A 210588-nucleotide genomic window follows, 5' to 3' on the forward strand; every position below is an offset into this window, starting at 1 on the left:
AGCTCTCCCTCTCCGGCAAGTGCTTCGCCAGAGAGTTTGATCAGAATCCGTTTGTATTTCGGATTACTGCCCACCTACTTGGTACCTCGCAAAACGGCGAATGGTAATGTTTTCGCCAAATTTCGCAATTCCTTCTTTCAGGATGTCATCGATGGTTTTTGTATTGTCTCGGATTGATTTTTGGTGGAGCAAACAAATCTCTTCGAAGTATTTTTTCATTTTTCCAGGAAGGATCTTCTCGATTTGGTCAGGCTTTTTGCCTTCCTTCTCGAGAAGTGCTTTTTGAATGCTCATCTCATTGTCAATTTCTGCCTGAGGGATGCTCTCTTCACTGACGTAAAGAGGGCTCATCGCTGTGATTTGGAGAGCAATCTCTTTTCCGATCGCTTCGAAATCAGCATTATTGGCAACGAAATCGGTTTCGCAGTTTAGCTCAAGGATGACTCCTGTTTTGCCATTTCCGTGGATGTAAGAAATCACTTTGCCTTCACCCGTCTCACGACCTGCGCGTTTTGCCGCTTTTGCTAGACCTTTTTCACGAAGGTAGGTTACCGATTTTTCAATATCGCCACCATTTTCTTCGAGAGCTTTTTTGCAATCCATCATGCCCGCGCCTGTTCGTTCGCGGAGATCTTTGATTAGTTCAGAACTAACAGCCATTACTCAGCACCTTCTGCTTTCTTTTCTGTTTCCACTACCACAACTTTTTCTTCCGCTGGAACAACGATCACATCTTTAGCCGCTTCTGGATCTACTGGGATGTCTTTGGCAACTGGAGGGAGTTCATCGTCCATAATGAATTTACCGGACTCATCGTACTCACCTTGGTATTCAAGTGCAAGTTGTTCTGCGTCCATATCTTCACTGAAATTGGTTTGAATCACTTCACCACCTGTTCCTTCTAAAACGGCATTTGCCATAGTATCAAGGAAAAGAGAAATAGCGCGGATCGCATCATCGTTACCAGGAATCGGATAGTCAATCGGCTCTGGATCACAGTTTGTGTCGATCACGGCAAAAACTTTTAATCCAAGTTTTTTGGCTTCGCTCACTGCAATTTCTTCCTTTTTCGGATCGATCACAAATAGAATTTCAGGAACGCCTGCCATATCTTTAATCCCGCCGAGTGTTTGGCGGAGTTTTTCTAACTCACGTTTGAGTGATAATGCTTCTTTTTTAGTTCGTGCTTCTTGTTCGAAAGAGTTGTTCTCTTCCATTTGCTCAAGTCTTTTCAAACGAGCAATGGACTTCTTAACTGTATTCCAGTTTGTAAGCAGACCACCTAACCAACGGTTAGAAACATAATACATGCTACATGCTTGTGCTGCTCTTTCGATGGCGCCGCGTGCTTGTTTTTTGGTTCCAACAAATAGAACTTTTTTACCTTGGCCTGTGAGCTTTTTTAGAGCATCATAAGCTTCTTTGGTTTTTTGGACTGTTTTTTGTAAGTCGATGATGTGGATACCGTTACGAGCAGTATAAACATACGGGCTCATTTTTGGATTCCAACGACGTGTTTGGTGACCGAAGTGTACGCCTGCTTCAAGCAAGCTCTTCATGGAAATTACGGACATATGTTACCCCTTTTTTAGTGCGAGATAACCAGATGCTACAAGCCCAATTAGACTTGCAGGGGTTAGCTGGATCTCGACCTTAACTATGTAAAGCTCCAAAGAGGCAGGTGTGGTAAACAAGAACTTGGAGAGGTAAGTCATGCCAAGAAGTCGATCTAAAACGACTCCTGCCACAGCTCCCGCCATCAGTCCCAAAAAAAGCACCAAAAGAAGGTTCCCAATCTGGGTTTTGTTCATCAAACAAGCACCTTTGCTAAGCTTCCAGACCAGAATTTTGGTTTTGGGCGGCTTGTCAAGGGGAATGGGGGGCCTGTTCCGGCTCTACGCTCCAATCTTTCGCTAGGGCGAAAGGATTTCCGCTTCGATCCGGGGCGGACTGAATTCGATAAAGACCTATACCATCAAATCTTCCTTGCATCCTAAAGAGTCACTTGCGAATCGGGTTTGCCTTTTCTAAATTCAATCGGAGTCATTCCCATGGTCTTTTTGAATTCATGATTAAACGCAGACTTGGAGCCGAAACCTGTTGCGAAAGCAATCGAAAGGATCGACATCTGAGGATTGTTTTGTAAGAGTTCCTTTGCGTCTTGCAATCTATACGAATTTAAATAAGCGCGAAAACTGATTCCAATCTTTGAATTGATCAGCTCGGAAGTTTGCTGAAGATTTAGTCCAATGGCGAGGGAAGTTTTTTCCAGATCGAGCTTTTCATCCAAATAAGGTTTTGATTGGCGCATCCATTGTTCCAATCGGGTTAAAGATTCACCGGTGTCCACGAAACCCAGTTTTGATTTCGTATAACGGGAATCTTGCGGCCGGTTTACCGTCAGAAGTCGCTGTAGAATTTCGTTTCTTTCGCCTGCCAAGGTTTGGTATTTTTGAAGAAGGTTGAATAAAAGAAAGAATAGGTCTAACGGAAATATAAAGACGGATCCGTAGATTACTGGTAAAGAATAAGGAATGATTCCGAGATAATAAAAAATGGAACTATAACCTGCGCACATATAAGTGCCCCAACTAAGTAAAAAAAACTGAATTCGTTTCTCCCCTTTTAGATAAATCCGTATGCCAGTGATGAGAATCAACGGGATCGATACCATGTAGATGATACTTATAATTCGAGAAAAGATCGTATTTGATTCCGTAAATAAAATAAAAAAGGAAGAAACAATTCCCACAATTCCAAGAACCATTAGAATCTTATCCGTGAAAGGTGTTCTTGTTTTTGTTTCCAAAAACATTCTAACAAATTGAAATGATGCCGCAATCCCAATTGCGAGGAAAAACAAAATGGATCTGCTTTGCCACCAGATCGCGTCCGGCCAAAAACTATGGAATGAATTTCCAAACTGACCATTATACCATAAAGTCGTTGTTAGAACATAAACCGTGTAAAAGAAAAATTCATACAGTCGGAAAGCCATTAGATAGAACATGCTTACAATAAACATGACCGCGCAAAACCCGAGAATGAGCCAGGTGATGGATGTTTCTAAAATGATCTTGTGTAGGAAGGTCTTTTTATCCATGGATCGTATGGGAAAAGACATCATCGATTTGGATTTCAGACAGATGTAAAGGAAACCTTCCCCTTTTTCGGAAGGTATCTGGAAACTTGGGTCCAAAGCTTCTGGCAAAGCCCAAAGGGATTTAGGGAAAGTATCCCCCGTTTGAAAGGACTGGTAGAAATTTCCGTTTTGCGGATAATACAAAATACCGCTGTCCAGTGCTTTCCATTCCAAGGCGATGATTCTTCCCGACGAAAATGCTGCATCAGAAACGGGAGCCCGTAGCCAAATCACATCCTTTGTGAAATTGAAAGAGAGCGCATCCGCAGATATTTTTTTCCAATCCTTCTCGGTTTTGATTTTCGCCAAGGACAGGTTATGTGTGGAATCTCTAACATATTCGAATCTATTTGTGATATTCAGTTCATCCTTTTCTGTGTTCGAGCAGGCTAAAACGGCAGATAATATAAGAGCAAAGGATAAATATCGAACCGATTCCATTGTAAATCAAATTCCGATTTTCTTAAAAAGTTACAAGCTAAATTCCAAAAATGAGTGCCTAAATATAGATTAGGACGACGAGACTTTCCATATCGGTTATGCTTCTCCTGAATGGAGAAAATTCGAATATATCGTTTTTTGAGTGATTTGAAAAATACTAGCTTCGTATTTTTCGTTCTCCTATTTTTTGTTTCCTCCTGCCAACCTCTAAATTTTTCCAATTCTGGAGATTTTAATAGTCCAGAATTTTATAAAAGCCAATTGATGGGATGTTTGCTAAAAAGTGTTAGCTGCACTGACAATCAAAATGAAAGTCAAGGTCAAGGTCAAAGTCAAAATGAAAATCAAAATGAACCGACCGAGAATCAACCAAACAACACGACTGGATCTGCACCAAATATAAATTATTCCGAAGCATTATATCCGCTATTCAGAAATTTTTCAATTTCTACTATCACGCCTACTGTGACAGGAACTGTGACGTCCTGTAGCTCAAATCCTGCTTTGCCCTCGGGCCTTTCGCTTCATCCGACATCCTGCACGATCACGGGAACACCGACCACCGACCACCCTTCAGTCTGCCACTTCGTATGCCATCACAGCAACAAATCAGTTTGGCTTTGAGACAAAGAGCATAAGTATAGCTGTCACGAATTTGGTCGTATCTCAAGTGTATATGAGTCTACTTCCAGGAAACTATAATAGCAATCAAAATGTGACTCTTACCAGTGGAACATCAGGAGCGACAATTTATTATACTACTGACGGAACAACTCCAAAAACATCTGTTAGCGGTTCGACCTCTATGTATTCCTCGGCAATCAGTGTCACAGTAAGCCAAACCATTCACGCGATCGCAGTGAAGTCAGGTTATGCGAATTCTACCGTTGGCTCTGCTACCTACACCATCAATGGAACAGGAGCATATTCGGTAGGTGGGTGGGTGAGCGGGCTGCAAGGAATGCTGAGCTTACAAAATACCTATAATGATGACTCTCTCACTTTATCTGGCAATGGACCGTTTCATTTCGGTAAACCGCTCGCCAATGGCGTGTCGTTTACCGTGACCATCCCTACCACTTCCGGGCAATCTTGTCGGGTGGATGTGGACGATGGAGGGGTGAACAAAGGAGGTACCCTTTCTGGCAACTATTTGACTGTCTCTGTCGTCTGTGATGGGGATATCATTGCGGCATCCTCAAAAACAAATTATACATCTACAACGGTTTCGGGAGGTTATTTGGTAACAGACAATGATACTGGTTTGATCTGGAAAAAATGCGCTCAGGAAATGACCGATCCTAGCTGTACCTTCGTGGGCGGGGGATTGAGCTGGATCAGCCATGGCATTTCCTGTTACCAATTGAATAATGGAACAGGCTATGGAGGAAGAAAGGACTGGCGTTTACCGACCGTGAACGAACTCGCAAGTCTTATGACCTCAGGCAATCCGTCCATCAATACCACTTACTTTGGTACTCCTTATGGCGGAGCTTTTTTTAGAGCGGCAACTACAGACGGAGGGAACTCAGTAAATGCATACGGCTTTGCTACAAGTGGTGGATCCATGTATTCGAATTTGATAAAAAGTGGATTCAACAACCGCTGGACGGATTGTGTTGCCGGACCTTGATCGCAAAGCCTAGAGAGAGATTTTGATTCTCAGCCCGATTGTGCAACGAGGCTGAAACACTCGATACGAAATGCGAATCAGTTCTACCAGAGGTTTCTGATGCGGCAAGCCACGTAAGGAGCAATGACTAAAAAAGCCATGCCGAGTGCCAATAGCCTTCCTTTAAATAGATTAAAATCATTGAAGAGCCATTTCCAAGTGAACCCAAAAGCAAAGCGTCCTACAGAAAGCTCAAATACCATCATGCATACAAACCAAAGGAGGCCAATATAAAACGCATCACCTGCGTTTTGCGGTCCAATCCAAAGAATTGTAAAATACGAAATGATAAAAATCAAAAACGAACCTGTAAAAACCGCAATTTGGCGGGAGCGTAAATCCCCGACTCTAGGCGTGAGTAACTTCGCCCTTAAAATCCCATGAACCATCTCTACGAGTGCGATGCAAATCCAAACAGCGAAACCTCTCAGATACATTTCCATCTTCTACAAACCTCTGGTTAGAATTTATATCTTACGTTATGATCAAAAAGTACTACATGTCCTAAAATCACAGCAAATTCGATTTTTGAAACTCTTTTTTCAATTTAGATTGCTTAATTGCACATAACCTCTCGCAGACGATAGTGGCCAGATTTCCCTTTGAGCTTTGCCTGGAACGTCCGTCCATATTGAAACTGCCCGCTCAGATGTTCTTTGACTTCTTCTGAAATCAAAATATAGGCTTTGGCTTTTTTTGTAGCCGTTTCAATCCGACTCGCCTGATTTACGTTATCTCCAATCGCCGTGACCTGATGTTTTTCGGGGTGTCCTATCTCTCCAAGGATCACCTCTCCGAAATGAATGCCAATACCGATTTTAAATTCTTCTCCGAAAAATTGTTGTTTGAGATATTCGTTTAACGTGGACAATTCACGCTGCATAGCAATGGCAGTGGTGACTGCATCGTGACAGATTTTTTTCGGATCAGTTTCATTCAAACCGAAGAGACACATCATTCCATCGCCCATAAACTTATCAATGTACCCGTGATTCTTAAGAACGGTGTCTCCCACTTTTTTAAAATACCGATTCAAGATATGGACAACATCATAGGCAAGGTTTCTTTCTGAAAAGTTAGTAAAACCTCGAATATCGCTAAACAGAATGGCAACCTTTCGTTCGCTACCTCGTTCCACTCCTCTCTCACCATATGCCGTCTCAATATCATCACGATCGATCACCAAACGACGAATTTTGATATCTCCATAGACTTTTGTCTGACAGGCCAAACGAATCTCGCTTGGAAATCCTTTTGCTTCCGCAAGTGTTTTTTCCTCCGTTGTTCGCGGACCCAAATTTTCTTCCCCACTGAGGACAAGAACGCGGCAGGTCGAGCAACGAGCATGTCCCCCGCATTCATGGGTATGATTCTTACTTGAAGAAAGAGCAATCGCTAGAATCGTATCTCCGCTCTCGGAACTTTCGATCGTACATTCATTTAAATATTCAATTTTCATGGTATAGGGTTTCCCTTTAGACAAATTCCCAGATGCAAATGCATCGCTCCGTTCTGCTTTTTATCCTGACTCTCTTTGAGCTTCACGGTTTATGACGGAGAAACTTCCAGCAAATCCTTAGAAATTATCATTGATCTTTAGATATGGACAAGCCAAATCATTGGATTATGAAATCAGATGCCCAAAGTCCAGAGTCTTATGTAGATTCTCTCCCTGATGATAGAAAAGTTGCGATCAGTAAACTGCGTAAAATCATACTAAAAAATTTAAAACCTGGTTTTAGTGAGATGATGAATTATGGCATGATAGGATACGTTGTTCCCCATAAATTATATCCATCCGGTTATCATTGTGATCCTAAGCTTCCTTTACCATTCCTGAACATTGCCTCCCAAAAGAATTTCATCGCATTGTATCACATGGGTATTTACGCCGATGAAAAACTCATGGAATGGTTTGTCACAGAATATAAAAAGCTTGGTTTACCGAAACTGGACATGGGAAAGAGCTGTATCAGATTCAAAAAGCCAGACCAAATCCCTTACGAGTTGATAGGCTCTTTATGCAATAAAATGTCAGCGAAGGAATGGATTACATTGTATGAAAAAAAAATTAAGAAAGGTTGATTCGTCTTCACTTTACCAGGATTAATTTTTAAACTTGAACAGTATCCTTTATCAGATATAAATGAATCATTTTTTCAAAATCTGCTCTTACGGCTGGTTTACTAATATAGTCATTCATACCAGCAGCGATGCATCGATCTTTTTCACCTAACACGGTACCTGCCGTTACTGCAATGATCGGAATTTCTCTTGCTACAGGTAATTCGCGAATGCGTTTCACAGCCTCATATCCATTGACAATCGGCATTTGAATGTCCATGAATACCATATCTGCCTTTCCGGTTTGAAAGAATGCTATCGCCTCAGCTCCATTCACTGCCTCATGAAGACTTGCATTTGGTAAAACTTTTCTCAGAATCGCTTTTACGAGCTTCATATTTACGTTGTTATCTTCCGCGATCAATATTGAATAATTCGCTTCGTTTATAAGTGGCTTTTTCAAAAGCTTCTCGATATTTCCTTGTATGGGTTTAAAATCAAGAAGTGAAAAGTTAAATGTTTTCAAAACCAAATCGAAATAAAAATCAGAGCCTTTTCCTACCTCACTATTCAATTCGATTTTACTATTCATGTATCCGAGAATCCGATTTGAAATCGAAAGTCCAAGACCTGTTCCACCGTATTTACGGGTCGTCGAAAAATCCTCTTGCGTAAAGGCATCGAATATTTTTTTCTGATTTTCTTTTGCGATTCCAATCCCTGTGTCTTGGATCGAAATCCTAATTTTCTTTAGCTGATCATCTTGATCCTCGACAATGCTAATTGAAAATTCGATTTTACCTTTTTCTGTAAACTTGATCGCATTGCTTAGTAGATTGATGACGACTTGCTTAAAACGGATCGGGTCAATGAAAACATAATCGGGAAGTTCGGGTACAATATTCAATCTTAGTTTTATATGTTTTTGACTAGCCTGGAAACTTACGATATTGAGCACCTCATCAGCAAGGTCGCCAAGACTCGTATTTTCAGGTTCTAACTCTAATTTGCCGGCTTCAATTTTTGAAAAGTCTAGGATATCTGTAATTATATCTAATAGAGCATTGGCACTATATTGGATCGATCGCATATAGTCTCTCTGAGAATGGTCAAGACTCGTCTTTAATAAAAGATCGGTAAATCCAATGATGCCATTGATGGGCGTGCGAATCTCATGACTCATGTTTGCGAGAAAATCGGATTTAGCGACATTCGCCTGTTCAGCTAACTTCTTCGCACGAATTTGTTCTTCGTGCACAAATTTATACTCTTTATTGTTTCGTGCGATAAAACAAATTCCTTCAACGATTCCATGCGGATCAAAAATAGGAGTCATCGTAACGATCACATCAATCATTTCTCCATTCTTTGTTTGCTTGGAGGTTTCATATTTTCCTATACTATCTCCCCAAAAACATCTTTGTGTGACCAATGCTTCCTCGTGTCTTTTTTCCACGGGGATGAGTAGATTCGCAGATTGGCCTAAAATTTCATAATTCGCATAACCAAAGAGAGACTCAGCACTTTGATTCCATATGATGATTTTACTATTTTTATCCACTGCATAAACGGCATCGGTTGTACAATTCAATAGGGAGCTGAGTTTATGTTCGGTAATGTATGGGCGAACGAGGAATAGGAGGAAAGATTTTTCGAAATTGTCTGTAAAACGAATCCCCGTTGCTTCCATCTCGAGCATGCCACTTCCATGTACGCGAAAAAAGACGCGCTTCCAGCTCTCGTTCAAATTCATTCCTGCATAAAAGTCAAGTTGTGGCAAAACGATCTCAGTAAGCATTTCAGGGAGTTGTACTAAACTATCGTTTTGGAGGAGTCCAAGCGTATCCAATAACTGAGGTGCAACGTAGACTCCGGCTAATGAGTGAGCCTCTTGGATCCAAAAGCCCGCCTTGCCTTCTTTTAGAATCAACTCCAGGATTTCATCTGAAGAATTCGTTAATATATTGAGTAAGATGCGGTGTTTGCTGGAATTTAGCATTTAATCTAAGATCGGTTGAAAGTGATATCGATCCATAACACGTATCATAGTTTCTAACAGATTCCCAGGCAAGCAAATTTCCTTGCGGTCTTTGGGACCGAATCAGTCAAAAAAAATTACAAGATGAAATAAATCCAAACCTTCTTATTTAATCTAGAAGATCTCAAAATTTAACTCCTTCAGGCTTTCCATTAGGAGTCGAAGGTTGATCCAATATCACTAATAAAATTTATCACTTGTTTGTTTTTATTTCGAACAAATAAATTTCTTCAAATACCCTCGATAAAAAGGCAAACAAAAGCGAATTCTTTTCTATCAATTTTAGATTGCAATTTCCTCCGTTTTTTTTGAAACTCGAATCAATCTATGGAATCAACTGTTCAGAAACTTACGACATTCTCCAAAAAAAACATAATCCCTATACTTTATATCTTGATAACTTTCTCGTTAATTTTTTCTTATAATAAAAAATATTTAGGCCTATCGCAAGACCAAATATTTAAATTCATACAAGTCACTGACTTAATAAAGAACGAGTACCAATCGTTTGAAAGATTTATTCCGAATCCTGAAATTGATCCAAACTTTACGCATAAAATCTATGATCCTCCGTTTGAACATGTCATAAATAAAAAAGTCTTCTCGGTATTTCCTTGGCTTTGGACTTTAATCAACGCTCCCTTTTATCAATTTCTTCCATATCCTGGACTTCTGCTTTTATCGTTTTTGTTCGGGTTCCTATCCTTAATTTTCTTTCGGAAGCTACTGCTCGAATTCGATTTTTCACCGACAGTTGTGTATCATTCCCAGTTATTTTACCTTTTATCTACACCTTTGGTTGTTTATTCCTCTTGGTATTACGAGGCCACACTCTGCTCTTTTCTATTATACTTTACGATCTACCAAGCTCTCAAGGCTTTCAAACCAGCCACAAATGCCAAGACAACATGGTTGGTCGTCGGAATTTTCACTGGTTTGCATTTGTTTCTTAGGGTCGAAACTGGTTTTTTTAGCGGACTTATTATTTCTATGCTTCTACTTTTCCGATGGAGATCATTGCCCGTCAAACAAGTATTATACTTTTTGTCTGGAGTGATCTTTACTTTTGTTTTATTTTTTTATTCCAACAAATTGATTTATGGAATCTATGAACCTTTGATTGTTTATGATGTCATCGAGCATACATTTGGATTCCGCTTTGAAAATTTGATTGGGTATTTATTTTTGTATCGATATTCCTTGGCTGTGTACTTCCCTGCTTCTTTTTTGTCCCTATTCTATTTGAAAAATTTGTTTAAAAATTCTGAAGAACAAGGAGATCAGTTAGCACTTTTTTCTGCTGTATGGCTCTTTATTCTGACGATTCCCTTTGTTGCGGCCCAAGAACAAGGCATTGATCTGACTCCGAGATATCTTTTCCCTGCGATTCCACTTTTGGCTACTTTTGTCTTTCGACAATTACAGATTTGGAAGCAAATAAATTGGAAGTTCTATGTAGTAACAGGGTATTCAGGCATCTTCATTTTGTTATTTTCAATCCTTGCAATTTGGGGAAGTCGTGAATCCACAAAAATCATCACTCAAATTGCCCCACACTTGGCTTCCGAAAACATCACATCATCAAAATACATTAACAATTTTGCATATGGTATGCCCGACAAAACTTTTTACCTTTGTGAAACGAAAGAGGAAATTATAAACTTTTACAATTCACTTAAACAACACGGATCTCAAGCTAGAATGATCATCACAAAAATTGAAAACCCAGAAAAGTTTAGTGGAGATAAAAATCATTTTGGCTACCAAATCCTGATACAATCCTTCAAAAAGTTTCAAGAGATTGAAACGATCCCGAACAAACGGATCATTTTTGAAAACAAAAACTTTTACATATTTGAATTCACGAACCAACCATAGACCTGCCTTTTTGAACTTAATGGTTCGATGGCTCTGAAGAAGGAGAAAATGCGGGTAGGTAAACATAGAATGCAGTGCGTCCTGGTTTACTTTCAAATTCAATCCTACCTCTCAGGTTTAAGATGATCTTTTTACAGATATCTAAACCTAACCCAAGACCTGCAGCGTCAGTCTTTGAAGTAAAGAAAGGATCGAAAATTTTTGGTTGTATGGATTCTGGAATGCCAACGCCTGAATCAATAAATGTTACTTTTATAAAATCTGCCTCATCTTCTACTTTAATTTCTATCGAACCTTCATTGGACATGGCATGTAAACTATTGTTTATTAAGTTTACCCACACTTGATTCAAACTGTCGCGATTGCCGAGACATTTTCGAGACGTTGTAAAATTTTTGGAAATCGTCACTTGATTATGTATATTATAATAATATAGATATAATATGTTTTCAATCTCATGAACGACATCAATCTGTGATTCACCACTCTTTGAATCCTGATCAGATACCAAATAATTCTTTAATGCTTTTACAACGTGTGTCGCTTTTTCAGTTGCGACCGAGATAATGGAACACGATCTGTTTGCATTCGCGATAAACTTGGCAAGTTGCAAGAGTTCGATAGATTTTTTACTTTCTAAAATGGAGCGAACTTTTTCTTCTTCGAGGCGATAAGCTCCAGATTCTATAACGAGCGCTATATGTTCGCCAGAAATATTCATTTTTAATGCGTCTGAAAATTTGGACGCAAGCTCTTTCTTTAAGGCTCGCTCTTGTTTCCCATCGATAAAATGACTTTCATCTCGCAGACTTTCTTTCAGTAAAACTTCTAGCAGTCGAAAATCATTCTCTTCAAATTTAGAAAGTGATTCAATCATCACTCTTAAATCGGCTTTAAGAAAGGTTGCGATCGAATGATTAGAAGAAACGATCGCTCCTAATGGAGTGTTTAATTCGTGCGCCATTCCTGCAGCGAGCTTTCCGATCGTGGCAAGTTTTTCTGAGTTGATTAACCTGCCTTGTGCTTCTGTTAAATCATTCAAAGTAGTCTTTAAAGATTGATTGATCTCTCTTAACTCGTCTGTTCGCTGTGCCACCTCTTTTTCTAAGTTTTCAGAATATCGTCGATTCCAGCGCTGTCTCAGTAGTATCCAAACCAGTACTACTAAGATACAGAGGGCAGCTACCGACCTAATGATGATGGTATAGTTTGGCTGTGGATTGGGATTATAAATAAAGCTGTCTAAGTCAAGATTCTTCGGAAGCATACCAAATTCAGAATAGATATCTGCAATATGTTTCCATCTTCCTGGATTCATATACCCGATTTCGACAAGGATCGGTTGGATCAAGGGAACCATTTGTTCTGCTTCGTACAATAGTCTTTCTTTAGATAAACTACCGTTATATTTAGAGAGTATGAGGTCGGCAATTTCCTCTTTATGATTCATCGCATACTGCCATCCGCGTAAACTTGCCTCCCGAAAGTTCTTTACTCTTTCAGGGTTCGATTCTAACTCAAATTGGCTCGTGAATAGATTATCTCCGTAAAAATCTATACCTGCCATACGCGGAGAAAAGGTTAAAAAGGGAACCTTCGCTTTCTCCAAATCATACGTCTGTGATGTTGAATATCCATCGAGTGCATCGACTTTTCCATTACCCAATTCCTCAAACTTAAAGCTATGTTCAAGCTGAATAAAGTCTGATGATTTGATGCCTTCTTTTTTCAAGTAAGCAAGGATTTCATAGACTCTGGGCGAGAGCATGACTTTTTTTCCCGCAATGTCATGAATGCTCTGTGTGGAGCTGATTTTGCGAAGATACAAAACAGACGGTGAATGTTGAAAGATAACGGCAATGACAACGATCGGCGTGCCTGCATGCCACTGCAAGAGAACTTCATTTGTTCCCACGCCATACCTTCCCGCTTCAGCGGTGACTTGCTGATGCAACCCCTCGACTCCTTTCCGACTTTCAATGATGTCTACATCCAATCCAACGTCTTTATAGTAACCCTTTTCCAAGGCCGCATAATATCCCGCAAATTGGAATTGATGGGTCCACTTTAAGTATAGCTCAATTTTATCTGTCGCAAAGAGATCACCTCCAGAACATAAGAAAAGGGTAACTGAGTAGGCAACCAGACTGGAAAAGAATTTAGAACGCAAAGTATATGAAACTTTTAGCATCTTTTACACCAAAACAAAGTAGTAATATAAAGTTAACCAAGATAAAAATGGAAAAACTTTTATAATTCGATAGCATCTTTTTGATTTTATATTTTTCAAATATTTGGGCAGTAATAAATAATAAAAGGATCAGTTTCGAATAATTTCCGAATAGAATTGGAAGCCCGTTTGGCTCGGAAACTAATAGCATTTTCTTAATCATGAGAAAGGCATTAGCCATCGAATCCCCTCGGAAGAAAGGGATACTTATGGCAATACAAAAGAGTGTGAAAATGCGGCAAATTGCCAGGTAAATAACACCTCCTTTCCTATTTAAATAATCTCTAAGACCTGTTTTTGCATACTGTCTTTCAGAGATCAGCATCACTGAATGCCAAATCCCCCACACAAGGAAATGGATGCCTGCGCCATGCCATATCCCACCAAACAAGAAGGTGATGAAAATATTTCTACAGACAAGCCATTCAGAACCTCGCGATCCACCAAGAGGTATGAAAATATAATCACGGATCCAGGATGTAAAAGAAATATGCCACCTAGACCAATGTTCGCTGATGCTTGTGACATTAAATGGAAAATAAAAATTTGGATCAAATTGAAATCCAAAAAGACGCGCGACACCAATGGCAATGTCTGTGTAGCCAGAGAAATCGAAATAGATCTGCCACATGAACGCAAATATTGCGATCCAAGTATCAATGGCACTTGCGCCCGCAGAATTTTGGAAAACAGCATCTACGCAGACCGCGAGGTTATCAGCAAAAACTACTTTTTTTGTAAAACCTATAAGAATTTGTGCAAAGGATTCCCGCATAACGGCAAGATCCACGGGCAGACGATTCTCTAAATCTCGAAAGAAGGTCGTGGCACGCACAATGGGTCCCGCAACGAGTTGAGGGAAAAAGGAAACATATAAGGAAAATTCTAAGAATGATTTCCTAGCAGGAAGGATACCACGGTATACATCAATCGTATAACTCATTGACTGGAAGGTATAAAAGGAAATCCCCACAGGCAAAATGATATTATACACCGGAAACCTAAAGTCCGTGATCCCTATGTCATTCCAAATACCTAAAAAGAAGTTTGTATATTTAAAGTAAGCCAGAAATCCAATATTTACCACGAGAGAAAGCGTAAGAAATAATTTACGTTTCGGATCCTCTATTTCCAATTTGGAAATTGAAATCGCTGCATAATAATCGATTACGATTGAAAACAAAAGCAGGCCAAGAAAATAATAATTCCAAGCCATATAGAAGTAAAAACTGGCAAATAGAAGAAGGATCGATTGCCTTTTCCCCGCGTATTGGTAGACCACCCAAACGACGGGAAAGAAAAAAAGAAAATGTATTGAATTAAATAGCATGCTTTAGTAGGGAATCAGCAAGGGCATCCGTGAAAATTTCCATCCCCTTTTCATTTAAATGAATCAAATCATAATAATATGCTTCATTATTTATAGAGGGGATCACATTCGATAAATCAAATTTCTGATTGATCATAGAGGCACTAAATTCCTTTTCCCAAAATTCGCGCCGAAGGTCGTTATCCTTTAGATCCAAATGATGGTTCACTGGAGGGTATACATTAATGATTTTAATCTTTTGGTCAGCGATGAATTTATAAAAATTGGAAAGCCGAAGCTTAAATAAGTCAGTTAGTTCATTGGCTTCGAGAGTAAACTTTGTTTCGTCCACCAATTTACAAGTTTTATGAAGAGCGTCCAGATGATGTCTGTCAGATCCTTCAGGTATGGAAGTTCCTGGTATTGTTTTCACCAAACACTCAGTAACGGAACTAAATTGATAAGGCGAGAGAGATTGTTTATATTCATTTGTATATATATAATGGTTACCTTTATCTCTTTTAATCTCTTTACAAAACTCTTTCCATCTTTTCTCGGGTTTTAAGATTAAATCAGCAATGTCATGGCGGTATGCAACCCACCTAACAAAAAGATAAATATAATCTTTCCACGAGACAACGTATCTGTCCTCATCCAATTTGGAAAGCGTTTCCCATCTATTTAATTCCGTGACCATTGCTAGACTCGAATCAATTAAGGTTCGCCTATCGACCCAGGGTAGGTGCATCTCGTTCACATGGATGATGTATTTAAGATCAGGGTTCGCTTTTAAAAATTTTCGTAACGCTAATTCTTGTACAATCAGTTCGGAACCTGGAATGGCAATGGATTGGGCGATGAGTCCTTTTGATTTGATTTTTTCATTCAATCGTTTGGCCGAGATGCCTTCGTAGGCAATGGAGGTTCCAATGATAAGAATGTTTGGTTTAAGTATCGGGATGGATTTCACTGCCGAGTCTGTGATGCGATTTACACTCTGGGCATAGGAAGTTTTCTTCTGGAAAGGCTTATAGCAACCGATCTGCATGAAAATTTCCGTTAGCAAGATAAATGAAAGAGCGAAAAGGAAGGATTTATCCTTTAGAAAATCTTTAAGTGCATCCATTGGTCAGGCGTAAAGAATCCAAATCGGGGACAAGTTGTAAAGGAATTTATAATATCGAACTCTAGAAAAAGAAGTTGTGGATTTAGTACAAACTGAAGACTTTCAACTATCTCAATGTATTTATGAAGGAGTATTGAAACATGAAAATTATAGGAAGCTTAATCGGAATCCTTGTTGTCGTATTGCTTTTATTAGCTGGATATACTTGGGGAGTTCTTAATTGGAGTTATTCTGTCGGAGATCGCGCAGGGTATGTCCAAAAGCTTTCCAAAAAAGGATGGGTCTGCAAAACCTGGGAAGGAGAAATCGCTCTTGTCACGATGCCTGGCACTGTGGCCGAAAAGTTTTATTTTACAGTAAGGGACGAATCCATTGCCAAACAAATTAATGATTCCATCGGTAATCGCATTGTGCTTGAATACGAAGAGCATGTTGGCCTCCCTACGACCTGTTTTGGCGAGACTGGATACTTCATTACGGGCATCAAAGCCATCAATATAGAATCAGGAAATCCGTAAGAAATTTTGGAGCGACTCGGATTTTCTCGCAGGGAGGAGTCTTTGTGGTAAAACCGATCGCATCCCACTCTCCCCTGATTGAATAAATTACTTGATAAAAATCGGAAGTTCATAGCAATTTAGCCTACAAGAAGAACCGAAGTGCAATTAGAAGCCGAAATTTATATACAAGAGAGTCTTTACAAAACGGTCCCACTCGGGGACAAATTATCTTCTGGTTCTAGCTACACTCTAGAAATCCCCACAAGCGATATCTTAGCTAACAGAAAACTAGTCTCGCCTGAGATCCTTTCCATAGAATCCATTATTAAGGAAAATCTCCACAGCATACGTAAAAACACTAGCGACGATTCCGTGTTAACTGATGTGATTGAGTCTGGAGATATTTCGATCCATTTAAAAGACGAGACAGGAAGGATTTACAAAATGATCCAAATCCTAGATATGAATTCGGGTGTCTATCCTCCGAGTGTGGACTTTTTTGAGTGTGACATAGACATTGATATCTTTGGGTTTTTTCTTTTGTGTACGCTAGAGTCGGAAGCTCGACAATCATCCATCCTGCTTTCCTTTAAAATGATCATAGATAAATTATTAATAGAAAAAGTGAACGAATACCGACGAACGCGTGATTTGCGGATTCTTGATGTCGGTTCGGGTATTTGTCTGAATGTAAAGAGTCTGTCTCCTGACATAGATGCAGAAGAAGATAATTTTGAGATCGGACAACTCATTCTATTAGAGAGGCTCTTGTCTAAAATCCAAAGAAATCGAATTTCTAAAAAAAATCGACGCCGATATTATATGTTAGGTGAAAAAATCTTTAGAGAACTGCAAAAAGTTTCTAGATAATTTTTAAACTTCTACAGCGGCTTGGGAAAGGAATTCTTTCAACTCATCCATCTCTTTTGTGAAGTAGACTGGTCTTGGAACTCGTGTATCTTTTAGTAAAAAGGCTATACCTTGGTCATAAAATACGACTTGGTCTAATTCATACGATTGGTATGTATAACTGGCATTTCCAGAATAAAAAACAAATTTACCATCTTCCTCTTTCAACTTTGCGGGTCCTACGCGTTTGAAGTTTCGAAGTGTTTCCTCTGAGGATTCTGTTTCTGACAGGTCCTTTTCACCAAACGGAATTTTACCAGAATGATCGAGATATAAAATGCCTTCCATATGAAAGGAGGTGATCTTTGGTTCCACCTCTAAGGGGACTTCCTCAAATCCTTCTTCAGAATCTTTCAAAATTGTTGTTTTTTCCACGATGGAGGGCGGAGGTACCGCCTGCTTCGTATAATTAATGCTAGGTTCCTGCCAGTGGGGCTTGGAGTCGGCAATCTCCCGATCCCTACGAATCCGTTCATCGAGTTGAGGGGAAACACTGGAAAGGGGTTGGTGGCGAAAATTGGCACTGTATCCTGGGCCTGCTTGGCCTCTTTCCGAAACAGTCCGCTTTGTACCTGCGCTTACATTTGCAGAATTCGGATTTAGGGATACATATAGGAAACAAAGTACCCCAACGATGATCATTGCAATTGCCGCGTATAACATACCCCTCCTATTATCTTATGTTTTACCAATTCCCTTGATTACATTTTTTCTTTACAAGCCTGGTTCCTTGGAAACCCTTCTCATATGTTCGAAGAAGAAGCAACAACCTGGAAAGAAAAACTCACTAGAGCCGTTGTAGGTTTGTTTTTATTTATACTTGTATCCATGCTCGTCGTAACCTTTCTCCCTGGAGATGCGGAGCAGAGCTTTATCGGAGCCCTCACGGGTAGTTCCTCCACCAAAGCTGGCTCTATCGCCGGAAGATCCGTTCCCATGGATTATTTCAATGCAGCTCGCAGAGATTGCTATTACCGCTACCAACAGTATTCCAAAGAAATGGCAGGGAACAACGAACTCATCCAATCCTGTGCATTTTCGACAACGAAAGAACTTTTTATTGCCAATGATATCGCTAGTGCAGTCGGTTTTCGCGTTTCGGAAACGAGCATCAAACGGGACCTCTCGCTTCAGGCACGTCAAATTCACAAAGAGACTGCCTCCCAAGCCGGCTATGGAGAAGAGGATACACGCACCGTAGACCAGATCTACCAACAGATCCTGCGCTCCACTCCTATGGCCTACCGACTCGATTCAGCCACGGGCTATTCACTTTTCCAAGGTTTCCTAGACCAAAAGATGACCCCATCACCAGCAGAATCAGAAATCGAAGCAGAAGCAAAATCTGCCAAGGTAAGCTTTCGTCTAGTTGCTTTTACCGAAGTCAACCTTCTAAACCAACTAGAATCTAAAATCCAAATCAGTGACGCAGACCTCCTTTCCGAATACGAAAAGGAAAAGAAAGAGGGCAATCTAAACAAAGACGGAAACGGTAAGATTCCAACCTTCGAAGAAAGAAAACAAGTTCTCACCTCTAAATTAAAATTTGATCGCAAGCGGAAAGATTTGGAGGTTTGGAAGAAAAAGATTCAATCTCTTGTTTTGGCTGATAATGCCCTTGAAGCCATTTCCAAAGAGACATCCCAAAGTATCGAATCCATTGCCGCGACACCCTTATCTAATTTGAAGCTTTTGCAATCTCCCAAAGGAACCAGTTTTCGATTGGCCTCGGACCCAAAATTCTGGGAAGAGCTCTCCGCCAATCCTTTCGGGAAAAAGAAAGTCCTCGGACCGTTTACAGACAATGACAAACAGATCTATGTGGAATTTGGAGACCTCTCGTTCTCCCCTTCAGGCCCAGCACCAAAAAAAGCTGAGAACACTGCCGAAGAAATGATGAAACAAAACAAACTTCTTGGCTTTTTTATTGAAATAAACAAGTCCTTATCAGGAGAATACAACATCGACAAGCAAAAGGCTCTGTCTTTAGAATAATGCAAATCAAAGCCGACTTTATCAATCCCTTCCTCGAGGCAGCAACGATCGTTTTTCGTGACGTTCTCGGTCAAGATCTCATACGAGGAAAGATCGGGATTAAGGATTCACCAACTCCGTCTCATGAACTTGCCATCATCATTGGTGTGGTGGGTTCATTCAGCGGCGAGGTAGTCTATAGTATGAACTTGGATGCGGCCTATAAAATCTCTCGTAAGCTTGTGCCAGGGCTTTCTGATGACGATGTTAAAAATGAATATAAGGACATCCTAGGCGAGATCGCAAACATGACTACGGGCAATGCGATGAATATCTTTACGTCTTCAGGTCAGTCAGTTGAGATCACGACACCTAACATCCAAGAGTCTAAAAGTACATCCGTCCGTTTTAACAAAAAGCCCACACTCTCCATCAACTTATACTCCAAATACGGACGAGTCGAAGTTAACGTAGCTATCGCTTAAATGCCTAAGGGCGATTCTATGAGTCGCCTTCTCTCTCCTGCATCCTTCTTAAAATCATTTCCTGGAGTTTCTTCCCGGCCTTCTGTTACTTTCAGATAATTATCATAGTATTTTTTTGCTCTTTCTAAGTCTCGATCAGGCCATGCGCTTTCATAAATCCTACCAGCATAATAATGAGCTGTCGTAAATTCTTTGGCAGTCTTAAACTCTTTCATGAGCCGAACCAAATGGTGTAAGGCAGGTCGATACTCTTGCCTACGGAAGAGAAGAACGGCAATTGCCAAATGTGTCCTTGGTGTGATTTCTGGGTGAACGGGAAATCCCGTTACCAATTTTAGATATTCTTTATATGCCTTTTCCTCAGATTCGCTGTTCCCCATACGATCAAGAGATCTAGCGAGTTCAAACTGTGCTTTGATCTTGGCATCGGGGTCTTCGATCTTTTCTACAAGCCCAGAACCTTCCATGTCCTTTGCATCTAATCCGAATAAGTTGGCGTTTTCGGTTCGAGAAACATTTGCGAGTGTCCCCTCCTTCGAATAGGAATCAGCAAATTCAGTTTCTGCGGATTGTTTTTTGTTTCGGGTTAGGAGCGCCTTACCTCGCTTCAACGGAGGTTCTGTAGGATCTACAACTTCCCCTTTGCCTTTCTTTTTCTTTTTTGGTTTAGGAGAGTCCGTATTTGCACTTACGGTATTTGCACTGGCTTCTGAGTTTTTTCCCAAGGTTCCATTGCTTTTTTCAGATTTTCCATCATTCGGAGCAGAAATATCACTTTTTTTCAGATTGCTTGGTTCGCTCAACGGACTGTTTGGGTCTCGATCCTGATTTTCGCGTAGTAAGTCCGTTTCTGATTTGGTATCAGTAGTAGCAGGCTCGACGGGAAAGGGCAGAAAAATTTCAGTCGCGTTTGGGACTTGGTCAGAAGCCTCTAGTGTCAGCGCAAAAGGCACAGACAAAGATAGAAGAAATGCGAGTCGCAAAATACGAATGAATGGATAAAAGGCTAACATCAGTTTACTTACGAAGTGGCTCTAAAGCGCGCATTTTTCTCTGGTTAGGGGAAGTCTCACCAGAATCGGTCTCTTTTAAGGCCGCCTCTTTTCTCTTCTTTTCAGCAGATAGCTTTTCAAGTTTCTCGAGTCGGTCCAGAGTCTTTTTAAAACGAATGTCCTCTTCTGACTCACCATCTAGAGCACTTGAACTTGCATCAGGTATCGCATTTTTTGGTTTCGAGGAAAGGCTAGGATTTTTTCTTTCTAGCTCTTTTGGGTCGCCAATTTCCTTTAGGGCATCTGTATTTTCCCAGACACCTATGGATTCTACATTTAGAGGTGAGGAAATGAGTCCATCGCCAGAGGGAGTCGCAAGTGGAGGAACGTTTGTTTGTTGGTTTTTACGGTTCCGAAAATCATATTCTTTTCCTAGAAAATCATCTGTTTCTGGAGCCGGTTTCTCTTCGAGATTGCCCCTTTCGCGTTCACTCACAAATTCAAACTGCATCCTATGATTTGCTTCGTATTTAACATCCTCTGGATTTGACATACGTACATCTTTACGAGATCGATTGTATTCTTTTTCGATTTCCATTGAAAACAAAGACCGAGTATCGGATGCTAGTTGCAAACCTTCAGGGGTGGCATTTTCCCAGCCTTTTTTCGCTCCCGTGTAGATGCCCATAAGGAGAAAGAAAACCAGAAGAGAAAGGGCTATTTTTTTAAGTAGTGAGGCAACTTGTGGAGGGATTTTGTCGACAAGTCCGTCGACCGCTCCCATCATTTTTTTAGTATCTACATTTACTTTTGGGATACTGGGAATATTGATCTTCTTTAGATCTACCATTGTCTAGTCTTCCAATATTTTAAAAACGACACGACGGTTGAGTGACCTGCCTTCTTCGGTTTTATTGTCTGCAACAGGCGTTAACTGTCCAAATCCTTTGGTTGTAATGCGCGTATCTTCTAATTTATGTTTTGTTCTAAGATAATTGGCAACGGACACCGCTCTCTCCATGGACAACTTTTTGTTTGCAGCGTCTCCTCCCACATTATCTGTGTACCCTTCGATTACTATCTTCAATCTCGGGTTCTTTTTCAAAAGGCTCGCCAAACGATCTAGTTCTGATTCTGATTCTTTCGCAATTTCAACAGAACGGAAAGCAAAAAATAGATTGTTTAAAACCATTTCGTTGCCTTTTTTTATTTTTGGCAGAACGAGAAGGACCGTTTTTTCTTCTTCTGTCTTTTCTTTGCCCACCAAATTTAAATTTTGTGAAGAAGGTAGATATCCGTCTTTTTCTCCATAGAATCCATAATTCTCCTCATAAGGGAGCACGAGTGAAAACTCACCTGTATTTGGATCGGAGATCGTCGAACCCAAACTTTTCTTTTTAGTATGAGATTCGTATAAGACTGAAGCAGAAAGAGGATTGCCCTCCTCATCGACCACCTTGCCTTTGATCATCACTACGGGTTCTGGCAAAAATGTCTTCGGTATGGAAGCCATAAAGAGTTCCCCTTCCCGGGAAACATAAGCCCAATTGCCACTCGCGGGTATCGAAAAGAAATTAACACCTCTCAGGTTCGGTGAAAGTTCCTGAGGCTCGGACCAAGAAGTCCATTGGTCATTTAACCTTCTACTCACATAAATGGAAATTCCTTCCTTCCGCCCAGAGGAAGAAAAGTATAAAGTCTTATCATCCGGTGCGAGAAACGGAGCCATTTCTTCCTCTCCCGTATTTAATGAAGAACTTAGATTGATCCCTTCCTCAAACATACCGTTTTCTGACTGGAAGGTTACATATAAATCAAGCTTACCAACATTTTTCTTTTGCTGGGCTGAATAAATAATGGTACGTCCAGTAGACGAAAGCGCAGATCCACCAAAGACTTGTTGGTAAGGATTATCTGATTTTCTATACCAATTATAAAACGAAGGGAAATTGATGGGAACGGGACTCGAAAAGCCAACTTCCTTACGATAAGATTTGTATAAAGGTGCCCTGTTTTGAATCTTCTCAGTACGTTCGCGATACTCATTTTCTAATTTTGTTAAACGCAAGTGAAACTCTTTCGGATTTGAAGCTTCGCGAGATGCCTCTTGAGAACGATACATCATTTCCTTTTTTAAGGTATCCAACATCTCCTCTTCTCCGAAATTACCAAAGACAAACAGCTCGTTTCCGCCGGGTAAAGCTGAGATCACGGCTGACGGTAGTTTGTTGTTAAGCGGAGCAGCAAGTTGTTCTCCGGGCATCCAGAATCCATACTGGTCCTTTTTTGATGCCCAAATCTTCTGGGTAGACCTGCTACCTTCTTTGATAAGAGCCGTCCAAAATAGCATTTTGCCATCGGGTGTTACTTGAGGATTGAATGAAAAATGTCCAGCGGTCACATATCTTGGGATACGAATTAAAGTCCAGTCAGGCGTTTTTCCGATATCAGGCAAAGAAATTTCATAACGAATCGGAGAACAGGCATCTCCATTGACATCACATAACAAACGAATGTGTTTACCTGTAATGAGTGCCAGTTCCTCCTGGAAGGGGGTTGGCGAGAGGCGCAGGATCTGCTTTTCGGTTTTCAGCATATGACCCGTATTGATGAGTTCGCCAAATAAGATTTGAACACCATTGTGCGTACTTTGGGAGCTTAAGAGACCTCCCCCTAAAACCATGAGTAGAATGATGAGAATCCGTGCCATATCATACGAAATGTCGGTTGAAAAGAGAGTTTCCCTTAGAAAATTGACTGTATGATCTCTGCAACTGGCATAACCGTCTCTTTCGGCAAAAAACCCCTCTTTGAAAACGTATCCATCAAATTCAAACCTGGGTGCCGCTATGGCCTCATCGGAGCCAATGGTTCAGGAAAATCGACCTTTATGAAGGTTTTAGCCGGAATCATACAGCCTACGGCTGGAGCCGTGGCGATTGACAAGGACATTAAGGTCGGATACCTCAAGCAGGACCATTACGAATTCGAAAATGAGACGGTTCTCGGCACCGTCCTCCGCGGAAACCCAGAACTATGGGCACTGATGCAAGAAAGAGACGCCATCTACGCAAAAGAGGAAATGACTGACGAGGAAGGCATCCGCATTTCTGAAATCGAAGAAAGATTTGCCGACCTAGGTGGTTACGAAGCGGAATCTATCGCAGGCGAGCTACTAGAAGGACTTGCCATCCCGACAAACATCCACTCCCGTCCCCTTAATTTTCTTACTGGTGGCTTCAAATTGCGAGTGTTACTCGCCCAAGTTTTATTTCTAAAACCAGATGTATTACTTTTGGATGAACCGACAAACCACTTGGATATCAAAACAATCCATTGGTTAGAAGAACTGCTCCTTGATTACGATGGAGTGGTCATTGTGATCTCACACGACCGTCACTTCATCAACTCTGTTTCCACTCATATCGCTGACTTAGACTACAATACAATTCGTATTTTTTCGGGCAATTATGATGACTTCATGATCGCCGCAGAACAAACTCAAACCCAACTCCAAAATGAAAACAAACGCGCAAAAGAAAAAATCAACGATTTACAAGAATTCGTTTCTAGATTTTCAGCTAACGCCAGCAAATCGAAACAAGCCACTTCTCGTGCAAAAATGATCGATAAGATCAAAGCGGAGATGGTAGACGTTAAACCTTCTTCGCGGGTAGCTCCTTACATTCGGTTTAAACCGAAAAGAGTTCTCGGGAAAGATGTATTCGAAGCAGTAAATATTAGCAAATCATATGATAATGTTTCCGTAATCAAAGACTTTACGGTAGCCATTTCAAAAGGCGAAAAGGTTGGTATTGTAGGAACAAATGGTGTAGGTAAGACCACTCTTTTAAAGATGCTCATGAAAAAACTTGAGCCAGATAAGGGAGAAGTGAAATGGGGCGACTCGGTAGAACCATCCTATTTTCCACAGGACCAGAGAGAGGCCATCGAACCAGATGCAGACACTCTGATCGAATGGTTACTCCGCAATTCCCCGCAAGGAACGGAAGTTCAAGAAATTCGTGCCATTCTTGGTAGGATGTTATTTTCGGGAGATATGGCGAACAAGTCCACTAAGGTATTGTCAGGTGGTGAGAAATCAAGAATCATCATTGGGAAAATGATCCTTGCGGGCGATAACGTTATAGTTTTGGATGAACCAACAAACCATTTGGATTTGGAAACCATTGAAGCTTTAAATTTTGCTTTATCTTTATTTGAAGGAACCATCCTCCTAGTATCTCATGATAGAGAGTTCATCTCTTCGCTTTGTACTCGAATCATCGAAGTGACGCCAGAAGGTATCAACGACTTCAAGGGAACTTACGAAGAATTTCTCGAACGAGAAGGAGCAGATTTTTACAAACGCCTTACGGGTGGTCCTGTCGTTTCGGCATAAGAATACTTGCGGTTTTTTTTAAGTATGTTGACCACAAAATCGAGATAGGTGGGAAATTTCCGATTGCAAAAACTAAAATTAGGAAATTTTCTGCTTAAGGATAAGTTGGTGCACGTGATTGACCAACCAATTTCCTAGGGGAAAATAAAATCCAAAAAACAAGGTCATCGCTAAAGAGAAATTTCTAATTCCAAATATCTTATCTATCAGATTATTTTCAAATGCAATAGAGGTTCCCAAAGAATAACCTCCAAACTCAAGTATCCCCATACAGAACAATCCGTACGCATATTGGTCATACCATTGAAAGTTTCGCATCCATATGGAAAGCGGCACCATATAAAGCAAGTAAACCGTAATGACCTGCCACCAATAGGTAAAACATGCGATTTCCATAAATTTTCCAAATTCATTCATGGAAATACCCCAAATAAAATAAACGAGGAAATACACGATGTAATTTGAAATTGGAATCTTGAATGCTGACTTAATCCTTTCCATCATAAGCAATGATCCATGCGACATGCAAATAATAGCAACGAAAGAATCCTTTAAAACCGATCTATTTTTGGGATGCTGATTGCTTCTTACAGGCTTTCTTCTGTTTAATTTTGAGCACCTACTTATATTTCACCAAGGAGTAAATAGGTTGCCATCTCTCCTTTTCCTTTGATTTCAATGGTTCTTCTTTCGCTAAAGATAAATTTCTCTTTTAGTAATTGATAACTTGATTCTGAAACCTGAATTTCACCCGGTAGACAGTGAGATTCCATGCGACTGGCAATGTTAACCGTATCTCCCCAAACATCATACGAAAATTTCGAAAGCCCTATCACGCCTGCAACTACAGGACCAGAATGAATTCCTATTCTTATCATTAAGCTTTGATGATTTTCTAGATTGATTTTATCTAAACTTTTTCTAACTTCCAGTGCAAATTTTGCCACTTGAAAGGCGTGCGTATTGGAGGGTATGGGTAAGCCTCCTGCGACCATAAAAGCATCACCAATCGTTTTGATTTTTTCGAGGCGGTTTTCCTCGACGAGCACATCGAAATCAGAAAAAATTCTGTTCAGTAATGAAACTAAATCTTCAGGTTTCATTTTACCAGAGAGAGGCGTAAAGCCTACAATATCTGCAAACAAAATGCTAACAAAATCAAATCCATCTGCGATTGCTAAACGGCTTTTCTTGAGTCGTTCTGCAATAGGAACAGGCAAAATGTTATGTAGAAGCGATTCACTTTTTTGTCTTTCATCTTCTAAAGCAATCTGTGCCTTTTTGTAATTGGAGGAAATGTAGTACAAGAAACCGACGACTAGAAATAATAATCCAAGATTATTATTAATACCAGCAAAGAACAAAAAGTCTTTTGGAAAAGGAAGCAGGCCCGGATGAATTGAAAACCATATTTCTAAACCTATGAATACAAGAGTGACCAAGGAAACTATGAAATATTGTACGCGCAGTTCACGTTCCTCAAAGATGAAAAAAGCAACGGCTATAATTGCTATTAAATAGAAATGAAAATTTTGTTCTCTACCGAGTAATATAGAGGTTAGCGATAAATTAAAACATGCGATTAATAATAGATATGTTTTTGCAGAGGTATGAAGTTGAAAGAAATTGAAACCGAAGACTAAAAGATACAAACATAATGTGCCACTGAGTAGAATCACAAGTAAAAAGGTATCAGGCAGAAAATAGATGAGATTCGGGTAAAAATTGAATCCCATTAAGATCGTAAGTAGCGTAATTCCATTCGTTAGCCGAATCGTCTTCGCTTCAATATGATTCGGATTTTTTTCCAAACCAATATTGATAACCGAATCCCAAATCTTTCGTAACATATTTAATTTTCCTTTGCGGCGATTATTTAAAATGACATAAGCTCGATTGGAGAAATCTTAATTTGAATTTAGTTTACGTCAAATCGATTTTTAGCTGTCTAATTTTTCTAGAAAATGTTTAGCTCGCGTTAAATGAGTTTGCTTTTTTGTCTCTTCCAACTTATCAAACGTTCGCACGAGCATTCCCAGTCTCGGGTTGGTTAGAAAAAAATCACGATGGACATGCAGAAAACGCCAGAAAAGACCATCCCAGGTCGCTTGCCAATCTCCCTTTGGGTAATCACTCATCTTCATCAAGTAATTGCTTCCACTAATGTAGGGTTTTGTGGCCATAAGACCTGAATCAGCAAATTGACTCATCCCGTAAACATTGGGAACCATCACCCAGTCGTAAGCATCTATAAAAAGTTCCATAAACCACCGGTAAACATCATCTGGATCAAATTCACATAATAGCATAAAGTTTCCAATCACCATCAATCGTTCAATATGATGACAGTATCCGGTCTTTAAAATTTTTTTTATGGTCACATCAACGGGAAGAATTCCTGTGTCACCTCTCCAAAAAGATGCCGGAATCTTACGATTAAAATTCCAAAAATTCTTTTTCCTCTGAACTGTGCCTTTATGAAGGTAGACACCTCGGATGAATTCACGCCAGCCCAAAATTTGTCGCAAAAATCCTTCTCGAGAATTGATGGGAATTTGATGCTTTATCGAAAAGGACTCCACCTCTTTTATGATTTCATCTGCCGTTAATAATCCCACATTCATCAATGGGGAAAGAAGGCTATGGTGCAAAAGATTTTCCTTAAATACAATCGCATCCTCATACGCACCAAACTCTAAAAAACGATTCTTTAAAAATTGTAGCAACCAATCTCTACTCTCTTGAAAGGTACTCGGAAAAATAAAAGAACGATTGATCTCACCTGGGTGATCTGAAAACTTCAGATCCACATAGCGAATCGCCTCGTCTAACTCTTTGCTTCGTCCTGGGAAATGGAGCGCGGGAGGTATTTTCCCCTTGGGATATTTCAATCTATTTTCAGTATCAAAGGTCCATTTACCACCAATCGGTTGTAACTTTGTATCTGTCAAAATTCGAAAATTTTTCCGCTGCTCTTTGTAAAAGTCTGTTTGGTGCAGTTTCTCCCTGGAAGAAAAGTAAACATCCACTTGTTTGTTGGAAAGTAAGAATAAGGGGGATTCATAACGGATTAATTTTAATTGATACTTTTTTGCCTGTGAGGCCAGTCTCCTCTCGAGCCAATCATCAACCGTATCACAATAATGTAATTCATCGACACCCCTTTCACTCAGATTAACTATGAGTTGGCGAACATCGGCAGATCTCTCCCCGGACTCAACATAGATTACTTCATATCCTTGATTTACCAGATCCTTCTGGTATGCTTTCATACTCGATCGGTGAAAAACTAATTTCTGTTTATGAAACTTATATTGGCAAAAAAATAGGTTTTCCTCGACCAAATAAATGGATCTTTTAATGGCAATAGCTGGATTTGATGCAAAGAGTTGGTGCGGGAAAACGATAGAGACTGCAGACATTTAGACTTCTTTAAAATCTAAAAGAATTTTTTCCCCAAACAACACTTCCGAACCTTCCCTGATCATACTTCAAAAAATCTCGTGCTACGAATTCGAAACCAAACCAGAGGATGCAATGACCATCATTTTTTCTACATGTAAATCTGATATCGTATAGGGAATCCCACCCGTTCCCAAACCCGAGTGTTCCTGGCCACCAAACGGCATCCAATCGACACGGAAAGCAGTATGCTCATTGATCATGACAGCTCGCGCTTTTAACCTACGATAGGCACGCATGGCGATATCAATATCTTTCGTAAATACAGCTGCTTGGAAACTGTAAGGCACTGCATTTGCTCGATCGAATGCTTCCTCAATATTTTTATAGGAGTATATATTTATCACGGGACCAAATATTTCTAACTGGCTCACTTTAGAAGAATCACTCGGATTAAAAAGTAGAGTGGGCTCATAACACGTTTCACCTATTTTATTTCCACCTGTTAAAAGTATTGCTCCCTCGGCAACGGCTTCCCTGATCCATCCATCGATTCTCTCCACTTCTTTTCTGCGAATGAGAGGACCCACTTCTGTCGTGCCATCCAAAGGATCGCCTACTTTTAGTAAGATGGCCTTTTCTTTGATGCGTTTTGCTACCTCTTCCGCAATGGATTCATGCACATAGACTCTCTGAACAGAAACACAGACCTGACCTGCATGGTAATATCCCCCTTTCACAAGCTTAGGAATTGCCAAATCCAAATCAGCTGAAGCATCAATAATCACTGGCGCGGCTCCGCCATGTTCGAGCGCACAATGGACTCCAGGAGCCAATTGCGATTTAAGATGCCAACCTACTTTGCCACTCCCGATAAAAGAAAAATAAGAAATCCTGGAGTCCGTAACTAACTTGGTCGCATTTTCTAGATTCGAAACGACGAATGCTTGGCACCATTCTTCCGGAAGTCCACTTTCATGTAAAATCTGGACAAAACGCATACAAGAGAGTGGTGTATCACCAGCAGGTTTGATGATGACAGGACATCCCACCGCTACTGCTGGCGCTACTTGGTGCACGATCAGATTTAAGGGATGATTAAAGGCACTTATAGCTGCAACAACACCGATCGGTTCTTTGGAAGTGAATGCCAATTTCCCATTCGATGCCGCATTCAAGTTCATGGGAATTTCCCTGCCAATGCTACCTTTGATCGTCTCAATACAACATTCAATACCTTCGATCCCTCTTTGAACTTCCACCAAGGAATCTATAAGCGGTTTTCCACCTTCACTCGCAGCAAGGCGAGCCAACTCCTCTTTTTCCTTGATCATTGTCTCAGCAACTTTTCTCAAAATCGAAATTCTTTTTTCCGTCGGTAGCCACCGCCTTCGATCTTTAAATAGGTCGGACGCTGTTTGCAATGCTTTTTCAACGGCAATGGCATCGGCGGCAATCACACGACCGATTTCTTTCTCATCAAACGCACTATAGACGATGAGTTCTCCATCACTAGTAATAGCATCTTTAATTAATACATTAAATTTTTTCATATAACCTCAGATAAGCTGGCTACGATCGGCAATTTCGTGATTCAAAATTCTATCGTTCTCAGAATAATCAATTTCAAGATCTATAAGCTGTACACCTTTGCTATTTAGACAGTTTTCAAATGTCGAAATGAACTCAACAACAGATTTTGGACGATATCCCTGGGCACCATAACTCTCAGCATACTTAACAAAATCCGGATTTCCATAATCGAGACCAAAATTTTCAAAACCCATATTGGACTGTTTCCATTTGATCATTCCATATGCGTTATCTCTTAGAATGACAATTACCAAATCAATTCCTAACCGAACAGCTGTTTCCATTTCTTGAGAATTCATCATAAACCCCCCATCTCCGCAAATGGCGACTACCTTTTTGTTAGGAAAAACAATCTTCGAACCGATGGCAGAGGGAAGGCCTGCTCCCATGGTAGCGAGCGCATTGTCTAGGAGCACCGTATTTGACTGGTAAGCTGGATAATTTCTGGCAAACCAAATTTTATACACGCCATTATCCAATGCAATGATTCCATCTTCTGGAACTAATTTTCGAATTTCAGAAACCAATCGTTGTGGGTATATGGGAAATCTGTTATCGTCTGACCCCTCATTGATGTGGCCATCCACATAACTCTTTACTTTTAAGAAGTATGAAAAATCCCAAGTCTTTTGGGGTATGATCTTTTGATTGATTTGCCAAATGCTATTGGCGATATCCCCAACAATTTCAGCCTGAGGAAAGTAGACAGGATCTACAGATGCCGCAAAAAAATTGATATGTAAGACGGTTCTACCGTTTGGCCTCATAAAGAAGGGAGGCTTTTCTACAACATCATGACCAACATTGATGATTAAATCAGCATTATCAATGGCACGATGTACAAAATCTTTTGACGATAAGGCGGCACAGCCCAAACACAGGGGATTTCTTTCATCAATCACACCCTTCCCCATTTGCGTACTAAAAAATGGTATTCCCGTTTTTGTAACAAATTCGAGAAGCATTTTACTCGTCATTTTTCGATTTGATCCAGCTCCAATGAGTAAGAGCGGGGATTTTGCTTTTTCAATCAGATCAACGGCTACATTTATTGCCTTCTCCTCGGCGATAGGCCGCCTAACAGAACTTTTTGTAATCAACGGAACTTCTGTTTTTTCATCAGCAATATCCTCTGGAAGTTCTAGATGAACTGCACCTGGTTTTTCTTCTAAGGCCAAACGAAATGCTTCTCTTACCCTAGATGGAATCGTATCCCCAGATACGATTTGTCTTGTATACTTTGTGAGCGGTTTCATCATATCGACAATATCTACAATCTGAAATTGGCCTTGTTTGCTAGATTTTATAGGTTTCTGGCCCGTAATCATCAGCATCGGCATGCCACCTAATTGAGCATATGCGGCGGCAGTTACAAAATTTGTCGCACCTGGGCCAAGCGTTGAGAGACACACTCCAACTTTACCTGTCAGCCGACCAATAGTTGCCGCCATAAAGCCCGCACCCTGTTCGTGTCTTGTTAGTATTAGTTTAATTTTTTTGGACTCTCTAAGGGAGTTTAGAAAATCTAAATTCTCTTCGCCGGGGATTCCGAAAATGTATTCTACGCCTTCTTCTTCTAATGCCTTAATGAACAAATCTGATGCCTTCATTGATCCCCTTCCCTCTTATCCAAGGAAAATAACAATCTCTGTTTGATAAAGCAATGATAATTAATTGATTTCTAGTACTACTAAATACTTTCGCACGAATGAGGATTGCCTCTCAAAAATAATAATGGACCCCTACATTTAAGGATTCTGTTTTAATATTCTTTAAGTATTCAATGCCAATCCCAAATGTTTCCCAATGATACTGCGCGCCAAAGATACCGTAAAAATTAGCTTCCCGTATTTTCAATTCTTTGGTTACATTGAGGGCGATCCCACTCGGATTGGTTAGAAAATCATCTGGGCTAAGATAAGAGGAGATGATTGCGACCCTCTCTGCTTTTATGCTCGTCATTCCATGGTTGTACATCATTCCCAAACCAGTATAGAGAGTCATTTTAGCGATTTCAAAAGAATACCGAAGATCCGCGGTTGAAGATAGAATTTTTGATTCATAGTCTAGGGAGTTCGTTCCCAACCACTTGCGTTTATCTCCGTCCAATCGTATTTGAGTGGGTCGACGATCGTAGGCGTGCAGAGAGACTTCCTGGTTTGTATGATAAAGTCCGAATCCGAAAGAAACTCCTTTGGTATTCCCAGATTGGTCTAAGAAAGGGAAATATCTCAAATTCAAACTTAAATTTGCGACTCGTCCATCGACCTCGGTGTTTCTGACTTTAAGAAAAGGGATATTTTTTTCAGATAAGTAATATGGAAAGAATTGCGAATGTAGATTCCATTTTCTCCACTCGCCTGCTTTTTCAAAGGCATTTCCTAAATTGACTGCGTACGATAACGAGGGAGAGGCGGCGATACCTTGCGTAGGCAATTCATGCAATTCAGTAAATTGGAAATAAAAATCACGAGGCTTAATTTGATTTCGTCCTCCTCCGTAACCCAAACTCATCCGATTTTTTTCTATAATCTTTCCTCCTAGCATCGAGGAATTTATATTTTGTAAAACCGCACTCTCTGCCATTGAGGAAAGGAAATCTTTTGTGTAGATCTCCGAAAGTAAAGGATCTGCAAGATTTCCGGCTATGATTGTTTCAGTTGATAAAAATGAACATTCATAGCCTGCGCAAACGGCCACCGGTAAAAGCGAAGTTATTGGTAATATAAAGGCAGCAAAAAAAAGAACGGATCTTATTTTTTCAACCATTGTAAAAATTGATTCATTGCAAGGGCACGATGCGAGACCTTATTTTTTTCTGCTTCAGAGACTTCAGAAAATCTTTTATTTAAAGGAGGATAGTAAAATATAGGATCATACCCAAATCCAAACTTTCCTTTATCATCATATTCAAATGAAATTTCGCCGAAAACGTTTCCTTCAAAGGATTTTTCGATCATTCCATCGACATAAGTGATCACACAGGTATAATTGGCAATACGGTTCGGATTTTGACCAAGCTCTTGCAATAAAAACAAGGCTCTATCTTTATCTGAAAATTCTAAACTGCCATATCGTGCTGAATACACACCAGGTCTGCCGTTTAATGCTTCTACACAAATTCCTGAATCATCTGCAACAGAAGGAAGTCCTGATAAACGAAATAATTCTCTAGATTTAATGAATGAATTGCCAACAAATGTAGTTTCAGTTTCCTCTGGATTAAAAGAAACGCCCAGCTCTTTTGGAGAAAGAACCTTTATGCCAAGAGGGGAAAGAATCGCTCTTACTTCTTTTAACTTATGTTCGCTGCCAGATGCGAAAGCAATGATTTTTCCCATTTCGGAGAATATTAATCCTCTGCATCTAACTGAAAACCTTCAATCGCAGAGGATAAATCTGGAAAAATTTCGAATACTTTATCAAGCATAGTGATTTCAAATAACTGTATCAAGTCTTCATCCACCACGATAACTTTAATATCCCCATTCATAGGCTTTAACTTTCGTTTAGTGGCAACAAAAATACCTAGTGCAGTTGAGCAAATATGATGAACTTTTGTTAAATCGAGAATGATTTTTTTGGCGGAAGTTTGTGTGAGTTTAGATAACTCTTTTTCGATTTCATCGGAATCCACTTTTAAAATCGCGCCAGAAAACTTCACGATTCTAATATCATTTTTTACTTGAACTTCCATTGAACTTTAGTCACCCTCATTACTTAATAATACCATACATGATACGGTCTTCGCTCCTGACAAAAGAAGAAGACGAGCTACTTCGTTTAAAGTAGCTCCCGTTGTAAAGATATCATCTATGATCAAGATATCAAGTCCCTCCCAACTTCTATCCTTTTTTATAATTTCAAATGCCTTTTTTGCGTGAGAAAAACGCTCAAAGTAACTTTTTCCAGACTGCTTTTCTTTCGATTTTTTTCTAATCTGCTCAGTTTTGCTTATGTTCCATTTTCTAGCCAACCGCGTCGCAAGAACCTCTGCTGGATGGTAGTCTCTTCCACTCGCACGATCTTTCGAGGGAACAAGTAAAATTGTATCGGGGAGTATGGCCAACGATTTGATTTTGGCCTGGAAGTCTAAAGCGAAGAAGTTTGCCAAAACCCGATCATTCTCAAATTTACATTTCTGGAAGACTTTACGCTCCCAACTCAATCGGAATCTAAGCGAAACCACTTGCGAAAAGAATAAGAACCGTGAGTTGCAATACTCGCATTCCTCACTTGACTCTTTCTTCTCCGTCTGTCCGCATACCTGACACCGCTCTTTTTGATCGGCTAACTTTTGGGCATGGTTCCTTTCTCGAGCGCAAGTCCTACAAATGCCGAATTTTTCCGAAAGCGTATCTTTTGTATCACAAACGAGACATAAGGTGGGATAAAAAAAAGAAAGGATTCGGGAAAACATAGGTTCTCCCGAAAGAGGTCCGAAACCAGCAGAACTGGTTCCGAACAAAAACTGTGATGTTAATTATTGTGCAGGTGCTGGAGTCGTTTCTTCAGGTTTCACTGCAGCTGGCTCTGCTACTTTGTCAGATTTCTGAATGACAGACGATGGAGGAGTCAAATCAACATTGAACTTGAGTTCCACGGCATCAGACTGGTTTCCTACATTGTCAATCGCTATGGCGCGAATGGTATGTTCGCCTTGCATTTCTACTGTGATCGCTTCTAAGTAAGGTCTGAATTCTGTTTCAGCATCCAATTTGATGAGGATTTTTTTAACGCCTGATTCTTTATCATAAGCGTTTACATGGAATACGTTTCCGCGTTTTGCAAAAGCCTTTCCTGAAATATCAACGAGTGGAAGGGAAGGAACGATCTCAACAGTTGGTTTCATATCATCCACTGTAATGATCAAAGATGACTCTGGAGAAGAGTTTCCTGATTTGTCCGCCGCCGCATATTTTATTACATTTGCTCCGCCTTTTTCAAGTTTAATCGGCTCAGCATAGGTTTTGTTAGCTTCTGTATTGATGCTGTAAGAAATTTTATCTACGCCATTTTTATCTTCGGCAACGATTGTGTAACTGTTGTTTTTTGAAGTATAAGGCACTCCGTCTAATACGAAAAATTGTTCAGCAGGTAAAAGGTTCACACGAGGTGCTGTGTTGTCCACTACCACTACCAGAACTTTTGGGATCTCTGCGTTTCCGGCTTTATCTACAGAACGGTAATGAATTTCAGTTGCGCCTTCTTCGGAAATACGGATCGGTTGTGTGAATCTTCTATAATCTCCGCTTTTTGGCTTCCATTCGATATAATCAATAGAGGACGAGTCGTCTTTTGCTTCTAAAGTAAATGCAGTTTTGCTAGTGATGAAAAGAGTCTCTTTGCTTGCGGTAACAACATCGCCAGACTTGTCTTTCTTCCCAAGAAGTTCATCAACGACCTCTTCTGCTTTCTCTACTGCTTTCGTTTCTGTAGTAGTATTTGCTTTTGGTTCAGCTGCTTGTGCTGAAAGTTGGCCTACTAAAAATAGTGTTAAAATGGCCAATGTATATTTGTGCGCCTGCATTATTAAGATTCTCCTTTTTACCGATAAAACATATATATCCCCTCTCCAAGGTATTATTGTCAACTTGATTGCATTAAGAAACATAACTTTCCTGAGCATTTTTCTACTTTATGCACCTAATTCTACTGCAGAAGTCATCGTCTGGAAGGAAGTTGCGTTAGAAAATTTTGAGGAGCAAACCTACTCACAAAAGAATCTTAGGACAAAATTAGAAAAAGACACAAAGCTCCCCGAGCTCTCTCTTTCGCAAAATTTCACGGCTCCCATCCCGGGATCCAAGCAGGCGCTCGTCCTTCGCATTCCCAAAAAGGCCAATTTCCCCTTTGGTGTCTATTTTCCCGAACCCATTTTGCTGAAAGGATTCGTAAAAGAAATCAGGATCCCTGTGTATTCTTCCCAATCGATCGGAAACCTAACATTAATTGTCCAAAATCAAGATTTTGAGACCCGTCAACTCTCTGTGACTTCTCTCAATTACCGTGGCTGGAAAACCTGCACGGTTCCGTTTGGAAGGGCTTTTGATCAGAATGACCGGATCTTTTTACAGGGATCGGATATTAGACTTGTAGGCTTTTTTTATCTTCCGAACGAAAATAATGCAAGCAGCCAAGAAGTTTTGCTAGCCCTCGACGATATAACGGCAATCGTGCGAGACAAATACAGGCCACTCCGCGAGAAAGAAATTTTGCTCGAGGATTGACCTTTCTGCCAAAAATCTCTTTTCTTTAGAGGTGAACCTCCGAACCTGATCTTTAAATGAATCTTGAACTCTCCCTCGAGCAATATGAAACTTTGTTAAAACTCGTTTATATGGGAGATTGGGTGATTTCGACGCTGCAAGCAAAGGAGCGTGTCGAGGAAGATACAGACAATGACACCCGTTATGCCGAGGTTGTACGGCATGTGTTCAACCACGCAGAAGTGGCTGGACTTGGAAACATTGTTCAGATAGACCAAAACAATGGAGAGCCCTATCTGACCCGAGAATTCGAAGAAGAGAGCGGTCTTGTTGATATTTTAGAGGATTATGAGGATGAGGTGTTTTGGCAGTCCCTCATTGAAAGACTCGCACACCGAGATTTTATCAGACATTTTGGGGAATCAGCGATCTCCGAGATGGCCATCGAGGAACGTATCGAAAAAGAGACTCCGTTTCATGACACATGGGCGACCGAGTTTCATGACAATGGGATTGAGAATCTCAAAACATAGTCTTTCGTTCGTATCTGCTCTTGTTGGAAGGGAATCATAGTGACTTTCTCCCATTCTCGGGGAGGAAAACCTTGTAACGCAACATATTTTCTATCCAAAATTTGTTCTCAAAAAACGTTTCTAGGGGATTATTTTCCAACTTCCTTTTTGGGTTTAGGCCAAAGCAAACGGTCTTCTCGCATTTTCTTCTTTTCCAGTACTTCCGTTAATCGATAACGGACTGCCATATCGATCCTTTCCCTTGAAAGTGCTGAAATCTTTCCATCAAAATCTCGTAACTCCCCACTCTTCATGGAGAACGAAATCGAATCATAAGCTTTACTCGCCAGAAAATCGCCTTCTTCATTTTTCGTGACTTTGATTTTTGACCAAGTAGTTATCGCTTCATTTAATAAGCTTTCCTCATTTCTAAGAATACCAGATTCCCATAAGATACGACCTTTTTCAAAATAGGCATCATTCAATCGGTATCCATTTGGAGTATTCTCAATTAGTGTTTCAATCACCTGTATTCGTTTATTGAAATACGCCAGTTCTACATCTTTTGCATTTCGAATTTTCTTATCGCGAAGTATGGGTTTGTATTTCTCAACAACTCGTCGGATTGTTTCGAATCGTATGGTTTTCTTCTGCTCATCTGTAGCTGCATTCAAAATCGCTAAACTCTTAAAGTATTCGTTGAGAGCCCGGCCTTGGATTTCATATATATTTTCTAAAGTAAATAAAATCTCGGTTCCAACCTTGGTTCCCAAATTTTGAGAAAGCAGAGACATCATCTGTTTAAGGAAGTCTTCTTTGTTTAAATTTTCTTGGTAGTAATCAATAACAAAATAGCTAGGGTCTCCACTGAATGTATAGGCAAGTCGCTGCAAATTCTCATAATACAAATCGCGAACAAAAGAGGAGAGATCCCCCTTATTAGGATCATAGCCAGCGAATCTCGAAATAAACTCATCTAACTGTCTTTCTTTTTTTTGTTTGATAGTGGTGTCAAGGTATTGGCTGCGATCGGGCTTTGGCATCTGCAAGGGTATTTTTGGTGGTTTATCACCATCTAACGAAAGTTTCATTGTAATCGGCGGAGATGCTTCATTTCCTTTCCGAAACTCTTCAATGATACGATTTCTTTCTTTGTGAATTGCTAAATTATCTTCTGCCTGTTCTAGATCAACTTTGAATGGATCATGTATCGAGTATAGTGTTGGAAACACTTCTTTCACTATGATGTCTTCATATTCCCTATTCCTTCTCATATACGAGTCAGCGACACCGGAATTAGGTAAAATATGATCGAAGTCATTTTTAAAGTTTTTTCGAAGCTCGGAGGTGGATTCTAAATCTTTTACTAGTTTGTCCCAAGCTCCACCTTCATATTTTCCTTTTGTAAAACCTTCGGTTTTACCGCTTTCCCCATCACCATCCTTCTCTCCCTCTTCTCCTTCGCCTTTTTCTTTAAAAATATCACCGTCTTCTCCAGGTTTTCCGAATTCTAAACTAACTTCGGAGTAACCCTCTTCCTCCTGTTCATAAATCCATGGAGGTCCACAGTAATAGGTAAAATACATCGAATCAGAAGAATTGAATGTATAGATAGCAAGGAATGTATGCATCACAATGGACATGTACAACGCAAAGTACAATCGGTAGCGATACAATAATCTAGCGAGATTTCCTAACATAGTATCCGAATACCAACGCTGAAAGGAATAAAAAGAACCAAGGTAAGACATTTCCATAAGCTCGGTAAAATGTCATCGAACCTGGAATGATTGACACAGTTCCTTTCAGGAAAGCAGAACTATCGATGGGTGTAAATTCATCATTCAAATTACGTCCCAAATGATCCGTGATCACAGATGTCCCTGAGTTTGTCGACCTGACTAGCCACTTCCTAAATTCTATGGCGCGCATCCTTCCAAGCGTATGATGCTGAAACGATTCGACAGTATTTCCATACCACTTATCGTTTGTTACGTTAACTATAAAATCGGGATCACCTTTAAATTTTCGTACGTATTCTGAGATGATCACCTCATAACAGATCAAAGGCAAAAAGGAACCACTGATAGTTTCATCTACCCGATTTTCTTTATAATACTCACTTACCATACTTGGAGTAAAAAAATTCATGTCCTTCCACTCTAAATCACGAACGGGAGCGTGTTTGTTATGATCCGTCCCATAATAAGGAATGAGATCCATGGATTTTCCTTCAGCGAATTTTCCAGTCTGTCCGCTGAGTGCATACATCCAATCAAAAGGCATATATTCACCAAATATAAGTAAAAAAACTTTTTGGTAACTACCCCTTCTTTCCCCATTCGGATTGTAGAGTGCGGAGGAATTATAAGTCACTAACGCATCACGGGTTTTAATATCATTTTCAAAACCCACATCCAATTCATTAAAGAATACATTGGCTTTATGACGGAGAGCCAATGTCTTCATAAAGGATTCAAATTTTTCCCAATAGATGCCTGCGAGACGAGTCGCCTCAGTATCGTTTGTCGAAAAAAAAGGAACACCTGACTCAGGCAATACGATCAAATCAACTTTTTGATCTTTTGCACCCTCAAAGCTAAGATCATCAATCCGTTTCATGAGCGAGTTGATTGTTTCAACAATACTTCGGCCATCCCGAAATTCTAAGGGGGCATTTGGTTGTACGATTAAAACTTCTCTCGTTCCGATTGGACTCACTGCTTCCCACTTACGGAATAGATAGTAGCCGTTTACCCAGTAACAAAGAAAAACAAAGAGTACACTCGCAAAACCAATCCACATCTTCCCTGTGCGCTTTATAGGTAATTTCCTATCAGCATTGGGTTTCGAATTACGCACCCTTTTGATCAAAATCAAAATCCGTTTCGGATTTCGGAACTGGAACAAAAGGTAAGAAAAAAGAAATAAAAGAACGGTTAAGCCATATGAGCTCGCATACTCTGCATTTTGTGAAAGAATATGATTTTCGGCGACGACACTTCCGAAATACCAAGGAAACACTTGTGGTGTAAAAAATTCCGCAAACAACATGGAAAAACTAGCAAGCCAAGGGAAAAATTTCCCTACCCGCTTTACAAGAAAGGAAAACGTCAAAAGAAAAAGTGGAAATTTTAGATTTAAAAAGACGGCAGATAAAACAAAAATAGGCGTGGCGATAAACCAAGGGAAACCACCAAACACTGTGACCATGTGGTAGATCCAATAAAAAGAGACTGCATAAAAGGCGATGGCAAATCCAAAACCATGCCATAAGAGTTTTTTCCACTCACCGCGGTATTTTTTTTCGATATAAAAAAGCCCCAAAGGAGCAATCCAAATAAAATAAGAGTAGGATAACGGCGCAAAAGCGAGATGAGAAAATACGGCAGTGAAAAGATAACAAAGTATTGCGATGAAACCCTCTTTGGAAGTAAAATATCGAAAGATAGATTTCATACGCACATACTTAAGACAGACAACGCTTACGATTTGTTGTAGTTGTTGTTTCCGTTTTGGACTTTTGTGAAAATCATTTTACCCGCTGCTGTTTGGATGATAGAAGTGACTACGACTCGTACTTCTTTACTCACCAAATGACCACCGTTTTCTATGACAACCATGGTACCATCTTCCAAATAGCCGATCCCTTGGTTTTCATCTTTTCCTTCTTTTATGACGGAAATCGGGAATTCTTCACCAGGTAAAACGACAGGTTTTAAAGCATTGGCAAGGTTGTTCAAGTTTAGCACTCGCACGCCTTGTAACTCGGCTACCTTGTTCAAGTTGAAGTCATTGGTGACAACTGCGGCACCTGTATCCCGGGCTAGCTTCACAAGCTTGGCATCGACCTCACGGGTATCAGAATAATCCGTATAAGTGATTTTGACTTCGATAGAGCCTTTTCTTTGCAGCTTGTTTAGCATTTCGAGTCCACGACGGCCACGCGCCCGTTTGATCGGGTCAGAGGAGTCGGAAATCAACTGGATTTCTCGAAGCACAAAATTAGGCAAAATGAGCGGACCATCTAGGAAATGAGTGTCCGCAATGTCCAAAATGCGACCATCGATAACGACAGACGTATCTAAGATTTTTTCGCGAATGTTGCTATTGGGGGTTTCGATTCCGGGTAAGCTGAAAGCAGAACCAGGAGCACCTGTTCCACCACCAAAAATCGCAAGACCAGGCCTTCTTGAAAAACTAACTCCGGTTTTGACGCCAGTGATGAAGAACAAGAAAATGAGCGTGATCCCGAACGCACGGAATCCGTATTCGGAAAGAAGACTAGCAGGGTAACCCGCGATTGCAATTCCCAAGAAACCAAAAAGTGCCCCTAATAGGACAACATCTGCTTTGATTTCAGGAAAAAGTTTTTTTTCTCCAAATGCGATCGTGACCGCATAGAGAAGTACCAATCCCGACAGCGAAAGCGCAAGAATTAGATTCTGTGATTCCGAGTAGAGAAAGAAAAATGACGCCAGACCGACTGCGAGCGAGCCGATAGCTGCAAGGAGGTGTTTCATGACTCAAACCTTTTTAGCCAAAAATTTGAGGATATACGGAAGACTATTCTAGATCGAGATCATCAACTTCTTTTGGCGGAGGCGGAGGTGCAAGGCCCTGAACCGAAGCAGCCAAAACATCCGAAACGATATTTCCAGCTTCTTCTTGCGGAACGCCTTTGCTCAGTGCAATTTCCATCTTTACCAAATTATATGCGCTCTCATAGAGCTTTCTCTCCATAATGGAGAGTTCTTTGCCATAGGCACGTTTGTAAAGATTTCGGCAGACATCTGCTACCTCAAAAATAGAACCAGATTTAATCTTGTTCATATTGTTTTGGTAACGAACCTTCCAATCTTCTTCCGTATCGATTTCATCCTTTTTGAGGAGAGTGAGAACTTTTTTGATCTCTTTTTTATCAATAATCGACCGGATGCCAACATCAATCGCACGTCCTACTGGGATAGAAACTTTCATCTTGGAACCTTGAATCTCCATGATGTAACAGTCCATCTTCTTCCCCAGAATCAACTTTTTGCCGACTTCTGTGACTTCGCCTACTCCGTGGATAGGATAGACTACATAGTCTCCTACCTTGAATTTAGGCCCTGTACCTTTTTCAGTTAATTTTTTTATAGCCAAGTAAGTATAATAACTTCCGTAAATACTCTTGCCTTTAGTATACCTCAGAAAATTGCCAATGTCAAGGCAATAGGTAAAAATAGTTTAAAATCGAATCGTTTTTACCATCGCATCGGCTGCATTCGGGATTTTAGCGCTGATCTTATCCAAAGCGTCCCTCGCATCTTCCATACGGTAGAAATAACCTGCATAGAGCTTACCTGTGGAGGTCCGGAAAATCCTTCCCTGCAAGCTTGGTTCAGAAGTCATGAGATGCTTGCCGATTTGGACGGCTTCTTCTGGAGAAAAATTTCCGATTTGGACCATGTAATTGATCTGATCATTTTTCGGTGGGAATTTTAAAGTCGTTGGGAAGGGAGAAGATGAGCTCTGGGTAGCTTGTGCCTCGGCGTTAGTTTCAGGGGCTTGGATGCGTGAGGTTTTTCCTAAGTTTGAAAACGACTTTTCCTGGTTAGACTCGAACCCTTTTTCTTTTTGGTTCAACTGGATACCGACGACCATACCGGAAGTAAATAAAAGGATGGCGCCAATGAGCAAAACAAATGCCGATCTGGGTTTTGTGGATTCTTTCTGATTTGTATGGGGGTGGTAAGATCCGAATTCTAAAGGTTCTTGGCCTGGTTGGTGGCTGTAAGAACCTCGGAGCCTACGTGAATAATCTATATTTTGCATGGACTTTCAGAATCTCTTTTCTTTAAAGATCGGTTCAGAAAGTCCAAAAAACGAATCGTTTTTTTATTATTTGCCCGGAATGACCTCAGTTTGTCCTTCTGGTAGGATATAATAACTGTCTCCATTCTCTGAAGTCACTGTCCGTTCTGGTTTTGCGTATCGTGTCGGTTGTTCTGCGGTCGAGAGGTTCATTATCTTTGCAAATCCCATCCTCTGGCCTTGTTCTAAGCGAGAAAGATTCGCACCCAGATTGAAATTGCCGGAAGTACGAGCGATCAGGGCGATAGTAACTTGTTTTGTTTCTCCTGCTACAAAATTTCCCAAAGAAACGTCCCTTGCCCCTCGTGTCAATGCGAGCTCTTGCGGGAGCGAAAGATTCAAAACGAGATCTTCAGAAGTGTCTCCTGAAGTGATGCTCAAGATAACAACTGTTTCTCTGCCTACATGTATTTCTTCCTCAACATCCCAAACTACCGTTAGTGGCAGATAGGATTTTGATTTTAGATTTTGTGCTTCCCGAATGATCTTTCTTTTACCAAGAGCGATTTCGGACTGGTTTGGTTTAGAAGATTCACAATGGATTAGAAATCCGATGAGAAAAAGGGAGGTAATGGTATGTATCAGTTTCATATATAATTTCCTAATTTAAGGGAGGTTGATGTTGACCGCATATTCGCCTATGCCCGAATTCGTGTAACAGCCTGAAGATTGTAAACCTTGGATGCATCGGTTATAAGTCCTAATTTCTAGAATATAAATATTACCAGAAGTTACCGAAAAGGTTCTCGTGATGGTGCCTACGCTCGCTGATGGAATCGAAATATCCGAGCCTGAAACGGTAACGCCTCGGCGGGTTAAAAAAACAACAATTGACTCTTGGTCTGTCTGTGTATCCGTCACAGCAACGGACAGTGTGCCGCTACTTGCAGGAGTGATTTTGTAAAAGCGACTCCCAAATAGTTTGTTGTTAGCGTAAGATGTTAAACCGCAAAACTGACTTGAGTTAAGGCCCGTTAGATCTCCTGTGTCGGCTGTCACACTTTGGATTAAAGGGGTGTAGGCATAACCTGAAGAACCACCTGTGCAAGTATGGGAGGCCGCACCACCTGCAGAAGCAACCGAAGAAACGTTCGTTTCACTGGCCTCATCTGTGGCGATGCTTTCCATGGCCATGATGGCTGTGATGTCTGCTACCGAACCGGAATTGGCGGCTTTTAATGATTTTGCAAATTCATGGAAATGGGTGATGCTATCCACGGTTTTCAGTGAGGTCACGGCAGCCCAAATTTGTGCAAACGTCATACTCAAGCTGTCTGTCTGGCTATTTTTGCTATCGGAAGAGGAGTCATACAAATCCCAAATCACCGATTGGACAGAAGATTCGGAGTAAAATCCCTTGGTTGTATGCGTTCCTGTTTCTAAATCAAAAGAAAAACCACCGGAACTAGTCGAATCTCGGTAGTCTTTAGAGTCATTGATGATTCCGCCCATGGCATTCCCCAGACCTTCCCCATACGCCACTCTTGGCTCCAAGTGATCATTGGTAGAATGTGCCCCACCTATGGAATCGCTTCGTGATAAAGCTCCTTCTAAGTAATGTGTGAATTCATGGGCAATGACCGCTTTGTCGAAATGATCTGGGTCTGAAAACTCATCTCCTAACAATACGATACAATTGGGGACACCTGTTCCGCAGGTGGATGAGGATTGCGTAAAGTAAGAACCATCCGTGCTACTATTGGTTTTGATTGAAAGTGTAGGAAATGTGGTCGAACCATCGACAGTTAAAACCTTATCCACTCCCCGTTTCACAACATCCAAAATGGCAAACGGACCACTGGCGTTTGATGCATTCGTAGCAGATGAAGGGTGTGTGGCAGTAACATTCACTGTGCAAGAGGAAGTGCAAGTGGAAGCGGTGACAGAGCTTGAACTGACAGTATAGATACTACCCACGGTTGATCCTGCTGTGGCATTTCTAACAGTGATGTCCATGATGGGAGCAGACGTTGATTTTAACTCTGCCACCATACGTATCTTAAACGTGCCGGAAACGGAAACAGAGGAAAAGGAATAGGCACCGGAGTTGTTTGTTTTTGTTGAGGAAAGTACAGTATCTAAAGAATCTAACAGCTGAACGGTGATGCCGCGAGCCGGGAGAACACTTCCACTCGTATAGTCAATACGGTTGTTGGTGCCGATCGGAAAGTATTGGTAACTCAATGTCCCCGATGGGGAGACATTCACGGGAGGTGTGTTCGTATAACTGAAGGTATTTCCTGACATCACGGAATTTCCCGTTTGGTTGATGTAAAGGGCGACTTTGGCGGATGTAGGGGCGACCAAACTGGAATCCGAAGGAATGGTAACTGAAAAACTTTGTGTCGATGGCGAAGTCTGGATCGTGACCGAGCCTGCCTTTTTATACGTATAGGTATAGGCACTCGAAGTATAAGAATTTTGGATGTAAACATCGGCCGTAACGGAGTTTTTACCGCTCGACACGGAGGCATTAAAATTTACTGTCCCACCGACACCGGCGGTTGTCGTTGTAAGTGTCGTCGTAAAGGCCACATAGTCGCAAGATGTGGATGTCGCAGCGTAGATCGTTGCTGAGTTCGAGGCATTCTTTTTCTTCAAGCCAATGTAGCCATAAGAATAGGAAGAAGTAGAAGTACCGCACGGAATGGTCACACTAAAACTTTGTTCTCCCGTTTTGCTCCCATCAATGGTGATTTTTTGGAGGAAGGTGTCCTGGTCGGAAATCGTATAGTCAGTTGAGAGATACACATCCTCTTCTACATTTTGCCCCGTCGTGTAGACATTGACCTTAATGGTGAATGATGTTCCCACAGTCACAGAATTATAATTATAAACAAGATTGTACTGAGCCTGAGACGTAGAGGCAGAACTGCTCGAGGTGCTCACACCACCTAATGCCAAAATCAACCCCAAGCTAGACGAATCCCCACCGGAACCTCCGCCGCCACACGTTAAGCTAAAAAACATAAATCCAACGAGCGTAATATACTTTGCCATTTTCATTTTCCCATTTTCAAATCGATACCGAATCCAAGTTAGCAGGTACCGCGTAACATGATTGCCTCAGCTAACCGAAAGGAAAGTACCCAATCAAGTAAAAATGCGAACTTTGCGTAAAAAATGTGCTAAAAAAAAGATAAAAAATTAGAAAAGTAAAAGATTTGTGCAATAAAAAACCCGTAGCTTTTTTGACTACGGGTTTTGGGGGTTCTTTTGAATTTGTTTGCTAAGGCTTAAAAATACTTTTCTGCGGTAAATCCGATCTCAGGAAGGATGCGAGAGAGGATGTCTAGCATCGTAAAACCTAAAAGAAGTGCCAAAAAACCAAAGGCAGACAAAAAGATGACTCGGTTTAGCATATTATCATACTTTAAATGCATGAAGTAAGCGAGGACAAAAAATGCTTTCACTGAGGCAACTGCCATCGCGATCACCATGTTTAGTTTTCCTAAATCTACCTGAGCGACGGCAACCGTGATGAGTGTGCCTACAAACAAGATACCAAGGATCACGGCATAGGTTCCGATAGAAATCACATGGTGGTCATGCTCTTCTTCTTCATCACCTTCTCCATCTTCCACCCACATCGAAGCAGACGCATGGTCTTCTTTATGCTCTTCATCACCTAAAACAAATTTCAAGAGTTTCCTGTCTTTGTTTTCTTCTTTGAATTTTGCAAACCTGTCCGTTTGGAAAAACTGGGAAATCCAGTTCCAGATAAAACCACCGATGGTCGCTGTCGCAATCCCGGGAGCAAAAATGCCAAAACCAAGAACTGGAGTAAAAACAGCGACAAGCGCGATGAAATAAAGACCGTAATTGATAACGTATTCCATAAAACTTTCCTTCTAACCGACCAAATAGAGCAAAGGGAAGAGGTAAATCCAAACAAGATCCACCACGTGCCAGAAAAGACCAACACCTTCTACGACAGTATAATACTCTGGACCGACTTTCCTTCTCATATTCTTAATGAGAATCCAGAAAATCAAGATCATACCTGCGAGAACGTGCACACCATGTAAGCCAGTCATTACAAAGTAGAAACCGTAGAACATTTCCCATTTCGGTTGGGAGATGATCGCTTTGAGTTTCGTTACTTCTTCTGCATGCACATGGTTTGCTTCCAAGGCCTTTGGATCCTTGAGAAGTGCAGAAATCTTGGTTTCGCAGGTTGCTCGTTTGCCACCAGCTGCACAGGAAGGATCCACAAGAGAAAACTTGCCTGGGATGGTACCAACATGGAATTTGTGCGTATATTCGAAATACTTGATGACCATGAAGATTCCAGCACAGGCGATTGTGAGGATGAGCATGATGGAGGCTAACTTATGTATGCCCCTTTGGACATAGCTAATGGCCGCAGCCATCGTAAACGAGCTAATTAGCAGCACCACTGTGTTTACAGCTCCCAATTTCCAATCGAGCGAGTGGGAACCGTTTTTGAAAACCGTCGGGTAAATCGAATGGTAAATGAGATAGCCTACGAAAAGGCCACCAAACATAAGTATTTCCGTGCAGAGAAACAACCAGATCCCTTGTTTGGCAGATGCATACTGGTGCTCAGCACTCTTAAAATGGTGCTCGTGGTGAAATTCACTTGTAGAACTAACGGAAGTCATATGGGCCTGCAGTTACTTTTGGAGTTTCGAGAAAATTTTCGTGTGGAGGAGGAGAGGCGGTTTGCCATTCGAGTGTTTTAGCACCCCAAGGATTCGCAGGCGCTTTTTCACCAGCAACCATTCCATGAATGATCGTGATGAGACCCACGATAAAACCTAAGGCAATGAGCCATGAGCCCACTGTCGATATTTGGTTTAAGTTTGTGTATTCTGGAAGGTAATCGAAATACCTTCTAGGCATTCCCATTGCTCCGAGAATGAACTGAGGGAAAAAAGTAACATTAAATCCGGTGAAGATGAATACCCAAGAGATACGTCCGCCTAAATCGGAAGTCATACGACCAAACATCTTAGGAAACCAATAGTAGATACCACCCATAAGGGCCATCAGCGTTCCACCGACCATCACATAATGAAAGTGAGCCACAACGAAATACGTGTCATGAAAGTGAACGTCCATTCCCGTAGAGGCGAGCATCACACCCGTCAAACCACCTATGGTAAAGAGGAACATAAAGCCGATCGCAAAGAGCATGGGAGCCTCAAACGAAACCGTTCCGCGATACATCGTTGAAATCCAGTTGAAGAGTTTGATCGCTGTTGGCACACCCACGAGCATGGTGATCACAGAAAAAACAACACCTGCAAAGGTAGATTGTCCCGAGACAAACATGTGGTGACCCCAAACCAGAAACGATACCGCCGCAATTGCAACAGATGAATACGCAATGGCTCGGTATCCAAAGATCGTTTTTTTAGAGAATGCAGTGATGAGTTCGGAGATCACACCCATCGCTGGTAGGATCATGATATAAACCGCAGGGTGGGAATAGAACCAGAAGAAATGTTGGAAGAGAACGGGATCCCCGCCAAGATCTGGATCAAAAATTCCCACGCCAAGAGTCTTTTCCATCGCAAGAAGGAGGAGAGTGATCGCGAGGATCGGTGTTGCTAAAATTTGAATGATAGATGTGGAGTAAAGGGCCCAAATCATAAGGGGAATTCTGTCCATGGTCATCCCAGGAGCACGAAGCTTATGAGTCGTGACGATAAAGTTAAGTCCAGTCAAGATGGAGGAAAATCCCATCGTAAAGGCGCCCATAACCAAAAGGATCACACCATTTCCGGTTTTCGCAGTCGAGTAAGGAGTGTAAAAAGTCCATCCTGTGTCCACTTGGTTGAAATACATGGAAGAAGCAGCAAGTAGTGCTCCTGCAACAAAGATGTAATAAGATGCTAAATTGAGCCGAGGAAAGGCAACATCCTTAGCACCCAACTGGATCGGAAGCACAAAGTTTCCAAGGAAAGCAGGGATACCGGGAATGATGACCATGAAAACCATGATCGCACCGTGGAAAGTCATGAACTTATTGTAAGTGTCTGGATCAAGGAGAGGAGTATTTCCAAATTTCGCAAGGTGCAAGCGGATCCCCATGGCAAAAAAACCACCAATGAGGAAGAGTGTTGCTACAGTTGCGAAATACATGATACCAATGCGTTTATGGTCTTTTGTTGTGAGCCAAGACCAAATACCTGGACTATGATTCAGATAGTTGTCGCCGTGCGTTGCATGGCCGTGAGCTGTTTTTGTTTGCGCTGAACTCATCTTTTCTCCTTTATTTGATTGTTTTGATGTATTCGATTAGATTTTCGACTTCTTCGTCGGTCAATTGACCTTGGAAGAGAGGCATCGCTGGTGGGTAAGATTCTACAATTTTTGCCGTGGAAACTAGAATCGACTCTCTGAGATAATTATCATCCGCAGAAGCAGCAGAACCGTCTGCAAACTTACGATTGCTACCGAAAAGACCTTTCATGGTCGGTCCTACAATTCTTGATCCATCGATAGAATGGCAGCTGGCACATGCTCTTTGCGCAAATATCACCTTACCCTTGTCAGCAGGGGTATCAGCACCTTTTTTCTCAGCGTGATACCATGCAGCATACTCTTCCGAAGGTACTGCCTTGATTTTAATCATCATGCCTGAGTGTTTGGTTCCACAGTATTCTGTGCAGAAAACAATGTATTCACCAGGTTGGGTGGGTTCAAACCACATTTGTGTATATCTTCCCGGAACCGCGTCTTGTTTAGCACGGAAGGTCGGTACGAAAAAGCTATGAATCACGTCTTTTGAAGTGAGGATCAGCTTAGTTGCTTTTCCTGCAGGAACGATGAGTGGATCATTTGCAGAGCTATAAAACTCTTTACCGTTTGCATATTTGTAAGTCCATGCCCACTGTTCCGCTGTTACATGGATCTCCGCAGCGATATCTGTTGGTGGCACACGAAGTTTTTCAAAGATCACCATCCCCCAATAAAAAATCACCATCATGATGACAAGAGGAATGAAGGACCATAAAAATTCCGCAAAGTTGTTGTGAGTGATATAAGCAGATTTTTGGTCTGCTGTGGTTCGTTTGAATTTAATCAGGAACCAAGTCATCCCGCCTATTAAAATGACAAACGAGATCAAGCTCGAAATGATTAGAAAAGCGTAGAGAAGGTCTACCTCTTTTGCGATTTCAGTCGCTTGAATCGGCATGAACGTGGTCGCTGGGTAGCTGGTAATCCAAGACATCTACAAGACTCCTTGACGGTTATTGTTTGATATTTTTCGCCAGTTAATAAATAAAAACGAAGCCAAAACAAGGAGTGTTACTCCTGCGCCCATTTGCATTATTCTGTATGCGTATATCGTATATTTATTTTTTCGTGGGTCAAATTGAAAGCAAAATAAAGCAAATTTGTCTACAAAACTTCCAATCTTACCTTCACTCGCTTCCATGAAAGCAAGTCTCAAGTCCCTTTCCCCAAATTGTATCCCTTGAAAGATTCTGGAGACTTCTGCATTAGGGGTTAATACATAAATGCCACTGGCATGTACGTATTGTTTCGCTTCTTCATCCCACCTGTATTTAAATTCTAGCTGGCTTAGCAAAGCATTGATGGATTCAATGCTTCCTGTCAGTAAATGAAAACCATTCTCAACTCCGACTCGACCATATGCTTTTAGATAGGCGGCTTTTTTTGGTGCAGAGACTTCCTGATTTTCCGCAGGATTGATGGAGACAGCTATGTATTGAAATTCTTTACCCGCAGTCCAATCGAGTTTCTTCAGGGCATTCATCACTCCATTCATATGGTAATTACAAAGCGTGGGGCATTTGAAATAAACAGGTGAAAGAAGAATGGGTTTTCCGGCTTGGATGAAATCTTTAAGATTTACATCCTTTCCCGTTTCATCTTGGAAGATGAGATTTACGTTTAATTTTTTCCCCGTAACATCAGTAAATCCAATGTTTTCGAGATCTTTCGGGAGTTTGTTTTCCTTTGTTAAATTCGCGTGCGGATCATAGGAATGCAGTGCAAGCGGGAAGTAAGTTAAGAATAAAAAGCAAATCAGCTTTTTGGAAAGAGAATTCACGTAATCGATTTCGCTTTCTTACTTACTTCGTTTGTGACGTGCCTTCGCCAAAACCAGGGTTCTCAGGAGTGCCTGGGTGGACGAAAGAGATGTATACAAAGAACATGAGGTTCAATGCGAGAGTGATTAAAAATGTTAAGTAGCCACTTTTATTATAAAGATCTTGGTTCGACATGTAGTTCCTTCCTCTTTTATAGTCTATCTTATGAGCCAAGGAAAATCTCCAACAATTTTTAGGTTTCTCTGGATTTAATTTATTTTCCCTAGGGTTCCTCTGAGAAATATTGTGGAAACACACAGAAGATGAAAATCCAACGACTTTATTTTATTCTCACGGGTCTCATTTTATTCAATATGATCTTCGGTCCCCTCGTGCGGGCCACAGATTCAGGTCTCGCCTGCCCCGATTGGCCGCTATGCCATGGTAAATTTGTCCCTGAGTGGACGTTTCACATATTTATGGAAGTAGGACATCGCTTCTACTCAGGATTTCTGGGCCTGATCGTACTATTTGGGTTTATTAACATCCTAAGAGACGCAGATTTACGTGCTCAGTTTTTGCTTCCTGCAACCTTAAGCATGATTTTTTTAATCAGCCAAGTGATCTTAGGTGCCTTAACTGTCACCAAACTTCTTCACCCAACAACGGTTAACCTCCATTTATTAAATGCGATCTTACTGCTACTCACTTGCCTACTGATCGGGCTTTTAGCTAAAGAAAAGAAAGCAACAGAATTTATCTTTCAGGTGAAAGCAAATTACCTTTTTATCCTGCTACTAGTGGGCATCATCTACCAAATCTTCCTTGGCGGTAAGGTCAGTTCCAACTACGCTGGACTTGCTTGTCCTGATTTTCCTACGTGTTATGGAACTTTTTTTCCGGAGCTGAGTGGCACGATTCGTTACCAGATGGAACACAGGTGGTTTGGCTACATTGTTGCCCTGCTTGTGTATGGAACAGCTAGTTATGCAATTTTTGAAATCGAAAACAAACAAGTAAAAAAATATTTGAAGATCGCTTGTTATCTAATCACCATTCAAATCCTACTTGGTGCTTTTAATGTCATCTACCAATTGCCGAAATTATTAACAGGTGTGCATACTTTAAACGCAGTCGCCACCTTACTGGTTTGTTTTATCGCCTCCTTTTATCATTTCAGAACCCCTAGGATACAGAAGTAAAACATTCATGTTTAAAATTTGGAACCAACTAACAAAGCCTAGGGTTTCCGTTTTGGTACTGGCGACTGTTTTCCCAGGATTGTATCTCGGGATGACTGAATCGCCGCCTCTCTCACTCATAGCCATTACACTTTTCGGCACATATTTAATGAGCAGTGCTTCTTTCATTCTCAACCAATACATCGAGTGGGAGAAAGATGCCGTTATGTATCGGACAAAACAGAGACCGATCCCTTCGGGGGTCGTTTCGCCGAAACAAGCGCTTGGACTTGGCATCATCACGATGTTAGTTGCCTTTTGGATTTTATATTATTATGTAAATTTGCTCACGGCTCTCGCTGCTTGGAGTGCTTTACTTTTGTATGTCTTTCTATATACGATTTGGCTCAAACCTCGTACCGAACAAAATATCGTGGTGGGTGGGATTTCGGGATGTATTGGTCCACTCATTGGCTATGCTGCGGCAGCAAATGCCCTCCCCTTACCTGCTTGGGTTTTGTTTTTAATCATCTTTCTCTGGACACCAGCTCATTTTTGGGCACTCGCCATTTTCCTGAAAGAGGATTATGAATTCGCAGGGATCCCTATGATGCCGGTCGTTTCTGGAATCGATAAAACCGTTCGACAAATCTTCTTCTATTCCATCGCCTATTCAGCGGCGGTCCTTGGTTTTTATTTCTGTGACGACCGAATGGGATTTATCTATCTTTCTTGCGCCATCCTCCTAACGATTCTTTTTGTTAGCTTCGCGTTCAAATTGATGAAGGTGAAAGAGCCACTCCTTGCAAAAAAGTTTTTTTTCTTTAGCATCTTACATCTATTTATTATCAGCTTTGCCATCGTCGTGGATTCAAGAGTCTGATTTTTTTTAGTTGCCTTTCCCTTCTGTAGGAGCTAGCCTTTGCCCCATGGGCATACTCTCTAGATACTTTTCTACGAATGATCTATCCGATATTAAAAATGCAGTCAAAGAAGCCGAAAGCAAAACCTCCGGAGAAATCGTTCCGTTCTTTGCCGAAGCTTCGCATCATTATAAAGAATGGATTTGGCTTGGTTCTTTTATCGGTGGTGCACTGGGTGGATTTATACTCCTTGGTATGGATATAGGTGAGTATCGATCCTGGGATTATTCATCGCTAGAATCTATCACCTTTGTCTGGTCAGGTGCCTTTCTTGGTTTAGTGCTTAGCTTTTTTATTTCCAAGTTGCGATTGTTCCTAGTTCCTTATCGGTCCAAGGCTTTTTTCGTCAATTTAAAAGCCAAAGAAGCATTTTTAGATGAAGAAATATTTCGAACAGGAAACAGGACTGGCATTCTCATCTACATATCGTTATACGAGAAGATTGTTCGCATCCTTCCTGACACCGGCATTGCTAACATCGTTCCTAAGTCCGATTGGGATGCAGCTGTGAATTTGATTGTCCAGGGTATGAAATCTGGCAAAAAGAAAGAGGGAATCGTTGCTTCGATTCTTTTTTGCGGTGAGCTCCTTGTAAAATATGGAATCAAAATTCAGAAAGACGATAAAAACGAAATTTCTGACGAGATCCGTGACGGTGGGACTCAGCTTTAGCTGCTCAAATCTTGCACATGATAAAATTTTCAAAGCTTCTCTCGCTTTTATACTTTTTGATTCTTACGAATCTAACGGCCATACCGATTCCAGAGCTCTCGCGCCGAGTTACAGATGCCGCAAATATACTTTCGCCAGAAACTGTTTCTCGCATTGAATCCCAATTAAAAGCACATGAAGATGCGACTTCCAATCAGATTGCTGTCTTAACCATTCCCTCTCTGGAGGGTGAGTCCATTGAGGAAGCGGCTGTTGCTGTTTTTGAAAAATGGAAGCTTGGTCAGAAATCTAAATCAAATGGTGTTTTACTCATCGTCGCACCAAACGACAGGAAAATGAGGATTGAAGTTGGATACGGGTTAGAAGGAGCGCTGACCGATCTCCAAGCCTCGCATATCATTAAAAAGGTGATTAGGCCAAAATTCAAGGCAGGGGATATGGATGGGGGGATCGAGGAAGGTGTCCAAGCTATCATTGATACCATCAAAGGTGAATACAAACCTGAGCTAACAGACGTTGATACGACTACCACGTCATCTGGGGAAAAAGGAAGTCTTTTCTATTTCCTTCCAGCCTTACTGTTTGCCGTTGGGGGATTATTTCTTTCTGGCTTTGTGGGCATGATCTTACTAGCGATGTCTTTTAATTTTTTTAAGGCAGGTTTTCTTGCCCTTCTCCCCTTTCTTTTTGTTAATTTTGCAACCTTCGCCGTTGTCATAGGACTTTTTATTTTGAAATTTACGCTCCTTCGTTCCACGTTCGAGGGTGGCAGCAGTGGTGGGGGCGGCGGTTTTTTTGGTGGTTTTGGTGGAGGGTCTTCCTCTGATTCTTGGTCTTCTTCTGATTCGAGTGACAGTTGGGGTGGAGGGGGTGGAGATTCTGGCGGTGGTGGATCTTCAGGGGACTGGTAACTCTTATTTTAGATAGGAGCCCACTTCCAGAACTATCAAAGTTGCATCATCCTTCCAGGTAGATTTTTGTAAGACTTCGATCAACTTTGCACGGATGTGGATGGTCACATCTTCGAAGTCCAGAGAACGCGTGCTAACGATGATATCTGTTAGTTGACCAAGAGCTGCGACACCATCATTTTCATTGAGCTCCTCAAACACCCCATCCGTAAAAAGAAAAATACGATCCCCGGCAGCTACTTTTTCCTCTTGGAAACCAAATCTATATTGCTCTAGAATGCCGATAATGGGTCCCGTGTTTTCAAGTAAGACGAGCTCTCCATTTGCTTTATGAAGCAATTGGTTTTGCATCCCTGCGGCCGCGAATCGAAGGACGGATTGTGAAAAGTCAAAATCAATCGTGACTGCTGGGAAGTAGATCTGCAGGTCCGAATTTTTGTCGTAAAAGTGCTGATTCAAATAATATAATAAATCATTTGGCTTGGTGGCAACCATATTGAGTCGTTCAAATTCGGACTGGATCATCATTGTATACAATGCAGCCTGTAGACCATGACCCGTAGCATCTCCAAGAAAGATTCTAACATAGCCGTCTTGGATTTTCTTAACAAAAAATATATCACCGCCAACGTCTGCTATTGGCTGATAAATGGTATCTATCTCCAAAAAAGGGGACAGATCGGGAACTATAGTTAATCCAGTAACGATACTTTTTGCAAGTTTCATATCTTTATTGATCTGATCTAACTTTGCCTGCAATTCTATAGTTTTTTCATTGGCTTTCAATTCTAGGCTTTCATTTAAATGCGTAAGTTGGGATCTAACTTCTTCTAAATCCTTATTTCTGATTGATAGCTGCTTAGCAAAAGTTTCTGCTTCCACAAATCCGCGCGAAAAGTTTCGAGCTATGGAAATAGACTGAAAGATAAACATCATAAAAATTCCGTAGTGCGAAAGCAAGGGATTGTATATGACCAGATTGGTAACTAAAAAATCATTGATCATCGTTACAAGAAAGAGAACGAAGCTTAACATGAATAATCTGGAGCCAGTCTGTTTTGCTTTTATCGCACGAAGTACAACTACAACCCCAATCGTTGCACCAGTTAAAGTAAATATCTGATATGGGATCATTAAATAGGTGTAAAACGAAGATTGAGTCAATAGGATCAGCATACAAACGGCAAGACCAATGTTAAAGAAAACCTTATAAAGGGTTTTGGGAAAATACGCCGTGAAGGTAAGAAAGATGTATCGGCAAAAGACGGGAGGTATCAAAAAGAATGAGAGATAACTTAGCTTTAAATGCAACTCCCAGGGAATGCTTGGTATCAGTGCAATCAGATATTTATTCCCTGTTATGAACACTCTCAAACTGATCAGTATGCATGTTAAAGCAAACCAATATGTATAAGGATCCTTTTTTCTATTTAGGTAAAGGAAGAGATGGTAGATTCCCATGAAAAAAATACTACCAACTAGTAACATATCCTTCAGTATCTCTTTTTCATATTTAGCATGGATGGCTTGCGTTCGGCCGAGGGATATGACTTGGCCGGGTCCGCCTTTTTTGTGATGGTAATTTGATATGAGCAATATGAATTCTGATTCGTCATTTTCTGGAATAAAATCGACGACAAACGGACGATATTGGGGACGAGAATTTATTTCTATAGGCGAGACGATTCCGTTTTTGGAAACAAGTTTTCCTTCCACAAACAAAAGGTAGGCGGTCTCCATTTCAGGAACTCGCAAAGATAGTGATTGGTTCTTTAAATTGTGTTTTACAAGAAGGCGAAACGATCCAAATCCATCGCCAGCTAAAAATCCACGCTCAAGAAAAGATCCAGTCCATGTTCCTGGGACGGTGAAATATTGGGTCGGACCGAGAGAATCGATGAGTGAGACATCTTTCGGAAAAACCAACAATTCAGGGTAATATTGCCATTCCCCTTTTAAAGGGACAGTGGCCTGATTTTTTTCAAATGCCTTTACAACATCTAGACTTCCCTTTGTTGCTTCCGGAACGATGTAGTCTGAATGACAGGCAAACAGAAATCCAACCAAAGACATACTGAGCAATGATACTAATTTTTTGACAAATACCATGCTCAGGAATTTAGGAGATTACAAACGGCTCTGTAGAGGGACGTACTTACGTTGGTTTTCACCAACATAAACTTGTTTAGGTCTTACTTTGCTAAAATCTCCTTTTTTTCGTTGCTCCTTCCAATGGGCAAGCCAACCAGGTAGACGGCCTATTACTTGTAAAACTGAGAACATTGTTTTTGGTATCCCTAGAGTATGAAACGCAAGCCCTGAATAGTATTCTAAGTTTGGATAGAGTAAATGATCAATAAAATATTGATCATTCCAAACCAATTCATCAATTTTCAGTGCCGTTTCTTCGATGGCATCTAATTTACGATTTCGATAAAAATCATGAATGATCCCTCGCGCGACTTTCGCACGCGGACTTACCACATCGTATGCTTTTTGCCCAAATCCATTTGAATGGAGCTTAACTTCCCCAGACTTAAATCTTTCAAAATAAACTTTAACATCTGTTTTCGATTTAATGATATCTTCCATTAGCTCAATAGCTGCCATAGGTCTTCCGCCTTCACGAGCTCCCCATTGGGCCATCATTCCAGCTGATATACAGGCAAATAAATTTGCTTTTGTAGAACCTACAACTTGAACAGCGGTGTTGGAAACATTTTGCTCGTGGTCAGCGTGCAAAATCCAAAATTGATTTAGGAGTTTATCAAATTCCTCTGGTACTTCATATTGTTTTGCAGGCACAGAGTGCATCATATGAAGAAAATTTGTGCAATATGGATTTTTATCTTGAGGATAGATAAAAGGGTGTCCCACCGAATGCTTGTAAGTAAATGCCGAAATCGTCCGAATCTTTGCCAGAAGCCTAGCAATGAGATCGACACCCATGTCCAGTTTCTCTTCATAATCTTGCTGATAATAGCTAGAGAGTGAAGTGACCATAACCGATAGTACGGCCAAGGGATTCGCAACTCCTGGGAATCCATCAAATAGATTTAACATATCTTCATGAATCATGGAATGTTTTGAGAGACGACTAGAAAAGTCACCTAACTCTTTTTTGTTGGGTAGGTCGCCATAAATTAATAAATAAGAGGTCTCAACAAAAGTGGATTGGTGGGCAAGTTCGCTAACGTCATACCCGCGGTAGGTGAGTTCCCCTTTTTCTGGATCTCTTCTCGAAACCTTTGATAGCCCGAGTGCTGTGTTGAAAAGACCAGGATCAATTGTCACAAGTCCTGTTTTTCGATAAAAATCCGTGAGATCAATTCCCTCTTTACCATCAGTTCCGACGATAATAGGAAATTCGTATGTCTTACCCTTGATGTGGACTTCCACTTGGTTCATTCAGAAAACCTCTCTACCTCCTATACTTAGGATTGTAAGTTAGGAATCTAGAAGAATTTAACCTTGGGAAATGGCTGTGTCTAAAGAATCGTGAATCAAGACGAAGTCGGTCAGGCCTACGATATCCATTACCTTTCGGAAATGTGTATTTAAACCTGCAAATTCGATTTTCCCTTGGGATTCCGAAGATTTTGTGATGAGACTGATGAGAGTCGCTATGCCTGCAGAATTGATGTAGGAAGTATCAGTAAAATTTAAAATGACGCGGATTTTTTTATCATTCGGGATGGAATCATAAGACTGGACAATTTCGTCCTCAGCCTCGGAGGTAATCTCACCTGAAATATGAATGACAGGCAAAGACCCACCTTTTTCAAATCCAAGTCGAATTTTAAATTCCTCGATCATATGATTCAAGGGAACTGACCAAGGGAGCGTGGTCAATCAAAATTAACGAAGGCTTTTGCGTTCTTCCTTAGAAAGTCTTCCAAAAGGTTGTTTGCATATCTTACATACATAATAAATGTCAATGGGGCTTGCTGAAATTCCGACAAGACCCATGGCAATCATGCCCCAGGTAGAATATTTTACTACTTTTCTAGCATTTTCAGATGTAGGTAAGGTGCCACAGTCACAAGTTTTGCGATCAGATTTTTGAGGTTGGGAAGTCATGAGGTCAGTGTCCGATCCTACTCGAAAAAAACGAGTAAGATCGGCAGAGTAAAATTAATTTTTACCGAGATATTCTACGTACTTCGCAACGGTGGCAATGTTGTCATTTCCTAGGTGTTTGTAAGCTACCATAGGTGAACCCTTAATCCCTTCGTTCAATGTCTTTGTGATCGCAGCAACCGTATTTCCGTTTTTCCACTCAGAAACGGGAGCTTTGAAATTTCTTGGTTTCGGGTTGAGTGCAGCAGCAGCTGCTCCATCACCAGCGCCTTTTTCGCCGTGGCAAGAAGCGCAGTTTTGTAAAAAGATTTCTTCCCCTTTTGCGATTTCAGGGTCAACTGCAGCAGGCGCAACTGTCTCGGTTGCAGCAGTTTCTTTTGGTTTGTCACCACATGCAATCATCGTTAATGCAAAAGTAGCAACAGAAGCCATCAGTAAGAATTTATTCATTTTCATAGTTCTCTCCAAGAGTTGGTACCTCCAGTAAATTGTCACAGAAGTGTTTTGGCGAGTAGAATTCAGTTTTTGTTTAAAAGATTTCTCAGAGCATCCCCCAGATTTTGAAATTGAAACTCATATCCTTCTTCGATAAGTCGTTTCGGCATTACAAATTGGCCCTCGGTAATTACTTGGGCGCCCTCTCCATATAGTGCCTGTATGGCGAGAGATGGGATTTTAAAAAGACATGGCCTGAAAAGAGCTTTCGCAAGTTCTTTTGAAAACTCTTCATTGCTACAAGGATTGGGAGAAACTATGTTATATGGACCGTCAGAAGATTTTTTATTTAGAAGATAAAAAGTTGAAGAAACAAAATCCCAGATATGGATCCAACTCATCCCTTGCTCTCCACTCGAAATCGGTCCTCCTACGCCAAATTGAAAAGGTGGGATCATTTTTTCTAATGCCCCACCTTTCGGAGAAAGGACGATCCCCGTTCTTAAAATGATGGTGCGAATCCCTTTCTCAATAAGAGACAAGGTTTCCCTCTCCCAATCCACGCAAATCGTTGATAAGAAATCATCTCCTGGTAGATGAGCCTCGTCAAAGGCAGGGTGTTTTGAAGCAGACATGCCGTAGTAACCAATGGCAGAACCTTGGAGGAATACTTTTGGTGGATGTTTACAATCACGAATTCTCGCGACGAGTCCTCGGGTAAAATCAACTCGTGAGGTCCGAATCAAATTTTTCCGCTCCGCTGTCCAGCGAACGCCCGCTATTGGCTCTCCAACAAGATTGATGATCGCATCGAGACCATCTAACTGAGCGGAACTAGGTATAGTGGTCGTTACAAGTTCGAGCCCGCTTAAAGAAGCCAGGTCTGCAGGTAATTCCGTGCGCCTAGTAAAAATACGAAAATGATGTCCCAGCTTGTTACCATAAGGTATCAATTCACTTCCGATGAGTCCCGTGCCGCCAAGGATACCAATTTTCATACATGCCTAGTTTCCCATGGCTCGGAAAAAAGAAGTAGAACTTTTTGCAAGGATTGAAATAAATTTAGAATTCATGAACGCAAGAATTCTAATTCCCGTATGCATTTGGGCCATACTTATCGCGGTTGGTAACTATCAGATCATCTCCTCTACGAATAAAAAAATAGAGCAGTATCATAACGCACCTCCCTTTCGCATTGATTCTGTTCATCACGCAAAAAATCTAAATCACCTTGTTGATTCGCGACCAGAAACGGAATGGGAAAGAGCAGTCTTTCGAAAGGGAGAACCGGACTTTACGATCGAAATGAAACTGACGCATTTTTATGACGGGGTATCCTTTGTTCCCTTCCGGATCAAAGGTATAGAATGGAGGGCCTGCCAGGGAAAAACGCTACCTCCCTTTACGGCGAAACTGTTTTTAAGAGAAAGTATCAACGTTGATAAGGAATTACGACTCCCTATCGACAAATTGGAAGACTCCTTTTCTTTTGATGGAGCAGGTAAAAAAATTCATTCTCAAGCAATTAATATAAAAACTAAATTCATAAGCCAGACTGATTATCCAACCGGCATCTATATTTACACTCTAGAAGTTACTTTGCCAAACCCTTTATCACCAAACGACTGCTTTGCTGAAATAAAATTAACGGAATAATTTATGAATCAAATATTTTCAGCTAAAAAAGTATCTCAGTCACCAACTTTACCAATCAAGAAAGAAGGGAAGAAGAAGTTTGATATCGAAAGTTTGGTGGAAGAAGGTCCACTCCCAGTTCACGTTTCCGAGGCAAGTGAACTGGGGCTAGATGAAAAACTAAGGAAAGCATATTTCTGGCTTACAAATTATGCGATCATCACACCGTTTTATGATATTGAATATAATAAGAAACCGCCCGCGCAATTCATAATTGGAGACCTCAAATCCAAACTCGTTTTACCATCTAACCAAAGCTATTCAAGTTTTATACTCCTGCCATTACTCACTCTCGTTGTCAGAGGCAAATGTTTATTCGTTGGCGGTCCCGGTCGAGGGAAAACGGCATCGGCAATTCTTATGGGGGTTCTTGCCGGATACACACTCGCCGAAATCAAAAGAGCGATCCAGCACGGACAACCTCAAATGACCATCACAGATCTATTGGGGAATCCTTTGCCATCGGATTTGATGAATGCAAAATCCATGGATGAAATTAAAATTTCATGGCGTAAGTGGCTAGGTATGAGAGTAAAAATCATTGATGAATACAATCGTATCCCTACTCGCACCCAATCCGCACTTTTAACCATCCTTGGTGATAATTATGCAGAGTTATACGATCAGGTTTTCGAATGTCCCGACGCTGCTTGGTACCTAACGGCTAATGATGATGCGGGCGGCGGGACATACCAAGTCATCGAGGCATTGAAGGATAGAATTGATATCGTTGTTAAGGCATTGCACTTCAATACTAGGTTCATTAAAGATTTAATCCAAAGGGTGGAAGAAAATTTCAAACCAGAGGCCATGGTACCGAAAGAAATTATTTTTACTGAGGCAGAAATTGCTAAAATGAATGAGGACATTCGTTCCGTTACGTTCTCTGAGCCAATCAGACGAAGAATGGAATTTTTTGCTTCACAGTTTGAATTTTTTGAGTCGGGTGGAGAACAGATCGAATATAAAACAAAGGATACAGTCAAATTATCTGCCGTCGACCTGTCTGTATTTGCAACATCGGAACAAGGCAAAGACAAGAAAAAGGATCTCGGGTCACAAACAAAAAATGGACTTTCCGTAAGGGCCATCTTTACCTGCATCAATTATGCAAAAGCACTCAGCTATTTCAGAGGCCTTGATTCGGTCACACTCGAAGACCTTTCTCAAATTTTGCCTTTTGTTCTCCATGACAAATTGGTTCAAAATTCGGACTCTCCATTTTTTGAAGATGCAGGCAATGCCGTCTACCGCAGTGACAGAGTCAGTTGGATTCGAAAACTTTTTGAGTTCTCCTGTGCAGAATACGATCGGCTCGGTCTGGATAAAAATGATAGCATCGCAAAACTGAGTCACCTATTCGAAGAAGGCCTTGAGGGACTTACTCTTGCTCAAACAAAAGAAAGAATCGTCTCCGTCGAACGAGAAATAGAAACAATCAGCAAACAAAGAAAAATATATGGTCATGTCTTTGATGATCTTTTGAAATTGAAATACCTACACCAGCGTTATTCAAATTATGAACGCTGGTTAGAGGAAAATGGATGATTTCTGAATCCTGGAAGATGCTTCTTCTCAAAAATAAATCAATTTTTAATCAATTGGTATTTATGCAGAAGCAAACCCATTCTAATTTCAATGAAGGGTTGATCGCATCATTCTTCCAAGCCTATTATGGCGCACTTGCTTCTAGCATTCCCCAACCATCTCTTGAAATTGCGATCACATCTTTTGAGATCTTGTTAACCTTTTTGCAAAAAGGTTATTTCAGAGTCATTGAAGGAAATAGAGAAAAAAGTTTACTAAATCTCATTTCAAAACTGAAATCACCTATAAACGAAAATTTATCCCTCACCATACCTTACATCATCAATACCGTTTCGAAATCCAAAGAATCAGTCGAAGATATTTTATTGCATCGTTTGGAACAGGTGTCTAGCTTCATAACATCCATATATGATCTAAAAATCACTTTGGTCGTACTATCTTGGTTATGTGGAAACGCCGAATATAGAAACGAGGCGCTTGAAAATTTCAATAAATTGCCTGTTGAGATTCAGAAAATCATTTGCAATGACTTAAAAATCGAATTAGGTCAAATGAAAAATTATTTTGAGAAAACTCCTTTTGGAAATTTTAAGATAGATCGTACAAACGAAATTCGTTATAAAATCATCTCTGGTTACCCACTACTTGACGGAAATTTTTTTACGCTTCCTGTTTTAAAAATGGGTTCAAAGAATCTCCTAGTATCCGCCGACGAAAAGTATCATGAGCTCCACTTTGATTTGTTTGGAGAATCCCTTTTCCACGGCATTGATGCCGCCTCTGATTTACCTAAACAAACCATGAGTCCCTTTTGGAAAACGATTATAACAAAATTTTTTGCTGATTCTTCGATTACTTCTTATTTTCAAACTGATCATTATTGTGCGCTCACATCAAATCAATCCTATTCGGTTTTTATTTTCTACCTAGTACCCAAAGTATGAATTTTGTAGAAGGATGGAAATCTCAATGGAACGATGCTCTTAGCTTATGGAGTGATTATGTGAAACTTTCACAGCCTAAATTTGTGAACGATAAAGACAGTGGAAGTTTTGCTTCCATTCGCCTAACAGATCACCAGGTAATCTTATCTATACCAGAGATTCAAAAATACAAACTAGAAGATTATGGTTTGGAAATTATGGGACATGAGATTGGCCATCATGTTTATTGCCCAGGCGATCTAACAGACCAAGGAAGGTTGGTCTACATCATTCAAACAGCTATGCCAAGATACGAGCATTTAGCTTCTATGATTGTCAATATCTATGAAGATTTGTTCATCAATGACAGACTGAAGCGCCAACATAACCTAAGAATGGAAGAAGTGTACCAAAAGATAGGAGGCCAGGAGGAGAAATTTTGGAACTTCTACATGAGAACATATGAAATACTCTGGGCCTTGCCGAGTGACACTCTAACAAAAGGAAATATTGAAAATTTTATTCACTCTGACGCCATGCTCGTGAATCGAATTGTCCGAAATTTTTCAAATGATTGGCTGAGAGGGGCCTTTGATTTTGGTACGATTTGTTATCCTTACTTTATTAACAACGCCAATGAATCTTATCTAAGTAAACTCACAATTTTTCACGATACCAAAGATATAGGCGAAGGAGCTGAGGTTCCGAGTGGCATTACCTATATTGAAATCGAATCTGAATTAGGTGACCTAACGGGTTCAACCAAAGGAAAAAAATCAGAAATAGGACCATCTGGTGAGATAAAACCAAAACCTTCTCTAAGCCCGAGTCAGTACTCAGCCATATGTGAAGCACTAGGGATCAAGGCAAGTTTATCCGAACTTGCCTATAAGTATTACAAAGAAAAGGCATTACCATTTCTTGTCTCATTTCCAAGCCTTATCACTCCGGGTGCACCAGAACCCTTACTGGAAGGGACAGATTTGTGGGATACGGGTTCTCCGATTGAAAATATCAATTGGATCGAATCTTTAATGAAAAGTCCGGTCGTGATACCAGGATATACAACTGTTGAAAGTATCTATGGCGAGATGCTCTCTTACGAAGTGGAATCCAATCCTATCGATTTAGATTTATTTGTCGACTGCTCAGGATCGATGCCGAATCCTCAGACGGAAATTTCTTATCTCACTTTGGCGGGAGCTATCATCGCCTTATCTGCATTAAGAGTCGGTTCAAAGGTGAGAGCCACTTTATGGTCAGGAGAGAATGAATATTTCACGACTGAGCATTTCACGAAAAACGAGAAATCTATCATGGAAATTCTCACTGGTTTTATCGGGGGCGGTACTTGTTTCCCTTTAGTTTTGTTAAAAAGTGAATACGAGAACAGGCCGCCATCAAAACGCAAAACGCATATCTTAATCATTTCCGATGAAGGAATCGATACCATGTACTCGCAATCATTTGAAAAGGATACCAGGGAATTCGTTAAATCTATGTTAAATGCAGCAGGTGGCGGTGGTTCCATGGTATTAAATTTATATTCGGAAAAATTGAATGCAGAAATTCAGCATATGAAAGATTCAGGCTGGTCAATCTATCGTATTTCGAACTGGGAAGAACTTATAGATTTTAGTAAAAATTTTGTGAAAAGGACTTATGAAAGAAATCAGACATTATATAAAAAGACTCAGTGATTTTCCTCGATCTCTCGTACATTTAGAGACTTTGAATCCGGAAGCCCTCTGGAATGATGCTCTCATTTACCAAACGAAAAATATACGAATTCATAAAGAATTTTCCGAAATTCCGTGGACAAAGATCAAATCCGATCCTGATTTGCTTGGGCTCCATTCGGTGTTATGTTATTTTTTTCATGAACCTTCATGGCATGGAGTTCCATTTCAAGTAAAAGATCTAATTCATTTTCTAACTGATCGGTTACCTAAACTTTCTGAATCAGTGAAACCTTACACAGAATGGACGAGTGATGGAGAACGTGCGGAAGAATTGGTAAGAATTTTGATGTTCTATTTAAAATTAACCCCAGAAGGTGAAACAGAAAAGTATTTTAATGATCGCTTAAAATCCATAGATACTCTTGAGCGAATTCAAATTTTAGAAGAATCAAAAAAATCCCAAGAGCGTGCTCAAGAAATTTTAAGAAAAATAAGGCAAGCCGAGGAAGAAGAAGCAGCATCGAAATACAATCGAGAGTGAAATTGGACAGAGCCAGTCATTACAAAAATACTCCTCTAATGAAGAAGGAATGGTATCATTCACTAACAAAAATGATAGAGAGTCAGTATGCTCCTCGTTGGAATACCATCATTGGCGACCGCATTACGGAAGCAGACTATGAAAACGTAAAATCCTTTGAAACAGAATTGTATACAAAACGTGAATTTTTGGATTCAAAGCCAAAAGAGTCGATTCTCGATTACGTAGGTAATTTGAGATTTTATTCAAATTTTTTTTATGAACGCTTAAAAGGCCTCTCAATCAGGCACGACTTTGAGCGCATTCCACGGATGACACGAGATGATTTGCAGAATAAGATGACACAAATTTTACCTCCCACACATCCTCTTGATCGGATCATCGTCAATCCCACATCCGGAACCACGGGGAAGCCCATACTTGCACCAAATCATCCTTTTGCGATAGGGTGTTATGTTCCTATGATCGAATATTCTTTGTTAAAATATAATGTAAAAGTTTCACATGACTTTCAAACGACAGCCGCCATTCAGCTATGCCATCAAAATAAAACCATCGTTTATGCAACCACACATAGTTTAGCTGGTGGGGCAAAATTTGCCAAAATCAATTGGAAGGACCAAGATTGGAGGGAATTAGATCATAAAGAAAAATTCCTCTACGAGCAAGCACCGACTTTTCTATCTGGCGATCCATATGCATTTGAGGAGGCGATGAAGTCTGGTTTAAATTACAAACCCAAGGCATTACATTCTACAGCACTGGAACTTGAAGAATCTTTACGTATTTCCCTAGCTACTCACTTTCAATGTCCCGTGATCAACTTTTATTCCTTAAATGAAACAGGTCCCATCGCATATGCTTGTCCTCTGAATCCGGAATGGCTCCATATCTTGCCACATGACATCTTTGTCGAAACGTTAGATGAATACGAACAACCGAGTTCTTTCGGTGAAATCGTCATTACAGGTGGAAGAAATCCTTTTTTGCCCTTGCTTCGTTATGCGACAGGCGACTTCGGAGAATTGAATTTTTCTCTTTGCACATGTGGAGAAAAAACACCACGACTTAAACTCTTGAAAGGTAGAAAGCCAATCTATTTCACAGACGTTAGCGGCAAAAAAATCAATCCAGTTGATATTTCACGTATCCTTAGGATGGATCCAAATGTTTTACGTCATCAGTTCATTCAAAAGAAAAACGGCACTTATGAAATGAACTTATCTTTCTTAAACTCTCCATCTCAAATTGAGGTTGAGAATTTGGAAACTCAGTTCCAGGAACTGCTAGGTAAAACGGCAGAAGTAAAAATCAAAGATAACTTACCGAATGATCAAAGAAAAATTTCAATTTTTATCAACGAGAATTTAGAGAAATGAAATATAGACATGGACTAGTCCTGGGAAAGTTTTATCCTCCTCACCTGGGTCACCTTCACCTCATTAAGGAAAGTAAAAAAAGATGCGAGCACCTGACGGTTATTATCTCCTCCATCTCAAAAGAGCTTATACCAGGATCTCTTCGCTTTGAATGGCTAAAAAAACTAAACAAGGATGAACAGGTTGAAATCATTTGGATCCAAGATGAAAATCCTCAATATCCTGAGGAACATCCTGATTTTTGGCAAATCTGGAATCGATCTATCCAGCGTGTTTTAAACTCGCCTATTGATGTTGTTTTCACATCTGAGAATTACGGAGAACCACTTGCAGAAACACTAAATACTCAACATGAATGTATTGATTTATTGCGGCACCAATTTCCGATATCGGCAACTCAAATACGAAAGGCCCCACTTGCGTATTGGGACTTCCTACCTGATCTGATTAAACCTTTTTTTCTAAAAAGAATCGTGATCACAGGTCCGGAATCTGTCGGGAAATCAACTCTCGTAAAAAATCTGGCAGACTATTTTCATACCAGCTATGTTTCAGAATTTGCAAGAGAGTATTTAGATAAACAAGGTAGATATGTCATTGCATCGGATATCATCGAAATTGGACGAGGACACTTACTATCAGAAAAGGAAGGATCGATAAGGGCAGATAAGTTTCTCTTTATTGATACAGACCATCTAACAACGAAAATATATTCAGAACATTATTTTAGTTACTGCCCGGAATGGATCAAAACCAGAGCACAAATTTTAAAATATGATCATTCGCTTATGTTAGATATTGATGTCCCTTGGATAGAGGATCCTCAAAGAGATCTTGGGGCATTTCGTGAGGAAATGAAAGAGACCTTTATAAAAGAAATGAATTGGGCAAATCGAAGCTTTACCATGATTTCTGGTAGTTTTGAAGAACGGTTGGACAAAGCCAAAAGAATCATTCAGGAAATCGCGGAGTTACCTATGAATCCTGTCTACTTTTCTCAGGAACAAATCCATCTTCGTAATGTTTAATGAGCGCCTTCGGGACAGGCTCATGGCGGATTAAATCGTACATGTGAATCAAAGTTGATCCCTTTGAGAAGTTATCTAACTTTTTAGGACCGACTCTACTTTCTAAATGTGACCTTAAAACAAAACGTACTTCCAATGTAAAACGAGCCAATCCCGAACGATTTGGTGAAGTTCCATGCAAATGATGGGATGCAAAACAGATCATCTCTCCTGCCCTTGAATGAATATCAACAGTATCTACTTCATCCAAATTATATAAGGGCGCGGGAAAAATTTGTTTTCTATCAGAAAAAACCTTATTTGATTGAAAGCCGCCTAACTCTAACCATTCCTGATAATCAAATAAATCGGAATTATTCGGTATTGCTTTTTTAAAGTAAGGAGGATAAATCGAAAATCCAGCTCCTTTTTCAACATCGTAAATAGGGATCCAAAAGTTCAATTGGCATTGGGGATTGGCATACCAAGGATCCCTATGAATATAACTTACCGATTTAGCCTCCACATTTTCATGAAATTTATCTGGCACGCAGCGAATGCGAATCGCATCTAAAAAGGTCTCATTTAAATCAAAACCTAGTTCCGACCATACGGGGCAAAATGAGTGGAGCAAAGGTTCACTGAAGATGATCTCGTCTCTTAACAATTTCATCCGCGTTAGCAATTGAGGAGAAGACAAGCAGGCAACTACCTGCCTTGGATCTCCTTCTGGGAAATAGGACTGAAGTCGGTTTTGTATCTGAAGAAGAAAGGGATTTAAACTAGCAGGCGAAAGACGATTGAATATCTTTCCTAGAAGGAGTGCGTTTATATCCATCGATCATCAAATTATTTTTTTGATTCAGCGAGATTGATCGCTTCCTGTAACTCGGAGGCGCTGATATAGAGGTTTGCAAAAGTATTCACTTGATTGAGAGCATCTTGCAAACCTGCTTTAAAGAGAAGCCCGCTTTCCATATGTTCACGAAAAATGGTAAGCGGGTTTTCGGATTCCATCTCGTGGATCGTCTTTTCAAAGGAAGCCTTCATTTCCTTCATCTCGGCAATATCTGTAGGTATTTTCCAACCGTTACTCAATCGACTCAAAGGGAAGTCCGTCCGTTTCCTATCGACCTTCTACATCCAATATCTTTGTCGTTTTAACAATGAGACGAGTGGTAATATAAAACATTGCACCAAATCCAAAGAAAACGCTGTGAAATAATTTCCAAATACCAGTAATTTCGCTTACATGAAGGAAGGGTTCTTGGAAATAAACTTGGATCAAATCAAAAAGCGTGAAAACTACGATCATGCCAAAGAGACTTGGATATTCGCGTTTCAGAATATTCTTAAAAGAGAAGGACAAAGTTGGTTTAACATATCCAGAAATCTTAGGAATGAATGCAGGAGTTTTATCAGCCCACGCTAGGTATTCCTTCTCAAATTTTCCTCTGAGGAAATATTCTTCCGCAAAGATAATCCGTTCATAATAAAGATAAAAGAACATGATATAGACGAGAGTAAATGGAACGTCTCGAAGGATGAGCACAGGACCTAAATACATTAAAAAATTTCCGACATACAATGGATGCCTGACGAGTGAATAAATACCCGTCTGATTGACTAAATCAGCTATCTGTTGTTTCGTGTTCCGTCCTGATGTCCTCGCAGGAGCGTAACCAATGGTGAAACATCTTACCGCCAGTCCGAGCAAGCTTACGGAAAATGCAAGTCCTAGCCAGTATAGGTTTTTGGTATAAACCCCGCCAAAAAATGGGACGGATGGAAGGTACGCAAGCGAAAATGCCAGAACTAGTCCAGGGATATAGGACCTCCAGCGGAAAAGGAAATTGCCTTGTTGGTTGAGTTCTTCTATGAATGCCATATGAAATCTTACTTGATTCCTTTCTAGAAACTACTAGCTTTCGTTCTATGTCAATCAAATCCTTCATCCCTGCAAAATTCAATTTGCCTGTCCTTTGGTTTACGGACCTAACCTTACCCCTTTTATTGAAGGCAGTTCACAACATCGATTCCATTGAAGTTTCAAAAGAAGATAAAAAAATCTTATCCTCCCTTCAAAATGAACGTTTGATTTACATCTCCAATCACCCTACCACAAAAGAACCTCCTATCGCTTACAATTCGGCAAACATCATGAATTCTCGGTTTTATTATATGGCCGCGAGGGAGGTTTTTTCCTGGGGGGCAGGTTTTGTCGGAGACTTCATTCAATCCATTGGCGCTTTTTCTGTGTTAGCTGGGGCGCCCGACAGAGAATCCCTTAAGGCTGCTCGAGAGATTTTAGCGAGCAAATCAGGAAAACTCGTACTTTTTCCTGAAGGCGAACCAACGAGCGGTATGAATGATACCTTGCTCCCCTTTCAGCCAGGAGTCTCTCAGCTTGGATTTTGGGGTCTTGAGGATGCTCTAAAGGCAGATCCGAATGCAAAAATCCACCTAGTGCTAACATTTGTTAAGTATCGAATCAATGCTTCCATTGACTGGATGCAGAAGGATATCGATCAAAGTTTAACTCGTATGGAGGAGAGATTAGGCATTTCTAAAACGGGAAAAGACATTGTCCATAGATTTCTATCTGTGGGGAAACGAATGATCGAACGTGAAGAGAGAGAATACGGTTTACATATAGAAGCAGATAAACTTGAAGACTTTGATTATCGTCTCGGAAGGATGAGGCATGCAATATTAGATAATATCGCTGATAAGGCAAAAATTCCAAAATGGGAAAAAGAAGCAAATGCCATAGAAAAATTAAGGAAAATCCTCAGCACACTTGAGTTAGTTGTGATAGGAACACCAGATCCGAAAGGAGAGCTTCCTTCCTTAGAGATGGCAACTTGGGCCAGAAAAGCTGCGATCAAAGCATATGATTTCATTTCGATTCAAACAAATTATATCAAAGAGCTTCCTTCAGCAGAACGATTGTACGAGTTTCTTTCAAGATATGAAAATGAAATTTTTGGCGAAACCAGAAATAGACCACAGAAAGCCTACGTCCGCTTAACACAGCCATTTCTCATTAATGATTATTACGATCGCTACAAGACAGACAAGAAAAAGACTGTTGAGGAATTGACAAATAGACTAAAAGCAGAAATGGAAACGTTAATGAATGAAGAAATACAAAAATCGACGCCATTATTTCCTTCTAATTATATTTTTTGATGCCTTCTCTTAGCAAAACGGAGATTCTCGAGAAAATAAATACGGGAGAGAATTTTAAATTTCGTAGGTTCGGTCCATCACAAGACTTTGATGAAGAATTGATTCTTTTATTAAATTTATTGTCCGAACATTACAAGAGACCTGACTTTGGCTCTGTTTTTTATACAATTGTCAAGGATTTGATCTTGAATGGCTATAAAGCCAACTTCAAAAGAGTTTTTTTCTTAGAAAACAATCTCGATATCAATTCGCCGGGAGACTATGAGTTAGGTGTAAGAATGTATAAAAGTTTTATTTTGGCGGGGAAAAGTAAATCTTATACTGAAATCGCAGAAAGGAAAAATTTTTATGTCGAGATTGAAATCTCATATAATTCAGATGAAATCACTGTAATCGTAGTAAATAACAATCGTTTAACAACAAACGAAATGCAGAAAATTAAAAATTCATTGCTGCACGCTCAAAACTATAACGATATCATGGAATATTATATCGAACGGGGAGACAGTTCAGAAGGAGAGGGCATCGGGATCGCACTTTGTGTTATCTTATTAAAGGGAGAAGGAATCCCCACTCAGAACTTTAAAATATCTAGCAATCAGCTTGAGACTCGTGCCACTGTCAGAATACCGATAAAGAAAAACTAGCCAAACCTTCTAACTTTAAAATTCTGGAAATGGTATGTTGCAAACAGAATCACCAAAACGCATAAATGATGAAAAACTCAATTCCTTTCTTAGATTTGTGATCCGAGATAAGGATCGCCATGCATTATGGCTAAATACACTTTCTTTACTCGAGCATATAGGATCACGAAAGATACTGTTGACTCAGTCAAACGATGATACTTCTGAGATGATCCTCAGGCATGCCACAGAAGAAGCAAGACATGCCCTATTTTTTAAAAAAGCAGCACGTAACATTAAAGCTGATTTTAAATCAGGATATCATACCAATGAACTTTTGAAAGGGAATTCTGCAAAAATCTACTTTGCAAAACTCGATTCCCTTGTTAGATCGAATTTAAAGAAATCTGAATTGGATCCATTTAAATTCACGTATTTAGCATATCTATATACAACAACGGTGATTGAAAAACGGGCGATGATCGTATACGAAAATTATAATCAATTACTTGAATCGCAAAACATAGAGATTAATTTACAAAACTTAATCTTGGAAGAGGAAGGTCACCTGGATGAGATGTCAGCGGAGATTACCAAGCTTGATCCTCATTGGGAAGCTCGGTTAGAAATTTTAATGGAAAAGGAAAATAAAATCTTCGAACGTTTTCTCAATCAGCTGAATTTAATAGTTGCTTGATGTCATAAAAATGCCAGTATTCCCAATTAAATGCTGGCATGGAAATATATTGACCAAATGGGTTAACTTCAATTATTTTTTTACCAGGCGATATACTGCCAATATCATCTACGGAAATTCTTTCCTTATTACCAGATTCATTTATGTATTCCACTGCTAAACTCTGAAGCGGCGAAACACTCAATTTATTTCTAGATTTAAGATCGATTTCGATGGCATCATCCCCGGACCAATTTCGTAATCTGGTTACTAAATCGATTATGTTCTTCTTTTCGACCTCGCCTGGCAAATCGGGAACTGTCTTCCAAATTTCACCATCCTTATAAACGGAATAGGTTTCCACGCCTTTTAGAGTATAAGAAATTTTCACTATTTTAGAAAAGGAAAGTCCAGCAAAGGGACTCCGTGTTTGAAAATGAGTCAGTTTCAAATCTGGTAGTAAAGAAGAAAAGGAATAGGGTAACGTATAAGCAATATGAGAATTTTTCTCTCTCACCAAACATTCAGAAACTACCTGAATACAATTTCCAAATTCGATTTCCATGAGCTTCCCGTCTCCGTTACCAAGAACAATAGATAGACGTCGATCACCCCAAAATTCTGAATCTAATATCGTCCTTTTCTCTTTCTCAAATTTATGGAGATTTTTCAAACCGTTAAAAATTTTATCCAGAGAATCAAAATTTGCAATTTTGAAACCTTCTCCCTCGCGTGAGGAAAGATACCAAATACTCTCCATTCGCTTAAAATTATACTTCATTTTTTCGTTCGGAGTTTCTAATATTAATTGTAGCGACTTGATTTGCTCAATATCATATTCGAGCAGTAATGGAGAATCTTCGTAAGTCTTCGGAAAAAAAGAAAATGGATCATATAAAAAAAAGAGTAAGCAGAGTAAGAAAGCGTTCATTATAAAAAGAATTAAATTAATTTTTTTCATGAATTCCTTCTCGAATAGCGTAGCTGAATCCGCCGAACAGAAAAAATAACTAACAATAAAGGTAAAAAAAGAGTATTGAAAAATGAATAAGCATTTCTCTCGTTGACTGTGAAAGATTTTAAAGGTATGACTGCTAACTTCTTTTCCCTCGAAACAATAAACTCTTTATCATCTAACATAAAATCAACTATATTTAATATAAAGCCTACATTTGCATCACGGAATGTTGATCTAAATTCTGGGAGAGAAAGCACATCGGAAACAAAATAGGAAGTCGATAGAAGAAAAATCTTGGTAGGAAGTTGCGATTGTTTACCGTCTCTCGTTGATCTATAGACTCCTTCCGCAAGAACCCCAACGGGAATTCGATTCCTTTCAATTTCCGAATCTGAAAAATTTTGACCGATGTTCATCGGAAAGACATTCTCCTTCTTCCACACTTGTTTATTTGTAGAAAGAATGATTTCATAGGTAAAATCCGTCTGAATACTTCTATCGATCTTAATCGTCGATATCCAGGGGAGAATCAACAAATTAACATTATTCGTAAGCTCGTGATTTTGGTGCAAATTACCTTCTGATTTAAAAAAGTAATGCCAAAATGGATACTCATGTTTTTGAAAATTGTCGCCTTTGGACAAAGAAACTGGATGCTCAAAATCAAATAATAGATTTGTGCCTACTTCAAAGCCGAAGGATTTTAATTGATCGTTCCAAAAAGCATAACCAGAACTCGGAAATGCAAACTTTTCACCTTCAAAATGAAGGCCTTCTTGGTTTCGTATCGGACTAACACGAAATTGCATAGAATTAACTAAAAAAATGATTCGACCGCCTCTCAGTACATAATCATTTAATCTTTGTTTTGCGTAATCATTCCATTCTGGTGATCCCACGATGAGCAAAACTTTTATTTGATTTGGAACAGCTTCCTCATTCAAAGCTACCTGAATAGGGTTACCGTATTCTTCCAAAAATGCTTGGTGGTAAAAAACTCCCCAAGTATTGATTCCAGATCCATTTCCAGGGAGCGGCGTTCCAAATATTCCGGTATCTGTGGCAATGGCAATCGTCTGATTTTTTTGTTTTTGCTGTATCCGTCGAAGAGACCTGACGAGTTGAGCCTCTGCTTCCTCTACGAAAAAAAAATCGGGGATTACTTCTATCTCAGAATCATACTTTAAAACAATTCCCATAAATGCTTCTTGGAAGGACTTGGAAGTTTCCGAAGCCCTCTGTATCTCGTTAGGGTAAATTCTGGCATCAATGGCTCTTTTGCGAATTTCGGGTGAGACATTCGGCGCATAAAAGATAACGGAAATTAGTTCTTCATTCTGCTTTTCAATTTCTATGAGGAATTCGCGAACCAGCTCTAATCGAACTTGGTATTCTATCGGTAAATCTGAAGAATAGTAAGCCTCGATCAGAATTGGCTTTTTTAAATTTTTTAGACGCTCTATTGTTGGTATGGATAGGGTGAGTCTTTCTGAGCTAGAAATGTCCTTTCGACAGGATAGCTCATGCATTGCCAGATTGGAAAATAAAAAGAAAATAATAATCTGAAAAATAAATATTTTAGTCTGAGAAAATTTCATCTATTCTCTCTTAATTGAAATGAGGCAAGAGTTAGAAACAAAAAGTTAACTGAGATATAAAAATAAATATCCCTGGGGTCTAATATTCCCAGTCGAAAAGATTCAAAGTGGCTTTGTAATGAAAATATACTTAACCATTCATAAATATTTTTACCAAGAAAGTCAGCTAGCTTTTGAATTCCAAAAGAATAAAATATAGAAAGAATAAAAAACCCAAACAGAAAGGTGCCAATTTGTGTATTAAAAAAAAGAGTGAAAAATAAAATAATACTAACAAAGGTTATCCCTACAAAAAAAACCCCGAGATATCCTGAGATCAAAATGCCAATGTCTGGCGCACCAAAAATCATTGTGGTTAGTGGAATGAAAAGGGTACTTAATAATGCCAAAAACACAATCACGCAACAGGCGATATACTTTCCTAAAACAACTTCCCATTCCTTAAATGGCAGGGTAAACAGAACTTCCCAAGTACCTGATTCTTTTTCCTCTGCCCAAATTTTCATTCCGATTGCCGAGACAAATAGCAATAATAAGTAAGGAGTCAGCAAAAAGAAGAATCCTAAATCGGAACTTTTCCTATCCCAAAATGAATTTCCACCGATTCCAAAGAAAAAAAGCAAACTTTCAACAAACATGAATAATAGGATAAATGTATAGCCAAGTGCTGTATTGAATGCCAACATGATCTCTTTCTTGACAACGGCAAAGATTCGATTTGTAGATTCCATCAATTTCCCGTAATTGAATTGAATATCGTTTTTAACGACTCTTCCAACTTTCTCATCTCGCGAATGGTAATTTGATTTTTGCTCAAAAGTAAAAATATATCTTCTGGTTTAGCATCTCCAAGTGAGACCTCGTACTCTGCAAACCCATCTTCCAAATCCTTCAATTTAAAAACATTTGCCCAACCATTATGCCTCATGAAGGATATAAAATCAGATTTACCTTGGTTTAAAACTAAGAACAGTTTGTCCTGTTTCCGTAGGTCTTGCACCGAGCTATTTGCGACCACCCTTCCATTGGATAGTATAATGACATGCTCGCAAATTTCCTCCACTTCGTCTAGACTGTGAGTTGAAATGAGAACTGTACGATCCTTACTTAGATCTCGGATGAGTAGTCGAATCTGGGTCATCTGGTTGGGATCAAGACCGTAACTTGGTTCATCTAAAATTAAATATTTTGGGTCCCCGAGAAGAGTACTCGCGAGAGCCACACGCTGTCTGAATCCTTTCGAAAGAGTTCCGATGACTAGATGCCTAACTTCGCCTAAGTTCAATTCTTCGATCACACGAAAAATGGCACGACTCCGCTGCGTTTTGGGAATGCAGCGTGTTTTGGCAAAAAAATCTAGATTTTCCGATACGGTTAGATCTCGATAGACTGGCCCACTTTCTGGCAGGTAGCCAATCTGTTTTTGGAATTCGGCACGAAATTCGGAGAGGTCCCTTCCCTGGATTTCTACCATCCCTGAAGTTGGCTCTGTAAATCCAGTGAGAAGACGCATCGTTGTTGTCTTCCCCGCGCCATTTGGTCCGAGAAGAGCCGTCAGTCTTCCAGGTCTGAGGGTAAAATTTAGGTTGGATACGGCCAATTTACCCGGAAATTCTTTGGTGAGCTGGACCGCCTGCATGGATTTAGAAACATTTTGAACCTCTTAATTTCCAACAATAAAAAATGGCTTGCGAAAAAACTCATGCGAGCCATTTTTCCTCCATAATTCATGAGACATAATTCCATGATTGGAACATACCCAGAATGGGCTTAGAGATCATATTACTCCCCTTTTTAGCAAGCATTGCAGTGACCATTGGCCTTCGGCGTTTGGACAAATCGAATGCTAAGCTCTCCCAATTGAAACGTTATGCGTCAAAATTGACCGATGAAATTCATAATTCAGCCCTCCAAAAAATCCAGTCTGTAAAAGATGCAGGGATAGATTTAGACATCCTAGTCAAACAATCTCGAAAGGTGGCAGAAGAGATTCAGTCGCTCAGCGGAGAGTCTCGAGAACTGTTTGAAAAAATTAGATCTAGCAAGGAATACCTATCCTCTCTTTCTGGAGAATTAGAACAAGTATCATACCTAGCAACAGAGGTTAGACGAGAAACTTCGGCAATGGAATCTGGCTTAAATCAAATTCAATCCCACAAACGGGAATTAGAATTGGTATCTGATGACATGGAACGACTACATGAAGAGAGTACGACCCTACTCGAATCTTTCCAGATCAGGCTGAACCAAAGATCCGATGAAATTTTACAATCTGTTGCTCATAAAATGGTCGAATTGGAAGGATTGCTGGATACAAAATCAGATTCTTTAGACCAATCGATCGAACACATTGCACGCCAAGCGAAAGAAAAATTATTATCTCATGCTGACGTTATGGTCTCTGAGACCACAGGTCGTCTTGACCAAGCCAGGAAAGAAATGGATTCCCTTTTTGATTCCATGCGTTCGGCGCAAGGGGAGATTGATCTAAAACTAACCAAATTTGAAGATACCTCTTCATTACTCTCGGATAAGGTTGATAAATTTGATGAAAAAATTGAGGACAAATACCTTCGTACCTCACAAAAGTTAGACGAAAAAGTAGCTGTTCTGGAACGCAAAATCCAAGAAAGATTTGATAGCATTTTCGAGCAAGTCAGCCATACAAAAGATTCCTTTATGAAAGGCTTGAACCAAGAAACAGAATCTATCAAACGCGAAATCGAAGATATGTCTCTTGAAACATTAACGAAACGTGATGAGATTATAAATGAAACAAGAAGACAAGCAGATCAAATCAACCAAACCATCATCAATTTCCAAGAAAAATATCTAGAAGCAGAGAACAAACTTCTCAGGCAAGCTGACACCCGTAAGCAAGAATTAATTCGCGAAATAGAAGCATTTAGCGATGAATTTCATAGAATTTCTGAAGAACTTAGAGAAGAAGCATCCACCCTAAAGAAGAGTGCCTTACAAGAGTTAAAGGATTATGATAAAGATTTAGATGAAGTGCGTACGAGCCAAGAAACACAAATCAAATCGTCTTTGCTCCATTTAAAAGCTGAATTAGAAGAAAAAATTAGAAGTAGTTTCAAAGATACCGAACAAGAATTAAAATCGGAAATCCAGTCCTTAGAAACACAGATCGAGTCCCTCGGTGAAAGCGTTTCAAGCCATACGAAAGATGTTGATGAATATGTAGATGAACTAAAAGGGGCACTCAGAGAAACAGCGGCTGAAATCTTTGAAACTGCAGAACAAAAAGCAAAATCCTCCGAAGAGATCATCTCAGAAAAGATTCGTATCGCCAATACGAACTTAGAACAATTCGTTTTAAAATGGGAAGATCAGCTCAGCCATCTCAGAGAAGACCAGACCGATTCTATCGAGCAGCTGCAGGACAGGCTAAAAGAAATTCATATTGAAGGGAAAGATTTACTTTCTCAGTTCCAAGTGGAATCGAAAAAGGCGGTCGAATCCTTGGAAGAAAAGGCAAATCACAAGGCCAAAGAAATTATCGCCAAGATTGAAGAAGAATCTAGATTTGCGCATAGCGAAGTGGAACGCATTCTTAGGACATTAGAGGATTCCGGAAATGCATTCTTTACTTCACAAGAAGAGAAAATGGATCGCCTCAATGAAACCATTGACTCAAAAATTTCCCACCAACTAACGAAACTCTTAGATAAAGGGAACATCCAACTAGGACAGCTTGAGGAAAAGATTACGACTCATTTGCACTCAGTCCGTAAAAATTTAGAAGAGAGCATTAAGCGTTCCAAAGAAGATTCAAAACGACAAATTGAAACATACCAAAAAGATTATGAAAAATCTTTTAAAGAAATCGCAAAAGACAGCCAGGATTTTCTAAAGGATACGCAATCACAGTTCCTAGAAATCAAATCAGACATTGAAACTACTCTCTCAGAACTAAAGGAAGTTCGAGAAGAGACCGTTACAGAATTCCGCTCTGAAATTGAGTCTATGAGTGAAGTGATCACTGACTTAAAAGAAGATCTAGATGAAGTGAAAGAACACACCGATCTCTTTGTTAGCGCAAAATTGATTGCCGAACAATCTGAACGTGCCGTTTCCGAAATCAAAAAAGCACTCGAAGAACTGGACCAAGAGAAACCGACTTTAGATATTTATAAAGAGGCAATTGCAACTTTCTTAAATCTCCAGTTGCAGATTGAATCGGAACTCAGAAAACTTGAAGAGACGGAATTTAAATCAGGTGATATTGACAAACAAGTAGAGATCTTAGCATCAAATCTAAACTATGTAACCGAAAAGATTTCCTTCTTCCAGGAAGTTTTACCAGAGATCGATGGCATCGAAAAAAGAATGCAGGTCATTTCTACAGAACAATCTAAAATCGAAACGTTCCTATCCTCTTTGGATGAGTCGCAGGAATCTGTGCTGCAATTAGCAGACAACTTAGAAAACCAAAAGCAAAATACACGGGAAGTCCAAGCTCGTCTGGATGTGATGGACCGGGAAATCGGAGTGGTCGAATCCCGCGAGCGTGAGCTGGCGGAAACCATTCGGATTGCGGAAAACAAAACCGCGTTTCTAGTGGAAAGGTCTTCGCAGATGGATTCGGTCGAAAGGAAATTCGACAAAATCGAAGAGCTTATGGGTGACCTTTCCGATAGGCACAAACAGATACTAACGCTCCAGAAGCGTCTGGAAGAACTAAAAGAAACATCTACAGAAACCAGAGACGATTTAGAATCCTTACTAGGGGAAGCAGACGAAACCTTTGAGAAACTTTCCCAGTTTCTAGACATCGTCCAAGGTTCGATGACGGCTCCTGCAGTTTCTGGCAAGAATGGGACTGGATCAGGCCAAAAATCGTCGCAAAATCCGCTGATTGAACGAAAAAAGGCGACGATTTTGAGTCTTTTTGACAATTACCAGTGGAGTGCCGAGGCAATTAGCGAAAAATTAAATATTGAAAAATCCCTAGTGGATACGATCCTCGGAGCAAGAAAGAAATAAAACCCTCCGAGGAAACCATGTCAGAAGACCAAAACGAATCTACGTCGAAAGAAACACTCATTGTTGCATCAAAAGTAAAGGCTTACATCAAATCGAAAGGATTTATGACAGCTGGTGATGCGATTGAAGGCTTAAATGAAGAAGTATACCGCCTCATTGACAAAGCTCTCGAAAGAACAGCTTCCAATAAAAGAACTACAGCAAGATCGACAGACTTTTAGTCCTTCGTGATTTACATTAAGAACAAAACAGAAATCGATAAGATGAGAAAGGCGGGTGCCTTTGCAGCCAAACTTCTCAATTACCTGGCTCCTTACGTAAAAGTGGGAGCGAGTACCTTAGAGCTCAACGATATAGCTGAAGATTTCACAAAGAAAAACGGGCATCGTTCGGCGCCCTTAGGCTATAAAGGCTTTCCGAAATCCATTTGTTCCTCCATCAACCAAGTAGTCTGCCACGGCATCCCAAAACTCGAGGATGTTCTCAAAGAAGGTGATATCATCAACTTAGATGTATCACCCATCGTGGACGGCTACATTGGAGATACATCTCGTACTTTCCTTGTCGGGGAAACGGATCCGCTGGTAAAAAAACTTGTGGATGATACAGAAAAATCCATGTGGATCGGTATCGAGCAGGTAAAACCAGGGAACCGTGTGGATGAAATTGGAAATGCCATTGATGATTTTTTAACACCCAAAGGATATGGGATTGTTCGAGACCTGATGGGACATGGGGTCGGTCGAAACTTCCATGAAGAGCCGCAAATCCCTCACTTTCGAATGAATCGAAAGCTCGCAAAAATGGAAGCGGGCATGATCTTTACTGTCGAACCCATGGTCAATTTAGGAACTTGGGAAGTTCTTTTTGACAAACAGGACAAATGGACGGTTCGCACCAAAGATGGAAAGTGGTCTGCCCAATTTGAGCACACCATCCTTGTGACAGACAAAGGTTACGAAATCCTCACCCAAGAAAATTAAGAATGTTCTTTTTCTAAACTAATTTCCTGCTAATTCATCCGTCTAATAAAATAGCAAAAGTGAGGCTCCTATGAACCGTATCTATCTTTCTCTCTTCGTTTTGTCTTTCTCCACAGCAAGTTACGCCACTGCCCTATGTCCAGGCAAAGAAAAGCGTGCCGAGTTTTGTCCTGGCAAGGAAAAACGCTCCCTAAGCTGTCCCAACGACGGAAAGTAATTTAGAAATTTCGATTTCCTATGTCCAAGGTAATCCTCTTCGTAGATGATGAACAAATCATCCTCATGAGTCTGAAATCTCAGCTCAAAAAACATTTCGGAAACGAATACCGTTACGAAACTGCTCAGAATACGGAAGAGGCTTGGTCCATCATAGAAGAGTTAGCTGATGAAAACTCGAATATTGTGATAATCGTCTGCGACTGGTTGATGCCTAACCAGCGAGGAGATGAGTTTTTGAGAGATGTTCATAGAAACCATCCTAGTATCAAAAAAATCATCATTTCCGGACACATTGATGAAAATTCACTGAACCAGCTGAAAGGGGAAGTGAATCTTCACGGTTTTTTAAATAAACCATGGTCTGAGGCTGATTTAATTAAAAAAATAGAAGACGCTATTACTAAAATTGCCTAAGTTCCAAATTGGAAGTTTAGGAAATGTCTACACATACTGATATCGTCATTGAAGATCTCTCACTCGTAAGAAACAAATCACCTCTCGTTCATAATATTACAAATTACGTTGTCATGAACAATACAGCGAACGCCTTGTTAGCTGTAGGTGCATCACCAATCATGGCACACGCACCAGAAGAAGTCGAAGAAATGATCCAAATCTCCGGCGTTCTTGTAATCAACATTGGAACTCTCTCTGCACCTTGGGTAGCTTCTATGGAAAAAGCGATGCGCAAAGCCAAGGCACTTGGTAAACCTATCGTCCTCGATCCCGTGGGCGCTGGTGCCAGTGCTTTTAGAAATGAAACCCTCAAAAGGTTGCTAGATGCGTCCGCTCCCTCAATCGTCCGCGGAAATGCCTCTGAAATCCTTGCGACACTCTCATCCTCAGGAAAGACAAAAGGTGTTGATGCGACCGATTCTTCCGAATCGGCAGTAGATACTGGTAAAAAGTTAGCAGCATATACTGGTGGCACGGTCGTAATCTCAGGACCTACTGATTTTATCCTCAGTCACAACAAAACATACAAAGTAATGAATGGTGATCCCATGATGACGAAAGTCACAGGGCTTGGTTGCACAGCCACTGCACTTAACGGAGCGTTTGCGGCAGTGCAGAGTGATTATGCAAGAGCTGCATTTTCCTCAATGGTCGTAATGGGTATTGCAGGAGAGATGGCCAAAAAAAAATCTCCTGGTCCAGGAAGCTTTCAATTGCATTTTTTAGACGCTCTCTATGCGATGAATGAAGATGACATCAAGAGCCATATCAAAACCGAATAAGAATTTTTCACCGTCTGGTCTGTACCTTGTGACAGACCGTGACCTGTGCACCCACCATTCCTTAAAATCTGTAATCGAAGCCTCTGTCCGCGGGGGAGTGAGCATAGTCCAACTCCGTGAAAAATCTTGTTCAACGAAAGAGTTTATCGAACTTGCTCTCGAAGTTAAAAATTTATTAAAATATACGAATGTACCTCTTCTTATCAATGATCGCATTGATGTTGCCTTGGCTGTCGAAGCAGATGGAGTCCATCTAGGTCAAAACGATATGCCCTCTGAGCTTGCCAGAAAAATTCTTGGAGAAAACGCCATCATTGGTCTTTCAATTGAAAATTTTGATCAAGTAAACAAGATTCAAATGGCAGCTAATCTTAACTATATTGGTGTTTCGCCTATCTTCGAAACGACGACAAAAACAGACACTAAAGGTGCATTCGGAATTCAAGGTCTTAGTAAAATTCGAAAGATGACAAGCCTTCCATTGGTTGCCATCGGCGGCATCAATGAAGCCAATGCTCAGAGTGTCATTGCGGCTGGCGCTGATTCACTGGCAGTCGTCTCTTACCTCTGCTCCTCCAAAAATCCTGAAGAGAGTGCGAAACATTTACTTAGCTTCTTTTATTGATTGGTCTCCCCTTTTTTCTCTTAATTTTTTAACATTTCGATTCCAAGCATCTACCCCAATCCTGTAAATACTAGTTTGTTTAAAATGATGCCGAAAATCTTCCTCACTCATTTCCAGATCTAACGACCCTGACACTTTGGCAAAAATTCCTTTCGGAAGTAATTCTTGACTTTTGGTCTCAATTTGATTCCGTTTCGCCTTAGTTTGGTTCCATGGACATACCTCCTGGCAAATATCGCATCCGTATTGCCAACCGAAGAGTTCCACGCCAGTCTCAAAAATGGGGTCCCGGTCTTCAATGGTATGGTGCGAGATACACAAGCTGGCATCCAATTGGTATGGGGCTGTTAATGCACCTGTCGGACAGGCATCGAGGCAAGAAGTGCACGAACCACAATGGTCCGTCGGCACCGGTTCCACAACCAACCAGGGACAATCTGTAAGAATTGTGGATATAAAAAAATAGGAACCTAACTCGGAATGAATGACATTTGTATTTTTTCCCATCCAGCCGATGCCGGCTTTGACAGCAAAAACCTTCTCCATAATCGGAAGCGTATCCACTGATTGACGAAAGTAATTTTTGGGAAATGCTTGGCGTAAATACCTTAGAATGGGTTCGGCTTTTTTTCTAAGGACTTCATGGTAGTCCTCACCTAAGGCATAACGGGACACTTTGGAATCCAGAGTTTCTAAGGTGGATTCCCCCCATTCCGAGCGATAGACCATGCCTAAGCAAATCATGGAGGCTGGTTTGAAACCTAGATGTCGAAAATCAGTTCGAATTTCCATGCTTTGTTCTTTTGGGAACCAAGTCATCTTTCCAAATTTTTGATCCCTCACCCAACTGAGGAGGTACTCTCGATGGAAGTCAGGTAGGATTGGTTTTGCAAAGCCAACTAGGTCAAAACCTGAGTCAATACAAAGCTGTTTAATGATTTCAGGCTGAAATGCATCCACTAGGTTTACCTAAATGAATGAGAAATCAGAAGAGTTAGTTTTCAACGACAATTTTCTAATTTTGACTGAAGGCAAGAACGTTGAGAAAATACAAAATATATATCAAAAGGCGCGTCTTAACATTTCCTCCCAATCAGGTCTTCCAACGAATTTAAGAATCGGTATCCAAGTCGCTCTTTTAAAATCCATCATCACACTTCTCGACCTAGGTTTAAATCCACTTGGTTCGGAAATCGTTCCAGAATACCAAACTCTGATGACTGAAATCATAGAAGTCTATGTAAAACTTCAACCACCAAACGAATCCAATTGGTTAATGGAATGCGTGCAATACGGGGATAAAAAAGCTTACCATTGGGACTGGAAACATTTTGGTTCAAAGGAGCTATTCTAAAGGGTTAGGTGACAATAAACAGCGGATAGGAGAAGAAATACGAACATTTTGTCCTTTTAATCACCTCTCCAAATTTTATTTCTTGAATCTTCTTCGCATATCTTATGATAGCTAGTCATATGAAAACCAATATCGCTTATTTGAATTTAATATCTGGTCAGAATCCTCTAAGACTTACTACCTTTTCGATCGCAAAGCGGAACTCACTGCAACTTTATGCAAAAATTGAAAAATATGGAGATATTTCTGCTTACCTCGACTATCTAATTGAAAAATATTCTTATCGTATCTATCATGAATTTAAAAATGTTCCGCTCGGAGTCAACCCTCCCTTCAATCATTTTCAGGGGGAAAAACTGGTCTTCAAATGTAAAGTTTACGAATCTACCTTATCTGAACTCATGGAACTAGCAGCCTACGCTGCGTTAAGTAAAGGAAGTCTATTTCAGTTATTGATTGCCTGGGACATAACACCGCCAAAACCGTGTCAGAGAATGGCAGCCTAACTAAGAACGCGATTCCGCGTTTAAATACTCTCGGAATTGTATTGGTATCTCCTTTTTTTTGCCCTGTCTATAATCAAAGTAGACCTGCACTGTCTTTGCTCGGGCATGCGAAATTTTTCTGGCTTCATTCCAGATATCATAGCCAAAATCCCATGAGGTAGTTCCGATTCTAGAAACCCAAATCAAAACTTCAATTTCATCTCCCGGAACTATCGAGCTGATCAAATCCATTTCCACTCTTGCCAAAACAAAAGGAATATCCTCTAAAGTTTCGATCTTTAAATATTTCCTACAAAATTCTAATCTTGCGATTTCTAAATATGCAGAATAACTTGCATTATTAACCCGTTTCATCGGGTCCATATCATTGAAGCGAATCTGAATCGGAACTTGAATCATATTTAGTTAATTTGTCTCAAGATTCTCTTCCTTCAACTCAATATCCCTTCGGATGAGTGCGATTCGTATCCGATTGGCAAAAACATCCCAAAGTCCAAAAATGGATTGGGACCTAACTTGTATGATTTTTTCTTCTGGCTCAAAATAAAATTCTACTTTATCTGGAAAACGAAAGACTTTTGTAAAGTAAACTAGGCGAATGTATTCGTTTTCTTTTTTTTCAGAAACATATACGTTTTCCATCCCATCGAATTTGTTTGCTAAAAAATGATACGTCGCTTCTTTAGAATCTTTATAAACAATCGGTTCCACTTTGTGGATATAATTGAACCTCCAACTTTCACTGGAAATGCAATTGGGTGTTGGTGGACAGCCATGCAATTCACCATCATCCACACCTGTTCCCGGCCCTAAAAAGCTACCACAACATAAAAGAAAGACACCTAGTAAATATTCTGTTCCCACATATGTTTGACTCGTATCATATCATCATTCATAACATTTTACTTTCGTTTTGATTTAGAACGAAGTGGCTTCTTGTTCGGAGTTTGCCGCTTTGCTCTGCTTTGCACCGTTCCTTTCAAAGTTTTCTGACTTCCTAAAAAAAAGTCTTTGAGGAAGGCTGCCGCCTCCTCTCCTTTTTGTGTTCCTAATTGTACGGTTTCAAACAATCGATTTCGTACAGTCGTCGTTAGACTCACTGGCAACGGAACATCAGGTGCTATGGTATGTATATGGATTCCATTCGGCGGCTTTTTGGCGATGATACGCGCATGATTGAAATTATGATGGTGCCATCTTCTCATCATCTTTGCAATTTTCCAATTTCTAGGAAAGGCAAAGAGACCAGTGACGAGGCTGAGTGGCTTCGAAATGTGGGCAACTGGCGAGTTCATAACTACGATGATTTCTTTATAACCAGCTTCAATCAAATCTTGGATTGGCAATGGATTCAAAAGAGCGGCATCCGAGTATAATCTACCAGCTAACCATTGCTTGCCCCGTGTAGCAATAGGCAAGGAAGTAGCCGCCTTCAGAAGCTCAAAAATATTTGTCGAGGTTGCTTTGACGTATTCTATACTATGCGAGTGCAGATTGCTCACAGCGATTCTAAATTCGGGAAACCCTTTTTTACCTAAAAACTCAGATTCCAATCTAACTTTCTTTCGAAAAATGAAATCGATGAGGTACTCTTGGTCTAAAAAGGTTTTACCTCGAAACGGATGAAGCAGTGATATGAGTTGTCTACCCGACAATTCCTTGTACCATACGCTCAGAGCCCTTTCACTTTTGATTGGTTCCGGATTTTTCATGGTTACATAATATGCGGCTGAACAAGCGCCAGAGGAAACTCCGACTACTAGGTCAAAATTTTGTGGACCTAAATACTGGTTTAAACTGTGGAGCACCCCTCCAGAGAAAGCTCCTTTCATCCCTCCGCCCTCAACCAGTAGGGCTCTTTTGGTTCCTTTCGCTAACGGTAATTTCAATACTCCACACCTCTTATACTGTATGAATCAAATTTAATGCATAAGTTGCAAAATCACTTAATTTTTAAGAATAAATTTCTAACCTAAAAAATCCAAACTCTTACCCTTTCGGCGGAAGTATTTTTTGGTCTCTTCAAAAATAAGTAATAAAAACGTACCATGAAAAGCAAATACATAGACATCCCAGGGTACGGGTTTAAAGAAATACAAATTACTTAAATCGGTATAAATGAATAAAAATACCAACACCAACTCAAACAAAATACCAGCTAACACTAGCTTATTTGAAAACATATTCGCAAAAAATGGAATTTTCTGGGAAATATACTGCATTGGTTTCCATTTAATTGAATCAAGCATTGCCATTCGAACCTGATTCGGTAAAAAACTTTTTGAAAATATGGATTCTCGCCAGGATCTTTTAGAGATCACATTTGCAATTTGCACGGTAACCGTAGGAAAGAAAAAAGCAGTCAGAGATTGTAAATAGATAGAATCTGCTTGGAACATATTTAATCCCGCTGGCGATTGGGGAATGACGCCGCCTGCAACCGTGACAACGAAATAATACCAAGTGGCAAAACAGGAAATGCAAAGAATGGAACCTTGTACAAGATAAGACCTGAGTATAAAACCAATGGATAACAACTTTTCCCCTTTCTTTCGAGGAGGTCGTAACATGATGCCTCGTTCTGGAGATTCGACGCCTAGTCCCATGGCAGGAACTAAATCAGTTCCTACATCAACAGCCAGGACACCCATAACAGTCATTAGCAAAGGGAAACCTGGGAATAAAACCCATAATAAAAAGGGAATTAATTCTTGCGGATTGGAATTGAGAACATAGGCCGAGAACCTTCGAATATTTTCAAATACAGCCCTACCCTCTTCGATGGCAGAAACGATTGAAGAAAAATTATCGTCGGTAAGAATCATGCGGGATGCTTCCTTGGCAACATCTGTTCCGCGAAGTCCCATCGCAATTCCAATGTCAGCTTTTTTTAAAGCAGGGCCATCATTGACACCATCACCTGTTACAGCAACGACTTCACCTAACTCTTTTAACGCAGATACGATACGTAATTTTTGTTCGGGAGAAACCCTTGCAAAAATAGGCTCTCCACTTTTTACTATTTCTTTTAGTTCACTATCGGACAATAATTCAATTTCATTCCCTGTAAAAACTTTTGACTCTAATTTATCTTTTCCGATTCCGATTTGATTTGCGATACTTTTTGCGGTTAGCGGGTGATCACCTGTAACCATCAAGATACGAATGCCTGCGGTATGGCAATCATGTATCGCCTTCGGAACGGTAGGACGAATGGGATCCGCCATTGCCGTAAATCCAAGGTATATTAAATTTGATTCCGTATTTTCAGGTGTAAAATTTCCGTTTGTTTTTAATATCGGATCGATCTCTCCGTAAGCAAATCCCAAAATTCGATAGCCCTTGTTTGCATACGTATTGGCCTCGGAGATAATTTGTGCCCTAATTTGCGCATCAATGAGTTTCGATACTCCTGATTCTAAGTAATGTGTACAGGTAGATAATAATTCATCATGGGCACCCTTCGCATAACAGAACAATCTTTCCTTTTCCTCTTTTACGATCACACTCATTCGTTTTCTAACAGATTCAAAAGGATTTAAATGTACTCGAGATTTTTCAATGGTGAGGTTTGCTCGTTTTCCAAGAACGAGTAATGCTGCCTCCGTAGGATCTCCAATCACATTTAAACCGGACGGAGTTTGTTCAAGCTTTGCATTATTGCATAATAGGGCGCAAGATAACAATCTAGCACGAGCCTCATCTTTGAATAATTCTTGAGGGTCGATTTCTCTGTTTTGTTTTAAGAATTTTCCCTCAGCTGTGTATCCAACTCCCTGACAATCAATCCATTCACTGGAAGAAAAAATGCCTACGACCATCATCAGGTTTTGGGTTAAGGTGCCAGTTTTATCTGAGCAAATTACAGTGGTGCAACCTAAAGTTTCCACGCTGGAAAGATCTTTCACGATCGCATTTCGTTTCGCCATACGAGAAACACCCATGGCGAGTGAAAGGGTGACGGTTGGCAACAGTCCTTCGGGAACATTCGCAACAAAAATACCAATGCAAAAGATAAAGGCTTGGACAAAGGTTAAACCAGCTCCCATCCAACCTAAAAAAAGAAAAGTCACGGCAATTCCGAGAGCGAGCATAGAAATCGCAAATACAGTCGATTTTAATTGTTTTTGAAGCGGACTAGGTTCCGATTGAATTTCTGAAGTCAGGAGTGCAATCTGTCCGATTTCCGTATTCATTCCCGTTCCAAAAACGGCTGCGGTAGATTGGCCTTTGATGAGGGAGGTTCCTGCAAATAAAATATTCGGCATCTCAAGCCATATAAATTTGCCTTCTAAAAGGATTTCCTTATCCGATTTATAGCGTTTAGACGAAGTGGATTCACCTGTTAGTGAGGAATTGTCAATTTCAACTTCGGAAGAATCTACCAAACGACAGTCAGCTGGAACTATATCGCCTTCTTGCAAGACGATTAGATCTCCAGCAACGAGTTCTGTTGCTAAAATCTCTCGCTCTTTTCCTGAGCGGATCACTCGACATTTGTGTGCCATGAGACGTCTCAGTGCTTCAACTGCCTTGTCGGATCTAGATTCCTGTAAAAAAGAAAAAAAGCCATTCAGTAAAACAACAATAAGAATCGCATAACCTAACTGAGGCATGTCGACACCTGGTATAAAACACAATAATGCGGCAACCCAAAGTAAGATGGCAAAAAAGCTGAAAAAGTTTTTCAAAAGCTTATAGTAAAATGGTGTAGATTTGTGACTTTCTATCTGATTTGGGCCAAATTGTCTAAATCTTCTTTTTGCCTCCTCTTCGGAGAGCCCCGCAGCTAAATCCGTCTGTAATTCAAAAGCAAATTGATTGGCCGTTAAATTTTTATAACTTGGTTTCGCTCTCTCCTCACCAGACTTTATGATGAAGATCATCTCATCAATCGATTTGCATAACAAAAGTTCAGATTGAACCTGTGGTAGAAGGGAAGAAATACCCTGCAGTAATCTAAGTTGCAAAGAAGGATTGTTATCTGGTATCACAAGCAAAAGTAGGATATGGATTTTTTCTTTTTCATCCTTGATACCATTCGGAATCACAAAAAGAATTAACTCTGGAGACTTTATCCCATTTACTTTTACATGCGGGATTAAAATTCCATCCTCAAGAGATCCGAAGGGAAGAGAACGATCATGAGCGAGGACTGAACTTACAAAAGTTTGAACTTGCTCTCCTTCTAATTTCGCAATTGCTTTTTGAAATAGAGAGCTACGTGTTTCCTCACTTGTGATGATTTCAAGATTGGACCGCTTTAAATGTTCAAAAATCATAAATCACTTAAATTTTATATGGAAGCTCTCCGAGATAATCTTTTTTTCCAATTTCAAAACCATTTGACCTTAGGATCGCATAAGCGGTCGTTATGTGAAAATAAATATTTGGGATGGCGTGGTTTAGGAGATACTCTTCTCCTGTAAGATATTTTCCTTCCCAACGTGGTTGTGTGATTTTTCGATCAGCAGCTGCGTCAAAATCGATTTGCGAATAAGATTTTAGATATGTAACTACGGATGCAATGCGTTCCTGGATTTCCGAGATCGATGCTTCATTATCTTCGTGTACGGGAGCTTCTTTACCAGCTAACCTAGCAGCGGCAAGTTTTGCCGTATCGCATGCAATTTGAACCTGTCTCAAAAGAGAGAACTGATCGGCTATCAGACGTGTATTTAATAACACCGTAAAATCGACTTTTTTAGCTTCTGCTTGTTTTGCCGTTTTTTCAAGAATTTGTGAGAGATTTGTAAGCGATTTTGAAAATTGTTCAATGACGATTTTGTAAAACATGAGTGACCTTTTTGCTTACATTTTCTCAAAAGATTTTTTATACATCTACAAAATTGAAATGAACCGACAGGAATGGTTCTAAAAGAATGTTATTTACTCTCCTCCTGGAAGGCAGGCTATGAAAAATAAACAAAAATTTCTTTTGATTCTCTTTTTGAGTTTCTTTCTTCTACTCCCTCTTCTGAGCTCAGATAAAGATCTAATCATCCAAGACATCAAAGTTGGGAATGGACAGGTGGCGTATTCTGGATCCAACGTGACCGTACATTATGTCGGAAGATTAAAAAATGGCACAAAATTTGATAGTTCAAGGGATCGGAAGAGGCCCTTTGAATTCAATTTAGGAGCACGGGAAGTGATCCGCGGATGGGATAAGGGGATTGTCGGTATGAAAGAGGGTGGCATCAGAAAACTGACCATCCCTCCCGATATGGCCTATGGTGACAAGGCTACAGGATCCATTCCTGCCAATTCTACACTCATTTTTGAGGTAGAACTCATCAAAGTTTACTGAGGATAGGACCTCGGAGGTACTTTTTACAAAAAAAGATTTAAAAAATACCTCCACTTGCAATAATTCAGAAATGGCATTTTTCAAAATGCCTGAACGCAAAATAAATTTGAAAAAGTTGAAAGTTAAAAATGAAAATTATCGTCAATGAATCCGACCTCACCTATGAGGGCCTATCGGACTTCCACCGCAAAATTACTGAATTGATCGATAAAACCGAAATCGATCTTTTGCTCGATTTTCACAAAATCAGTATGACTCTGGACAGTTCAACGATCGGCGAATTGATGAAATTCCACTCCCTGATGAAGGCAAAGCACCTGACTCTACGACTCATCAACGTTAACAAATTGACCCGCACCGTCTTTCGGCTCAATAAACTTGATTCCATCCTTGCCTTCGAAGATTCGATACCCAGTTGATCGCAGCATTTAGATATAAATTCAGCGAATCTGATAAATTTCTCTTGACGTGAAGTAGTTCAATATTAAACCACTTCATATAGGAGCTTTTATGAAATACACAAACTTATTGCTTTCCGGCATTCTCTCGGGTGCCTTCTTACTTTCGAACTGTAGCCCAAAACCAGCAGAACTTGCTGGCGATGCGTATCCAGTTGCCAAGGCTGAAGGAACTACATATGCCATCAATGCCGAAGGGTCATCTCTCAAGTGGATTGGTGCCAAAGTGAGCATGAAACATACGGGAGCTGTAAAAATCAAGGGCGGAGAGTTTACTGCGAAAGGTGGAAACATCACTTCTGGTAAATTCGTCGTAGATATGCCATCTCTTGAAAATCTAGATTTAGATGGCGCTTGGAAGGCTAAATTAGAAGGCCACTTAAAAAGTGCTGATTTTTTTGACATTGAAAAGTACCCAGAAGCTACCTTCGAAATCGCTTCTGTGACAAAAACGGACAAAGCTTTTGATGTTCGTGGCAACCTTACCATCAAGGGAATTTCAAAAGGGATTTCTTTCCCAGCTGAAATTGCTTTCGAAGGAGAGACTCCCGTATCTGCAAAAGGAACGATTACCATCAACAGACAAAATTGGGGAATCGTTTATCCAGGAATGGCAGACGATTTGATCGCGGACAATGTCCAATTTGATGTAAACTTAGTGACTAAAAAATAAACATTACATTGACAAAGAGAACCTCACCACCATGAATTTGGTTAGGTGAGGTTTTTTTATTCCTTAAAGACCGCAGGATTTGCGTTATTATAACGCTTCCCAATCCCTTCCCACCAGACATCTGAACTAAATGCATTTGCTTCAACGATTGTCCACTTCCCTGCCTGTTTTTGAAAAAGACTTTCTACATGACAACAGTCATAGCCTTCTTCTTCAGAAAGTTCTATCTTTTTACCATCTAGTCGCTTTACATCTCCTTTAAACCAAGCATAATCACCGCTTACTTTAAAATGGTTAACGACAAATTGAACTTCTAGTTTGAATTCATTCTTTAATTTAGCCCGAAGCAAATCTAACATTTCGCCTCGTTCTTTCTGATTGGATTGGTTCTTGCTCTTTAGATTCTGAACGGGAGTCTCTGCAAGGAGACCAACACTTAAAAAGAAGATGACAAATGTGATCGAAAATATTTTGAACTTCATGATATTCTAAATCTATACCGTTGTTTTCTTTTTTGGTTCTGGGGGTGGGAATTTATAAGGCATATTGGTGAGCCTAGCAATCTCTAACATACTCTCATGTAAAAAAGTCTCAGCATCATCTTTTTTGGAGTAAGGTCGCAAATTTCCAAAACGAATCGTCAGTTTCCGTCTCAATAATCCCTTTGTATACTCAAGTCCGACACAAATCGTGTTGATGGGTTCGACTGGCTTACCCGCAATGAACCGAAAACCAGGTGACTTGCCCCTTCCCACTTTGTTTGGATGGCGAGATTGTTCAGGGAAGATAACTAGAAGATTACCGTCATATAACGTTTTCCTGGCAAATAACAACTGTTCTTTACTTTTTTCGGGATTATTTCTATTAACAGGTATTCCCCCTATCTTCAGAAAAAAGCCAAAAAAATATGGCTTTGTTAGGCTGTCCTTTATGATGCACCAGGCGTCCTCCCTGCCCAAATAATCTGCCATAGCAGGGAGGCCGAGTACCATATCGTGGTTACTGCAATGCTTAGAAAGAACGAGAAGTGGCCCAACGGACTTTACATTGTCGGGAACCTCCACGACAATTTTAAACCTGATCGCATATAGATATTTACCGACCAAGTAGAGAATCTTAGAGATAATCTTTGATTTTCCTGGGTGAAGGAGAGTCTCATTTTTCATATTTACTGCAAACTTTTAGCATAGGGAACAAAAGGCGAGTGCGAAAAAGAGGGAAGGAGGGTAACTTTCAACGGAGATTAAGAATCGATCAGCCACCAGTCTTCGGGTTTGTCTCTCTTTCGAGTATCTTTATGTCTTCAATTAAAGTCTTCACAGAGTCACTTTTATTTCCATTATAGACACCTCGAAATGTTAGATCTGGACCAATCAAAAAAATCTGTTCCGAATGCACAAAATCTTGAGTTGGATTTTTTTTGATCGTATTCGTGTCTGCTTGAAAGGTATTTCGAGCTATTTTGAAAATCTCTTCCCGATCGCCAGTTAGGAGGTTCCATTTTGAGGCGAAGATCCCTTTTTGTTCTGCGAATTTGCTCAGCTCCTCGGGGGTGTCAAGATCTGGAGTCACGGAATAGGAAACGATCTGCACGAGGTTGTCTTTGAGATAAGCACTCTGCACGAATTTCAAATTACGGACGATATTGGGGCAAATCCCATGACACCTAGCGAAAAAAAACGAAACGATGGAGATCCTATTTTGAAAATGGCTTTGGTTGATATTTTGTCCTAGCTGGTTCTTAAAGAGAAAAGGATCTACCTTTCGAGCGGCCGTTCTCTCTGAAACCCCTTCTGGCCAATAGGCCTCCAAGTCTTTGCCTCGAAAAAAAGGTAACGTATCATTTCTAGGAGTAGCAAAGAAAGTCAGGGAAGCATCCCGATTGCCCTCGTCTTTGAAATACAATTTGAAAGCAATGAAGGTGGTTCCTAAAACCATAAGAATTAAAATGACGAAGGCAATTTTTAGCAATAATTTCATGGATTGATCACTGTCTTTTTGTTGGTCTCATCACCCTTCAATTTAAAACAAAGTTTCGAACCAACAACACCATACAAGCGTTCTGGAGTGTACGTGTAATTGGCATAAATTTTTCCATCTTTCCTCCAGATTTTCGTTCCAACTGTGATACCTTGGTCGTATCGAGTGTAACGATAAACGTTCCCCTCATCATGCCATTCCCAATGATCACCATGGGCTTGACCCGCGTCATTGTATTCATAGCGGAATCTCGCTTTGCCTGATTCATACCAAGCTCTGTGAATCCCAACATACTTCCCTTGATCGTAAAAATATTCAGCGGCAAGATTGCCGTTGGGGAAAGTATCAAAGGTACGACCATGTTCCAAGCCGTCTTTAAAGTTCGTTAAGCGCACGATTCCATTAGGGTGTATGGCCTTCAAAATTCCGGAAAACTTTTGACCTTTGAAAAAGTAAACGCTTTCGAGGCCGATCGTAAGATTTGGATCATTGTCCATGATGATCTCTTCTGCACAGGACAGAAGGTGAATCATCATGAAAGCCAAGACCATGAGATTTTTGAATCTCATACAGTTCATTCCCAGGCTAGGATAACTAAAGTGATGTTCCTGCCGTTCCTATGTATTTTCCTGAAATCAAAATGCCATTCACTTCGCTACCATTATTTATATGGTAATGACGTGCAGTTCCTGCTGTTTTGTTCGCATTGTAATTACTCGCTTGAGCCCAAGTTGTAGGTACACTTGTTTCGCTGCCAGAGATGATACATTTTGTTGAACTTGATGAGCCGCCTAACGTAAACCCAGTCGTAGGATTTGCTGTTGTGTCATGTTTTTTACCGAATACTAAATATCCGTCCAAGGCAATTCCGACCAATTTGGAATCATTGTTTGTAAGAACGGGTGTCTCTACATGATAATGATAAGCACCCGTATTCGTAGGATGTCCTTGAGAATCATCAAACGTATAGTATTCTGTAGAAAGTGAATCGCCAGGTGCTGCAGCGTCATTATATAGAACGATGCCATTCGTAGCAATGCCCGCAGCTCCGCCAGCAACCGATCCCGCCGTAGTAGTCGTGTTATCTTTTGGAATCGTTAATGTAATGTTTTGAGACTTGATTAAATTTGGGTTAACCGCATTGGTTCCAGAAGTGTTCACATAAAGATTTGATTCATAAAGTGAACTAGTTGATCCCCAGTACGGGCTCTTGTATGTAGGCAGTGAACTTGTTTTAAACACATAATTTGATCCACTCACTGTGACGGTAACACAAGTGAATGTGTTCTTAATCCAATCTGGAACACCTTCTCCAAACGTGGTAGTACATGTTGAAGATGCTGACGAGGAGGAATTCACCAAAGCGAGAAGGGCAATGGCTGAAGTACTATCATCTTTTTTCTCAGACTTACAAAAAATAAGCTGAGTTACCATCAAAAGGGCCAGGAGCAGTGAAAATTTTTTCATACGCTTATAGACGAATTTTTACGAGTTCAGTAAATATTTTTTCTAATAAATCAAAAAAAAATAGAATGATTAAAAAAGAGACAAACTGTATCTTAAATCGTTTCATCCCTGCATGCTTTTGGGAAAATCACTTCCCTTTTGGACTTCAATTTTAGGGGAGATACGAGTATCCTTGGCTCGGTCCTCAAAAATGTTTTTTATCTGAAAAGAACACAACAACCTTGCGTTCCTATAAACATTCGTAGCTCGTAAGACAAAAAAAAACCCCTGCCTTAGCAGAGGTCTTTCATTCGAAATCGCTTGGTTAAAAAAGAATTAATCTTTTTTAGAAGCCGCTTCCTTGATCACATAAGCCGCGATCTCATTTTTTTGGATTTGAGTCGTTCCTTCAAAAATGGTGAGGATTTTTGCGTCTCTCATCAACTTCTCAACAGGATATTCTTTCGTGTATCCGTAGCCACCAAAAATTTGAACGGCATCTGTTGCACACTGCACGGCACATTCAGAAGCGTATGCTTTCGCAATCGCAGAATACTTTGGAAGGTTAGGGTCATTGGCATCAGAAAGACGAGCTGCTTTATAGGTGATCTCTCTAGAGGTTTCTACTTTGATCGCCATGTCAGCTAACATATGCTGTACGGCTTGGAAAGTAGAGATCTTCACACCAAATTGTTCTCTCTCACGTGCATACCTGCCAGCATGGTCAAGAGCTGCTTGCGCTACACCCACTCCCATCACAGCTACGAAAGGTCTAGAAGCATTTAATGTTTGTAGGGCGTAAACAAAACCTAAGTTTTCTTTACCTACCAAGTTTTCTTCCGGTACTTCACAATCTTCAAAAATAACTTGGTGTGTTGAAGAGGCACGGATACCCAGCTTGTCTTCTTTTTTACCAACTGTTAAACCCTTCGTGTCACGAGGGACATAGAAACAAGAAACACCACGTGTTCCTCGGTTTCTATCCGTGTATGCAAAAACAGTAAACGCTTGCGCATCGCCAGCACCAGTGATCCACTGTTTTGCGCCGTTAATGACCCATTTGTTTCCTTTTTTCTCTGCACGAGTCGTCATACCAGGAACATCAGAACCAGCACCTGGCTCAGATAAACAAAACGAAACTCCAAGTTTTCCGTCAGCAACTGGCGGAAGCCATTTCAATTTCTGTTCGTGAGTGGCACCTTTTAACAAAGGTAATATGCCTAGCCCCGTGTAAGCGAATCCGAGAGCGATACCTAGACAGCCTCGCGATAATTCTTCTATGGCAAGGCACTGTTCAATAGCTCCAAGTCCCCATCCACCATATTCTTCTGGAATCACGAGGCCATTTATGCCGAGTTCGGAACGCATTTTATTGATGAGTTCGGTAGGATGTTGGTTTTTTTCGTCCCAGTGTAGTGCTACTTCATGTGGGATTTCTTTTTTTACGAAGTTACGAACTAAATCTCTAATTTCAAGCTGTTGCTCTGTGAATTGGCTGTACATTCCGGGAGGTCCTTTCTAAGAATGGGATAATTACTACCTTTTTCCGTACATTGCTTTTGATGCCAAGGGTTTTTCTGTCTTTACAAAGTCAGATTTATAGATTAAAATTTCCATTTGTATGTCAAAACTCAGCATCTCCCCCAAAAGACTCAAAAGTCTCGTTTCTATTACGATTCTTCCCTTATTTGTATTTATTTTAGCCTGTAGCGGACGACCAAAATACGAACCTAAACCCATTCCAGCCTACAAGAGCTTTGAGGAATACTATCAGGCAAAACTTGCGGAAACCAAGGCGATTGGACCTAGACCTGGTAATGAGGAGAGATACATCAGTTTCGGTAAAAAGACACCATTGGCGTTTCTTTACATTCATGGTTTTGGGGCGTCGCGTGCCGAGGGAGAGGAAACCATGGATGCTCTCGCTAAAAAATTTAAGGCAAATACGTATTTGATGCGCCTTCCTGGTCATGGAACAAACAAGGAAGACCAAGCCAAACAAACCTTTGCAGAATACCTGGACGCCTCAAGGGAAGCCCTGGAAATGATACAAAGCCAAGGAGACAAGGTCATCCTTTTTGGGTCTTCGATGGGAGGTCTTCTCTGCACTTACCTTGCTGCGGAATACCCTGACAAGGTTGCTGGGGTTGTGCTCGCCAATCCATTTTACGGGCCAGTCAGTAAAAGTTTAAATCTCCTAAATTATCCGGGTGGCCTAACTTTCATTAAACTGGTATCATTTAGTTCGGAACGTAATTCTGTCTATCCGCCTGGAACTCCAAATGTGTTACCGGAAAGAAATGATTATTGGTATCCACGGCAATATTTTTCTGCACTCGTGGGCGTGAACGACTTACGCAATTATGCGGCAGTACCTGAAATTTTCCGAAAGGTGACTAGTCCCTCGCTTCTCCTATATTACTATAAAAACGAAAAGGAGCAGGATCCGACTGCCAGTGTTCCTAAGATGTTAGAAGGTTTCGAACAATTTGGCCTAGACAAGAGTCCAAATCCCATGAACAAAAAAGTCCGAGTTGAAAATGGTATGCACGTACTTATGTCAAAGTATATCATCACTGACAAAGCCTTCATAGAGAAAGAAACAGAAGATTGGTTGAAAACAATCACTAAAAAATAAGCATAATTCTTTTTGAAAAGGCCACCAAATCGATGATTGGTGGCAAAGGGAACCTCCTATGTTAGAAAATAATTTAATCGCTCTTGTGACGGGTGCCAATCGAGGCATCGGAAAACAAATTGCAATGGATCTTGCTGATGCCGGTGCATTTGTAATCGTCGCAGCCAGAAATGAAGAGGAAGGCGTGGCGACTAAGGATCTGATATTGAAACGTGGAGGACGTGCAGAGCACTTCCCGTTGGATGTTTCGAAAGAAAAGAGCTTACTTGAATTAAAAGATTATATCGATGGAAGTCATGGTAAACTAGACATTTTGGTTAACAACGCGGGGATATTTTTAGATACAGGTGAGTTTGTGAATACGACACTTGAAGAATTAAATGCGACTCTGCAAACTAATGTTGCAGGCCCACTCCGACTGATTCAATTGTTTTTACCTGGCATGATACAAAATAACTATGGCCGCATTGTCAATGTTAGTTCTGGGATGGGTCAACTATCTGATATGGGAAGTGGTTATCCCGCCTACAGGATATCAAAGACTGCAATCAATGCCATAACAAAAATTGCTGCTCAAGAAACCTCGGGTAAGAATATAAAAGTAAATTCGGTTTGTCCTGGTTGGGTAAAAACAGATATGGGCGGTCCCAATGCAAGTCGAAGCATTGAAAAAGGAGCCGAGACAATTGTTTGGGCGGCCCTTTTACCAGACAATGCCCCGTCAGGAAAATTCTTTAGAGATAAAAAGGAAATCGATTGGTAATAGATCGCTTCTCTATAGAACAATTTACAAAAAATATTATTTCGATCTGTTTTCTTTTTTTAAGCTTTTCATGTAACAAAGGTTACCATTACAAATATTGGATCTTTCCTTACCACAATAATTTAAAACTTGATTTAAGTTCACGTCCAGATTTCAAAATCATAAATACAGATTTTGCTTTAGACCGATATCATGTTTACTACAACGAACACTTACTGACTGGAGTTGACCCCGCTAGTTTCGTTCTACTCAATAAAGAAATTTTTAAAGATAAAAATGCAGTCTATTCCATATCGACGAATACCGAAATTAAAATGAATTCTCCGAAAGCATGGATCATCGTCATTCCGCTTGATTTGAAAGTATGGACGGAATCAAAAACAATCCTTTTAAAAATGGAACTCGCTGACCCAAAATCCTTTATATTATTAAAGAAAGGGGATACTATTACAAATTATGGCAACGACAACAAACGTCTATTTTACGAGGCAAATTTTTTAATCAAAACTTCAAATGAAAAACCAGAATTTCTAAATTCTCCGCTTCTAGATCTACTCAAGATTGGAAATCATCTGTTTTATGAAGGCGAAAAAATCGATGTAGCGGATGCAGAAAGTTTTCAGCTGTTCGATCACTATGCGAAGGACAATCTGAACTGCTTTTATTTAGATTATCGATTGGTAAAAAAATTTACCTGTAATGTCGCCACATTTCAACCATTACGTTTTCCAAATCCACTCGATTCAAAAATCGAAATGGATTCAGGATATGCAATTGACCAGCACCATGTCTATTGGGAAGGGACCATCGTTCAAAATGCAATTATTGAGAACTTTCAGTTAATAAGCAAGCAAGATGACTGTGTGGCAGGCGGATATTGCGGAAGTGACGGTTTACATAGATATGAAGGTGGAGTAGCAAAATAAATCTTATGCGACTTCTTTCCCTCTCCCGACTTCTAATATTCGAAACCAATCTTCCTTACTCAATTCGATTCCAAAGGCACCAATCGAAGATTTAATGTGTTTTATGTCATTGGAACCAAGAACTGGAATCAATTTCGCAGGATGGGACAGAAACCAAGCATATAACACTTGATCTGCGGCTACAGAATATTTTTTTCCTAGTTCATTTAACGTAGCGAGCATAGCAACTTCGGATTTTGATTTAGGAGAAAAAATACTACCTCCGGCGGTTGGTGACCAAACCATCGGACAAAACTCGTTATCTATTGCTTGGTCAAAGGTTCCATCAAACAAAGGATCCGTGTGAAATGGATTAAACTGTATTTGATTCGTGACAACAGGAAAGTGGAGTTTATTTTGTAGTAACGAAAACTGAGACGGGGAAAAATTTGAAACTCCAAATGCTTTGACCTTTCCTTCGACATGAAGTTGTAAAAATGCATCAGAAACTTCAACTGGATTTAGGAGTGGGTCCGGACGGTGGATTAAAAGTAGATCTAAACTTTCGACGCCTAACTTTTCTAAGGAATTTTCCACAGACTTACGAATGTGCATAGGAGATAAATCATAGTATTTGGTTTGGAATTTTTCCCCAGGAATTCGAATCCCACATTTGCTGATAATTTTGATGCTCGATTTGAGAGAAGGATTTTGTGCAAGAGCTCTGCCGAAAATTTCCTCATTTTCATGACCACCGTAAATATCAGCGTGATCAAAAGTATTAATGCCTAATTCGAGACAAGTTTGGATTTTTTCAAGGACCCTTTTGGGACTAACACCTAATGGATCCTCATGCAATCGCCAAAGCCCTTGGACGAAACGAGATATATGGATTTCCGAATTTGATCGAATTTTAATTTGAGGAACTTTCATTTTCTAGGTGCCGTTGTAAGGGGTGTAACGGGAGGACTTTTTGGCCTTCGCCCTTGTACATCAGAAAATGATACGGTTTCTAATTGGGGAAGTACTTTCTTTGCGAAGATTTGGCTTTCCTCGATCAGAGGATAACCAGAAAAAATAAAGGCGCGAATGCCCATATTGATATAGCTTTGGATTTTTTCATACACCTGTTCTGCAGAACCTACAATGGCTGATCCACAACCGGAACGAGCTAGGCCAATTCCAGACCAAATATTTGGTTCAATGAAAAGATCCGCATCTGCGCTTTTCCTTAACTCATCCTGTCTCTTAACACCAGCTGAATGAGAGTCCAGAGCGCGATGTTTGATTTCTTCGGCTCTGTTTATATCTAGCTTTGAGATCAAAAGCCTTGCCGCATCCCTTGCATCTGCTTCGGTGTCTCGCACGATCAAATGGATTCGCAATCCAAAATCAATTTGACGATTATACATTCTAGCCCTATCACTTAAATCACGCATAGTGCTTGCTAAACGGTCTTCTGTTTCTGGCCACATTAAAAATACATCACAGAATTCTGCACAAAGTTCCCGAGCATCTTCAGAAATTCCCCCGAAATACAAAAGTGGTCCACCAGTTTGGTAAGATTTTACTGGATCAGAATCTAAATGAATTTTATAGTGATCTCCATCGAAGTCGATCTTATCTTTGGTCCAACCTTGCTGTAAGATCTGTATCACTTCTTTCGATATTTGGTACCTAGTTTTTGAGTCTCTTGTTGTTCCTGGCAAATCGGAGGATATGATATTTATATTCAGACGACCCTCCAACATATGATCCAGTGTGGAAAGCGTTCGGGCCAGCATGGGAGGATGGATCTCACCACACCGAATGGCTGTTAGTAGGGTAATGTTTTTTGTAAATTGTGAGGCAGCAGCGGCAAACGTTAAGGTATCTTGGCCCACTTGGTAGGAAGAGGGTAGAAGTATATTTTGGTAACCGAGCTCGTCAGCGGTTTTCAGAATCTCAGAACAATGTGCAAAACTCGATCTTAATTTTCCATCTGGGACGCCGAGAAATTCGTAATCACCATTGCACAAATCGCAAAACCAACCAATTTCCACCCTTTTCTCTTCTGACCGTATACGAATTTGCGACGACATAGATTGCAAGGAATGAAGGTTCCAAGAAAATCGCAAGAAGTTTTCCAATCCTAACAAAAGCTTGCCTGATATTTAGAATTTCTCTAATATGGCGAATGATTTCTCTGCTATGATTAGAAATTTTGACATATTCTTTTTTATTGGTACCTTCTTCTTTGTTTTGTTTGTAGGACTTTATGCGGGAAAAGATGAAAAAACCAAGGAAGATTATTTTCTAGGTGGTCGCTCCTTACCTTGGTGGGGAGTCTGCGGTTCTCTCTTCGGAACGAATATCTCTGCCAACCACATTGTGGGTATGTTAGGAATTGGCTTCTCTGTGGGTTTCGCCCAGAGCCATTACGAATTTGGATCGATACTCGCCATCCTTCTCCTCGCATATGTATTCTTACCTATCTTACGTCGCAAAAAGTATTTCACCCTATCCCAATTCCTCGAACAAAGATACGGTCAGGCAAGTAGTTACCTTTATTCTCTCATATCATTGATTCTTATCTTAATTCAACTTACAGGAGCATTGTATATTGGAGGAAGGGCATTTCTTCCCTTTGCAAAACAACTTTCAGATTCCATTCAATATGAACATCTTGTGATTTTGCTTGCTCTCACCGCCACCATATACACTTGGTTTGGTGGACTTAAATCTGTAGTTTATACAGACGTGATCCAAACCGTTTTAATTTTAGTCTCAGGTATTGTCCTTGCCTACCTTGCTCTGCATCGTCCAGAGATTGGTGGTTTGAGTGGATTATGGCGATTAGAACAATCTACATCCCAAGAACTGAGTCGGATGAATATCTATCTTCCTTCCAATCATGAAGTTCTACCATGGACTGGTGTTTTATCCGGTATGTTTATACTACATATTTTTTATTGGAATACGAACCAATACGTCGTGCAGCGAGCTTTAGGTGCTCGTTCCTTAAAAGAAGCTCGTTTGGGAATTCTAGCGAGCGGATTTCTCAAGCTAACTGTGCCGTTTTTTTCCATTCTGACTGGTGTTGCAGCCTTTCATATTTGGAAACAATCTGGGTTTATTAATCAGGTGGATCCGGATGAAGCCTTCTCGAAGCTGGTACTCCTCATCGTCCCGGCAGGATACGGAATCATCGGACTCATCTTGGCTGGCTTACTCGGAGCTATTTTTTCCTCCGTTGATTCCATGTTACATTCTGCTGCCACACTATTCACAATTGATATCTACCTTCCACTGATGAAAAAAATTCATTTCTTTGAACATATTATGACCAAAGAAACAGAAGATTATATAAGCATTCAAATGGGACGATGGTTTATTATTTTCTTTTCAATCTTAACAACGATTCTTGCATTAATTTTCTTCAATCCTGCTTCTAAAGATAATTTCTTCATCACACTGTCATCACAGAGTTCAAATTTTACACCCGGAATTTTAGTTATTTTTGTAATCGGAGTCTTCTGGAAAAATGCGAATCAAACCTCTGCTTGGATCATAATTCTACTAACGCCCGTAATTTCCTACTTATTGCCAATCGTTTATGAATCCAAATACAACTTTTCTAACATAACACTCATTTTTGGACAACATCTAAATTTCTTACATCGTGTCTTTCTTGTGACAATACTGACAACGACCTTTCATATTTTACTCAGTCTCCTTTTCAACAAAAGGTATAAACTTAATGCATTGGAAAAAGAAAATTTACCAAAAGGAAAATTCATTCCTTCTATTGAACAAATCTTATTTGGAATTTATTTGCTTTTACTTAGTTTCGGAATTTATTTAAAACTCTATTTTCAAATTCCAAAGTTATTGCTTTTTGTGGTTCCATTTTTGATCACAATCATCTCTGCGTACTTAATCTACAGAAAAAAACAAACAACCCCTGGCGCCAAAAACCGAATCGTACGAACCGATATTCTGCTTTCGGGACTATTAGTGGGCATTACCGTAGGATTTTACTTTCTTTTTTAATTCTGATTCTTGGGTTTCCTCAGGTATGGCATAAATCTTACGTGGGATGGCAATGCCCTTTAATTTGTGTTCACCGATTTCTTCCCAACTCACCGCAATTTCCTTCGCGAATTCTTCAGATGCGAGTACTGCTTTTTTAAGTTCTCCGCACATTCCGGCGATCCGACTGGTTAAGTTTACAGCTTCGCCAATCACAGTAAAATCTAAACGATCATTCGAGCCGATATTGCCATACATGATTTCGCCAAGATGGATTCCAACACCATGCAAAATCTGGTGTTTATTCTCCTTTTGCCGATCGACGTTAAGTTTGATCAACTCAGCAAATGCTTCTCTTACGGCAATGAGAGCTTTGTATCCAATTCTTCTTTTATTTTTTTCCGAATAAGGAAATACAGCTAAGATCCCATCACCTAACATTTTTAAAACTTCTCCACCATTTTTTTCTATCACAGGAATGACGGAACCAAAATATGCATTTAACAACTCAATCGTGTCTTGAGGAATTAATTTCTCGCTGATGCCAGAATAGTTTCGGATATCCGAGAACCAGATGATGGAGTTAATCTTTTCTAAATCACCACGATAAATTTTACCCGAATGAACGAGACTTCCTGTACTTTTACCTAAATAAACATTCAACAGACTTTCCGTTAAATCAGTTTGTAAGAAAGTGAGCCACTTTATCGAAATTAAATGTAAAGCCTTAGATAAAAATTTTTGTTCCGATTCAGAAAAACCACCATTTTTAATAGTCACCAGACTCAAAAAAGCAAAGGAATTTCCGGATTGAACTACTGGAACTGCCAAATACCCTGTAGGCGAATACTTTGTTAGTTCCTCAAGGATTGGGAATGGATAAACTTTTACAGAATCGTCGTAAGCAAAGTAAAAATCTTTTTGGGTCTTCAAAACATGATTGATCGGGCTCTCTGCAAATTGAGTGGAAGAAAGGGAACCTAAATTGAACCGGTTTTCACGTAAGTATCCTTTTTGGTATTTTAAAGTGGATCTAGAAAAAGATAGAGAATCAGGTTGTGTCTCCAGTATTGACTCTGTATCATGTGGAACCCAAATATAGGAGATGGTTTCCACCTGAGGATGCAAAGTTTTTGTCCCCATATTTGCCCGTATGATACCAAAATCATGTTCGTTTAAATATTCTAAGAAGAGGTTGAATAAATCATTGGCAGACCTTACTGACGAGCTAATGGTGAAAAACCAGTCAAGGAAAGGATCAAGCATTTACTTATTTCACTTCCACTATCAATTCATAATCACCTTCCACAACGTCACGCGCTCCCGATACTCCGATAAAAACTCGGTAGGGATTTCCTACGGCTCTAAGCTCAACAGATTGAGGTTCACTTGGCTTTGTAAAATCTGGCTGCCCTATCCAGGAAGGATGCGAGGCTTCACAGCTAACAGCGCCGTATATGTTTGGTGGAATATACTTTGGTTCAAAACCACTAAAGGCAAAAAGGTTTATCCTTTTTTTGGGATCTTTGGGTTTTACTGTGATAACGAGAGTGCTCTTTTTAGGAAGATCAGTCCAGTAGTAGACTTGATTCCCTTCAAATTCTATGTTTCTGATTCCCGGCCAACAAGCCATGCTGCTAGACTCTGCCCATTCTAAATCTTCGAGGATGGCTCCCGTTTTCAAATTTCCCATGAGACTTACGGATTTTCTTTTTTCAGATTTGATAAAAGTAACACCCTTAATTTCTGCCATGGCACTGACACGGTCGGAGCTAACTACTTCATCATAGCTATCCGCATAACCATCATAATGTACCAGGTAACCTTCCGGTTGTATTTTTAATATTTTGCCGCTATATGACTTTTTAGTTTTTGGATCGAGTACTTCAACTCTATCGCCAGCGGCAAATGTCGGTGCAGAAAATAAACTTCCTGAAAAGAGGAAGAGATAGAATAAAATGAAATAATAATTTTGTCGCATAGGACTTCCTTCCCAAGTGAATCACTCTATATTAGATCGCCAAAATCTCAAATCAAGAAGAAATTTTTTGCGTATAAAAGGAGTCGAAGTAACTTTCGTTCGGTTTCCTAGGAACCATGACCATAGGTTGCTATGGTCATGGGATTGGTTTTTTTAAATCGATTACTTGAGCTTTGAATCTAATCGTTTTTGAACTGCTTCCATAAATTGAAACGTGTCAAGTTCCTTCTTTGTTGCCGCAGTCGAAAGGGAAAGAAGATCTTTTGTCATTTCTCCACCTTCAATGGTTTCGATGATAGATTCCTCTAACTTATGAGCAAAGTTGACCACATCAGGAGTTCCATCCAACTCACCACGTTTTGCAAGAGCACCTGTCCATGCAAAGATCGAAGCTACCGAGTTAGTTGAAGTAGTTTCCCCTTTTTGGTATTTACGGTAGTGTCTCGTTACAGTTCCATGAGCTGCTTCATATTCATATTTTCCATCTGGAGAAACAAGAACAGAAGTCATAAGCCCAAGAGATCCAAAACCAGAAGCCACCATATCTGACATGACGTCTCCATCATAATTCATGAGCGCCCAGAGTTGACCGCCTTCATTTTTCATGATTTGCGCTACCGCATCATCAATCAAATAATAGCTGTAAGTGATACCAGCTGCTTTCATCGCTGATTCTTGCTCTTTCGCCATTGTGTCGAAAATATCACGAAATCTTGCATGGTATTTTTTAGAAATGGTATCCTTAGTAGCAAACCAAATGCTGATTTTTTCAGAAAGTGCGTAATTGAAACATGCTTTAGCAAAAGATTTAATAGATTCATCAAGGTTGAACATCGCCATCGCAACGCCGCTACCTTTGTATTCATTTACAACTAACCTTTGTTTTTCCTTGCCAGTAGAATCCGTGTAAACCAATTCGACCTTTCCTGGACCATCAATCAGCATTTCTACGTTTCTATAAATATCACCAAAAGCATGTCTACCGATTGCGATCGGCTTTTTCCAAGAGTTTACAGCTGCTGGAATGTTTTTTATAATAATGGGTTTTCTGAAAACAGTTCCGTCCATGATTGCTCGAATGGTTCCGTTTGGCGATTTCCATTCTTGTTTGAGATTGTATTCTTTTACTCGGTCTGCATTCGGAGTGATTGTGGCACACTTAACACCTACTCCATGCTTCTGGATCGCATGAGCAGAGTCGACTGTGACTTTATCGTCTGTTTTATCACGGTATTCAACACCTAAATCATAATACTCAAGTGTGATGTCTAGATAAGGATAAATGAATCTATCTTTAATCTCTTTCCAGATGATCCGAGTCATCTCATCGCCATCTAGTTCAACAAGTGGTGTTTTTACTTTAATTTTGCCCATTTAATTCTCCTAATGAATGTTATAGTATTATTATTTCGCTTATGATTCTGGTTTTAAATAAGGTGCTACATGATGATTCCAAAGCTTGTGGCAAAACTCGGTGGAGTTATTGATCGCGCCTGGAATGGTATGTATACCTGTCAGGGAAGTATATCTCTTTTTAAATGCATCATTTTCAGAAAACTTGTGTAACTTTTCCTCTATCTTAATCAGCGTTAGCTGCCATTCTTTGAGAAAAGTATCTCTTCTCGTGCCATTGGTGTTAATTTTCAGATCTCTCGCTGAAGAAATTTGGATATCTAAAAAATGAATGGGAAACGCAGGCGGAGTGTATTTATCTCTGATCCCTTCTATATCTTCTTCTACGTCCCGTTCTTCGATCGTTCCTATAAAAAAAAGCGATGAGAAGAGTATAGAAATAGGTAAATAGAAGGCAAAATTTCGATCGAATGCGGCCATCTGCTCGACTGCCCAAATGATCGATTTTGTTCTATCCGGGCCTGAATGCTCTAATTCTAATTCCGAAATTTTACCGATTTGCTGAAAGCAGTATTGAGTGTAACGGAGCTTCTCAATCCAAAAGATTTCTATTATATGGGGAATCATATCCGTTTCGTTCATTCTCACGAGCGGAAACATTTTTTCAAGTGAGAATCCTTTTTTTTAAGTAAGAAGACATGGTTCTGAACCTTATCTCAGGAAAAAGGAGCTCCCTCATGCAAGAATTGCCAGAAGCCGACTGGAAAGAACTCATTTCCAGGAAGGATGAATTTTTACACATCCTCCGAATCTTGAATCATTATTACGAAATGCGAGGGCAGACACGAAATGACCTCTATTCCTTTCGGCAAAAACTCGTCGAAGCAGCTCCTGATTCCATTAGCATTTACTTAGCAAAGATCGGACCCTACGAATACTTCGTGAAGGGCAGTTTGGAGCGTGACTTCGAAGCTTCTGAATCTTGGATTCATATCGATGGCATAGCGGAGGAACGAGATAAATTTCGCGATCTCGGGAATTTAGAGCATCCAGTATTTTCAATCACCTGTTTGGGCGATCTATTTGAGACAGCTACGAATCTCAAGTCGCCTGGTTCGGAAGGTAAAAAAAAAGTAGCTAAAGGAAGGAAGTCTATCAAAATCTAGCAAATGTTTCGAACCCTTCTCTTGTTTCTTTTCTGTTTTTTGACAATAGAAGTGACCTCCCAAGTGAGCCAACCGGCACGTTTAAGCAAGCCTGCCGATTTTCGTACACAACTCTACAAAGAAGAAGGATACTTGCAGGCTTGGAATTTTTCCTTACAGAATGAGACTTATAAAGTTTTCTGTACCTTTTTAGTAAGCAACTTTGGACCAGGAAGTAAAAACAATGGAATCAGCGTGCTAGTCAAACAAAAGGACCGGCCCGTTTTCTACAGCACACTTGAGTTAGATGAGAAAGATTTCGCAATGAAACCAGGCCAGTTTTTCCAACAAAGCGGCGAAAATTGGATGAATTACAAAGAGGGAAAGTATTCCATTCACATGGTTTTTCCTGATTGGATTTTCGATTTAGATTTCACTCCGACGCAAAAAGCAGGCGTTGCCATATCTGGCGGTAAACTTATGTTAACAGAAGAGGGGAAGTTTATACAGGCTGACATTCCTGTCTCCTTTGCAAAGGTAACGGGAAATATTTTTTATAAAGGTGTTCCTGAATATGTAGAAGGCACTGGCGGGATTGAGCATCTTCTTACCAATTATGAAGTCTATAAGTTTTCAAAAAAATGGGAGATTGCCAGGGCTATTACGAGTGACGGAACACGGATCCTTACTGGTGGATTTATTGGGACGGATAAAATACCAGGTGGATTTTTTCGAAAAGTTGCGGTCATGTCAAAGGGCGGCGAACTCCTATTAGAGGGCACTGTCACTCGATCCGAAGTTATGGACTCTGAATTAGAACCGACATCTGGGTATAGTTTACCAAAAAAAGAGCGAGTTTACTTTGGTGAGGGGGAGGCTTGTCATTTGGATATCATTCGGACAAAGACCATAGCAGCCATCAGTGCGCTTGAAAACATTTCAAACTTTCTCAGATTTTTTATACAACTTTTTTTTGCAAAACCCTACCAAATCCAAGCAGATTTGGAGCTGGAGGTGAAATGTGATGCCTGGTCAGGAAAAGGAAAGGGGTTTCACTCCTACTATTTAATCAATCGATAGTCGTTTTTTATCAATCAAGAACGAAAGTCATACCTTCACGCGCGATCAACACTTGTGTTTTCTCTGGCTGTTTGCTTTTTCCTTCTTCCAATATGATGCGTATGACCTCATGGTCATCATGGTCTGGCTCATGATGGGTCAGGACAACCGTTTTGATTTCCATCATTTCTGCGAATTCAACGGCTTTACTCACGGCAGTATGACCCCAACCGATTTTTTTTTCTGCCTCAGCAGTACTGTATTGTGCATCAATCACGAGTAGGTCAGATCCAACTATATGAGGCTTTAGATTTAACAGGTGTTCTCTGTCCTCTTCTCGATATTCAACATCCGTGCAAAACAAAAATTTTCTATCCCCTTCTCTGACTCTGTAACCCGTACAGCTTCCCGGATGTCTTAGGAAAATAGGTATGATTTTTAAATCTCCAATAGGATAAGACTCAAATTCTTGCCAGAGATGAAATGACTTCTTCGAGGCCATTTGTTCTAATGTAATAGGAAAATTTTCCGGGTGTTGTTGCCTTGTCAGCCTTTCTTCCAAGTTCGAAATCGCGGAATAAAAATTGATATGTGTCGAAGGTGAGTAAGCTGGTTTAAAGAATGGCCAGCCTTGAATGTGATCCCAATGTGTATGAGACACGAGGATGTTCAGATCGAGCTTTTCGCCACTGAACGCGCGAGGAGCAAGGATATTTCCTAATTCGCGGATGCCCGTGCCCATATCGAAAATAATTTTTTCACCAGCATCTCCCTCCAGAAATACACAAGTTGTATTTCCACCTAAATCCTGTTGGAGTGGTAACGGCAGAGATTCGATAAACTTCTCTTCTGAGAAAGAATCTGGATTCTTTTTCCAAGCATCCTTTGCCATTCTCAAAATTTTCAGCAGTTTTTCTTGGTGCTCTTTTTTATTGATAGGTGCCGGCAGAGATCCACGAACGCCGAAAAGAGTTATTTTCATTCCAATCCTCTGGGAAATCTAGTTTCCACTCTTGGTTCTACAAAAGTATTTGTATTCTTAGTATCGGTAATTAGGCAAATGTTCCCTTGATAGTAAATCCAGACGTGAAACAAAAGTTGTGGAAGTTCGCACTCAGAACTCCCTATACCTCAGACTACCTCCTGCAACCTAAAGTATGGGGAAAAAAAATCGACCTAAAAAATGTTTTCCCGAAAGAGACAGATTCCCTCTGCTTAGAACTTGGTTCCGGTTGGGGTGAGGTGGCGATTGAATTAGCTAAGAGAAACCCAAACACTGGTTTTTTACTGATGGAAAAGAAGATCGATCGCGTAAAGGCTACCGAAGCCAAACGAGCGGAACTGGGTTTGGAGAATATTCGTTATATGACCACTAACTTCCAGTGGTTTTTTACAGAAATCCTGGACCGTGAGATTTTTGATACGATCATCATCAATTTTCCAGATCCCTGGCCAAAACGTAGACATCATAAAAATAGAGCGATGCAGGCACCCTTTTTAGAAGAAATCCACACCCTCTTAAGACCAAATGGCCGTCTCTTGTTTGCTACAGATTATGGTCCGTATGCTCGCAAGACCATTCTCTTACTGCGAAAAATGAAAGAATTGTATGCGTTTGATGAAGAGTATGCATTTGAGCGTCCGAATTTCCCCGTTTCCTTTTTCGAATCCGAAAAAAGAAACGAAGGGAAAAAAATTTACTATTTAGAGAGGCGCAAGGTCAATCAATCGTAATCGTGCTGATTCGTTTATTGTCCTTCTCTGGTGCCCAGGAAAAAGTTTTTTTGCCATTGCTCTTTGTGAGGACGATTTCTTTTCCCTTAACTTCCAAAGTGGTGTCAGCTAAATGATATTTCAATTCACTTTGGGAAGTGATTGCTTCATTCCATTTCGCTTCACCCTTCCATACCAACAACTTATCGGATGTCTTAATTTGGATCGAGTCATCTAAAGGATACGAATTCACATAACTTCCGCTTGCGGGAAGAGATACAATTTTACCGTTCATGTCTGCTACTAGGAATTGATTTCCAATCCGAATCAAACAAGAACTTGCCAAACATCCATTGACTATCAACTTTTCACCTTGATCTTTTTTAAGAAGTGATGCCTCTTTGGATGGTGCATTCCAATTGTCTTTTGGTAGGGAGGAAAATCCATATTCATTCTTTTTGTTTTTAATCAAAAGAATCGACCCAGATGAGGTTAATCCAAAGGTATGGATGTCTTTATCCTTTGCTGTAAAAAGCAAATCGCCATCAACGGTCATGATCTGAAAAAATCGTTGTTTGGTTTTCTGGTTCTCGGTGAGGAGAAAAATTTTATCAATTTGCAGCTCTGCCGAAACGATTTCGTCCACGGTGTTGAGCTCAATGGAGGTTCCAAGTTTTCCGGTATCGGGATAAATCTTTTGAATCAAGCCAGAGCGAAAAGCAAAGATTTGTTTGCCTCCGATCAGTCTCTTAAAAGGAGCAGGCGTAGCAAATTTCCAAGTAACTTCTTTTGTTTCGCGATCGAGGCCTACGATGCTTTCTCCGTAATTGACGATGACCCGATTTGGATAAAGTAAAGGCAACTCAACAGGCGTCCCAGAAAGGGCCACTTCTGTAATAATGATACCCTCTTCCTGCTTGTCTGTAGGAAGCAAACGCGCATACTTTGAGTCAGGAAAATTTTTCCAAATCTCTTTTTGGACGGAGATTTTCTTGCTGGTAATTTTATCAGAGGGTGTCTTCTTCGACTTTTCATCAAGTATCACATAATGCGCATATAACGCCTCAGCAGATCGTTCTTCCTTTAAAACATTTAAAATCGAATCTTCAGCTTCATTCAATTTACCTTCTTTGAAATAAATATATGCAAGGTGAATCTCCCCATCAGCAAAATCAGGATCAGATTTTTTTAAAGCTTCGAGAATTGATTTTGATTCCGTGGTTAGATCTTCATTAAAGTAAGCTATGGCTAAATTATAAGAAGAAATGGAGAATTCGCCATCTTTTGACCTGGCTCTTTCAAATTCCTTTTTGGCATTTTCGGGTTTTCCGATCTTATAAAAAGCGAGTCCTTTTGCTACATTTGAAGGTGCAAACGAGCCGTTTAATAAAATAGATTTATCAAAATTTGAAAGTGAAGACTCATAGTCTTTCTTTTTCATCGAGATAAGACCTAACATATAATAGCTGTAAAATGAATCGGGTTTTTCCGAGATAAGTTTATTGAATCCTTCTTCGGCCTTGCCGATTTCTCCCTTTTTATAGAAGAATGCGTAGATCCCTTCGTGGAACGAAGATGCCTGATCCTTATTTTCTCGTGCCGCCTTTTCTAAAATGGCGATCCCCTTTTCTTCTTCACCCTTTGACATATAGCATTCGGCTACTTTTACAAGTAAAGACGGTTTAGGCACTTTATCATATGCTTTCTGATAGGATACAATCGCATCATCAAATCTCTTTTTATCGTATGCTTTGTTACCTTCTCGGACAAAAGGAATGATTTCAGCGAATCGAAGGTTTTCTTTTATGGTTCGTTCCGTTTCCGTGATCTCAGGAATCTCTTTTGAATACTTTTTAGACTTTTGGACATAGTCCATCGCCTTAGTATAATTTTCTTTATCATTTTCATCTACGGCTCGCTTATAATATAAATTACCCAAACGATAATGAACGGCATCATTGTCTGGAAATTTTTTGAGTAGGCTGAGATAGATGGAATCTGCTTCGTCAAATTTTTTTGAATCTTCTGCGATACGACCTAAAGTAATCGCCACATAAGGATCGTTTTGAGAAAGTTTCTGCAATTTGCCGACGTATTCTGCTTCTTTTTTAGATTCTCCTGTTTTCGCATACACACGCGCGAGACCTTGGATAGCCATAAGATTTTTATCATCATTTCTAAGTGCTTCCAAATAGGATGACTCAGATTTTTTGTATTCATTGAACGCATAATATGCTTTTGCAAATGCATTATGAGGAGCTGGATCGTTTGGTGATCTTCCTAAGGCTTTGCCATAAAGCTCTAATGCCTGCTTTCTTTTCCCTTGCCTTAAATAAGTATCGCCTTCTGAAATATACATTTGAGATTCAGCGAGCGCTAATGCCTTTTTAATTTGATCTTTGTCTGCGTGAATGTGGGTCTCTGCTTTCTTTAAGGCATCTATGGCTTCTTCATTGCGGCCTTGGTCGAGCAAAAGATAAGCCAAGTTCATGCGAGGTTCAAAAAAGTTTTTGTCCCAGGCGGAAGCATCTTGAAAGCTGAGAAGTGCTTTTTGCGTTTGTCCCCATTTCCATTCACAGATCCCCAATTTGTTTTTCAACTCTGCGTTTTTTGGAGATTTTTTAAGCCCAGTTTCGGCGATCTTTAAGCATTCAGAAAAGTTTGATTTTTTGATTTGGACATTACAAAGACCAAGGTATCCGTTTGTGAAATTGTCCTGGATGGTAATCGACTTACGGAAGTTTGACTCTGCTTCCTTTAGATTCCCCTTTAGAAAGTTGGCATTGCCGAGAAAAGTCCAAAGCGAAGCATTGTTTGGTTGTAATTCTGTCGCTTTTTGGTATTCCTCAATCGCTAAATCATAATTTTTTTTGGCGATCGCATCATTTCCTTTCTGTATGAGGGCTGCTACTTTGGTAGATTGTTTGGCATTTTGGGCGGACTTAAGGTCCGGTTGCAGTTTTTCTGCCTTCGCAAAATAAGCTTCGGCTTCGTCGTATTTTTTTAATTCAAGACAAACATCACCTAACTGATTTAATAGCTCCACAGGGTATGGAAAATCTTTTTGATTTTCAAGTGGCTTTAAGGTAACATAACTTTCTTCATATTTTTTCTGAAGTTTTAGAAGTGTTCCCACTTTATACTTATAAACGGGTTCATCCGGCTCCATTTTCACAAGCTTTTGGTAAATCTGAAGGGCATCTTCATAATCGCCGAGAGTGCTCTCTACTGTTCCAAGTCCTATGAGTAGTTTTTCGTTCTCTGGATCTAAACGATTTCCTAATTCATAAGCCTCTTTTGAGGCTGCATACTCGCCCAGTTGGTATTCAGAAGCGCCGATCAGCGCATAACCTTCGGCAGTTTCCACTTTTTCGTTTGCCTCTTTGCCACGAGTGATGGCTTCGCCAAACTCTCCTTTTTGGAAAAGCAGGTTTCCTTTTGCGAGAATCGCACGAGCCGATTCCAAATCCAATCTGTCTTCTGCGGAAACCTCACTGGCAACCTCATCAGATACAGTTACTGTTTTGAAATCTCTAGACTGACAGTTATAAAATGCAAAAATTAGGAAGGAAAGGGAGAGAATTTTAAATTTCATTTCTTTAGTTTCTCCTCGAATTTAACCATATCTGGATAATGGATTTTGATTCCACGAAGCGGATTGCCAGATAAGAACGAATCATGCGGAGTTAAAATCGCGATCTGCCAGAGGACTTTAAAGTTCCATGGTATCTCTAAAACCGTTGTCCCTCCGAGTGCGATCTTCAACATTTGTTTTTCTGGATCGGTTGTCCAAGACATTGTGCGACCTTTTTCGGGCTCTTCTGTTTTCCATCGATACGAAACATGCACAGGTGCATCTGTTTCCCCATTACCATACTTCACGATATGAAAATCTGTCTTGTCTACAACGACAAGCACTGACTTTCCTTCAATGTCAGAGATTAAAAAACCAAACTTACCATTTAACTCTGTCGAGGTTCCGAATTTTAGAGTGGATTCAATTTTATCTGGGATAAGATTTTGTGAATAGACTCCGTGCCAGCCTGTCGGTAATTCTTGTTTCTTTTGAAAGGTCAAGGAACCTGTAAAATTAACAGAAAAGTTTGGTGAGCCACTCGATACGCTCCAGAAATCCTCTGCTTCCCAGGAGATTCCTTCCTCTAACGCAAACGGTAATGACAAAGTCGAGATTCCCTTAGGACGTACGGCAAGGGGGGATTCAGCATACTGGTATGTGTCAGTAGCGTTCGAGCGAATGAACTGGATCGGATAACTTCCGTAAGGAACTCCTGACTCAGCATAAATAGTCTTTCCCTTCTTTTGTCCAGCTACTATGACCTCAAGTCCTGCGGGGTAACTCGTTAAAAATAGAGTCCCTTGCGAAATGTCATCACTCCATTCTTGGAAAATTCTACTTTTTTTACCACCGCGAACAATGAGTTTTCTCAATTCAGGGTCTTTACCAGGTTTTGAAAAAGCGAGAGTATGTTTACCGTTTAAGACTGGATAGTTGAGGATGGGAGCCTTTCCAATATCGGTGCCATCTAAGTTGATAAGGGTTCCAGGAGAAGTAGAGAAAATAGAAACCTGCCCTCTCACAGTTGCTTCCATAATGGCCTGTATTTCTGTATCTTTGGGGCTGAATGCTTCAGACCAGTAAGAGGTAAGAGCGAGGCGAAGAGGGATCAAACCATTTTTATACTGGTATACCTCTAATTTTTTATTCTTTGATTTCATCGAATCTTCAGATTCGAATTTAAAAACATAAGCGGAGGAACCAAACTCAGATCCAAGGATGGGATCTAGATACGTAATCGATAATTTTAACTGATTATCGGCTCTTTCGACCTTTGCACTAAGGATGACATCAACATCACTTGCTTTTAATTCCTCAACCGTAGCTTTTCGATCCTGAGGAAGTCTGATGAATTTACCGAAGCGACTATGATTCGTTAGAATCTTATCCTCGAGAAAATTTAGATCGGAGGCCGTCAAATCGTTCGGAAGTGCCGACCAATTTAGAATGAAACTGGGAGTCGGCTTGCTTGCCAACCTTTCCTTATAATCGACAAGTGATGGCTGAGGTTCAGACACACCGTGTTCCAAAGCTCGATAAACGGGCTTTGGAACTGATTCCTTTAAAGTTTCAATTTGAGTGACGGAAGCACAAGAAATGCAGAGAGCGACAAGAAAGAAAACATATCTCATTTTTTATCAAAACTTTCCTTGGCTGGCAATTTTAAGGAATCCTTTTGGATGTCTTTTTGGATGTATTTAGACTCTTCCACAGATTTTGCTGTAGTAATGACTTCGTCTGCTTTATTTTTCGAAATCTCTTTTTTGCGAATGGAAGATTCAACTTCCTCTACTGAGGAACCAACATCCATTTTTTTCAATTCTTCACTATTCGCACGCAATTCGTTGGAGAGTGATTCGAATTGAAGCATTTTGGTATTCTCGAAAATTAACATTTCTTTTAAATCAGAAAGGGACTGCGAATCCAATGGCTGGATCATCTTATCGCTGAGCTTTGTATCCTTACCTACTGTAGCTTCTTTTTGTTTGTCCAAAATGATTTCATTGTCTGAATTTGGCTTTTTCACAGAGATGGACCCATCAAGGACAGCATAGCGAACTACGCAATTATCATTTCCACACGGAACGCCCGCTTTGTTTGAGGAGGGGGATTCTACTGAAGTTAAAAAGGATGTTCCACGCACACCCGCGATGGACGTCGGAGTGACAACATTGAACGTATCATTCTTTCTTTCTTTATGCAGAACAGTAACTAGTTTACCATACTGCATGTTCACTTCCGTTTTGTGCTCCTGGCCTCTCGCCTCGTAAGCAGTCGTTAATTGAAGTGAAGTATTTTTTGAGAGTTTGAGTACTCCATCATCGCCTAACAATATCTCTACGGAACCATTCGTTCCTGTGACAACCGTATCGGTGGGAAGGAGCGGATCCCCAAGGACTGGTTTGTTTTGGCTTCCTTCTCTTAAGATGACAACCTCACCTTTGATAAATGCAATGACAGCTGTGCGAGCTTCTCCTGAAGTCTGGGCTGGAGCCTGACCTGAATCCTTAGAATCTTTTTGGCAAGAAAATCCGAAAACGATAAGTCCTAGGATTAGGATTGAATTTGGTAAAATATGGGAACGAAAGATTTTCATAACACACCTCCGCATGAAAAGCGACTCTTCTTCAGTCTATAACAACTGAGAGATAAGCAACTCTTTTCCCTAATATCTTTTTGTTACACTTTGCGACCAATGGTCTCGTCGGGTGACTCTATGGGGTTTATTTAGGCTCTCGATCATGGCTTCGAGGCTTTTTCGACGGGATTCTGTAAGGTTTTCCGCTACAGACTTAAGGAGATTGCAATCTTCCCCGAAATCACAGCAATATTCGTATTTGCAGTCTTCCTTAGCCCTTCGCAGTTCGGGAAAACTTTCCATCATTTCAGCCTTGGAGACATGGAGAATTCCCCACTCTTTGACACCTGGAGAATCGATAATGACAGTTTCCCCTTCGAGAAATACAGCAAGGGAATTTGTCGTTGTGTGTTTGCCTTTTCTGGTACTACCACTGATTTCATTCGTTTTCTGATCATTATTCTTTGTTAAATGGTTAAGCAAAGTAGATTTACCTACACCGGAGTTTCCGCAAAGAAATGTCCGTTTGCCTTGGATTCTTTCTAGGAAAGGTGTGAGAGTTGAGGAATCTTCCGTAGAAACACTAATGACATCGTAACCTAATTTTCGATAAGAATCTTCGCGCTCCTGGCGGTATTCGTCGGAAACGAGATCTGCTTTTGTGAATACGATGAGGGGATTGATACGAGTAGGATATGCTGCAACTAACAATCGATCAATAAAACCGTCTTTGGTTTCAGGATCTTTTAAAGAAGCTAAAATCGCCAACAAATCGAGGTTAGCACAAAGAACATGACTATCTCCTTGGTCGCTTTTTCGAGTTAAAAAGTTTTTGCGCTCTGCTTTTTCGATGATGACCCAATCTCCAGATCCGGATTCGGCAAGTACAAGATCACCCACTACAAATGGATGGCGTTCCTCACTCTGATTTAGGCGTAGTTTCCCCTTAAGAACCGCTCGTACATAGGAAGTCGAGGGCGAGTATAACTCATAATAGGCTCCAAAGATCCGCGCGATCGTAAATTGTTCTTTACCCAATATCCATTTCCTTGTAAACTTAGGTCTCTCTTCCAGTAAATACCAACAATAATGAAGATACAAGTTTTCTTTCGTATTTTTCTGAGTTATTCACCTGCTCTACTTCTTTCCGGAGTTCTGCTCGTTCTCTTTTACCAACACTATCTGGAATTTAGCTCACTCCTGGTCCTTTTCGGATTTAATGCCTTCCTCTATGCCTGGAATTATTTGCAAGCTCAAACTCATACGAAATTGCAACTCAAGTCAACAGAATCTGAGAAACCTAAAAAACGAGACGAATTGGTCCAAAGTTTGTTTGCTCTCGAAAAGTTCAAAGAGGAACTCATATCCTTCAATGATCCTGATCGCATCAGCTTAACCATCGTCAATTTTTTGGAGGCCAAAATTCCAGCTGAATTTGTACGTGTCTACACTTGGGATGAGGCCGAAGCACATTTTCGATGTCGCCCCTATCCCAAAGATGGAAAGCCCGATGAAGAGTTGGTTTTACCCGTATTTGATCCTTTTTTATTATGGCTTTCCGAAAGGGAAGGGATACACCTGATTGAAAATTTTCAAGAAGAATCATCACCTAACCATATAAAAGTAAAAGAGCCTGCCCTAAGTTTTTTTAAAAGGACCAATTCTGTAGTCGTTGCGACCCTAGCAATGAAATCTAGCCTCGTTGGTTTTATTTTACTTGGCAAAAACAAAAATAACACTAGTTACGGCATACACGAGATTGAAATTATCCTCGAAATCCTTTCTGTTTCGCTCATGTCGATTTCTAATTCCATGATTTACCAACAACTGGTAAATTTAGCAGAAACGCTAGAAGCAAAAGTGCACGAACGCACTAGGGAGTTAGAGGAGGCACAGGCACACTTAGTCCAATCGGAGAAAATGGCATCCCTCGGTGTAATGGTCGCAGGAATCGCACATGAGATCAACACGCCCGCTGGTGTCATCAATGGCTCCTCTGACAACTTGGAAGCCAATATGATTTATACTTTTTCGCATCTCTCTGATTTGAATCAACTCATACAAAACCAAAGCTTGCGAGATACATATCTGGATTTACTGTTTGGTCTACTAAAGGATGAAATTAAGGGAAAAGTAGATCCGAAGGATAAATTTAAATTAAAAAAAGAAATCAAACAAAAACTCATTTCTGAAGGTATTACGGAAGCAGATGCCGTCGAACTATCTGTTTTCCTCGTAGAACAGTCGATACCAAATAAAGAAAAAGAGCTATTGCATATTTGGAAAGAAGGTGGTAAGGAGGTTTATGACTTACTCAAAAACAGTGTCGGTTTACATCGAAACGTTAAGAACATTAGATATGCGATCAAGAATATCGTCCGTATTGTAAAAGCGTTAAAATACTATTCTCATCTTGGGCAATCTTCCTACGCGGAAGCCGACTTGCATGAGGGAATTGAGAATACACTCATCATCATGCAAAACCAAATCAAGCAAGGTGTCGAGATTGAGCGGCATTACTCTGACCTACCTCCTGTTAAATGTAATTTAGACGAACTAAACCAGGTTTGGACCAACTTGATCACGAATGCCCTCCATGCTATGAAAAAAACGGACTCTCCGAAACTTCAAATTTTTTCGAGACGGATTGGTTCGGATTATGTGATGATCGGATTTGAGGACAACGGATCGGGTGTTCCAGCGAGCATCAAAGATAAAATTTGGGATCCATTTTTTACCACCAAAGACCAAGGAGAGGGAACGGGACTCGGGCTCGGGATTGTGAAAGGAATCATCGAAAAGCACAAGGGGAGGATTGAATTGGAGTCTGAACCGAATAAGACGCGTTTTATGGTATACCTTCCTTTGGATGGGCCAGGCGATGTTCCAAGCATACCCAAAGACATCATTCGGGAGAGACGCGGTTAGCTTGCAACCAACAACAAAGCTGTATCAGCCAGGGCTTTTGGAAAGATGGGGAAAATCCGTACTTTACAAAATTGCAAAAAAAAGAATTCAAATCACGGTTGATTCCGATGAGTCGTTTCAAGAAGTCTCTCAAAAAATAATTATAAGAGGTACGATTCACTCATTTCTGATCGGCTTCATCCCATCCTTTTTATTTGTTTGGATTAGCATTTTTTTACCAAAATTTACATCCCTTCGTTCGAACGAAGCATTCGTTTCCATTTCCTTGACAATTCTTCTAATTGGAGTTTTTACGTTTCTTGAATTTTATTTACTTTTTATGGTTGGATTGTATGAAGCCTATCTGATGGCACAAGCAGCTAACTTAGAATTAACGGAAGAACCAGAACTAATTACTCCCGTTCCTGGCATGCTTGCCCGAATCGCCCTAGAGATTCCCGATCCTGAATTACGCTTATTTGGAATTGATCCTTACAAAACACTCAACAAGAAAACAGTATTACTAAAGACGATTATTTATAAGCTCAAAGTGATGGTCTCAAATTTATTTGCAAAAATATTCCTCAAAGCTCTTCTAGGAAGAACAAGTTTGAGATTTTATGTGGAATATATATCTGCGCCGATAACAGGATTTTGGGATGCGTATGTAACATATAAAATTTTACATGAGCTTAGAAAACGAATCATCTCCCGAAAAATAGCTGAAATCATCCTTTTACATATTAGGAATCACCATTCAAATCTTTCTCAATTGGGGAAAACCACCTTGATTCGAGGGATTGCAAATTCCATCGTATTCACAAAGACCTTTCACCCTAACTTTGAATACATATTACTCAAGCTTGTGAAGGAATTTAAAATTGAATTTGATATGGATGAAATGGATGATCATGTAAAATTTGAAGCTGCAATTTCGGAATGCCCAATAGCGGAAGCGAACCTTATTTTCTCAATCTTCCAGCTTACCTCTTGCTTTGACGGCGTGTTAACAAAACAGGAGTTGGAAATGTTCCCAAAACTCTTTGCAGGTAGAGATTCTTTTGACGTTCTTCAAACCTCACAACTCTCCAAATTGATATCAGATGGTTACTTAAAAGAAGCAACGCACTTGGCCAAGGAGATGCTGGCTTAATTTTTGTTTTCATTCTGCTCCTCCAAACAAGTCTAACCAAAAGTAGGAGAAATTATGTCATCAGTCACACTCAAAGGTTCACCCATCTCACTAGAGGGAAATATGCCAAAAGCCGGGGACAAAGCCCCGGACTTCAAAGTCACAAAACAAGATTTAAGCGAAATCTCCCTTAAAGATATGTCAGGTCAGGTTAAAATTCTCGTTTCTGTTCCGAGCCTTGACACAGCTGTCTGCGCCATTGAAACAAAAAAATTCAACGAAAAAGCCGCAAAAGAAGAAGCCATCACAACTCTTATCATCTCAGGCGATCTCCCATTTGCGATGAAGAGATTTTGTACAACTGAAGGGATAGATTCCGCTAACCTTGTTACTGGTTCTCAATTTAAAGATTTTTCATTTTCGAAAAACTATGGCGTACATATGTCTTCTGGACCATTGGCTGGTCTTGCTGCCAGAGCAGTTTTTGTAGTGGATAAACAGGATGTAGTTCGTTATGTGGAACTTGTGCCAGAAATCGCAAGTGAACCTAATTACGATGCGATCCTAGCAGAAGCAAAAAAACTCACTTAACCCAAAGAATGCAAAATGCAATCGAGATCCATCTCCTTTGCATTTTGCTCAATTTCATCTTTCAAAATGGTATCAAAAGTGAAGAACACACCTTGCCATTTTTCCTTTTTCAAAAAATCTAAAGTATAACACACCGCTGAGTTCATTCGCGCTGGGTCCATGTGGCGAAAAGGTTCGTCGAGCAGCAACCAATTGATGTTGTCTTCCGCTGACATACGAAGTGCATATTCTAAACGTAGAGAAAAGTAAAAAAGCTCCTTTGTCCCTGTAGAAAGCAAATCAACATCTCGCATCACATTTGTTTTATCAAAAACCTTAGGAATTTCACTTAACTCATTCCATTCTATTTTCTTAATATTCTCTTCTGGTAAAATTTCATTCCAGCGTTTGGAGAGTGAATGAACGAGAGTTAAGATTTGACTTTCAGATCCAGTCTCCATTTCAGAAAAGATATCTGCTAAAACTTTATATGCTGCAAAATTTTTCTCGATTTGAATTAGAAGAACTTGAGCATCCTCCTTTTCTTTTCGTAAACGATCACATTTTTCTAAAATATCTTTGATCTTTACCTGAGAACCGCCAACGATTCCAGAAAGTTCTGATTCCTTTGCAAAGTAAATATCTTTCAGTTTATGATAATCCTTTGTCTCGGATTCAATTTGGAACATTAGATTTTTGAGTAATGATTTTTCCTCGGAGGAAAAATCAGAGGGAACTAAATTCTGCTCAAACGTTTCCAATTCATCTTTTAGCTTAACCTTTAAAGCCGATGCATCTTTTAGCTGATAATCGATAAGGGCAGTTTGGATCTGTGCCTGCAAGTGCTGAAAGGATTGCTCATCCGCCTTCGCATTTGAAAGTTTTTCCTGAAATTCAGGAAGATCTTTAACTCCAAAATAAGTTAAAATCTCCAAGTATTCATTTTCCTTGGTAACCAACTCGTTTCCAATTTTTGTCTCCTCGGAACGAAGCCGAGCTAACTGCTCTTGGCTCTGTTGGAATCTCTCATTTGTTTGTTCTAGATTTCGGGACGCTGTTGCTAAGGATTCCTTAAATTTTGAAAGTGCATCTCGGATTCCTTCTTTGCTTGAAATCAATGGACGAATGGTACCATCCGTTCGCAGAGTAAGCTCTTCTGCTAATGCTTGAAATTCTTTTTCCAGTTTCGATGAGTCGACTTCAAGCGTTAGCTTCCTTGAAAAATTGACTACGAGCGTCAATCCAGCAAAACTAAGGAGACCCGCAAATACATAGAACAATGATGATAATGATTTTAAATAAGTGATAAACGATACGCCAATCCCGATGGTCAAAAGAATAATGCCTGTCAGCAAAATGTGCATTTTCCATTCTATCTTTTGTATCTTAGGTGCATTTTCAAAATCAACGCTCCCGATTTTCTTTTGAATGTCGAAGGCTATCCCGTCATGATTAGAAAGTCTATTTTTTTGAAGGGTTTGATCACCAATTTCTTTCTGTAAAGCAGATAAACCAGCGGTTATATCTTGGGATTTTCTGAGATTCTCTTTCTTTATTAACTTTAGATTTTTTATTTCCTCATCAATTCTAATGACCGCCTTGTCTTTGTCAGATGAAATCCATTTTTTCATCTCTTCCACAGAAACTCTTTTTGATTCCCATGTTAATACACTCTGCAATAATTGAGCGGTATTTTTATGTTTTTGTTTTGCCTGCAAATCCTCAGCTTGCTTTTTTAGTAACAAAATAGACTCTTCCTTTTGTTTTAAGGAATTTGCCAATTCTTTTTTCTCTTTTTCCTTTGCGGGAAGATCAGTCCACATAGCAAGTGTTCGAATCCGTTCTTCCTCAGCCTGCTCCCAGGAAGTAAGCTTTTCTTCATAGGATTCTTTGGCTTTATGTAATTCTTTACCTGCATTGACATTTTTTTTAGTCGAAAACCGATTCTGACACGTCTCGATTAAATTTCTGATATTATATCCACTATCAAAAAGAGATTTTTGGATCGAATTTAATAGCTCAGCCGATTCTTTTGAATCTTCATCTAGCGTGACCTTTCCTTCTCGTATGGCATAAGAATTCAAAAATTTACCAGGTGAAATATCTAAAAGTGTTTTTGCCAGTTCCGCCTTTCTTACCTCTCCATATCTATCTCTTAATTTTCTCACATAAGGACTGTTACCTTTAATGCGAATCAAAGCAGAAACTAAAGCATCAAAGAGCGTTGTTTTGCCCGTTTCATTCGGTCCATAAAAAATAGTTACAGTTTTTAAGGGGAAGGATTTATTTTTAAAGAGGCCGAAGGATTCTAATTTAAGATTCATTAATTTTGAACCTCTAACAAAAGCTTTAGTCCTAACTCTTTTGCTCGACTCCACTCCGAAATCTCCATGCCATCTTTCTTTGCATCCATAACTTTTACGAAATTTTGTATGAATGCATTTTCCAATAAATTTTCTGCTATGATGATCTCGGATTCATCTGTATCAAATTCAAGTCTCCTAAATTTGGATTGCCAATTCGCCTTGAGTGCGGCTTGAAATTCCATTTTTCCTTTCATGGATTCCACCACTCCCTGCCATTTGATGCGTATCCAATCCTGATTGGAGAATACGGAAAGATAATCCTCCGCAGACTTTTCTGGCATTCCATCTAAACCGAGTGATATGACAACTTCTGCATAAATGCCGGCTTTTTCTAATATAACTTCCGTTTTATGAATTTGTGAATTCGAGATATCTAGTAAAATGCCTTTACGTGGTCCTGTCTCCCCACTTCGCCAAACTCTCGCGCTTCCCGCATAGGCGACTTCCATCTTTCCGAACTTTTGTGAACGAGCCGAATGAATGTGCCCGACAGCCACATAGTCACAATCGAGTGATTGTAACTGAGTCACATCGATGAGGCCGCCTTTTTCCTCCTCTTCTTCGTCCTTGAGCCCAGTAAAGCTCATCCCGACAACCGTAGCATGAGCCAAGGCGATCCTCACCTTCGCCATTTTTTTAGGAGGCAAGGCCATTAGGAGTTCGCCATATGATTCTTGGTGAGGTATGGAAAGTAGCTCCACTTCTTCGTTTAAAGGTAAAATTTGATACGGTCCTTGGTCAAGAAACGTGATCTGATTTCCCCAATCAAATGTAGGAAAAGAACGTTCCTTAGTATTGCGACGTAGCGATTCATGATTGCCCGGAAGGAAATAAACTTTGCCACCAAAGGACGTGAGGATCGTTATAAATTTTGAACGAAGGGAAAGCATATCAGCATAGGTATCAAATACATCTCCGCATAATATGATAGCATGGCAGCTATGATCGGTTGCTTTGGTTACAATTTGCGTAAGGACATCCAAGCAGTATTCTGGGTCATTGGACGCGGAAAGATGTAAATCAGAAAATTGGATGAGTTTCATGGGATTCATTAGGCCCCATTATACACAGGGCCTCAGACAAATCTTCAAGACTCCATAAAAAAAAGCAAGTGCGCTTAAATCACTCTCTCCTTCCTGAATCCATCTATTTCTCCCTGTGAATACCCAAGTGTCTTCAAAATTTCATCTGTGTGTTCTCCATGTTCCGGTGGATCCATACGGTAAGAGAAAGGTGTTTCTGAAAAATGAAAGGGAGATCCAAATTGTAAAATATCTCCATACTTTGGATGTTTGGTTTCAAAAACCATTTTCCGATCTCTTAGGTGGGGATCTTTTGCCACTTCTTCCATGGAAAGAATGGGAGAGAGACAGGCATCCTCATTCAAAAAAATAGATTCTAGGTCCGCATAGGTCTTACTTAAGAAAAAATCGGTAAGTATGGATTTTATTTTTTCTAAGTTTTCGTCTTCAAAAGGGATTTCTTTTGTTAAATTTTCCATTCCGATAGCTTTTAAAAAAGTTTGAAAGAACATATCTTCAAGAGCACCTAACGCGACAAATCTACCCTCTTTGGTTTGGTAAATATTATAATTTGGTAATTTTCCAGATAGGATATCATTGCCTGGTTCAGGGGTTTTTCCAGACGCAGAAAAAATACCTCCGTAAAGAGACAAGAATTGAAGGGATGCATCCGTCATAGAAATATCGATTCGTTGGCCTTTGCCCGTTTTCTCTCGGAAGTACAATGCGGCAAGTATAGCTGACAGTGCCGTCAAAGTTCCACCTCCCACATCAGCTAACTGAAATCCTGCGCTTCTCGGTGGATTGCCTGTTTGGTGGAGTACACCTGACACTGCTAAATAATTTAAATCGTGGCCTGCAAAATCTACGTATTTTCCCGAAGTTCCATATCCTGAAATGCCACAGTAGATCAGTTTCGGAAATTTTTCTTTTAAGACTTCATAACCTATACCCATTTTATCCATACCATCTGGACGAAAGCCCTCAAGAAGGATGTCAGCATCCTCCAATAACTTAAATAAAATCTCTTTGGAAGTGGGACGCTTTAAATTGAGTGTGATCGCTTTTTTATTTCGATTCAGCATCATGAAAAGTGCTGGATATCCTCCCTTACCTTTGAACATGGCACGCGATCCATCATACGCTCTGGGGTTTTCTATTTTGATCACGTCAGCACCCATATCCGCCAAATGCTGCGAGCAGAGTGGGCCTGGGAGGAGCAAAGATAGGTCTATTACTTTCACTCCCGAGAGCGGACCTGGATTCGTATTTGATTCATTATTTGTCATAAAAAGCCTTTCTGTTTTTGTTAAAATAGATAGTAATCCTGTCATTCCTTACGTAAATATATAAGAGACAGCCATTGATTTTTAAGTTTTTTCAGCGATTGTTTTATGTCATATAAAAAATGAAATTTCTTCACCTAACATTCTTGTTTGTTGTCTTGGGAATTGTATCCTGTAAATCTATCATCAAGCCGGGAATGTTTTTTTTGTTGGGTAGTGATGATACTCAGGGAAAATTAATTTATGACGCGGATGTTTATCTATTTACGAGTGAATCTGGAAGGACGGGCTCTTTCGATGTTTCCTTGAACATAAAACCAATTGGTTCTGTTCGTATTGGTCCGATTACAATTTCGGATGCTACGGAAGGAGTTTTGCTTTCTGAGACATTTTTAGATTTTAATGAGAGCAATTGGAACGAGTCTCAAACCATTCGCACGCAAGGAGTGGACGACAATCTGAGCGATGGAAATCAATCCTATCAAATCTCCTTTGGTTCTTGGAATACAGAGGATAAGAGGTTTTCTACGCAGAGCCTTCCGATTCTAACAGTCGTTAATACCGACGATGAAACTTCGGGTGTTGCCGTCAATCCAGCCTCTGGAATCCTAACTTCTGAGAATGGCGGAAGCGTAAAGATATATTACGTCCTCCAAACCCGTCCGATGCGATCTGTCACTCTTCAGGGTTTTTCCTCCTCTGCAACAACAGAAGCTTCGGTGGCCAACCAATCGTTGACTTTCACGTATGAGAATTGGGATGTACCACAGTCTATAGATGTTTCAGGTGTGGATGATATATCCATTGATGGATCAAAATCGTTTACTATATCAGCAGGGCTCACATCTTCAAACGATCCGTCTTACCAAGGAAAATCGGTTCCTGTTGCCACAGGCACAAATTCAGATAACGACAGTGCAGGCTTTACGGTCGTAAATTTGAATACGACATCAACGACAGAAGCGGGCGGTTCCGTGTCTTTTTCAATCGTCCTGAATAGTGCACCTACAAGCAATGTAACAGTCTCCTCCCTCGTTGCAAACCCAGTTACGGAAGGGACGATTTCACCAAGTTCACTCACCTTTACGCCAAGCAATTGGAATGTGGCCCAGAATGTAACAGTCACAGGAGTCGACGATTTAGAGGGTGATGGCAATGTTACGGTTACCATAGTTTCAAGCACAGCCTCTTCCTCTGATACGAATTATAATGGAATCGCTGGACCATCCTTTCCTTCTATTACGAATCTCGATGATGATACCAAGGGAGTCAATGTATCACCAAACACGGGAACCACTGTATCAGAGAACGGTGGTTCTCAAATCTATGCGATCACCTTAAAATCGAAGCCACAAACAGGAACGACAGTTACTATCGCAAATATAAGTACATCCAACACGAGTTTGGTCACCATTACTCCCTCATCACTTTCTTTCGATTCTACAAATTGGAATGTGCCGCAGAATCTAACAGCATCTACAATCAATAATGCCATTGATGAGGATACAAGATCCATTTCGATCCTCTTTGGGAATATTGATACCTCATCTGGCTCTCGAGATACTACCTATGATTCCGTTTCACTTCCCAATTCCATCGTCCTATCAGTCACCGATGACGATACAGCGGGATTTACTGTGACTCCCGTTTCAGGTCTGACTGTTGATGAAAACGCAGGCCCTCTGACAACAACTTATTCCGTAGTTCTGAACTCACAACCGACATCCACGGTTACGATTCCCACAATTAGTTCTTCAAACACAGGAGAGATTACAATTTCTCCGTCCAGTCTTACATTCACCACTGCAAATTGGAATAGCCCACAAACGATTACATTAACATCCGTAGTTGATGGTTCCCTTGATGGAAACATTTCGGTGACAATCAATCATACGAATGCGAACTCGAGTGATACTAAATACAGTGGCCTCTTAGCAAGTTCCGTATCTGCACAAAACATAGATAGTGGTTCACCTCAGATTGTATTACAGAATATATCTTCGGCACTCACAATGGTGGAAAACGGAACTTCTACCATTACCTTTGAGATCAGACTGACGATTTTGCCTGGCGCCTCGGTTACCATTGGGCCCATTGTGAGTTCTGATACTACAGAAGCTGTCATTCTTGACAGTTCAGGAAATCCAACAAACAACCGTACGCTGGTTTTCAATAATACAACCAGTAATGCTCCCGTTTTTAGTGGGGATACAACCACGGGTAGTTGGAATATGGCTCAGACTATTACAATTCGCTCTGTAGCCGATGATTTTACGGATGGAACAATACCCGTTACAGTGAACATTCCGACGGCAACAGGGTCTTTTTATGCTGGCTTACGTCCGACAACCGTCATCTCAGGTTATACGCCTGGAACAGGAAATTTAGCTCTAACGATTACCGACAATGATACCGTTGGCTTCTCGATCTCGACGACAACTCTGAACGTCACCGAAGGTGGTGCCAATGGTACCTTTACAGTTGCATTAACGAGTGCACCTTGCAATACTCCAGGCAATTTAGCAAATTGCGCATCAGGCTCGATCACGATTCCATTGAGTGCTGAAACATTTAGTGCTCCCGATGTCACACAATACACATTTAGTCCTAACTCACCAGCAAGTTTAACGTTTAATGAAACCAATTGGAATGTGCCACAAACAGTGACGATCATTCCCGCCGATGATAGCATCGACGAAATCGCAACTCGAGTACATACATTTACCTTGGGATCTGTATCAGGTTCGGGAACAGATTACGAGGGACTGAATCCATCCGACGTCACAATCAACCTGAGTGATAATGATAATGCTTCTCCAAAAGTCAATTTCGCATTAAAGACTGGATCCCAGGCTTTTACTGCAGAAAATGGGCTAAAGACAACCTACCAAATTAGCTTAGCTTCACAGCCGTTAAGTGGCAATTCGGTAACAGTAACTGTCGCGACGACGGATATATCCGAGGGGCAGATTCTACTTTCGACTGGTCCAGATGTTCTCGCAAACTCGAACACCTATACATTTACAAGCGCCAACTGGAATTCTGCTGTAGATGTTGTGATCAAGGGACTCTCGGATGTAGATTCGAGCAATACAAGCTTTACGATTACCGTAGGCTCAGGATCTGAATCTGGGACAACTGCCTCCTGGTACACGGGTTTTTCGGGCGCAACAGGTAATAACGCCGTTCTCACAAATTATAATATTGGTGCTGGTGCCATTACTATAGGAACTCCAGCTACAATGAGTATGGCAGAAACAGCGGCGGCATTTTCAATTTACGTTTTTTTGCAGCAAGCGCCGACGAACAACGTTGTGATTCCTGTTAGCATAAACACGAGCTTTCCTTGTAGATTGCTTACGACTCCTTCCAATGTGGATCAATTTACTGTATCAACCACTTCAATAACGATCACACCCGCAAACTGGGACCAGGCGGGGGCTCATAACCAGATCATTGTCACACCAACCAATGACTCCGTAGACGATGGAACCATTTCTTGCCCCATTCAAGTGGGCTGGGATGGATCGACGACCTACACAAGTTCAGCCGATCCTTTTTATGATACCGTTGATCCAGCAGATCCGAGTTTAACCTTGACCGATAACGATACGGCAGGCTTGACCAGTTCTTCGCTTACACCAAGTCCACTTGTCACATCGGAGTCGGGAGCCAAAGCCACGTTTCGCTACGCACTCGCAACACAACCGACAAATAGCGTTACAGTCTCGTTCACTTCCTCCGTAGGAAGCATTGTCACTTTTAGTCCGAGTTCTTTAATGTTTACACCTTCAAACTATTCCACGACACAAACAGTTACTATTACAGGTGCCAACATCGGTACATCGGGCGACCAGACCTATTCGGTTACGCCTAGCACAACCACTGCGGAGACTACGACTGGTGGTGCCGGGTCAAATATTTACGATAATACTTTATCCTTTGCAAGCCTCAATGCAACCAATGCGGAATTATTATACGATATCATACCATGCACAAATGCAAATGTCATGTCTGCTTGCGGAACGTCACCAAACGCTAACGGTGGTATTGTCTCCTCCCCTTCACTGAATACAACAGAGGCAGGTGGACAGGCGAGATTCCAAGTCCGTTTGCGAGCGAGGCCTACTGCTACGATCTCACTAAATTTAAATAGTTCCAATACGTCAGAGGGAACCATCGCTCCTTCGACTCTAAATTTTACCTCAGCAAATTGGAATGTATTTCAAGATGTGATCGTCACAGGAATTGATGACTCTATTGCGGACGGAAACATTTCCTACCAAATCAACTTAGGGTCTATGTCGGGAGCGGACACAGCATTCAATGGCAATGCCCTTCCGAGCGTTCCGATCACAAATCAAAATAACGATGTGGCATCTGTAATTCTCTCACTAACTTCAGGTTTGGTGACGACAGAAAGTGGTGGGCAGGCAACGGTGACCATTCATTTGGGAAGCGAACCGACAGGTATTGTTACCATTCCTCTCACTTCTTCGAATACCGCGGAAGGAACGGTTTCACCAGCAAGTGTTCAATTTGACAATAATTGTCCCGGTGCAGATTGTTGGAGCACTCCAAAAACGATTACCATAACCGGTGTAGATGATTTTGTAACTGATGGAAACATCGCGTACACAATCATCACAGGCGATATCACTTCCGCCGATATCAATTATGGAGCTATGTTAGATGCGTCAATCTCAGATCTATCCGTTACAAACATGGATAATGATTAAGTCTATTGCACGTATCCCTGTTTTCTCAATATTTCCATAGCATCGGTTTCTAGTCTTGAATCACGCACATACGAATTGGTAAGACCTCCTGTTTTCCATACTTGAAAATGATTAAAAATCGAAACCTTCGGTTTGCCTAAAGGAGCATCAAACAACTCATTACAGGAAATCGTACACACGTTTGGTGCCAATTCAAACATTCCAATTCCTACATCTTCCGTAGTGATCTCTTGCTTACCTTCAAAAAATTGAAATTTTGGAAATGTGACATCTGGATAAACTTCAAATGGAATTTCAATACTTTCAGATTTTTTCAATTTGCTCGTATCTACTTTGATAGATAACTCTCTTACGGAATTTTCAAAAGCAATTCTGGAATCGATTGATTTTATTTTTGGACGAAGTTGTCCTGTTCCAATGCTCACTCGCACTTCTAAGTTCAAGGGCCTTTCTTCTAGTCGATTGAATCGAATGGTGTATAAAGGAATCGTTGGCTCAATCTCTCTTAATTGATTTGAAAGAAAAGTAATCTTGTTTTTTAAGGTATCGGATAATTGTAAGGAGTTAAGGTCTGATATTTCATTAAACCGGATCGGATCAATCTGATTCGGATCGTTCTGAATATTATAATAATAAAAAACTTCCCGCCCAACCACTCCTTCCCAAAATTTTCCCAGCTCATGAAATCGAAACGATTTTTGCAATAAAAAATCATCTCCAAAACCGATTCCCTGCGTGGATCTAGTCTCCCCATAATAAAAGCGGTCCGCACTTGATTTACCATCTATATATTTTTGAATCGAGACTCCATCTAACTTAGATTTAGCGTCGAGCGAAAAAGACTCAATTACGAAAGGATATAAATCAACAGATTGCGTTCTTTGTTTTATCACCCTCCCCGTTTTCTGGTTCTTTAATTTTACAAGCAGAGGAACATGAATGTTCTCAAGGAATAAATCTTGACCATGTCCATAGTAAGTATTGGTTCCAGTAAATGGAGAGATGGCATGCTCGGATCGCATAACCTCGCCATGATCAGCAGTGATCAATACTACTGTCTCATCCCAAAGCCCCATAGTTTTTAACTTTTTGAAGATAAGGTCTAATTGGTCATCGATATAGGCAACCTCTCCTAGATAATCTCGTTTCCTATCCTCTAAAAATTCCTCTGTCTTAATTCTTTGGACATAACCAGGTGGGGGAGTATACGGTTTATGGGGATCATTATAATTTAGGAAAAAGAAGAACGGTTTATTTTTCTCTACGAGATCTTCAAGAACAGAAAGACTTTTTTTTGTAATGAATGGTGTATCATTGAGATGATCGGAAAAGTCAAAACTTTCATCAAAGCCTACGTTTACACCTAGCCCATTTTTATCTGTGACAAAGGGATTGTTACCAACCATAACCGTATGAATTCCGTTTTGCGAGAGATACTTTGGAAGAGGATATAACTCCTTCTGATAAAAATCCTGAGCCTCACTTTTTGGAGTAGGATAATCCCAAAAATTAACAGGACTACGGGATGCATACTTTCCCGTAAAAAAAACCAATGTGGAAGGTCTTGTCCAAGCTGCATTGACCAAATGGTTTGAAAAGACATTTGCCGACTTAGCAAATTCATCCATTACAGGCGTTACACCGTAACGACCAATAATATCACCACGTAACGAGTCGACTACAATCCAGAGGAAATTTGGTGGTTTTTTTATGGGCTTTGGAAACTGATCTTGTTTAGGACTGCAAACAAAAGTGAGAACGCTGATGATAAAAAAAAATATGACAGAGTTAGAAAGTAGTTTTGTTCTCAAGACTCAACATCAAACATTTGCAAGGCGGTAAGCCAAACGCCTACCAAAATAAAGGCGATCCCAGTCCATTGTGTCCAATTTAATTTTTCTTTAAAAAATACCGCAGAAGCAATGAGAACAATGATAAAACCACTGGATGTAAAAACCGGATACGCCAAAGAAAGTTTGAGTCCCTTTCCGAGGACAAATCGATATCCGAGTAATGCCAGTCCGAATGCAGTCAAACCCAACATAAAATAAGGATTAAAAATAGTTCCCAAAAGTCCGCTTGCACTTGCTTGGATCGGTTTTTCGGCATCTTGGAGTGAAGAGGTTTTCATCAAGATATTGGCAAGTGCGTTAAAGAATACCGCTATACAGAAGACTAGGATGATCTGAAGTTGCATGGGATACTGGCAATCTAGAATCTTTTCAGAGACGGTCAAATAGAAAAATGAAAGCAAAATCATTCTCCTTCGCAGGTTTGAAACTCACTTATTATGATTCAGAGACGGAAGGGCAGATCTTACTTTTTTGTCATGCCAACGGATACAGCGCAGGATGTTACCAGTATTATTTTAAGGAATTGAAAAGCCGTTACCGTATCCTCGCCCTTGATTTCGCAGGTCATGGGAAAAGTGAGATGACTCTTAATTTTGAAAACTGGCATTTTTTTAGAGATCAAATTTTAACACTTTTGGAGAAGGAGAGGCTGGAAAACGTGATTTCGATCGGCCATTCCCTCGGCGGGGCGTCTTCCCTACTAGCCTCCGTGAAAGAACCGGAAAGGTTTAAAAAATTAGTCGTCTGGGATCCAGTCATTTTAGGAATAAAGATGATCACACTGGCAAAGATTTTTGGAAATCCGTTAGCAAAGGGAGCCTCAAAACGGAGAGCAAAATTTAGTTCTCTCGAACTTGTTAGGCGGTCTTATAAAAAGTTCCCTGCCTTTGCAAATTTTGATCCAGACATATATGAAAATTACTTAGAGTCCTGTTTCCGAAAAACTGGAAATGGAGATGAGGTAGAACTTTGTTGTGACCCAAGAGTGGAGACACAAATATTCACTCATTCACACTATCATGTATTTTTAAATTTCTATCGAATCTCGCGGGAAACGCATGTTTTGATTCCGAAAAAATATGAGGTATGTAGTCCTAGTTTAGCTCAACTTCTCATACGAAAGAATCAAAATTCAAGTGTTACCATCTGGGAGGATGCATCACACTTTTTTCCCTTCGAGAAACCAAAGGAGACACTACTTTGGCTAAATGAAAAAATCCGTTAAGCAGGAATTAGTCGCAAGCACGAATGATAGCAATGATGTCATTCAAATCGTTGTCAGCAGACTCATTTGGAACCTGGCAAGTACCAGCATTCATATGACCTCCGCCATTATAACTTAAACACAAATCGCCTATGTTTACATCGGAAGTTCGATTCAGTATCGACTTACCGATGGCGAAAACTGTATTTTGTTTTTTGACTCCCCACATCACGTGAATCGAAATATTGGAATCTGGAAAGAGGGCATAGATCATAAAACGATTGGCTGCAAAAATGGTTTCCTCGTTTCTTAAATCCAGGACAACGAGATTTCCGTAATCCGTCGTACACCGTAAGATTTGCTCTTTCGCTGACTTTTCATGTTCTTTAAAAAGATTCACGCGTTCAATGACATCTTCCATTTCCAGTATATAGTTGATATCGTGATCGCGACAAGCATCGATTAAATTCATCATCAGTTGATAATTAGAAACACTAAATTCACGAAACCGCCCAAGTCCAGTTCGAGCATCCATTAAAAAATTCATTAGAACCCAGCCGCGAGGATTCAATATTTCTGCTTTTGAGAATTGGGCGGCATCTCCTTTGTCGACGGCATCCATCATTTCTGCCCACCTTGCCGGGAATCGCTTAAAACCACCATAATAATCGAAAACAACTCTGGCAGCAGAAGGAGCATTCGGATTGATAATATGATTTGAATGTTTTTCGTTCCGAAGTGTCTCGCTCAAATGATGATCGAAGGCTAGGTAGCATCCCTTCACATAAGGCAAGTTTGTCGTTATGTCACGATCTGAAATTTCGATGAGACCATCTTGCATATCCTTGGGATGAACAAATTTAATATCATCGATGAGACCAATCTCTTTCAATAAAACGGCACAGATCAAGCCGTCAAAATCACTTCTGGTTACCAAACGATATTTCTTATCTGTCATTAGCCTCAACCTTAGGGAACGTAAGTATAGACTCCAGAGATATCATAGTCTCTGACAAAATCCAGTAGCTTTTTTAACTATGGAACTGAATCTGAATGATGTTCAAGCAAGGATCTTGGCTTTTTCTTAGGATTTGTACTGCAAATATGGGAACAAACTCTTGACCGAATTCTCTTTGTGGATTCAATGTGCAGTTACATTGAAGAAATCAGAATTAGAACTTAATGATATTATAAGCAGGGCTGTTGAAAATCAGAAGATTTTAACTCTCAAGACTTACCTCCTTAGTGATTATGGGGAGCATATTCTTAAAGTGATTACTGCATCGATCCTTAAAAAGTACAATCGCTTAGACTTAATGGATATCTCCTACGCTGCCGCAAAAGAGCTAGTCATCAATGCGACCAAAGCAAACCTCAAACGAGTCATGTTTAGAGAAGCCGGATTAGATATCAATCGTGCCGAGGACTACGAAAAAGGCATGGCAAACTTTAAAGGAAACCTGCGAGAGGACAAAATCGGAAGCTACAAATCACTATTTAAAGAATTTGATCTTCCTGTTTATGCGACTTTCTATTACACTCATGACGTTCTTAATATTAAAATTAAGAATGCCTTCCCCTTACTTCCCGTCGAGGAGACCCGTATCCGTGATAAATTTAAAAAAGCCATCAGCTTCAGCAATCTAATTGATTTTTTTATGGAGTATGGTGATAACACGGAAGGTGCAGGAATGGGGATTACCATGGTAGGAATTTTACTAGACCAATCTGGTATCAATAAGCACGCGTTTAGTCTATACTCCAGCGAAAAATACCAGGAAACTGTGGCGAAAATCGAAATTCCGCTTAGCAACGATTATATATCAAAACGAAAAATGTTTCAAAAGGAATCTGAAGAACTAGGCCTTCCAAAAGAGGAATTAAGAAAAACCTTTTCTTACAATTACAAACTGTTCCAAAAGTGAACGTTTTAATTTAAAAAAGCGAAAGTTGATCTGTTTCGGGAATGGCCAAGATTGAAGATGATGAATAAGTAGTGATCAATGCTTCGATTTCCTTTTGCTTGGATAGATTTGGATCGAGCCATGCAGCAATATTTTCATCTTTGATTTGGACAGGTTGTCTTCCTTGGTTTCCGCCTGTATTATGAATTTCTTTCATCAATTCATTTCCCTCTTGGGTTAAAATTGTGAACCAAGACGCATCCTCTTTACCTCCCCAAATTCCCGCAAAACTCATATTAGGCTCATTCTGATTTTGAATTCTATATCTGACCTTTGTACCTTTTTCAGACTTCCATTCTAAAAAATAGGAAGCAGGTACGATACAGCGCTGAGAATAGATCAGATTGCCCCAAAAAGTAGATGAAAATAATTTTTCCACTCTAGTATTAAAAATAACTTTTGGAGACCAGTCCGGCTTAATTCCCCAATTAGCATATGTTATATTTACTTTATTTTCAGCCTGAAATAGGATTGGAGCCTTCGCTCCAGGGAAAATTTCCGATCCTGATAAGGTCTTAAAAAGAGTTTCGATGCGCTGCAAATCGACCGCTGGTAACTCTTGCACAAGACGGATCCATTTTTGAGTTCCGTCTTTTAAAGTGATAAGTGTATAACCGAATCTACCGCACATCTTATGTATTGAAACATCTCTCTCTTAATGAAAATCCCGAAATCTAAAGCAAGGCAAGCTTTATCATTTTCGCATACATTCCATCAGGAAGGAGATTGCGTAAAAATAGAAGCGATTTTGCATCTGGACCAACAGGATACCTTAGTTTTTTCGAGCCATCATCGGCGGCCTTAAATATAACCTTGGCAACTTTCTCAGGCAAAGTAGCCCCTGCACTTGATTTTTCGTATTTAGCAAATGCCTTGTCGCATAACATTTTATAATCGACAGGAGAGGTTGCAACGGTATTTTCCATGGATCTGTCATAAAAATCGGTTTTTATGGCACCAGGTTCTACGATTTTTACACGAATGCCTAAAGGCTCGAGCTCAAATCTTAATGCTTCTGTGAATCCTTCTACAGCCCATTTGGTCCCATGATACAGACTATAATACGGAAAAACAAGTCTTCCTCCCATAGAAGCCACATTTACGAACACGCCATTTTTATTTGTGCGAAAATGGGGCAACATCTCTCGCGTCACATTCATCAAACCGAAAACATTCGTATCATATTGCTTTTTTATTTGGGTCTCTGAGGCACCTTCAAACGGACCAACCAATCCATAACCAGCGTTATTCACAATGGCATCGATTTTTCCAAACTTTGAAATCGTCAATTGGATCGCCTCTCGAATTGATTTTGAATCCATCACATCCAAACTTGGAACAATCGTATTTTCTAGTTTGTTTAAAACTGTCTCCTTAGAAGGAGTTCTCATCGTTGCTGCCACATTCCAGCCTTTCTTTTGAAAGTAGAGTGCGGTTTCCCTACCTATACCCGTTGAACTTCCCGTGATTAAGACTGTTTTTGTAATTTGTTTTGACATTGTATGCTCCTTTAAATGACTACGAGTCATTTAAATATGACTGCCGGTCAGAAACAAGTTTTTTTTCTGGAATATTATCAGTCCTTTTTCATTATGGGGTGGTGAACCAGAAACGTGCCGTCTTAGTAAAAGACAAACTGACAAAGAGGACAAATATCATCCAGGCTGCAGCGAATTTGCTTTCACGTAAAGACCTAGCCGATCTATCCATGGATGCTGTGGCCAAAAAAGCAAGGGTCGCCAAGGGTACGCTTTATTTATACTTTCCAACTAAGGAAGATCTTGCCTTGTCAGTCCATATCTTTGATTACCAGCTCTGGTTCAAAGATCTGAGTGAGTATTTAGATTTGGATTTGAAAGATACTTTTGATTTTCAGGAATGGTTTGTACAATCAATTGTGAAACATCCTCGATTTATCAAATTGTTACCGATTGTTCCGACAATCTTGGAGAAAAATGCAAGTTATGAGACAATTAAAGAATACAAATACGAGCTGTTAAATCAGCTAGGATTGATTTTGTCTAGATTGACCACGAGGTTGGGTTTTAAGAAAGAAGAAGACACGTTTATGTTTATGATGCAATGTCATGCGATCGCGATTGGTGCTTGGTCTCACGGGTTTCCCTCAGCGACAGTAAAGCAAGTATTGAATGAAGCTGATTTGAAGGTCTTTCTCATTGACTACGTCAGTTTCGTTAAGTCATCTATAGATATATTGCAAAAAGGTTATAGGGAAAAATTATGAAAATGAAAGCCAAAAAAAGTATCAAGAAACCAGCGGCAAAAAAAAATAAATCTAGAAAGAAAAACAACGATCAAATGGAAATCTATCCACCTGTGAACCAGGCAGCTATTAAAGAGTTAGTCGAACGGGTTCATGAGTATTCAGTAGCCCATGAGATTGCCAATGCGGTTACTCATGGTATTGGTGGTGCACTCAGCATTGCAGGTCTTACCCTTCTAGTTACCATGGCAGTATTATTTGGTGATACATGGAGAGTTGTAAGTTCTGTCATTTACGGTTCCACGCTTGTCATTCTGTATCTTGCTTCCACACTTTACCATGCCCTTCACCACGAAAAAGCAAAATTCATTTTTAAGAATATCGACCATGCCTCCATATTTTTACTCATCGCTGGCACCTATACTCCATTTACCCTCGTTAGTTTACGTGAGAACTCGAAGTGGGGATGGACATTATTTATCGTCATCTGGGCATTGGCATTGGTTGGAGTGATCCAAAAAGCGATATTCCCGAGAAATATGAAAAATCTGGGTGTCGTTGTGTATATTTTGATGGGTTGGCTATGTTTGTTTGTGATCAGTGATATCAGAAACGCGATTGGGATGCAGGGGATTCTTTGGCTACTTGCTGGTGGTTTAAGCTATACCTTTGGCGTGATTTTTTACGCTTGGGATAATTTGCCATTCAACCATGCGATTTGGCATCTGTTTGTTCTAGCGGGAAGTTTTTTCCATTTTTTTGCGATTTGGTTTTATGTAATCCCGATGCCTAAATAGGAATCGGGATCTCCTGAGTTAAAAGGAAAACAAATTGATAAAGTCCTGGAGAGGAAATTCTCGGAAGTCCGGCCAGCTTCCAAACCAGACATAATGGTAGCCAGAAAAAATGCCCACTAACATACCAGTGATAATTATAAAAATAGCTGTTTTTCGAAATCCGATTAGATTTCCCATTTCAATCGTTACTTTCAAAACAAATTTGGTCAGTTTATCGATGATAGAAAACAAAAAGGAGACGAGGAGCAGAACAACAAGCATACCGATCATCGTGACAATCATACGATGATGGATAGATACCATACTTAGGATTCTTGCATTGATGGCCGTAATGACTAAATCAACGGCAAGGATGCAAAGGATACGAAAATACCAGTTTAAAATCCTGTGGAAAAAATTTGGTTTCGAGGGGCTCATGTAGAAAGAAGGCTATATGAAGACTAATATTTCAATGAATTTTTTTACCTCTATCAAACTATATAAAGATTTAGCGAAATCTGAAACACTGCCGCAAGGAACTTTTGAGGTGCAATGGACAGGACCAAGGTGGTTTCAATTCGTCGCCAAACATGGATTAGGGCTGTTGGGTTTTAAATATTGGTTTGGTAAAGAGTTTTTTGGAAATGAGGACGCGACCAATTTATTCAAAATTCCAGGGTCTATAACGAAGTTACGAAAGTATCCGATGAGTGTAAAAATTGGAGTCTCGAGGATAGACGGAAACACATCGATACAAGTTAGTTACCCACAGTCGACTCGCTTCCCTTGGCCTTATGTGATCGACGAATTTCGAAGTGTAAATGATGATGTTTTGATCGGATTGAGTTATTTAAAGTGGGCTCCCATTTTTCCTATGCCATTTTACTTAATGAGAAAAGAATAGATTGTAATTCTTACGTATTTATAATATTGTAGGCGGTATGAAGGCGCTTTTATCGAATTTTCTCCTACATTTGTCGATCGCCTTCTTAACCTCGCATTTCTTTCTGACACAAAATCTAACAGCAACTCCGATCTTGATTGATCCAAATTCAAAAATGAGCGTTGCGGAAGGATGGACCTTTCACACAAACGATAAAGGAGAGGTTCCGATTCAAGTGGGAACCAGTTTGAGTTTGCAAGGTTTTCCACCGCCGACCTCAGGAACTTACAAACTTGAATTCCTTTTTCCAGAAACTTTGCTAACACCTGCTCAAGGAATCTATCTCAATCGAATCCAAGAAGCCGATAAAGTTTTTTTAAATGGCCAACTGATTGCTGAAACCGGAAACTTTGAACCTTATGGACGTTACTCACCTAACTGGTATTTTAAGCGACTCTACTATCTTCCCGATTCCCTTCTCAGAAGAGGCGAGATCAATGTTTTGGAAGTAAAAGTATATTACCAATCAAAAACCTTTCCGGGGGGAATCTTCAGAAGCGTCCCTGAAATCGGTAGCTATAATCAATTACTAGGAAACATAATATTTGAAGATGGTCGCGATGTATGTATCATGCTTCTCTTCTTTGGTATTGGGGCGTATCAAATATTTTCAATACTCATTCGCAGACAGAGGAAGGCGAATTTTTACCTACTTTGTTCTAGTTTGTGTTTTGTATTTTGGAGGGTACCGTTACTTAATATAACACATACTTACTCAGGTTTAGAATTCATTACTCTTCTCAAAATATTTTTTACATTTCAGACACTTTTTCCTTTAGCCTTATTCCTATTTAGTTATGCATTATTTCGCGACCCGATTCGACTAAAAGAATCCCTGCTAATTATAATCGTTGGATCCATTGCCATCATTCAGCTCTTCAATATCGAAATCGCTACGCGCATTTTATTGCTTCGCATTTGGGAAGGATTACTACTTATCATAGTATACTTTGTTTTGCGAGGTGTGTATCTTGCATCTAAAATATACAAAAATGAAGCCCGAATGCTTGGAATTGGTTTTTTCATTGTCTGTGTTTCAGGTATCATTGATATCTCCATTGATCTCACAACTGGAAAAAATGTTTATCTAACCCAATATGGTTTCCTGATTCTCATGATTCTATCTGCCGTAACCATCTCCTTTCGAAATGCAAAAAACGAAAAAGAGCTTTCAGAATTAACAAAAGATCTGGAAGCACGGGTCCAAATCAGAACAGAAGAACTACGAAAAAAAAATAACAATCTGCAACAAGATCTTTTCTTCGCCTCACAACTGCAAGGCCACCTGCTCCCAAAGGAATCTCCATCCATAACGGGTCTAAAACTACATCCTACTTATCTTCCCATGGAACAGATTGGTGGAGATTTTTATGATTGGGTAAAAGTAAATGATACGAATCTCATATTTTTTATAGCAGATGTTGCCGGACACGGTGTACCCGCTGCCTTGGTTTCCTCTATGGTCAAAGTACAGTTTAGAGAAATCGTAAAAGAGACCACTGATCCCGCCCAGTTGCTAGGAAGAATGAACCTTTCTTTGATTCAATTGGTGAGCAAATATTTTATAACCGCATCCTGTGCATTATTCGACCTGGAAAAAGGTGAAGTTACCATAAGCTCTGCTGGTCATCCGAATCCTCTCATTTATAACCCCATCCACCATTCGTTTCGATTTCTCAATTTGCGAGGGTCAATCCTTGGTTGGAGAGAAACTTTTTCTTATCAGAATGTAATAGAAAAATTATCTGAGGGCGATCGATATTTCTTTTATACAGACGGCGTCACGGAAGCGAGATCGAATGAGAAGTTTTTTGGCGAAGCGAATTTGATTAGAATCATAAAAGAAAATCGCAATAATGACATCCAATCCCTATCCGAGAACCTCCAAATAGAAATTATGGACTATTCAGATACAGAACTGAAGGATGATGTCAGTTATGTGATCATTGAGATTCTGCAATCTCATTAATTATCTGTCCCTCTATCCGATCATTCATTCTATCTTTTAAGTTGACTCCAGTTATTTTTCTTGAGAACGCAGTTTCAAGGAGATACATCAACTTATCTTTAGCCTTATCAAAATTTAGACCTTCTGGCCTTATGTTGGAAATACAATTTCTCCTTTCATCGGTAGTTCCGATCACAGGATCATAAGTTAGATAGGCTCCGATACTATCTGCGGAACTAAGACCTGGTCTTTCACCAATGAGCACGACGACCACTTTTGATTTTAACGCCACGGCCACCTGATCTCCTATGGCGACTCTTCCGTTCTTGATACAAACCAGAGGAGCCATTTTCTTTCTCTTTAAAAAATCGTTCTCTTTAAATTTTGATAGAAAGTTTACTAAATTTTTTGAGATACCCAAAGGAGAAAGACCATCAACAATACAAAAAACAAGGTCATAAGATATGTTATCTGACTGTATTTTCTCAAGGGTTTGATAATCTGATCCGTCTAACAATCGACCTAAGTCTGGTCTCAAGAGGTATTCCTGTCGGGTGATTGCTTTTGATTTTAAGATCAAACTGGGCATCCAGTCTTTAATCTGATCTTTGATTTGTTCAAAATCACATTCTGCCCATACTGCATCTCTGGCCATGGCATGGTCATATTTGAAATTTAATATCTCTTTGGTGCCGATCGATCCTCCCGATAGAGGCAAACCAATTCGCGCAGCCGTATATTTTTGATACCTTGCCCAGGGGTTTAAATTCTCCTCTTCTTTCACTCGTATCCTCCCGAGAAACTCGACAACAAGGCCCGCGATCTTTCATTTTTGAGAGGCAGCATTTTTTCATTCCAAATTCCCATACCCTGAATCCACGCTTCAAATTCCGGTGCAGGTTTTAATCCAAGAGCCTGCCGTAGGTATAACGCGTCGTGAAAAGATGTGCTTTGATAAGATAACATAATATCATCTGAACCCGGAATGCCCATAATAAAGTTACATCCAGCAACACCAAGTAAAGTCATGAGCATATCCATATCATCCGCATCGGCATCTGCATGATTCGTATAACAAATATCCACACCCATGGGCAATCCTAAAACCTTGCCACAAAAATGATCCTCCAAACCGGCTCTGATGATCTGTTTCCCATTATATAGATACTCCGGGCCGATGAAACCAACAACTGTATTGACAAGCAGTGGAGAAAATTCTCGTGCTACTGCATACGCCCTTACCTCTAAGGTCTGCTGGTCGATTCCAGAATGGGCATTCGCAGAGAGAGCACTACCTTGCCCCGTTTCGAAATACATTACATTACTTCCAACACTGAACCTCTTCAGGGAGAGTGCCTGCTCCCGAGCCTCCCCGAGAAGAGATAAACTTATACCGAAACTCTCATTTAACTTTTGAGTTCCGCCAATAGATTGGAATACCAAATCAAGAGGTTCGCCCTGCTTCATAAGCTCCATGGAAGTAGTGACGTGACACAAAACGCAAGTTTGGGTAGGTATGGAATACTTTTGTCGTATGGAATCCATGAGTCTTAATAATTTTGCTGCATTTGGCAAATTATCTGTCGCAGGATTGATACCTATAACGGCATCACCCGCTCCGAGAAGCAAGCCATCAAGAATACTTGCGGCCACCCCAGCAGATTCGTCTGTTGGATGATTTGGTTGCAAACGTACGGAAAGCCGGCCAGGTAAGCCGATCGTATTTCGAAAAGAAGTGATCACGCGACATTTTTTAGCACCTAACACCAAATCTTGAATGGACATGATCTTTGAAACTGCAGCCACCATTTCAGGAGTGACACCATACTGGATCGATGTCATTTCCGTCTCGCGAGTCTCACTTGATAAAATCCATTCACGAAAAGATCCAACTGTTAAATGAGAGATGAGTCGAAAGGCATTTGGATCAAATTGTTTTTGAATCAATCTCGTGACATCATCCTGCTCTGCAGAAATCAATTCGATATTTAAAAATTCACTTAAAGGAATATCCGCTAAACAAATTTGAGCCGCAACTCTTTCCACGCTTGAACTCGCGGCAACACCAGCGAGAACGTCTCCAGATCGAAGCGGTGTGGCTTTTGCCATAAGAGTTTTTAAGTCATTAAATTGAAAAGTATTGTTTCCCAACTTAGTTTGATACATGGAGCAAATACAAACATTCTTTTCAAAAAGAACAATAAAAAAAGATTGAGGACCACTCCAACTTATGGATTGTAATCCATCAATATGGCTCTCCATCCCTTTCGGCGCTTACTTTTTTTCAGTTTCCTGATTTGCCTCCAAACGAATCTTAACGCGGAAACTGCCCCCATCATCTCTTGGAATCCAAATTTTAAATCAATCAATCTTGCGCCCTATATTACATTTATCGAAGATATTTCGAAAACGGAATCGATTGAGACTGTGCGAAGCAGATTTGAGAATCAGGAAGGTAAAACGACAACTGCCAATTCTTTAGGTTTTGGATATTCAAAATCTGCCTATTGGCTTAGATGGAAAATGCAAATTGACACGCCTGCCGTGGACCATGCTTGGATAGAGCTTGTCTCTTTAATTGATTCGATAGATATTTTTATTCTAAAGGATGGCAAGGAGATTTCAAGAATTCACACGGGAAGAAACGAGGACGCAAGTCTTCGGTATCTTCTGCATAGAAATTTTATTTTTAATCTGCCACTAAACGAAAATGGTTTGTATGAAGTAGTGATGAGGTTTGAAAGCCAGGGTTCGGTATTATTACCGCTCAAAATATGGAGTAAAGAATCCTATCTAGAAGAGGATAGCCTTAAGTCGACTCTCTTTGGTGCCTACTTTGGTGTAATGGGGGTAGTCTTCTTTTATAATCTGTTTTTATTTTTAAGCATCAGAGACAAGAGCTATCTTTATTATATTTTATATATATTTTTTCTAGCACTGATCCAATCAAGTATTTGGGGGTATACACACGCCTATCTATTTCCAGCCCGACCGCAGATCGCCGATCTTTCTTTCCCGATTTCCATTGGACTTGTGAATGCATTTGCGCTTCTCTTTGCGAGGCAATTTGTTGATGCCAAAACAAATATGCCAAGGCTCAATATTTATTTACTCATCATTGCTGTGCTCTCTGCACTTACCTTGGTTCCGGCTTTTCTTGGTTTCTATCGATTGGCCGTCATGGGGGGTTTATTTTTCACATTAATTGTCTCTATAACGCTTGTTTCTGTATCTTTCTATGCGTGGTATCAGGGATTCAACCAGGCAAGGTTCTTTCTCCTCGGCTCATCTGTGGTCTTGATTGGCGCGATCATAGTAGGACTTAGAAATTTTGGGATCCTCCCTTACCACTTTTTAACAAATTATTCGGTACAAATTGGATCTGTACTTGAAGCTATTTTCCTATCACTCTCACTTGCAGATAGAATCAATTTTATCCAAAAAGAAAAAGCAGATTTGCAAGCTAAATCCTTAGCAGAACAACAATCATTGACAGACTCATTCTCTCGATTTTTTCCCTCACAAATCATTCCACTTTTGAACAAAAAGGATGTAAGAGATGTGATGCTAGGCGATGCCGTTGATGGAGAAGTTGCAGTTCTTTTTTTAGACATTCGCGGCTTTACCACAATTTCAGAAAAGCTTAGCCCTCGGCTTACATTTGATTTTTTAAATGCTTTTATGAGATTTACAGCTCCCTCCATTGAAAGGATGTCCGGTTATATCGATAAATATATCGGAGATTCCATAATGGCATTTTTCCCTGGTTCCTCTGAAAATGCATTGAAAGCAGCCAAAGATATGTTAGTGGGCCTTGCTGAGTTCAATAAAAAACGATACGAACTGGGAGAAAACGAAGTTAAGATTGGGATCGGAATCCATTATGGAAAAGTTCTGATAGGTACGATTGGACAAGAATCAAGAATGGATGGAACACTCATCGGCGATACTGTAAACACTGCTTCAAGATTGGAAGGAAAAACGAAAGAACTAGGATCCTCCATTCTACTCAGTGAAGTTGCCTTCCAAAAGTTAAGCACAGAATCAAAAGCTTCTCTCCAATCTATGGGTGAAATAGAAATTCGTGGACGAGAGGAGATACTCACAGTGTATGGATTGAGAATGTAATGATGGCAGAAGATAAGTTTTATCAAGTATTGATCATTGAGGATGAATATCCCGCCAGGATGCTTATGATAGATTATATTCTAAATTGTCATGAGTTAAAATTGGCAGGAATCGCAGAAGATGGAAACAAGGCATTAGATCTATTGCATGAGAAAGACTTTGATCTCGTATTTGTTGATATAAACCTTCCTGCTTTTTCTGGACTCGATATCATTAAAAAAGTAAAAAAAGAATCTACCTTTTTTATTCTAACGACCGCTTATAGTGAATATGCGGTAGATGCCTTTGAGCTTGATGCTTTGGACTATTTACTGAAACCTTTTTCCTTCGAACGCTTTAGAAAGTCGGTCGAAAAAGCGATCAAATTTCTAAAAGAACACCAATCGTCTAAACAGATTGTTAATACAAACGGGCAACTGACATTCCAATCCGACTCGGCGACTCACATTTTAGCTTTTCATGATATCCACTTTATTTCAGCGAATAACAAAACATCAGTGATTCATACAGAAAATAAGGACTATGAGACTTCGAGACTTCTCAAGGACTTAGAAGAAAAATTACCCAAAAAGCAGTTTATGCGGATACATAAAGGATATCTTGTAAATTTAGATTGGATTGCTTCTCTCCGATACGACAAAGGTGGTGCCTATAATATCCAGTTAAAAAACCAGGATGAAACCATTTTACCCGTTGGCAGGGTCTATGCCACCGCTCTCAAAGAGAACCTAGGTTTGCGTTAATTTACTTTTACTCCTTTTCACGTAGCGTTTATTCTGTAATCCGTAGTTAATGTGAGTTAACTGGAATTTCGCATTGACTTTAACAGCTCCATAACTTTTCTCAATCTTGAATCGGAGTTTTTAAATGCAAAAATACTTTCTTATTATCTTCCTTTTTGCCTTATCGATGGCTGTTACAAATTGTGCTTCTTCAACCGTAGGAGTTGCAGCGAGTAACAAACCAATTCTCAATACTACCTACGAAACCATCAAATCTGTAGATAAATTATTTACGTGGTATTCTGTAGATCTCATTTTGATAAGCGTTTCCACGGAAACTCCCCCCACAGAAAAAATTTATGATGTGATGATGGAAGGAGAAACAGCAGATGCGATCATTAACATTCGCTACTACAATGAAAAATCTGTTTTCGGACCCATCATTCGACACCATTTTGGTATCCGTGGAGATCTCATACGATATACATCGACGACAAATACGATCCCAACCGGGAAAGGACGAAAATAGGAATTCCAACCATGAAACGAGTGAAATACTTCATTCTGGTGACTCTCTCTTTTGGGATGATGAATTGCCTTGGAATGAAAGTTAGAAATGAACTTGCACTTTATGATTCTGCAACACTTGTTCGTTCAAGCAATTATGTTGTGCTAGGAAAAGGGACAGGACAAGATTCCTCCTTTTCGCTGTTAGGTATGATTCCTGTCACCAAAGCACCAAATGTGGAACTTGCGATGAGCCAGGCATTAGAGAAATTTCCAGAAGGAAGAACTCTAATCAATATACAAATCATCAGAGAAGATCGGCCCTACTTTCCATTAGGATTGGTAAGCGTGGTCATAGTGACCGCTGATGTTGTCGGAGAGCCAAAAGAAAATTCTCTCGATACAAAAATCCGGGAGAGTAAAAAATGAAGTCTGGAAGAATATTTTCAGTAATTGTTTTATGTTTTTTATTTTCCCATTTTATTTCATGTGCCCAAACAGATGAGAGAGTGGACGTGAGCGATGCCCAAAGCCAGATACTAGCAGCCGCTAAGTTTGCGGCTGATAAATGTGGCACGCCTATTCCTGAACCCCTTCTGCTTGTCGTGAGCGATCCCATTAAGCGAAATTTAGATCTCTGCACCATTTCCATTACAAGAACAGGTTGTCCTTTCTCTGGGTACCCTCTGCCTTGTATACTCATTTACAGTCAAAAAGATCCAGGCGATCTACCTTGGTATATAAACTTCAATGGCATCAGCAAAGTACAAATTAAATAAATTTATCCTAATATTGGTTATATTATTTTTTAGCTCACCCTTGTTGTCGGTGACCTTAAAAGTAAAATTGTTCAATGCCAAAACAGAGCAAGGGGAAAAGAATCTTCCTGTCATGGTTTTTGAGACCAAAAAGTTTTTTCAAACAGACGCTGAAGGAAACGTAACCGTTGATTTTCCTTCACCCGGTGAATATACCTTACGCTTACTGCGAGAAACTGGTCCTGTAGACATAAAAATCAATGTAAGTGGTGATGAAACTCGCACGGTGTATACCGATAAGAAAGCTCCACCTAAAGGTGGTATTACGGTAGAGGGAGAAAGAGAAAAAACAGTCGCATCTCGAACGAAAGTTCGTTATGAAGAAATCAAACGCATGCCAGGTACATTTGGAGAGGCACTCAGAGCCCTTGAAACGTTACCTGGAGTGGTTCCAAACATTAGTTTTGGAGGTGGTGCGAATGGGATCATTGTTCGTGGTGCCAATCCTCAATCGAACACCTACCTTTATGATGACCTTCCGATCTTATATGCCTATCACTTAGATGGCCTAACCTCGGTGATTCATAATGATCTCATCAAGTCGATTGATTTATACCGCGGAGCCTTTCCAGCAAACTTTAATAATGCCACCGGTGGTATCATCGAAATCGAGACAATCGACTCGGTTCCAAAAACTAAGGGTGCTTTTCAAGTTTCACTTTGGAATACTACGGCGTATGCTGCGACACCCATAGCAAACGGGAAGGGTTATGTTGCCGTTGGCGGAAAATACGGATATCTCGATCGTACTCTTGGGCAATCAGGACTGCTTCCCGATGGGATCCGTCTCCCCCGTTACAACGATTCGCAGGTAAAATTCGTTTATAATTTTAATCCTGAACATCAGATTTCATTCTACAATCTGACAGCCCAAGACAACTTTGCGATAGCTGCTCCCAATAACGGCGCAAACGATCCAACAAAAGACGAGTTAGGTTCCTTTGCAGGAGGCCGGGCTTCTTTTGGTCAAAGTTATAGAACAACTGCCCTCCGCTACAGCTGGAACCCGAGTGATAAGTTTCAAAATCGTTTCACTTTGATCAATTACGATCCTATCGTAGAAAATAACATTGCCTTTGGTGCCATTCAAGGAAAACAATATACGCGTTCGCTCTACGTTGGACTTAGACAAGATGCGACTTGGACAGCAAATTCGAATGTTAAGATTGATTTCGGATCTGAGTATCGTAAACTTTCCTTTAATGATTATGGCTCGGACATTCAACTACGAGATCCTACGAATCCGACACCAAACCCATACAATACGACCAATCCAGATTTTTTGACACGCCCACTTTCCGTCAGAGGAACTTCTGGCTACTATAACGCCTACACTACACTAAAATTCAAAACAGGAAACTTTGCTTTTGAGCCTGGAGTTCGTTACGACCACTTAATGGTCACAAAAAATGGAGCGCTCGGACCTAGAGCCACTATTTCCTATACCTTTCCGGAAGTGATGAAAGGACTCACCATTTTTGGAAGCGGAGGTGACCTCGCAAGATTTCCGCTCACGACGATCTTTAACCAAGAAACTGGGAATCCAAACTTAGAATTTGAAAAGGCCAGAAAAACGGGAGTTGGTTTTGATTTAAAAATCTCACAGGTGTATGAATTTAAATTTGAGGTATTCAAGAACGAATTTAAAAACACGATCGTCAACGATCCATACGCTTCCATCCCTGTCGGTCTTAACCCTGACAAGTCACAATGGCTTTCTAATCCACTTGTTACAAATCGCTCCTTGAACTATTCCAATCGGGGAACAGGTTGGTCTCATGGCTATGAAGTTATGTTTCGAAAAAATTCAAAGCAAGGCTCAAGGGATTGGTTTGGTTGGCTCTCGTATACCTGGTCCCAATCTTTATCGAATACCAATATCTATAAAATTTATGACGGGGATACGTTTCAATACTCCGGTTTAGAACGAAGAATTTTGGCTGAATACTATAATAATTCCAAAGAGGAACTTGCTACCTGGGACAGAACACACGTAGCAAACCTTGTTTATGGATGGAGATTTTCCGAGGAATACCAATTAGGTGGACGTTGGAGTTATCTAACATCTGCACCGTATCAAAAAATAACTGGCGATGATGGGGGTCAATTTGCAAACCCTGCCAATGGTATTACATATTGGAACTCAAAAGTTTCTAATAATCCTTATACATCAGAATATGGGAATACGAAGAGAGGAGCTGACTATCATAGATTGGATATTCGTTTGGATAAATTTGAAAATTATTCATGGGGCTATCTGAACTGGTATCTAGAAATCGTAAACGTTTACCTTCGTAAAAATACAAACGGAGAAGGCTTTGATAATTCGAGACCTTTTTCCGCGACCAACCCCACTCCGAGTCCCACATTCGGAACTTTGGAACTTCCAAATCGCACCATTATACCTTTTTTCAACATTGGAATGGAGGCACACTTCTAATGAAGGCATACTTACTTCTACCTTCACTTTTAATCATTTTGGCATTGTTTGGCTGTGATACAAAGGATGATGAATTCTCAAAAAAATATGAAACAACTTTGTTGCTTACTTATATTTCAACACCGACAGATGCAAACGCAGCTTGCGTTTCGCTTTCGAAAAAGCAAGAAGAGTGTTTTTCGGCACCGGCAGTCGCCCTTGGTATTTCTGTGCCCTCAACCTCCGATTCCACTCTATCTACCCGTTGTGTAGATACATTAAAATCGAGTCAGTTCAATCAAATGTCTGCCATGGCTCAAACTTGTGTGATCACTTGCCAAGTCACAGATTGGAATACCAAAATATCGTCTGGTGAATGTAAAACAGGAACTGCGAGTAGCTTTATCCAATCAAGCTTGACAAACACGGTCGTTTCGAAGTGCATTAGAGATTGTTTTTCAACAAGCAATGGTCTGGTAACAGACGAAAATATAGCAAAATTATTTATTTTTAATTTTATTCAACAGGGAGAATAACATGCAGGAATTTGTAGAAATCGGTGAAGAGTTAGTATTCCTCGCAATGACGATTGCGAGTATCGTGGCGTTTGCAGTTTTTTTGGAAAGATTATTATATTTCCGAAAAACAATGGGGAAAATCAACGATGAATTCTTAACGCAAGTTAGAGGCTCCCTTCACGAAAAGCCAGAAATTACTTGGGAAGCTCCTCTCACACACACTTCTTCCTACTGGAGATTTGTTCACTTTGCACTTCGCCAAATTGGTCTTGGTCGCAAAGGATTAGATGAAAGTCTAGAAGGTCAAATTCTTTCGGAAAAATTGGAATTAGAAAAACGCCTCCCGATACTCAATACACTAGGAAATAATGCACCATTTATCGGTCTCCTCGGTACTGTTCTCGGTGTCATCAAAGCATTTTACGGACTCGGAACTCTTGGTGCTTCTGGAGCAGATGTTGTTATGCGGTCGATTTCTACTGCCTTACTTGCAACTGCTGCAGGACTTGGAGTTGCCATTCCGGTTGTCATGGCAAATAATTATTTTTCACGCAAGGCTAAGGTAATTTTACAAAATCTAGAAATCTTGAAAAAAGAATTTCTTGCGTATCAAATGAACAAAACGAAGGTTTAAATATGGCTCAATCCAGTTCACAAGATGAGGAAATAGGAAGCATAAATATCACACCCATGGTGGATGTGATTTTAGTGCTTCTAGTTATCTTCATGGTCACGGCAAACTTTCTAAAAAAGGAAAGTATCAATATCAATTTACCAAAGGTTCAGTCCGCTGATCCAAATGTGGCTGAGTCAGTGCAAGTGGCCATGACGAAAACAGGCGGTATTTTACTTGAGGGCAAAGACATTCAATTGGCTGCCTTGATTAAAAATTTAGAGCGCGAGTCCAAAATAAGACCAAACATGCGTTTGACACTTTCGGCAGATGAATCCTTGCCTTATGGCAAAATTACAGAACTCATGGGAATCATTCGCAAAGCAGGGATTACGAGAATCGCACTTAGTGTAAAAAAATGAAAAGAGTAAAAAAGTATTTCGCTAAATTTACGCATTCTGTCAGACAAAACAAGGAAAGACTGTTTCATATTTGTCTGGCATTGAGTTTATTGCTTCATACGGGTTCGTATGCTGCTTATAAAATTAGCCAAATGAGACCTGAAGAGGAAGTGATTGATTCCTCTAATTTCGAAGATGTAGATTTGAATTTTGAAGAAATTCCTCCGGAATTGATCGGAGGGACTTCCTCACCGGCTCCCGTGGAAAAAAGTGAGTGGGTGGAAGGAAGCAATAAGGACAAAGAGGATGAGCCTGATAATTCAGATCTGAATCCTAATCAACTTTCAGGAAATGGTACGGATAAAGACGGCTATTTATTTTCTTGGAATGGAGATAGACCACCCTCTCCCATTCTCGACTTCGACCTAAAAGATTATTTTCCTCCACAAGCACGAGCTGCGAACATACCGGAAAAAACAGTCATCATGCTTGTCCAAGTGAATGAAGATGGTAGTCTTGAGTCCGCAAAGATCGTATCTGGAAAAGCTGGCTATGGCTTTGATGAAGCCGCAATGAAAATTGTAAAGCGACTACGTTTTAGCCCCGGTTATGTGCAAGGACAACCTAAAAAAATGGCACATCGCATGCCGATTAACTTTAATTTAGAGGATTAAAATTGGAACGGAGAAAATGGCACTCGGTAGAAAAATTTCTCTCGAGTCCATTCCCAGTTCTCTCACTCTTCATTGCGACGATATTCATTTCCCTTTTTCTTCTTATAATAAATCCGTATATTGATCTTTATCTAAAGCATAAGCCAGACATTAAATCGCCACTTCTCTCGCCTAATTCAGAATATATTTTAGGAGATATTGCAAAAAAAGCTGATGGTTCTTATGACCTCAAAGCAGCAAACAACGATGAGTGGCCCTCCTTTACAACGTGGGTCGATAGCGATGCCTTGATTCGTATTGCAAAATCCCCCATCGTTTGGATTCGTGTTGCGGGTCTTGATTTAAAAAACATGGAACGACCATTTATGCTCCTCGACCATTCAGGTGCTTTTTTTGAAATCTACAATGATAACTCAAAGTTGTTATTTCGATATGGCGATTCTAATCGTCTGGATACTTTACCTAAACTATTAGATACGGATTATTCATGGGTAAATTTAGGAAATGAACCAACTAAGTATTATTACTTGCGAATCCATCATAGAGATGGGCATCTTTTCCTGATCAATCCCGTACAAAATAGAATTGGAAGTGAAACAGAAATCATTGATAAATTTGCTAAATCAAATTTGCTCTCTCTATATCTACATTCTTTTTTCGTCATCATCGGATTGGTAAGCGCCTTAGTTTATCTAACACAGTATAAGAAAAAATACTATACCTTGCTCGATTTTTCAATCTTTGCCTTCTTTATAGGACTCCTTGGATTTAGCACGAACGAATACATACGTTATCTTTCTTCCGATCGTTATAGCATCTACCTCATCTCCACGATTTGTTCCAACATTGTCTATATTCCCATGCATTCTGGTCTCCGCCGTCTATTTGGCCCAGGAAAATATTTTTTATTGAATATTCTCATCTTAACCAATATTATCTTCGGAACATTCAATATCATACTTGGATTTACAATCAATGAGTATCCCCTGGTAATGAATATCTTTCTTCACTTGCGGATATTTTATATCATCTTTGCCATTGTTAATTTTTTAGGTCCGATTGTTGTTGCTTACTTTGCTTGGAAGCGAGGTAGCGAAATTGGATTCGGGCACCTTGTAGGTTTCTCGCTCACACTTATACTCGTCCTTTTTGAAATTTTTATTTCAATTCAAAACCAAACATCATTTAGTGGAGTCGCTTACTGGGGTGTTTTGTTTGGTGTCTTTGCTCAAGGACTCGCACTCGAAAAACTTTTTTTTGCCAATAGAAAAAAAATGAAGGAATATGAGGCTTCCTTACTCATGGCAGAAAAATCTTTACGAGAGGTGCAATTAAAAACACTTCAAACTAAGTTAAGCCCTCATTATCTATTTAATTCTTTAAATACGATCCATGCTCTTCAACAAACAAAGTCCGAATTGGTGGGAGATGCCATCATCAGACTCGCAAATAATTATAGATTTTTATCAGATAGGACAGACCTAGCTTTGATTCCGTTTGACGAAGAGTGGGAGTTTGTGGAAGACTTTTTACATCTTCAGAAATTGCGTTTTTTTGATACTGTAAAAATACACCTAACGAAAGATGGTGACTTTAGCAAAGCCTCCATCCCACCGCTAACAATCCAACCCATTGTAGAAAACTCCTTTAAACATGGTTTTCGCAATACCAGCTCCGCAAACTGGATGATTGATATTTCGGCAAAGATTGATACGCAAGCAAGGTTAATACTAAAAATTGCAGATACTGGCGCTGGTATTACCGAGGAACAAATGAGCGAGGAATCTCAAATCTGGGGTAGATCACTTGGAAATATTAAAACCAGACTTTCGCATCATTACAGATATGTGGATGTAACGCTAACAAAGAACAATCCTTCTGGTCTCATCACGACCATTATTCTCGAATCTTTTTAATTTGATTTTGCGAGCACTCGCAGTTGGTTGGCTAGCTCAACAGAAGAGATGCCTCCTGGATATGCTTTTATTTGATGGAGTTTTTCATCCAATACATAGATAAAATTGGAATGGTCTATGGTGTAAGACCCTTGCATCTTAACTTTCTTGCTCGTAACATGAAATAATCCTTCTATCTGATGTAAGCTATCATTGGAAGGAGACAAAGCATAAAGGCTCTTTCCTGGGAATTGGCGAACATAGCCCGCAAGTAAAGCTGGATGATCTCGTTCAGGATCTAAAGTAATAAAAATAAATCTAAATTCTTTTGCTAGTGGCCCAAGAATCAAGGATGCTCTCGCAAACTGATTCAATGCCAATGGGCACATATCTGGACAATGGGAAAATCCAAAATAAATAATCGATTTACCTTCTCTCCAAAATTTTGAATCTAAGCTTCTCCCATCAGGCAGGGTAAAACTCATATTCTCCAATGGTGTTCGATCATCAGAAACATTTGTTAGGAGCTTACATTTAACGCTAATCATACAAATGAGAATCAATAAGGACCTTGAGATTAAAAATTTCAAATGGCGACAATCCATCCCATCCCTCCATTTTCTGCCATATGCGTTTGGTGAGGGTGAAACATATAGCGACCTTTTTTAGGTAAAGTAAATTCTATGATGGCACGTTCCGTAGGACCAAGAGTCACCACATCCGAATGTCCATCGGGAATCGTACTTCCAAGATTTCTGATAATGTCGAATGTTTGTGCGTGTAAATGGAAAGTCACCACAGACTCTCTCTCAAGCAAATTTTGGATATAAAATCTCACTTTTTCACCGACGGGTACTTTCATTGGATACCTGTCATAAATTCCAGAAACGCCATTCCAGGAATAATAATCATTCTTTCCTTTATTTTTAACATCCCATCCAGAAAATGTGAGAACAAATTCATGGGCCGGTAAACGTGGTTTAGGTGGATCGACGATGAGCGTTCCGAATAAACCCTTTGCTGTATGCAATACTAAAGGAGGTACATGGCAATGATATGGGTGCATACCAACTGGTCCCGCGACAATCCGATATGTTTTTTCGCCAAACGCAGGAATGGGCTCCCAACCGTCTTCATTCGGATCATGAGAACCGTGGAAATGCAAAGAATGAGGGTCGGGACTCGAATTTTTTACGTTAATCACTAGCTCATCTCCAAGCGTAGCACGAAGGATAGGACCAGGAACGATTCCATCAAACGTCCATGCAGGAAAACTAACGTCGTGCGCTATGTCCACATTCATAGGAAAAACATTTAGATGGAATTCTTTGTTTCGGGTGTGAGAGATTTTAAAATTTGGCGGAAAATAGAATCTGTCCGTGTATTCACTCTTCACATGAAACGGAGGGTGAGCCATACTGCCATATTGATTTGTAGCACGTAAGCTTCCGTTGGCACCTAGCGCTTGTCCATACAAAGTTGCGGAAGCATCCTGAAGGATAGGAGTCGCACAGACTTCACCATCTCCTAAAGTTCTACTCTTGCTATTAGCCAAAGAGCCAAACAAAGCTCCCAAAAAACCAGTTGCGCCAAATCCAAGAGTCGTTAAAAAACCCTTGCGATCCATGTGATTAAATTTGGGAAATTAAACTCAGAACCCAAACTAAGAGGAGAACTCCCAAACCACCGAACACAGCGGTAAATCTGAATCTCTTTTCGAATGTCGCCTCACTAGACAGAAGATATATACCTCCACCAAACATCGGTATTAGCAAGATCACGAAGGACCAAATGTATGATTTCATATTTGAAATATCTTTCTTTTGTGATAGATCAAAGAGAGCGATCGGAGCCCAAATAGAGGTTAGAACAAAAGGCAAATAGTATGCATAGGATCCTAGAAAGTAAGTCCAAGTTCCAGCTTGAGCGAGTGTTGATTCCATAAATTTCTCCTGATTATGCTGTTGGCGCAGATACACGGGTGATGGCATATACTGCTAAAATTAAAATTGTGAAAAAGAACCCAATCCCACCGAAGACAATGGAATTCGTGATCCTTCTTGGAACCGAACTTTCCTTTGCGTATAAGGTTATGATTGAGCCTACAAAGGGAACAAGTAGGATGATCCAATGCATCATCCCAAAGCCCGTCTTTTTGTTTCGAGAATACAGATCTAACATGGCAAGACCTGTCCAGGAGGCAAAGATACTGAAGGGTAAAAGATAACCAATCAAATGGAAGAACCAAGTTTTGAAAGTCCCTGGGTAGTGTACGCGGTGTGCGGTCGTAAATAGAGAAGTTTCCTTTTGGTATCTTTCTACTTCCATTTTTGTAATCGCAGGCAGCTCGGCCTTTTCGATTAGATATTGATTGGAAACAAAGACGTCGTGCGCAGGTTTGATGCTTTTGGCAAAATCGATTGGCATCGTCTCTTGGTTTGGTGGTATCGGTTGGTTTTTATAATTTCCAAGCGTGAAATCACCTAAACTAGCCTGCACAAACAAGGCAAGAAGACCTATTGTAGAAGAAAGATCCGCAACCCATGGGTATCGAATCTTGCCACAACCTTGCATGGTTTCCAGCATGGGTGGACTTGATACATGATACGTATTGTCTTTGAAGCAGTTTCCCACTCCGACAGGGCCACTTAAGGCAATGTCTCCTCTTCCGGAAGAAAAAACTGTGTTATTTCTAACAATATTATTATTGGATATCCAAATATTCTCATCGATGTTCATCGCTACAAGAATGCCATAATTTTTATGATTAAAAACAACATTATTCTCAACAATATTCTCAAGACCTCCTAACACTCCAATTCCATTTCCAATAGAAGGAATTTCGAGTTTCTTAGACGGTGCATCAAGATTGTTATTGTCATAAACTAAATTCTTTTTGATTACCATACTTTTTTGCGGAGGAAGTAGCTCCCTGTCCAAAGTGTTCGGTCCGATCCCCAGCTGGTTATCTCGCCAAACAGATGAAAGAAGATAAAGATTTCCGCTAGAGTTTGTCCCAGAATATCCTAGTGCATTATTCTCAGAGACTACATCATTGATAATCGCATTACAGGGATTGCACTGCCCAATATAAAATCCAGAATCAGGCGATCCCGATCCATAAGAATGTTCAATCAAACCATCAACGGCATCGAACGCATAAATACCATAATCACCATTATTATATGCTGTAAGATAAGACCCTCTGTATCCGGTCACACCCGTCCAATAAACTCCATTCAAAGTCGCATTTCGTGTTGTAAGGTTTTCTACCGCGACACCATCTGCTCCAACGACCATGATGCCATTCCCACGGAGAAATTCCCCATCGATGATGGTTTCATTTCTATCCTCACCTCGGATGACAAGCGACGGCGTAGTGACCACTACCTCTTCCTTAAATATCCCTTTCGCGATCAGGATCAAATCACCAGGAGAAGCGGCATCGACGGCATTCTGTATCGTCGGATATTGGCTAGGCACCTTTCGGGTTTTACCTGACCAATTCTTTGAAATTTTGGATTTAAAATTTTGGGACTGTGTTTGGAAGGTTGCGTTTCCAATCACAGCCACGCCTGTCATACCAACTTTGCCATCAGGAGAAGAATGAAAGGAACAAAAATAAGGAAAAACTCCATCCTCAGGGAAATACACGTCGGTTTGTGCCCCCCGAAACATTGCTGCCTGCCCATAGGTTTTTTCTGTCGTCCACGACTTATCGATACCTATCGCATTATGAGGGTTATTCCCTTCATTTACGAAACGAATTTTACCACCCTTGTAAGTTTTGATGACGGGCGGATGAAAGGCATTATCCATCATCGTTACGTGAACAAATGCTTGGCTACTCGGATCTTCACCGCTACAGTTGAAAAAAGCGGTAAACCCCAAAAACAAGCTCAGTGTAATTAAATATTTCAATTTCATCTAGCACCTAAAACATGAGGGAATCCTCACATTTGACAAATTTTTATTCTCTCTTTAAAATATGTCAAATTTATTTCTAAAATTTCAAGTTAATGTCTTAAAATAAGCGTTCAGGAAGATCGCAAGCTCACCCATGATTTTGGATTTTTGTCTCCGACTATGCTCTCCGCTGCGTACAAGGGACCGATAGACTGCGTCTACGGATTCAACGGTAATCCGTGCCACTAACAATGCCTTACTTTTTGTTACTCTTGGATAGAGAGGCATTAATAGTTCTTTGGCAAGAGATTTGGCAAACCTTTCATTGCTCAATTGATCGAGAGCCAGGAGCGAAGGATGTGTATAAAGAATCGAATGTAAGATTGAATAGCCTTTGACTTCAGAAAGTGTATCCTCGAAGGCGATCAGTATTTCTTGGATCAATCTTTCCGAATAGCGCTTATATTTCTGCGTTAGAAGTTTAATTTTCCGAAAGAACAATTCATGTAATTCTAAATAGAGAGCTTCTGCCTTTGTGTAAATGATCGTTTCTTTATTTGGAAAAAACTGATAGAGCGAGCCAACCGAAATTTCGCACCTTTCGGCAATGATGTCCGTTGTTGTATTCTCATAGCCAATTTCATCAATCGTCTGAAATGCGATCTCTAAAATTTTTTGAAATCGTTCAATGGACCTTGTCTGTTTTGGCGCTTTCCTATGGATAATTTTCTTATGGATAATGCTTGTTTGTTTGGCGCCTCGGATACTCTTTTTATTTGACATTTGTGTTTCAGACCCGACCCGGCTTTCCGTTCCAATCGAGGTCAGGCCTCGATTTCCACTTCAATCCGTGGCGCGTGAAAATTTTCTTTCAAAGGATCACTGAGAAGTCTACTGTTTTTTTACTTGGGTCGAGCAAAAGATTTTTAATTTCAAACCTATCTAATTTTCTTCTCGAATTTAGAAATCCAATTCCAAACCTATACGATGGGAGCCTTTTCTTTTTAAGAAGATAAGGTATAGAAATTACATGAAAGTAGAATCCAAAAAGAAGAAATTCAAATCCGTTTTTATTTCCGATCTTCATTTAGGTACCTCTCATTGTAAGGCCTCCTTTCTGTTAGAGCTTTTTAAAAAAGTTAAATTTGAAAATTTATTTCTAATTGGTGACATCGTAGATCTTTGGGCCTTAAACTCACACTGGTATTGGAACAAGGATCACGGGAAAGTGATTGAAAAGATTTTAAAATATAGCAGAAAAAAAAGAGTTCAATATATATTAGGAAATCATGATATGATTTTCAGGAATCTTTTATTGAATAATACGTTTCAGTTTGGTGAGATCCCCCTCTCTGATTTTTATATTTATAATTCCGTGAAAGGTAAACGACTGCTACTCATTCATGGAGATCAGTTCGATGGATTCATGCGAAATCTTGGCTGGCTTTACCATTTAGGTGATAAGACCTACGACCTAGTTGTTTATTTCAATACACTGCTCAATAAGATCAGAAAACTTTTTGGTAAAGAATATTGGTCCCTATCAGGCTATTTAAAATCAAAAGTCAAAACTGTACTTGCCAATGTCACTAAATTTGAAACCATTCTCATCCAATATGCGAAAGACCATCACGTCGATGGAGTCATCTGCGGGCATACGCATACTCCAAGCATGACCAAAATAGAATCCACAATCTATATGAATGATGGTGACTGGGTTGACAGCTGCACGTTTATTGGAGAAACCATGGACGGTAATTTTATACTGATGGATTACAAACTGCGCGAGCTTGCAAGGATAGAGCCTTAGTTCGGTTGGGAGGCAGGTGATTCCTTGGATCTTTCTATAACAAAAAGATCCAAGGTTATTTGTTTACTGAGCCATACACTCATCAACACACTTGCTTTCGGCGAGAGTTCCAGCTGTTTTGCAAACATCCGCAGACTTTTTCTCATCCGTACATTTTTTAACAGCTTTTTCTGCTACGACCGAACAAGATTTTTCGCAAGACATCCGTTTTGGATCTGGAGCTGTCATTCCGCCCCCACCGCAATTTCCGAGCATAAAAATCGTAATCCCAAGGAGTAAAAATATCTGAGTTGTTTTCATCGAATACCTCTTGGCCCAATTTCCTTTTCGTATAACGCTCATACTAGCAAGAAAAAAAGTCCGATCGAAAAAATAAAGGCGCTCGCCTCTTCTTATAGGAACGGTTTAGATTTTTTCGAAAATCTTTTGATCTTTAAGCTCCCTTTTGGATGAAAAAAATCTGGTTTCCGAAATGGGTAAATCATAAAATTGACGCAGAGGGGACCTAGCGGCATTGAAATCAACTACATTCACTTTTAAAGACGACGAAGGATTAGATATTTTTGTATATAAATGGGCACCTGATGACGGCAAGGCGAAAGCAGCCATTCAGATTGCGCATGGTATGGCAGAACATGCAGCAAGATATGAGAGATTTGCGACGGCACTGACAGCTATGGGTTTTACCGTTTATGCGAACGATCATAGAGGACATGGAAAAACAGCTGGCAGTCTTGAAAAGGCCGGAATCTATGCAGAGAAAGATGGCTTTCGTAAAGTAGTTGAAAATATGCACCAACTAACGGGTATTATCAAAAAAGAAAACGCGAATACGCCAGTTTTTCTCTTTGGACATAGCATGGGTTCCTTCCTTACGCAAGGGTATCTTTCCCTCTACGGAAATGAAATCAAAGGCTGCGTACTTTCAGGATCGGCAGGACCAGGTGGCGCCCTTGTTAGCATAGGTCATTTGATCGCGACCATCATCTCTCTCATTAGTGGTCGAAATGAAAAAAGTAAATTATTAGATACGATGAGTTTTGGTGCCTTTAATAATGCCTTCAAACCGAATCGAACTGCCTTCGATTGGCTCAGCCGAGACAACGCCGAAGTAGATAAATACATCAATGACCCTTGGTGTGGTTTTATCTGTACGGCCGGATTCTTTGCCGATCTCACCGCGGGTCTATTATGGATCCATAAGGCTTCCACAATGAAACAAATCCCTACAAATTTGCCCATTTATTTTGTTGCAGGTGCTAAGGATCCAGTGGGTGCAGAAACGAAAAGCATCTCCGATTTAATCGGAATTTATAAGAAAAATGGCATGGCAGATGTTACTCATAAATTCTATGAAAATGCACGTCATGAAATCTTGAACGAGACAAATCGAGACGAAGTTACAAAGGACATCATTGCTTGGATTGAGGCGCATAACAAATAGTAGGATCTCTTACTCTCCCGATTCCGGTATACAGCTATGCCGGAATCGATCGTATTCCTTTGGTAAGGATGAATCACCTACCAACTGCCCGAACTTCCTCCACCACCAAAGCTCCCCCCTCCTCCACTAAAGCCGCCACTGCTGCTCCGACCAGAAGACCAGCCGGAACCGCTACCGCCACCAAAAGAACTAACATTTTTAGCCATTCGTCTGCGACCGCTAGGCGTGATGAGTAAGTACAATTTATAGAGACCAATGCCGATGGCATACGTAAGAAATACGGAAACACCGATGTTTACTCCATGTAAGGCGATCGGGAATATACTCCAAAAAGGAAATAAGAAAAAATAAAGGAACCAACCCATATAGGGTGTATTTGCTGCCGCATACGTAAAGATTCCTAAGACGAACACGACGAAGATAGAAGCAAACAGTCTGATTTGCCACGGTATGTTTTCACCGCCTCCATCCATCTCTCCAAAAAAAGATAAAGGACCCAGATAGCTATAATCCTTTGGAGGTGGGATGCTATATGTCCCACCGATTCCACCGATAATGGAATCTATTCCCTTTTCAATGCCTGCTTCAAAATCTCCTGCCTTAAAACTAGGCTTGATTTCTTTTTCGATGATACGGTTGCACAAAACATCTGTTAAAACACCTTCAAGGCCATAGCCTACTTCAATGCGCAACTTTCTGTCATCCTTTGCGATCGTAAGTAAAACTCCATTGTCCTTTCCTTTCTGGCCCAATTTTGTTTTTTCAGCCACTTTTAAGGAAAAGTCTTCTATGCTCTCTCCTTCGAGGGATGAAATGACCAAAACGGCAATTTGATTGGATGTTTTAGATTCGTGATCTGCTAATTTCTTTTCTAGATGATTTGTAAATTCAGCTGACAATGTCCAAGTCTCATCTGTCACCCGGTTCCTTAGTAAAGGTATGTCACGAGAATACAGTTCATTGCAAAAGAGACAGAATGAAATGGAATAAAAAAGGTATTTATTAAATTTTTGCATAGGGTTAACGATGGAAACCTATGCAAAAAATAGGGAATGGCAAATCTTTTTTAGCCTACACAACTAAATATGTTTTCGTCGCGTCGAAAGTGGATCTTTCGCTAAAGGGTGCAATAACTCATGTCCACTGATTGTCACACTTCCACCTGTCTTCTCATAATCGCGTTTAAAATCGGCCAAGAAATCAAAGGCAGAAAAACCGATAAATTCAATCTCGGTGGCTATGATTCTTACTTTTTTACTTTTCGGTATCAATGCCAACTCACGTTTCAAACTCAATAGGTTGGAAAATATAAGAGCCTTTCTGATGACAAATTCATAACCATCCGAAGTTTCATTTTCTGTAAAATCAGAAATAAATAGATTCTTTAGTGGCACACCTAGCACTACCTGAATGATCAGTTTTGTTACAATGCCTGCACCTACTCCAACTAACAAATCTTCAAAGACCGTAAAAAAGATAGTGATCATAAATACCAAAAATTGATCCCATCCATGTTTGTAGGTGTGATAAAATTCGGTAGGAGATGCAAGTTTTACGCCGACCATGATTAAAATTCCTGCGAGTGCCGCGAGTGGAATCATATGGATCACATTAGGTAGTAAAATGACAAAGATCAGCAAAAAGAGTCCATGAAAGAAATTGGACCATCTGGTTTTTGCACCATTGTTTAAGTTAGCCGAGGATCGAACAACCTCGGCGATAATGGGCAATCCGCCGATCCATCCTAAAACAAAATTCCCTAAACCTTTCGCCACCAATTCTCTGTTCATATCAGAATGCCGATTGTACGGATCTATCTTATCAATGGCTGAGGCAGTTAACAAAGATTCGATACTGGCAATGAGTGCAACGGTAACCACCATGAACCAGAAAATTCCCGTGCCAACCAAACCAAAATTCGGATGGATGATGCTATCTGAAATCTGCATGGGTAAAGTAACTAAAAATGCTGGCCCAATTTCGTATGTTTTCTCCATAAAAGTGTAGTTATGTTGTTCAGTGATTCCAAAATAAGCTGCAATTGCCACTCCCACTAGAACGGCCATCAGAGGGGCAGGCAATTTTTTCACGTAAACATTTTTGATTTTTCCAAGAATCACCATAACAAGGATAGACGATACACCAATGATTCCAATCTGAGGGTTGATTTTAGACAAACTAAACGGCATTTCCAGAATCAATCCAGAGATTGTCTTTGCGACAGGAGTGATGCCTAGGGCAAAATAAAATTGTTTTGAGATAATGATGATCCCAATCGCCGCCATCATCCCATGAACGACCGCAATAGGAAAATACACAGTTAAATTGCCAGCCTTAAGCAATCCTAATATTACTTGAATCCCGCCAGCGATCACGATCACAGCCAAGGTGTATTCAAAACCTAGTCGTGAATCTCCACCACCCAAGACTGTAATCGAATGTAATACGACAGCGATGAGTCCAGCAGCGGGTCCATTAATCGTTACGTAGGATCCGCTAAAAAGAGATACTACGATACCACCGACAATGCCAGAAAACAAACCAGCCATAGGTGGCGCACCAGATGCCAAAGAAATCCCCAAACATAAAGGTAGTGCTATTAAAAATATGATAAAACCAGAAACTAAATCAGATTTCCAATTTTGTTTAAGACCCGCGATTCCATCTAATGGAATTTTTTCTTGTGACATTTAACTTTCCTCTGCTACTTTATATTTTTTTCGATAGTCGTTTGGATTAAAACCTGTATGTTTTTTAAACTCAAGATAGAAGGCTGAACGTGATCCAAAGCCTGCCATTTTACCAACAACAGCGACATTCAAATCAGGACTTTCAATTAACAATTTCTTCGAGTCCTCAATTCTACGTTGGTTCATAAGTGTTGGAAAATTTACCTTAAATTCGGAATTAACTATTTCACTTAACTGATGATATGTGATACCGAGGATACCAGCTACCGATTCCTCATTAAAGCTTGCATCAAGATGGATTTTTTCTTCTTCGATCAAATTTTGAAGTTTTGATAAATATTTTGGAACATCCAAAATTTGATAGATACTCTTCTGCTTTCCAGTTACATTTTTTCTCTTTTCCAATTCATGAAGGACTAAAAAAGATCCAGCCGAGAGCAAGGGAAGAAAGAAAACCGAGGCATAAATGGCGAAGGCTTGGTAGGGATAAAAATCAAAATGATAAAGAGTTTTTAGAAAAACTAGAGCTTGAAATACCATCCAGCCGATAAGATAAAATTTTTCCTGTGTCCGCTCTTTTTGTAACAAGTAAAGATGAGTTCTTAACAGAAATGCGATCAGTCCACCAAATAGAGTAAGTACTAGAAAGATCCTATAATCATAAAATCTTGGAACCAAAGGTACCAGCATGTACAAACATCCGCTAAATGCGAAAATCCAAAACACAAACCTTTTCCTTTCGATTCCGCCCGAGTAAGCATCAAAGGTTGCAAGATAGCCAAAAAATGCAAGGTGGTTGAATGCAAGCAGGAGGTAATATGCATGTCGGAACAGGTTATTTTTATCCCCATAGAGGGAAGCAAATTCGCGACCGTGCACCAAGTAAACCAAAGAGAAAAAAGCAAGGTAATGAAAGGCTACACCTAAAAATACCGTATAACGAGTCTTTCTGTATTCGTGTATTCCCCAGAACGTATAAATGATGGCAAGAACGGCAAACGAAACAAAAGTAAGGAATCGGAACATCAAGACTCCACGGTAAGATCCTTCTGAAAGCAAACGAATCGGATAATTCAAATCCTCATTCGAAAAAACCTTTAGGTAAAAGGTTCGGGCCTCGCCGATCTCTAACTCGACGTTAAAATGCGGAAAGGGAGACAGAATGTGATTCCAGCCCGCCCAATTGTACCCACTGTAAGCATCAATCACATGCCCTGAATGACTTTCAGAGCATAATTCTATGAAAGGTAGATTGATCCATTGGATCATTATAGAGAAGTTTTGGATCGAGTTGGTCTTATTTTCTAGCTGGAACCGAAGCCATAGGCCTTTCCCCTCCCGAGGTACTCTCACAGCATCCACGCTTGCGTTTTGGGACCATTCGAGTCCCTTCAGTTGTTGGATGGATTCATGGTTGCAGGAGGAAGGGAGGACAAGGTTTTTACCCGGCAGTCGGTATTCTACAAGATGACTGATATTTTCCCCATACCAAGTTTCCGGTTTGTGCAAACAGGAACTGGAAAGGAGAATCGCAGCAAAAACCAAAAATAAACGTACAAAATGCATTCCAATGGCGATTAAATGCCTTTAAACAAAACTTACTACCGTTTTCAAGATTGATGGAGGCTGGAAAAAAATTATTTTTTGTCTATGTTTATATTATTGGACATATTTTTTGTCTAAATAGATAAATACAGACAGAGAGGCAGTGATGCAAATCCAAGGTGTTTTAAATAATTTACTGAATCCACCCGTACTATTCTTCTTTCTCGGAATGGGCGTTGTTTTGTTCAAATCCGATCTTCGGATTACCGACGGGGTATCAAAGTTCCTGTCCCTTTACCTTTTGTTCTCCATTGGATTTAAGGGTGGGCATGAACTGTTTAATTCTCCATTCGAACAAGAGCATATGCTAACTTTAATTGCCTGTATGTTTATGGCCTTTTTTGTACCCATTTACTCCTTTTTCATCTTCCGTCTCAAAATGGACCATCACAATGCAAGTGCACTTGCCGGTAGCTTTGGTTCAATTAGCGCGGTAACCTTCGTCACGGCAGGTGCCTTTTTACACAGCATGGGACTTGAATACCAAGGATTCATTGTTGCCGGTATGGCGCTTATGGAATCACCAGCCATCGTCATTGCCGTCATCTTGGATCGATTAGGATCATCAAAAAAAAATGCAGACCTCAAGATCAATTGGAAAAGCCTCTTACACGAAGCTTTCTTTAGTTCGTCAGTCTATATTCTAATCGGTTCTCTCATTGTGGGTTATATCTCGGGAGAAAATGGATGGAATACTACAAAACCTTTTACTGAGGATATCTTTAAAGGACTATTGACTTTCTTTCTACTAGACAAAGGCATTGAAGCAGCCAAACAAATGAAAGACTTAAAAAAAACGGGAATCTTTTTACTAGTTTCTTCCATTTTTATCATGATCTTTAATGCAATCATTGCCTTCATCCTTGTGAAAATCATACGAATGCCACTGGGTGATGCCTTGATGTTTGTCGTTTTATGTGCATCCGCTTCTTACATTGCAGTGCCTGCAGCCATGAAAGATTCTATCCCTGAAGCAAACCCAAGTATTTACATAACCGTTGCCTTATCCATCGTATTTCCGATCAATATAATTATAGGTATTCCCCTTTACTTTTATATCTTGAAAGAAATTGTATAAGGATTCGATGGATATACGAGTAAAAAGCCAATGAACCTACGAATACTTTCCACTATCTGTCTGATCCTGTTTTCAGCGAACACTGTAAACTTGTTCGCGGTAGAACCTGAAAGATATAAATCTCCCATGGTTGAAAAAGGTATCGAGGCAGACTACACCAAGCACATGTTTCTTGAACCAGAGCTGGCAGCAAAAGTGAATAAATCTCAGCAAATGTGGATCAATGATATCATTCGTTTGGGAATCTATTTGCGACCAAGAGAAGAGGTTCGAAATAATTTAGATTTTAATAAGTCTAGCTCCGGTTATACCGATCGGACCATGCAAACCTCATCTATGTACCTACTGATTGACCCGAATCCGTATGTGACTGCTAAAATTACCTTTCAAGACTCTCGTGTTTGGGGTGGAGATTCACCTGCAACTGCTGGAGATATACGCGCAAACTTCTTTGCCAATACTCCCAACACAAGTGTCGCGGGACAAGCAAACACAACCTCGTTGAACTCAACCGGCATCCGAGAAGCTTTTGTTATGCTAAAGAAACTTCCACTCGATTTAAAGATACAAGTTGGAAGACAGATCTGGACTTACGGCGACCAACGGATGATAGGTGGTGCCAATTGGACCATCAATGGACTTTCCTATGATGGAGCTCGTGTGATGTTTGATCGCCCCGATTACAAAATCCATTTTTTTGCAGCAAGGCCTTACTGGACTCAGAGTGGAGTCAATGGAGTTGTTTCAGCAAATGATCCAAAAGCTAATTCCAATGCGAAGGGTTCTGATACCACTTTATTTGGTAACTACAACACGATCAAAGTACTGGATGCCTTTGTCGTAGATTTATATTCTATCAACGTAGTTCGAAAGTGGATTCCTAATACATATAATTCTGTAACAGGACTTCCCAACGTCTCAGCAGATGACCCACTTGCCCAGACTCGTTCAAAACAATCTCAGGAATTGTATACTGCGGGATTTCGTCTCACCAATAGAACTGCAAACAATTTTCTTCCAAAGGGAAGTGCTTGGGATTGGACTTGGGAAAGTGCTTGGCAGGCAGGATTTACGGGACGCCGCATCAATGAAAAGGTAGCGGGATATGCTCTGCCTTCTACCTATCAAAATCTTCTAACCGAAAGAGAAAAATATACTGGTCAATTTCATGTTGCCCAAACGGGATATACCTTCTTCGAAAAACTTAGGTTTGGCGCTCAGATCATGTATGCATCCGGTGATAAGAATCGATCCGATGGAAGCTCATCTACCTTTCAAACACTATCGACTCCTCGTTTTGGAGTCATACCTTATTATAATGGTGTGGCTGGACTATCAGAAAACATAGATTATAAAAATCTTATCTCCAAAAGTGTATCCGTAACCTACAACTCAGACGAATGGGGAACCTTCCAACTCAGCTTCTTTCAAAATGATAAGGCACAAAGGCAAGATGCTTGGTATGCGATCAACGGAGCTGGAAACTCGACGACAAACATTGGAGAGGCGAATAGCTCTCCAGTTTCCAGTGCCAAAGGAAGCACAGAAAATTATGCAGACAATGCATATGCGATGCCATATTCACTCGGAAAACATATCTACAATGAAATCGATTTCAGCTGGATGGCAGTGATCAATGATAATGTTTCTATTTGGTTAGGTGTTGGATATCTGAAAGCAGGGAATTCTGTGGTAAATTATAGAAATAGCGGAATGGCGTATAATGCTGCTACGAATAGTTTTGAGCTAAATTCTGACTTTTTGCTAGGGAAAAATAAGGTAGCTAGGGATGGTTCCATGGCCTACTTGCAAGTGAATGCTGCCTTCTAAAAAATCTATAGATTTTTTCTTGTAATATCAAATGGTTGTCCTTGAGATTCTCTTAGGCAGCCATTTGGACACACAAACGAAACATCGCAGGGTTAGAAATAGTCTTTCCAGGGAGGAGATCCGAAACGTGTCTCTTCTGATTTTGAAAGAAGAGGGTATCGATGCCCTTTCCATGCGCCATATTGCGAACAGATTAGGTTGTAGTGTTGCTAGCCCCTACTCTTATTATGAAAGTCAAATCGATCTCGTAAAAGACCTCATCAAACATGGTGAAGATGAGCTTTTAGGCATGCTTAGGAGCGCGATTGAAAGCATATCTGCGGGAACGACCTTTGAAAAATTAGCGGCCATTGCACGCTCCTATTTTAAATTTGCGAGTACCAATCGCGAATTGCATAAAATCATGTTTGTAACCGACTACGGGACCCTGCATAGAAAAGCATTCCCTCAACTTCCCAAAAGCTATCGTTTCTTTTTAGAAACACTTCGTGAAGGATTTGAATCTGGTGAAATCCGTTATCCTATCAATGAATACACCGCGATTGCCAGACTCATGTGGAGTTGGATGTATGGCCTACTCGTTTTGGATATGACGGGCATGCTTCGAAAACGCAGAGGATCAGATAATCCAATCGAAGAAGGTATTAATTACTTTAAAGCTTTATTTTCAGCACCCGCTCCATAAGTGAAATCGTTTCCTAACAGCTGCTCGTCTTCAAATTCCACGCTTCTTCGTTCTTTTAACCTAAGAAATTCTTTTGCTATATACTCCGTCACGAGATGAGCATCCATAGGCTCCCAGAGAGGATTGCCTATAGAGATTCTGCCTGGCTTGTTGCTATTATAGGCATCTATGAACAAAGGTAAGATCGGGAGATTGTATCTCTTACTTAGTATAGCCATGCCACCATGTAATTTTCGCGATTTTCTAAATCCACGAAAATAAGTTCCTTCTGGAAATATACCAAGGCCTAAATTGCCGGCGTCGATTCGATGTTTGATTTCTCTAATGGTATGCGGATCGCTCTCATTTCGATTTAGTGGAATCAAATCCATTGATTTGACAATTCCCTTGATTAATTGTTCCTTTCGATTTTTATGAGGTTTACCATTTCGAGTACCTTTTGTGCGTTTGCCAGAATCATAACTTGTCATGGCCGTCGCATAAATGCCATGTAGTTTCAATAAATGTCGAATCATGAAGGCATCATAAGGCATCGAAATCATTCGTAAGAATTTACTTCTTGGTTTGATGTGATTTGAAACGACGATCATCGAACGTCCATTAAATTCTTTTAATATATGTTCATTTTCATAAACACATCTTTTATTTCCATAAATCAATCTCATTGGTTTGATGAGAAAAATCATTAATATCCAACCGAGTAGCCGACCAATTAAAAACATGTGTAACCTTCTCTCTATTGATTCAGAGTCCTTCGATCACGAGAGGTTGCAAAATATTACGTTACAATTTTTGCTTCAAATTCCCTTTGGATTTTAATGGGTCTGAACCAAACTGGCATACTGTTTTTGATTGCAATGTTTCTAAGTTGTAATTCGCAAAATTTCTTACATTCCCGTGACAAATCTTTGAAGGAGTTACCCTTAACACTCCTTGTCGGTGCGAGATTGGATTTGCAAGAGGAGGCGAAAACCAAGATTGGAAGCCTGCCTCTGATAAGTCCAGGAAGCGAAATGGACACTCCAGCCATGATACGACTTGGTGAAAAAATATTTAGGGACAATAGCCTTTCATTAAATTCTGTCCAGTCCTGCTCCACGTGTCACCTGTTATCTGGAAATAACGTAGGTACTGATGGGCAACCAACTTCCCTAGGTACGTTTGGACAGATGGGAAGAAGGAACACACCGAGTATCTTTAATGTGGGTTTTCTTAACACGATCTTTTGGGACGGAAGAAAATCCTCTCTCCTCGACCAAGCCTTGTTACCATTTGTAGACCAATCTGAGATGGCATTGGCAAGTTCGGACGATCTGCTCGCAAGATTAAATGCAAAATCTGAATACGCAAACTTATTTTCTTCTGCTTATCCACTTGATCCAGCCATTCAGCTAAACTCCGTTAAATCTTCCCTTAGTGCTTTCGAACGAACACTGGTATCCAAGTCTAGATTTGATGATTTTGTAAATGGGAATCCTTATGCAATCACACTTGCTGAAAAAGAAGGACTCCGTTTATTTTTAGATCTAAACTGTATGAACTGCCATGCGGGCCCGATGTTAGGGGGCAATAAATTTGTCAAACTAGACACAAAATACAATTACAATCCAAAAGATTTAGGTAGATTTGAATTTACTGGAATTGAAACGGATAAATATTTTTTTCGCACACCTTCTTTAAGAAACGTAGCGCTCACTGCTCCTTATTTTCACGATGGTAGCGTCCGTTCCATCGAGGAGGCGGTTCGAAGGATGAATGAGTATGAGGCACCACGACCAATCTCGGAAGCGGAAGTCACAAGCCTGGTTACCTTTTTAAGATCGCTTTCAGATAAAACAAAAACTAGTATTTAATATAAGTCTTGACATTCTCAGGTTAATTTAGACTTTGTCCTTATCCTTCAGGGAGGAAACAGGTGCAAATCCTGTGCTGACCCGCAACTGTAATACCGCATTGACTCTGTTAAATGAGTTGATTCGGCAAGCCAGATCTTCCCCGCAAAGAAAACCTCGAGGTTTGGGTTCTTTGCACGTTTATCTTTAGCATTTCATGTTACGGATAAAGGGGCCCCGAAGGAAATCGGGGCAACCGAATGGATAAAGTCTTCACTAGTGCGATGTAAATACTTCAGTTAAAACTGAATCTATTTGAAGTTATAGTTATATCTACGTCTATTTACGTTTCCCTAAATCAAAAATTTAGGAGATTCAAGAATGAATAAAATCACAAAGTTCACATTAGTAATGTTAGTTTTAACATTTGCTACCAATTGCGGCCAATCAGGAAAAATAGACGAATCGAAAGCAAACGAGAGCCTATTTGTTGGACTACTTGCTGGTAATTCTGCTGGCCAAACAAGCGTTCTAAGTAGCCTCGCCGAAATCAGAGGAGTTTGGAAAGATGGATTTTGTAGCGGCGGGACATGCACGGGTTTCACGACCACACTTTCCATCGCACAAGATCCTACTGGTTTTGGAATTTGGACAACTGGATCTGGCTACTTTCGCATCATCGAATCCTCGAATACCTCCCGGTACTTGATCTATCAGTATTTGCCAACTGCCACATTCGGAAATGCGAGCAAATATACAAAAATTCTATGGACGGAACCTCAGACGACAGAATGTGAAAATAGCGCTACGAAGTGTTTTTACTACTGCACTGTATTGAACTCTAGTTTTACGGGATTTAGTACGATTGATGAAGCTCGAAATGTTGTGTTAGATTCCACAAAATACAATACTTCAGATCCGAAAAGATCTGGCTGTGGTGGATTTGGATGGAGCAAGGCTTTATTCCAATCAAACAATCCAACGAGCTGGCCATAAGATATCAAAAAGCGATCTGATCCATTCAGATCGCTTTTTCAAGGATAAATGTGATGAATGTCAAAATATTTCAACTCTTGCTCATTTTAGTAATCAACTGTTTTGTGTTACTTTGTAATCCGACACCGAAAAAAGATAACAGCGTAGCGATATTAGGTCTAGTGGTTCTTCTCCAATCACAAACTGCAACACCAGACACCAGTTGTCCTGTTAAAACCTTACCAACAGGTATTCCCCTAGCGACGAGTATCGTCTCGGCTAACTCCTCTGTGAGTGGTTTTAGTGATGCGAATAAAGCGACCAATGGGATCTGTGGTGGTGGTGAAACCTCAGGGGCATTAGATGTTTATTCACTAAATTTAACAGGAGCAGGTGCTACACTCAAATTGTCATGGGCAGGAAAATTCGTACAAAATGTTAGCGGAATCGATTTTATAGTTTATGAAAATGCATTTAAAATCAGTGAAACAAGTGATCGTTATTTAATGGATCCTATGGTCGTTGAAGTCTCAATAGACGATTCCTCTTATTGTGGATTTTCTTTAACTTATGATTCCACAGCATCTACATTAAATAAGATCTCCTCATGGGTTGGTTTTGCAGGCTTAAGACCCGTTATCTATAATATGGGATCAAATACCTTTACTCTTGAGGATTTGTTTACTTCTACTGGAAGTGGTTTTTTGAAAGGTGGTGGCGACGGATTTGATTTGGAGGATCTTATTACGAGTACAAGTTGCACGGCAACTGTTCGGAACAATATACTCTCATCAGGATTTAAATATATAAAACTTACATCTGCAACTGCCATTACCAATCCGGGAACTGGGAATCCTTATACGTACCCCCACTCTTTTGATAATGGTTCCGATATTGATGGTGTAATCGCAAAAAGCGTAAAATGAAAACTAATCTAGTATTTCAGCAATGATGACGGTGATGTTATCGGTTCCGCCTAACTGATTTGCTAGATTGACTAGTTTATCTACAGAGTCTTGGCCATGATTTAAAGACAAAATATTTTGAATTTCTTTAGAAGAGACGAGTCCGTGAAGACCATCCGAACAGAGCAAAACTTTATCACCGGCTTTTATTTTCAATTTAAAATCAACAGGCTTGACTGAAACACCAGGACCCAGCGCTTGGGAAACGACATTTCGTTTCGGGTGAGTTTCTGCTTCCTTCGGAGTAATTTTTCCCATTCGTGCTAAATTAGAAACAAAAGTTTGGTCTTCGCTGATTTGGCTCAACTCATCGGACCTAAATAAATAAAGTCTACTATCTCCAACTTGCGCTCCATAGGCGCTCTTACCGTAAAAATAGCAACAGGTCGCTACAGCTCCCATTTTTGAAAATTCTGGATTTGCTAGGGCAAGATTATGCAAGTACACATTTGCTTTTTCTAAAGCAACAACCGGCAATTTGATCGGTTTTTCGATTTTTATCTCATTCCAATGATCGATGATAAATTTTGCGATTCCCTCACTAGCCATTTGACCACCAGCAGAACCACCCATCCCATCTATAGCCGAAACAAAAACACCTTCGCCCCGAAGGGAAAGTCGATTCCAAGAAACCATATCGACGCTCGTCGCTGTTTCAGATATTTTACCGCGAATGATGGCATAGTTATCCTCATTTTTGGTTCTTACCAAGCCAACATCAGATTTTCTAAAAATGGAAATCTTCATGAATCAGACGGCTGTCCATCCACCATCCACTGGTAAGGCCACTCCGGTCACGAAAGATGCCGACTCCCCAAGTAACCAGATGCAAGACTTTGCAATTTCTCCAGGGCTCGCCATCCTACCCAAAGGATGCATGCCCTCAATAATCTTACGTGTTTCTTCAGGTTTTCCAAATGCGTTAAGAATGATGTCACTCATATCTGTTTCGATAACGCCAGGACAAACGGCATTGACTCTAATTTTTTTATGAGCATATTCTAGGGCAACGCTTTTCGTGAGGCCAACAATCGCGTGTTTTGTGGCAGAATAGACTGCATTTCCTTTATATCCGACAAGACTCGTCGCGGAGCCCACGTTCACAATCGCTCCACCATTCACCTTCATCAATTTCACTTCTTCTTTTAAGCAAAGCCAAGTTCCAGCAACGTTCGTATTGATGACTGCATGAGCTAACTCGTCTGGATACTTATCGATCATCGCAATGGTCCCGAGTAGTCCCGCATTATTGACTGCTAAATCAAGCTTGCCATATTTTGAGAAGATTTCAGAAAATAATTTAGTTATTTCTTCAGGTTTAGAGATATCGCATCGGATAAAACTAGAATTTGGCGATACTTTCAAAATTTCGCTCAGAGCTGTTCTTCCATTTTCTTCCCGCCTACCAGACAGAATGAGAGTTGCTCCGCGATTGGCAAGATCACTTGCAATTTCTAAACCTAGACCTGATGTACTACCAGTAACAAGCGCTATTTTCCCATCAAATTCTTTCATTCATTTCCTCGGTTTCAGATTCTGGCCTCTTGGTGCCGTTTTGACTTTCTTGATGTATGCCTTCGTTAGTTCCTCTGTTCGAGTAAAAAGTAAATTTAAATCAGAATATTTTCCGTAATTGAGTTCTTCCGCTAAACTTAAATTATATCGAAGTTCATTTAGGCAAGCGGTAAGTATTTCCAAAGATTTTAGTTTTTCTCTACGATAAGGCGATTTCCGAGAGCGGGCGGCTGCATTGACTGCTTTCACTGAGTATTTGCGTAAACTTGCAGCAAGAACTTCTTGTTCCCTAGCAGGCAAATCATTGGCGATCGTATAGATATTTTTTAATAACTTGAGTGTGGCAATCCAGAGCGGAAACCTTTTATAAACATCTCCAAACTTTCTCATTTCCTCAGATGTATTTTTGATATCTAAATCTTTTGCGGCGATGAGATCCAAAAATTCCTGAGGGATGGGTACGACCTTTCTTTCATTATAATTAAAAAATAAGACAGAGATGCGAACTCGCGTTACTGAGACTTGTCCATTGTCTTTCGTTAATTGAAAAAAAAGTTCAAAGGATTTTTCTCTTAAATTTTCAATGGTCACCCGTGCCTCTACCAGATCTCCAAATAACAATTCGGATTCGTAGGTTACGGTGGCATTTGTGAAGATGATGCTGCGTCCATAAATATCTAAAACTGAAAATCCTAGATACTGAAAGAACTGTAGGTGAGCCTCTAACACTAAGTCGAGTACGGTTGCGAATGATACGTGCAACTCACCCCAAAGATCAGTTTTCCGGATCGGAATCTCTGTTTTAAAGTGGTATTTGCTTGGTAAGGGGAGTTCTACCTTTGCCATGTTAGCCTGCCTGGAATCGTTTTTTAAAAGGCTCTGGCACTGCCACAGTTTTTTTGTCTTTATAGTCAAAGAATATCAATACTGTCTTTGCAACCGCAGCAATTTCTCCATTCCCCTTCAAAGCGACCGTAATTAAGTCGAAAGATTTATTCCCAAAGTTAGTTGGAGTCACTTGAAATGTTAGTACTTCCCCTGCTTTCACTTCACTTTTGAATTCAATTTCCATTTTTGGAACAATAATATTGGAGCCTGCGATATTCCATTTTGAATCGCCGGTGGAAGCAAGAAAGATGTCAAAAGCTTCATTTATTAAAAGAACCATGTTTTCATATGTCACATGACTGACGTAAGCCCCGCTTGCTGTAACAGCACTTCTCGCATCCGCATGCCGTACTGGAAATTTTGTCTCAAATGCCGGGTGGGTCGGGATTGATATACCTGGTTCAGCCATAATTCTCCATTATAAACATCTAATCAATGTTCTTCCCTTTAATATCGGTATTCTCGGGTATGTTCTTTAAATTTCAAAAACAAGCTGGACAAAGTCGATAATGTACATTAAAAGTAACCTACTTCATTTCTAGGAGAAGTCATGGCAGAAAAAAGAAATCAGCGCGTCGTTATTACTGGCATTGGAGTCATATTGCCAGGAGCTTTGAACGTATCGGATTTCTGGAGTCATTTATCAAAAGGGGAATCTCAAATCGACTTTCTCACCCGGTTTTCAACGGACGATATTCGAGTGAAAACCGCCGCAGAGCTCACCCATTTTAATTTCAAAGATCATTTGCCCGATCTTGATCCAGGCCATGCTAAAAACTACAACCGCGAAACGCTTGCTATTATGTCTGCTTTGAGCGATGCACAAAAAGACGCGGGTCTTGGACGCGATTCCGTTGCACCAAACAGAGTCGGATTCATCGATTCCTCCTCGCGAGCTTCTCTCGCTTGGTGGGAGCATGCTTGGAATTTATATAATGAATCCAAAGATGATGCCCATTTCAATAAATATGCGGTGCTCACATCTATGGCGTCTAACCCCACGAACCTAACGGCGATCTACGCGAATATCCAAGGTTTTGTAACAACCATCACCGCCGCTTGCGTAGGCGGCCATCACGCGGCAGCACTTTGTTTCCAAGCCATTCGAAAAAATAGAGCTGATATCATGTATGCAGGTGGCCATGAATTTCCATTGCTCAAACCTCTGATTAAAATGTACTCGGATCCCACGAGCTCAGTCATGTCCTCAGAATCTGTGAATCCAAAGAATGCCATGAGACCTTATGATAAAACGAGAGAGGGATTTATTCTTGGCGAAGGAGCCATGTGCCTTTGTCTAGAATCTTATGATCATGCCGTTAAACGTGGAGCTCGCATTTATGCAGAAATCACAGGTACTCTCAGTTATAATGAAGCAAGCCACGCCATGCGTATGGACATGACGGGAGCAAAAGCCGCCAAGGGAATGAGTGATCTTCTAAAAATTAGCAAGCGTTCTCTGGCCGACATTGACTATTTCTGTGGGCATGGTACTGCGACGTATAATAACGACTTAGCGGAAAGTCGTGCTCTGAATCTACTTTACGATGGGACACCGAAAAGTAAATGGTCACCTCTCGGCTCGATAAAACCAATTTACGGGCATACCTTTGGGGCGGCGGGGATCATCAATCTCGCGGCATCTGCACTGATGATTCATAACCAAACATTAGCACCAACCATCAATTTAAAACAACCCGATGAAGAATGTGATCATGACCATGTCGCAGAGGGAGCAAGAAAAACAAAGGTAAATAACATCGTTTCTCTTGCGTTTGCCATCGGAAGTCAGTCATCGTTTGTAAGCGTGGCAAACCCAAATTAAATAGAAGATGCTGAATATACCAAAGAGATTTGAGGACCCCGACCAAATGGTGGGAGAGATGTTGCCACTAGGCACCTACATTCACCTAGCAGCAACAATGTCTCGTCCGAATGCTTTGATTTATTCCCTTGTTCGCCAATTCCATAATCAGAACCCTCAGTTTACCGTTAGCGTTGCAGGGATTCATTCGAGTGCACATTCCATGACCATGGCAGGAATCATTAAAAAAGCCATCATCGGTTTTGCTGGAGATAATTACCCACGACCGCAGCCAAATGCACTCTATTCCAATATTTTAAAAGGTGAACCTTTTGAAGTTGAGCTCTGGTCTCTACTAACACTAATCCAACGACTCCAAGCAGGAGCTATGCGATTGCCAGGTTTCATGACCAATTCCTTACTTGGATCTGACATGATCACTGACAAATTAGGAAAATCAGTTTTCGTTTATCCTGCACCCGACTCCACAGAGGCAGATCCAAAGAAACTAGCAATGGTTTCGCCACTTAATCCTGATTATACGCTAATTCATGCAGTGATTGGAGACGAAGATGGCAACTTAGTACTCACAAATCCATCAGGGGAAGGAGTTTGGGGGGCAATGGCTGCCGTAAAAGGCGTGATTGCCTCTTGCGAAAGAATTGTCCCACGAGGTAGTATTCCTGCCGAGCTGATTTCGATTCCAGGCACAAGAGTCATCGCGCTTACAGAAGCACGTTTCGGTGCTCATCCGCAATCTCTTAGGATCATGTCCTTACCACATCTAGAAATTTTTAAAGACCTTTCCACATATCTCGATGATTACGAGTTCCAGATCGATGCAAACCAAGCCGCAGCAGGAGAGGAAAAGCAAAAGAAACGATGGATGGAAGAATGGGTATTTACCCCTAAGACTCATGAAGATTATCTTCGTTATGTGGGAAGCCAAAGGTTACGAAAACTATCGAAATTTCCAGATCCCCTCCCCTTACTTCCTGACCAGGATCCAGAATCCGTAAATGACTCCGAACAGATGATCATTCTTGCAGCCAGGGCTATCATTGAGCACGTAAAAAGACGGGGTTATACTACATTACTTGCAGGCATTGGCGCCGCTCATATCGCGTGTTGGACAGCTGCGAGGCTTTTGGCAAAGGAAAATATTCGGGTGCATGTCATGACGGAGCTTGGATTTTATTCCATGACTCCTTCTATGGGAGACGTTTTTCTTTTTAGCCAATTGCACGCGAATGGATCTCAGGGACTCTCGGACATCACCCAAATCTTAGGAATGCTTGTTCCCGATAAATGTTTAGGTGTGATGGGGGCTGCAGAAATAGATTGGTTCGGCAATGTGAATTCCATAGCCACATCTAAGGGTAAATTTATTGTGGGTTCTGGGGGAGCAAATGACATTGCCTCTACAGCCGATTGCATTATTGTCGCGAAAGCGATTCGCCAAAGGTTTGTGCGAAAAGTAAATTTCATTACTTCCAATGGGGATAGGGTCAAAGAGGCTGTATGCCAATTCGGGAGATTCCGTCGCGATAAGATGGAACATTTGTTTGAATTTACAAACTGGATTGCACCGCCTTCGGACCCAGAAATGGAAGTGGAGGAAGCCGTATTGAAATTTACCAACTGGTTTCCACCGGACGAAGTTCCCCCGAAAGAGGAACCGAAGCCCACCTCAGAAGAACTGACAATTCTCAGGTCCCTTGACCCAGATCGGATTTATATAGAACAGTTTATGGTTTACAGAAGCCTTCCAGGAGATTGATATGAGTAGCATGGGTATTGAAAATTTAAAGTATATGGGAGTCGAGTTCAAGGGGGTTGGTCACTACTTACCTGAACGCATCGTCTATAACGATGAAATCCGAACTCGCTTAAAATACCCAGAAATGCATCCTGCCGAAAAGGCGGTCATAGGTAATATCGGAGTTACGGAACGTCACAGAGTGAATGAAACCGAAACGGTTCCTTACATGGCGATGAAGGCCGCAAATGACGCGTTAGCAGATGCCAAGATGAAACCTGAAGAAATAGATTTATTCATCCTCGCTAATTGGACAGATCGATACTATCTTCCTGATCTTGCCCCACAAGCATCCAAACTTACTGGAACAAAAAACGCTCTCGCCTTTGATATCTCAACTGCTTGCACTGGATTCGTACATGGAGTTCAGATGGCTGCTTGTTATTTACAATCAGGTAGATGGAAAAATGCGCTGGTGATCGGTTCTGAGCGTTTCAGTGTTCGGACGCGAATGGGCGGCTACGGAGAGTTTACTGCTGGGGATGCTGCCGCTGGCGTTGTCTTATCTTACACGGGAAGTAAGACCACAGGACTTATCGATTCCTTTTTGGTCGATGAAGCAGACCTTGCCGACATCATAGTCACAGGCCCCCCACCAAACAGCTACGTAAAAAGTTATCCTGAACTCGTTACCAATGCTGCGGATCTTACCCTTAAAGCATTTGATATGCTTATGGAAAAACATGGTTTAAAGGAAAGCGATGTAACTTGGGTTGTTCCCCATCCAGGAACAGACATCGTTGTTCAAGATGTATTGAATCGAATCAAATTCCCCAGAGAAAAAGTGCTCGGAAACTTTGACAGAGTTGGAAATGCTTCTGCCGCTTCGATTCCTATCGTAATATCAGAATATTACAAAAAAGGTATTATCAAAAAGGGCGATTTGCTTCTGACTCCTGCAGTTGGAGGAGGCTTCTATTGGGGTGGCCTTCTTTTCCGTTTTTAGATTATTAAGAGAGATAAAGTATGATTTCATTTTCTGGCTACCATATCCGCAAGCGGATGAATGCTGAAGGTTCTCCTTCCCAAGTATACCAAGGCGTATCTAACGATGACGGCAAAGAAGTTGTCATCAAATTTGTTGCCATTTCAGATCCATTACATCCTGCGATTGTCAATCTTAGAAATGAATTCGAAATTTTAACATATCTGAATGGATATGGCCTCGGTATCAAGCCTTTTGAATTTAGAAGGCTCCCCGATGGACATGCCCTTGTGATTGATTACTTACAAGGATTGTTTTTACCGGATATCGTTGCAAATAAAGAAGACCATCAAATGCCTCTGTCTATGTTTTACGATGTTGCCATTAGCCTTTCCGAAGACCTGGCAGAACTCCACAGACATAAGGTGATGCATAAAGACATCAAACCTGACAATATCATCTATTTTCCGGATACATCAAAAGCTAAATTAATCGATTTTGGTATTTCCACTCGACTTTCAAAAGAAGAAAGCGGATTCTATGCACCTAACCAGCTAGAAGGTTCTGTCCAATACATCTCTCCAGAACAAACGGGAAGGATGAATCGATCCGTCGATTATAGAACCGACTTTTATTCGCTAGGTGTTTTATTTTTTGAGCTGTCAACGGGTCAGTTACCTTTCAAGGGCTCCGACCTAATGGAGATCATCCACGCTCACATTGCCAAACCGCCAAGAAATCCTGTGGATGTAAATTCTAAACTTCCTGCTTCTTTGAACGCCATCATCCTAAAACTTTTGGAAAAAAATGCGGAGAACCGATACCAAACCTCTTACGGTTTAAAATACGATTTAGAAAAATCATACAAACTTTACAAAGACGGAAAAATTTCAGATACCTTTCCTCTTGGTGCTCGTGACTTCTCTGAAGAATTTAGGATCCCTCAAAAACTTTATGGACGTGAAGAAGAACTGAAACAACTGCTTACCTCTTTTCACAAGGTAGGGAATGAGGGGACTACGGAAGTCGTTCTCATTGGTGGTTATTCTGGCGTAGGAAAATCCTCTCTCGTTCGTGAAGTACAAAAGCCGATCACAGCCCTTCGAGGTTATTTTCTTTCTGGAAAATACGATCAGTACAATCGTAGCGAGCCTTTTAGCGCCATTTTACAAGTGTTATCCTCCTTAGTTAGAATGATTTTAACGGAACCGCCGGAATCGATTTCCAGATGGCGTGAGAGGATTCTCGCAGCCCTAGGAAGCAACGGTAAGGTGATCACTGACATTCTGCCTGACCTCATCCATATCGTTGGTGAACAAAAGTCAGTGGCCGAGATGGGCGCGAGCGAAAACGCGAACAGGTTTTATGCGGTTTTCCTCGAATTCATTCGCGTTTTTGCTGACCGTGAACACCCGCTTGCCATTTTCCTTGATGATATGCAGTGGGCAGACTCTGCATCGCTTCACTTGCTTCGCACTCTACTTGAGGATCGAAGCACAGGATCTCTTTTCATCATGCTTGCCTATCGGGACAATGAGACTGATGCGAACCACCCATTCACACTACTCATAGATGATATCAAAAAAGAGAGCGGATCCCTTCCTTCCATCATCCTAAAACCTTTATCAAATGCCAATATCGGGGAACTTTTAAGTGATTCACTATATACACCTAAGGACAAAGTACAGCCGTTAGCGGATCTACTTGGATCAAAAACGGGCGGCAATCCATTTTTCATTACGGAACTCTTAAAGCAGCTCATCCGAAAAGATTTGATTCGATTCGACGGAACTGCTGGATCGGAAGGCCAAGGTGCATGGATTTGGGAGCTCTCAAAAATTAAAGAGGCCGCGATCTCCGATAACGTAGTGGAACTCTTATTGCAGAGAATGCGAGCACTTCCAAAGGAAAGTCAAGATTTGCTCAGAACCGCTTCCAGCATTGGCAATACATTTGATCTCTATACGCTTTCGCAAATTACACATTACAGCTACAAAGAAATTATCAAATTGATAGATGATACAGTTCGCGAGGAATTGTTCATCCCTGTTGGTGAAGAATATCGACGTATTGATTCCCTTGGAAACGAGAAATCAGAAGAGAATAAAAATACGGCACTTTCCATCCGACTCAGGTTCCAACACGATCGAGTGCAACAAGCTGGATATGAATTACTATCCGCAGAGGAAAGACCAAGACTTCATCTTTCCATAGCGAAGGTTATGCTCTCATCGACTCCCAAGGAAATGGTTGAAGAGAAAATATTCGATATCGTCAGCCATTGCAATAAAGGTGCTACCTCCACAACAAATCATGATGATTTGAAGGAATTTTTACACTTAAATTTGATCGCCGCAAAACGCGCTAGAAGTGCCGCTGCTTACTCTCCTTGCTTAGATTATCTAAAGACAGCGGAGACTCTATTGCGCCAAATCCATCCGGATGAGACGAAAGTTTGGAATGAACAATACCAACTATCCTTTGATCTATATCGCGGGTTAGCGGAAGCAGAGTATCTTAATGGAAACTTTGATGCTTCTGAAAAATTAATTTCGAGCATTTTGAAACATGCAAAAACTCCACTGGAGAAAGCAGAAACCTATAAAATTTTGATCATCCAATACTCCTTGAAGGCAGCATATAAAGAATCTGTAGACGCAGGTTTTGATGCACTCAAACTTCTAGGAATTCACATTTCAAAAGAAAATGTGGATGAAGCCATTGGAAAGGAAGTCGCACGTATCAAAGAACTTTCAAATGGGAAAGCAACAGAAACTCTGATTGATGCACCACTTATGACAAACGCGGAAATGAAAGCTGCGGTCACCTTGCTCACAGACTTAATGAGTCCTTGCTGGAACGCTTATCCCAACATGTTTCCGTTGCTTGTTTTCATTACTGTTAACCTTTATCTAGAACATGGATTAAACCCTGTGTCTTATGGATATTCATGTTATGGAATCATACTCGGAAGTGGCTTTGGTCAGTATAAAGACGGAGATGATTTCGGAACACTTGCGTATCAGATAGCTGAAAAATTCCAGTCAAAATCAGATCTAACGAAAGCTGCAAATGTTCTCGGAAATTTTACAAGTCCTTGGGTTCGTCACGTAAAACATTCAGAAGAGATCAACAGAAAAGGACTAGAAGCATCCCTAGAATCAGGTGAATTCCAACATGGATCTTTAGGAGCGATGAATGCACCTGTTTGTCTTTTTTTCCAAGGGAAACAACTCTCGGAATTTGCTAATGACATCAATAGACTCGTGTTATTTGGCAGAAAAGTAAAGAGCATTCTCGCCACGGATACTGTTCTTGCATTTGATCTCATTGTCAGTAATTTACGAGGTCTAACTCCTGCCGCATTGGAATTCCGAAATGCGACAATCACCGAAGAAGAATATCTCAAGACTTGCGAAGAACATAAGGGTCTTTATTCGATCACTCTCTATAATATTTTGAAAGCGCAGGCACTTTATATTTATGAAGAGCCAGAAGAAGCACTCAAACTTCTTGAAGAAGCGAGTAAAAACATTGTATTCTTGTTTGGACTCGTAAGTAACGCTGAGCTAAATTTTTTTGTCTCTCTCTGCCTATCTTCTCTTTACAAAATCAGGCCAACAAATGAACGAAAAGAAATCATCGTTCGGATCAAAGCCAATCAAAAACAGATGAAAATTTGGGCTCAAAATAGCCCTGAAAATTTTTATCACAAATATTTGTTAATCGAAGCTGAGCTGGCTCGCCTTGAATATAAAAACTGGAAAGCAGCAAAACTGTACGACCAAGCTGTCACAGAAGCAAGGTCAGGCGAATTTGTTCAAATGGAAGCGATTATCTCTGAAGTTGCCGCCAGATTTTGGTTATCGAAAAAGAATGATAGAAATGTCGCTGAATATTTTACCGATGCTTATAAACTTTATGAACAATGGGGTGCGACACGTAAATGTACTGAACTAAAAGAGAGATATTCTGATTACATCATTGAAAACAGACAGTTTACAGGAACAAAAAATTTCTCACTTACCATCTCGGCGACGACAACAGATATGTATTCGGGCCAATCCCTCGACTTACAATCCGTAGTTAAGAGTTCTGTTGCGATATCTGGAGAGATCCAATTCGAAAGTCTTTTATCAAAACTCATGCAAATCATGATGGAAAATGCCGGTGCCGAAAAGGGTGTTCTTCTCCTCAGGGACGGCGACGGACTCTTTGTGGAAGCAGAGCATTCCTTAGGAAAAGGCGAGATGCGAACCATGATGCACGCTCCTCTGGAAACTTATGCCAACGTCCCAAGGTCAATTATCTACTTTGCAGAACGTACGCGCGAAATTTTAGTTTTGAATTGTGCTACGAAAGATACTCGGTTCGCGATTGATAAATATGTTCAGGAAAATGATATCAAATCGGTGTTTTGTGTTCCGATTCTAAAACAAGGTGCCCTCTCGGGAATCCTCTATTTAGAAAATAACCTTTCCGAGGGTGCCTTTACGCCAGACAGACTGCAGACGATCGGACTTCTTAGTTCTCAGGCTGCGATCTCCCTCGACAATGCCCTACTCTACCAAAGTTTGGAAGAGAAGGTTCGGGATAGAACTCAAGAATTGGCACATGCCAATGACGAACTTGCTGAAAAAAACAAACACATTACAGAATCCATTACTTACTCACTTAACATCCAACAAGCGATGTTACCCTCTTTGGAGTCGTTAAAATCTTCGTTCACCGATCATTTTGTACTGTTTATGCCGAAGGATATCGTATCTGGGGATTTTTTCTGGCATACAAAGAAACAAGATTCAGTACTATTTGCGGTGGCTGACTGTACGGGGCACGGGGTTCCTGGGGCGCTTATGTCCATGATCGGCATCAACTCGCTAAATGCCATTGTGAACGAAAAAGGCATTACGGATCCTGGTAAAATCTTGGAAGAGTTAAATATTCGCGTTCGTACTGTTTTGCGTCAGGCAGACAGTGATGCAAACTCGATGGATGGTATGGATATTTGTTTGATTCGTTATTCTGGAAATACCCTCCAATTTGCAGGCGCTAAACGTCCGCTTTATGTCTATGGACCCGAAGGTTTTAGAGAATATAAGGGTGACAAAGCTTCGATAGGCGGGAGACAAAAAGAGGAGTTAAGAACGTTTACGACTCACGAGATCTCGTATACACCTGGTAAAACGGTTGCGTATCTATCGACCGATGGATATACTGATCAATCAAATACCGAGAGGACTAGAGTTTCTACTAAGAATTTCCTTCGAATCGCAGAAGAGAATCTTTCGAAGTCAGGTGAAGAGCAGAAAAAGGCTTTTTTATCATTCTTACACAGTCATATGGGAACAGAAGACCAACGAGATGATATCACAGTCGCAGGAGTCATGGTATGATCGCGGATAAGCTAAATTCAACAGGAGCAAAGTAAAAATTAAATGCAAAAAATGGATATTTTAACATATGATCAGTATAAAAACATGGAGGAGCATCGCCTTCTCATACACTTCAAAGGCGCTCTCTACCAAGACATTCTGACGGAGCTTGGCAGTATCATCCAAACTTCCATGAAGGGTGAATCTAAAATCAAAAAGATTTTTGCGGTATTTGTTGAACTTGCCCAGAATATTCTTCATTATTCTCTTGAAAGGATAGCGAACCCTGACGAATCTACATCTGGAGTAGGTATGATTGTTGTGACGGAAAGGCCAGAGGGGTATTATGTCAGCTCTGGAAATTACATTTCCCGATCAAAGATTGAAGGCATGGAAGAGAAAATTAAATTTATCAATGGTCTCTCTCCTGAGGAAAAAAAATCATACTATACGAAGCAGTTGCGCTCTGATCGACCTGACGAAAGCAAGGGTGCTGGTGTGGGACTCATCGACATTGCACGAAAGTCAGACGCACCTCTCGTTTATTCGATCGAAAATGTGCCAGAAGATAAAACCTTCTTCACATTGACCGCTTTTTTCAAAAAGGAAGATTAATCAATGGAAACGATTCGCATCGCTAGCACTAAAAATTCACCAGAGGTCACACTCGATTTTGAGAACGGACTGGCAGAAGTTGCAGGAGAGTCTTATCCTGAAAATGCAGTAAGTTTTTTTAAGCCTGTATTCGAATGGCTCAACCATACCATTTCACAAAAGAAACCGTTTAAGTTTCTATTCAAACTAGATTATTTCAATACTTCCTCCTCAAAATGTATCATCGATATCCTAGACCTTCTTCAGATCTATCATTCGAACGGCGGAAAAATCAATGTCGAATGGTATTACCGTCAAGATGACGAGGACATGAAAGATACTGGGGAAGAATTCTTAGAAGATGTCGATCTTCCACATGAACTGATTGCTTACAAATAATGAGTGGCGTTTTCGAAGAAGAACATGAAGCCTGGAACCAACTCCAAGCAGCACTCAAGGAGCCTGATCTAAAAACGGAAGAGCTAAAAATGCTCGCAGATTCCATATCTCTTCGCTTTGGAAACCTTCTCAAACAAACAGAGAAACTAACAAAAGTAGGTGATTCCGCACAAAATCGCCTCATGAGAATTCAGAATGAACTCCAAAATTCTAATTCAAAACTTGAAAAATCAATACGCAATTTACATTTACTTTCCGAGTTAGGAAAGGTCATCACATCTTCGCTAGACGCCAAAAAAATCCTCCAAGAACTATACAACCAACTCAAAGACGAGATGGATCTTGATATCATTTCTGTAGGAAGTTATGACGCCGAATCGGATAGCGTCAAATTCAAATTCAGTTTGAACCAAGGAAGTTATGTTCCTTCCATCTTTCTAGAAAATCTAAATGACGATAACTATTCCTCTATTTGCATTCGTGGAAACAAAGAAGTCATCTTAGAAGACCTCAATCTTGAATCCCAAGAGCGCATTAGCGGCCTTCGGAAACAATGGGGAGAAGACATCCGTTCGATTGTATACATACCTCTAAAAGTAGAAGACCGAGTTGTTGGAGTATTTACCATTCAAAGTCGGAATGCGAACGCTTATAATTACCAACAATTAAACATCATCAGGTCACTTGCAAGTTACCTGGGAATCGGACTCGATAACGCGGATGCTTATCGTAGCCTTTCTAAAAGAAATAAGGACTTAAAGTCCTCGCTTGAAAAGGTCAGATCACTCAATGAAAATCTAGCCATTGAGCGTCAAAAATCTGAAAATCTATTATTAAACATTCTACCAGGTCCTATTGCCGAAAGGTTAAAGGCGGGCGAAGAAATCATTGCAGATTCCTTTGCAGATGCTTCTGTTTTGTTTGCCGATATTGCTGGTTTTACAGTTCTCAGTTCAAAGATGAACGATGCATCAAAATTAGTATCCATACTCAATGATATTTTCCGTGATTTCGATAACATTACACAAGACTTAGGTCTAGAAAAAATCAAGACCATTGGAGACTGCTACATGTTAGCTGGAGGGATTCCTAATCCTGCTCCTGATCACTTAGAGCGAATGGCAGAGGCCTCATTACGATTTTGTGAAGTATTTGAGAAAATAAAAAACAATTGGGGTTATGAAATCAATGTTCGCATCGGAATCCATTCTGGTGAAGTGGTCGCTGGTGTCATTGGAAAGTATAAGTTTGTTTATGATTTGTGGGGTGATACTGTAAACATTGCCTCGCGTATGGAATCTCACGGCCAAGTTGGTAGGGTGCATGTTAGTAAGGAAGTCTATGCTCGCCTCAAAGATAAATATGATTTAGAAGCTAGAGGTGAAATCGAAGTCAAAGGCAAAGGCAAGATGGAGACTTGGTTTCTAAACGGAAAAAAATCTTAAGAATCTTTTTTCCGAATTCCAACTAACACGATATCTAGAAGATCTTGCATTTGCTCTTCGGCTTTAGCATTTTTGCCACTTCTTTCATTTAAAGCTGCAAATCCATGCACCGCACTCCACACAGTCATAGACATACTTTCAACATCCACTTCTGCATTAAACTCTTCAGATTTTTGTCCGAATTCAATGATATGGTAGAGTGCCAAATATGCCTCTTTACCTGCTACCTGAAGATCTTCGGGTAATTCAGACTCAAGATAAACCTCACCACCAAACATAAGTTCGGAACGTCTTGGGTATTTCCACATAAGCCGAATGTAATTTTCGCCCGCCTTTCTTAATTTGGCAACGGCAGATTCATGCTCTTTCCATGCCTCCACCAAAGTATCTCGTAATTCTAAAAATCCAATGGTCGTAATGGCATGTAATAAGTCAATTTTTCGAGGAAAGTGTCTATAGGGAGCGGTATGACTGACTCCGATTTCTGTGGCCACATCGCGTAAGCTCAAATTATGGGCCCCCCTTTTCTCCAAAAAATCTCCCGCAATCTTTAAAACCAGATTCCTAAGATCTCCATGATGGTAAGAAGTAGTGGGTTTACTTGTTTTTTTGGGTTTTAGGTCTCTTTCTTTCGGTTGCTTTTTTTTCATTTCAATGTTGTCGCTGTATATATTTCATGTTGACAGTGTATATTTAAATTTAGACAGTGTCAACATATATGAGGAGAACCATATGAGTTTTTTTAAACGTCCCGCTTTCCATGATCCAGCTGCACCTGTTTACTGGAATCTCTGGGTAATGGCAGTATTAACCGTTTTAGCCATCCCCCTACTCTTCCTTGACCAAAGAGAACTTTCAGGAAGTTACCTATGGATCAAACCCATCAAATTTTCACTCTCGATAGGTATCTATTCCCTGACTTTACTCTGGATGTTACCATTTTTCGAAGGTAAGAAAAGCATCATATCCAAAATTTCTTGGACCATAATTGTCACGGGTTTCATCGAAATTGTAGCCATATTCGGACAAGCGGCGCGCGGTGAACAAAGCCATTTTAATGTTTCATCTAGCTTTAATGCCTTTCTCTTTACCCTAATGGGTATCAGCATCGGAATCTTTTGGATCATGCATCTCGTTCTGAGTTTTCACTTGGTAAGACAAAAAACCTTGCATCCTTTTTTGCGCGAAAGCCTTCTCTGGGGGTTATTTATATCTGCTTATGGAATGATCATCGGATTTTTCATGACCACGCCGAGACCAGAACAAATAGAACTCATGAAACAAGGCATCCTCCAAACAAGCGGAGGGCATACCTTTGGAGCTCCAGACGGAGGACCAGGGCTTGCTCTTTTAGGTTGGAGCACCATTGCCGGCGACCTACGAGTGGCTCATTTCTTTGGTATGCATGCGCTTCAAATATTCTCTCTCATTTCGATTCTTTTCCTGGGACTCGATGGTAAAAAGAATATTGCTCCTCTTTCCCGATTGCCATTGCGATTTTTGGGAATTGCCATTCTTGGCATTACTTTGACAATGAACATACAGGCATTAAATGGAGAATCAATATTTAAAACAACTTCCCATTATTTTTCTTCATATACCATGTGTATGGCGCTATTCTCAATAGGGATGGTCATGCTCGGATTCAATTTAAATAAAAAACAGATCGCAACTTGAGGAGAAATAAATGTCAGCGAGCCAAATTTTCCAAATCGTAAACCCCATCGCCATGTTTGGATGGATCCTACTTGTCGTTTTTCCAAACTGGAAACATACAAAGCACTTTACTTCTGTTTTGTTATCTGCTCTATTTTTTGCAGGAATTTATTTCGTGGCAATATCAATATCATTCGGCAAGTCAGGTGGAAATTTTAGAACCCTCGAAGGTGTCCGCCTTCTTTTTTCAAATGACTTTGCCTTGCTTGCTGGATGGGTGCATTATTTGTCCTTTGATTTATTTGTAGGTACTTGGGAAGTGGAAGATGCGAAAGCAAATCGAATCTCGAGATTTCTTATTTTGCCTTCGCTATTTTTTACTTTTATGTTTGGACCGGTAGGTTTATTGTCTTACACCATCTTAAAACTAATTTTAAGAAAGCCGATTCTAACCGCCGTAAACATCTAATAGAGAAAGGATGCGCTCATAACGTTCTTGGTTCTCGATATCGCCTTCTAATTGTGCGATTTCTAAGGCCTCAAACGCAAGATCGCGTCCTGTTTTGCCTTCATCGTTCTTATTGTTTGCTTTAGCGCCAGCCTCTAGCAGAAGAGCCAATACGGAGGAATGACCAAATTTACAGCATTCATGAAGTGCGGAATTTAAAGTACTATCCGTGATTTCGAGATCTATCCCTGCCTGGATTAATTTTTTTGCAAGCGAAGGTTCACCAAACAATCCACACCAATGTAGGGCAGTCATCTGGTTTTGGGACCGGTGATTGACCTGAATGCCGTGTTTCAAAAGAATATCGATCAGCATGAGCTTTTCTTGGAGGTGCATCGAATTATTTTGGCAGAGTTTGAAAAGAGCATTTTCACCAATCGTATCTACATAATTACAATCCGCACCTGCCTCAAGTAAGACGAGTGCACATTTTGACGTTTCGCCGAGTACGGACTCTTGGAGTAAGGAAAAGCGAAGAGGATTGGTCTCGTCACTTTCTTTCACATAATTTACAGAAAATCCAGATTCAATGAGTGCCTTTAAGCTTTCGGCATCGTCCCGTGCAATGATCGAACCGGGATCTTTCGGAATCACCATTCGATTGGCAAGTTCTACAATGATTTGTTCTATCTCATTTGGATATTTTTTCTTCAGAATTTGAAGGTAACTTTCTTCTTTGGTAGGTGATTTTTTTATTTTTTTCTTCAGCGCATTCCAAAATTTCTCACCGACTAGCACTTGGTTAGCGATCAAAAATACGATGGCTTCGTTAAGCTTTTTCTCTGAAGTGACAATCTCGAACTCAACATTCTCTTGAAAAAATTTGAAGGACAACGGTTCCTCTGGGCTCTCAATCTTCCAATTTTCGATTATAAATTGAAACAATTTTTCTTTCTCATCATTGTTCAATCTATTAAAGCTATCTTGCACATAAATGATGTTACCCGAAAGCAGAAGTACCTTTGCGGTCAAAAAATTTGATAAAAATTCAGGAATGACAACATCAGTTGAACCCTCAGCGGAAAACTTAACCGAAAGTATTTTTTCTGCAGTGAAAGCACCGTAAAAATATGTATTCTGTGCATCAGGAATTGCGAGATACAAACGACCTCTTACTGTTTTTTGATCTTGGTCTTCGACATAGAGGGAAAATCGAAACCCAGAATTTGTATGGAAAGAAGGAGATACAATGATTTCTCGATTTGGATTAGGAGCATCACTTGGGCGAATGTCGAATTGAAGTCCTTTTAATTTTTTGGGGTCAAAACTTCCCGTGATGGTCACAAAATTTTTTGCTTCGAAGTGACCATGTTCTTCGGGAGTGAGAAACATAATTTTGTCTTCAAACCAAAATACATTGATCTGTTGAAAAAAAGTACCTTGTAATTGGCCACGGAGAGGAGAGCTCGGGATAGATAATTCGAAATTTAAATCAAATAAAATGAGATGGCTCTTTGTTTCTTCTGATGGCGATTCGGTAATATTTGAACTTTTAACTTCAGTTTTAAAAGAAAAGGGAGTCAGAGCCTTACAGCGAATACATCGAAATTTACCTTTCTTCCCCGCAACTTTCGATTCAGAAATATGGTGAAGAGCAAAACAGTGCATGCATGTTAAATCTACTATCATGGAAGAGGTATCTCAGAATATAAGAATTGATTTTTAGAATCCATCAATCTAAATTTATACGAGAGTACAGGACAAGGGGAAAAGTTTTGACAGGAAAAAAATACTTAATTGTAGGTGGAGCGGGAGAAGCCGGCAGCAGTGCCATTGAATTCTTAAAAGCCAACGAAAAGGATTGCCATATCATTGCGACTACATCAAGTCATTCGCAAATCCCTGGCGCAGATACCATTCTTCACAATGTGAAAGCGGATAGACAGATTGTCCTCCGAGTAAAAGAAGAACTGGAAGGAAATCGAATCGAGCCTAAATTTGATGTCCTGATCTATACTCCTGCGCTTGGCGAAGTGGGCTACCCTGTCATCGAGTCTAAACCTGAAGCCATTGAAGCGGCTCTCGAATTCTCCTACTATCCGATGTTAAATTTGGAGACGACCTTTTCTCCTAAGCTAAGCATAGGTTATTCCGCGTTCTACTGGTTACCACATACATTAGCATTTTATGGTACGATGGGATATGTGAAAAAGAAAATGGATGAATGGGCTATAACAAAGCCTGATTCGAGAAAGATCATCCGAGCAGGGACATTTTTTTCCAAAAGTGTGCGAGGCATCTCCCTGGTTCTTCAAAGAACCATGAAAAACACTAAAGATCCAGATTTACTGAAACTAAAGGAAAAGTATGCCAATTCAAATCAGAAATTTCAAGATTTCTTTCTAGACTATGCCTGGAAACATGAACGCGAGTTCTTCTCTTCTCCTAAATTCAACTCGCCGTACCGAGCCACTACGAGAGCGGATTTGGGTCGTGGCTTAAAAAATGTATTAAGTAACGATGCACCTATAGCCACCGTACTTGGAGATTGGGAGTGGTATGAAAAATCAATGCCGGACCTTCCTGAATGGTTTCGCAAATGAGTCAATTTCGCTTACTGAGGAAACAAAGAACAAATATGAAATCGCCGAGCCTAACCATTCTAGCCTTCTTTCTTATTCTACACTGTTCGCAAAGCACAAGACCCTTTTCGAAAACGGTAATAGGAAAAACAAAATCGTTTGAAGAAATCGAATCCTCTGTCACTCAAAAAGGTCCCATCAAATTTCAAAAATTTCTCGCTGCAGACTGGATTGCAGATCGCTCGGGTCTCCTCGATTTCAAGGACCCGAAAACTAAGAGCGCTGGTCTAGTCGAGGGAGAGGAAGAGATTCAAATCTATTTTTACATAGTGGAACATCCAAAATTTGGAAAATATCTCATTGATACAGGGATATCAAATGTATTTAAAAAAGAACCTCAGGATTGGCCTGTCTCGAAACTGATTCAAAATGTCATGAACCTCGATAAATTAAAAATTAAATCTATTTTATCTGAGACTTTGAAAGACGATCAGATTACTTTAAACGGTGTATTTTTAACGCATATGCACTTAGATCACATTATGGGTGTACCAGATCTACCTAACCAAACAACGGTTTACGTGGGACCTGATGAATCGAATTATAAAGCGTTTTTGAATTTATTTGTCCAAGGTTCAACAGATAGATTGATTGGTGAAAATGTGAAAATTGAGCAACTGGAATTTAAAAATAAATCTCCTGAAAATATAGAAATCTTAGATTTTTTTGGAGACGGTTCCCTTTATGTGCTTTGGGTGAGTGGGCATACCCCAGGGAGCCTTGCCTTCCTCGTGCAAACAACGGGAGGAACACAATTGATTGTTGGTGATACTTGTCATACGACTTGGGGATGGGAACAGAACGTCCCGCCTGGTAAATTTACTTCATCCTTAGAATTAAACAGAAAACATCTAAACCAACTGAAAGAGATTACACAAAAATTTCCAAAGATAAAAATTCATCCCGGGCATCAGAGTTTTAAATGAAAGTAATCTGCAAAACAAGAATTTTTATCAGATTACTTTCTATTTCAACGTCGCCTAATTAGACTTTGGTTTGAAAAGGTGCGAATAGCTCTTCCAGTTTGCATACCCCAAAAAGGAATTTGCTAGTACAAGAAAGATCGCAACGGGTAAGCCTTCAGTAGCCAAAAAAATATGAACAAAGGCAATGTTTACAATCACTGGTGAAATGATAATAAGCGCGAGTGGCACAAACATTCCCGAGACAAGCGCCAATCCGACAAGTAATTCCGTTCCTTTCACAAGGTTTATCATATAGCCTGAGGCCTCCATGCCATCATTGAACAATTTCATATTTCCTGTTTGCGGCGGAGGCGTGATCCAATGAAAGAAATACGCCAATGACCCAAAAATAAACAAAGCTCCCATCAAACTTCTAACGACTATTACTGCTATCTTCATAAAATCCTCTCTTGATTATTTATTTCCAACTCATTATTAGACCAAGAATAATTGAAACAAAATTTCAAATTCCTATATTCTTTACAATTTTCAAATTTTATCCCAGAATTAGATACATTCGAATTCGATACTTTCTGGAATCCAAATCATCAGCTCTTTTTATTTTTTCCAAATTTAAACTCACCTAACGGAATCTTTGCCTTCTGATCTCGATTTTGAAGATCCCGAAGATATTCCTCGAATTGGTCGAAACGAACTTGCCAAAGTTTTTTGTAAGTATCAATCCAGGCATCGGCTTCTTGCAAGGGTGCGATCTGGATTTTACAAGGACGCCACTGAGCATGGGAACTGCGTTCGATGAGACCTGCTCTTTCTAAAACCTTTATGTGTTTTGAAATCGCAGGGAGAGTCATCCGAAATGGTTTCGCCAATTCAGATACACTCGTCTCCCCCTTTAGCAGTTTTTTCAGGATTTCCCTCCGGGTCGGATCGGCAAGGGCGCCAAAGGTGAGACTTAAGCGATCATTTTCGAGGGATGCTTTCGTCATTTTTATTTAACCATTTAGTATAATAAAGATTTGCTAATATATTGTCAATGATTTATTCTGCTTATTTAAAGAGGATTTTTATGACCGAGAAAATGAAGATTGATAACTTTAATCCCGAGCTGGACCTAATCATTGAACGAACCGTCGAGACACCGATTGAGCTGGTTTGGGCGGCATGGACAGAACCAAAACACTTGGTTCATTGGTTTACACCTGCTCCATGGAAAACGATTGAATGTGATATTGACTTAAGACCTGGCGGCTTGTTTCGCACAGTCATGCTTTCGCCTGAACAGACAAAACATGAAAATCCGGGTAGCTATCTTGAAGTGATTCCCTTCAAAAAATTGGTATTTACTGATGCTTTCCTTCCGGACTATCGTCCATCTGCGAATCCTTTTTTTTGTGCCATGCTCTTTTTTGAAGTCAGCGGAAACGGAACTAAATATACGGCCATTGCAAGACATAAAAATATTGAGGATTGCAAGAAACATAACGACATGGGGTTTCATGATGGCTGGAACGCCGCATTGGATCAGTTAGTTGCTTATATGAAACAAAAACAGACATAAGAATAAGATTGTAAATGAATTAATATGTTTCCTTACCTCCTAATCCTTCTGGTTCCCTGTTTTGCGATTTTTGCACAAAATTCAGAGAAAGTTCTCATAGAAAAAATGCAAACGAGGCAGCAAAAACAATTTTCGGAATTGCATTCTTACCAAGCCGAGAAAAAGAAATACGATTCCACGAAGGATCCTTTCTTTAAGGACAAGGATGTGGAAAGTAACACACATACCACACAAACAATCTACTTTAAGAAGAATATCCGCCAAATCATCATCGAGGAGAGAGAGGTGCTCCAACTCGCACCTCCCTCTCCTAGGTATATTTGGCACACGGAATATTTTTTTCAGAACAGCCGTTTATACTATGTTAACTTTCGGTATCAAATGAAAATGCAAAACATGGAGGAAGGAACGGAGGATAGTGTGACCGAAATCATCGTCTTCCTTCCCAAAAATGCTCCCTCCATCGCCTTTCAAAAAATATTATCAGCATCGAGAGCGGATGAGAAAGTATCATTTCGCCTGGACAAAAGTTTTCGTAAAATCGACTTAGATCAAGCCGACGGATCAGGGATGACGACTGCCGTCTTGAAAGGCGGCATTCTAGAAATGAACAAAGGAAAGGAAAACTAACGCAAACCTCTAAGTAGCCTGTCGCTTATTGTTGGACGCAAATGAGTTTATAACTATTCGTACAAACTTTTTCAGCTGCGGCAATGGATCCCGCACCATTTCGAATCCATGTATTCCCGTAAAAACTGACACCTCCTGCAGTCGGACATGTTTGGTAGGTAAAACCGTGGCAGTTATGGCGGTAGACTGTCGCTGCATCCACGCAGGTTCCTGCTGGCGTAGATGGTTGTGTGGCAGGTGCCAAGGCATTTGTGAATCCTGTCCAAAATTCATCCGTTCCTGTGCTTGAAAAATCATTTACGAGAGCAGTAGGTGAAAACGAACCTGTTCCATCCGCAATGAAGAGACGGTTACCTTCATCACGACAGTTGTTCGCTCCGGACTCACAGCGGTAGTAGTATAGATTCGGACTGATCACCCAATTTGTGCCTACCTTACGATCGTTTGTTACATTTCCCGAACTATCGCTTGCAATCAATGCCTTATACGTTCCAGAAGGAACGTGGCCAGGCTTTCCCGTATTACAATTGCTATCCGCACCTAGAACACCTGCTGCCGTCATCTCCCCGTTATACGTACTGGTAGTTACGAAGACAGCCTTCCCTGCTGGTTCATCATCTTCATTTGTGATCGAAGGACTAGATGGATTGGGAGCTGAATTATAATTCGTATCAGCAGTGGCTTGTTTCGTAAGGGTAATGGAAAAATTTTGATTTCCATCGGCAAATGTATCATCTAATCCTTGAACTGTAAATGTTTTCTTTTTGGCATCATTGGGACATCCCGCATTACTCGCGTTTGCCGTATCAACTCGGCTATTCTGTGGGAAAAACAAACTGGTTGCAGATAATGTCCCACATTCATCCCCAGGAGTGGCACAAGCTATCGTTACCTCAATGTCTGTCGCATCTGTATTGTCAGCACCCAAACAAACGCTAATCGTAGACACATTCGTTGTGCCTTCTCTTGTATTGCCTGACTTATTCACATAAAAATATGCCTCATTATCTGTGGTTGTGGCTTCAATTTCTGAGGTATTATAAGTCAATCCGCCTGTGGCGGCTGCCGTCGTCACTGTCCAGTCCTGACTTCCATCAACGATTGTATCATCGACATGAGAAAGTGCGATTTGGTTGGTACCGCCGGAGATCAAAGTATTATAATTCGAGGAGGTGATGGTCACATTTGCGGGAACGGTTCCTTCCGTGGTGTCCGTGCTGCTCAGGCCCACCGTCACATCTGAACCAGGAGCCGATTTTGTAATGAGCCAGATGTTTGTTGTTGCCGATGGCTCGCCTCCAGAAAGGCGACCAGCAGTGGTGCCGAGCGGACTGCCTGATAAATTACAAGGTTGGATGAGATGGGTATTGTCATTATCACAAGACCTAACAACAAATGTTGGTTCGGTGACAGTTGTATTATAAGTTGAGTCTGATGAACTCGCGGTGAAAGTGATGTTATAATCTGCGTTACCAGCATCAGCACCATCCGTAGAACCTCGCACCTGTACGGTTTGGTATGTGTTCCAATTTGAGGTTGTGAAGGTTAGATTCGGACTTTCGATGACACATTTTGCACCACAGTTTTTCGAAAAGCTCAAGGTCACATCGGCTGTTGGTTTGGTTCTTAATTTAATGGTAAAGTTTGCATAATTATGGCCCATCTGGTTGGCCTCATCGGTCGCAAAGCCTGTGATGTTTCCACCACTCGAGTTTGTGGTCTGGGTGACTGCATTCCATTTTTCAACGGCATACCCTGGAACGCTTAGATCCTTATTATAGACAACTACGTCCCGGGGGTTGATCCCATTGTAATCCGTATCTGTACTCGAAGTACTTCGTGTTTGTACAATATACGTTTTCGTTCCATCGATTTCAAAGTCATCCACTGATGTGACTGTCACTACTTGTTCCACATTCCAATTTCCAGTGGTAAAGGTTAGTGAAGTTGGTGCCATGGTTCCTTCTCTGTTGCTTGCGTTCACAGTGTCCGCCGTTTCACTCATGGGGATGGTAACGCTTGCCGTTGGTGCTGTGCGAAGGACTACGCGAAAGGTTCCATTGGTTGCAGTAGCTCCGCTGCCGGGTTCTTCCATAATTCGTGAAATATTGGAAACTCTCACCCCAGGCCCTTCATCATCTTCCATCGAAAGCGAAATATCACAGACATTCTTATCTGTATAAAAGCCAGTGACAACCACTCCACTTCCATTCTTTTGGACTACATTTCCCAAATCTAAGTTGAAGGCGCTCTCGACCGTGTTCCTGCTTCCATCGTCAATGCGCGTGAATTTCATGCATTGGCGGTTGGCGACTCCACTGGCAGTGAAAGAAAATTTTGTAGGCAGAGGATTTCCATTCACGCCCGCTGGAAAAGAGAGTGTTTTCGTAAGCCTTCCCGTATAACTTGAATTTGCCGAGACAGGAATTTCAATCGTTCCTGTAAAGGCTGTATTTGGATAGATGCATGTTTCGTACGAACGATAGCCCCAACTCGTACCTCCATCCGTATCAGTTTCTGTGAGTCCATTGTCTGCTGAAGAACTAAATACTGCGTCTACATCGCCATCTTCAGATAGAGAAATCGTTTTCGTTGTTACCGTTATATCTGTAGAACAGGATGGTACAACGATGGTGCTAGAGTCGGTGCTGGATGTAGAAGAGCTTGAATCGGTTCCGGAAGAATTACTCGAGGTGGAACTTTCCTCCCCGGTGACGGCGGTTAAAAACCGATCATACCGTTCGCTGAGTCCAAAAAGAAAATTGTCACTGGTGTTAGTCGATCCATTGCAATTTCCAAATAAAATAATATAACAAAAAATAATTATAAATGATATCGATTTATAGTTGTGCATGTATATTCCTAGCCTGTCAAGAGACTCTCTACATTCTTGGGACTCCAATGATTGAAATCAATAAATTTACTCAGTTTGAAAATTCCAAAGCCAAAATCTTTCTTATCTTCGATATTTTGAAGCATGAATTCGCGTGGATCACCTAAAGCTCAATGTCAAATTTGTGTTACCTGATTTTCTTTCCGTGCATTCAGAAAAAAAACCTACTCTTAAAATAATTATTTCCCTGACCTTCCCATCCAAAAGACTTACCGAATCGGGAATCCATGCAAGTGAATGTAGCGATATATCTTTTGTTTCTAGCCATTTTAGTGGCTTCCAGTTCCTGCAAAACCACGGAATCAAATAGCTTTACCACCTCAAGCGCCTTTCAGAAGTTTTGCGGTTGCATCACGCCGATCGAGCCCATAGAGAAAAAAGAAAATTTAGCACTCGGAAGTCTTCCAGAAGGCTCTCTGGATGAAATGGGAACCACGCCCTATTTAGAAAAATTGTACCAAGGCATACGCAAGGATTTTGAACACTCAGGCACAACATTCGAAGAAGTTTCGGATGGATTGCATGCGAAAGGTGTTGAGTTAAAGCGTATCGAAGATCCAGAGAAGAGACTTCGTGAACTTCTCATCGTCATTGATGGTGACGTTGCGTTTCCCTCAGGAAAATCTACGTTAACTCCAAAGGCAAAAGAGTTGATTGCAAAGATTGCTGACGCAATGACCGCCTATCCTGAGACAAATTGTAGGATTGGTGGTCATACTGACAGCGTGGGCGCCTTTCAGATGAATTTAAAATTAAGTAAAGACCGATCTTTCGCTGTCAAGGCAGAACTTAAACATAGTCATAACATTGTAGAAGAGAGATTCAAGGAAGTGGATGGCTATGCTGATATGCGCAAGATCGTTGATACGATGTTAGCCGAGAAGAAAAACCGGAGAACGGAGATCTATGTTGGTACGGTTCGGATAGTATATTAGGATGATTCCCTCTTGAAAAATAAACATATACTCATCACGCTAGCCTTAGTTTGCTTTCATGTTGCCCTTTTTGGCGAGGCCACAAAACATCAGGACCCTCTGCATCATGAAACAAAACAAACGATACCGTTAGCACCTCCGGAAACAACTCCACCTGCACCAGAAAAGAGTTCTCTAGCCACAAACCCGCAGAACTTAGAACAGATGACGAAATTCAATAGTGTTTACGAACATCGATTGATGTTTCGGACGGGATGGGGAATAGGAAAAATATCCCCTGCCGTCCTAAATGAAACGGGTCCTGCCTGGATGATCAACTCTTTCTTTCGACAAACTTCAGAACCAGGCGCGCCGCTCGCCATTCCTTACAAAGGAGCGAGTGATTTAAATGTGAATGCTCAGTTTTGGGATATCAGATATGGCTATAAGAATAAATACGAAATCCAGATGGCAGAGGATACAACACTAGGTGTTTATAGTAGAGATCTTCCCGCTTCGAATGAATTCCTATCACCGCGATCGACGAATTATTGGGGGAGTGCCTTTGAAGGAAATCGCCTACTGCGATTTGAAGGAGTAAGTAACCATCTTCGCTTCTCCTACACTCATCCGATCAATAAAATATTTATGATAGGACCTTCCATAAATTTTCATAGATACTCAGAAAGAAATAACATTACTTACGGTTCCTATGCAACGAGTCGAGCAGAAGCCCCTGTTCCCAATAAGACGACCTGGTCCGTAGGTGGAGACGCCAATGCGGAATATTCGATGAAAGGAATCATACCTGGAATCTATATGAAACTTAAGCTAAGGGATTGGTGGGAGGTTCGCGCCAGGTACGAATTGCTCGATCGGAAGGGAGATTTTTCCGTCTTAGGATCACAGATCATCCAAGAAGTTTTCAACGATAGTAGCACTGGGATCACAGGAGTTGTCCCGGCTTACGGAGGACAGGTGAGAGATAAAGGGACCATTCTCAATATAGAATCCTCTTTTCGATACTGTCGTTTTACGCTTGATGTGGGGATGATCAGACAAGATATCAAAAGAACATACCCTCTCTACCTTGGAGATACGGTAGGAACGGTGGCACGCACAGACTATTCGGCAAGAAGTATTGGTATTGGTGTATCTGAAATGTCAAATGCCGCCAAACACCAAGTTACAGAATTCTACATAATGCCAGGGGTTTCCTTCTTTTATGATAGCGACGGAGTATATTAGCCTCATAAGTTTGCCCAGTTAGCTAAGATCATTTTTCTCTCGTTGATAGAGTTCGATAAATTTAGTGCGGAATCCAGAAATTGTTTCGCTCGAATCTCATCTTCTTCTTTCCAAAGTTTCGCCCACAACAGATCCACAAATAAATTTTTGCCTAATGAATTCGTTTTTTCTAATTCGACTCTTGCAGTAGGATTTCCGAAGACACAACTCATGGCGTAGATTCTATTTAAATTAACACTCGGATTTTGATTTAAATCGTATAACTTTGAATAAAGAATCAGTAAATCTTCCCATTTTTTCTTTGACTCATCTTCAGTATGAAGCAGAGCGATTAAGGCTTCTAATTGGTAATCGGAATATATTTGATTTCCAAAGTTTAGCGAGTTTGTTAAATACTCCTTCCCTTTTGAAACCATTGTTTGGTCCCATAAATTTTTATTTTGTCTAAGCCAGGATAAGATTTGTCCTTCATCCGATAATCTACTTTCCAAGCGCGAACAGTGAAAACAAATAAGGGCGATCAGAGCGAGTACGTTTGCATTTCTGCAGCGTTCATTTTCTGAAAGCAGGATGGTTAGTCGGAGTGATTCCTGCATCAGATCCTTACGAAAAAGATTTTCAACTTGATTCGAATAATAACCTTTCGAAAAAAGTAGGTATAGGATCTTTAACACGGAATCGATGCGCTCAGAAAAATTCATTTGATCGGGAAATGCGATCGGGATTTTCTTTTCGATGATGATCTGTTTCCCTCGATAGAGTCTTTTTTGAATCGTTTCCACATTTGAAAAAAATACCTCGGCGATTTCGCTGACACTGAATCCTAACAGGATTTTTAAGGCCATAGCAGATTGATAGTCAACGGGTATCAGTGGATGCGATACTACGAAAAGCATCTGTAAAAGTGAGTCATCTATAGACTTTCTTTCCGTTTCCCATTTTGCCTCCAACAGATAGTCTGAAGGAAAGATACTTTTATTTTTTTCTAGAATTCTTTGGCGATGCTTTTCCTTATTTATCAAGTTAATGATTTTATTTTTTGCCACTTTGTAAATCCATCCTTCCGGATTCTCAGGTAGCCCTCTCAATTTCCATGATTGGAACGCGGCCACAATGGCTTCCTGCACTGCATCCTCGATCAAATCAATTTTCTCAAAGCCGTAAACTTTACACAAAATAGTTGTGATTCTTACATTCTCTTTGCGTATGAATTCGTTAAAATATTTTTCATCTAAGCTCATGAATCATTCCTTCCTAAGGAGCAATCATCTACCTCCTTAGGAAATCTTACACTATGGTTGAAAGGGAGTAATGGGTCTTACTTCTAAACTTCCGGTTGGGTAGTTTAGTATCGGACATTTTTTACCAATGGCCACTGCCTCATCCATCGATTCGGCTTTGCAGACTAAATACCCGGCAAGAATTTCTTTGACCGCAACATAAGGACCATCCGTCGTACTTCCTGGCCGTATAACAGTGCCTTCAAAATCTAATGGTTGTGTGGAAACAAATTTTCCGGATTCAATGATTTCTGAGATCCATTGTCTCCATTGAGGCATTTCTTTTGCCATCTCTTCTGGTTTGAGTAAATAACTATCTTCTGCCGAATGATTGCGAAACAATAAAATGAATTCTTTCATATGATTTCTCCTCTATTATTTGAACCTTAGCCTATGCTTTTTTTGCAAGCTTATCTACTAACATTGCACAAACCATTCCTAACAACATCATTTCGATCAACCCAAAAAGAAACCATTGTATGGCAAGAGTATGTGGAATCGGAAGGACGATAAAGTTTGTATAGGCATACCAAAATCGCGAGATCACGCCGATCATAAAGCCTATTTTTACTCCTTCCAAAATCCCACCACCGGCGTAGGCTCGCAGAAAAATCGAGGCAAACCCTAAGCTCACGACTAAGTAGATGAGCATAAAAATAGGTGCCAAATTCCCCAATTCTTCTGAGGTTCTCCATAGCCCGTTAAGTTCCGTATAGATCCCTTTCAAGAGGAATTGGTTGATGATCGTTTCGAGAAATGCCAATCCAAGAAATGTCAGACCTGTGAGTAATAGATTCTTTTTCATAAGAATCCTCCTTTGTAATTTTCTAGAAAACAGGTGGGAATGAGAAACCTGGACAAGAAATTCGCATTTTTTAACTGCAAACTTTGAACATCCCACAAAACTCTAGCCTGATAAAAAATCGGGAAAATTCCAAGAACAGATCCGAAATCGCTCCTGGGAAAAACACTAGACATGCCAGGAGGATACTTTAAACTCATGTGACGCAAATTTTAAATGAGTCGGTTCTACATTGAATTATTATAAAACTATACTATATGTCGAAGATGAGGCTCTGATTGCCATGCTGACAAAACGACAGCTACAACAAGAAGGTTATGAAGTCATTCATGTCTTTTCTGGAGAAGAAGCAATCGAGACCATGCAAAAAGGTCCAGCAATTGATCTCATTCTCATGGATATTGATCTCGGTACTGGCATGGATGGTACCGTTGCCGCTGAACAAATACTAGCCGATAGTGATATTCCATTACTTTTCCTTTCCTCGCATACAGAAAAAGAGGTAGTGGAAAAAACCGAAAGTATTACAAACTATGGTTATGTTGTAAAAGCTTCGAGTTTTACCGTATTGGATGCATCTATAAAAATGGCGTTTAAATTATTTGCCGCGAAAGCCGACATCCAAAGCCAACGTATGGAGATTGAAGCATCCTATGAGGAAATGCAGGCAACAAATACGATGCTAATAGAAAATCAGTTATTGCTCGGGCAGAGCGAAGAAAAGTATAGAAATCTTTACGAAGCCAATGTTTTACCTATCTCCATTTTCGAGCCCAATTCATTAAAATACCTTTCTGTGAACCAGGCATTCGCGGATAAGTATGGATACTCTCGAGAAGAATTTTTACAGATGACGATATTAGAGATTCGTCCCGACAATCCAGAAGAAATTAGTAGAGTCAGAGCATCTGTCTCTCAAAAGAAACAAGGCGTGGCGAGCATTGGAATCTTCACTCATCAAAAACGTAATGGAGAAACGATGCAGGTTGAGATCATTAAGAGTGACGTTATCTTTGATGGCAAGCAGGCTATCATGGTTGTGGTGAATGATGTCTCCGAACGCCAAAAGGCGGAAAAACTACTGCTTGAAGCAAAAATGCAAGCAGAACTCTCAAATCTTTCCTTACAAGGTTTTAAATTTGCACTCGATGAGCATGCTCTCGTATCTATCACAAATCCCGAGGGAAAGATAACTTACGTTAATGAAAAATTTTGTAACGTATCAAAATATTCGCCAGAGGAACTTCTGGGAAAGGACCATCGCATCATCAATTCAGGTCACCATCCAAAAGAATTTTTTCATGGTCTATGGAAAAATCTTAAGAATAAAGAGGTTTGGCGAGGGGAAATTAAAAACCGAGCCAAAGATGGCTCTTATTATTGGGTTCAAAGCACCATCGTACCTCTGTTGGATTTAGATGGCAATCCGAACCAATTCATAGCCATACGTACAGACATTACAGAACAAAAAAAATTACCTGAACTCTCGCCATAAATATACCAACGGTAAGTGGAGAATAAGAAATATTGATTGATTCTGTATGTGCTTGCCATGCGATCAAATAGTGAAACCGAAAATTGCCATTATTGGAGCTGGAATTTCAGGTCTGACCCTAGCGAATCAGCTAAAAAATAGCGCCCAGGTAGATATTTTTGAAAAGGCGCGTGGAGTCGGTGGACGCATGTCTACTCGTTATGCGGAGCCATTTTCTTTCGATCATGGAAACCAACACTTTACCGTGCGAACGAAGCCTTTCCAGTCATTTCTGAATCCTTATCTTGAGAATGGTATCGTATGTGAATGGAGTGGAAAGGTAATCACTCTCGAGATAGGTAAAAAAATTACCAAACGCCTTTGGTTTGAACCTCATTTCGTTGCTAGTCCCAATATGAATCAACTTTGCAAGGCATTGTCAGATGGAATTTCCATTCAGACAAAAACAGAAATTGCCCCTCTTACAAAAAAAGAAGCAGACGGATGGGATCTCTATTCGAAGGAAGGAATTTTTTTGGGGACCTATACTTGGGTAATTGTAACGGCTCCACCTTTACAGACCATAAAGCTATTTGGAAACCTTCTGCCGAATGAATCCCCGTTGCACGATACAAAGATGAACTCTTGTTACTCCCTTATGATCGGATTTAAAAAACCTTGGGAGAATCAATGGATCGCAGCCAAGGTATGGAACAATCCGATTGATTGGATTTCCATCAATTCGACAAAGCCTGGAAGAGATAAAAGTGTTACGAGCATTGTCGCACATTCGACAAAGGATTGGGCCGATGCAAATATCGATGCGGATCTTGAAGAAGTCAAAAAATCTTTGGTGCTTCAGTTTGAAAAGTTAACAGATATTTCCTGTGCTGAGGCGGACTACATTTCAGTGCATCTGTGGAAGTATGCAACAGTCTTTGAAACACGGAATTCAGGTTTCTATATTGATGAGAAAAACGAGTTGGCCGCAACGGGTGATTGGGCCTCAGCATCGCGTATCGAAGAAGTCTGGGCTAGCGCTACAAACTTAGCAGACCATCTGAAGATGATTTATAATTGAGTTACAGATTGAATATGGATCACTCAGTTGTATTCTCTATCGAAACCTTTCTTGCAACGATTCCCATTATTGGCAGTTTTTTCTCGTTTATCGTTTGCCTTGGTTATCTGCTTAGGCCAGGGAAAAAACGCAATATTCTTCCAGGTTTACTTTATGGTTTTCTTGCTCTTCCGCAATTAAATATGGCCCTTGATATCACTGGCGTTAACCGTTTTAATTTGAAAATTGGACTCTTCTTACTTCCCTTCTATATTTTTATCGGACCGTTGATTCATATCTATATTAGACAAATTCTAAACCGTAATTTTGAGTGGGGAAAGAAACAATTCCTGCATTTACTTCCCTTCTTTCTCATCCTTATCCCAATCTTTGTGATTTCTATGGAACCAGCGATCGCGAATTCTCGGTTTCAGTACCTTGACTACCTATTCTTATTCATATTCTTATATACAATCAGCTTTCTACTGCTTACAGGCACAGAGCTCTTTCCTATTTTTTTTAACACCTCATTCCCTTATCCGAAAATTTATATTTTTACTCTCATTTTGATATGCTTTGGATTTTTAGATATTTTTTTCTTTGTCTGGTTTCAAATAGAAAAATCGATGCTTACGATGGCTTTATCCTATTCAACTTTGCTATTAATTTCGGTATTCATTTTTTGGGGCAGTCAAATTTTTCCTGAGTATTTATCTTCTATGCAAGAGGAAATAAAGAAGAGCAAATATGTTAAATCGCGACTCACTGGAATCGATACAGAAAAAACAATCAATGAAATTCATAGACTCATGATTGAGGAAAGTTTTTATGCTGATGAGGATTTAACGCTCGCTCGCCTAGCAGAACATCTCAATCTTCACCCCCATCAACTTTCAGAGCTATTCAATCAAAACCTTAAGGTGAGTTTCAAAGCCTACATCAATGAGAAAAGAATTCAGTCAGCCTGTCGACTTTTACTAGAGGAACCAAATCGGTCGATCGTATCCATTCTGTATGCAGTAGGGTTCTCATCAAAATCAGCATTCCACGCGGAGTTTTTTAAATATAAAAACACAACCCCCTCCCTCTACCGTAAATCGAATGTTGGTTCCTAAGTTATATCCCAGAAAGTCCTAGCTTATACACCAAGACGACATTTTTTTCAATGTCGGATATACTCCATGCTATGATAAAACTTAGAATAGTATCCAAATTTTTTACATCTCGGCTGATTAGAACAGCCTGCTGCCTAACCTACCTACTTTCCCTTTCCACAAACAATTGTGCACAAATCTCGTACTTTCAGAAGCTTGAACCCATCGAAAATCATCCTCTCGAAAATGTGAAATACGATAGTAAGCATGATGGATCCAAAATGACGGTCGTGATCCTTGCGGATACACAAGGCACCGAAATTACCGATCTCATTGTCCCTTACTCATTATTAAAGTTGGCGGATCTTAATGTTTATATTGTCTCGAATCAGAAGGGAAACGTACTGCTCTGGAAAGGATTGGTCCTCGTTCCGCATGATACGATCAATGATTTTCCTTTTTCTTTTGACGCTGTTGTTGTTCCGAACGTGTTTCATCCTGAGGATAAATCCTTTCAAAAATTTTTAGCGAATGATCGTATTCCTGTATTATCCGTCTGTGAAGGCGCTAAGGTCATAGGTCGTTCTGATCAATTTTTAAACCATCAAATCACAACTCATGCTTCTAGTTTATCTCAATTAGAAAATGAGTTCCCAAGACTCAACTGGATAAAAGGAAAAAAATATGTAGAAGATCGTCAGTTGATCAGCACGGCTGGTGTTGCTTCTAGTATTGAAGGAACCCTTGTTTTAATTTCCAGACTCGTAGATGTTAAAAAAGCAAATTTCGTAAAACAAAAAATTGGTTACCCTCATGATATGATCCGCGAGTTCTATTCAGGTGAGGCTATTTCCATTCTTGACCAACTAACAATACTTTGGAAGGTTACTTTTGATGATAATCCAGAATATGCCTTACATTTGAAATCAGGTATGAATGAGATGGACATCGCGATCACTTTAGATGTCTGGGCAAGAACCTTTCCTAGTTCAATTGCTGCGGTATCGCAGGGATACATCCGAACAGAGAATGGATTGTTTCTTGCGGGTGTAAAAAATAAGTCCCTAGGAACAAAAAATCTTTGTCTGCGAGATTGCGAAACTGTTGGCAAAACGGATACCCAGATAGGTAACGATCAAAGCAAAGAATTCCTTCTGGATTTGCACTTAAATCAAGTTGGCAAACGCTATGGCAACCGATTTGCGCAAGTAGTGAAACGATTGCTAGATTATTGAGGCAAGCCAGAGTCACAGTCACTTGGCCTTATATAAGCAGAATTGGGAGCCACCAGAAAAAGCAATTGGAGCACGACTCGCCGTGATTTTTGTTTCTATCATATTATACACAGGCGATCCGAGTGGACTCAAAAATTTCCTTTCCAGAAAGAGTGAATTGAAAAGTACAGATCCGAAAGCCAAAAAAGCCTACATCCAAAATATCATCAATATCGCACTGAGCACGATCAAAACAAAAGCGAATCGTGCTTCTTGAGGCCGTATGATTTCCATTTACGATTTTTGCATTATAACCTCTAAAATTTTATCAAGCACCAAACAAAGATCCTTCCATGCTTCTACGCCACCAATTTCATTTTTGCGTATTTCATCTGACGCGTAGGTACAAACATGAGTCATAAGGGTCAGATCACCTTCCGTTGTAAAGGTACGAGATTCCTTCGTTACATCTGGACTTTCCAGTGCATCGGGATTAAAAACATTCATATCAATGGCATAGTTTTCTGAGTTGGCTATCTTTTCAGAGGGAATGACTTCTAGGAATCTTCCATAGACACCCATCTCTGTTCCATTTGCGTCACTAAACAAATATAAATATTTACCACCTACTGTTACATCATTCTCACATTTTACTAAAGACCATCCTTCCGGTCCAGTAAGCCATCTTCGAATTAACTCTGGCTTGGTGAAACAATCATATACCAAATTGCGTGGTGCCGCGAAGTAACGCGTTGCTACTACTTCCGTCTCTCCTCGCAATTCTACTTTAAATTCTTTTATATCTGCCTTCATTTTTCTGGTTCTCCTTTTACTTGAAACGATTGCAATTCTTCTAGTAATCCATCAATGGCTAAATAGCGTTTTTCCCAGATCTGTTTGTATTTTTCTAACCAGTCTGTCGCTTCTTTGATGGGCTTAGTTTCCATTTTTCTCGGTCTCTCCTGACCTCGAATTTGTGTGGAAATCAATCCAGCTTCTTCCAGAACCTTCAGATGCTTAGAAACGGCTGGCTGGCTCATTTGAAAGGGCTTGGCCAATTCCATAACGGTCAATTCCCCTTTTGCCAGGCGCATCAGAATGGCACGTCTAGTGGGATCAGCTAAAGCTCCGAATGTACGATCCAATGTTTGCATTTCCATTTAGTTATATATCTACTTGGTTATATATTGAGAATCTGTCAAGGAAATTTAAGAAAATTTTACATTCAGCCTTCGAAATTCATGCAATTCTAGGAACTTTCACAAGGTGAATTGAGGAGAAAGCTTTGAGTCGCGTAGGAATGCAAAATTGGGAATGACAATGGTTTCTATCGTTAATAATAGGAGAGGTTAAATGTTACCTGTAATAAAAAACAAAATCCTCCAACTTTCCTTGTTATTTCTTCTTTCAATGCATCCCTTGCTTGCAAAAGACATTACTACGTATCATAAAAATACGTTTGGGGAAGTATCCTATAATCGTTTTGGTCTTGCTTCAATCGTTACAGAAGATGGTTGGGTAGTAATAAATAAAAAGCAGAAAGTATTACATAAAGTTTTTATTTACGACAATGGTCCTGATTATATAAGCGAAGGCATGTATCGCATCATAAAAAATGGAAAAATGGGCTTTGCCAATGAAAAAGGGAAAGTGGTCATTGCACCTAAATACGATTTTGTATGGCCCTTCGAAAAAGGAACTGCCAAGTTTTGTATCGGCTGTACCTTTCAAAAAGAGGGAGAACATACAAAAATAATAGAGGAAAATGCAAACCTAGGCTACATCACTAAGACAGGGAAAAAATTAGCAAACAAAAAGTGAAACGAGTTCTATTGAATTTAGCCCAAGAGATTGTTTCCTATATTTTTTTCGAATTGGGAGTCTGCTGAAAACGACCCTGTATACTTTCTCACCTTGCGCATAACACATATTAGGTGTCTTGCGTCTGTTACTACTCATGCTCTTCTCGTCGATCGTTCGAACCCCTTTCCCTTCTCTCAGGATTTTCAAGTTAAGGCTAAAATGAAAAATCTAAAATTCTAAAATGAATCTTTAGTAACTGCTTCTAACAAAGAGGACGGAACGGATGCGAAGCCAGGGATGGCGGAGCGCGCCATTCGAGCAGGAGTGCGAGACAGGCGCGAGAAACGTCCTCTTTGTTAGAAGCACCCTATTTAGTTACCAGAATTTTAGATTTTGAATCGGTGGGTGGATGACGGGATT

Annotated in this window: 202 protein-coding genes (1 of these 202 cut by a window edge); 93 read left to right on the top strand and 109 right to left on the bottom strand. The window is 40.2% G+C overall.

From position 1 onward, the window contains the following. The 5 genes from pyrH to EHQ58_RS02765 form a co-directional block, all read right to left on the bottom strand. Positions 1-74: the start of a UMP kinase gene (pyrH, locus tag EHQ58_RS02745; RefSeq protein ID WP_135621815.1), read on the bottom strand. Its footprint begins 673 nt before the window's first position; 74 of the gene's 747 nt are visible here — the first part of the coding sequence; its start codon is at positions 72-74; the stop codon falls past the left edge of the window. Next, positions 64-660: a translation elongation factor Ts gene (gene tsf / locus EHQ58_RS02750; RefSeq protein WP_135621816.1), complete on the bottom strand. Its 597-nt coding sequence runs from the start codon at positions 658-660 to the stop codon at positions 64-66. The genes pyrH and tsf overlap by 11 nt, the downstream gene beginning before the upstream one ends. Next, a complete protein-coding gene (gene rpsB / locus EHQ58_RS02755; protein ID WP_135621817.1) occupies positions 660-1574 on the bottom strand; it encodes a 30S ribosomal protein S2 in 915 nt (304 codons plus the stop codon). Before rpsB ends, tsf begins: the two co-directional genes overlap by 1 nt. A gap of 3 nt (positions 1575-1577) precedes the next feature. Continuing rightward, complete coding sequence (locus EHQ58_RS02760) at positions 1578-1811, bottom strand: hypothetical protein (protein ID WP_135621818.1); 234 nt, start codon at positions 1809-1811, stop codon at positions 1578-1580. A gap of 182 nt (positions 1812-1993) precedes the next feature. After that, positions 1994-3583 carry a 7TM diverse intracellular signaling domain-containing protein gene (locus EHQ58_RS02765; protein ID WP_135621819.1) on the bottom strand — a complete coding sequence of 530 codons (1590 nt, stop codon included), beginning with the start codon at positions 3581-3583 and terminating at the stop codon, positions 1994-1996. Positions 3584-3721: 138 nt separating this feature from the next. Here EHQ58_RS02765 and EHQ58_RS02770 point away from each other — a divergent pair, with 138 nt between their 5' ends. Continuing rightward, on the top strand, positions 3722-4207 hold the full coding sequence (locus EHQ58_RS02770; protein WP_167883513.1) for an Ig domain-containing protein: 486 nt from the start codon (positions 3722-3724) through the stop codon (positions 4205-4207). Positions 4208-4259: 52 nt separating this feature from the next. Beyond that, on the top strand, positions 4260-5216 hold the full coding sequence (locus tag EHQ58_RS02775) for an Lcl domain-containing protein (RefSeq protein WP_135621821.1): 957 nt from the start codon (positions 4260-4262) through the stop codon (positions 5214-5216). 83 nt (positions 5217-5299) lie between these two features. On the opposite strand, the gene EHQ58_RS02780 is transcribed toward EHQ58_RS02775, so the two are convergent. Both EHQ58_RS02780 and EHQ58_RS02785 read right to left on the bottom strand, forming a co-directional pair. Next, positions 5300-5698, bottom strand: a complete 399-nt coding sequence (locus EHQ58_RS02780; protein WP_167883514.1) for a hypothetical protein — start codon at positions 5696-5698, stop codon at positions 5300-5302. A 113-nt stretch (positions 5699-5811) separates the two neighbouring features. Then, positions 5812-6714 (bottom strand): adenylate/guanylate cyclase domain-containing protein, encoded by a 903-nt coding sequence (locus EHQ58_RS02785; protein ID WP_135621823.1) that lies wholly within the window; start codon positions 6712-6714, stop codon positions 5812-5814. Positions 6715-6881: 167 nt separating this feature from the next. Here EHQ58_RS02785 and EHQ58_RS02790 point away from each other — a divergent pair, with 167 nt between their 5' ends. Then, positions 6882-7340: a DUF1801 domain-containing protein gene (locus EHQ58_RS02790; protein WP_135622119.1), complete on the top strand. Its 459-nt coding sequence runs from the start codon at positions 6882-6884 to the stop codon at positions 7338-7340. Between the two features lie 28 nt (positions 7341-7368). Here the strand turns inward: EHQ58_RS02790 and EHQ58_RS02795 are convergent, their stop codons facing one another. Then, positions 7369-9318 (bottom strand): hybrid sensor histidine kinase/response regulator, encoded by a 1950-nt coding sequence (locus EHQ58_RS02795; protein ID WP_135621824.1) that lies wholly within the window; start codon positions 9316-9318, stop codon positions 7369-7371. A 366-nt stretch (positions 9319-9684) separates the two neighbouring features. Between EHQ58_RS02795 and EHQ58_RS02800 the strand changes: the two genes are divergently transcribed. Then, positions 9685-11235, top strand: coding sequence for an LA_3751/LA_3752 family putative glycosyltransferase (locus EHQ58_RS02800; protein ID WP_135621825.1), 1551 nt, complete (start codon positions 9685-9687; stop codon positions 11233-11235). A gap of 16 nt (positions 11236-11251) precedes the next feature. Here EHQ58_RS02800 and EHQ58_RS02805 read toward each other — a convergent pair whose 3' ends face one another. Genes EHQ58_RS02805 through EHQ58_RS02815 form a run of 3 tightly spaced genes read right to left on the bottom strand, consistent with a single transcriptional unit; the run spans position 11252 to position 15900 of the window. Continuing rightward, positions 11252-13426 carry an ABC transporter substrate-binding protein gene (locus EHQ58_RS02805; protein ID WP_135621826.1) on the bottom strand — a complete coding sequence of 725 codons (2175 nt, stop codon included), beginning with the start codon at positions 13424-13426 and terminating at the stop codon, positions 11252-11254. After that, positions 13395-14795, bottom strand: coding sequence for an MBOAT family O-acyltransferase (locus EHQ58_RS02810; RefSeq protein WP_135621827.1), 1401 nt, complete (start codon positions 14793-14795; stop codon positions 13395-13397). The genes EHQ58_RS02805 and EHQ58_RS02810 overlap by 32 nt, the downstream gene beginning before the upstream one ends. Continuing rightward, positions 14785-15900 carry an SGNH/GDSL hydrolase family protein gene (locus EHQ58_RS02815; RefSeq protein ID WP_135621828.1) on the bottom strand — a complete coding sequence of 372 codons (1116 nt, stop codon included), beginning with the start codon at positions 15898-15900 and terminating at the stop codon, positions 14785-14787. Before EHQ58_RS02815 ends, EHQ58_RS02810 begins: the two co-directional genes overlap by 11 nt. Before the next feature lie 140 nt (positions 15901-16040). On the opposite strand from EHQ58_RS02815, the gene EHQ58_RS02820 reads away from it, so the two are divergent. Then, the gene (locus tag EHQ58_RS02820; protein WP_135621829.1) at positions 16041-16418 is read left to right on the top strand and encodes a hypothetical protein; all 378 of its coding nucleotides are present in this window, start codon (positions 16041-16043) and stop codon (positions 16416-16418) included. A 141-nt stretch (positions 16419-16559) separates the two neighbouring features. Then, complete coding sequence (locus EHQ58_RS02825; RefSeq protein WP_135621830.1) at positions 16560-17270, top strand: hypothetical protein; 711 nt, start codon at positions 16560-16562, stop codon at positions 17268-17270. A gap of 3 nt (positions 17271-17273) precedes the next feature. On the opposite strand, the gene EHQ58_RS02830 is transcribed toward EHQ58_RS02825, so the two are convergent. Continuing rightward, on the bottom strand, positions 17274-17972 hold the full coding sequence (locus tag EHQ58_RS02830; RefSeq protein ID WP_135621831.1) for an LIC_11490 family protein: 699 nt from the start codon (positions 17970-17972) through the stop codon (positions 17274-17276). An 84-nt stretch (positions 17973-18056) separates the two neighbouring features. Between EHQ58_RS02830 and EHQ58_RS02835 the strand changes: the two genes are divergently transcribed. Together EHQ58_RS02835 and EHQ58_RS02840 are read left to right on the top strand one after the other, a co-directional pair. After that, positions 18057-19304 (top strand): hypothetical protein, encoded by a 1248-nt coding sequence (locus EHQ58_RS02835; protein ID WP_135621832.1) that lies wholly within the window; start codon positions 18057-18059, stop codon positions 19302-19304. Then, positions 19304-19768, top strand: coding sequence for a chemotaxis protein CheX (locus tag EHQ58_RS02840; RefSeq protein WP_135621833.1), 465 nt, complete (start codon positions 19304-19306; stop codon positions 19766-19768). Before EHQ58_RS02835 ends, EHQ58_RS02840 begins: the two co-directional genes overlap by 1 nt. Here EHQ58_RS02840 and EHQ58_RS02845 read toward each other — a convergent pair. Genes EHQ58_RS02845 through EHQ58_RS02855 form a run of 3 tightly spaced genes read right to left on the bottom strand, consistent with a single transcriptional unit; the run spans position 19765 to position 23470 of the window. Beyond that, positions 19765-20781: a tetratricopeptide repeat protein gene (locus EHQ58_RS02845; RefSeq protein ID WP_135621834.1), complete on the bottom strand. Its 1017-nt coding sequence runs from the start codon at positions 20779-20781 to the stop codon at positions 19765-19767. The genes EHQ58_RS02840 and EHQ58_RS02845 overlap by 4 nt on opposite strands. A gap of 4 nt (positions 20782-20785) precedes the next feature. Beyond that, positions 20786-21610, bottom strand: a complete 825-nt coding sequence (locus EHQ58_RS02850; protein ID WP_135621835.1) for an LIC_11485 family protein — start codon at positions 21608-21610, stop codon at positions 20786-20788. Between the two features lie 3 nt (positions 21611-21613). Continuing rightward, positions 21614-23470 carry an OmpA family protein gene (locus EHQ58_RS02855; RefSeq protein WP_135621836.1) on the bottom strand — a complete coding sequence of 619 codons (1857 nt, stop codon included), beginning with the start codon at positions 23468-23470 and terminating at the stop codon, positions 21614-21616. Between the two features lie 51 nt (positions 23471-23521). On the opposite strand from EHQ58_RS02855, the gene abc-f reads away from it, so the two are divergent. Further along, positions 23522-25162 carry a ribosomal protection-like ABC-F family protein gene (abc-f, locus tag EHQ58_RS02860; RefSeq protein ID WP_135621837.1) on the top strand — a complete coding sequence of 547 codons (1641 nt, stop codon included), beginning with the start codon at positions 23522-23524 and terminating at the stop codon, positions 25160-25162. 78 nt (positions 25163-25240) lie between these two features. Here abc-f and EHQ58_RS02865 read toward each other — a convergent pair whose 3' ends face one another. From EHQ58_RS02865 to ompL47, 10 genes are all read right to left on the bottom strand, one after another. Continuing rightward, complete coding sequence (locus EHQ58_RS02865) at positions 25241-25579, bottom strand: hypothetical protein (RefSeq protein ID WP_135621838.1); 339 nt, start codon at positions 25577-25579, stop codon at positions 25241-25243. A 206-nt stretch (positions 25580-25785) separates the two neighbouring features. Next, positions 25786-27012 (bottom strand): adenylate/guanylate cyclase domain-containing protein, encoded by a 1227-nt coding sequence (locus tag EHQ58_RS02870; protein WP_135621839.1) that lies wholly within the window; start codon positions 27010-27012, stop codon positions 25786-25788. A gap of 90 nt (positions 27013-27102) precedes the next feature. Next, positions 27103-28584 (bottom strand): cryptochrome/photolyase family protein, encoded by a 1482-nt coding sequence (locus tag EHQ58_RS02875; protein ID WP_135621840.1) that lies wholly within the window; start codon positions 28582-28584, stop codon positions 27103-27105. Between the two features lie 84 nt (positions 28585-28668). Then, positions 28669-30117, bottom strand: coding sequence for an aldehyde dehydrogenase family protein (locus tag EHQ58_RS02880; protein WP_135621841.1), 1449 nt, complete (start codon positions 30115-30117; stop codon positions 28669-28671). 6 nt (positions 30118-30123) lie between these two features. Then, on the bottom strand, positions 30124-31767 hold the full coding sequence (locus tag EHQ58_RS02885; RefSeq protein ID WP_135621842.1) for an acetolactate synthase large subunit: 1644 nt from the start codon (positions 31765-31767) through the stop codon (positions 30124-30126). A gap of 112 nt (positions 31768-31879) precedes the next feature. Beyond that, the gene (locus EHQ58_RS02890) at positions 31880-32926 is read right to left on the bottom strand and encodes an Lsa36 family surface (lipo)protein (protein ID WP_135621843.1); all 1047 of its coding nucleotides are present in this window, start codon (positions 32924-32926) and stop codon (positions 31880-31882) included. Continuing rightward, positions 32911-33498 carry an RdgB/HAM1 family non-canonical purine NTP pyrophosphatase gene (gene rdgB / locus EHQ58_RS02895; RefSeq protein WP_135621844.1) on the bottom strand — a complete coding sequence of 196 codons (588 nt, stop codon included), beginning with the start codon at positions 33496-33498 and terminating at the stop codon, positions 32911-32913. Before rdgB ends, EHQ58_RS02890 begins: the two co-directional genes overlap by 16 nt. Before the next feature lie 11 nt (positions 33499-33509). Then, positions 33510-33854: an STAS domain-containing protein gene (locus EHQ58_RS02900; protein WP_135621845.1), complete on the bottom strand. Its 345-nt coding sequence runs from the start codon at positions 33852-33854 to the stop codon at positions 33510-33512. Between the two features lie 6 nt (positions 33855-33860). Continuing rightward, positions 33861-34577, bottom strand: coding sequence for a ComF family protein (locus EHQ58_RS02905; RefSeq protein WP_135621846.1), 717 nt, complete (start codon positions 34575-34577; stop codon positions 33861-33863). Positions 34578-34640: 63 nt separating this feature from the next. Beyond that, positions 34641-35687: a multi-beta-barrel domain surface protein OmpL47 gene (ompL47, locus tag EHQ58_RS02910; RefSeq protein ID WP_135621847.1), complete on the bottom strand. Its 1047-nt coding sequence runs from the start codon at positions 35685-35687 to the stop codon at positions 34641-34643. Positions 35688-35751: 64 nt separating this feature from the next. On the opposite strand from ompL47, the gene EHQ58_RS02915 reads away from it, so the two are divergent. Together EHQ58_RS02915 and EHQ58_RS02920 are read left to right on the top strand one after the other, a co-directional pair. Next, complete coding sequence (locus EHQ58_RS02915) at positions 35752-36387, top strand: flagellar assembly protein FlaA (protein WP_135621848.1); 636 nt, start codon at positions 35752-35754, stop codon at positions 36385-36387. Between the two features lie 56 nt (positions 36388-36443). Continuing rightward, the gene (locus EHQ58_RS02920; RefSeq protein WP_135621849.1) at positions 36444-36899 is read left to right on the top strand and encodes a hypothetical protein; all 456 of its coding nucleotides are present in this window, start codon (positions 36444-36446) and stop codon (positions 36897-36899) included. Between the two features lie 128 nt (positions 36900-37027). Here EHQ58_RS02920 and EHQ58_RS02925 read toward each other — a convergent pair whose 3' ends face one another. The 13 genes from EHQ58_RS02925 to EHQ58_RS18690 form a co-directional block, all read right to left on the bottom strand. Next, a complete protein-coding gene (locus EHQ58_RS02925) occupies positions 37028-38578 on the bottom strand; it encodes a hypothetical protein (RefSeq protein ID WP_135622121.1) in 1551 nt (516 codons plus the stop codon). After that, positions 38559-40337 (bottom strand): apolipoprotein N-acyltransferase, encoded by a 1779-nt coding sequence (locus EHQ58_RS02930; RefSeq protein WP_135621850.1) that lies wholly within the window; start codon positions 40335-40337, stop codon positions 38559-38561. The genes EHQ58_RS02925 and EHQ58_RS02930 overlap by 20 nt, the downstream gene beginning before the upstream one ends. A gap of 26 nt (positions 40338-40363) precedes the next feature. Further along, positions 40364-41401 (bottom strand): PIN/TRAM domain-containing protein, encoded by a 1038-nt coding sequence (locus tag EHQ58_RS02935; protein ID WP_135621851.1) that lies wholly within the window; start codon positions 41399-41401, stop codon positions 40364-40366. A gap of 43 nt (positions 41402-41444) precedes the next feature. Then, positions 41445-42023, bottom strand: a complete 579-nt coding sequence (locus EHQ58_RS02940; RefSeq protein WP_135621852.1) for a CarD family transcriptional regulator — start codon at positions 42021-42023, stop codon at positions 41445-41447. 84 nt (positions 42024-42107) lie between these two features. Then, positions 42108-42695, bottom strand: coding sequence for a hypothetical protein (locus EHQ58_RS02945; RefSeq protein WP_135621853.1), 588 nt, complete (start codon positions 42693-42695; stop codon positions 42108-42110). Positions 42696-42761: 66 nt separating this feature from the next. After that, positions 42762-43325: a hypothetical protein gene (locus EHQ58_RS02950; RefSeq protein WP_135621854.1), complete on the bottom strand. Its 564-nt coding sequence runs from the start codon at positions 43323-43325 to the stop codon at positions 42762-42764. A 15-nt stretch (positions 43326-43340) separates the two neighbouring features. After that, on the bottom strand, positions 43341-45734 hold the full coding sequence (locus EHQ58_RS02955; RefSeq protein WP_135621855.1) for a hypothetical protein: 2394 nt from the start codon (positions 45732-45734) through the stop codon (positions 43341-43343). Between the two features lie 236 nt (positions 45735-45970). Then, positions 45971-46573 (bottom strand): cytochrome C oxidase subunit IV family protein, encoded by a 603-nt coding sequence (locus EHQ58_RS02960; RefSeq protein ID WP_135621856.1) that lies wholly within the window; start codon positions 46571-46573, stop codon positions 45971-45973. Positions 46574-46585: 12 nt separating this feature from the next. Beyond that, positions 46586-47359, bottom strand: coding sequence for a cytochrome c oxidase subunit 3 family protein (locus EHQ58_RS02965; protein WP_135621857.1), 774 nt, complete (start codon positions 47357-47359; stop codon positions 46586-46588). After that, positions 47346-48965: a cytochrome c oxidase subunit I gene (gene ctaD / locus EHQ58_RS02970; RefSeq protein WP_135621858.1), complete on the bottom strand. Its 1620-nt coding sequence runs from the start codon at positions 48963-48965 to the stop codon at positions 47346-47348. Before ctaD ends, EHQ58_RS02965 begins: the two co-directional genes overlap by 14 nt. A 10-nt stretch (positions 48966-48975) precedes the next feature. After that, on the bottom strand, positions 48976-49938 hold the full coding sequence (gene coxB, locus EHQ58_RS02975; protein ID WP_135621859.1) for a cytochrome c oxidase subunit II: 963 nt from the start codon (positions 49936-49938) through the stop codon (positions 48976-48978). Beyond that, positions 49939-50793, bottom strand: a complete 855-nt coding sequence (locus EHQ58_RS02980) for an SCO family protein (RefSeq protein WP_135621860.1) — start codon at positions 50791-50793, stop codon at positions 49939-49941. A 13-nt stretch (positions 50794-50806) separates the two neighbouring features. After that, the gene (locus tag EHQ58_RS18690; RefSeq protein ID WP_167883515.1) at positions 50807-50959 is read right to left on the bottom strand and encodes a hypothetical protein; all 153 of its coding nucleotides are present in this window, start codon (positions 50957-50959) and stop codon (positions 50807-50809) included. Positions 50960-51087: 128 nt separating this feature from the next. Here EHQ58_RS18690 and EHQ58_RS02985 point away from each other — a divergent pair, with 128 nt between their 5' ends. Genes EHQ58_RS02985 through EHQ58_RS03000 form a run of 4 tightly spaced genes read left to right on the top strand, consistent with a single transcriptional unit; the run spans position 51088 to position 54451 of the window. Continuing rightward, positions 51088-51966 carry a COX15/CtaA family protein gene (locus EHQ58_RS02985; RefSeq protein ID WP_135621861.1) on the top strand — a complete coding sequence of 293 codons (879 nt, stop codon included), beginning with the start codon at positions 51088-51090 and terminating at the stop codon, positions 51964-51966. 7 nt (positions 51967-51973) lie between these two features. Then, a complete protein-coding gene (gene cyoE / locus EHQ58_RS02990; RefSeq protein ID WP_135621862.1) occupies positions 51974-52828 on the top strand; it encodes a heme o synthase in 855 nt (284 codons plus the stop codon). A 46-nt stretch (positions 52829-52874) separates the two neighbouring features. Continuing rightward, positions 52875-53540 carry a TPM domain-containing protein gene (locus tag EHQ58_RS02995; RefSeq protein WP_135621863.1) on the top strand — a complete coding sequence of 222 codons (666 nt, stop codon included), beginning with the start codon at positions 52875-52877 and terminating at the stop codon, positions 53538-53540. Between the two features lie 17 nt (positions 53541-53557). Further along, positions 53558-54451, top strand: coding sequence for a TPM domain-containing protein (locus EHQ58_RS03000; protein WP_135621864.1), 894 nt, complete (start codon positions 53558-53560; stop codon positions 54449-54451). Positions 54452-54454: 3 nt separating this feature from the next. Here EHQ58_RS03000 and EHQ58_RS03005 read toward each other — a convergent pair whose 3' ends face one another. The 6 genes from EHQ58_RS03005 to EHQ58_RS03030 all read right to left on the bottom strand — a co-directional run bounded on the left by EHQ58_RS03005 (position 54455) and on the right by EHQ58_RS03030 (position 59964). Next, positions 54455-56560 carry a SpoIIE family protein phosphatase gene (locus EHQ58_RS03005; protein ID WP_246047078.1) on the bottom strand — a complete coding sequence of 702 codons (2106 nt, stop codon included), beginning with the start codon at positions 56558-56560 and terminating at the stop codon, positions 54455-54457. 18 nt (positions 56561-56578) lie between these two features. Next, the gene (locus tag EHQ58_RS03010) at positions 56579-57859 is read right to left on the bottom strand and encodes a citrate/2-methylcitrate synthase (RefSeq protein WP_135621865.1); all 1281 of its coding nucleotides are present in this window, start codon (positions 57857-57859) and stop codon (positions 56579-56581) included. A 57-nt stretch (positions 57860-57916) separates the two neighbouring features. Then, on the bottom strand, positions 57917-58267 hold the full coding sequence (locus EHQ58_RS03015; RefSeq protein WP_167883516.1) for an STAS domain-containing protein: 351 nt from the start codon (positions 58265-58267) through the stop codon (positions 57917-57919). A 42-nt stretch (positions 58268-58309) separates the two neighbouring features. Continuing rightward, positions 58310-58531, bottom strand: coding sequence for a hypothetical protein (locus tag EHQ58_RS03020; protein WP_135621866.1), 222 nt, complete (start codon positions 58529-58531; stop codon positions 58310-58312). A gap of 54 nt (positions 58532-58585) precedes the next feature. Continuing rightward, entirely contained in the window at positions 58586-58987 is a 402-nt protein-coding gene (locus tag EHQ58_RS03025) for a c-type cytochrome (protein ID WP_425460467.1), read from the bottom strand. Positions 58988-59049: 62 nt separating this feature from the next. Next, the gene (locus EHQ58_RS03030) at positions 59050-59964 is read right to left on the bottom strand and encodes a TIGR01777 family oxidoreductase (protein ID WP_135621867.1); all 915 of its coding nucleotides are present in this window, start codon (positions 59962-59964) and stop codon (positions 59050-59052) included. A gap of 73 nt (positions 59965-60037) precedes the next feature. Between EHQ58_RS03030 and EHQ58_RS03035 the strand changes: the two genes are divergently transcribed. The 7 genes from EHQ58_RS03035 to EHQ58_RS03065 are packed head-to-tail and all read left to right on the top strand — an operon-like array spanning position 60038 to position 67762. Next, on the top strand, positions 60038-60622 hold the full coding sequence (locus tag EHQ58_RS03035; RefSeq protein ID WP_167883517.1) for a hypothetical protein: 585 nt from the start codon (positions 60038-60040) through the stop codon (positions 60620-60622). A gap of 3 nt (positions 60623-60625) precedes the next feature. Next, positions 60626-62209 carry a MoxR family ATPase gene (locus EHQ58_RS03040; RefSeq protein WP_135621869.1) on the top strand — a complete coding sequence of 528 codons (1584 nt, stop codon included), beginning with the start codon at positions 60626-60628 and terminating at the stop codon, positions 62207-62209. Continuing rightward, positions 62206-63153, top strand: a complete 948-nt coding sequence (locus tag EHQ58_RS03045) for a hypothetical protein (RefSeq protein ID WP_135621870.1) — start codon at positions 62206-62208, stop codon at positions 63151-63153. The genes EHQ58_RS03040 and EHQ58_RS03045 overlap by 4 nt, the downstream gene beginning before the upstream one ends. After that, positions 63150-64832: a vWA domain-containing protein gene (locus EHQ58_RS03050; RefSeq protein ID WP_135621871.1), complete on the top strand. Its 1683-nt coding sequence runs from the start codon at positions 63150-63152 to the stop codon at positions 64830-64832. The genes EHQ58_RS03045 and EHQ58_RS03050 overlap by 4 nt, the downstream gene beginning before the upstream one ends. Beyond that, positions 64795-65355, top strand: a complete 561-nt coding sequence (locus EHQ58_RS03055) for a hypothetical protein (RefSeq protein ID WP_135621872.1) — start codon at positions 64795-64797, stop codon at positions 65353-65355. Before EHQ58_RS03050 ends, EHQ58_RS03055 begins: the two co-directional genes overlap by 38 nt. Before the next feature lie 38 nt (positions 65356-65393). Continuing rightward, positions 65394-66734, top strand: coding sequence for a phenylacetate--CoA ligase family protein (locus tag EHQ58_RS03060; protein ID WP_135621873.1), 1341 nt, complete (start codon positions 65394-65396; stop codon positions 66732-66734). Beyond that, on the top strand, positions 66731-67762 hold the full coding sequence (locus EHQ58_RS03065; RefSeq protein WP_135621874.1) for an AAA family ATPase: 1032 nt from the start codon (positions 66731-66733) through the stop codon (positions 67760-67762). Before EHQ58_RS03060 ends, EHQ58_RS03065 begins: the two co-directional genes overlap by 4 nt. On the opposite strand, the gene EHQ58_RS03070 is transcribed toward EHQ58_RS03065, so the two are convergent. The 3 genes from EHQ58_RS03070 to lmtA are packed head-to-tail and all read right to left on the bottom strand — an operon-like array spanning position 67710 to position 69629. After that, positions 67710-68579, bottom strand: a complete 870-nt coding sequence (locus EHQ58_RS03070; protein WP_135621875.1) for a phytanoyl-CoA dioxygenase family protein — start codon at positions 68577-68579, stop codon at positions 67710-67712. The two genes, EHQ58_RS03065 and EHQ58_RS03070, sit on opposite strands and share 53 nt — an antisense overlap. An 11-nt stretch (positions 68580-68590) precedes the next feature. Continuing rightward, positions 68591-68848 carry a hypothetical protein gene (locus EHQ58_RS03075; RefSeq protein ID WP_135621876.1) on the bottom strand — a complete coding sequence of 86 codons (258 nt, stop codon included), beginning with the start codon at positions 68846-68848 and terminating at the stop codon, positions 68591-68593. Positions 68849-68867: 19 nt separating this feature from the next. Then, entirely contained in the window at positions 68868-69629 is a 762-nt protein-coding gene (gene lmtA / locus EHQ58_RS03080; protein WP_135621877.1) for a lipid A Kdo2 1-phosphate O-methyltransferase, read from the bottom strand. Here lmtA and EHQ58_RS03085 point away from each other — a divergent pair. The 3 genes from EHQ58_RS03085 to EHQ58_RS03095 are packed head-to-tail and all read left to right on the top strand — an operon-like array spanning position 69623 to position 72256. Next, a complete protein-coding gene (locus EHQ58_RS03085; protein WP_246047080.1) occupies positions 69623-70933 on the top strand; it encodes a lysophospholipid acyltransferase family protein in 1311 nt (436 codons plus the stop codon). The two genes, lmtA and EHQ58_RS03085, sit on opposite strands and share 7 nt — an antisense overlap. Then, positions 70933-71580, top strand: a complete 648-nt coding sequence (locus EHQ58_RS03090) for a hypothetical protein (protein WP_135621878.1) — start codon at positions 70933-70935, stop codon at positions 71578-71580. Before EHQ58_RS03085 ends, EHQ58_RS03090 begins: the two co-directional genes overlap by 1 nt. Before the next feature lie 34 nt (positions 71581-71614). Further along, on the top strand, positions 71615-72256 hold the full coding sequence (locus EHQ58_RS03095) for a rubrerythrin (RefSeq protein WP_135621879.1): 642 nt from the start codon (positions 71615-71617) through the stop codon (positions 72254-72256). Here EHQ58_RS03095 and EHQ58_RS03100 read toward each other — a convergent pair. From EHQ58_RS03100 to EHQ58_RS03115, 4 genes are read right to left on the bottom strand one after another with little or no spacing between them, the layout of a single operon-like run. Further along, entirely contained in the window at positions 72228-73196 is a 969-nt protein-coding gene (locus EHQ58_RS03100; RefSeq protein WP_135621880.1) for a hypothetical protein, read from the bottom strand. The two genes, EHQ58_RS03095 and EHQ58_RS03100, sit on opposite strands and share 29 nt — an antisense overlap. Next, positions 73193-74791, bottom strand: a complete 1599-nt coding sequence (locus EHQ58_RS03105; RefSeq protein ID WP_135621882.1) for a GldG family protein — start codon at positions 74789-74791, stop codon at positions 73193-73195. Before EHQ58_RS03105 ends, EHQ58_RS03100 begins: the two co-directional genes overlap by 4 nt. Then, positions 74788-75522, bottom strand: coding sequence for an ABC transporter permease (locus EHQ58_RS03110; protein WP_135621884.1), 735 nt, complete (start codon positions 75520-75522; stop codon positions 74788-74790). Before EHQ58_RS03110 ends, EHQ58_RS03105 begins: the two co-directional genes overlap by 4 nt. Then, the gene (locus EHQ58_RS03115; protein WP_135621886.1) at positions 75522-76430 is read right to left on the bottom strand and encodes an ABC transporter ATP-binding protein; all 909 of its coding nucleotides are present in this window, start codon (positions 76428-76430) and stop codon (positions 75522-75524) included. Before EHQ58_RS03115 ends, EHQ58_RS03110 begins: the two co-directional genes overlap by 1 nt. Positions 76431-76555: 125 nt before the next feature. Here EHQ58_RS03115 and EHQ58_RS03120 point away from each other — a divergent pair, with 125 nt between their 5' ends. From EHQ58_RS03120 to thiE, 6 genes are all read left to right on the top strand, one after another. Next, complete coding sequence (locus tag EHQ58_RS03120; RefSeq protein ID WP_135621888.1) at positions 76556-79798, top strand: SpiroCoCo family coiled-coil protein; 3243 nt, start codon at positions 76556-76558, stop codon at positions 79796-79798. A gap of 17 nt (positions 79799-79815) precedes the next feature. Beyond that, complete coding sequence (locus EHQ58_RS03125) at positions 79816-80019, top strand: hypothetical protein (RefSeq protein ID WP_135621891.1); 204 nt, start codon at positions 79816-79818, stop codon at positions 80017-80019. A 6-nt stretch (positions 80020-80025) separates the two neighbouring features. Continuing rightward, entirely contained in the window at positions 80026-80781 is a 756-nt protein-coding gene (gene map / locus EHQ58_RS03130) for a type I methionyl aminopeptidase (RefSeq protein WP_135621892.1), read from the top strand. Between the two features lie 237 nt (positions 80782-81018). After that, positions 81019-81414 carry a response regulator gene (locus EHQ58_RS03135; RefSeq protein WP_135621894.1) on the top strand — a complete coding sequence of 132 codons (396 nt, stop codon included), beginning with the start codon at positions 81019-81021 and terminating at the stop codon, positions 81412-81414. 23 nt (positions 81415-81437) lie between these two features. Then, the gene (thiM, locus tag EHQ58_RS03140) at positions 81438-82238 is read left to right on the top strand and encodes a hydroxyethylthiazole kinase (RefSeq protein ID WP_135621897.1); all 801 of its coding nucleotides are present in this window, start codon (positions 81438-81440) and stop codon (positions 82236-82238) included. Next, positions 82207-82863, top strand: a complete 657-nt coding sequence (gene thiE / locus EHQ58_RS03145) for a thiamine phosphate synthase (RefSeq protein ID WP_135621899.1) — start codon at positions 82207-82209, stop codon at positions 82861-82863. Before thiM ends, thiE begins: the two co-directional genes overlap by 32 nt. On the opposite strand, the gene queG is transcribed toward thiE, so the two are convergent. Continuing rightward, entirely contained in the window at positions 82843-83823 is a 981-nt protein-coding gene (gene queG / locus EHQ58_RS03150; RefSeq protein WP_135621901.1) for a tRNA epoxyqueuosine(34) reductase QueG, read from the bottom strand. The genes thiE and queG overlap by 21 nt on opposite strands. A gap of 13 nt (positions 83824-83836) precedes the next feature. On the opposite strand from queG, the gene EHQ58_RS03155 reads away from it, so the two are divergent. Beyond that, on the top strand, positions 83837-84217 hold the full coding sequence (locus EHQ58_RS03155; RefSeq protein WP_135621903.1) for an LIC_11502 family protein: 381 nt from the start codon (positions 83837-83839) through the stop codon (positions 84215-84217). A gap of 119 nt (positions 84218-84336) precedes the next feature. After that, on the top strand, positions 84337-84723 hold the full coding sequence (locus tag EHQ58_RS03160; RefSeq protein ID WP_135621905.1) for a hypothetical protein: 387 nt from the start codon (positions 84337-84339) through the stop codon (positions 84721-84723). Here the strand turns inward: EHQ58_RS03160 and EHQ58_RS03165 are convergent, their stop codons facing one another. From EHQ58_RS03165 to EHQ58_RS03185, 5 genes are all read right to left on the bottom strand, one after another. Next, positions 84724-85122 carry an acyl-CoA thioesterase gene (locus EHQ58_RS03165; RefSeq protein WP_135621907.1) on the bottom strand — a complete coding sequence of 133 codons (399 nt, stop codon included), beginning with the start codon at positions 85120-85122 and terminating at the stop codon, positions 84724-84726. A 6-nt stretch (positions 85123-85128) separates the two neighbouring features. Beyond that, positions 85129-85587 carry a DUF1499 domain-containing protein gene (locus tag EHQ58_RS03170; protein ID WP_135621909.1) on the bottom strand — a complete coding sequence of 153 codons (459 nt, stop codon included), beginning with the start codon at positions 85585-85587 and terminating at the stop codon, positions 85129-85131. Positions 85588-85625: 38 nt separating this feature from the next. After that, positions 85626-86612, bottom strand: coding sequence for a patatin-like phospholipase family protein (locus tag EHQ58_RS03175; RefSeq protein ID WP_135621911.1), 987 nt, complete (start codon positions 86610-86612; stop codon positions 85626-85628). 78 nt (positions 86613-86690) lie between these two features. Then, the gene (locus EHQ58_RS03180) at positions 86691-90005 is read right to left on the bottom strand and encodes an HAD-IC family P-type ATPase (RefSeq protein ID WP_135621913.1); all 3315 of its coding nucleotides are present in this window, start codon (positions 90003-90005) and stop codon (positions 86691-86693) included. Positions 90006-90012: 7 nt separating this feature from the next. Next, on the bottom strand, positions 90013-90519 hold the full coding sequence (locus tag EHQ58_RS03185; protein WP_135621915.1) for a DUF1993 domain-containing protein: 507 nt from the start codon (positions 90517-90519) through the stop codon (positions 90013-90015). A gap of 118 nt (positions 90520-90637) precedes the next feature. Between EHQ58_RS03185 and EHQ58_RS03190 the strand changes: the two genes are divergently transcribed. The 3 genes from EHQ58_RS03190 (at position 90638) to EHQ58_RS03200 (ending at position 92164) form a co-directional block, all read left to right on the top strand. Then, a complete protein-coding gene (locus EHQ58_RS03190; RefSeq protein ID WP_135621917.1) occupies positions 90638-91033 on the top strand; it encodes an FKBP-type peptidyl-prolyl cis-trans isomerase in 396 nt (131 codons plus the stop codon). A 128-nt stretch (positions 91034-91161) separates the two neighbouring features. Next, complete coding sequence (locus EHQ58_RS03195; protein ID WP_135621919.1) at positions 91162-91452, top strand: STAS domain-containing protein; 291 nt, start codon at positions 91162-91164, stop codon at positions 91450-91452. A gap of 91 nt (positions 91453-91543) precedes the next feature. Then, positions 91544-92164 carry a YceI family protein gene (locus EHQ58_RS03200; protein ID WP_135621921.1) on the top strand — a complete coding sequence of 207 codons (621 nt, stop codon included), beginning with the start codon at positions 91544-91546 and terminating at the stop codon, positions 92162-92164. Positions 92165-92220: 56 nt separating this feature from the next. Here the strand turns inward: EHQ58_RS03200 and EHQ58_RS03205 are convergent, their stop codons facing one another. From EHQ58_RS03205 to EHQ58_RS03230, 6 genes are all read right to left on the bottom strand, one after another. Continuing rightward, a complete protein-coding gene (locus EHQ58_RS03205) occupies positions 92221-92646 on the bottom strand; it encodes a hypothetical protein (RefSeq protein WP_135621924.1) in 426 nt (141 codons plus the stop codon). Between the two features lie 12 nt (positions 92647-92658). Next, positions 92659-93330 (bottom strand): lysophospholipid acyltransferase family protein, encoded by a 672-nt coding sequence (locus tag EHQ58_RS03210; RefSeq protein ID WP_135621927.1) that lies wholly within the window; start codon positions 93328-93330, stop codon positions 92659-92661. An 88-nt stretch (positions 93331-93418) separates the two neighbouring features. Then, positions 93419-94144: an SCO family protein gene (locus EHQ58_RS03215; RefSeq protein WP_135621929.1), complete on the bottom strand. Its 726-nt coding sequence runs from the start codon at positions 94142-94144 to the stop codon at positions 93419-93421. Further along, on the bottom strand, positions 94141-94713 hold the full coding sequence (locus EHQ58_RS03220; RefSeq protein ID WP_246047081.1) for a toxin-antitoxin system YwqK family antitoxin: 573 nt from the start codon (positions 94711-94713) through the stop codon (positions 94141-94143). Before EHQ58_RS03220 ends, EHQ58_RS03215 begins: the two co-directional genes overlap by 4 nt. Positions 94714-94738: 25 nt before the next feature. Further along, on the bottom strand, positions 94739-95611 hold the full coding sequence (locus EHQ58_RS03225; RefSeq protein WP_135621931.1) for a YHYH protein: 873 nt from the start codon (positions 95609-95611) through the stop codon (positions 94739-94741). Positions 95612-95926: 315 nt separating this feature from the next. After that, positions 95927-97093, bottom strand: a complete 1167-nt coding sequence (locus tag EHQ58_RS03230) for an acyl-CoA dehydrogenase family protein (protein ID WP_135621933.1) — start codon at positions 97091-97093, stop codon at positions 95927-95929. 118 nt (positions 97094-97211) lie between these two features. On the opposite strand from EHQ58_RS03230, the gene EHQ58_RS03235 reads away from it, so the two are divergent. From EHQ58_RS03235 to EHQ58_RS03245, 3 genes are read left to right on the top strand one after another with little or no spacing between them, the layout of a single operon-like run. Beyond that, on the top strand, positions 97212-98228 hold the full coding sequence (locus EHQ58_RS03235; RefSeq protein WP_246047083.1) for an alpha/beta hydrolase: 1017 nt from the start codon (positions 97212-97214) through the stop codon (positions 98226-98228). Positions 98229-98286: 58 nt separating this feature from the next. Further along, a complete protein-coding gene (locus EHQ58_RS03240; RefSeq protein WP_135621935.1) occupies positions 98287-98991 on the top strand; it encodes an SDR family oxidoreductase in 705 nt (234 codons plus the stop codon). Beyond that, positions 98985-99917, top strand: a complete 933-nt coding sequence (locus EHQ58_RS03245) for a DKNYY domain-containing protein (protein ID WP_135621937.1) — start codon at positions 98985-98987, stop codon at positions 99915-99917. Before EHQ58_RS03240 ends, EHQ58_RS03245 begins: the two co-directional genes overlap by 7 nt. Positions 99918-99920: 3 nt before the next feature. On the opposite strand, the gene EHQ58_RS03250 is transcribed toward EHQ58_RS03245, so the two are convergent. Both EHQ58_RS03250 and EHQ58_RS03255 read right to left on the bottom strand, forming a co-directional pair. Beyond that, positions 99921-100829 (bottom strand): aldo/keto reductase, encoded by a 909-nt coding sequence (locus tag EHQ58_RS03250; protein WP_135621939.1) that lies wholly within the window; start codon positions 100827-100829, stop codon positions 99921-99923. Beyond that, entirely contained in the window at positions 100826-101938 is a 1113-nt protein-coding gene (locus EHQ58_RS03255; protein ID WP_246047085.1) for an LLM class flavin-dependent oxidoreductase, read from the bottom strand. Before EHQ58_RS03255 ends, EHQ58_RS03250 begins: the two co-directional genes overlap by 4 nt. Before the next feature lie 148 nt (positions 101939-102086). Between EHQ58_RS03255 and EHQ58_RS03260 the strand changes: the two genes are divergently transcribed. Continuing rightward, on the top strand, positions 102087-103928 hold the full coding sequence (locus tag EHQ58_RS03260; RefSeq protein ID WP_246047087.1) for an SLC5 family protein: 1842 nt from the start codon (positions 102087-102089) through the stop codon (positions 103926-103928). Here the strand turns inward: EHQ58_RS03260 and EHQ58_RS03265 are convergent. The 4 genes from EHQ58_RS03265 to EHQ58_RS03280 all read right to left on the bottom strand — a co-directional run bounded on the left by EHQ58_RS03265 (position 103890) and on the right by EHQ58_RS03280 (position 107868). Next, positions 103890-105173: an adenylate/guanylate cyclase domain-containing protein gene (locus EHQ58_RS03265; RefSeq protein ID WP_135621946.1), complete on the bottom strand. Its 1284-nt coding sequence runs from the start codon at positions 105171-105173 to the stop codon at positions 103890-103892. The genes EHQ58_RS03260 and EHQ58_RS03265 overlap by 39 nt on opposite strands. A 4-nt stretch (positions 105174-105177) precedes the next feature. Next, a complete protein-coding gene (locus tag EHQ58_RS03270) occupies positions 105178-105888 on the bottom strand; it encodes an MBT domain-containing protein (protein ID WP_135621949.1) in 711 nt (236 codons plus the stop codon). A 162-nt stretch (positions 105889-106050) separates the two neighbouring features. Further along, positions 106051-107262 carry an NADP-dependent isocitrate dehydrogenase gene (locus EHQ58_RS03275; RefSeq protein WP_135621951.1) on the bottom strand — a complete coding sequence of 404 codons (1212 nt, stop codon included), beginning with the start codon at positions 107260-107262 and terminating at the stop codon, positions 106051-106053. Positions 107263-107301: 39 nt separating this feature from the next. Then, a complete protein-coding gene (locus EHQ58_RS03280; protein ID WP_246047088.1) occupies positions 107302-107868 on the bottom strand; it encodes a hypothetical protein in 567 nt (188 codons plus the stop codon). Positions 107869-107978: 110 nt separating this feature from the next. Between EHQ58_RS03280 and EHQ58_RS03285 the strand changes: the two genes are divergently transcribed. After that, positions 107979-108407 carry an LIC_13246 family protein gene (locus EHQ58_RS03285; protein WP_135621955.1) on the top strand — a complete coding sequence of 143 codons (429 nt, stop codon included), beginning with the start codon at positions 107979-107981 and terminating at the stop codon, positions 108405-108407. A 3-nt stretch (positions 108408-108410) separates the two neighbouring features. Continuing rightward, positions 108411-109466, top strand: coding sequence for a hypothetical protein (locus EHQ58_RS03290; protein WP_135621957.1), 1056 nt, complete (start codon positions 108411-108413; stop codon positions 109464-109466). A 10-nt stretch (positions 109467-109476) separates the two neighbouring features. Here EHQ58_RS03290 and EHQ58_RS03295 read toward each other — a convergent pair whose 3' ends face one another. After that, a complete protein-coding gene (locus EHQ58_RS03295; protein ID WP_135621959.1) occupies positions 109477-110427 on the bottom strand; it encodes an MBL fold metallo-hydrolase in 951 nt (316 codons plus the stop codon). A gap of 86 nt (positions 110428-110513) precedes the next feature. On the opposite strand from EHQ58_RS03295, the gene trmB reads away from it, so the two are divergent. Then, positions 110514-111179 (top strand): tRNA (guanine(46)-N(7))-methyltransferase TrmB, encoded by a 666-nt coding sequence (trmB, locus tag EHQ58_RS03300; protein ID WP_135621961.1) that lies wholly within the window; start codon positions 110514-110516, stop codon positions 111177-111179. Here the strand turns inward: trmB and EHQ58_RS03305 are convergent. The 4 genes from EHQ58_RS03305 to rsgA all read right to left on the bottom strand — a co-directional run bounded on the left by EHQ58_RS03305 (position 111166) and on the right by rsgA (position 118351). Further along, positions 111166-114753: a tetratricopeptide repeat protein gene (locus EHQ58_RS03305; protein ID WP_246047089.1), complete on the bottom strand. Its 3588-nt coding sequence runs from the start codon at positions 114751-114753 to the stop codon at positions 111166-111168. The genes trmB and EHQ58_RS03305 overlap by 14 nt on opposite strands. Further along, positions 114750-116366: an LIC10124 family lipoprotein gene (locus EHQ58_RS03310; protein ID WP_135621964.1), complete on the bottom strand. Its 1617-nt coding sequence runs from the start codon at positions 116364-116366 to the stop codon at positions 114750-114752. Before EHQ58_RS03310 ends, EHQ58_RS03305 begins: the two co-directional genes overlap by 4 nt. Continuing rightward, positions 116363-117331, bottom strand: a complete 969-nt coding sequence (locus EHQ58_RS03315) for a FecR family protein (RefSeq protein ID WP_135621966.1) — start codon at positions 117329-117331, stop codon at positions 116363-116365. Before EHQ58_RS03315 ends, EHQ58_RS03310 begins: the two co-directional genes overlap by 4 nt. Positions 117332-117400: 69 nt before the next feature. Then, positions 117401-118351 carry a ribosome small subunit-dependent GTPase A gene (gene rsgA / locus EHQ58_RS03320; RefSeq protein ID WP_135621968.1) on the bottom strand — a complete coding sequence of 317 codons (951 nt, stop codon included), beginning with the start codon at positions 118349-118351 and terminating at the stop codon, positions 117401-117403. A gap of 51 nt (positions 118352-118402) precedes the next feature. On the opposite strand from rsgA, the gene EHQ58_RS03325 reads away from it, so the two are divergent. The 3 genes from EHQ58_RS03325 to tpx are packed head-to-tail and all read left to right on the top strand — an operon-like array spanning position 118403 to position 121943. Continuing rightward, the gene (locus EHQ58_RS03325) at positions 118403-120241 is read left to right on the top strand and encodes a sensor histidine kinase (RefSeq protein ID WP_135621971.1); all 1839 of its coding nucleotides are present in this window, start codon (positions 118403-118405) and stop codon (positions 120239-120241) included. Between the two features lies 1 nt (position 120242). Further along, on the top strand, positions 120243-121373 hold the full coding sequence (locus EHQ58_RS03330) for an LBF_2804 family protein (RefSeq protein ID WP_135621973.1): 1131 nt from the start codon (positions 120243-120245) through the stop codon (positions 121371-121373). Positions 121374-121427: 54 nt separating this feature from the next. After that, a complete protein-coding gene (tpx, locus tag EHQ58_RS03335) occupies positions 121428-121943 on the top strand; it encodes a thiol peroxidase (protein ID WP_135621976.1) in 516 nt (171 codons plus the stop codon). Here the strand turns inward: tpx and EHQ58_RS03340 are convergent. The 3 genes from EHQ58_RS03340 to EHQ58_RS03350 form a co-directional block, all read right to left on the bottom strand. Continuing rightward, the gene (locus EHQ58_RS03340) at positions 121940-124246 is read right to left on the bottom strand and encodes an ATP-binding protein (RefSeq protein WP_135621978.1); all 2307 of its coding nucleotides are present in this window, start codon (positions 124244-124246) and stop codon (positions 121940-121942) included. The genes tpx and EHQ58_RS03340 overlap by 4 nt on opposite strands. Continuing rightward, on the bottom strand, positions 124246-125331 hold the full coding sequence (locus EHQ58_RS03345) for a metallophosphoesterase family protein (RefSeq protein WP_167883518.1): 1086 nt from the start codon (positions 125329-125331) through the stop codon (positions 124246-124248). Before EHQ58_RS03345 ends, EHQ58_RS03340 begins: the two co-directional genes overlap by 1 nt. A gap of 74 nt (positions 125332-125405) precedes the next feature. Continuing rightward, positions 125406-126599, bottom strand: coding sequence for a CaiB/BaiF CoA transferase family protein (locus EHQ58_RS03350; protein ID WP_135622136.1), 1194 nt, complete (start codon positions 126597-126599; stop codon positions 125406-125408). Positions 126600-126718: 119 nt separating this feature from the next. Here EHQ58_RS03350 and EHQ58_RS03355 point away from each other — a divergent pair, with 119 nt between their 5' ends. Then, on the top strand, positions 126719-131335 hold the full coding sequence (locus EHQ58_RS03355; protein WP_210412772.1) for a beta strand repeat-containing protein: 4617 nt from the start codon (positions 126719-126721) through the stop codon (positions 131333-131335). A gap of 2 nt (positions 131336-131337) precedes the next feature. On the opposite strand, the gene EHQ58_RS03360 is transcribed toward EHQ58_RS03355, so the two are convergent. Together EHQ58_RS03360 and EHQ58_RS03365 are read right to left on the bottom strand one after the other, a co-directional pair. Next, a complete protein-coding gene (locus tag EHQ58_RS03360) occupies positions 131338-133146 on the bottom strand; it encodes a sulfatase (protein WP_135621982.1) in 1809 nt (602 codons plus the stop codon). Further along, complete coding sequence (locus tag EHQ58_RS03365; protein ID WP_135622138.1) at positions 133143-133532, bottom strand: DMT family transporter; 390 nt, start codon at positions 133530-133532, stop codon at positions 133143-133145. The genes EHQ58_RS03360 and EHQ58_RS03365 overlap by 4 nt, the downstream gene beginning before the upstream one ends. 47 nt (positions 133533-133579) lie before the next feature. On the opposite strand from EHQ58_RS03365, the gene EHQ58_RS03370 reads away from it, so the two are divergent. Beyond that, entirely contained in the window at positions 133580-134413 is an 834-nt protein-coding gene (locus EHQ58_RS03370) for an alpha/beta fold hydrolase (protein WP_135621984.1), read from the top strand. A 7-nt stretch (positions 134414-134420) separates the two neighbouring features. On the opposite strand, the gene EHQ58_RS03375 is transcribed toward EHQ58_RS03370, so the two are convergent. After that, positions 134421-135350: an exopolyphosphatase gene (locus EHQ58_RS03375; RefSeq protein ID WP_135621986.1), complete on the bottom strand. Its 930-nt coding sequence runs from the start codon at positions 135348-135350 to the stop codon at positions 134421-134423. Positions 135351-135510: 160 nt separating this feature from the next. Between EHQ58_RS03375 and EHQ58_RS03380 the strand changes: the two genes are divergently transcribed. Continuing rightward, positions 135511-136317, top strand: a complete 807-nt coding sequence (locus EHQ58_RS03380) for a hypothetical protein (RefSeq protein WP_135621988.1) — start codon at positions 135511-135513, stop codon at positions 136315-136317. Positions 136318-136327: 10 nt separating this feature from the next. Here the strand turns inward: EHQ58_RS03380 and EHQ58_RS03385 are convergent, their stop codons facing one another. Both EHQ58_RS03385 and EHQ58_RS03390 read right to left on the bottom strand, forming a co-directional pair. Continuing rightward, positions 136328-136987, bottom strand: coding sequence for an SOS response-associated peptidase (locus tag EHQ58_RS03385; RefSeq protein WP_135621990.1), 660 nt, complete (start codon positions 136985-136987; stop codon positions 136328-136330). A gap of 43 nt (positions 136988-137030) precedes the next feature. Then, positions 137031-137855, bottom strand: a complete 825-nt coding sequence (locus EHQ58_RS03390; RefSeq protein ID WP_135621992.1) for an SDR family oxidoreductase — start codon at positions 137853-137855, stop codon at positions 137031-137033. Positions 137856-137956: 101 nt separating this feature from the next. Between EHQ58_RS03390 and EHQ58_RS03395 the strand changes: the two genes are divergently transcribed. Further along, entirely contained in the window at positions 137957-138601 is a 645-nt protein-coding gene (locus EHQ58_RS03395) for a TetR/AcrR family transcriptional regulator (RefSeq protein WP_246047091.1), read from the top strand. Beyond that, complete coding sequence (gene trhA / locus EHQ58_RS03400; protein WP_246047092.1) at positions 138598-139377, top strand: PAQR family membrane homeostasis protein TrhA; 780 nt, start codon at positions 138598-138600, stop codon at positions 139375-139377. Before EHQ58_RS03395 ends, trhA begins: the two co-directional genes overlap by 4 nt. An 18-nt stretch (positions 139378-139395) precedes the next feature. On the opposite strand, the gene EHQ58_RS03405 is transcribed toward trhA, so the two are convergent. Next, positions 139396-139794, bottom strand: coding sequence for a hypothetical protein (locus EHQ58_RS03405; RefSeq protein ID WP_135621996.1), 399 nt, complete (start codon positions 139792-139794; stop codon positions 139396-139398). A gap of 16 nt (positions 139795-139810) precedes the next feature. On the opposite strand from EHQ58_RS03405, the gene EHQ58_RS03410 reads away from it, so the two are divergent. Together EHQ58_RS03410 and EHQ58_RS03415 are read left to right on the top strand one after the other, a co-directional pair. After that, entirely contained in the window at positions 139811-140260 is a 450-nt protein-coding gene (locus EHQ58_RS03410) for a hypothetical protein (RefSeq protein ID WP_135621999.1), read from the top strand. A 37-nt stretch (positions 140261-140297) separates the two neighbouring features. Continuing rightward, complete coding sequence (locus EHQ58_RS03415; protein ID WP_135622001.1) at positions 140298-142268, top strand: PP2C family protein-serine/threonine phosphatase; 1971 nt, start codon at positions 140298-140300, stop codon at positions 142266-142268. Here the strand turns inward: EHQ58_RS03415 and eutC are convergent. After that, positions 142243-143031, bottom strand: coding sequence for an ethanolamine ammonia-lyase subunit EutC (eutC, locus tag EHQ58_RS03420; RefSeq protein ID WP_135622002.1), 789 nt, complete (start codon positions 143029-143031; stop codon positions 142243-142245). The genes EHQ58_RS03415 and eutC overlap by 26 nt on opposite strands. Next, positions 143028-144413 carry an ethanolamine ammonia-lyase subunit EutB gene (locus EHQ58_RS03425; protein WP_135622004.1) on the bottom strand — a complete coding sequence of 462 codons (1386 nt, stop codon included), beginning with the start codon at positions 144411-144413 and terminating at the stop codon, positions 143028-143030. The genes eutC and EHQ58_RS03425 overlap by 4 nt, the downstream gene beginning before the upstream one ends. A gap of 84 nt (positions 144414-144497) precedes the next feature. Between EHQ58_RS03425 and EHQ58_RS03430 the strand changes: the two genes are divergently transcribed. From EHQ58_RS03430 to EHQ58_RS03480, 11 genes are all read left to right on the top strand, one after another. Then, on the top strand, positions 144498-146375 hold the full coding sequence (locus tag EHQ58_RS03430) for a 7TM diverse intracellular signaling domain-containing protein (RefSeq protein ID WP_135622006.1): 1878 nt from the start codon (positions 144498-144500) through the stop codon (positions 146373-146375). A gap of 2 nt (positions 146376-146377) precedes the next feature. Beyond that, a complete protein-coding gene (locus EHQ58_RS03435) occupies positions 146378-147118 on the top strand; it encodes a LytR/AlgR family response regulator transcription factor (RefSeq protein WP_135622008.1) in 741 nt (246 codons plus the stop codon). Between the two features lie 124 nt (positions 147119-147242). Next, positions 147243-147626: an LIC20211 family lipoprotein gene (locus EHQ58_RS03440; RefSeq protein WP_135622010.1), complete on the top strand. Its 384-nt coding sequence runs from the start codon at positions 147243-147245 to the stop codon at positions 147624-147626. An 11-nt stretch (positions 147627-147637) separates the two neighbouring features. Beyond that, positions 147638-148033 carry a hypothetical protein gene (locus EHQ58_RS03445; protein WP_135622012.1) on the top strand — a complete coding sequence of 132 codons (396 nt, stop codon included), beginning with the start codon at positions 147638-147640 and terminating at the stop codon, positions 148031-148033. Then, on the top strand, positions 148030-148383 hold the full coding sequence (locus tag EHQ58_RS03450) for a hypothetical protein (RefSeq protein ID WP_135622013.1): 354 nt from the start codon (positions 148030-148032) through the stop codon (positions 148381-148383). The genes EHQ58_RS03445 and EHQ58_RS03450 overlap by 4 nt, the downstream gene beginning before the upstream one ends. After that, complete coding sequence (locus EHQ58_RS03455; RefSeq protein ID WP_135622015.1) at positions 148355-150862, top strand: TonB-dependent receptor plug domain-containing protein; 2508 nt, start codon at positions 148355-148357, stop codon at positions 150860-150862. The genes EHQ58_RS03450 and EHQ58_RS03455 overlap by 29 nt, the downstream gene beginning before the upstream one ends. Further along, positions 150862-151377, top strand: a complete 516-nt coding sequence (locus EHQ58_RS03460; protein ID WP_135622017.1) for a hypothetical protein — start codon at positions 150862-150864, stop codon at positions 151375-151377. The genes EHQ58_RS03455 and EHQ58_RS03460 overlap by 1 nt, the downstream gene beginning before the upstream one ends. Position 151378: 1 nt before the next feature. Continuing rightward, positions 151379-151993, top strand: coding sequence for a MotA/TolQ/ExbB proton channel family protein (locus EHQ58_RS03465; RefSeq protein ID WP_135622019.1), 615 nt, complete (start codon positions 151379-151381; stop codon positions 151991-151993). Between the two features lie 2 nt (positions 151994-151995). After that, positions 151996-152394, top strand: a complete 399-nt coding sequence (locus EHQ58_RS03470) for an ExbD/TolR family protein (RefSeq protein ID WP_135622021.1) — start codon at positions 151996-151998, stop codon at positions 152392-152394. Then, positions 152391-153047 carry an energy transducer TonB gene (locus EHQ58_RS03475; protein WP_135622023.1) on the top strand — a complete coding sequence of 219 codons (657 nt, stop codon included), beginning with the start codon at positions 152391-152393 and terminating at the stop codon, positions 153045-153047. Before EHQ58_RS03470 ends, EHQ58_RS03475 begins: the two co-directional genes overlap by 4 nt. A gap of 2 nt (positions 153048-153049) precedes the next feature. After that, complete coding sequence (locus EHQ58_RS03480) at positions 153050-154963, top strand: histidine kinase (RefSeq protein WP_135622025.1); 1914 nt, start codon at positions 153050-153052, stop codon at positions 154961-154963. Here EHQ58_RS03480 and EHQ58_RS03485 read toward each other — a convergent pair. From EHQ58_RS03485 to EHQ58_RS03505, 5 genes are all read right to left on the bottom strand, one after another. Continuing rightward, entirely contained in the window at positions 154960-155490 is a 531-nt protein-coding gene (locus EHQ58_RS03485; RefSeq protein WP_246047094.1) for an SCO family protein, read from the bottom strand. The two genes, EHQ58_RS03480 and EHQ58_RS03485, sit on opposite strands and share 4 nt — an antisense overlap. A 38-nt stretch (positions 155491-155528) precedes the next feature. Next, entirely contained in the window at positions 155529-156569 is a 1041-nt protein-coding gene (locus EHQ58_RS03490; RefSeq protein WP_135622028.1) for a multicopper oxidase domain-containing protein, read from the bottom strand. Positions 156570-156573: 4 nt separating this feature from the next. Then, positions 156574-156885 (bottom strand): PLDc N-terminal domain-containing protein, encoded by a 312-nt coding sequence (locus EHQ58_RS03495; protein ID WP_135622030.1) that lies wholly within the window; start codon positions 156883-156885, stop codon positions 156574-156576. Between the two features lie 13 nt (positions 156886-156898). Continuing rightward, complete coding sequence (locus EHQ58_RS03500; protein WP_135622032.1) at positions 156899-158869, bottom strand: right-handed parallel beta-helix repeat-containing protein; 1971 nt, start codon at positions 158867-158869, stop codon at positions 156899-156901. Between the two features lie 84 nt (positions 158870-158953). Then, positions 158954-159631, bottom strand: a complete 678-nt coding sequence (locus EHQ58_RS03505; RefSeq protein WP_135622034.1) for a TetR/AcrR family transcriptional regulator — start codon at positions 159629-159631, stop codon at positions 158954-158956. Positions 159632-159878: 247 nt separating this feature from the next. Between EHQ58_RS03505 and EHQ58_RS03510 the strand changes: the two genes are divergently transcribed. Beyond that, positions 159879-160658 (top strand): UDP-2,3-diacylglucosamine diphosphatase, encoded by a 780-nt coding sequence (locus tag EHQ58_RS03510; RefSeq protein ID WP_135622036.1) that lies wholly within the window; start codon positions 159879-159881, stop codon positions 160656-160658. Between the two features lie 63 nt (positions 160659-160721). Here the strand turns inward: EHQ58_RS03510 and EHQ58_RS03515 are convergent, their stop codons facing one another. Beyond that, complete coding sequence (locus EHQ58_RS03515; protein WP_135622038.1) at positions 160722-160958, bottom strand: hypothetical protein; 237 nt, start codon at positions 160956-160958, stop codon at positions 160722-160724. Between the two features lie 214 nt (positions 160959-161172). On the opposite strand from EHQ58_RS03515, the gene EHQ58_RS03520 reads away from it, so the two are divergent. Next, positions 161173-162102 carry an alpha/beta hydrolase gene (locus EHQ58_RS03520; protein WP_135622040.1) on the top strand — a complete coding sequence of 310 codons (930 nt, stop codon included), beginning with the start codon at positions 161173-161175 and terminating at the stop codon, positions 162100-162102. 77 nt (positions 162103-162179) lie between these two features. On the opposite strand, the gene EHQ58_RS03525 is transcribed toward EHQ58_RS03520, so the two are convergent. The 3 genes from EHQ58_RS03525 to EHQ58_RS03535 all read right to left on the bottom strand — a co-directional run bounded on the left by EHQ58_RS03525 (position 162180) and on the right by EHQ58_RS03535 (position 166358). Continuing rightward, positions 162180-163022: a TPM domain-containing protein gene (locus EHQ58_RS03525; RefSeq protein ID WP_246047097.1), complete on the bottom strand. Its 843-nt coding sequence runs from the start codon at positions 163020-163022 to the stop codon at positions 162180-162182. 159 nt (positions 163023-163181) lie between these two features. After that, positions 163182-164792, bottom strand: coding sequence for a SulP family inorganic anion transporter (locus EHQ58_RS03530; RefSeq protein ID WP_135622044.1), 1611 nt, complete (start codon positions 164790-164792; stop codon positions 163182-163184). Beyond that, positions 164793-166358, bottom strand: coding sequence for a helix-turn-helix domain-containing protein (locus tag EHQ58_RS03535; protein WP_135622046.1), 1566 nt, complete (start codon positions 166356-166358; stop codon positions 164793-164795). Positions 166359-166503: 145 nt separating this feature from the next. Between EHQ58_RS03535 and EHQ58_RS03540 the strand changes: the two genes are divergently transcribed. Genes EHQ58_RS03540 through EHQ58_RS03550 form a run of 3 tightly spaced genes read left to right on the top strand, consistent with a single transcriptional unit; the run spans position 166504 to position 169990 of the window. Further along, positions 166504-167475 carry a sodium-dependent bicarbonate transport family permease gene (locus tag EHQ58_RS03540; RefSeq protein WP_135622048.1) on the top strand — a complete coding sequence of 324 codons (972 nt, stop codon included), beginning with the start codon at positions 166504-166506 and terminating at the stop codon, positions 167473-167475. A gap of 30 nt (positions 167476-167505) precedes the next feature. Next, positions 167506-169305: an alginate export family protein gene (locus tag EHQ58_RS03545; protein WP_135622050.1), complete on the top strand. Its 1800-nt coding sequence runs from the start codon at positions 167506-167508 to the stop codon at positions 169303-169305. A 31-nt stretch (positions 169306-169336) separates the two neighbouring features. Next, positions 169337-169990, top strand: coding sequence for a TetR/AcrR family transcriptional regulator (locus EHQ58_RS03550; RefSeq protein WP_135622052.1), 654 nt, complete (start codon positions 169337-169339; stop codon positions 169988-169990). Here the strand turns inward: EHQ58_RS03550 and EHQ58_RS03555 are convergent. Next, positions 169954-170712, bottom strand: coding sequence for a lysophospholipid acyltransferase family protein (locus EHQ58_RS03555; protein WP_246047099.1), 759 nt, complete (start codon positions 170710-170712; stop codon positions 169954-169956). The genes EHQ58_RS03550 and EHQ58_RS03555 overlap by 37 nt on opposite strands. A gap of 96 nt (positions 170713-170808) precedes the next feature. Here EHQ58_RS03555 and EHQ58_RS03560 point away from each other — a divergent pair, with 96 nt between their 5' ends. From EHQ58_RS03560 to EHQ58_RS03570, 3 genes are all read left to right on the top strand, one after another. Continuing rightward, on the top strand, positions 170809-171843 hold the full coding sequence (locus EHQ58_RS03560; protein ID WP_135622054.1) for a cytochrome-c peroxidase: 1035 nt from the start codon (positions 170809-170811) through the stop codon (positions 171841-171843). 360 nt (positions 171844-172203) lie between these two features. Next, entirely contained in the window at positions 172204-172818 is a 615-nt protein-coding gene (locus EHQ58_RS03565) for a hypothetical protein (RefSeq protein WP_135622056.1), read from the top strand. Between the two features lie 53 nt (positions 172819-172871). Next, on the top strand, positions 172872-173723 hold the full coding sequence (locus EHQ58_RS03570) for an LIC_13355 family lipoprotein (RefSeq protein WP_135622058.1): 852 nt from the start codon (positions 172872-172874) through the stop codon (positions 173721-173723). A gap of 3 nt (positions 173724-173726) precedes the next feature. Here the strand turns inward: EHQ58_RS03570 and EHQ58_RS03575 are convergent, their stop codons facing one another. The 4 genes from EHQ58_RS03575 to EHQ58_RS03590 are packed head-to-tail and all read right to left on the bottom strand — an operon-like array spanning position 173727 to position 176574. Then, positions 173727-174509 carry a protein phosphatase 2C domain-containing protein gene (locus EHQ58_RS03575; protein WP_135622059.1) on the bottom strand — a complete coding sequence of 261 codons (783 nt, stop codon included), beginning with the start codon at positions 174507-174509 and terminating at the stop codon, positions 173727-173729. A gap of 3 nt (positions 174510-174512) precedes the next feature. Then, positions 174513-175277 (bottom strand): SDR family NAD(P)-dependent oxidoreductase, encoded by a 765-nt coding sequence (locus tag EHQ58_RS03580; RefSeq protein WP_135622060.1) that lies wholly within the window; start codon positions 175275-175277, stop codon positions 174513-174515. Beyond that, positions 175278-176123 carry a four helix bundle protein gene (locus EHQ58_RS03585; protein WP_135622061.1) on the bottom strand — a complete coding sequence of 282 codons (846 nt, stop codon included), beginning with the start codon at positions 176121-176123 and terminating at the stop codon, positions 175278-175280. It lies immediately after the preceding gene. A 1-nt stretch (position 176124) separates the two neighbouring features. Continuing rightward, positions 176125-176574 (bottom strand): acyl-CoA thioesterase, encoded by a 450-nt coding sequence (locus tag EHQ58_RS03590; protein ID WP_135622062.1) that lies wholly within the window; start codon positions 176572-176574, stop codon positions 176125-176127. A 141-nt stretch (positions 176575-176715) separates the two neighbouring features. On the opposite strand from EHQ58_RS03590, the gene EHQ58_RS03595 reads away from it, so the two are divergent. Genes EHQ58_RS03595 through EHQ58_RS03625 form a run of 7 tightly spaced genes read left to right on the top strand, consistent with a single transcriptional unit; the run spans position 176716 to position 188526 of the window. Then, on the top strand, positions 176716-177990 hold the full coding sequence (locus EHQ58_RS03595) for a beta-ketoacyl-[acyl-carrier-protein] synthase family protein (RefSeq protein WP_135622063.1): 1275 nt from the start codon (positions 176716-176718) through the stop codon (positions 177988-177990). A gap of 7 nt (positions 177991-177997) precedes the next feature. Beyond that, on the top strand, positions 177998-179749 hold the full coding sequence (locus tag EHQ58_RS03600; protein ID WP_246047100.1) for a CoA-transferase: 1752 nt from the start codon (positions 177998-178000) through the stop codon (positions 179747-179749). 34 nt (positions 179750-179783) lie between these two features. Next, complete coding sequence (locus tag EHQ58_RS03605) at positions 179784-180734, top strand: ketoacyl-ACP synthase III (RefSeq protein ID WP_210412774.1); 951 nt, start codon at positions 179784-179786, stop codon at positions 180732-180734. 20 nt (positions 180735-180754) lie between these two features. Next, positions 180755-186109: an AAA family ATPase gene (locus EHQ58_RS03610; RefSeq protein ID WP_246047102.1), complete on the top strand. Its 5355-nt coding sequence runs from the start codon at positions 180755-180757 to the stop codon at positions 186107-186109. 42 nt (positions 186110-186151) lie between these two features. Next, complete coding sequence (locus tag EHQ58_RS03615; protein ID WP_135622064.1) at positions 186152-186703, top strand: SiaB family protein kinase; 552 nt, start codon at positions 186152-186154, stop codon at positions 186701-186703. A gap of 3 nt (positions 186704-186706) precedes the next feature. Continuing rightward, entirely contained in the window at positions 186707-187081 is a 375-nt protein-coding gene (locus tag EHQ58_RS03620) for a DUF1987 domain-containing protein (RefSeq protein WP_135622065.1), read from the top strand. Further along, entirely contained in the window at positions 187081-188526 is a 1446-nt protein-coding gene (locus tag EHQ58_RS03625) for an adenylate/guanylate cyclase domain-containing protein (RefSeq protein WP_135622067.1), read from the top strand. Before EHQ58_RS03620 ends, EHQ58_RS03625 begins: the two co-directional genes overlap by 1 nt. Here EHQ58_RS03625 and EHQ58_RS03630 read toward each other — a convergent pair. Next, complete coding sequence (locus EHQ58_RS03630; protein ID WP_135622069.1) at positions 188523-189176, bottom strand: TetR/AcrR family transcriptional regulator; 654 nt, start codon at positions 189174-189176, stop codon at positions 188523-188525. The two genes, EHQ58_RS03625 and EHQ58_RS03630, sit on opposite strands and share 4 nt — an antisense overlap. 82 nt (positions 189177-189258) lie before the next feature. On the opposite strand from EHQ58_RS03630, the gene EHQ58_RS03635 reads away from it, so the two are divergent. Together EHQ58_RS03635 and EHQ58_RS03640 are read left to right on the top strand one after the other, a co-directional pair. Further along, complete coding sequence (locus EHQ58_RS03635) at positions 189259-190203, top strand: hypothetical protein (RefSeq protein WP_135622071.1); 945 nt, start codon at positions 189259-189261, stop codon at positions 190201-190203. Between the two features lie 10 nt (positions 190204-190213). After that, positions 190214-190651: an ABA4-like family protein gene (locus tag EHQ58_RS03640; RefSeq protein ID WP_135622073.1), complete on the top strand. Its 438-nt coding sequence runs from the start codon at positions 190214-190216 to the stop codon at positions 190649-190651. On the opposite strand, the gene EHQ58_RS03645 is transcribed toward EHQ58_RS03640, so the two are convergent. Continuing rightward, positions 190631-192319 carry an ankyrin repeat domain-containing protein gene (locus EHQ58_RS03645; protein ID WP_135622075.1) on the bottom strand — a complete coding sequence of 563 codons (1689 nt, stop codon included), beginning with the start codon at positions 192317-192319 and terminating at the stop codon, positions 190631-190633. The genes EHQ58_RS03640 and EHQ58_RS03645 overlap by 21 nt on opposite strands. Positions 192320-192405: 86 nt before the next feature. Between EHQ58_RS03645 and EHQ58_RS03650 the strand changes: the two genes are divergently transcribed. After that, a complete protein-coding gene (locus tag EHQ58_RS03650) occupies positions 192406-193233 on the top strand; it encodes an MDR/zinc-dependent alcohol dehydrogenase-like family protein (protein ID WP_135622077.1) in 828 nt (275 codons plus the stop codon). Between the two features lie 35 nt (positions 193234-193268). Then, on the top strand, positions 193269-194198 hold the full coding sequence (locus EHQ58_RS03655) for an MBL fold metallo-hydrolase (protein WP_135622079.1): 930 nt from the start codon (positions 193269-193271) through the stop codon (positions 194196-194198). A 54-nt stretch (positions 194199-194252) separates the two neighbouring features. On the opposite strand, the gene EHQ58_RS03660 is transcribed toward EHQ58_RS03655, so the two are convergent. Both EHQ58_RS03660 and EHQ58_RS03665 read right to left on the bottom strand, forming a co-directional pair. Then, the gene (locus EHQ58_RS03660; protein ID WP_135622081.1) at positions 194253-194636 is read right to left on the bottom strand and encodes a DoxX family protein; all 384 of its coding nucleotides are present in this window, start codon (positions 194634-194636) and stop codon (positions 194253-194255) included. A gap of 149 nt (positions 194637-194785) precedes the next feature. Continuing rightward, a complete protein-coding gene (locus EHQ58_RS03665; protein WP_135622083.1) occupies positions 194786-195184 on the bottom strand; it encodes an ArsR/SmtB family transcription factor in 399 nt (132 codons plus the stop codon). Between the two features lie 80 nt (positions 195185-195264). Between EHQ58_RS03665 and EHQ58_RS03670 the strand changes: the two genes are divergently transcribed. After that, positions 195265-195756, top strand: a complete 492-nt coding sequence (locus EHQ58_RS03670; RefSeq protein WP_135622085.1) for an SRPBCC family protein — start codon at positions 195265-195267, stop codon at positions 195754-195756. Positions 195757-195780: 24 nt separating this feature from the next. After that, the gene (locus tag EHQ58_RS03675; protein WP_135622087.1) at positions 195781-196386 is read left to right on the top strand and encodes a hypothetical protein; all 606 of its coding nucleotides are present in this window, start codon (positions 195781-195783) and stop codon (positions 196384-196386) included. Positions 196387-196411: 25 nt separating this feature from the next. Here the strand turns inward: EHQ58_RS03675 and EHQ58_RS03680 are convergent, their stop codons facing one another. Beyond that, the gene (locus EHQ58_RS03680) at positions 196412-199240 is read right to left on the bottom strand and encodes a hypothetical protein (protein ID WP_135622089.1); all 2829 of its coding nucleotides are present in this window, start codon (positions 199238-199240) and stop codon (positions 196412-196414) included. A gap of 305 nt (positions 199241-199545) precedes the next feature. Between EHQ58_RS03680 and EHQ58_RS03685 the strand changes: the two genes are divergently transcribed. Together EHQ58_RS03685 and EHQ58_RS03690 are read left to right on the top strand one after the other, a co-directional pair. Next, entirely contained in the window at positions 199546-200214 is a 669-nt protein-coding gene (locus EHQ58_RS03685) for an OmpA family protein (protein ID WP_342776206.1), read from the top strand. 12 nt (positions 200215-200226) lie between these two features. Then, positions 200227-201441 (top strand): hypothetical protein, encoded by a 1215-nt coding sequence (locus tag EHQ58_RS03690; protein ID WP_246047105.1) that lies wholly within the window; start codon positions 200227-200229, stop codon positions 201439-201441. Positions 201442-201443: 2 nt separating this feature from the next. Here the strand turns inward: EHQ58_RS03690 and EHQ58_RS03695 are convergent, their stop codons facing one another. Genes EHQ58_RS03695 through EHQ58_RS03705 form a run of 3 tightly spaced genes read right to left on the bottom strand, consistent with a single transcriptional unit; the run spans position 201444 to position 203526 of the window. Next, positions 201444-202682 (bottom strand): RNA polymerase sigma factor, encoded by a 1239-nt coding sequence (locus EHQ58_RS03695; RefSeq protein ID WP_135622093.1) that lies wholly within the window; start codon positions 202680-202682, stop codon positions 201444-201446. 51 nt (positions 202683-202733) lie between these two features. Further along, positions 202734-203081 (bottom strand): YciI family protein, encoded by a 348-nt coding sequence (locus EHQ58_RS03700; protein WP_135622095.1) that lies wholly within the window; start codon positions 203079-203081, stop codon positions 202734-202736. A gap of 31 nt (positions 203082-203112) precedes the next feature. Continuing rightward, positions 203113-203526: a hypothetical protein gene (locus tag EHQ58_RS03705; RefSeq protein ID WP_135622097.1), complete on the bottom strand. Its 414-nt coding sequence runs from the start codon at positions 203524-203526 to the stop codon at positions 203113-203115. 229 nt (positions 203527-203755) lie between these two features. On the opposite strand from EHQ58_RS03705, the gene EHQ58_RS18695 reads away from it, so the two are divergent. The 5 genes from EHQ58_RS18695 to EHQ58_RS03735 all read left to right on the top strand — a co-directional run bounded on the left by EHQ58_RS18695 (position 203756) and on the right by EHQ58_RS03735 (position 208642). Further along, positions 203756-205018, top strand: coding sequence for a PAS domain S-box protein (locus EHQ58_RS18695; RefSeq protein WP_167883519.1), 1263 nt, complete (start codon positions 203756-203758; stop codon positions 205016-205018). 70 nt (positions 205019-205088) lie between these two features. Continuing rightward, positions 205089-206078, top strand: coding sequence for an NAD(P)/FAD-dependent oxidoreductase (locus EHQ58_RS03720; RefSeq protein WP_167883520.1), 990 nt, complete (start codon positions 205089-205091; stop codon positions 206076-206078). 14 nt (positions 206079-206092) lie between these two features. After that, positions 206093-207172: an AraC family transcriptional regulator gene (locus EHQ58_RS03725; RefSeq protein WP_135622101.1), complete on the top strand. Its 1080-nt coding sequence runs from the start codon at positions 206093-206095 to the stop codon at positions 207170-207172. Positions 207173-207243: 71 nt separating this feature from the next. Continuing rightward, positions 207244-208386, top strand: a complete 1143-nt coding sequence (locus tag EHQ58_RS03730; RefSeq protein WP_167883521.1) for a DJ-1/PfpI family protein — start codon at positions 207244-207246, stop codon at positions 208384-208386. 22 nt (positions 208387-208408) lie between these two features. Further along, positions 208409-208642 (top strand): hypothetical protein, encoded by a 234-nt coding sequence (locus EHQ58_RS03735; RefSeq protein ID WP_135622105.1) that lies wholly within the window; start codon positions 208409-208411, stop codon positions 208640-208642. Between the two features lie 17 nt (positions 208643-208659). Here the strand turns inward: EHQ58_RS03735 and EHQ58_RS03740 are convergent, their stop codons facing one another. Both EHQ58_RS03740 and EHQ58_RS03745 read right to left on the bottom strand, forming a co-directional pair. Continuing rightward, on the bottom strand, positions 208660-209178 hold the full coding sequence (locus tag EHQ58_RS03740; protein ID WP_135622107.1) for an SRPBCC domain-containing protein: 519 nt from the start codon (positions 209176-209178) through the stop codon (positions 208660-208662). After that, complete coding sequence (locus tag EHQ58_RS03745; protein ID WP_135622157.1) at positions 209175-209519, bottom strand: ArsR/SmtB family transcription factor; 345 nt, start codon at positions 209517-209519, stop codon at positions 209175-209177. Before EHQ58_RS03745 ends, EHQ58_RS03740 begins: the two co-directional genes overlap by 4 nt. 199 nt (positions 209520-209718) lie before the next feature. Here EHQ58_RS03745 and EHQ58_RS03750 point away from each other — a divergent pair, with 199 nt between their 5' ends. Then, entirely contained in the window at positions 209719-210186 is a 468-nt protein-coding gene (locus EHQ58_RS03750) for a WG repeat-containing protein (RefSeq protein WP_135622109.1), read from the top strand. Positions 210187-210588 lie beyond the last annotated feature (402 nt).

It is taken from the genome of Leptospira ognonensis, assembly GCF_004770745.1.
GTDB classification, from domain to species: Bacteria; Spirochaetota; Leptospiria; order Leptospirales; family Leptospiraceae; genus Leptospira_A; species Leptospira_A ognonensis.

Coding starts and splice junctions, on each gene's coding strand:
- tsf (WP_135621816.1), bottom strand. CDS start 660: ATGGCTGTTAGTTCTGAACTAATCAAAGATCTCCGCGAACGAACAGGC.
- rpsB (WP_135621817.1), bottom strand. CDS start 1,574: ATGTCCGTAATTTCCATGAAGAGCTTGCTTGAAGCAGGCGTACACTTC.
- EHQ58_RS02760 (WP_135621818.1), bottom strand. CDS start 1,811: ATGAACAAAACCCAGATTGGGAACCTTCTTTTGGTGCTTTTTTTGGGA.
- EHQ58_RS02765 (WP_135621819.1), bottom strand. CDS start 3,583: ATGGAATCGGTTCGATATTTATCCTTTGCTCTTATATTATCTGCCGTT.
- EHQ58_RS02775 (WP_135621821.1), top strand. CDS start 4,260: ATGAGTCTACTTCCAGGAAACTATAATAGCAATCAAAATGTGACTCTT.
- EHQ58_RS02780 (WP_167883514.1), bottom strand. CDS start 5,698: ATGGAAATGTATCTGAGAGGTTTCGCTGTTTGGATTTGCATCGCACTC.
- EHQ58_RS02785 (WP_135621823.1), bottom strand. CDS start 6,714: ATGAAAATTGAATATTTAAATGAATGTACGATCGAAAGTTCCGAGAGC.
- EHQ58_RS02790 (WP_135622119.1), top strand. CDS start 6,882: ATGAAATCAGATGCCCAAAGTCCAGAGTCTTATGTAGATTCTCTCCCT.
- EHQ58_RS02795 (WP_135621824.1), bottom strand. CDS start 9,318: ATGCTAAATTCCAGCAAACACCGCATCTTACTCAATATATTAACGAAT.
- EHQ58_RS02800 (WP_135621825.1), top strand. CDS start 9,685: ATGGAATCAACTGTTCAGAAACTTACGACATTCTCCAAAAAAAACATA.
- EHQ58_RS02805 (WP_135621826.1), bottom strand. CDS start 13,426: ATGCTAAAAGTTTCATATACTTTGCGTTCTAAATTCTTTTCCAGTCTG.
- EHQ58_RS02810 (WP_135621827.1), bottom strand. CDS start 14,795: ATGCTATTTAATTCAATACATTTTCTTTTTTTCTTTCCCGTCGTTTGG.
- EHQ58_RS02815 (WP_135621828.1), bottom strand. CDS start 15,900: ATGGATGCACTTAAAGATTTTCTAAAGGATAAATCCTTCCTTTTCGCT.
- EHQ58_RS02820 (WP_135621829.1), top strand. CDS start 16,041: ATGAAAATTATAGGAAGCTTAATCGGAATCCTTGTTGTCGTATTGCTT.
- EHQ58_RS02830 (WP_135621831.1), bottom strand. CDS start 17,972: ATGTTATACGCGGCAATTGCAATGATCATCGTTGGGGTACTTTGTTTC.
- EHQ58_RS02835 (WP_135621832.1), top strand. CDS start 18,057: ATGTTCGAAGAAGAAGCAACAACCTGGAAAGAAAAACTCACTAGAGCC.
- EHQ58_RS02840 (WP_135621833.1), top strand. CDS start 19,304: ATGCAAATCAAAGCCGACTTTATCAATCCCTTCCTCGAGGCAGCAACG.
- EHQ58_RS02845 (WP_135621834.1), bottom strand. CDS start 20,781: ATGTTAGCCTTTTATCCATTCATTCGTATTTTGCGACTCGCATTTCTT.
- EHQ58_RS02850 (WP_135621835.1), bottom strand. CDS start 21,610: ATGGTAGATCTAAAGAAGATCAATATTCCCAGTATCCCAAAAGTAAAT.
- EHQ58_RS02855 (WP_135621836.1), bottom strand. CDS start 23,470: ATGGCACGGATTCTCATCATTCTACTCATGGTTTTAGGGGGAGGTCTC.
- abc-f (WP_135621837.1), top strand. CDS start 23,522: ATGATCTCTGCAACTGGCATAACCGTCTCTTTCGGCAAAAAACCCCTC.
- EHQ58_RS02865 (WP_135621838.1), bottom strand. CDS start 25,579: ATGAATGAATTTGGAAAATTTATGGAAATCGCATGTTTTACCTATTGG.
- EHQ58_RS02870 (WP_135621839.1), bottom strand. CDS start 27,012: ATGTTACGAAAGATTTGGGATTCGGTTATCAATATTGGTTTGGAAAAA.
- EHQ58_RS02875 (WP_135621840.1), bottom strand. CDS start 28,584: ATGTCTGCAGTCTCTATCGTTTTCCCGCACCAACTCTTTGCATCAAAT.
- EHQ58_RS02880 (WP_135621841.1), bottom strand. CDS start 30,117: ATGAAAAAATTTAATGTATTAATTAAAGATGCTATTACTAGTGATGGA.
- EHQ58_RS02885 (WP_135621842.1), bottom strand. CDS start 31,767: ATGAAGGCATCAGATTTGTTCATTAAGGCATTAGAAGAAGAAGGCGTA.
- EHQ58_RS02890 (WP_135621843.1), bottom strand. CDS start 32,926: ATGGTTGAAAAAATAAGATCCGTTCTTTTTTTTGCTGCCTTTATATTA.
- rdgB (WP_135621844.1), bottom strand. CDS start 33,498: ATGGGAAAAATCATTGCTTTCGCATCTGGCAGCGAACATAAGTTAAAA.
- EHQ58_RS02900 (WP_135621845.1), bottom strand. CDS start 33,854: ATGGAAGTTCAAGTAAAAAATGATATTAGAATCGTGAAGTTTTCTGGC.
- EHQ58_RS02905 (WP_135621846.1), bottom strand. CDS start 34,577: ATGTTTTCCCGAATCCTTTCTTTTTTTTATCCCACCTTATGTCTCGTT.
- ompL47 (WP_135621847.1), bottom strand. CDS start 35,687: ATGCAGGCGCACAAATATACATTGGCCATTTTAACACTATTTTTAGTA.
- EHQ58_RS02920 (WP_135621849.1), top strand. CDS start 36,444: ATGAATCTTGAACTCTCCCTCGAGCAATATGAAACTTTGTTAAAACTC.
- EHQ58_RS02925 (WP_135622121.1), bottom strand. CDS start 38,578: ATGTTAGGAAATCTCGCTAGATTATTGTATCGCTACCGATTGTACTTT.
- EHQ58_RS02930 (WP_135621850.1), bottom strand. CDS start 40,337: ATGAAATCTATCTTTCGATATTTTACTTCCAAAGAGGGTTTCATCGCA.
- EHQ58_RS02935 (WP_135621851.1), bottom strand. CDS start 41,401: ATGAAACACCTCCTTGCAGCTATCGGCTCGCTCGCAGTCGGTCTGGCG.
- EHQ58_RS02945 (WP_135621853.1), bottom strand. CDS start 42,695: ATGCAAAATATAGATTATTCACGTAGGCTCCGAGGTTCTTACAGCCAC.
- EHQ58_RS02950 (WP_135621854.1), bottom strand. CDS start 43,325: ATGAAACTGATACATACCATTACCTCCCTTTTTCTCATCGGATTTCTA.
- EHQ58_RS02955 (WP_135621855.1), bottom strand. CDS start 45,734: ATGGCAAAGTATATTACGCTCGTTGGATTTATGTTTTTTAGCTTAACG.
- EHQ58_RS02960 (WP_135621856.1), bottom strand. CDS start 46,573: ATGGAATACGTTATCAATTACGGTCTTTATTTCATCGCGCTTGTCGCT.
- EHQ58_RS02965 (WP_135621857.1), bottom strand. CDS start 47,359: ATGACTTCCGTTAGTTCTACAAGTGAATTTCACCACGAGCACCATTTT.
- ctaD (WP_135621858.1), bottom strand. CDS start 48,965: ATGAGTTCAGCGCAAACAAAAACAGCTCACGGCCATGCAACGCACGGC.
- coxB (WP_135621859.1), bottom strand. CDS start 49,938: ATGTCTTGGATTACCAGCTACCCAGCGACCACGTTCATGCCGATTCAA.
- EHQ58_RS18690 (WP_167883515.1), bottom strand. CDS start 50,959: ATGTCGAACCAAGATCTTTATAATAAAAGTGGCTACTTAACATTTTTA.
- EHQ58_RS02985 (WP_135621861.1), top strand. CDS start 51,088: ATGAAAATCCAACGACTTTATTTTATTCTCACGGGTCTCATTTTATTC.
- cyoE (WP_135621862.1), top strand. CDS start 51,974: ATGTTTAAAATTTGGAACCAACTAACAAAGCCTAGGGTTTCCGTTTTG.
- EHQ58_RS02995 (WP_135621863.1), top strand. CDS start 52,875: ATGGGCATACTCTCTAGATACTTTTCTACGAATGATCTATCCGATATT.
- EHQ58_RS03000 (WP_135621864.1), top strand. CDS start 53,558: ATGATAAAATTTTCAAAGCTTCTCTCGCTTTTATACTTTTTGATTCTT.
- EHQ58_RS03005 (WP_246047078.1), bottom strand. CDS start 56,560: ATGGTATTTGTCAAAAAATTAGTATCATTGCTCAGTATGTCTTTGGTT.
- EHQ58_RS03010 (WP_135621865.1), bottom strand. CDS start 57,859: ATGAACCAAGTGGAAGTCCACATCAAGGGTAAGACATACGAATTTCCT.
- EHQ58_RS03015 (WP_167883516.1), bottom strand. CDS start 58,267: ATGATCGAGGAATTTAAAATTCGACTTGGATTTGAAAAAGGTGGGTCT.
- EHQ58_RS03020 (WP_135621866.1), bottom strand. CDS start 58,531: ATGACTTCCCAACCTCAAAAATCTGATCGCAAAACTTGTGACTGTGGC.
- EHQ58_RS03025 (WP_425460467.1), bottom strand. CDS start 58,987: ATGAAAATGAATAAATTCTTACTGATGGCTTCTGTTGCTACTTTTGCA.
- EHQ58_RS03030 (WP_135621867.1), bottom strand. CDS start 59,964: ATGAAAATTGGTATCCTTGGCGGCACGGGACTCATCGGAAGTGAATTG.
- EHQ58_RS03035 (WP_167883517.1), top strand. CDS start 60,038: ATGAACGCAAGAATTCTAATTCCCGTATGCATTTGGGCCATACTTATC.
- EHQ58_RS03040 (WP_135621869.1), top strand. CDS start 60,626: ATGAATCAAATATTTTCAGCTAAAAAAGTATCTCAGTCACCAACTTTA.
- EHQ58_RS03045 (WP_135621870.1), top strand. CDS start 62,206: ATGATTTCTGAATCCTGGAAGATGCTTCTTCTCAAAAATAAATCAATT.
- EHQ58_RS03050 (WP_135621871.1), top strand. CDS start 63,150: ATGAATTTTGTAGAAGGATGGAAATCTCAATGGAACGATGCTCTTAGC.
- EHQ58_RS03055 (WP_135621872.1), top strand. CDS start 64,795: ATGAAAGAAATCAGACATTATATAAAAAGACTCAGTGATTTTCCTCGA.
- EHQ58_RS03060 (WP_135621873.1), top strand. CDS start 65,394: ATGAAGAAGGAATGGTATCATTCACTAACAAAAATGATAGAGAGTCAG.
- EHQ58_RS03065 (WP_135621874.1), top strand. CDS start 66,731: ATGAAATATAGACATGGACTAGTCCTGGGAAAGTTTTATCCTCCTCAC.
- EHQ58_RS03070 (WP_135621875.1), bottom strand. CDS start 68,579: ATGGATATAAACGCACTCCTTCTAGGAAAGATATTCAATCGTCTTTCG.
- EHQ58_RS03085 (WP_246047080.1), top strand. CDS start 69,623: ATGCCATATGAAATCTTACTTGATTCCTTTCTAGAAACTACTAGCTTT.
- lmtA (WP_135621877.1), bottom strand. CDS start 69,629: ATGGCATTCATAGAAGAACTCAACCAACAAGGCAATTTCCTTTTCCGC.
- EHQ58_RS03090 (WP_135621878.1), top strand. CDS start 70,933: ATGCCTTCTCTTAGCAAAACGGAGATTCTCGAGAAAATAAATACGGGA.
- EHQ58_RS03095 (WP_135621879.1), top strand. CDS start 71,615: ATGTTGCAAACAGAATCACCAAAACGCATAAATGATGAAAAACTCAAT.
- EHQ58_RS03100 (WP_135621880.1), bottom strand. CDS start 73,196: ATGAAAAAAATTAATTTAATTCTTTTTATAATGAACGCTTTCTTACTC.
- EHQ58_RS03105 (WP_135621882.1), bottom strand. CDS start 74,791: ATGAAATTTTCTCAGACTAAAATATTTATTTTTCAGATTATTATTTTC.
- EHQ58_RS03110 (WP_135621884.1), bottom strand. CDS start 75,522: ATGGAATCTACAAATCGAATCTTTGCCGTTGTCAAGAAAGAGATCATG.
- EHQ58_RS03115 (WP_135621886.1), bottom strand. CDS start 76,430: ATGCAGGCGGTCCAGCTCACCAAAGAATTTCCGGGTAAATTGGCCGTA.
- EHQ58_RS03120 (WP_135621888.1), top strand. CDS start 76,556: ATGGGCTTAGAGATCATATTACTCCCCTTTTTAGCAAGCATTGCAGTG.
- EHQ58_RS03125 (WP_135621891.1), top strand. CDS start 79,816: ATGTCAGAAGACCAAAACGAATCTACGTCGAAAGAAACACTCATTGTT.
- EHQ58_RS03135 (WP_135621894.1), top strand. CDS start 81,019: ATGTCCAAGGTAATCCTCTTCGTAGATGATGAACAAATCATCCTCATG.
- thiM (WP_135621897.1), top strand. CDS start 81,438: ATGTCTACACATACTGATATCGTCATTGAAGATCTCTCACTCGTAAGA.
- thiE (WP_135621899.1), top strand. CDS start 82,207: ATGACATCAAGAGCCATATCAAAACCGAATAAGAATTTTTCACCGTCT.
- EHQ58_RS03155 (WP_135621903.1), top strand. CDS start 83,837: ATGAATGAGAAATCAGAAGAGTTAGTTTTCAACGACAATTTTCTAATT.
- EHQ58_RS03160 (WP_135621905.1), top strand. CDS start 84,337: ATGAAAACCAATATCGCTTATTTGAATTTAATATCTGGTCAGAATCCT.
- EHQ58_RS03165 (WP_135621907.1), bottom strand. CDS start 85,122: ATGATTCAAGTTCCGATTCAGATTCGCTTCAATGATATGGACCCGATG.
- EHQ58_RS03180 (WP_135621913.1), bottom strand. CDS start 90,005: ATGATTTTTGAACATTTAAAGCGGTCCAATCTTGAAATCATCACAAGT.
- EHQ58_RS03185 (WP_135621915.1), bottom strand. CDS start 90,519: ATGTTTTACAAAATCGTCATTGAACAATTTTCAAAATCGCTTACAAAT.
- EHQ58_RS03190 (WP_135621917.1), top strand. CDS start 90,638: ATGAAAAATAAACAAAAATTTCTTTTGATTCTCTTTTTGAGTTTCTTT.
- EHQ58_RS03195 (WP_135621919.1), top strand. CDS start 91,162: ATGAAAATTATCGTCAATGAATCCGACCTCACCTATGAGGGCCTATCG.
- EHQ58_RS03200 (WP_135621921.1), top strand. CDS start 91,544: ATGAAATACACAAACTTATTGCTTTCCGGCATTCTCTCGGGTGCCTTC.
- EHQ58_RS03205 (WP_135621924.1), bottom strand. CDS start 92,646: ATGAAGTTCAAAATATTTTCGATCACATTTGTCATCTTCTTTTTAAGT.
- EHQ58_RS03210 (WP_135621927.1), bottom strand. CDS start 93,330: ATGAAAAATGAGACTCTCCTTCACCCAGGAAAATCAAAGATTATCTCT.
- EHQ58_RS03215 (WP_135621929.1), bottom strand. CDS start 94,144: ATGAAATTATTGCTAAAAATTGCCTTCGTCATTTTAATTCTTATGGTT.
- EHQ58_RS03220 (WP_246047081.1), bottom strand. CDS start 94,713: ATGAGATTCAAAAATCTCATGGTCTTGGCTTTCATGATGATTCACCTT.
- EHQ58_RS03225 (WP_135621931.1), bottom strand. CDS start 95,611: ATGAAAAAATTTTCACTGCTCCTGGCCCTTTTGATGGTAACTCAGCTT.
- EHQ58_RS03230 (WP_135621933.1), bottom strand. CDS start 97,093: ATGTACAGCCAATTCACAGAGCAACAGCTTGAAATTAGAGATTTAGTT.
- EHQ58_RS03235 (WP_246047083.1), top strand. CDS start 97,212: ATGTCAAAACTCAGCATCTCCCCCAAAAGACTCAAAAGTCTCGTTTCT.
- EHQ58_RS03240 (WP_135621935.1), top strand. CDS start 98,287: ATGTTAGAAAATAATTTAATCGCTCTTGTGACGGGTGCCAATCGAGGC.
- EHQ58_RS03250 (WP_135621939.1), bottom strand. CDS start 100,829: ATGAAAGTTCCTCAAATTAAAATTCGATCAAATTCGGAAATCCATATA.
- EHQ58_RS03260 (WP_246047087.1), top strand. CDS start 102,087: ATGATTAGAAATTTTGACATATTCTTTTTTATTGGTACCTTCTTCTTT.
- EHQ58_RS03265 (WP_135621946.1), bottom strand. CDS start 105,173: ATGCTTGATCCTTTCCTTGACTGGTTTTTCACCATTAGCTCGTCAGTA.
- EHQ58_RS03270 (WP_135621949.1), bottom strand. CDS start 105,888: ATGCGACAAAATTATTATTTCATTTTATTCTATCTCTTCCTCTTTTCA.
- EHQ58_RS03275 (WP_135621951.1), bottom strand. CDS start 107,262: ATGGGCAAAATTAAAGTAAAAACACCACTTGTTGAACTAGATGGCGAT.
- EHQ58_RS03280 (WP_246047088.1), bottom strand. CDS start 107,868: ATGATTCCCCATATAATAGAAATCTTTTGGATTGAGAAGCTCCGTTAC.
- EHQ58_RS03285 (WP_135621955.1), top strand. CDS start 107,979: ATGCAAGAATTGCCAGAAGCCGACTGGAAAGAACTCATTTCCAGGAAG.
- EHQ58_RS03290 (WP_135621957.1), top strand. CDS start 108,411: ATGTTTCGAACCCTTCTCTTGTTTCTTTTCTGTTTTTTGACAATAGAA.
- EHQ58_RS03295 (WP_135621959.1), bottom strand. CDS start 110,427: ATGAAAATAACTCTTTTCGGCGTTCGTGGATCTCTGCCGGCACCTATC.
- EHQ58_RS03305 (WP_246047089.1), bottom strand. CDS start 114,753: ATGAAATTTAAAATTCTCTCCCTTTCCTTCCTAATTTTTGCATTTTAT.
- EHQ58_RS03310 (WP_135621964.1), bottom strand. CDS start 116,366: ATGAGATATGTTTTCTTTCTTGTCGCTCTCTGCATTTCTTGTGCTTCC.
- EHQ58_RS03315 (WP_135621966.1), bottom strand. CDS start 117,331: ATGAAAATCTTTCGTTCCCATATTTTACCAAATTCAATCCTAATCCTA.
- EHQ58_RS03325 (WP_135621971.1), top strand. CDS start 118,403: ATGAAGATACAAGTTTTCTTTCGTATTTTTCTGAGTTATTCACCTGCT.
- tpx (WP_135621976.1), top strand. CDS start 121,428: ATGTCATCAGTCACACTCAAAGGTTCACCCATCTCACTAGAGGGAAAT.
- EHQ58_RS03340 (WP_135621978.1), bottom strand. CDS start 124,246: ATGAATCTTAAATTAGAATCCTTCGGCCTCTTTAAAAATAAATCCTTC.
- EHQ58_RS03345 (WP_167883518.1), bottom strand. CDS start 125,331: ATGAAACTCATCCAATTTTCTGATTTACATCTTTCCGCGTCCAATGAC.
- EHQ58_RS03350 (WP_135622136.1), bottom strand. CDS start 126,599: ATGACAAATAATGAATCAAATACGAATCCAGGTCCGCTCTCGGGAGTG.
- EHQ58_RS03355 (WP_210412772.1), top strand. CDS start 126,719: ATGAAATTTCTTCACCTAACATTCTTGTTTGTTGTCTTGGGAATTGTA.
- EHQ58_RS03365 (WP_135622138.1), bottom strand. CDS start 133,532: ATGCAACTTCAGATCATCCTAGTCTTCTGTATAGCGGTATTCTTTAAC.
- EHQ58_RS03370 (WP_135621984.1), top strand. CDS start 133,580: ATGAAAGCAAAATCATTCTCCTTCGCAGGTTTGAAACTCACTTATTAT.
- EHQ58_RS03375 (WP_135621986.1), bottom strand. CDS start 135,350: ATGACAGATAAGAAATATCGTTTGGTAACCAGAAGTGATTTTGACGGC.
- EHQ58_RS03385 (WP_135621990.1), bottom strand. CDS start 136,987: ATGTGCGGTAGATTCGGTTATACACTTATCACTTTAAAAGACGGAACT.
- EHQ58_RS03390 (WP_135621992.1), bottom strand. CDS start 137,855: ATGTCAAAACAAATTACAAAAACAGTCTTAATCACGGGAAGTTCAACG.
- trhA (WP_246047092.1), top strand. CDS start 138,598: ATGAAAATGAAAGCCAAAAAAAGTATCAAGAAACCAGCGGCAAAAAAA.
- EHQ58_RS03405 (WP_135621996.1), bottom strand. CDS start 139,794: ATGAGCCCCTCGAAACCAAATTTTTTCCACAGGATTTTAAACTGGTAT.
- EHQ58_RS03410 (WP_135621999.1), top strand. CDS start 139,811: ATGAAGACTAATATTTCAATGAATTTTTTTACCTCTATCAAACTATAT.
- EHQ58_RS03415 (WP_135622001.1), top strand. CDS start 140,298: ATGAAGGCGCTTTTATCGAATTTTCTCCTACATTTGTCGATCGCCTTC.
- EHQ58_RS03425 (WP_135622004.1), bottom strand. CDS start 144,413: ATGTATCAAACTAAGTTGGGAAACAATACTTTTCAATTTAATGACTTA.
- EHQ58_RS03430 (WP_135622006.1), top strand. CDS start 144,498: ATGGCTCTCCATCCCTTTCGGCGCTTACTTTTTTTCAGTTTCCTGATT.
- EHQ58_RS03435 (WP_135622008.1), top strand. CDS start 146,378: ATGGCAGAAGATAAGTTTTATCAAGTATTGATCATTGAGGATGAATAT.
- EHQ58_RS03440 (WP_135622010.1), top strand. CDS start 147,243: ATGCAAAAATACTTTCTTATTATCTTCCTTTTTGCCTTATCGATGGCT.
- EHQ58_RS03445 (WP_135622012.1), top strand. CDS start 147,638: ATGAAACGAGTGAAATACTTCATTCTGGTGACTCTCTCTTTTGGGATG.
- EHQ58_RS03450 (WP_135622013.1), top strand. CDS start 148,030: ATGAAGTCTGGAAGAATATTTTCAGTAATTGTTTTATGTTTTTTATTT.
- EHQ58_RS03455 (WP_135622015.1), top strand. CDS start 148,355: ATGGCATCAGCAAAGTACAAATTAAATAAATTTATCCTAATATTGGTT.
- EHQ58_RS03460 (WP_135622017.1), top strand. CDS start 150,862: ATGAAGGCATACTTACTTCTACCTTCACTTTTAATCATTTTGGCATTG.
- EHQ58_RS03465 (WP_135622019.1), top strand. CDS start 151,379: ATGCAGGAATTTGTAGAAATCGGTGAAGAGTTAGTATTCCTCGCAATG.
- EHQ58_RS03470 (WP_135622021.1), top strand. CDS start 151,996: ATGGCTCAATCCAGTTCACAAGATGAGGAAATAGGAAGCATAAATATC.
- EHQ58_RS03475 (WP_135622023.1), top strand. CDS start 152,391: ATGAAAAGAGTAAAAAAGTATTTCGCTAAATTTACGCATTCTGTCAGA.
- EHQ58_RS03485 (WP_246047094.1), bottom strand. CDS start 155,490: ATGATTAGCGTTAAATGTAAGCTCCTAACAAATGTTTCTGATGATCGA.
- EHQ58_RS03490 (WP_135622028.1), bottom strand. CDS start 156,569: ATGGATCGCAAGGGTTTTTTAACGACTCTTGGATTTGGCGCAACTGGT.
- EHQ58_RS03495 (WP_135622030.1), bottom strand. CDS start 156,885: ATGGAATCAACACTCGCTCAAGCTGGAACTTGGACTTACTTTCTAGGA.
- EHQ58_RS03500 (WP_135622032.1), bottom strand. CDS start 158,869: ATGAAATTGAAATATTTAATTACACTGAGCTTGTTTTTGGGGTTTACC.
- EHQ58_RS03505 (WP_135622034.1), bottom strand. CDS start 159,631: ATGTCAAATAAAAAGAGTATCCGAGGCGCCAAACAAACAAGCATTATC.
- EHQ58_RS03510 (WP_135622036.1), top strand. CDS start 159,879: ATGAAAGTAGAATCCAAAAAGAAGAAATTCAAATCCGTTTTTATTTCC.
- EHQ58_RS03515 (WP_135622038.1), bottom strand. CDS start 160,958: ATGAAAACAACTCAGATATTTTTACTCCTTGGGATTACGATTTTTATG.
- EHQ58_RS03530 (WP_135622044.1), bottom strand. CDS start 164,792: ATGTCACAAGAAAAAATTCCATTAGATGGAATCGCGGGTCTTAAACAA.
- EHQ58_RS03535 (WP_135622046.1), bottom strand. CDS start 166,358: ATGCATTTTGTACGTTTATTTTTGGTTTTTGCTGCGATTCTCCTTTCC.
- EHQ58_RS03540 (WP_135622048.1), top strand. CDS start 166,504: ATGCAAATCCAAGGTGTTTTAAATAATTTACTGAATCCACCCGTACTA.
- EHQ58_RS03545 (WP_135622050.1), top strand. CDS start 167,506: ATGAACCTACGAATACTTTCCACTATCTGTCTGATCCTGTTTTCAGCG.
- EHQ58_RS03550 (WP_135622052.1), top strand. CDS start 169,337: ATGGTTGTCCTTGAGATTCTCTTAGGCAGCCATTTGGACACACAAACG.
- EHQ58_RS03555 (WP_246047099.1), bottom strand. CDS start 170,712: ATGTTTTTAATTGGTCGGCTACTCGGTTGGATATTAATGATTTTTCTC.
- EHQ58_RS03560 (WP_135622054.1), top strand. CDS start 170,809: ATGGGTCTGAACCAAACTGGCATACTGTTTTTGATTGCAATGTTTCTA.
- EHQ58_RS03565 (WP_135622056.1), top strand. CDS start 172,204: ATGAATAAAATCACAAAGTTCACATTAGTAATGTTAGTTTTAACATTT.
- EHQ58_RS03570 (WP_135622058.1), top strand. CDS start 172,872: ATGAATGTCAAAATATTTCAACTCTTGCTCATTTTAGTAATCAACTGT.
- EHQ58_RS03575 (WP_135622059.1), bottom strand. CDS start 174,509: ATGAAGATTTCCATTTTTAGAAAATCTGATGTTGGCTTGGTAAGAACC.
- EHQ58_RS03580 (WP_135622060.1), bottom strand. CDS start 175,277: ATGAAAGAATTTGATGGGAAAATAGCGCTTGTTACTGGTAGTACATCA.
- EHQ58_RS03585 (WP_135622061.1), bottom strand. CDS start 176,123: ATGGCAAAGGTAGAACTCCCCTTACCAAGCAAATACCACTTTAAAACA.
- EHQ58_RS03590 (WP_135622062.1), bottom strand. CDS start 176,574: ATGGCTGAACCAGGTATATCAATCCCGACCCACCCGGCATTTGAGACA.
- EHQ58_RS03595 (WP_135622063.1), top strand. CDS start 176,716: ATGGCAGAAAAAAGAAATCAGCGCGTCGTTATTACTGGCATTGGAGTC.
- EHQ58_RS03600 (WP_246047100.1), top strand. CDS start 177,998: ATGCTGAATATACCAAAGAGATTTGAGGACCCCGACCAAATGGTGGGA.
- EHQ58_RS03605 (WP_210412774.1), top strand. CDS start 179,784: ATGGGAGTCGAGTTCAAGGGGGTTGGTCACTACTTACCTGAACGCATC.
- EHQ58_RS03610 (WP_246047102.1), top strand. CDS start 180,755: ATGATTTCATTTTCTGGCTACCATATCCGCAAGCGGATGAATGCTGAA.
- EHQ58_RS03615 (WP_135622064.1), top strand. CDS start 186,152: ATGCAAAAAATGGATATTTTAACATATGATCAGTATAAAAACATGGAG.
- EHQ58_RS03620 (WP_135622065.1), top strand. CDS start 186,707: ATGGAAACGATTCGCATCGCTAGCACTAAAAATTCACCAGAGGTCACA.
- EHQ58_RS03625 (WP_135622067.1), top strand. CDS start 187,081: ATGAGTGGCGTTTTCGAAGAAGAACATGAAGCCTGGAACCAACTCCAA.
- EHQ58_RS03630 (WP_135622069.1), bottom strand. CDS start 189,176: ATGAAAAAAAAGCAACCGAAAGAAAGAGACCTAAAACCCAAAAAAACA.
- EHQ58_RS03635 (WP_135622071.1), top strand. CDS start 189,259: ATGAGTTTTTTTAAACGTCCCGCTTTCCATGATCCAGCTGCACCTGTT.
- EHQ58_RS03640 (WP_135622073.1), top strand. CDS start 190,214: ATGTCAGCGAGCCAAATTTTCCAAATCGTAAACCCCATCGCCATGTTT.
- EHQ58_RS03645 (WP_135622075.1), bottom strand. CDS start 192,319: ATGATAGTAGATTTAACATGCATGCACTGTTTTGCTCTTCACCATATT.
- EHQ58_RS03655 (WP_135622079.1), top strand. CDS start 193,269: ATGAAATCGCCGAGCCTAACCATTCTAGCCTTCTTTCTTATTCTACAC.
- EHQ58_RS03660 (WP_135622081.1), bottom strand. CDS start 194,636: ATGAAGATAGCAGTAATAGTCGTTAGAAGTTTGATGGGAGCTTTGTTT.
- EHQ58_RS03665 (WP_135622083.1), bottom strand. CDS start 195,184: ATGACGAAAGCATCCCTCGAAAATGATCGCTTAAGTCTCACCTTTGGC.
- EHQ58_RS03670 (WP_135622085.1), top strand. CDS start 195,265: ATGACCGAGAAAATGAAGATTGATAACTTTAATCCCGAGCTGGACCTA.
- EHQ58_RS03675 (WP_135622087.1), top strand. CDS start 195,781: ATGTTTCCTTACCTCCTAATCCTTCTGGTTCCCTGTTTTGCGATTTTT.
- EHQ58_RS03680 (WP_135622089.1), bottom strand. CDS start 199,240: ATGCACAACTATAAATCGATATCATTTATAATTATTTTTTGTTATATT.
- EHQ58_RS03695 (WP_135622093.1), bottom strand. CDS start 202,682: ATGAGCTTAGATGAAAAATATTTTAACGAATTCATACGCAAAGAGAAT.
- EHQ58_RS03700 (WP_135622095.1), bottom strand. CDS start 203,081: ATGAAAGAATTCATTTTATTGTTTCGCAATCATTCGGCAGAAGATAGT.
- EHQ58_RS03705 (WP_135622097.1), bottom strand. CDS start 203,526: ATGAAAAAGAATCTATTACTCACAGGTCTGACATTTCTTGGATTGGCA.
- EHQ58_RS03725 (WP_135622101.1), top strand. CDS start 206,093: ATGGATCACTCAGTTGTATTCTCTATCGAAACCTTTCTTGCAACGATT.
- EHQ58_RS03730 (WP_167883521.1), top strand. CDS start 207,244: ATGATAAAACTTAGAATAGTATCCAAATTTTTTACATCTCGGCTGATT.
- EHQ58_RS03740 (WP_135622107.1), bottom strand. CDS start 209,178: ATGAAGGCAGATATAAAAGAATTTAAAGTAGAATTGCGAGGAGAGACG.
- EHQ58_RS03745 (WP_135622157.1), bottom strand. CDS start 209,519: ATGCAAACATTGGATCGTACATTCGGAGCTTTAGCTGATCCCACTAGA.
- EHQ58_RS03750 (WP_135622109.1), top strand. CDS start 209,719: ATGTTACCTGTAATAAAAAACAAAATCCTCCAACTTTCCTTGTTATTT.